Source organism: Staphylococcus cohnii species complex 1663, from assembly GCF_041008415.1.
In the GTDB taxonomy this organism is placed as follows: Bacteria; Bacillota; Bacilli; order Staphylococcales; family Staphylococcaceae; genus Staphylococcus; species Staphylococcus ureilyticus.
The window spans coordinates 1-230,686 of the sequence record NZ_JBFDVL010000001.1; the positions used below are offsets into that span (position 1 = coordinate 1).

Below are 230,686 nucleotides of genomic sequence, written 5' to 3' on the forward strand. Positions count from 1 at the left end.
TGTTTTACCATCTGGGAACGTCACTGTAACCGTTGATCCTGGTTCGGCAGTGCCACCAATTGTTGTATCTTCGCTTGTTACTTCATTCACCGTTGGTGCTGCAGGTGCTGTTATGTCTTTCACTGTTGTTGTTATAGAATCTGAGATATTTCCATTACAATCCATCGCTGATATTAATAGTTCTTCGTCACCTTTTAAATCTATTTTTTCAGGAATAGTAATTGTATATTCACCTTGGTTATTTGCTTTACTTTCTGCTGTAGTACCATCTGGGAACGTTACGGTTACCGTTGAGCCTGGCTCTGCTGTGCCACTTACTGTTGTAGCTTCACTTGTTACTTCTTTCACTGTTGGTGCCTCTGGCGCTGTTGCATCAACTACTATTGTTGAAGCTTCTGTTGATTTATTATTAGATTTATCTTGTGCTATCGCTTGAATCTCTTCGCCACCAATTAAATCAATAGCATCTGGAATATCTACTCTAAAGTTACCGTGTTCATCCGCTTCTACATCAACCGTGATATTACCAGGGAATGTGATTGTGACTGTTGAATTAGGTTCTGAACTTCCCACAATTTGTGCGTCTTCACTTGATACTCTATTTATTTTAGGTGCATCCGGTGCTGTCTTATCTATAACAATCGTTGAAGTTGGATTTGAAATATTTCCTGTTTTATCTGTTGCTGTTACTTGTAGTTCTTCTCCACCTTCTAATTTAGTACCAAACGTAATATCTATTGTGTAATTACCTTGACCATCTGCTGTTCCTGTTGCCGTTGTCCCATCTGGGAACGTTACTGTAACCGTTGAGCCTGGTTCGGCAGTGCCACCGATTGTTGTATCTTCGCTTGTTACTTCTTTCACCGTCGGTGCCTCTGGTGCTGTTGTATCTTTAACCGTTGTTTTAACTGGTTCTGTTTCATTACCAGCATCGTCTGTAGATGTAACTTGTATTTCTTCGCCGCCTTCTAAACTAACTTCATTCGGAATTGCTATTGTATAATTTCCTGTTTCATCTGTTGCACCAGTAGCTGTTTCACCATTTGGAAATTTGATTGTTATTGTAGAATTTGGTTCTGCTGTCCCACTAATATTTTTATCTTGGCTAGTTACACTGTTAACCGTTGGTGGTGCAGGTGCTGTTGCATCTGTTACTGTTGTTGATCCAGCATGAGAAACATTACCAGCACTATCTTTTGATGTAGCACTAATCGTTTCTTTACCTTGTAACCCTTCATTTTCTGGGATAGTTACAGTGAAATTCCCATCTTGATCTGCTTTAGTTTCCACAACTTTGCCACTTGGGAATGTCACACTAACTGTCGAATTTGCTTCTGCTGTGCCTTTAACCTCTGTACTTACACTTGTCACATGGCTTATTTGTGGTGCATCTGGCGCTGTTGCATCTATGACTTGAGTGCTACCTTTTTGAGAAACGTTACCTGCTTTGTCTTTCGACGTAGCTACTATCGTTTCCCCACCTTGTAATCCTTCGTTTTCTGGAATATCTACTGTGAAGTTTCCATCTTGATCTGCTACTACATCTACAACTTCGCCACTCGGGAATGTCACACTAACTGTTGAATTTGCTTCTGCTTGCCCATTCAATTGCTTACTATTACTATTGACGTCATTTAATGTAGGAGCATCTGGAGCTGTTATGTCTGTTACTATACGCGTCGCAACAGGTGATTCATTACCTGCTTTATCTGTTGCTATAGCTTTAAATACTTCGCCACCTTGAAGAGTGACACCACTCGGTATATCTACTGCATATTTACCCTGACTGTCAGCAGTTGTTGAAACTTTGCCACCACCTGGGAAAGCAACAGTTACTGTTGAATTAGGTTCTGCTGTACCAGTTACTTGTGTGGCTTTACTTGTTATTGGATTTATCACTGGTGCGTCTGGTGCTGTCGCATCTGTTACTGTAATTTGATCTGAAACTTCACTTGTTTTTCCACCTTTACTAGCTGTTGCAGTTAAAATAGTTCCAGCTTTCAATGGTTGATTCAATGTTAAAGAGGCAGCTGAACCATCATTAGGAATTTGAACTTTTCCAATTTCAACATTGTTATTATCTTTAATCGTAACAGTTGCACCCGCTGCACCATTAACTTTAATTACTGTATCATTGTCATCAACTGGATTAATTGATGGTGTTGGTACCTTGGAAATATCAATAACTTCGAATGTATTCACTTCATCATTTTCATAATTAGGTGAATCGATTGCGATAGTGTAGGTGCCCTCAGGTGATTGTGGTATAGATACTGAGAAAGTGCCATCAGGATTGACTGTTGATGTACCAATGACTTTTCCAGTTGCATCTAACACTTTTGCAGTTTGAGTTGCTGCACCTTCTTTTAATGGAACTGACCCAGTTACAACTCTAGCCTCATTTGTAATATCAGCCGCATCAGGTTTACCAACTAATGGTGACGTTTTATAATTGATAACTTCATCACCATCATTTTTACCATCTCCATCTGTATCTTCGTTTTCAGGATCTGAAAGTGATACTTGTCGTTCATATCGATCTAGTAAACCATCTTTATCATAATCTTGTAGTGCTAAAGTTGAAGTCCCTAACGTATTATTTATTAAAAGATTATTACTATCAGTTAAATAACCTGCGAAAGTAAAATCTTCTTTTTGTTTTGTTGTTTCTCGAATAAGATTACCTTCAGAATCATATTCTGCATCTTTAGTTAATATATTATTTACACTTTGATTTAATTTAATTACAATACGAACGCCTACTGTTTCTGGTAATAAATTGTTAAACTCGATTAATTTACTTAAGTCATTACTAGTAATTGTGCCATTACCAATACTATCAAGCTGTAAATCTGCTACTTTGTCTCCAGTATGATATGTCTTGTCAAAGCCTGAAAGACCTTTGTAGTCATATGTGTGTAATTCTACTCCTTCAATATATGGTAATAAATCTTTATCTATTTGATAGTTATATGACCATTGTTTTCCTTTAGCTTTAGAATATGAGAAAATACCATTTTTCATAATTTGTTGATCAATCAGTATTCCTCCGTGTTCTCCCACAGAACCATCATATGTAGCAGAGCCGCTACTTGCTTTAAATGCATTACTATTTTCTGGAGAAAGGTTATTTTCTAATTGACTTAAATCTTTGTCAGCTGTAGTTAAGAAATAACCGCTACTTTCAGAAGTCTTAACAATTTTATTAGATAGTGAATCTCTAACAAACATTTGATAATTCAACTTATTATTACTTAATTCTCCAGATGCATTCAAAATGTTACCCACTGTATCATCTAATTCTATTTTACCGTTAGTCGCTGTATACTGTGATAATATTTCAGCGCCTCCGAACAAACCATCATTTGCTCTGATAAAATTAATTTCCCAAGTATTAGTGAAATCACCGTTTTCATCTTTTAATCTTATAAATTCAACAGGGGTATTTCTACCACTAGGATTAGCAGATATTTTTGTGACATGACTTGCTATTTTCGGATCCAATTTCAAATCAATTTTATAGCGATCCCCTGAATTTGAGCCTGACATGTAACTATGAATATCAAAAGGAATGACATTGCTGTCTAGAGTCTTTTGTGAATCTAACTTACTTGGATCAAAAATCAATGATGCAAATGTATAGTTGTCCATATAGCCCAGTGATTTTTCAACTTTTTCATTTTGTTCTACTGCTGCTCGTAATGCAGTTGGCGTAGCCATTGAACGCAACAAAGTACGTTTTGGAGTGGCTAACGTTTTCGCTTTATCTTGTTCATTCGAAAGTTGAATAATTGAAGCCTTTAAAATTTCAATATTTATTGCTTCATCAGTTGTATTTTTATAATCAATATCAGCGTTTTCTAAAATTGCTTTAGTGTCTTCTGTTGAAAGCTGACTATTTAAATAATCTTCAACTGCCTTTTGTTTATTCTCTGTTTCTGACAGTTGTTTTGTTAATTTTGATTGTGTGTGATTACTCGTTTCAGGATTTTTCGTCATTTCTGTAGTTTTTTCATCATCAGAAGATGGTTCAGTAGATGGTTGTTTATCATTTTGCCCATCTAAATTTTCTGTTCTAGTGCCTTCTTTTGTATTATTAGAAGTGTCAGGATTTTTTTCTAGTGATTTTTCAGTTGGCGCTTCATTGCTAGATACATCTGTATCTTTTGTTGTTTCTGTTGTTGTTTCTGTTGACGTCTCATTTGTTGAATCTTTTACTTTATTGTTATCCGTTGTTGTTTCATTACTTTCAGTTGCTCTTTCTTGATCAGATTCTTCTTTGTTCGTACTATCTTCATCTAAATGTGAAGTATCACTGTTTTCATCTTGTTTTGTTTCAGATGTATCTGCTTTTTCTGTTGTTTGTTTATTCAAAACCTCATTTGTAGATTCATTCTCGTTTGTAGACTCATTAGTGTTATTATATTCTTCTTGTTGACCTAAGGTTGCGTCGTTATTATCTGGCTCTTTTTGATTCTTACTTAGATCATTATCAGTTTCTTCTTTTTGTAATCAATTTTCAGAATTTTCTGTCTTTTCTTCAGTAACATTGTTTTCACTGCGACTTAACGTTGTGTCATTTTCTTCTACACTTTTTATGTCTTGCACATCAAGTGCTTCACCTTTATCTGAATCATTAGCCTTATTATCATTCGTAATTGAGTCTAATTCAGCAGCTTTTGCTTCACTACTTACTCCAAATACAAGTGTCGCCCCAATCAATAATGATGCTGTTCCAACTGTAAACTTTCTAATAGAGTATTTATTTAACCTATTAGGTAAAAATCCTTGTTTGTTTTTCATCTTTTCCCACCTCAAAATAAACTTTATCACAATTTAATTCTACTCAATTAATTCGAAAAATCAAGATATTTCTTAAAGGTAAGTTATTAATGTAAAAAAATGTCGCAAATTACAGTTGTTCGCCATTTTAAATTTATATGTTTTAGCATGCCACAATCAAGATATTTTCAATATTGTTAATTTCTATATAGTTTCAGAAATTCTGTTTTACGAACAATTTTCTCCATTAAGCATGATAAAAAAATTGTTTTAAATTGTAAAATTAATTAAACAATGAAATGCCATACAAAAATAAAGAAGTTTTCAATCGTTCATATAGAGTTCACAATCTTACCTTATATTTAAATTAAACATTCATTACAGGAGGTCGTTAAAATGAAAAAATTAATGTTCAGTTCAGCATTTTATACATTATTAGGCATGCTAAGTGGTTTATTTTATAGAGAGATGTCAAAAGCAGAAAACTTTAGTGGTTATTCGCAATTAAATGTAACACATACACATTTACTTGTTTTAGGTACAATTATGTTTTTAATATTTATGGTGATAGAACATCAATTAAAACTTACTCAACACCACACTTTATTTAACTATTTCTTTTATGTCTATCATATCGGTGTATTATTAACGGTTGCTATGCAATTTGTTAATGGTATAGCAACTATGAAAGGTTTTGAAGTGAGCCCTGCTATTGCTGGTATTTCAGGATTAGGTCACATTGCTATTTCTATCGCTTTCATTTTATTCTTTGTATTATTAAATTAAAGTATTAATGTCAATTCTAAATAAACGTAGATATAATTAAAGGTCGAATCACATTTCTAAACATAGAAATCGATTCGACCTTTTGACTTTCATATTAACAATAGTAAAAAACCTAAAATTATAATAAACAAGTAAATCCATTTTTCAAAATTATGATAAGTCGTATGGTTTATAAGATACTTTCCAACAACAACTGAAATAATCAAACAAGGTATGCTCAATAAAAATAATGATACCGTTTGACTGGTCCATATTCCTCCAGATGCTTGACCGATCACTACGAATATCGCTGTAATTAAAAAATGGGCTTGTATTGTACTTCTAAAATCTTTAATATGCCAAGGCGCCATTGTGCCATAAATGACAACTGGTACACCATGTGAATTATACAAACTTCCTAATACACCTGAAATCATACCTGTTAGGCTTGGCCATATGTTAGATTTTAATATGATATTATATCTATTTTTAAAAAAGGTAATTTTCCCAAACGCATATATACCATATAATATTAAAAATAACCCAAGCATAATTTGTATAAATGAAGTTGCAATATACTGTAAAATCAAAATACCAAGTGGAATACCTAATAAACTCCCCAACAACATTAATAATAGTACTTTAATTTTTATATTTCTATAGTCTAAAAATATATTTAAACTCGCTACTGTTAGTCCAGCCAACCCCACCAGTGAAATAGATGTATGTAGGTTTAATCCTATCAATGCTAAAAGTGGCATACTCACGAGTGCTTCCCCAAAACCAAAATATGTTCTGACTAATCCACCTAAAAATATAGAAATCAAAATGTAAACTAAAAATAAATCCATGCTTTAACTCCTGATTCAATGCGTCATCCATAACAGCCATATCTCTTCTATTAATATTATGTTACTTATTAATTTATTTTGTTAACACTTACTAACGCTTATAATAATAACATTTCATAAACTATCAAATTGATTATATCAAACTTTCATTATAATATTTTAAAAATCAGAGCACGCTTTATTCTACTATCATTCATAAACGCTCAAACTTGCTTTTTTTCTATAAAGGAAATATATTATACAAAACTAGTATATTTTTTATACCGTTAGTGTTTAATCTACACGATAGTGGTTATGAGTATTGAGAAGTTTTATTACTATCATACTTAAAACACAAGCAACTAGAAAGTTTATTACGAGGAGGTATTATATGAATATCGTTGGTCACCATCACATTTCAATGTATACAAAAAACGCTCAAAAAAACAAAGATTTTTATACTCAAATTTTAGGACTAAGACTGGTTGAAAAGTCAGTTAACCAAGACAATCCTAAAATGTACCATTTGTTTTTTGGAGATGAAATTGGTTCGGCTGGGACACTATTAAGTTTTTTTGAAATACCACTTTTAGGAAAAAACCGTCCAGGAACTGATTCTATATATCGCTTATCATTACTTATACCTGACGAAAGTGCTTTGAATTTTTTTAAAGAAAGATTAAGTCAATTCAATATTACATGGACACCGTTAGTTTATTTAAATCAGCCTGCCATTACCTTTAAAGATATAGATGGTTTGGAGATCATTTTATTAGTTAATGACAATTATTATACACCGAATGCTTGGAGAAAAAATCCATATACTGAGATACCTGAGCAATACCAAATTTTAGGAATGGGTCCTGTAGAACTAAGAGTTAAAAATGCTCAAGCTACACTCGATTTTTTAAAAAATAGCTTATCATATACACTTAGAAGTGATTTAAACGAAACCGTGATGACTTTAGATCATAACGGATTATATACTGATTTTGTTATTGTAGAACAACAAGGTGAACGTGCTCGACCTGGCCAAGGTTATGTGCACCATATTGCTGTTAATACACCAAAAGATAGTGATTTAAATTCAATTCATAAAATAATAGAGCAACAACCTGAAAATAACTCAGGAATTATAGACCGATATTTTTTCAAATCTTTATATTTTAGACAAAACCGTATTTTATACGAATTTGCCACGGATGAACCTGGGTTTACAGTAGATACAAAAATAGAAGATTTGGGTAAACATTTAAATTTACCAGACTTTATGGAACCACAACGTACAGAAATTGAAAATAATCTACATGAATTATAGAAAGGTGATTATATGGCACAGTTAAAAATGAATGAAAATACTCCATTAGAATTTGGACTCTACTCATTGGGTGACCATTTATTAAATCCACATAATGGAGAAAAAGTGAGTTATGAACAAAGAATTAATGAACTTATTGAAGCTAGTCAATTAGCTGAACAGGCTGGTATTGATGTATTTGGTATCGGTGAAAGCCACCAAGAACATTTTACAACACAAGCACATACAGTAGTTTTAGGTGCCGTAGCACAAGCCACTAAAACAATAAAAATTTCCAGTTCTTCTAGTATTATAAGTGCTGCAGATCCTGTAAGGGTATTTGAAGATTTTGCTACTTTAGACTTAATTTCACATGGCCGAGCTGAAATTGTAGCAGGTCGTGCTTCACGAACAGGTATATTTGATTTATTTGGATTAGATTTGAATAATTATGATGAACTTTGTGAAGAAAAACTTAATTTATTAATGGAATTAAATAAAACAGATAAAATTACTTGGTCAGGCAAATTCAGACCTGATTTAAATAATATGAAGATTTTCCCACGTCCAATTGATGACACATTACCTATTTGGCGTGCAGTCGGAGGACCTCCAGCAAGTGCTATCAAAGCAGGTAGGCAAGGAATACCAATGATGATTACAACACTCGGTGGTCCAGCAATGACTTTTCAAGATTCTATAGAACAGTACAGATTAGCTGCAAAAGAAAATGGTTATGATAATTCACCTGAATCTTTACCAGTATCAACAGCAAGTTTATTTTATACTGCTGACACTACTCAAGATGCTTTAAAAGAATTCTACCCGCATCTAAATGTTGGAATGTCATTTATCAGAGGTGCAGGTTATCCAAAACAACAATTTGCAAAGGCCCCTGACTATAGAGATGCCTTAATGGTTGGTAGCCCACAACAAATCATTGAAAAAATTCTATATCAACATGAGTTATATAATCACCAACGATTTATGGCACAAATTGATTTTGGCGGTGTTCCATTTAATAAAATTATGAAAAATATAGACCTTATAGGCAATGAAATTATTCCAACAGTAAAAAAACATTTAAGAAAGTAGGTCAATGATACTATGAATATTGTATTACTATCTGGCTCTAGCGTTGGTTCAAAAACGCGTACTGCTATGACATATTTGAATCAAGCACTTATGAATCAAGATGATACACACCATATTAATTTTATTGATTTAAAAGAATTAGAACTAGTGTTTAGTGATGGCAGAAATTATTTAGATTACAATGGCGATACATTATATCTTACGCAAACTTTGATGAATGCTGATGTCATTTTTATCGGATTCCCAATTTTCCAAGCTTCTATTCCCGGTACATTAAAAAATGTATTTGATTTACTACCAGTTAATGCATTTAAAGATAAAATAGTAAGTATACTTGCAACTGCAGGATCGCCAAAACATTATCTCATCCCAGAAACACAACTAAAACCAATATTAGGTTATATGAAGGCACATATTATGCAAACTTATGTATTTATAGAAGAACGCGATTTTTCAAATAATGAGATTGTAAACGATGATATTTTATTTAGGATAGATGATTTAGTTTCATCTACATTACGTACTTCAAAAGCATATGCACAAGTTTTGAAAGAAGAAGAAGATCAATATGATTTCTAATTAATGATCATCAATATATTAAAATTCACGGTTACTAAGTTTTAAGACTTATTTTGTTTACATTATTAGGAACAAAATAAGTCTTTTTTAATTACTATATACCATTAATTTTATTAAAAAAGCACTTTGGAGACTAGACTTTTAATCTAATCATTCCAAAGTGCTTATAAATCCAATGAAACTTTTTAAGTTTTAAACTTAATGTTCTGTGTTTTTATCACTTTTTAAGTATCTTCTATAAACAATCATTAATCCTAAAATTCCAAATAGAATTTCGAATGCATAAGGGTTATTTTTGTCTAATCCACTATACGGTAAATTCATATTTAAATTATTTTCTTTGTTTGGATTTACAAATAAGTTTTTGTTTAATCCTTCAAGATTGTGATGATTATTTTGAACATTAAATTGACGTGAATGCATGTCTAGCAACTTATTATTTTTAGTCGCTTTTTCGTCATTTTCAAAATGACTTGAATTATATTTGTCATTTATTTTATCCATACCTAATGACTGTTTCTTATCTGATATACCATTACTATCTATATCTTTTACTTTTGATATTATTTCAGATGTGACTTTATCTAAGTTAGTCTGTAATTCAGCAATATTTGATGTACCGTTTGGCAAGTTACTTATTTTTTCTTTTGCAATACTTCTTAATGAATCTAATTTTTCAATTAGTTTGTCTAAGTCAGCTTGTTCACTTGGCGTAATCAAACCATCTTTTCTAATTTCTTTTATTTTATTAATCACTTTTGTTTGTGCTGCTTTAGCATCAGCAATTGCTTTTTTAGCTTCCGATACTTGTTTTGTATCTTGAACACCATTACTATCTGCATCATTTACTTCTGGTGACGTTACGGATGGAATTTCATTTAATTTTCTTTGTAACTCTGCTTTTCCTACTGTGCCGTTTGGTACTTTGGCTAACTTGTCTTTCACTGCTTGTTTTTCTTTATCTAATTTTTGAATCAACTGATCAATTTCTGCTTTCTCTTTTGGATTTACTAGTCCATCGGATTGAATCTCTGCTAGTTTCTTATCTACTGCTGCTTTTGTTGATTCTGTTGCTTTAATCGCTTTACTTACCCCTAACACTTGTTTTGTATCTAGGACACCAGTACTATCTGCATCATTCACTTCTGGTGATGTTACTGATGGTATTTGATTTAGTTTTCTTTGTAACTCTGCTTTTCCTGCTGTGCCGTTTGGTACTTTGGCTAACTTGTCTTTCACTGCTTGTTTTTCTTTATCTAATTTTTGAATCAACTTATCAATTTCTGCTTTTTCTTTTGGATTTACTAGTCCATCGGATTGAATCTCTGCTAGTTTCTTATCTACTGCTGCTTTTGTTGATTCTGTTGCTTTAATCGCTTTACTTACCTCTGATACTTGTTTTGTATCTTGAACACCATTACTATCTGCATCATTCACTTCTGGTGATGTTATCGATACGATATTATCCAATCTTCTTTGTAACGTATCTTTACCCGCAGTTCCGTTTGGTACATTCTCTAATTTCTCTTTCGCTACTTGTTTCGCAGTTTCTAATGTTTGAATCAACTGGTCTATTGCTGCTTTTTCCTCTGGAGCCACTAAGCCGTCGGATGTGATTTCAGTTAATTTTTTATCCACTGCTGTTTTTGCTTTTTCAGCTGCTTCTATCGCTTTTTCCGCCTCTGATAATTGTTCTATATCCAAGATACCGTTACTATCTGCATCATTTACTTCTGGTGATGTTATCGATACGATATTATCCAATCTTCTTTGTAACACATCTTTACCTGGTATGCCATCCGGTACAGTATTCAATTTATTTTTCGCTGATTGTTTGATTACTTTCAATCCAAAGATTAGTCTATCAATTTCGGCTGCTTCACTTGGAGTTACTAAACCATCGAATGTTATCTCAGACAATTTTTTATCCACTGATGCTTTTGCTTTTTCCACATCTTCTATGATATGAGACATTTCTAACAATTGGTCTGTATCTAAAACGCCATTACTATCTGTATCGTTTATCTCTGGTGACGTTACTGATGTGATGTTATCCAATCTTGTTTGTAAATCATCTTTACCCGCAGTGCCGCTTGGTACGCTATTTAGCTTTTCTTTTGCCGTTTGTTTTGCGCTTTCTAATGTTTGAATTAATGCATCTACTTCAGATTTTTCATCTGGCGTTACTAGACCATCTGATGTTATTTCTGTTAACTTGTTGTCCACTGTCGTTTGGGCTTGTTCCGCATTCACTACTGCTTGAGACGCTTCGGATAATTGCTCAGTATCTAGCACACCATTGTTATCTGCATCGTTCACTTCTGGTGATGTTACGGATGTGATATTGTCCAATCTTGTTTGTAACTCGGCTTTCCCTGCGGTACCATTTGGCACACTACCTAATTTCTCTTTCGCTGCTTGTTTCGCGCTTTCTAATGTTTGGATTAACGCATCTACGCTCGCTTTTTCATCTGGAGTCACTAATCCATCTGCTGTTACCTCAGACAATTTTGTATCTATTGCTGCTTTTGCCTGTTCCACATTCACTACTGCTTTTCCTGCTTCAGAAATGTGTTGATTATCTCCATTACCATCACTATCTACATCATTTACTTCTGGTGATGTTACGGATTTAATGTTATCCAATCTTGTTTGGAGCTCATCTTTCCCTATGGTACCGCTCGGTACGCTATTTATTTTCTCTTTTGCAGTTTGTTTCGCGCTTTCTAATGCTTGAATTAACGCATCTACTTCTGCCTTTTCGTTTGGAGTCACCAATCCATCTGCTGTGATTTCAGTCAATTTCGTATCCACTGTCACTTTCGCTTTTTCCGCACTTACTACTGCTTGCGTTGCTTCAAACAATTGGTCTGTATCTAATTTACCATTACTATCCGCATCGTTTACTTCTGGTGATGTTACTGAAGCGATGCTGTCTAATCTTGTTTGGAGGTCACCTTTACCTGCAGTACCATTCGGCACACTTTCTAGTTTCTCTTTTGCAGTTTGTTTCGCGCTTTCTAATGCTTGGATTAACACATCTACTTCTGATTTCTCATCTGGTGTTACTAAGCCATCGGATGTTATCTCAGACAATTTTTTATCCACTGATGCTTTTGCTTTTTCCACATCTGCTATGATATGAGACATTTCTAACAATTTCTCTGAATCTAACTTACCATTACTATTCGCATCATTTACTTCTGGTGACGTTACTGATGTGATATTATCCAATCTTGCTTGTAAATCATCTTTACCCGCAGTACCATTCGGTACATTGTTTATCTTCTCTTTCGCCGTTTGTTTCACGGCTTCTAATGTTTGAATTAACGCGTCTACTGAAGTTTTTTCGTCTAGAGTCACTAAACCATCTGCTGTGATTTCGGCCAATTTCATATCCACTGCGATTTTTGCTTGTTCGGCTTTCGTCACTGCTTGCGATGCTTCTGATAATTGCTCTGTATCCAACACGCCATTACTATCTGCATCATTTATTTCTGGTGATGTTACGGATGTGATATTGTCTAATCTTCTTTGTAATACATCTTTACCTGTTGTGCCATCCGGTATAGTATTCAATTTATTTTTCGCTGATTGTTTGATTACTTTCAATCCAAAGATTAGTCTATCAATTTCGGCTGCTTCATTCGGAGTCACTAATCCATCTGCTGTTATCTCAGACAATTTTGTATCCACTGCTACTTTTGCCTTTTCCACATCTGCTATGATATGAGAAATTTCTAACAATTTGTCTGTATCTAACACGTCATTACTATCCGCATCATTTACTTCTGGTGACGTTACAGAGGCGATGTTATCCAATCTTGTTTGTAGCTCATCTTTCCCTATGGTACCGCTCGGTACGCTATTTATTTTCTCTTTTGCAGTTTGTTTCGCGCTTTCTAATGTTTGGATTAACGCATCTACTTCGGCTTTTTCATCTGGTGTTACTAATCCGTCTGATGTTACTTCTGCCAATTTCGTATCAACTACGGTTTTCGCTTGTTCTGCATTCACTACTGCTTGACTTGCTTCTGATAATTGATCTGTGTCCAAGACTCCATTACTATCTGCGTCATTTACTTCTGGCGATGTTACTGAAGTGATATTATCTAGCCTTGTTTGGAGATCACCCTTGCCTGCGGTACCGTTCGGTACACTATTTACTTTCTCTTGTGCTGTTTGTTTCGATACTTCTAATGTTTGAATTAATGCATCTACTTCGGCTTTTTCATCTGGTGTTACTAATCCGTCTGATGTTACTTCTGCCAACTTCGTATCTACTACTGTTTTCGCTTGCTCTGCATTCACTACTGCTTGCGTTGCTTCGGATAATTGATCCGTATCCAAGACTCCGTTACCATCTGCATCGTTCACTTCTGGTGACGTTACAGATGAAATGTTATCCAATCTTGTTTGTAAATCTGTCTTACCTGCGGTACTAGATGGTACGCTATTTACCTTCTCTTTCGCTGTTTGCTTCGCTGTTTCTAATGCTTGGATTAACGCATCTACTTCGGCTTTTTCGTCCGGAGTCACTAAGCCATCTGCTGTAATATCAGATAACTTCGTATCCACTGCGGTTTTCGCTTGTTCTGCATTCACTACGGCTTGAGATGCCTCAAACAATTGGTCAGTATCCAAGACTCCGTTACCATCTGCATCGTTTACTTCTGGTGATGTTACGGATGCAATGTTAACCAATCTTGCTTGTAAATCTGTCTTACCTGCGATACTAGATGGTACGCTATTTACCTTCTCTTTCGCTGTTTGTTTCGCACTTTCTAATGTTTGGATTAACGCATCTACTGCGGCTTTTTCATCTGGTGTTACTAATCCATCTGCTGTAATATCAGATAACTTCGTATCCACTGCGGTTTTCGCTTGTTCTGCATTCACTACGGCTTGAGACGCTTCGGATAATTGGTCAGTATCCAAGACTCCATTACCATCTAAATCGTTTACTTCTGGTGATGTTACGGATGCAATGTTATCTAGCCTTGTTTGGAGATCATCTTTTCCTACTATGATATTCGATACATTATTTAATTTTTCTTTCGCTGTTTGTTTTGCGCTTTCTAATGTTTGTATTAACGCATCTACTGCGGCTTTTTCGTCCGGAGTCACTAATCCATCTGCTGTTACTTCTGCCAACTTCGTATCTACTGCTGCTTTTGTCTGTTCCGCATTCACTACTGCTTGTGTTGCTTCAGACAATTGTTCAGTATCTAGCACACCATTACTATCTGCATCGTTTACTTCTGGTAATGTTACGGATGTAATATCATTTATTCTTTTTCGTAATAAATCTTTATTAGTGAGGCCATTCGGTAGAGCGTCTAATACTTGTATTGCTGATGATTTGGCCTTTTCAATTTCTACATTCATTTTATCTATTTCGGCTTTTTCATCTGGTGTTACTAATTGGTCTTGCGTCACTTCACCTAGCTTTATTTTGGCTTGTTTTTGCACTTGTGTTGCTGCTTCTATAGCATCTTCTACTTTTTTGATTTTTGCTTTTTTCAAAGCTTCATTGATTGTTTCTGCCACTTCTTGGATATTAACAGCTTTATTAGTAATATTTACGCCTCTTAATACATTAGTGTCTGTAGTATCACTCAAGATATAACCAAATAATTTATCTTTATTCACATCAATATATTGATTAGCGTCAAAAGAAATGTAAAATTTTACTGATCCGCCTGATCCACCACCTCTATCAGGGTCACCATTTCCGCCACTGTTTGGACGTGTATATGAATAATAACCTAAATGATCTTGTCGTAGTACAACTCTTTGTCTACCTTCATAAACTGCTACGACCTGTTTAATTTTTTTATTGAGGCTATCATTTGGCCTTATCGCATAATTTTCAAATCTATACGTTCCTCTACCTTTTTCTTTTGACAATTCCATTGTTGCTATTAAAGCTTCACCATCATGTAACACTTCATCTTTTACTATACCAAAATCATTTTTAGTTACATCATTTTGATTTGTAAATGTATATATACCTTGATAATTCGGACTGTCACGATTAACTGTTAAATCTTTCATTTTTGACAGTAGTGTGTTTATATTATTCGCTTGACTCCCTGTGATTTTTCTATTTCTTGCTACAGAATAATCCCTATTAAAAATTCTGTCATAAGCCGCTTTATTATTTTTTAATGAAGTTTGTCTAATAATATTTCTTAAAAACAGCTTTCTTTCTTCTTCCGTTAGTTCTCCTCTATTTCTTTCTACTTCATTAAGTGCCGTCGCAATATAATCTCCGGCTCTTAATGAATTATAAGATAATCTAGGTCCAAAGTAATGGTAATTATTGCTTATTCCATTATAGTATCGATTTCGGTCGATACTTCTAGCTACTCGAGTTTTTGGAATATATTGCTTTTCTGGTTGTTTTTCATTTTTGACGTCTTTTTCGTTCGTGCTCAAACCTTTTTCTGATTCATTTTTCTCTATATTATTATTAGGCACTTCAACTTTCGTTTCAGTAACTCTATTTTCCATCGAAATCAAATTTTGAGTGACTGATTGCTCTTTTTCGTTCAATTTCGAATTACTATTTATTTTAGTATCTGTATTTTTGGCAGTTGATGATTGTTTTTTATCTATATCTGGCTTTTCAGTATCTAATGCCTTTATTTCCTCATCGTTTTTTATTGTTTCAGGTGTTTTTTCTTGTTTATCATTTTGTATATCTTGTTCTTTTACATCTGAATGGTCTGGTTGTTCTTTATTTTCAATAATAGTATCGGCATTTGACTCGAATTGTTGCGACGTTATCTCAGTACCTTCCTCAACTGATTTTGTATCTTTTGAAGCACTTTTGTTTTCTGTTTTATTATCAATTTCAGCTTGGATGGGTTGTTGTACTGTGTCATTGTTACTCTCTTTTTCTAATATATTATTAAAATTTGAATCATTGTTAGTGTTCTCTTTATCTACTTTAGGAGGTATTTCTTTCACTTCTTGTTGTTCTTTTTGTAAAGTATCAGCTTGGGCTTCTTCACTATGTTGAAAAATTAATAAACTTCCTAAAAGTACTGAAGCTGTTCCAATCGTAAATTTGCGTATGGAATATCTATTATTTCTCCTAGCCATATACTCTCTAAATATCCTCATTGTTATCTAACTCTCCTTTTCGATAGTAAAATCATTTTAGATGTTATTAAATTTAATACAATTTATATTTCTTTAATCATTATAATTTTAAATTTAATGACCAACAGTACTTATAATGCGTCAGTAAAAAAGTTGAATTTTTAAGTAAAATAGTGAGATAAAAACTTTTTTCCATCAAAAATGATTGTTATTAAACATAAAAAGACACATAAAAAACGATCGTTTTTTATGTGTCTCATATTAGTTATTGATTGTTTAAAATTCATTCTAATTAAGTGCTCGCTTTAAATCTTAATTCAAGCGATTTATCGCTAATCCATCAGTTGGCTCAAAAATAGTCATTTCTTTTTTATTCAGTAGATCTTCTGATAAATGTAGTTCAGTAATTTTATTAGAGTTATACCATTTAATATAAAATGTACGTGTCGTTAAATTTAAGACCGTCTGATATAACGTATAATGTAAATCATTTTGTTCATCTCTAACTGCGCCTTTAGGTATACTCATAATTTCCAATAATTTAAAAGCGTTAAGTATGTCTTGTTCAGGACTGTTTGCTGCTTCTTCTAAATAATTTTTCAAGTAAGCAATACGAACAAATCTTTCTGATGATGTGTATCCACCTGGTAAGCCATAGGTGCCACCTTCATTGCCTAATGATTTTAAATTAATATTAGCAAAATTTCTTTCATTTGGTTTATGTGGTGAAATGTTTATATAATTTCTTAAATTTTCATAATGCCAATTCAAATCAGGATTGTTAGTCAAAACGGCAACTGGATTGTCATTAACGACTATTTGACCTTTATCAAAAGTGAGTTCTACCGTTCTACCCGTATCATCAGAAATATGATAATGTAACGGTGGAACTTCAGAGAGATCGTTCAAAGTATGTGCCACGACATTAACATTTTGTGCGTTTTTAATTAAATCAGCTATGTTTTTGTTATAACCTAGTATCCAATTTATCACTTCATTTTGAGCAATATTCATATAGCCTGCTTTAGTTTCATTTGCATAAGAAGCATAGCCTCTGAAATATTGTACTGAAACACCAACGCCATGCTCGTTAACACCATCTCCAAATAAAAATCCTTCCATATCGCTGCCAGAACCTACGAAGCCATACAATGTTTCACCTTTATACTCTACACGCGATTCCCAGTAATAGTGGCGTGGTTGAACCGCTGGATTACCTTTTAATTGATAAACAAAATCCATTGTTCGACCTAATATAGCTTGATGATTTTCAGACATAAATGAAAAACCTGTACACATTGCTCATACGCTCCTTTATTAGCAATTTGCTAAATCTATTTTTGTCTTAATTATGATTGTAATTAACTTTATATCATATTAATAGCAATTCGCCTCAATTTCAGGACACAGATATAACCACAATGTTAAATTATATACTCATGGATTCTACCATCGACTAATGATTTTTGCACATCGATCACACGTTGATTTAATGAACCTTTATAAGGTAAATTGGGTTTATATAAGTGATGCATGAAAGGACCGTCGACGAGTACATCTATAATTTTCAATAATTCATTTCTCTGAGATTGATCATTCCTTAAGTATTCAAATAAAAATCCAGTCCATACCCATAAGGTTTTGCTATGACCAAAACGTTGTCTAAATGCATGAGCACAATTGAGTGTTATATCTAAGTTACAAAATGGTTCCCCACCTAAAATACTTAAACCTTCTATATAATCAGGTTCGCAATTTTCTAATATTTCATTTAAAGTTTCAATATTAAATTTCTCACCATACTTAAAATTTTGAGCTGCTTTGTTATAACAATTTAAACATGCAAATGGACACCCTGAAACATATAAACTACATCTCACGCCTTCGCCATCTACGAAACTTTGTGACTCTATTTTGGCAATGTAACCTTGTCCATTAATGATATTTAGTATTGTCATATCGACTGGTCTTTCATGTGTTTTACTCTTGCACAAATTTCTTTATGTCTACCTTCGATTGTAGGACGTTGCACTGGATTACCTAAATAGCCACATGTTCGTTTTACTACATCTACGGTTTTAGGGTCGCTATTTCCACATTCTGGACATTGATATCCTGATGCAGTTGTTTTAAAATCACCTTTAAAATCACATAAACGACAATGATCTATAGGAATATTTGTTCCTAGATAACTAACTTTGTCATATGAATAATCCCAAACCGCTTCTAATGCTTTAATGTTATGGTCTAATTTTGGATATTCACAATAATGTATGTAACCACCACTAGCATAAAATGGATAATCTTTCTCAAAATCTATCTTTTCAAATGGTGTAATATCTTTTCGCACATCGTAGTGGAACGAATTTTGATAATACCCCTTGCTTGTAATATCTAATATATCGCCGAATTTTTCTCTATCTAATCTGCAAAAACGATCTGTTAATGATTCACTTGGTGTACTATATATACTAAACCAAATGTCGTAGCGTTCAGTCCATTCTAATTGATAAACTTTCATAGCTTTTAAAATTTGTAAGGTGAAGGCTTTACCTCTTGCAGTTTTTTCCCACTCAGGGCCATAAAAAACAGTAGCTGCCTCATACAGACCAATATAACCTATCGATAACGTAGCACGTTTGTTTTTAAATAATGACATAACACTCTCTTCATCACTTAAACGATGTTCAAACGCACCATTTTTATATAAAATTGGAGCGTTATCAGGTGTAGCTTGTTCCATACGTTTAATGCGATAAACTAATGCGTCGTGCATAATTTGCATTCGTTCATGAAAAATTTCCCAAAACTTTTCCATATCACCATCTGATTCTATAGCTATTCTCGGCACATTAAGCGTTACTACACCTAAATTACATCTTCCATTATTTTCTGCTTCACCTTGCTCATTTTTCCATACTGGTAAAAAAGAACGACAACCCATTGGCGCTTTAAAATCACCTAAAATTTCTACAGTTTTATCATAATTTAATATGTCTGGATACATTCTTTTTGTAGAACACTCTAATGCTAATTTTTTAATATCATAATTAGGGTCATCTTCACTAAAATTCACACCTTTTTTAATAGAAAAAACTAATTTAGGAAATATAGCTGTTATACGGTCTTTTCCAAGTCCTTTTATTCGTGTTTTCAATATCGCTTGTTGAATTTTTCTACTATATTCATCTATACCTAGACCAAAACCAAGAGTGACAAATGGCGTTTGTCCATTTGAAGTATAAAGTGTATTTATTTCGTATTCTAGACTTTCAATTGCGTCATTAATATCTTGGGTGATTTGATAATCAACATATGCATCAATATGTGTATCATCAACAAATTGTTGTGCCAATTTTCTATGTTTTGCTTCGTTATATTTTACGTAATCACTTAATAATTCGTCTACTCGATCAATGGTACAACCCCCGTATTGACTACTAGAGACGTTGGCAATAATTTGTACAAGCTGAGCAGAAGCTGTTTGAATTGATTTTGGCGATGTCACAGATGCATTGCCAATTCGAAATCCATGTTTCAACATATTTTTAGCATCAATTAAACAACAGTTAGTGAGTGGTTGAAATGGGTGATAATCTAAGTCATGGAAATGTATATCTCCACTTTTATGTGCTTCAGCTATATGTTTAGGTAATAAGTAATCCAAAGCATATGATTTAGATACAACACCTGCTGTTAAATCTCTCATTGTAGAAAAAGTGGCACTATCTTTATTAGCATTTTCGTTAATAACTGTTGGATCTTTTGTAATAATTTTCGTTAAATTTTGTTCTAATTTATTCATTTTACCCCTTCTTTTCTATATATTGTATATAAACATAATTTATACCACAATATATAGTGTTTCAATGTTGAGAAGAGCTGTTAACAAATATGTCACAAATTTGTTACGATTTAAGAAACTTTAATTTTTATTCTAAAATTTTTGCTTTTGAGAAATGTAAATGTCCTATTTTATGCTTTTAGCAAAATGTGTATATAATGCTTGCGCCTGTCCTTCATCTTCCAAGCCATAAACATTCATACGACCATCTTTAAATAAAGTAATATCGATTTCGTTATAAGAAAGTAATTTAGCAAAGCTATTGGCCTTTTTAATTTTGGCAGGTAGGTAATGTGCATATTCAAAAATATTTTCATCGAAACGAAGCAAAAATGTATTGCCACATTGAGATTCTACGTTTGTATGTTGAGGTTGGTTCAGTAAATCATATCTCTGATGTACACAAATGCTACAATCGTCATTTTTAAGTTGGTTGATATTCACTGTATGGTACTGGATTGAAAAAGTATCTAGCGTTATTAATTTTTGAGAGAATCCAGATGCTGTTATCCAACGTAATAATTCTGAAACTTCCATGCTAGCTACTTGGTATATAACTGTAGGTAACACACCATTAATAGAACAACTTTCTGCAGATTCTGGCATCTTATCGAGCACACATTTTAAACATGGGCCTTTATAATCAATACCATAAACGGTACCTTGACTTCCGATTGCTGCCCCATAAATCCAAGGTATCGAAAATTTATGGCATACTTCGTTAATCAAGTATCTAATTTTAAAATGATCCATGCCATCCATGACGATATCAGGATTTGATTTTCTTAAAATGTGTTCAATGTTGGTGCAAGTTATTTCTTTGTATAATGTGTTGATTTTAATATTAGAATTTATATCTAACAAATGCTTTTTTAGTGCTTCCACTTTAGGCATCATCGTTTGTGCATCGTTTTCAGTATAAGTGGCTTGTCTATGCAAATTTGATAATTCTACAATATCCATATCAATAATCGTAAGCTCGCCAATCCCCATACGTGTTAATATTTCTGCACAATGACTTCCTAACGCTCCTGCTCCTACAATCATCACATGTGTTTGCGCTAGTTTACGCTGGCCTTGTTCACCAAAATTTTTATAGCGTATTTGACGAGAATATCTTTCCATCATAAAAATCCGATGCCTTCTGTTGGACTTGAAGCTTGAGCTGTGTACTTAACTGGTATTCTCCCTGCTTGATAACTCATTCTTCCTGCTTGAATACCCAACTTCATGGCTTCTGCCATTTTCCCTGGATCTTTCGCACTAGAAATTGCTGTGTTTAATAAAATGGCGTCGGCCCCTAATTCCATAGCATGACATGCATCTTTTGGTGATCCAACCCCTGCATCCACAATTACGGGTACATTGGCGCGTTCAATAATATAACGTAGATTTAAAGGGTTGTTTATTCCTCTTCCTGTACCAATAGGTGAAGCTAGTGGCATAATCGCGTGTACTCCTAATTCTTCTAAACGCTTAGCAAGTACAACATCATTTGAAATGTAAGGACACACTGTATAACCTTTTTCTAGTAAAACCTTGCACGCCTCATATGTTTCTAGCGGATCAGGTAGTAAGGTTTCCTGATCACCTATCACTTCTACTTTAATCATGTCACAAAGATTGGCATGATTAGCAATTTCTGCAATTCTTATCGCTTCCTCAGCTGATGTTGCTCCAGCAGTATTAGGAAAAGTAACAAAATTTGATAAGTCAACTTTTGCTAAAGGGTTAGGAAATTTCTCATCATATAAGTTCATTCGACGTACTGCAAAAGTTAAAACCTCTGTTTCAGACGCATTTATTGCCTCTTTTTGAATGGCTTCTGTTTCAAATTTACCAGTACCTAATAACAATCTTGAATTAAATTCAAATTTTCCTATTTTAAACATCTTATCCGCCTCCTACAAATTCTAATAATTCTAAACAATCTTTATCATTAACGACATGATTCTGAAATTGGTTTTGCTTAATTAATTTTTTATTATGTTCAACAATCACTCTTTTTTCGTCTAAACCAAGTGTTTGCAATACCTCTTGTATATTTAAAGGATTTTCAAATGTGAAATTATCACCATTAATAATGCAATGCATCATGATTCATTCCTTTCTCGCTTATTGATTAGTAAATCATTAATTTTGTGTTGTTTCATAATGTAACCATGCTCTGTGTAACGCTTGTACTGTTTTTATTGAGTGATTAAAAATAGAAATACCTGCGATACCTTGAAATCCCTTAGGCAAATGAGGCATAGTTGTTAAATTAATGCCACCTAATGCGATTACGGGAATATCACTTTTCAATGCTTCATTGACCTCACTAAATGATCTAGGGGTTAACCCCTTTTTAGACTTTGTTTCAAATACGTGCCCATAAAGTACAAAATCTAAATTTAAATCTTCTGCATATTGAATTGCATGGCTACTGTGTGTAGACATACTTATTTTTATGTCTGAACAATGTTGTTTTAAAGCACGGATTTGCTCATCATTTTCTCTAAAATGTATGCGTGATAAGCCGCAAGATTGGAGTACACGATAATCACTGTGAATAATAATTTTATCTTTTGGAAAATGTTGTTGCTTTAGTTGGTTAATCCATTCAATCTTCTCAGAAGTACACATCGGTGACCTGACGATGAGATAATCAATATAAGGTTCAATTTCACAATAATTCGCGCTATCTTTCTTGGTTAATTTATGATAATTGGTAATCGCAATAATCACTATAATCACTCCTAAAAATAAAAAAACGTTACTTTTCCAAATAGGAAAAATAACGTTAATATGAACGGACTAATACGGTTTATAACGCCACTTTTCCTACGCCAGTACAAACTGGATCAGGTTCAAGGAATTCTAGCGTATCACGCTCGTCTCAGCCTTTTGTCATAAAGGCACTTCCAGTGGTCTAAACTTATCTCTATTTAATTGATATGCATTTTATGTTTATTTCATGTTTAATTTAACGTAAAAACTGTATTTTTTCAACCGTCTATATTTTTTAAGCTTTTTATTTTCCAGGAAATATTATAAGAAATAGCGACATAATTGCACCGATATTATAATTTTATTGCGATAACTTTAATAATTCTTTTGTTATTTTTTTGGTATCACCATAGATTTTTTTATATATTGCAAAATACTGCTTATATTGCATATGGTTTTCTATACATGGTTCAAATACTTTATCATATTGTATAAATTGTCCTATCATCTCAGCGGTATCATGAAACCACCCTACACCTTTAGCTGCTATCATCGCTGCACCCATACTTGGTCCCTCTTCATGCTTTAATTTATATACTTTAGCGTTGAAGATATCAGCTTGTAATTGAAGCCAAAAATCACTTTTAGCTCCACCACCAATAGAAGTCATTTCTTTAATTTTTTTATCATTTTCACGTAAATAATAGATAGATTCATATAATGCAAAAGTAATACCTTCAATAACCGCGCGAGCCATATCTTTAATCGAATGCATACGGCTTAAGCCAATAAAACTTCCTCTAATTTGACTATCCCCATGAGGTGTACGTTCTCCTGATAGATATGGTGCATATATTAAACCATTACTCCCTATAGAAGACTGTTTTGCTTCATCCAAAATTTGACTATAAGTTAAATTTGGAGCGATGTTTTTTTGAAACCATTTCAAACTATCTCCTGCAGCTAATATTACTCCCATCGCATAAGATTTTTCAGGGAGTACATGATTAAAATGATGTATATTGTGATAATAAGTACCCGTATGCTCAGAATCACACGCTAGTATCACACCAGAAGTACCGATACTACATAATGTATCGCCATCGTTAATAACACCTGCACCTAATGCACCACAGGCATTATCTCCACCCCCAGCAAATACTGCCACATCATCACCTATACCTAATTCATCTGCAATTGAAGTATTGATGTGCCCTACAAAATTTTGTGATTCAATTAAATTGGGACATAATTGGTATACACCATAATACTCACAAATTTTTTTATTCCAACACTTATATGCTATATCCATTAACAACGTGCTTGAGCCATCAGAATATTCCATATTTATCGTATCTGTGAATTTAAATCTCACATAATCTTTAGGCAATAAGAACACATTTGCTTTGGACCAAATCATCGGTTCATTTTCTTTTACCCATAACAACTTAGTTAATGTAAATCCTTCTAACACAGGATTATCCATTACATATTCACCAAATTGCTGTTTTATTTGTTCGCATTGAAAAGTGGATCTTGTATCATTCCATAAAATGGCATTTCTAAGTGGTTGAAATTGATGATCAAGCAGTACTAAACTGTGCATTTGGCCAGAAAATGAAATACCTTTGATCTTCATATTTGCTAACTTTACAGAATTTAATAAGTACTTAATGCAATCTTTAGAAGCTTTAAACCAATCATCTGGATTTTGTTCACTAAAACCTGTTTGTTGATTAATAACATCGATGGGTTCGCTGACGCTATCTAAAACGTCACCTCTTTTATTAATAGCAATGGCTTTAACAGAACTTGTACCGATATCTATGCCTAATACAATCTCTTTCACATATACCATCCTTCAATTTATAGTTATTTTCAAACTATTTATTTTAAATGTCGTTCACGCTATATTTATAGCACAATAAATTTGAAAATAAAAATTATTTTTACAAATAAAATATTTTCGATTCAATTTTTATACAATAGACAAACAAGGATATTACATGGTTTAAGTTTGATATAGCAAGAAAAGTGGCATTAAAATTTTCAGCACTTTAAATACATCAGTGATTTTTTAATTCATAAAAATTTGCTAAAAACTGAAATAAAAAACGCCAAGATTTAATTTTTATATCTCAGCGCTTAAACGTATTGGTAATGATAATTCATATAACTTTTTATTTATCTAAAACAATAATTTAGAAGCATAAATAACAATTACCACAGTAATTGAACTTAATAAAGTTGATAAAAAGACAAGTTCTGCTGCAAGTTCAGGATGATTGTCATACTCTTGCGCTATCACAGAACTATTTACTGATGTTGGCATTGCTGAAGCGATAAAAAGTGTTTGTGCAATCACTCCTTCAATACCCATGATTTTTATAATGATTAATGCGATAGCTGGTCCAATGACTAAACGTACAAATATAAAAATATATGATAGTGACCACTTGAAAGTAAAGTTTATATTCGCAATTTGTGCTCCTAGCATGATTAAAGCAATTGCAATCATCGCATCTGCCACATAATTAGCTGGCGTCCAAATAAATTCCGGTATGGGGATATCCGCATAATTTAAAATAATTGCAAGTAACAAAGCGTATAGCACTGGCATTTTAAAATACCCTAACATCGCTTTTAACTTTCCAATTTGTGCAGACTGTATTGCAAAAATGCCATACGAAAAAGTGAAAATATTTTGTAATGATAAAACGATGACTTGAACAGACATCGCGAGTGGATCTCCCTTAAACACTAAGTCATTAACTGGTACACCATAATTTCCAGAATTAAAAAATAATACACTATTGGTTAACGTCGTAGCTTCCCCTTTATCCCTCTTGTTTATTAAAGTTAAAGCTTTGCCCACGATATATAAACAAATTATGTATATTATAAAGAAAACTACAATATATAATAATAAATGTAATTCAAAATTTGTCTTATAAAACTTTACAAAAATAAATCCTGGTACAAACACATATATATTTAATTTCGCTAAAGTTTTTAAATCTAGTGTGAACTTTTTCTGTAAGATAAATCCCAATACAATCATTATGAAAATAGGTAATAATACACTTTGTAATATATATATCATTTCACTCATTATATAACACTTCCTTGTAAGAACATTTAACACTAGACATATTTCATTTGTGTTTAAGTTAAATTTAGATATCTGACCATTAAAATTATGTCGTTGATATACTTTGAAAATATAAAAATTAGGAGTGAAATAAAAATTGATAAATTAGAAATCAATTTTATATTTCAACTCCTATATCGTATCAATAGAATGCTAAACTTTGCTTTGTTCATACTATTTTAATATGTGCATGATTTAATGGAGCACTTTACTATTTAAAGAGGTTTATAACAATAAAATAATGAATTATTCATCTTTACGGTTATCCTCATTGCTATTAGTCGTATTATTTATGTGCTTTTGATCATCGTTATTATTTTCTTGCTCTCTTTTGTTTCGTTTTTTTTCTTCCAAAATTGACATAACTATAAAGCCAATAACCAATAGTGGTGTAAGTATACCAATCATCATCATCATTTAGCTCACCTCATTTGTTAATTTCAATTTAATGTCTATATTAACCTTTACTATCAATTTACATGTTTTTATTATCTTCCTCAATAGAACAACTTATTTTATTGCATTTTAATTTAGTTTAATAACAATCCAAGTTATGCTACTTGATTTGATATTACCCCAATTTGTATACAGCATTCTATTTTTTGGACGCTAAACTCACTAAAATGCTACTTTTATGATTCTCATTTTACGGAAATCAATACCCTATGACATCTTGCTAATTAGCTGGAATACTGACTTAATACAACGCTGAAAATATTTTCAATTATTCAGTACTTCAAAATTATTCACGAATTGTTCGAATTTATCACTATTTTTACGCTCAATAATAGAATATATTATAAACAGATGTAAAAATTATCCATTTTTTTAGTTTTAGAATTTTATTTTATTATAATTACGCAACATTAATTGACGTATTAATTTTAAAAAGAGTACTATTTAAATAAATGAAATTAAATTTAAGTATATCTACATTTCCAAAACAAATTTATTGCTCTCACTCCCAATACCTTAATACTTAATCTGATTCTCATTTTACATAAATTGATGCTAACTTTTCTAGCAACATTTAAGGAATGGAGGGTTTCAATGGATTATAATCACATCATTTATGATGAAGGTGATCAATTAGAACATTTAAATACACCTAACTTTTCCAATATGTATTTGGTTATTTCAGGTATGATTCATTTCCAAAAAGTAAAATCAAATTTTATATTTCATCGAGGCGATGTATTTGTGGTATACGATTTCGAAGAAAATCTCATTGTACATCGAGAAGGTATGCTTGCTTGTATTTCAGTAAATAATTTAAGTTATCATCGTTTCACCTTAATCAATCGAGAAAATCTTCTAGAAAAATATAAATTAAGTAAGTTGATTACCGAAACTTATATTACAACTTTAAAAAATATTTTAGAAAATAATTTATTTAATGGAGACATCGGAGTTATTAAATTAATTAATTACCTCAATTCATCTCAAGCAAATATATATGGTCAGTTGACTTACTCGAATAAATTAATTAAAAACGTTGTAGAATATATTAACCAACATTACAAGCAACCATTAACGCTTAATTTACTAGCTAAAACATTTTACGTAAATAGTAGTTATTTATCTAGAGAATTTTCAAAAAAAATGAATATTTCATTAATCAAATACATTAAAAAAGTTAAAATCTATAGTTTATCTAGGGATTTATTAACAAATGGCAATAGCGAATCAATTTGGGTAGATTATGGGTTCCGTTCATACAATACTTATTTGAGAGATTTCAAAAATGTGATGCATATGACACCAAAAGATTTTATAAAACAACATAATTCTAAAAATACAAATACGAAGATAGAGCCACATCAATTATATAACCAACTCCAATTAATTTTAGATACAATCAAATCTGAATAATATATAAAAAATCCAAGTTTACCTATCAAAGGCAAACTTGGATTAAAAATTAATATTTATATTTATTATCCTCGTCAGTATCGGAATAATTTTCTTTGATTTTTTCTTGTTCGTTCTCTTTTTGATTTTCAGATAATACATATGAGTTATTATGTTCATTTACTTGTGACCCATCTTTGATAAAGGGATTAGCATCATCTTCTTCATCTCTGCTATAAATAGGTTTTTGAGGTTTTCTTACTAGCAACATGATACCGGCTACTAACCATAAAATGGCAGTAATCCAGTTACCGATTAATGAAATAACACCCACAATGATTAATAAAATGCCGGCAGCTTTGGCTTTTTTACCAATTAACACTGCACCAATAATCGCCACTATAAGTAGCACAATAGATAATACTAGTCCTGCAGTTACCAAGGCACTTAACATATTAATAACCGCTTCTCCATTTTCATATGTGATTGAACTATCATCTTCCATCATTGCTTGTATCATTGCATTTTTATTGTCACCATTTCCAATTAATGGTAAGAATATTGCCAGAACAATTACACCTAATAGCTGTAAACCAATACCAATCCAGGCAAGTATACGTTCAGCTGTTCTTTTCATTATGTTTCACCCCTAATCAAAAATTTATGTTTTTCAGTTAGTATACGCTTGAAATTACATCATTTAGTATACTAATCCTGTAGCTACAAGTCCATGTATAACTCATTTAATTGCTTAGTAATTATTTACTTTTTCTAAAGGCTTCATCGATTCGTTCCAATTGATTTACAAAATCTTCTATTTCTTCAAGTGAAAATTGGTTACCTAAGCGATTTTTCACTGATTCACTCATTGCTGAAGTCGCTTGTTTTAAGAAACTTTCACCTTCTAAACTTAATTGGACTAATTTAATTCTTTTATTGTTTGAGTGTGCCCTTTGCACATAACCCATTTCTTCAAGTTTACCGATTCTTTTTGAAGCAGCTGTTTTAAATATATTTTGTAGCCCAGCTAACTCATTAATCGTAACTTGACCTTTTGTTTGAATAATTCTCATCGCTTCAATTTGTTCTCTTGAAAGTAGGTTTGTGAGAGATGATTCATTCACCATTTCAATAATTTCTTTGTTTAAATACAGCATCACGATTTGAAATTTGGTTATCGCTTTCTCAATCGATGCATCTACATCATTCATCACTTTATCCCCCTTTATAAGTTACTTGAATTCGATAGAAAGTGGTAATTTTTCACGTTTATTAAACCATAATAAAACTAAATATTGTAAAATCATCATTACGATAATGATTCCGATAAGTAGAGCTACAACAAATCCAAAGTCGAAGTGACCTGCATTAGTGAATATTGCTTCTCTATATCCTTGAATAGCATAGGACATTGGTGAAAATGGATGTATCCATCTATAGAACGTTGCAGAAAGCTCTATTGGGAACATACCTTCACTTGCACTCAATTGTAAGATTAAAAGAATCATTGATATAAAGAGTCCTATTCTATCTAAGAATAATGTTAGGAATGATGTGATTGTAATTGCTGCAATAGCCCATAATAACCCTACTAATATAAATTTCCAGACATTACCAACTGACATATTAAATACAAATAATACCCAACTACTCATGAACAATGCAGATAACGCACCTTGAACAATATATAATGCAAATTTTCCTAAAGTTTGTCTTATTGAAGTTGTAGATTTATCAATCGTTTTTCTCAATGGATAAATCGCACTAAACGATAGCGCACCAACAAATAAACTTACACTTGCCATATAAGGAACAATTGTTGCACCATATTCATCAGCATTCGTCGGATTATTTTCTTTTACTTTAGTAACATCATTAAGCGCTTTTTCATTTTCGGATTCAAATGAAACATTGTTTTGCTGACTCACTGCGTCGTCTATTTTTGATTTTAATTCGTCATTATTAGCCTGAAGCTCTTTCAACCCATCTGTTACTTGCTGATTTCCTGATAATAACTTTTGAGCTGGTTGACCTACCATCGGCGCCATTTGTTGAATACCATCTGTCACTTCTTGATTACCATCAATAAGTTGTGTTTCTGCATCAGACATTTGCCCTAATGCATCAGATGTATCTTGATAACCTGATTGTGATTTTTTAGCACTAGCGAATAATTCATTCAAATAATTTGATCTAATATTATCTTTTATAGATTCAGTCACTGTATTGATAGCTGAATTTGCAGATTGACTGCCCGTATAGCTAGAGCCTGGGTTCACCTTAGTTTCCAGATTTATTTTTTTAGGATTTTCATCTAAAATTGTCGTTGCATTGGATGAAGCATTCTTGGGAACGATAATTGTTCCTACACTTTCACCTCTATTCAATTGCTTATCTGCTTCTTTTTCAGAAACAACTTGAAAATCAAACTTATCATTATCTTTTAATTTGTCTACTAAATCATCACCGATAGTAATATCTTTATTATTAAGCGTTGCTTTTTCATCATGGTTGACAACAGATATTTTTAGATTTTCTGTCTTGTCGTATGGATCCCACATTGAACCAACAAACAAAGCTACATATAGCAATGAAATAAGCGATATAGCAATTAAAGAGACCACTAACATTTTATTTTTAAAAATAAATTTAAATTCATTCAACATTTTTCCAACTACCTTCCTTTAATCGTACATCCCGTGTACTATAAGATAAAAAAAGACTAAAACAAAAATATTTGTCTTAGTATAATGCGTATGACTAAGTATTTAAAGGGATGAAAATACATTAGTACACCCCATGTACTTTTAGTATATTACGCGCCTTAAATTTAAATGTCAAACCCTTTTTTTAAAAATTTTATGGTTACTTTTTATGAAAATGTTTTCAAAATATACAAAGAAGTTTTACTTTAAAATCTATATTGTTTCATCACTTTTTATACTTATTAATAAGTCCTTTAGGTATATGACAGTAGTCATTTGGAAATTTTGATAATCTGTCTTGATGTGCTTCTGCACTTTTAACATAATTCGTCAGTGGCAATACCTCTGTGGCTATAAGATGATGATCTTCAATTGCATCTATGTATGCCTGTGCTTCTTTTAAATGTTTTGCGTCTTCACTATATAAGCCAGTTCTATATTTTAATCCTATATCTTGACCTTGTTGATTTACACTATAAGGGTCAATAATTTCAAAAAGATACCCCATTAAATCAGAAACAGATACTTTTTCCGGTTCAAAACTCGTTTTAATTACTTCTACATAACCATCATATTCTCCATCAAGTGTATGCGTAATACCATTTGCCCTACCAGCTTCTGTTTGAATGACACCTGGTAATGTCTTAACGAATGCCTGAACACCCCAAAGGCATCCACCTGCTAAATATACAGTTTCCATTCTATCCTCTCCTGCTTTATTTCATTGATTAATAAAAGTATAGCCACCTCAAGCATATGATGCAAACGCCTATATATTGATGGTTTATTTTTTGTTAATAGGGAAAAATTATAATAGAGAATAAGGAGGTATAACATGCCTAAAGTTAAAGAAAGATTATTAGAAGATATTGAAGAAAAGCCTTCAAGAGCTGACAGTGATTTTAATTCAGAGAAAGAAATGCAACAAAATGCTTTTGAACGATTAGGCAAAGATGTAGTGATTATAGAAACACTTTCTATTATGAATATTATCTTTGCTATCAGTACAATTAGTTTAGTAGTTGCACTTATCTTTACAAATAAAAATAAGTAAATTTATATACATGTTCTTTTCATTGATAATAAATTTGAAAAGAACATGTTTTTTTCATAATTCAAATGCTCTTCAAAAAATTTTTGACAATATTTAGTTTTACAAAATTTTTAAATTGAATATTGTTCCTTTTTTGTTACAATATAGTGAGGAGAATTTCGTCCTTTTATAAAAGCATATAGCAAACATTCATAATACCATTATGAATGATAGCCGCACGACATCACTAAACTATTAATTTTATATAAAACTATTATAAACAGAAATAAATTAGAGGAGAATAGAATTATGAATTACAGAGTATTATTGTATTATAAATATACAACGATTGAAGACCCAGAAACATTTGCTACAGAGCATTTAGATTTTTGTAAAGATTTGGAGCTTAAAGGACGTATCTTAGTATCAACTGAAGGTATTAATGGTACTGTATCAGGAACAGTTGAAGCAACAGAAAAATATATGAACGCATTACAATCAGATGAAAGATTCAAAGGAATTACTTTCAAAATTGATGAAGCAGATGGTCACGCGTTTAAAAAAATGCACGTGCGTCCTAGAAAAGAAATTGTAGCATTAGATTTAGAGCAAGATATTAACCCTAAAGAACTTACTGGTAATTATTTATCACCTAAAGAATTTAAAGAAGCATTATTTGATGATGACACAATTGTTATCGATGCGCGTAATGATTATGAATATGATTTAGGACATTTCCGTGGTGCGATTCGACCTAATATTACTCGTTTTAGAGATTTACCAGACTGGATTAAAGAAAATAAAGATCAATTTATGGATAAAAAAATCGTCACTTATTGTACTGGCGGTATTCGCTGTGAGAAATTCTCCGGTTATCTACTAAGAGAAGGTTTTGAAGACGTAAGCCAACTTGAAGGTGGTATCGCCACTTATGGAAAAGATCCAGAAACAAAAGGTGAGTATTGGGACGGCAAAATGTACGTATTTGACGAACGTATCAGTGTAGATGTCAATCAAGTTGAAAAAACTGTTGTAGGTAAAGAATGGTTTGATGGGACACCTTGTGAACGTTACATCAATTGTTCTAATCCTGAATGTAACCGTCAAATTTTAGTATCTGAAGAAAATGAAGCACGTTATTTAGGCGCTTGTTGCCATGAATGTGCTGAACACGAAAATAATCGCTATGTTAAAAAACATGGTATTAGTGATGAAGAAAAAGCAAAACGCCTAGAAAACTTTAAACAACTTGTCTAGTAAATGATGCTTTGAAACACTGTATGAACATACGATAATGTCATACAAAATATTAGACATATCTATCAAGTTAACTAAAAAATAGTCTGGGACATAAAGTTCTTAGACAAGTGAAAAAGGCAATTTCTATTGAAATAATATAGAAATTGCCTTTTTCAATACTGTTTTAATTATAGTTAGCTCATTGAGTTACTACTTGGATTGATATAGTGTCTTATTTTTTAAAGTATTTAACGTAAAAGTACATATGAATACATTGTATTTTGGCGAGACGTTTGCTGGAACAAGACAATCTGAAGACGAGACAGACTGAATCTGTCCCTAAGAAATCGAGCCAACAATATGCTGCAGTATTGAATAATCAAAGAAACACTCAGATGGATTGAATTAAATCATATGAGTGTTATTTTTCTAGGGTTTATGTTTCAGTACCTTGTCTTTTTAAAATTACTTTTTTTACATAATTAGCTACCGCACGCTTTATATTTATTGAGATTTTTTACATTTCACTTATTATTTGAGCAACATAACGATAACCTTTACTTATCAATTCTAATTATTAAGATTTATTTTACTTATAATAAATATGTGCTAACGTAAAAGTAAATGAATATTGCATTATTTTTCATCACATAAAATATTTAGAGATAGAAGGTTGCTTATGTTTATTTTTATTCTTTCAGAAGTTATTTTGCCTATTTTACTTCTGATATTGTTGGGTTTAATACTTCAAATAAAATTTTCTTTTAATCTTAAACACTTTTCCACTTTAATAACATACTGTTTAATGCCGGCATCAGTATTTGTAAACATTTACCAAATTAACATTGATATACCTTTATTACTAAACATAATATATTATATTATCATTTTCAGCGTTATTTTAATTTTACTTGGCAATTTAATTTCTAAATGTCTACATTTGGAAAAAGGAGAAAGTGCTGCTCTAAAAAATAGTATTTCGTTAATGAATTCAGGAAATTACGGGTTACCAGTCAGTCAACTCGTATTTAGTCATAATCCAATCGGTGTCTCAGTCCAAATTTTCATTTTAGTATTTCAAAATTTACTCACATATTCTTATGGTATGTATAATCTACTATCAGCTAGTAAATCAATGGCAGATATCACACGCGGATTTTTACGTCTACCAGTTTTTCATGCACTTCTGCTAGGAATTATCTGCCAAGTTTTTACTGTTAAGCTTCCCAAAACGATTTTAATTCCCCTCGATCAACTCTCTGATGGATTTGTAGCTATAGCACTGATTTTGTTAGGAGCACAACTTGCCAGAATTAAAATCAACTTTTTCCATCGCGTTATTTCATGGTCACTTATCGGTCGTTTAATAATAAGTCCAATACTTTCTTTAGCAGTTATCTATTTATTAGGCTTAGACGGTGTTGTAGCACAATCACTTTTTATTGCTAGTTCTTTTCCTACTTCAAGAAATACTTCTACGATTGCCATGGAATATCAAATTGAACCGGAACTACATGCACAAATTGTATTATTTTCTACATTATTTAGTATTTTTACAGTTACCACTGTTATCTTTTTATCTCGTATCTTATTTTAAAAATTGGTAATGATAACATATTTATCCCATAACAAATGCGCATATAAAAATACCAGCCATCCAATATATAAATGAAAGACTGGTATTTTCAAATTTTTGTAGTTAATTTGAAGATATTTGCTTTTCTATGCTTATTGTAATTTCATAAACCCATTTCCTAGGACATCTCGTACATCATGGATTACTAAAAAGGCATTTTCATCATGACGATTTACAATTTTTTTAATTCTAGCTAACTGATTTTGAGGAACGACTACGTAAAGTACATTCGTCTCTTTTTGTTGATATCCTCCTACACCATTTAGCAGTGTTGAGCCACGACCTGTTTCTTCATTAATTTGTTTACTAATGTCTGCATTAAAATCTGAAATAATAGTAATCGCTTTTTTAGGATTAAATCCTTCTATTACAAAAGACATGCTTTTTTCAACGATAAACAACATGACAATAGTATAAAGTACATTTTGTATAGGTAAGACAAGTAAGAATGATAAAACTATCAATGAATCAAGTATAAATAATGCTTGTGACGTTTTAATTTCGCTGTATTTGTTTATAATTTTTGCAATAACTGAAGTACCGCCCAATGTACTACGGGCAGATATCACAAATCCTGTACCGATACCAATGAGCACGCCTGAAAAAATAGTATTGATAAAATCAGACTCTAAATTTAAATTAAAAGATTCAGTAATACCCAAGAAGAATGAACTTGCAACCACAGTAATCAAAGTATAAAGTGCAGTTGTTTTACTTAGATATTTCCAACCAACACCAATTAATATGATGTTAATGATAAGTGTCGTCAACGCTGGAGAAAGACCTAAAGTATATTTTAGATTCAAAGAAATACCGACTGTACCACCTTCTCCTAAATTTGAAGCTAAAACAAAAGAATTGACGCCTATTGCAATTAAAAAAGTACCTAAAAGACAAAAACAAATATTTTTCAGATGAATTTTATATACCATTGAACCAACACCTCTTTCTATAGATTAATCTATTTTTTGAACAACCATTTTCTTAACTATACTTCGTCCATTTTGCTTTCAACACAAAAAGAAACTTTTCAGCAATAGCTAAAAAGTTTCAGAATTACAATTTCAAATTATAATTTTTTTAATACAGAAAACATAATAATAAAAATACGTATGTTTTTCAATGTATGCGGGTTATGTTGAATTATAAGTATATAATGTTTACTTCAATTTATTATAAGCTGTTTAATATTATGCTCTAATTTAATCATTTTCATGTTCCACTAAAAAATGAAAAATCCCTAGATTCTATAAAAGAACCTAGGGACTGATGATACAATATTTCAAAATTAAATATTATTTTATTATGCAGTAACCCACTGTGAAGCACCTTCAGATTCATATAAATCCATTGCTGCTTGGTCTTGTACTGATTCTGGTGCTTCCGTTGGTGATACACCTTTATATTCATCTGGTGCTACTGAATCCCATGTACTTTGTAGGAATTGATATTTACCTGCTGCACCTGAAGATGGATTAACTGCTTTTAAGTCGCCACCTGATTCACGTTGCGCGATTTGTTTCAAGTGATCGTTCACGTCTACAGATGAACCACTTGATGCTTCACTTGAACTACCTGTTGATTGTTGTGATGAAGCTGCTTCTTGTTGTGGTTGTTGCGTTTGCTCAGTTTGAGGTGCTTGCTCTTGTGCTGGTTGTTCTGATGAAGCTTGTTGTGGTTGTGTTTGGTCTTGAGTTTGCGGTGCTTGTTCTTGTTGTCCTACATTAGTTGTTGATTGTGTTGATGCATCGCTTGATCCGTTTGAACCTTCACCATAGCTCCATGACCAATATGTGCCATCAGATTCAAAGTTATAATTTAAATTATCTTGATTAAAGTTATAGTTATAAGCACCTTCATGTACTGGCTTAGCATTTAATTGTTCAGGGTTGTTTTGTGCTTGTTGAGCTAGTTGTGCTTGATCGATACCTTGTTCAGACGCATCTGCTGAATTTCCTGCTGCAATTCCTGTTACGCCAAGTCCTACTGCTAACGTTGAAGCTAATACTGTTTTTTTCATTATTAATAAATCCTCCCAAGAGATAATACTTTTAAATTTGCTTTTTAAATTTGTGTTTTCGATTTTTGCAAAATTACTTTTATCAAATTTGCTAGTTCCCACTGTAACATCTAGAAAAAGCTTGTGGGTTACAGTGAAGTTAAAAAATATCTAGAATTTTTACGCCTCAATTACATTGATCACGTACCTCAATTCCATTCAAAAAACCAACACATCAATCAGGAACTATTATTCTACTTTTACAAATATGTAATGACAATGTAATTAGTGTGAAAATAATATTCACTTTCACCTTAATAAATAATTACTTTTTATGATTTTTAAATATAAGGAAGATTGAATTTATATCTAACTACTGATAATATCTTAATTTGGTTTAATTTTAATAATTTTATTTTAAAATTTACGAAAACTAATAATGTATATTATGTTGGAGGAATTAAATGTTCGACAATATTCTTTATGAAGATAACCATTTATTAATGGTAGAGAAACCTATCAATGTTCCTGTACAAGAAGATAACTCAAGAGATCAAGATTTGTTGTCTATTTTAAAAAATTACATAAAAGTCCAATACAATAAACCAGGAAATGTATATCTTGGTCTCGTACATCGCCTTGATCGGCCTGTTGGAGGCGCAATCGTATTCGCTAAAACATCCAAAGCGGCTTCTAGGTTATCTAATGAACTTAGAAAACAAAAATTATATAGAACATATCTAGCGATTATTCACGGTGTACCTTCAAAAAAAGAAGGTGAACTTCGTGATTATTTATGGAAAGATAGAAATAAAAACATTGTATATGTGGTTAATTCCAAGAAAAAAGAAGCTAAAGAGGCAATTTTGAATTATAAAGTTATCAAAACCATTAATCGTAAAACTTTGGTTCAAATCCAATTAAAAACAGGTCGTTCACATCAGATTAGAGTTCAATTCGCAAATCAAAACTTACCCTTATACGGAGATCAAAAATACGGCCAAAAATTTAATAAACCCGGTCAACAAATCGCACTTTGGGCATATAAACTCAGTGTCAAACATCCAACTAAAGATGAAATTATTTCTGTAACTTCTACTCCAAATGAAGGTGTTTGGAATGACTTTTTATAACTTTATGCTTAAATAACACGTAACTTTATCCAATTGTTAAATAAAAAAGCTATGAAAGCTTCTCTACTGAAAGATGCTTTCATAGCTTTTATTAGTATTTTTTGATTTTAATTAAGAATTATAATTCAGATTATGCAGTAACCCATTGTGAAGCGCCAACTTCATTGTAAAGTTTTACAGCTGCAGCATCTTGTACTGATTCTGGTGCTTCTGTTGGAGATACACCTTTATATTGTGCTGGTGCTACTGAATCCCAAGTGCTTTGTAAGAATTGGTATTTACCTGCTGCACCTGAAGATGGGTTAACAGCTTTTAAGTCGCCGCCTGATTCACGTTGCGCGATTGCTTGTAAATGTGAATTAACGTTTACTGAAGAACCACTTGAAACTTCATTTGAGCTTGATGATTGAGTTGAAGCTTTTGTAGTTGCTTCTTGTTGAGGTTGTTGTGTTTGTTCAGTTTGTGGTGCAGTTTGTTGAGCTGGTTGCTCAGTTTGTGCTTGTTGTGGTTGTTCTACAGTTGAAGCGTTAGCGCTTGAACCTTCACCATAACTCCATGACCAAGTTTGTCCATTTGATTCAAAGTTATAGTTTAAACCATTATAATTAAAGTTATAGCTATATGAGCCTTCTTGTACTGGTGATGCATTTAATTGTTCTGGGTTAGATTGTGCTAAGTTTGCTAATTCTGCTTTGTCAATACCTTGTTCAGCCGCGTCAGCTGAATTTCCTGCTGCAAATCCTGTTACACCTAATCCTACTGCTAATGTTGAAGCTAATACTGTTTTTTTCATTTTTGAGTAAATCCTCCTACAAGTTTGTTTTTATATTTTTAAGAATTAATTTTATCTGTGATATTGAAACCAATTGTTATTTTTGAAAAATCCAATGCTGTTTCAACCAATTTCCAGTAAATACTATAACATCCATAAAAACCTTGTAGGTTACAGCGAAATTAAAAAAATCCTGTGCATTTTACATAATAATTACATTAAATCGAATATAAATTCGAAGATAATTTGTAAAAAAACCTATTCCTAAAGTATATAAACTAATTTTCAAACTAATTTTTCTGTAACACAATTGTAATTAGTGTGACAACTATCATAGTTAGTTTGTTATTTATACATGAAAAAAACCGTTCAATGATTAAAATTGAACGGTCTCAACATATATTTATTATGATAATGCAATTTTAATATGCGCTAAATGATGTTCTTCATGCCAAGCTAATTTAGCAACTTTAGTAGCAACAGATATTTCTCCGCTTCCTCTTAATGTAAATGTACGATTCAAATCATTTTCTGTTAAATGATTACCAATTGCTATAATACGTTCATTTATACCTTCTAACATTTTAAGGGAACATTCTATAGGAAGTTGACTATCAACAAGTTTAGCCCACTCATCTTGAATAAAAGGATCAACAACTGGATTCGTATCTGTTAATGCCAATTTTAAGCGTTGAAACATATTTAATTGAGAATCTGCTATATGATGAACAAGTTGTCGTACATTCCAACTTTTCTCCCGATATTGTTTATTTAACGCTTCTTCATTTAAATGATCTACAGTTTGTCTTAATCTATATGCATACGTCTCAATTTCACTAAGCCATTGTTGGATATCTTTTAGTGTCACATAATCTGGTACTTCTAATTCACCAATTGGAAATCTAACATCCATATTAATCACCTTTTTTATTTATTAAATGTTTAATGGCATTCTTATATTTTCCATTAGTATTGCTATTACCTATTTATTATTAATTAAACTTGCAAACGATTTAATGTCGCAGTGTTGAACGCCTCTCCCATATTCATATCAAAAGTATCTTCTCATAATTACTATAAAATTTTTAAAATTAACGATTTATCATATACATAATTAGTAACTTTTTATGAACTTTCTTAAATTATAATGATACAACTTAATAAAATTTGTAATATTATTGTGAAAGATATAACAAGGGAGTGGAAATATATGCGCAAAGATTCATCTACTAAATCTACATCTCATTTTAAACCGTTTTGGTTACTCACAAGCATCACTGTCTTAATCGCTTTGTTGTTATTGCCTACACCAGAAAGTTTACCGCTTATGGCTAAAAGCGCATTAGCAATATTATTATTTGCAGTCATATTATGGGTTACTGAAGCAGTGACTTATCCAGTTTCTGCAGTCATGATTGTTGGACTCATTATTTTATTGATAGGGTTCAGTCCAGTACAAAATTTATCTGAATCACTAGGGCATCCTCAGTCAAATGGTGAAATATTGAAGGGAAATTCACTTTTCGGAACAGGTAATGCTTTAAAACTTGCTTTTAGTGGGTTTTCTACGAGTGCATTAGCTTTAGTTGCGGCTGCTCTTTTTTTAGCAACCGCAATGCAAATCACACAACTTCATAAAAGGCTTGCACTCATTGTACTATCTGTAGCAGGCAATAAGACAAGTCGCATCGTCATAGGTACAATATTAGTAGCAATATTTTTAGCATTCTTCGTTCCATCAGCAACTGCACGAGCAGGTGCTGTGATTCCTATATTATTAGGAATGATTACAGCATTCGGTGTTGCTAAACAAAGTAAATTAGCTGGACTTTTAGTTATCACAGCTGTACAAGCAGTTTCTATTTGGAATATTGGTATAAAAACTGCAGCTGCACAAAACATTGTCGCAATTAACTTTATAAATGATCAATTAAATACTGATATATCATGGGGGCAGTGGTTATTATATGCAGGACCTTGGTCTGTATTGATGTCAATTGCGCTTTATTTTATCATGCTTAAAGTGATGCCTCCTGAAGAAAAAGAACTTTCAGGCGGTAAATCTTTAATTCAACAACAGTTAAAAGCGATGGGGCCCGTAACTTCTAAAGAGTGGCGTCTTATTGGAATATCTATCATTTTATTAATACTTTGGTCTACCGAAAAAATATTACATCCTATTGATTCATCTTCAATCATTTTATTAGCACTGGCTGTCATGCTAACTCCTAAAATTGGCGTCATGTCTTGGAAAGAAGCTGAAAGTCGTATACCTTGGGGAACTATTATTGTTTTTGGCGTTGGTATATCTTTAGGAAATGTACTTTTAAAAACAACAGCTGCGCAATGGTTGAGTGATCAAACGTTTGGCATCATGGGTTTAAATCATTATCCTCTTGTAGTAACCATTGCATTAATTGCACTTTTCAATATTTTAATACATTTAGGTTTTGCAAGTGCAACAAGTTTAGCATCAGCGTTAATTCCTGTATTTATTTCACTAACCACTACCTTGGATTTAGGCAATCAGTCTGTGGGATTTGTGCTTATACAACAATTCGTTATCAGCTTTGGTTTCTTACTACCTGTAAGCTCACCACAATCAATGTTGGCCTATGGCACAGAAACATTTACTGTTAAAGATTTTTTAAAAACAGGGATTCCTATAACGGTTATTGGTTATTTACTTATGATTTTATTTAGCGCCACTTATTGGCATTGGCTCGGTTTAATTTAATGTGAAAATTATCCTTATCCATAACAAAATCGACTTGCTAAAAAACCATTATCATCAATAACAGGCTGTAACAATTAGTGTGTCACAGCCTGTTATTATTTCTGTTATCTTCATAAAGTTACGCTATGATGTTAAAATGCGTTTTGGTTAAGCCATTGACCACCATCCATTGTCATACAAGCACCATTAATGTAATTTGCCTCTTCAGAAAATAAAAACCTAGCTAATCCTGCAATTTCTTCTGGTTGGCCCATGCGTCCTAAAGGCACACTGTCCAATGTTTGTTGACGTGCGTCTTCCGATAAACTAAGTTTTCCAGAGCCTCCTGTATGATCTATAGGGCCTGGCGCAATTGCATTTACGGTAATGCCATACTTTGAACCCCACTCTACAGCGAGCGTTCTGGTCATGGCTAACACACCCGCTTTTGCACTAGCAGAGTGTACAACACCTGGCCCTGAACGCCATGCATAAGTTGCCACCATATTGATAATACGTCCACGATGTCCTTGTTCAATCCATTTTTTTCCAACAGCTTGTGTACAATGCCAAGTTCCATTTAAGACAATATCTACGACAGAATTCCAACCATTAGTTGTTAGTTCTTCAGCAGCACATATAAAGTTACCAGCTGCGTTATTAACCAAACCATCTATTTTACCAAAAGTATTAATGGCTTCATCCACTGTATATTGTACGCGTTCCGTATCACGAACATCCATATCAACACATAAAATTTGTCCTTCTCGGTGTTCAATTTCCTTTTTCGTTGCTTCTAACCGTTCTAACGATCTACCTGTTATAACGACATTCGCACCTTCTTCAGCAAAACGTTTCGCCATTGCTTTTCCCATACCACTACTTCCACCAGTAACCATTATCACTTTATCTTTCATATAGAGTCTCCTTTATCAATTAAATTAGTAAACGCTTACATTTTATTAATCAGTATAACAAAGTTTTGCCAATTTTTCTCATTAAAAGATAACCCGCAATTATTGAGAGACATCATTTTATATCTATGTTTCATATGAAACATTTTGCTTATTTAATCGTTATGTATTTAATAAGTGGTTGATAAAACCAATTGCTTAAATACAAATTCACACGTCTAAATTTTTACTTCTATACCCTTTATAATTAATTAAGACATATATAATTGAAATTTATAGATACTATAATGTAATATTACTATGTAGCAGTTATTGTCACTTATTTTAATGATTTATACTTGAAATATAGGGTAAATTATTATAAGTATGGTCACATATTCCAAATAGGAATGTGTTATATGATTAATATGTATTTTCACATGTGTGAATCGCGTAATATAATAGTAAATAAAGACATAAGATGAGTGACAATGTATGACAATTTGTTACTGATGTTATTAAGAATGAAAGGTGAGGAACTATGGCTAAAACTGAGTCAAAAGACGTCATTCTTATTGGCGCCGGTGTATTAAGTACTACTTTTGGTTCTATGCTTAATGAACTTGAACCAAATTGGAACATTAAATTATACGAACGTTTAGATCGTCCTGGTGACGAAAGCTCAAACGAACGTCATAACGCAGGTACAGGACATGCTGCACTTTGTGAATTGAACTATACAGTGCAACAACCTGATGGTTCAATTGATATTGAAAAAGCAAAGGAGATTAATGAGCAGTTTGAAATCTCTAAACAATTCTGGGGCTATTTAGTTAAAAATAACTATATCGAAAACCCTAGAGAATTCATTCATCCTTTACCACACATTAGTTTCGTAAGAGGTAAAAATAACGTTAAGTTTTTAAAAGACCGTTATGAAGCAATGAAAAACTTCCCTATGTTCGATAATATCGAATATACTGAAGATATCGAAGAGATGAGAAAATGGATTCCATTAATGATGCAAGGTCATAGCGCAAACGACATTATGGCTGCCAGCAAAATTAATGAAGGTACTGACGTAAACTTTGGTGAATTAACTCGTAAAATGGCGAGAAACCTTGAAAAAAGCCCACAAGTAGAAGTTCAATACCATCATGAAGTACTTGATTTCAATCAACGTAACGATGGTAAATGGGAAGTTCAAATCCGCAATGTAAATACTGGTGAAACACAAACACAATTAGCTGATTATGTATTTATCGGTGCTGGCGGTGCTGCTATTCCATTACTACAAAAAACAGGCATCCCTGAAAGTAAACATTTAGGTGGATTCCCTATTACAGGCCAATTTTTAACATGTACAAATCCAAATGTGATTGAAGAACATGATGCCAAAGTGTATGGTAAAGAACCACCAGGCACACCACCAATGACTGTGCCACATTTAGACACACGTTTCATTAATGGTCAAAAAACATTATTATTTGGACCGTTTGCAAGTATTGGTCCTAAATTCTTAAAATATGGTTCAAACTTAGATTTATTTAAATCTGTTAAACCAAGTAACATCACAACATTATTATCAGCGGCAGCGAAAAATTTACCGCTACTTAAATATTCATTTGACCAAATTTTAATGACAAAAGAAGGTTGCATGAACCACTTACGTACTTTCTATCCAGAAGCACGCGATGAAGATTGGCAATTATATACTGCCGGTAAACGTGTTCAAGTGATTAAAGATACTGAAGAATATGGTAAAGGCTTCATCCAATTTGGTACAGAAGTTGTAAACTCAGAAGACCATTCTGTCATTGCATTACTTGGTGAATCACCAGGAGCATCAACTTCTGTATCTGTAGCATTAGAAGTATTAGAGAAAAACTTCTCTGAATACAAAAATGATTGGAAACCTAAAATCCAAAAAATGATTCCTTCTTATGGCAAATCATTAATTGAAGATGTTGATTTAATGAGAAAAACACGTCAACAAACTTCAAAAGATCTTGAATTAAATTATTACGAATAAATTTTTGATTGCTTAAGTGTAAAAACTAAAATGAACTGAGATTAAGATTGTGTGAAACACCTATTTATGAACCTACAACCATATATTATTTTCTGCTCACATCTTAAGAGATGTGTCTCGATATATTTTATCGTTACTGAATGCCTGTTGGTTCCTTAATCTTTGTTGTTCATTGGTATTTTTAAAAATACTTTGTTATCAATGATTCACTTAAAGGAGCGAAATGTATGAAAAAATTATTAGTAGTTGTGGCTATAGGCGCATTAGCATTTGTAGGCCTTAAACGTTACCAACAACATGTAAACAAAGCACCAAACATTGAATATTAATAAATGACAAAAGCCATCATAGGTAAGACTTACCTATGATGGCTTTTTGTTTTTGTTATATAAAACGCAAGTATAAAGCGTTGATCATCCTGAGATATTTATACTTATATCTCTTTGTATAAACTGTTGTCTTAATGGCTGCACTATATCTCCATTTACTCAACTCACTCATGTTCATCGTATAATAGCATTATTATATTTCCTTTTTGTATTATCTAATGATTCAATTCGCCCTCCGATTATTTTATCGTTATTCGATAAAAAAGTATTGATTATCGATATATTTAAGTTATAATGAAATTAATCAATTAAAAGGAGCGTCAATATGTCTACAATTAAAAGCAAACGTTTTAATATTTTAATCAAAACACTAACTATTTTAGCAACCATCGCTTTAGTTTTAACTTCTCTTAGTATATTACCAATTATTATCGCAATTATAGCATTGTTAATCATTCCTTCTTCATTTATTAACACCCAATTAGACAAAGCCAATAAACCTTTTTGGGTTGATTCATTAGGACTAAAATCACATGATATTACAAAGCATGACCTAAATAGTATTACTTTTCCTAAACCATCTGTTATATTAATACTATTATTAATAATTGTATTAATTGCAATTTATATTCTGGTTATTGCCTATGTCAGAAAATGGCTTAAAAATGTTAGCAAAGGGCAAGTTTTTACAAATAAAAACGCAAGCATCATAATTTTAATTTCTTACTGCTTTATTGGATTGGGTGTATTTGAAGCATTTTTTGAATTGGCAAATAATTTTATGATTTATAATTTTTTAGGACAAAATGCTAAATTGTATGCACTAATGGACAAAGATATCGAAACCTTTGCAGATTTCTTTTTTAATTTTAATTTCACACTTATTTTAGCGGGTATCGTTATTTGGATTATAGGAAATGTTTTTAAATATGGTGCATTCTTACAAGATGAGTTTGATTATACCGTTTAGGAGATTATATAAATGATTGTAGTTAGATTAGATCGAATATTAGCAGACAGAAAAATGAAACTCAGTGAATTAGCTAATGAAATTGATATTACTGTAGCAAATTTATCAAATTTGAAAACAGGCAAAGCAAAGGCGATACGTTTTTCAACATTAGATGCCATATGTAAAGCACTTGATTGTCAGCCTGCAGATATTATAGAATACACAGAATCTGAAGATTAAATCTTCATCTTTACTAATAACTTTTCTAGTTCAACAACGCTACATTAAAATTCATAGACTAGCTTATATTTATCATAGCTATACTTTTGCCTTAACTCCTGCTTAGTGGTTAGGCTCACGCTTGTGTTAGCTCAGACTAACCGGATGTCTAAAACTTTATTTAAATAGAAAACAGGAGTGGAACAAAGTAATACGTAAGTTCCACTCCCGTTTTTTGTAAGTTTTAATATGTTTTAATATTCAAACCTCTATAGCGATTGAGTGCGCCACAGAATTCTTGTTTTCTCGGCAATGCAAGATTACCAGGGTGTCCTTGATGTGGTGAAATAATATCTAACCCATTATCACTAATTAAATTAAAAATTTTATCAGCTGCTTGTGATATCGTATCTTGTTCATTTAACAAATGACTTTGATAATAATCTATCATCGTAGCTATACAGTTCGTTTGGCTAGCATCAACAAGTTGTTCTAATCCCGAAATATTTATTCGTTCTTTACCGTATAAAATTGTCTGCATGCCTTTTACTTTAAAACGTTGATCTTTGCCTTTATGTGAAAAACTAGATTTCAATGGTATTCTTTGCGAAATTTTTCCAAAGTGGCATTGTGATGCTTCATCTTTTAAGTGACTATCTTCACTAGCAATTGCTTTCGCTTTATGAGTGACGTCTTTTAATACATATTCATCCATCATTAATACTTGATCAGCCACTTCAAAGTAATCGCCAGAACCTCCTACGATGAGAATTGTTGAAACATGATAATCTTGGTATAAAGACTTTACTTTCATAGCAAAAGGTGTGATTGGTTCTTTTTCGGGTGCGATTAATTTTTGCATTCTCCCGTCTCTAATCATAAAATTTGTTGCAGATGTATCTTCATCTATTAATAATAACGACGTTTGAGATTCTAAGGCTTCCATAACATTTGCTGCTTGTGATGTACTACCGCTCGCATTTTCAGTAGAAAATTGAGTAGTATCTTTTTTACCTGGTAAATTATTTATAAATGGTTCAATATTTACTTTTTCGATACTTCTTCCATCTTCCGCACGGATTTTCATCGCATCTTCACAGGTAATAATAAGTTCACGTCCATCACCTGGAATATGGTGATATACACCACGCTCTAAAGCTTCTAGTAGTGTTGATTTACCGTGGAATCCACCACCAACAATGAGCGTAATCCCCTTCGGAATACCCATACCACTAACTGTCTTTCCACTAGGTAAATTCAATTGAATTTCAAATTCCTGTGGACTTTGGAATGTTACAGCACCAGCTAAAGGCATATCAGACACACCACTTTTTCTAGGCAATATAGAACCATTCGCAACAAATGCAACTAAATTTTGTCGTGACAGTGCCTCGCGTATAAATACCTGATCTATCATCGTAGTCACTTGATCATTTAATGCAGTTCTATTGATATGTTTATACATTAATGATTTTTCTACTATTTCAGGTAATAAATCTATAAAAATATGATGAGCAACTTTTCCTAAAATTTTTCTTCCTGCTGCTGGTAAACCTACCTCAAAGCGAACCTCAATTTCACTTTGATTAATCACTACAGAAGTACGTTGTAATATTTCTTGGCCACAGCGATCTATAAAAATATCAGGTCTCTTTTTAGAGGTTTTATCAGCTTTAAGTACATCACTAATACGCTTACTAAATGACCTTGCTAAAAAATCAGATACAGCAATCTTTTTATCTTCTGAATCTAATAATTCATCTGGTATATTGGCAATATGACGCTGCATTTTAGCACGCACTTTAGATGGTGGTGCGTAAGGATCTGCTTGTATATGATCTATAATTAAGTGAAATTTATCAAAAGCATATTCACCTTTAAGTCGTTTATATGCACCATATTTTTGTCCGTCTAATGATTTTAATAACTTCCCGAATTCCAATGTATTTTTCAAACGGAACACTCCTTCAAAATAGGTTAATACTCTTTTATTTCATACCCAAACTCCCGAACCTGTGAAACTCACTCTAATAATAAATGTTAGTTTCCTGATAAAAAGACCAAATTCCAACGAAAAGAGCCCACACAAAGTTAGTTTTTAATCACTACTTTTTGTGGGCATTTTTAAAAATTTAATTATTCAAAATTTAACTTAAATTGAAATTGGATATGCTTGTCGTTTAATTGGTATATTTCACTTAATTCTGGTCCACAACTATTGGATCCTATACCACTTTGACCATAATCGATATATATATAAGTCTCTTCTTCTACTAATTGGTCTTCATGCATCGTGTGTGTAAGTTGTTCCAATGAGTAATGTGTCGTATTAAAACTGAATGGTTGATCACTGGTTACTGTAATTTGATGTTCATCATTAGAAACCTTCGCATATGTGGTCCCATTATGGCTACCTGATTCTTGTGGCTTAATATGATTACCACCATTTTGTGTGACTGTTGTATCGAAGTAGTCTAAATACGTTGCTACACCTTTATCAGAATAACTACTGAATGGGCCATTGCCATAGTATTTCACCGCTTCAAATGTATGCGGTAATGTTATCTCTAAGCCAAATCTAGGCAGAAACGGCCCTGCAATATCTTTCTCCAAATCATATGTTATATTTATTGAACCATCGCTTTGAACAGTCCACGTCATTTCTCCTTGTAAAATAGGAGGAACCACATCATGAACAATCACTATTTCGAAATTAATACTGACTGCATTGTTATTTTCTTCAACTTTATAATTTTGTACACGTGTATAAGCTTCCGCATAACCCATATATTCCCAATCTTTTCTAACATTAATATCATTATCTATAGGTGCACGCCAAATCTTATTTTTGGTAGGATGATTGACTATGGTATGGCCTTCGTAAACAACAGAAATCAAACTACCATTTTCTTTATTAAAGGTATAAGCATAACCGTTTGCTAACACTATTAGAGAATGACTATTTTCTTTATAACTGACTGGCCCTTCCTGTACGTCTAATTCGTGTTGGTTAGTAGATTGACGTTGATAGACGATTTGATCTTGTCCTAATTCAAAATTAATGTGACGTAAAGGCTCTTCATTTTTCAATTTATAGCGTAATAGTATATCGCTTAATTCAGCTATTTTAATATGATTGCTTAAATCTATATCTTGTGTACTATGTGGTTCAAAATTATCAACCGTAATATCAAACGATGTTTTATCACCGTTTAAAAATGTTGCTGTAGCTTCGATAGTTAAATAATTTTCTACATGACTGAAATCTAGTTGATTACGTAATTTTAATATACCGTTCGCTTCTTCTATTACTCTAACAGGTCTGTGTTCATGTTTAAATTCATAGTAACCTTCATGTGGTGTACGATCAGGGAAAACGATGCCATCCACACAGAAATTCCCATCATGAAGTTCTTCTCCAAAGTCCCCGCCATATCTAAAAATAGGCTTACCATTTTGTTGACCAACTTGAATACCATGGTCACACCATTCCCATACAAAACCACCAATAAAACTATCATATTGTTCCACTAGCATTTGATATGCATGTAAATCACCTGGTGAATTTCCCATAGCATGTGCATATTCACAAAGTATAAATGGTTTATCTAAATCAGGGTCTGTAAGATACTTTTGTTCAACTTCTTCTGGTGATGCATACATTCTACTTATCATTTCCACATTGGATAAATCATATGATTTTGATTTATCTCTATGGAATGTTCCCTCATAATGAATAGGACGTGTGTCATCTAATGTTTTTACTCGTGACATAGCTGTTACAATATTCACACCAAATCCTGACTCATTTCCCATAGACCAGGAAACAATAGAGCTGTAATTTTTAAATGGAATGATGGACGCTTCAATACGTTCTACAATTGGTTTTTCATATTGCGGATTATCTGTAATAAGATTAAAATAATCTGTATTTTCTTCGCCATAAAGCCTCACTACACCATGCGTTTCTAAATCTGCTTCACTCATTACATAAAATCCATATTGATCAGCAAGTTCATAAAACAAAGGCGACTTAGGATAATGTGCTGTACGAATAGCGTTAAAGTTACCTTGCTTCATTAGTGTTAAATCTTTCATAAATTGTGCTTCACTCATTACATATCCTGTTTGAGGATCGCTATCATGATAATTGGTTCCACGAAATTTAATTGATTGACCATTGATATAAAACTGATTATCTTGTATACGTATTTCTCTAATTCCTACTTTTTGAGTAATTACCTCTGATTTCGTAGTAAGCGTAATAGTATAAAGTGTTGGTTTTTCTGTTGACCACAATTGTGGTGTTTCAATTATAAAACGATGGCGGTTTGAAATTTCCGCTTCCTGCAACAACGCACCATCAGGACCATATAATTGTGCCTGTACACTATCCAAGCCCTGTTTATCTTCTAATTTTACGTCGACTATCCCTTGGTTTTGCAATTCATTAACACGTGTTTCAATTCTAAAATCATTAATTCGTGATTTCGCACGTTTTAAAATATAAACATCTCTGAAAATACCTGAATGGCGAAACATGTCTTGATCTTCAAAATAAGTACCATCCGAATATTTTAAAACAAGTACTTGAATCGTATTCGTTCCTGAATGTACATAGCTAGTGATATCAAATTCAGAAATTGAATGTGATATCTGACTATAACCAACAAATTGATTATTAATCCATAGATAAAAGGCACTATCGACACCTTCAAAATTCAAATGATAATCACTTTTTTCGTCGTATTCAGTCACTTCAAATGAACGGATATAACGTCCACAGGGATTAGATTTGGGTACATACGGTGGATCAAATGGAATTGGATATTGTGTGTTTAAATATTGTATTTGGTCATATCCATGTATATTCCAAACTGATGGTACTGGAATGATCTGTGACTTATCTATTTCAAGACTACTTAAGTAATCTTCTATTGAATTAAAATATTTAAAATACCAGTTTCCATTTAATAATGTGACATTATTAGTCTGATATCGCGTTTCTAGGTGGTAAGCAGACTCCTTTAGTTGATAAGGAATATAAAATGCACGTCGTGGCAAAGTGTTTACATTTTGAATATCTATATTTTCGTGAAATTGTTGCTCTAACATAAAAAGTTCCCCCTTATTTACTCATACGTTCTCTATGCTCTTTTTGACGTTTGTATTGTAGAGTTTTTTCAATATCTGTTAAAAAATCACCTTTTAAATGGAAGGCTTTATGATATAAAAATGCAGCTAAGATGACGAAAATAATTGGCAACACAATAATAAGTATGCGTAATCCATTGATGGTTAGTGCTGTTTGTTCTTCATTGGGTGTGTAGCCAAATATTGATAAACCTACACCTACAATTAATGCAGCTACTGCTTGTGAAGTTTTCGTTAAAAATGTGTTTGTAGAAGTAATGACGCTTTCGTTACGTTGGCCAAATTTCACTTCTCCGTAATCAATAACATCTGCCAAAGATACTGTTGTAATACCAATCATAAATCCAGAACCAATGCGTAATAACCCTGCTCCCACAATAACGGTAATAACACTTTGTGGTACGATAAAACCTGAAATCAAAATAAATAGTAAGCCTATGATTATAAGTGATATTGCTGTATTAAAAGCCTTTGTTCTACCTACCCACTTGATAAAACGTGGCAAAGTAAGTAAACCAATCATCTCGCAAAGAATCATTGCATTAAAAATAGCAAATAAATGTTCTGCATTAACTACATATTTAAAGTAATAAATGATTGAGCCATTCAGCGTTTGTAAGCAAAGGTTAAAGGTAAGTAATACTCCCATAATTGCTAAGAGCTCTTTATTTTTAAATAAAATTCTACCAATATCTTTAAATTGTACTTTAATGCCTGTTTGTTGTTCCATTTCTTTATCTTCAGGTACTTTCCATACAGTGACACCTATTGTAAAAATAAAAACCATACTGCAAATAACCGCAAAAACAAAAATACCTACTGAATCACTACCTTTACCAAAAATATCCCCTAGTTTATGTATAAAAAATAAACCAAATGTACCTACTGTAAAGGCAGCTAAACTTGCAAAAAATCTCGGTATTACTGATACTTCTTCACGTTCTCTTGGATTATGTGTTAAATTTGGAAGCCAAGACCAATACGGAATATCCATCATCGTATAAGTCATACCCCAAGCAATATAGATAATCGATACATAGATATACATTGCCGTTTGTGGTAAATCTAAATTTGTGAATAATAAAATCGTTACAATTGCATTTATGATTGTCCCAATCACTAACCAAGTTTTAAATTTACCAAAGTTATTTCTTGTATTATCAACGATGACACCCATGATAGGATCATTAATCGCATCCCAAATTCGTGCAACAAATAACATTACACCGACAAACGCTGGACTCAAACCAACAATATCCGTAATGTAAAACATTAAAAATACGCCAACAATATTAAATATGGCATCCTTGCCAATAGCACCGAATCCAAATGAGAATTTTTGTATACCGGTCAAATGTCTGTCCATTTTCTTCACCTCAGAGTTTATACAATTTAAAGCGCTTTCATAATTGTTAATACTATTTTATCAATAGTTCATGAAATCTATGAATAGCATAATGATGACGATATATGGCAAAATGTTGCATTTCATATTTAAAGTGTGTTTATATAAATTAAAGATTATTTATTTTAAGAGGTATGTTGGATGCAAATATTATGGAAAAAATTTCAAAAAAAGCATATTGACGCTAATTTAATAGAATGTGGTATTGAAATTGGTGTGCCAAATGTTGGATATAAATATTCAGTAATAAGAGATGCTGTTTTGCATATTGTAACGCATGGTGAAGGGGTATTTATATATAATGGTAAAACACATACGCTAAAAGAAGGCGACATGTTTTTATTGGAAAAAGGTATGGATGTAGAATATAAACCTTCTTTTTCTAACCCATGGACATATTATTGGATTGGCCTAAGTGGGAAACAGATTTTAGATTACTTACAACGATGCTACATCGTAGATAAACATGTTATTACAGATAAAGAAACTTCTAGCATAAGACATATTGTTCAACAAATATGTGACTTTTCAAAATCAATTGAAACAACTAATTCTAAAGATATTTTAATTATGCAACATTTATATAGTTTAGTTTATCAGCTACAAAAGCAATTTCCCAAAACATTTTCAGTCAATGTTGATATTATTAATGAAGATATTCAAAAAGCAGTTGCTTATATCAATTCAAATTATCAAAAAGATATTATGATTATAGACGTTGCAAATCATGTCAACGTGACACGTAGTCATCTATTTAGACTATTTAAGAAAAACTTAAATTGTTCACCTAAAGCATATTTAACTTATATCCGAATGTATCATGCTTCTCAGTTATTAATCCATAGTAATATTTTAATAAATGAAATAGCACTCCAAGTTGGTTATAAAGACCCGCTTCTATTTTCTAAAACTTTTACAAAACATTTTAAAGTTAGTGCTTCTGAATATCGTAACCAATTTGCTAACAAATAAATTTTAACTCAACAGGAAAAGTGATCAATTGAACACATGCTTTCCAACTCAAAAACAGAGCAACGTATAGTTAAATAAGTCATCACTTATAATCATCCCATTTTTCAATTTTTAACAATTGCACATTAAAAAAGCTCTAAAACGATTCATTAAAAACCGTTTTAGAGCAATGATATAACATATCTTCAAAAAATTTCTATACTGGGGTTTTAGGAAGGAATTTCTGTACATTTTGTACTGTGCTTTCTAATAATAGCTGCAATCAGTGCAGAAACAGCACCGAAAATCATAAATCCGATAAACATCCACATCGTTGTATCTAATTGAATACTTCCATGTAAATATAAAATTTCTCTTAATGAGTTTGCATAATGTGCAAATGGATTCCAATCGACAATATATTTTTGATAAAAATCAGGCAACATTTGTTTTGGCAATGTTACTAATTGCATACTGAAAAACATTAATAAGAAAAAGATTGGTACAGATTTCAAACCTAACCAAGTCATCGTACCTAGAATTAATCCGACAAATCCCATGATTGCTAATGCAATAAATGTAGCTGTTGTATTAGGCGCATTGAAATTAAAATCTAATACTATTTTCATAAAGTACACATATGTGAAAGCTCCTACAAATGCCGTAACAATGGTCATAGCAATTTGCCCTAGTGATGCAATAATGCGGTGTTGTATCGCTATGTTATTACTTGTTCTAAATGCAAAGAATAGTAATACCGAAATAATAATTGATCCCATCCAAACAGGCATAAACATTAAGAATGGACCATTTCCACCTGCTTGATGACTATTTACTTTATTTACTTTTTCATTATCTACTTTAACTGGGTGCGTTAAACTTTGAATATCTGATGGTTTCAAATCAATGTTTTGCTTTTCTAAAATATCCAAGCTTTGTTTGGTAATTTGTTGGTTCATGTTATCACCCATGCCTTTTAAAACTTGAGAAGACATTTGTGAAACTTGTGTTCCTGCACCATCATTGATAAATGTTTTAAAACTTGCTTTTTGAGGTGTTATTTGTTGATTCTCGTCAGATTGTGACATCTTTTCTTGCATCTTTTTGGCTTGTGCTGCTGGTATTTCTCCAGATTGAACTTTATCTTTCATTTCCTCTTTTTTAGCATCCATCACGATTTTTTGTGTTTTGCTTAGCGCATTTTTTGAAAAGTCATTTTCTATAACAGCTGCTCCAAAATATTTTTGTTCTTTCATACCTTGTTTTAAATCTTTTTCATTATCAACTTGAATCCATTTAATCGTATTTGAATTACTATCTAGCAATTTATCTTCTAAATTTTCACCTATATTAATCTTGTTACCTTGCATATCAACACCTTTATCGTTGTTAACAATTGCAATTGGAATATCTTTGGGTTTAGGGTTAAATGCTGGATAAAAAGCGATTGAAAATATTACACACAAAGCTGATATTAATCGCGGCACTTTTTATCTCCATTATGAAGATAAATACATGTTATTAAATAAAATGGAAAATGATTATATTGAAGAATTGTCTAATACATTAAGCACGAAAGATAAATTTTATGTAGGTATGGATGCAGAAGCATTTGCTCGTATTTTTACTGAAGAAAAGTTAAAAAAATTATCCTTCATATCGATACAAACTTTGAATTCTATAAAACCATATTTATGTTAGAAAGAAGAAGTCAGTTAGAAACAAAAATAAGCCAGGTAATGTATGAAAATATGAAAAAACATTTAGTCACAAAAGATACGGTTGATGGCGTTCCTCTAGACTATTTTCATAGTTACGTAGCAGGTGCATCTATTTCTTTCATTAAATATTGGGTGAAAGATAATCGGAAAATTGATCCACAAACTTTAGTAGAAAGCCTATTTAAAATTGTTTTTTATGGGCCGTTACGATTAATAGCAAAAGAACAATACAATATAAGTGAACAATAATAGATATAATCTTGCAGCGTGGATAAGAATAACATTTATCAAACAGTTTAATGTCCACTACTGCAAAATGAGTTGAATGCCTATATTTCATAATATCGAACAAAGTGCAGCCGCTTAAGAATAAGAAATATATTCGATTCAACTCTTTTTCACATGTTTCGTTTTGGTCATAGTATATTACCACATGAATATTGAACCCTCTTCAAAACATAGCTGCAATTTAATTCTTTTTTATCTAACACCCACAATTATTTACAACTTTTACTTGTTCCCCCCTCTAAAATTCAACAAATTTATATCATTTTCTTATTTTTAACGATCGTCTCTTCCATAACATATTAGATAATGCTAATATGTTATATATTAAGTTTTACTAATATGAGGTGTTCAAAATGAATAGTAATGATTTTACATTACAGGCACGTTTTTTACATGGACTTTCTAATAAAGTGAGATTAACTATTTTAGAATTATTAAAGGTATCCGAAATGACTGTTAATGAAATTGTTTCAAGCTCAAAAATGAGCCAATCTAGCATTTCTCAACACTTAGCTTGTTTAAAAGAATGTGGTTTAGTAACTGCTAGACAAGATGGCAAATACATATATTACCAAATTAAAAATCCATATATTTTAGAATTATTGAGCTTGGTAGATCATATCGTAGAAGAAACAAAAGATGATATTATCACTTGCAAATACCATAATAACTTAAGAATGGATGATGTTAATGCGTAAATCATCTGATGTTTGTTGCACTAACACTTGTCAAAATACGAACAATGAAAAAGTGTCGGAACATATAACAAATGAATCCGATACATTACAGAAACTTACTTTTCAAGTTAATGGTATCGATTGTAGTTCTTGTGCCACAACGATAGAAAAAGCACTCCTACCATTAGATGATGTTTATAATCCAAAAGTTAACTTCTCTACTGGCAAATTAACAACAGAAGTGAGTACTACAGATACGACTAACCAAATTGTAAAAACAGTCGAAAAACTAGGTTATGGGATTCAAAACGCTCAATCACAATCAACACAAACCACTTTTATTATCAAAGGCATGGACTGTGGAAACTGTGCTAAAACCGTTGAAAAGCATGTGTTGAACCTTCCTTATGTTAAAGATGCACAAGTTAACTTTTCTACAGGTAAACTAAAAGCCAGCATGGATGGACAAAATGAAAAAAATATAATAAAAGAAGTAGCGAAAATTGGTTATACTGCAATTTTACAAAATAATAAAACAGATAATGATCAGAAAATAAGATTGTTTATCAAACCCATCATTTCTGCCGCATTCATTTTACTTGGACTATTAATGTCAATAACATCACTACCAATTGAAATTGCTAATATTTTATATACAGTTGCCATATTGGTTAGCGGACTTAAACCATTTAAAAGTGCATTTTATTCACTAAAATCTAAAAGTTTGGATATGAACGTTTTAATGACTGTCGCAGTTATTGGTGCTATGCTGATAGGTGAATTTTTCGAAGGTGCTATTGTTATTTTCCTATTCACAATTGGTACTTTATTACAAACAATTTCGATAGATAAAACAAGAAATTCCATTCAATCACTCATGGAATTAACACCTAATACTGCCAACTTATATACCCAAAAAGGTATTATCTCTAAAGACTTACATGAGATTCACGTTGGCGATATTATTCTTGTGAAGCCTGGAGAACGCATACCATTAGACGGCACCATTACAGAAGGAACGTCTAGCTTAAATCAATCACCGATTACCGGAGAATCTATACCTGTTGATAAAAAGACGAATGATGATGTTTATGCTGGTTCTATTAATGAAAATGGTACATTAAAAATTAAAGTTACTACATTAGTAGAAGATACAACACTTTCAAAAATCATTGAGATGGTAGAAGCAGCACAAGAAAATAAAGCACCTGCCCAAGCATTTATAGACAAGTTTTCAGAAATTTACACACCTGTTGCTTTTGTATTAGCACTATTAGTAATGCTCATACCACCTATGCTTACACTAGGCTCCTGGGGTGAATGGTTCTATAAAGGACTAGAATTACTTGTTATCGCTTGTCCATGTGCGTTAGTCATTTCAACGCCTGTTGCTATAGTGACAGCAATCGGTAACGCAGCAAAAAATGGTGTTCTTATTAAAGGCGGTAATTATTTAGAAGCATTAGGTTCTTTAAATGCAATAGCATTTGATAAAACAGGAACACTCACTGAAGGAAAACCTAAGGTAACAGCTGTTAAGCATATGGAAAGTGATGTACAAACACTATTACAGCTTGCACTTAGCTTGGAAGCTTATTCAACACACCCTATCAGTAAAGCTATTGTTGATTACACCTCTAAATTAAATATTTCACCAAAACATGTTAGTGATTTTAAAAATATAACTGGCAAAGGTATCAAAGGCAAAATAGATAATCAAACTGTTTACGCCGGAAATCAAAGCTTGATTGAGTCTATCAATCCTAAAATCAAAACGCATGCATCTATGTTTAGTGATTATGAAAAGCAAGGTTACACCATCATTATTATATCCTCTACGACGACCTTTTATGGTTTGATTACTATAGAAGATCCATTAAGAGAAAATATAAAAGCAACTATGCATCAGTTGCAGGAATACAACATTAAAAATACCGTTATGTTAACTGGTGATAATCAAGAGACCGCAAACAAAATTGCAGCTCTTGCAGGCATTCGCGAAACTTATGCAAAATTAATGCCTAAAGATAAATTATCAGCAATTGAAGATTTACAAAAACGTGGTTATCGTGTTGGTATGATTGGCGATGGTATCAATGATGCACCTGCACTTGCCCAAAGTGATGTAGGAATTGCTATGGGAGGAGTTGGATCTGATACTGCAATGCAAACAGCAAATATTGTTTTAATGTCAGATAACTTACAACAACTCCCAAAATCTATCTCAATTAGTAAAAAAGCTAAAACAATTATTAAGCAAAACATTTACTTTTCAGTAATTATCAAATTGATTGCTTTTATATTGGTATTTCCCGGGTTATTAACTTTATGGTTAGCTGTTCTCAGCGACACTGGCGCTGCTATCCTAGTTATTTTAAATTCATTGAGATTATTAAAATTTAAAAAAGATTAGCAAAAAGCGAGCACTTAAACTGTGCTCGCTTTTTATAATTTTTATATTAATACAAACTTTTTTACTACTAAAATATTATCTCAACGAATGGAGCGTCATTATATTTTCATAAAATACGCATTTCAATGCAATCAATAAATACAGATAAAAATGCTGAGACTTTCTATCGTCTCAGCATTTTATCGTATACGATGCAATTACAAGTATTATTTTGTTTGGCGATCAATATCTAATGCAGTTATATATTTCGGTTTTTCTTTTCTAAATAGATATTCACCATTACGTATCGATGCAAGACAGTCAACGCGTCGACGTTGTGCTTCAAACACATTTGGTGCATCCAACACGATAAAGTTCGCTGGCTTGCCTTCTGATAAACCGTAAACTTCATCTAAATGCATTAATTTTGCACCGTTATAAGTAATTAAATCGAAATTACGTGGAAAATCTTCTTCGCGCATTAATTGTGTGGCATGCAAGCCATTGTCTAAGATATTCATTAAATTACCTGATCCCGCTGGGTACCATAAATCAACAATCGAATCTTGACCAAAAGCCACATTAATATCATTATCTACAAACTCTTTGACACGTGTTAATCCTCTTCTTTTTGGATAACTATCTTGTCTGCCTTGTAAATATAAATTTTCAGTTGGGCAAGAGACAAAATTTAAACCTGATTGGCGAAATAACCCCATCATTCGAAATGCATAAGCATCATCAGCTGAACCAAATGAACAAGTATGTGAAGCTGTCGTAGCATTTCCGTAACCTTGTTTCATCACTTCTGCATTTAATATTTCTAAGAAACGCGCTTGTACGTCATCTGTTTCATCACAGTGTACATCAATTAATTTATCATATTGGATAGCGAGTCTAACGATTTCTTTAATTGATTTCGCGCCTGCTTCTGGACTCCACTCATTGTGTGGAATACCACCGACACAATCTGCACCTAATTTTAAGGCTTCTTCAATTAAATCACGGCCTGTTTTACCTTGCTCTTCAAAAGCATACATACCATTTTGAGGAAATGCCACAACCTGAATCGTAATATTATCTTTCAATTCATCCCTTACTTCAAGTGCTGCTTTAATACCTGTTAAATCAGGATCTGTACAATCCGTTTGAGCACGAATATATTGTGTGCCGTAGCTCGCTACGTCGTTGACTGCTTGACGCATACGCGATTTCATTTCTTCTTTTGTAGTGCCTTTTTTATAATCATTCCATAAATCAATAGCCTCAAACAATGTTCCAGATGTGTTTTTAATTTGAGGATTTTGTCCTGTAAAATAATAATCTAGATGAAGATGAGCATCAACATATGGGGGCAAAACTAAGGCACCTTCTAAATCAATCACCTCATCCGCTTCACCTAGATTCTTGCCAAATGCTTTAAACTTACCGTTTTCAACTAAAATTTCTGAAGCTTCATCATACTTATAAATTGCTGCATTAATGAATTTTTTACGCATTCATAAAACCTCCTATACCTTTCTACCATAAGTCTTAATACGTTTTTAAGCAATTATTACCCAGTGAATATAGTTGAAATGAACACCAATTTATTAGATTTAGCTGACTTAATGACAAAAAATCTGCTGACACATGCCACAATTAAGTCGTGGTATCAGCAGATAAATTGAATGATTTGTTTATAATTCATAGATTATATTGGGAAATTTTATGCGCATCTTTACTGAACAAATTTTTGAAAAATGCAGTGAATTTATTGTCGTCTTTTTTAACTGTGGCATCTACTTGAGGCGCATGTGTACCTTTAATAAATTGACGCTTATAGGCTACATATACTTTGCCTTCTTTATTCACATTAAACTTTAACTGATCCATTTTTTTAGGAACTACATCATATAAATCTTGCTTAACTTGGTACGTTTTTCCGTTAATTTCGTGTTCTCCTTCACTTAACACTTTTCGATATTCATATTTGTTAAATTGTTTATTCATAATGGCATTAGCAATTTTATGGCGTGCATTTTTAGCTTTCATACTAGGAAATGGTTTCACATTGAGTATCGCTTCATTGAGACGTAAACCATTACGTTTACTTGTTAACGCTAAACTATAACCTTCATCGCTTGTTCCTGTTTTCAATCCATCTGCACCTTTTAATTCAAATCGTTGTCCCTTTAAAGAAATATTTTTTGTTTTTAATTCTGTTCCAAATTGTTTATCTGTTGTTTTAGAACTATATTTTAAAATCTTAGGATGCTCTTTTAATATATTTTGCATTAGAATGGTCATATCATCTGCAGTAGTTTGTGTTTTGCGCTCTTTTTGATATTGCTTTGGAGCATATTGCTGTAAAAGATGATTATCTGCACCTGTAGGATTCACAAAATGCGTATGGTCCATACCGAGTTTTTTCGCTTTATGGTTCATTTCATCTGTGAATTTTGATGTTGAACCACTCACCTTCTCACCCAAAATAAGTGTAGCTGCATTGCTTGATTCTAAAGTGATTTGTCTAAGAAATTGATTAATAGAGTAAGACTTTCCTCTCTCTAAAGGTACACTAGCTAAATCAGGTAATACAGACATATTTGCATAATCTGAAGTGATTTTTATTTTGTCTGTACCTTTTATATCACCGTTTTCTATCGCATCTAATGTCAAATACATCGTCATCATTTTAGTCAAAGAAGCTGGATCAGTTACTTTTTCCGCTTTATCTTGATATAAAATTTGACCTGTTTGAGCTGTCACGCTAACACTTTCTGGTTTGTATTTAACACTTTGCTTAGGACTCGCTGATTTTTCTGTTTCAGCAGTTATTGTAGCTATTGGTGCAATAGCAGTTAACGTAAGCAACCAACTTAGCATCACCACACTTAATTTCTTAAACAATGATGACCATTCCTCTCTAAAAATTTATATTAAATAATCAAGCACACTTCAAGTTTAATCTTATTTTTTTGGATATAGGTTTAAGTACTCTTCTAATGTTTCATTACTTTTATATAATTTTTTAGCTGTATCTTTCCCAACATATCTGATATGCCACGGTTCATATTGGTAACCTGTAATATGCGTTTTATTCTTCGGATATCTGATGATAAAACCGTACTTGTAAGCATTATCTTTGAGCCACTGCCCTTCCTTAGTCTTACCAAAAGAAGTTTTAAAGTTGGTATCTGTGTTCTCAGAAACAATATCGTATGTCAGTCCAGTTTGATGTTCTGAATGGCCTGGCTTCGCACTGTATTTATTGGCTGCTTCTTCTCCATCTCTTTGAACATATTGATCAAATAACTGTTCTTGGCTTTGGTAACTTCTGAAACCACTGGCATTTGATAATTGAAATCCTCGATTATTACCATCATTTAAAAGTTTCTGTAATGCATCACGCGCTTCTTTATTTTCTCCAGGATCAAAATGTTCTGGTAACGAAATATCTTTGTTCACAATTAAAATATCATCAATATACGTTACACCATGCTTCACTTCTTTATGATGCTTATTTTCACTATTGTTACTTTGCTGTTTTTCATGATTTTTACTGTCTTTATGCTCAGATTCATTGTCTTGAGCAGAACATCCAACTAAGACTAAACACAACATGATAATCAATAATTTAAATTTATTCATTGTTACTCCTTTTTAAAAAGTATAATCAAAACAAATATTGACGGACAATAAAATAGTTTTAAAAACAATTGCAATTAACATTAATATAACACGCTGTATATAAGAGACAAGTATTTTATTGAATTTATTAATATTTCAAAACACAAATATCAACCTTCGAAATGAAAAACAACAAAATAAAAACAGTTACCCTGCTGTGGTTAAGCAATGACAACTGTTTTATCGTACATTCTGTATTTTATAAAATATGCTTATTACTAAATATGTTAGAGAGACACGGGTAAAAATTATATTATTTAGTATGCCCGATGTCTTGAAATAACTTTTTATAATTTTCTACAGCTTTATCATGACTAAGCTCTGATCTCGTCTGTACGCAATTAAATGGTTCATCTATTATTTTAGCCATACAATCAGCAAATGCTTTAATATTATCCGGCTCAACGAGATATCCATTCGTACCGTGATTTATAATCTCTGACGGACCATACCTAACATCATAAGCAATGACTGGACAACCGACTTCGATACTCTCCATTACTGTTAAGCCAAATCCTTCAAATTTACTTGTTAAAAGTGAAGCTTTTGATTGTTGAAATTCTTTCAAAGGATTATTCGTAAAATCATTGATGTCTACTTTATCTTGAATACCAAATTGATCAATTAAATCCAACAACACCTTTTTCTGTCCATCTTCATCCATACCAAATATGGATAATTTCGTATCATACCCATAATCTAAAAATTGTTTATACGCTTTAATTAAATGGTCTACTTGTTTTTGAAGACCTAATCTACCTATAAAAATAAATCGGTCTAATTTATTTTCGTTTGCATGTGATTTATATGTTTTAATCGAATGTGGGATTACTGATAATTGTCTTTCATCTAATGTAACTTGGCTAATAATATCTTCTTTTTGCTTTTCAGTTAATATTAAATATTTTTCTACTTTTTCAGAATGATTTAACGCAAATTTATATGAACCTTTCATTTGTTGTCCATTCAAATGACTATTATGAAAAACCAAAATATTTTTAGTTGCATGTGTTTGATTTAATAATGGTTCATCTAAAAGTCTGGCATCATTAAATACCACATCACCATCACTGAAGCGATGGTCAAAATAATATTTAAATAAGGCTTTTTCACTACTGAAGGATAAATAAGGTCTATCATTTTTATAAAGTTGGATATAATCTAAACTTTCTTGTTCTGTATTAAAAAACTTTTTACAATATATAACGCCTTGTGTATCAAAGTAGAGCTCACATAATTTTGAAAAAGGGTTATGTGTGTAAAAAATCTTTCTATGCAATTGACCAAATTTATTGTATTCCCAACGTTCTAATCGTTTTTTACTAATAGATGACATAAAATCTTCAAATTGAACTATATTACTATTGTTATAATATTTTCTGTACAATACGTAATCACCATTTTTATAATATCTCATAACATTGCCACCATTAAAACTTTTACTTTCCAATCCTTTGAGTTCACGGTTCATCGTTTGATATTTAGGTTGTTTTTTAAATTTAGTCTTCGGTATTTCTAATAGTTTGAAGCCACTTAACCAATCGTATATATTTTCAAATTCTGTATGCTCTGTCACTTTTTCCTCGTTTATAAACTTTTCATAAACAGATGGGTAATTGGCATTATAATTCGTTGTTACAATTTTACTTTTGATCCCTAATTCACTATCTATTAATTTTATTCGACTTAGCAATGCCTTAGTTCTACCTCCATGTACTGGTGGTAATGTGCTTGTTATTGTATATATCATGATTTCCCCTCATTTTCATACCTATAGTGTAGTATTTATATCGTTTGCCTTAATAAATTTAAAAACTAATCATTTATATTGTACATTTCATTTATTATTTACTAGTTATTATAAACTAATATGTATTACACACCTAATATTATTTGTAATTGTAACCTCTTTTTTCTCGTATGAAACTTTTTAATTTATTTATCTAGTATAAAAAGATGTATTAAATTACTAAATTAATTTTATTTTTCGAATACATTCGTTACTATATGATTAAATATAAAAATATTTAGACAACGGAGTTGAGTATAATTGTTAACTTTAAAGCATTTAATAGATATGAAACAGCATACTAATAAAATTTCAATGGTTACAGCTTATGATTACCCTAGTGCAAAACAAGCAGAAACTGCACAAATCGATACCCTTTTAGTTGGTGATTCTTTAGGTATGACTGTCTTAGGTTATGAAAGTACAGTTCAAGTAACAATGTCAGATATGATCCATCACGCGAAAGCTGTGCGACGTGGTGCCCCTAATACATTTATGGTTGTTGATGTTCCTTTTGGCGCTGTTGGCATCAGCGAACACTCTGATTTAGAAAATGCTATAGATTTATACAAACAAACTAATGCAAATGCAATCAAAGTTGAAGGTGCACATTTAATTGATTTTATAAAAAATTGTAATCACATTGGTCTACCAGTCGTTTCACATTTAGGACTTACACCACAAAGCGTTGGTATTACTGGGTACAAGATGCAAGCCAATACAAAAGAAACAGCACAGCAACTCATAAATGATGCTTACGCTGTACAACAAGCTGGCGCCATTATGCTCGTTTTAGAAGCTGTTCCGAGTGATTTAGCTGCACAAATCACCAAAAATTTAGACATCCCAGTGATTGGTATAGGAGCAGGTAAGGATACTGATGGACAAGTATTGGTTTATCATGATGTGCTGAACTATGAAGTGCCACACCAAGCTAAATTCGTCAAGCAATATGGAGACTTTTCCAGCGGCATAACCGCTTTAATGCAATATCATAAAGAAGTCAAAAACGAAATATTTCCTGATGTTTCACACACTTATAAAAAACAAATTATGGATGAGGTATCAGAATGACAACATTAATTACATCTATCAAAGAAATGAGTAAAATAAGTACAAATTTAATAAAAAACAATCAGTCCCTCGGCTTTGTTCCAACGATGGGGGCATTACACGAAGGCCATTTGGAAATGATGTCACAATCAGTAAAGGAAAATGACATTACAATCATCAGTATTTTTGTAAATCCATTACAATTTGGACCAAATGAAGATTTTGATGCGTACCCTAGAAATATAGACCAAGATAAAATTAAGGCAGCGTCTGTTGGTGTAGACTATATCTTTTATCCTTCAGTAGAAGAGATGTACCCAGAAGAACCCACGATAACGTTAAATGCTGGTAGACTCGCCACTGTTTTAGAAGGTGCACAACGTCCTGGCCATTTCAATGGTGTCATCACAGTTGTTAACAAATTATTTAATATTATTCGACCACATCGTGCGTATTTCGGCAAAAAAGATGCGCAGCAACTAGCTATCGTTGAAAAAATGGTCGTAGATTTTAATCACCCAATAGACATCATTGGTGTTAATACAGTACGAGAATCAGACGGTCTCGCTAAAAGTTCACGCAATGTTTATTTGACGCCTACAGAACGACAAGAAGCGCCAGCACTATATAAAAGTTTACAGTTAGCCAATGAACAATATCTTCAAGGAGAACGTAATTGTGCCAAATTAATAGACACAGCCAAAACTTATATTAAACAGCATACATCTGGTAATATAGAAACAGTAGCTATATATAGTTATCCAGAATTAGAAGCAATCACTCACATTAATGGAAAAATTTTCATTTCCCTTGCAGTAAAATTCAGCAAAGCACGTTTAATAGATAATATGATTATCGGAGATTAATTAACTGGATAATAAAACTAATACTCGTATATACACACAAAAACCTCTTAATTGCACGATATTGTGAATTAAGAGGTTTTATATATATTATAATTTAATTAACACTTCTCCTGTATCGACTGCACCGTCATGTGTTGTTTTAATCTCGTGTTCTCCTGAATTAGTTACGATAATAGGCGTAATGTCACTTTTCGCATTCTTTTTAATATAGTCTAAATCTACAGTCATAAGTGATTGACCTTTTACAATCGTGTCTCCAGAATCTACATGTACTGTAAAACCTTCTCCTTGCAATCCAACAGTTTCTAAACCAAAGTGTATTAACACTTCTACACCTGATTCAGATTTTAAACCTATCGCATGTTTGGTAGGGAAGACTAACTCTACTGTGCCATCAAACGGTGCCACAACCTCTCCATTATCTGGATAAATCGCAAGACCATCACCCATTAATTTATCACTAAATATTTGGTCTGGTACTTCATTTAACGGTACTGTACGACCTTTAAGTGGTGCATAAATCGTTTCACCTTCGACTGTAACTGATTCATTCATGTCTTCACTTTCAATCGTTGTCTCCTCTGGTTTTGTGATATTACCAGCGATAATTTGTGCCATATCATGTTTAATTTGATCTGATTTCGGTCCAAAAATCGCCTGCATATTATTGCCTACTTCTAGTACGCCTGAAGCACCTAGCTGTTTCAAACCTTCAACATCTACTTGAGCTTTTTCATTAACTTCTACTCTCAAACGTGTAATACATGCATCAAGGTGTTTAATATTGTCTTTCCCACCCATCGCATCTAAAACTTTAAACGGTAGCTCACTCACTGATACAGAATTATTTTGCATTTCTTTATCTTCTCTACCAGGCGTTTTATAATTTAATTTTTTGATAATAAATCTAAATATAAAGTAATAAAGCACTGCATAAACTAAGCCTACTGGAATAACAAGCCACCAAGCAGTCTTATTAGGTAAGATGTTCAACAGTAAGAAATCAATAAATCCACCTGAGAAGGTATAGCCTAAATGTACATTCAATAAGTACATAATTAAGAAGCCAAATCCATCTAGCACTGCATGAATAAAGAACAAGAGCGGCGCTACAAATAAGAATGAAAATTCCAACGGTTCTGTAATACCCGTAAGGAATGATGTTAAGGCACCTGATAACATCAGACCACCAACCACTTTACGATTTTCTTTCTTCGCTGAATGATAAATTGCTAGAGCAGCAGCAGGTAGTCCAAACATCATTACTGGGAACTCTCCACCCATGAATTTACCAGCTGACAGTGGTACATTTTCAGTGATTTGAGCAATAAAAATTCGCTGATCTCCATGAATAATTTGTCCAGCCGCATTTTTAAAACTCCCAAACTCAAACCAGAAAGGTGCATGAAAAATATGATGTAAACCAAATGGTATTAACAAACGTTTAATAAAACCAAATAAAAATACTGCTATTCCTGTATTTGATTCTAAAAGACCTTCACTGAATGCATTTAAACCATATTGAATGGTTGGCCAAATCCATGCCATTGGAAATGCAAGAATGAAAGAACACGTTGCCATCATAATTGGCACAAAACGTTTACCAGCAAAAAATCCTAAATAACTTGGCAACGAAATATTATAGAATTTGTTATAACACCATGCAGCAAGTGCACCAATGATAATCCCACCAAACACACCTGTCTGTAAGGTAGGAATACCTAATACATTTGCATAACCACTAGCAGCATCACTGACATTATCTGCTGTAATACCTAAAAATGCTCCCATGGTTTTATTCATAATCATAAATCCTACAAATGCAGCAATCGCAGCTACACCATCTCCGCCAGCTAAACCAATAGCCACACCTAATGCAAAAATCATTGGTAAATTATCGAAAATGACAACCCCTGCACCTTCCATCATTTGTGCAACATGTTGAAATCCATCTGCTTTAATAAATGGAAGGTAAGATTGTAAAACTTCTCCTTGCAAAACTGTTCCAAAAGCCAACAATAAACCCGCTGCTGGTAAGATGGCCACAGGTAACATCAAAGCCTTACCAATACGTTGAAGCTGACCAAAAAATTTCTTCCACATCATATAGTATCCTCCATTTTCAAGAAACTATATAACGTTTATGTACAAAAACATAATACATTATAAGTTCCTATATATTGCGTCAAAACAAGGTTAAAGACACAAAAAAGGCATGAGTAAATAAACTGAGCTCTTTGCTCTGTCTAAGTACTCATGCCTGATCGAATCAGTTACACGTGCTTATTTATTGTTGTGTTAAGTGGCTGATATGTAACGTTAAATAAATAACTTCTGCTTCATATACTGTGACACCCAACTGTTTTTGCATCATTTTCATTATCTTGACAGCAACATTATAGCACAGCGGATAATGCGCTTTCAACATCTTTTCAAATTCGGTTTGCGACTTAATCGTTTCGCCTATGCTCAGTCTTCTAATTAAAAATTGAATATGTCTAATAAATCTTTGATATTGTACAGATGTCGTATCAATACGTTGATGTAAATCATGCTCCACAATTTGAATACATTTACTGATTAAATCATTAATTTTAGTCATTTCGCTCATTGTTAGTTTTTCCATATTAGATGCAATATGTAGTGCTATAAAACCAATCTCATCTTCTGGAAATTGGAGTGACAATACCGAATTGAGTTTATAGATAACCGAAGCAGCTATTTTATAAGCTTCAGGGTATAGATGTCTCGTTTCGATTGCAAAAGGGTTATTAATGTATTGATTTTGCTTTAATCGTTTATATGCAAATATAATGTGGTCGGTTAATGCTACAATTAAACGATTATCATCAATTTCTAAATCTGTACTAGTAATCATATTAATTGCCTCAATAATCGCTTGAATGACAGAATCATCAGCTTGTTCAATAAGAGCTTTATAATGTTCTTGTTGCTTTTTCTGTTCTAACGCATAAACTTTTTCTATCATCGTCTCATCATCAACAACCATCCCTGGTTTCTTATTGAACCCAATCCCTTTGCCGATAAGGACCACTTCACGTTTTTGATGCATACAAATAATAACATTATTGTTTAATGGTTTTGTAATTTGATATTGACCCATCATATACACCTTTCTTAGTTATTGCTTAAAATTATATAGTGTATTTTAACAAATTAAAACTAGAAGATGTATGGGGCTTCAAAATAATCATATTTTATAAAAGGACTTAGTGCGTTTCTATAGCGCGTTACTGAAAGCTTGTTTAAACGTTGTACTTTTCTCCGTCTATATAATCAAACATTCAACAAATTAAGTTTCTGCAAACACTCAATACTTATGATTTCAAATTTTCATAGTACGTCTTAGAGTGACTATTGATGTTAAGGTTTTCAATTTGTAATGTTGTGTGCTTGATATTGTGTTTATTTTCCAATAATTTAGAAACATTATTTATTACTTCATACGATTCAATCTCTGATTGACTACTCAGTACAACATGGGCACTCAAGGAAAAATGTTCTGTGGTTATGCTCCACAAATGAAATTCATGAACATCATCAATCCCTTTTATACTTTTCATGTCAGCAATCACTTTATCTGTATCGAACTTTTCAGGTACAGATTCCATTAATACAAACCAAGCATTTCTAGCAATTTTCCATCCACCGCGTAATATAATTAAGGAAATAACGATACTGATGAGTGGGTCTATCATCTGCCATCCTGTTATATGAATTAACACAACGGCAACGATAACACCGATTGAGTTTAATAAATCTCCCATGAAATGCCATAATGCGCTTTGAACATTAATATTGTCTTCCTGTTTTAAAGAACGTACAAGAACGATTGTCAAAACGATATTAACGAATAAACCAATCGTGGCTATGATAACCATAACAACACTTTCAATTGGTTGCTGATAAATCATACGTTTAACTGCTTCATACAGAATCCATAATGAAATAATCATTAACGCTAAACCATTTAAAAAAGCAGCTAATATTTCTAGCCTCAGATAGCCAAATGTAAAACGTGACGTAGGTTTTTTCGTTGCAAAATATATCGCAACCATTGATAAACTTAATGCGATAACATCACTTAACATATGAAACGAATCAGATAACAATGCTAAAGAATTTGAAAGTACGCCACCAACAAACTCTACTATGGTAAATATCAGTGTAATAAAGAAAGTTATCCATAGTGTTAACTTAGAGTTTTGTTGCTTTTTCCGATGATCAACATGATGAAAATATTCTCTTCTACTCAATAACTTTAGCCTCCCATTTACTTTAGCTACTCTAAATTATACCCTCTCCCCAAAATAATTTATACTATTATTTTAAATTAAAATATATTTATTATTGAATTGTCTTGGTTTTATATAACCAAACTTTCCATAAACAATAGCTATAGCGCAATTAAACCATTCATTTTACTTATCCATTGAACAAATGTAAGCTAATTATGATATGCAAAAGGGAGGCAAATATATGTTAAAAGACAAAATTACAATCATTTCAGGTGCAGCGAGTGGCATTGGATTGGAAATTGCTAAGGTGTTTTTAAATGAAGGTGCAAAAGTTGTATTTACCGATATTAATCAAGAAGCATTAAATCATGCAGTTGAATCATTTAAAGCAAATGGCTTTGATTGTATGGGTTTTACTGCTGATGTTTCTAATGAAAAAGATGTAGAAGCATTAGTAGATGAAACCGTAAAACAGTATGGCCAGATTGATATTTTAATTAACAACGCAGGTTTGCAAAACGTGGCAAATATTGAAGACTTTCCAACTGATAAATTCAAACAAATGATAGATATTATGCTAGTTGGTACATTTATTATGACAAAGCATGTACTTCCAATAATGAAGAAACAACAGTATGGACGAATTTTAAATATGTCTTCTATCAACGGACTCGTTGGTTTTTCTGGCAAATCTGCTTATAACAGTGCCAAGCATGGCATCATTGGTCTAACAAAAGTTACAGCTTTAGAGGCAGCTGAAGATGGTGTGACAGTCAATGCAATCTGTCCTGGATATATCGATACACCACTTGTTCGAGGCCAAATGAACGACCTTGCCAAAACAAGAAATGTGAGTGTTGAACAAGTATTAGAAGAAGTACTATTCCCACTCATTCCACAAAAACAACTTGTGAATATTCAAGAAGTTGCTGACTATGCTGTGTTCATCGCTAGTGATAAAGCTCAAAGTGTCACAGGACAATCAATCGTAATTGATGGCGGTTATACAGCACAATAATTTTTAACAATAACAAAGACGATGACTTTACAAATTTTAAGTAAAGTCATCGTCTTTTTATACTATAAATTCAAAACAGTTTTGCAACGGTATAACTATATATTAGAGCATGCGCGCACATTACGCGCAGACAAACCGAAGACTCACCGTATGTGTTAAAGTTTATGTTATCTATCTCGCCACTGCCAATTTTTATATAAGTTCATAAATTGAATACTATTTTAACAAATCTAAGATTATTTGACTCATTTAATTGTCAAAATGAGTCCCCCCTATCATGTCATTATTTATAACCTTGTTCCCTATTATATTTGAATCATTAATTAAGACATTTTAATAATAATTCTACCGGCATCGCCATTTGCTAACTGATCAAAACCTTTATTAATCTGATCTAATGAAATGACATCACTGATTAATGGATCAATATTAAGTCTGTTTTGACGATATAAGCTTACAAATCTTGGTATATCACGATCAGGAACACAACTTCCAACATATGAACCTTTAACCGTTCTCTCTTCAGCAGCTAAAGTTACTTGTGGAAATGAAAATTCTGCTTTTGGATCAGGTAAGCCTGTAGTCACTGTTGAACCACCACGTTTTGTTATCGCATATGCTACTTGCATTGCAGGTACCACACCTGCTGTTTCAAACACATATTCAGCGCCACCTGTTACATATGTTTTAACATCATCAATCACATTTTCATTACTTGAGTTAAACACTGCTGTTGCACCTAAAGTTTTAGCAATTTCAAACTTGTCTTCGTTAATGTCTAAAGCAATAATTTCATTAGCACCAGCCAGTCTTGCACCTATTATGGCATTTAGTCCAATACCTCCAAGACCCACTACCGCTACGTTACTACCCGGTCTAATCTGAGCTGTATTTATAACAGCACCTATACCTGTAATGACAGCACAACCGAACACTGCTGCCCGTTCATAAGGAATTTCTGGATCTATTTTCACTATTGAATTTTCTGAGACCACAGCATATTCTGAAAATCCTGAAACACCTAAATGATGGTGTATGACATCTTTTTCTTTAGATAAGCGGAACCCACCTTCTATCATTTCACCCTTCTCATTGGAAGCTGCACCATTTTCACATAATGCAGGTCTTCCTTCACGACATGGTATACATTTACCGCAGCTAGGGATAAAAGTACAGACAACGTGGTCTCCAATTTCAAAATCACTAACGCCTTCACCTAATTCTATAATTTCACCTGCCGCTTCATGGCCAAGTGCCATAGGCATTGGTCTGGGGCGACTCCCATTAATCACTGACAAATCAGAGTGACATAAACCTGCAGCATGAATTTTAATTAACACTTCATTTCGTTTAGGGGCATCAAGGTTTAAAGTTTCTATTTTTAAAGGCTCCGTTTTTTCATAAGGGCCTTCAACACCCATTTCATATAATACTGCTGCTTTTGTTTTCATTGCTTCACACATCCTTTATTCATAATAACCATCCGTAGACTTTCTAAAAGATTCAAATTGGTTACCATCATGGCCAAACCAAATTTCAGCATTCTTTTCTTGAGCAAGGCGTTTAATATATTCCACAGAATTTGCCCATCCAACTGAGTCATAAAGAATACCAGGTGGTTGTAATTTAGGTTCCATACTTTCTTGTGTGTAAATGGCATCAGAAGCTAAGATGAGTGTCCCTAACTCTTCAGTTTCAATTTCCAGACCAATCATTCCCCAAGCATGTCCACTACCAAAGTTGAGTACTTTCACACCATCTACAAGGTTTAGATGTGCTTGATCTCGCGCTATAGTTTGCCAAGTCAAATCACTTTTAATCCAAGCATCGATATCACTCCAAATATACGCACCTTCTTGTTGATTACGCGCATAACACTTCATTGCACCACTGAATTCATCATCGTGAACAATAACAGTTGCATTTGTAAAATATTCTAAACAACCAGCATGATCAAGATGTAAATGGGAAGCTACTACTATATCCACTTCTTTAGGATCGACACCTAATTGTTCTAGTCTATTTGGTAAGTGACATGATTCATCAGAAAAATAAGGGAAAGCTTTTTGTGTTGCATTAATCCATCGTCCTTCCTCGCCCATTGAATTCGGATTACAAGCAGTATCAAATAATATCTTAGCATCAGGATGATCTATAAAAACGGTATAAATCGGAAATTCATGTAGTTCATTTTCTTTATTTGGATTATCTAATGTCGCTTGGTTTGAATTTGCGATCATTAAATTTTCATCCATTTTCATTCGCCCATTATCCAACACATAAATTTTCATACGTTCTTTTTTTATATTCACCATACTAATCACCTCTTAGTATAATATTACACTAAAATGTAAGGGTTTTCCATAAATATACTAATATTTACACTCCACACTTATATAAAAATGCATTATTATTTTCACTTGAGATTTAATCAACTTTTGACACTTTTCTACGTATAAATGCGATTTGTCCATATCACACAAAACACACATCATACTTTGGCACTTTTTACATACCCAAAACACTAAATAATGCTAAACTTAAATTAAATATTGTGAATGTTTTCACATTATAGGAGGAGACGATTTTTATGAAGAAGATTTTTATCGCAGGTGCTATCCCAGAAGCTGGGCTTAAACAACTTGAACAACATTTTGATGTAGATATGTATACTGGTGAAACCCTAATTTCCGAAGAATTATTAATAGAAAAAATTAAAGACGTTGATGCATTAATCACTTTATTATCTACTAACGTGAGCCGAAAAGTTATTGAAACTGCACCAAAATTAAAAATCATAGCTAACTATGGTGCTGGTTTCAATAATATTGATATTAAAGCTGCGCGTGAACACGATATCAATGTGACAAACACACCCATTGCTTCAACCAATTCAACTGCAGAGTTAACAATGGGTATTTTACTTGCTGTTGCAAGACGTATTCCTGAAGGAGATCAACTTTGCCGTAATGAAGGATTTAACGGTTGGTCACCGTTATTCTTTAGAGGACGTGAAGTATCTGGTAAAACAATTGGTATTATTGGATTAGGTGAAATTGGTACTGCCGTTGCAAGACGTGCTAAAGGTTTTGATATGAATGTGCTTTATTCAGGTCCTAAACGTTATGAAGATAAAGAAGCTGAATTAAATGCAGAATATGTTTCACAAGACGAACTTTTAAAACGTTCAGACTTTGTAACTTTAAACTGTGCATATAATGAAAAGTTAAAGCACATGATTGACTATAATGCGATCAAAAAAATGAAACCAACTTCATATTTAATCAACGCATCAAGAGGTCCAATTGTTTATGAAGAAGAATTAGTAAAAGCCCTAGAAGAAGGTATTATTGAAGGTGCAGCACTTGATGTGTTTGAGTTTGAACCGAAAATTACTGAAGCACTGAAATCAATGAAAAACGTAGTTATCACACCACATATTGGCAATGCGACATTCGAGGCAAGAGACATGATGGCTGATATTGCAGCATCTAACGTAGTTAAGCAACTGAGCGGTGAACAACCAAACTATATTGTAAACTGACAGGAGTGAGAAATATGTCACAAACATCCAATCGCTTTTTTAAAATAAATGAGTTACAACATTTTTCTGACGATGCAGCGAAAAAAACCATATTTTATGAAACGCGACATTCAGCTGGTGCGGTTTGGTGTCTTAAACCAGGACAATCATTACCTTGTCACACACATAAAGATGCAGATGATGTTTGGATTGTACTACAAGGCGAAGGAACATTTTTCACAAATGATAATGAACAAAAACCCATTAAAGCCGGAGATATATTCGTTTCATTCCCAGGAGATGCGCACGGCATGACTAACACCGGTGATGAAGACTTTGTCATGTTAGGTTTTGCTACACCAATGCCATTGGACTTCAACCCATATGAATGTGCACAATAAGCGCGATGTATTTTAATTATTATAAAATTAAAACCACCTGTTTCACGGGTGGTTTTGATTTGGGCTATAAGTCTGCTTTAGTGGCTAGGACTCTCAAGTGGTATTTGACTTACTTTGATAATCCTTATATGTGGCCTCATATTCTTTAACACTTGATTTATGTATTTTTATCATGTTTATTTTCTGCTCTTATATATTTCTGTTGTTGCCTCATTTATCCCTTATTTTACTAACATCATTCAACTTGTGGGAAGTAGATGTGCTTACATATTTACCAATGATATAATAATGAAGTCGTCGTTCTACTTCTGTGTTTTAACTAACATGGAAGGAGGTGACACCATGTTTAACACTCTATTTGTAGTACTTATAGCGCCTATTATAGTAGGCGTTATAGGTCACGTTATTTTCACATTGGTTAAATAAGCGTGATAAATAATCCGACGGCGACATAACCAAATACACCAAAAAGAGCCCGATAACTATGTCCGTAGTTATCGGGCTCGGTGTTCACCATGTAAACACTCTATTTGTTATTTATATTATAACATCATAGTGCGTAGGAATGCAAAATACTTTAAGTGCGATACACTATTTAGGAAACATCAAATTTTTTTATACCTTTTGGAAATGTAGATAAACATGCAAACGTCACAATTTTCATAGATTGAACTGAAGCAACCCACTCCGATCCAGCAATGGATTTCATGAGACACCATCGTGTATTCGGTGTCGAAGAATCAGAGCAACTCATAAAAGCATATGGTGAAGCTGGAGGAGAAACATGGCCACGAATGAAAGAACATATTATAGAACTCAATGCAGTATTTCCAATATTTATCGCTGAGTTTGCTATGAAATCAGGGGAAACAGCGTACGAGAAAATGGTATTGAAAGAGTTAGTTATGGAAGATTAGAGTTATAAAATAAGATAAATAATTTTATTACATTTTCAAGATTTACTTTAGAATAATGTATCATCATGAATTTAAAGTTAACTAAAATTTAGAAAGACAATTGGATAATTTAAAAACATTTGCATAGAGAAAATCTTTACAGAGAAATCATCAAGAAAGTCAGTTGGAAACAGACCTGTATTTCAAAAAGACTTTGATTTTGTAAGAATGGCAGGTTGATTCGTTGTGGAATTTATTAATCGTTAAATCTACATAACTATCATATTCACTCTTTCTCATTTTCCATTACTTTATTAATATGTATATCATGTATTATAGAAATAATAGGACGTATCAACATTTGAATACTACCTATTACAAATAATATTGTGCCGTAAAAAGTTGTACTCTCATTAAAAAAGAAAAAACTACCAATCAAAAATATGATACCTAATAAAAGATCATTTAATTGATAGAATAATTTATATATAGCACTGATTTTAATAGTCACATGTCTCATTTGTAAATCGACTTCATGTTGATTGTTAGAGCCTAGTTTTGATATTCTTTTCATAATTCATTCCCCCTCATTAATAATTTTCGAAATTTAATTAATGGTGTATTTTATATTATTATGACAGTTGTGTGAAACAAGATAAAATAGTTTCACTTAACAACCATGCTTGCGAGAAAAACTTAAAGAAATTAACGAAAGTTCGAAACAAGGAGAATTACACATACATTTACGTGCTGAAAACGGTTATATTGAAGGGTATAATTAGTAATTCAGATGATATAATAATGAAGTCGCCTATCTCTCAGGCGTCTATTTGACGTAGAGAGGAGGTGTTAATCTATGCTAGAAATCCTTGTTCAGATCACGGTCACAGTCATCAGTGGTTGTATTATCGCGTTATTTACGCGTTGGCTACGCAAGCGCGATGATAAATAGGCGACTAGCCACACCAAAAAATCCCCTCACTATTGCGAGTAGTGAGGGGATTGGTGTATCCATGCTAGTTTCCTTGTTAAGTGTATTATAACATCATAGTGTGGAGGAATGCAAAAAACATCAAATTATTCTTTAATAAAGATTTAGTTAACTATCCTATAACACTGGTAAGGAGAAAAACATGATTGAAATTAAATTGTTTAATGATATTGAAAATGCAAAATTAGGGAAACATTCAGATAATATAAAATCGAAAATTGAAGAGATATTGAAAATTGAGTATGGTGTAAGGGATATTTCTTTTATGTTATCTTCCATTAGTTCAGAACATTGGTTAGGTATATTAAATAATAGAACACAAAATGTAATGATTAGTTACGAATTTGCAACGTTCTACTTTGAAAAAGGAATTAATGATCAATTTTTCCCACAAGATACTGAACATATAAATTATGAGAATTTATATTCTTTTAAATATTTTATTGAAAATTTCTTTATAGGCGGATTTTCTATTTACGAAAATATAGGACATATAATAAATGATACTTACAAATTAGAAAAAGTATATGTGGATGCTGAAAACACGAAAATAAGTTTTAAATCAGCAATAAAAAAATTATCAAAAAAGGTAAATAGAAATGAGCAAAAAATTAATAAAAAAGTTAAACAAATAAAGAAAAGAAGGCAAAGGTCAAATATAGAAATAGAAAAAGTAGAATTAGATGAAAACATTAAAAAATTAAGCACTAAAAGTAAGGATATATGTCAACTGAAGGAATATATTACAAAAATAAAAGATATAAAAAATTCTAAAGACTTTAAGGATACAGAACGAATACGTCATAACATTGTCCATAATAATCCACCACTAACAATGGAAAATCCAGTAAGTCATAGAAGCGACGGAATATCTACTTTTGGAGAAGGTAAATATATCGATTCTGAGACTGTTAAAAAACATATGGATATATTTTTAGAACAATATTCAAAAATCCTTAGTATTTTAAAGAAAATATTAGAATGTAATATTTGGCTAGAAGAGTAGAAATTGTAAAGTGAATATATTAATTCTAGTTTATATCGTCTACTTTAGGTACACCCTAATCATACAAATATAGTTGTTGAATTTATAACGACTAAAACGTATGATTAGGGTGTATATTTATTGTGGAGTGAAAATAAATGATTATAGGTTATGCGAGAGTATCTTCGATAGATCAAAATTTAGAAAGACAGTTGGAAAATTTAAAAACGTTTGGTGCTGAAAAAATATTTACAGAAAAACAGTCTGGTAAATCTATTGAAAATAGACCGGTACTTCAAGAAGCACTTAACTTTGTGAGAATGGGAGATCGGTTTATAGTGGAATCCATCGATCGTTTAGGTCGTAATTACGATGAAGTGATTCATACTGTTAATTATTTAAAAGACAAAGAAGTTCAATTGATGATTACTAGCTTACCTATGATGAATGAAGTCATTGGCAATCCACTATTAGATAAATTTATGAAAGATCTAATCATTCAAATATTAGCAATGGTTTCAGAACAAGAACGAAATGAAAGTAAACGGCGACAAGCACAAGGGATTAAAGTAGCAAAAGAAAAAGGGGTATATAAAGGACGGCCACTACTATACTCACCTAATGCGAAAGATCCTCAAAAGCGTATTATCTATTATCGTGTTGTCGAAATGTTAGAAGAAGGCCAAGCAATTAGTAAAATTGCGAAAGAAGTCAATATTACAAGACAGACAGTTTATAGAATTAAACATGATAAGGGATTATCTTGACAAATTGATTGTCAATGCAAATGAGCGTTTCTCACAGCGTCCCAAAACTCATAATATATTATTGAATTGAGATTTTAATAATTGTACAAGAAAAAAGAGTACGAATTCGCACTCTTTTTCTAAACTAAGTATTTTACTATTGTTCCTTTTGCTTATTTATCATAACTTGAATGTATAAAGTAATCCAAAGTTCGTGAGGATATGGTATTTGGGTATCATTTGCTTCAATTACTATATTGTGTTTTTCTCCTCTACGTCGAGTTACTAGATTTTTACCTAAATCAAAAAATGAACGTTGCGCTGTTAATATTTCATTATTTTCTTTTCCTGTTATCACTGTTTTAGTTGAAAAATAAGGGTTACTAAATTTATATGTGTCGTTACTGCTTGAAAAAATATAGGGCGTTTGTTGCTTTATTCCCCCTTTTAACAACCTTATCATCTGTAACATCCCTACTTCTTCTTCATCAATAAAGACTCTATAATGGGGCCTTAAGGACCATAGTTTAGTTCTCTTTAAAATAATAGTGTGATCTACTGATGTAAGTTTAACACCATAGACAGGGAAAATATCAAATACACTTAGCCATTTTTGAAGATTATTATTAAAATATGGAGTCCATATTGTATCACTCATACCATGAACTTTGATATGTATACCATCGAATATGTACAATGGGGCTTGATAAAAATATTCCTTCTCATATAAGTTAGGACTGTTTTCATATATTGTGAGTTCTTTTTTATATTTTCCTTTAGAGTAACGTCTTATCATAATAGTTCCCAATAAAATAACAATGCTTGCTACCCAAAAAATAACGAATATCCATGGAGAAATAGAGTTATTAAAAACCCCCATCATACTTCCAATCATGAATATTGTTACTAAAATTGTTTCAATAAATAAAACTAAAACAGGCAATTTTATAACTCCTTTTAAAATAGTGAATGTTTTACTAAATGCAATATAACATAGTAAGGTTTTAAACATATTGATATGTAAAAAGTATTTGACATTTATGTCAGAAATATCTATACTCATAAATGTCAAATACTTTTTACATTTATGAGGTGTTATAATGAATTTAATTCCTTTTATTATTATTTTAATTTTTTCTTGTTTATGGACGGCTATAACAAACAAATATTTACCGTCAGAAACATTAGATACAAAAGGACACCAAGATCGATACGATGAAAGACAGCGTAAAATGTTTATTGAAATACTAGCTAAAAGTTTTATTTGGATTATCTATTGTATGTTATTTACATTATTGCTTAGATTGATTGGTTTAACACCAAATCTTGAAAAAACTTGGTTTTCTCAATATCCAGAAATTTTCTTTATAATAGCTGCTATATTACTTATGGCTTTTAATTACTTTACTACAAATAAAAAATACACATCTAAAGGTTAAATTAATGAAAAATAGAATTAGAGAATATAGAAAACAAAAAGGAATTTCTCAAGAATCTTTAAGTAAAGAATTAAATGTATCCAGGCAAACTATTAATGCAATAGAAAACAATAAATATGATCCTACTTTGACATTAGCATTTAAGTTGGCAAAATTGTTTGATACAACTGTTGATGAACTATTTTCTTAATCATTCATTATCACAAAAAGAAAGTGCGAATTCGCACTTTCTTTTTGTGTAATAGTACTATTAAAATTTTCTCTCAATAGTTAATACAAATAATAATTTCACCACTTTTGTTAAGGTCATTAGAGTCATCTTAACTTTTATTTTAAATCTTTGCCTATCATTTTATCTAATTCTCTTTGTTCTTTCTTTTTATTATCTTTTTGAGCGCTATCCCACTGACCTAATAAGAACAATAAACCTATTATACCGAAAATAAGAGTTCCCCAAATATTTAATCCCAATTTACCTGTCGTATATAAAACGACTAATGCTACTATAAATAAAACAGGAACAATTCCGCCTATTATCTTATTTCCTGTCTTAGATAAAAAATACTGTATAGCAAATAATACTGCGTATAAGATCGCTGGTAAAAATGTTAATAAATTACTCAAATTCACTCAGTCTCCTTTTCCTGACTATATATTTCTAATAATTGTTTAGCGTCATTCAAATTTAATTTTTCTTCGATGGCTAACTTCCTTACATAATTAACTAATGAACTTTCTTCATTATCTTTTGTAGATTCTATTCGTTCTATCACACTATCTAATCTATTTCGCACAGTTGGATATGACACTTCATAATACTTAGCTAGTGCTTTTAGTGATCCAGAATTAACAACAAAATTTTTAACGAATTCAAAATCTTCTTTTTCTAAATTCATCATCCATTTAGGAATATCATTATTATTCAATATATTCACTCCCTAAATGTAAATTATCACAAAGTTTAACATTATTCAAATTAACTTTAATATTATTTAATTGAGTATTTGCTTTTATTAGTTATAATTCATAATTATTGAATAACTATCGAAAAAATATGCTTAATTATCATAATCATTATAGAATCAGAAGGTATATTAAAAGAGACTCCTTATCGAAATAAGAAGTCTCTTAATTGTTTCAAAATCATTTTTAGCCTAATTATACTTATCAACCTTTTTATTGCTTTCTAATTTTTTCTTCAACTGATCAGCCTCTTTTATAGCTAATTTAGCATAGTATTTATTTGAAAAGAAGGTTAAAAAAGAAAGGTTTTAGTGACTATACAACATTTTCTAAAGGTAATTTCATACCTTTCCAACCTTCTAATGCTCCAGCTAATTCATAAGCTTCATAATTATTTTTGTATAACTCTAACAATGCTTCTTTTCCTAAAGTAGTTCCTCCAGTCCAATCGTAAACTACATATATCTTTTCTTTAGATAAGTCACTCAGTTGATTCTTAAGATCTTTAGCAGGAATTTCAATAGAACTCTTTATTTTGTCCTTTTTTACTTCCTTAGGTGCGTTTCTAACATCAATTACTACATATTTATTTTCATTACTTTCCATATCTCTAAGTACTTCATGGTGACTAATATAAAGACTTAAAAATGTTTCTAAAAATTCTACTTTGTTCATAAAAAATCATCCTTTTCCAAATTAATTTTAAGTTTATTTGCTAAATAGTAAAGCTGCTCCTTTTCGTCTTCACTGAAATTATCAAAAATACTTGAAACTATTTCATAATTGTATGGCAAAAAAGCTTTTAGTTTTTTTAGTCCCTTATCAGTTAATTGAACATAATTACTTCTTTTATCATTCGCTACTTTTATTCTAATAATCCATTCTCTTTTTTCTAATCCCTTCAAAACTCCAGTTATAGTAGATTTTTTACTCCCTATTTTCTGAGATAAATCAGAAGGCGATAAAATCATATCTTTTTCATAAGACAACAGCATCATTATCGTAAATTTACTTTCAGACAAATCGAATTTTTGGAAAAGATCATCATGATTCATTTTTATTTTCTTATAAGCTTTTTGAATTTCAAAATAAGTAAGTACCGAAGTAACATCTAAGTTAGTATATTCTTTCTTTAGACCTTTTAACTTTTCGGCTGAAGGACTGTCAAATAAGTAAAAATCTTCCAAAAAATCACTCCTTAAATAGTTAGGCGCCTAACTATTTATAAATATATCATTCTTCAATAACTTTTTAAAGTAATAAAAAAAAGACTTCCTTTTGAAAGGAAGTCTCTTAATCGTTTCAAAATTAAAATGTGTCGCAATAATGATCGTTTAAGATAGGTAATGGTCAATGTGAGTATATATTTTTTTATTTATGACAAATAACTTTTAATTTAGAAATTAATTTTCTACACATTCTGTAATATCTTCAATCAATTTTTTGCTTGTTTTTCTTAATAACTCAATGAAAACATCATATGTTTCATACATTTCTTCTATTTTACTTTGTGATTCAATTGGAAGTTTTGAGTCAGCAAGGATTATACTATAAACATCCCCTATATCTGTGATTCTCATACTTTGGTTTATAGCATTATTTAAGTTGTTTATTTTATCTGTGATTTTTTCTAGTGAGTGTAAATTTAAATTCACATGATTATTGTTTAAAATTTCTTTCATTGTTTCTAGATAATCATTTAATTCTTTTTCTATATCATTATAGTAAAAATATTCAGCTCTTTCTCCTAATATAAACGCGTGTTTATTCTTCGACTTAATTGTTAAAGAAAAGGGAGATAAAATTTCGTAATCCTCCCTATCTTCAAATTCTTTTAATTTCTCAAGTTCTATTACAAAATTCCCGATGTTTTTTCGTTGCTTCTGTGTAACAAGATCAATCATCTTTAAAGTTTTATCATTCTTCTTTATCTCATCTGAATACATCTTCTTATTCGTATTCGTGATATTCCAAAAGGTAAATATAAAAGCTACTAGTGTGACCAGTGCTGATAGCAATTCAACGCCGTGATCATACCAAAAACTATGTTTAGCAATTTGTAATCCAATAATCATTTAAACTCTCCTCTACATACTCTTTTAATGTATTAATAATAACACCAAAAAGCATAAACATATTAAAATAAAAATGAATAGCGAATACAGTAACGTTTCTGATATGCAGTTGTATATTTTATGTAGGCTTTAAAAACACATAAAACAGTTTACTACTTATTATATTTAACCTTATTTGCTAACTTAGCTACTGTTTTATTATCATGGGGGTTAATATAGGTTGTTTCAACATTATCCTCAATTGCTTTTCTTGTTATCTTATCCATTTGACTATAATCGCTATTTTGTGGGCTTTCCCATTTATAGGGGATACTATTATACACATTAATGGACCCATCACCATTACTGCTATACGTTACTGATCCACCAGCCTTCATAGGAGCTTCTAATTTCACAACATCTTCTTTGTAAACTGCACTATCTTGGGCTTGTGGATTTACTTTTGATCCTTTCGGTATTTTTGTAACATACACATTTCTAATACCTTTTAAATCATTTTTTGTAGATATTAACTGATACCAAACTCGTGCATATTCAATTTTTTCTGTGCTGAAATTATTTAAATAACTTTTATTTTTATCAGTAGGTTGATGACTTTCATTACTATCATTATTTTTTCTTTCTTGTTCTTTATTATCGCTTTGTTTCTTGTTTTGTTTATTGATTTTGTTTTTGGTATCACGATTTTCTGAGGTGTTAGTTTTCTTGTCAGTTTCATTTTGCGTTTCATTTTCTTTATTCTCTGATGTATTAGTATCACTAGAACTATTATTATCGTGATTTTCTGAACTTTTATTATTACAACTTGCTAAAAATACCAGAAAACTAACAATTGATATAGCTAAAATAATTTTTTTCATACTGTAACTCCTTTTTAAAGTTAAACTTATGTTGTTATTTTTTCGATAAAAAACCAAATTACATAAGTTCGAAAAGCCGTATAACATTATATGTATTATATATATAATAAAAGAAATATTTGTTTATGTAAAACAGGCGTTTCTTTTATTAGTGGAAATTTAAATTGTATAGAATATACATTGTATTTTCCTGTGACATTTAATTATGTTAACTAAACCAAAAGTCCAAAATATTTTTAATAAGTGCTTTGAACTTTTTTCTTTTTCAAACACTCTAATCACACATATAGAAACAATATTTTACATGTACCTCTGGTTCTTTAATTAGGGTAGACTTTAAGAATGCAAAAACACATTTTCTTAATTACTTAAGAAAATGTGTTTTATAAACAAATATGATTGTTATCCAATTAAATCTCTTTTTCGATATCCTATATATCCTAAAACGATAAATATAATACCAATTATAGTTAAGGTTATAAAAGTTATAACATCAAAATTGTCTTTTGGCATTTGTGGAAGCCAATTCAATATAGCTGTTTTTGAAAACCATTCTGGTAAATCTAAAGTGTTGCCAAAGTAATTGATTGCAAAATTATAACCAAGATAAGCATAAGCTAATTTTCCGAGCTTTGGCGCCCAGCCAATAGCTAAGGCAGCAAGACTAATGAAAAATAATATAGCAGGTAAAAAATTGTAACCGGCAGCAAGGAAATTAGTGATTTCTAGCTCACCATGGCCTTCCATCGCATTTATCCCTATCATGCCAAGACTTAGTGTAGCCACTAAGACACCTAAAATACTACTTAAAAATGCTAATCCAATAGTGTTCCAATATACGTTACTGCGTGTCACTTTAGTAGGGTATATTTGGCTGAGACGAAGTTTACTTTCTTCTGAAAATAGTTTATTAACAATTACAATTGGCAATATTCCAACCAAACTAACTAGAACTATCATTATTGTACTTGTGAAAGAAGCTTCAATTGAAACATTAGAATTAGAAAACATTTGTTTCATCATTTCGTTACTTTCTAAGAAAGTCTGCATGTCTCCATAAATGGAGCCATAAGCCATACCCATAACCATAAATGCAATTAACCAGCTAATGATGATACTTTTATTAATTTTATATAATAGGCCATGGATAGATAATAATGATTTTTTGGCGCGCGCTCTTCCTTTTTTTTCAGGAATATAGCTTGCCCCCATGTCGCGTGCACCTTCAAGTATGATTGCAATAACAACTACAATAATACTAAATAAGAAAGCTATCACTATAGGAATCCAATTATTATCTGTAAAAGGGTACGTGAGATATGTCCAACCGAGAGGATTAATATTAGATAAATCAATGTTGGATACGTCTGTACCAGCACGGATAATATATAGCAAACCTACAATGCTAAGGGATGCTCCAGTTGCGGATGAAGAAGTTGGCATGATTTGAGACATAACAAGGGCAATGCTTGCTCCCATAATGCCTGCCATTCCTATTGTAATTCCAAAGAGTAGAGCCCCTTGTATAGAAATAGTTTCTACACTAAAACTGATCATCATTACAAAAATAAGCCCCGCTATTACCACATTGACTAACACTATTTCCATTATTGCGGCAAGTGAATTTGCTTGTCGACCAATTTGAAATGACCGTACTAATTCTGTAAGTCCTAATTCTTCTTCTTTACGCGTATGACCAACCACATGTAACATAGATACTATAATTGCAAAAAGACCACAAAATAGTAGCATTTCATGTGCATACATCGCGCCTACAGTATAATCTGTCGCTGTTTCGACTGGCGTGGGTCCTACCATAGAAATCATCGCAGGATTTTGTAACGTTTCAAACATACCAAGTAATCCTTTTCCTTGGGCTATTTCTTTAAAAGCTGGAACAAAGCCTGCAGAAAATAAAACAATGCTTAGAATCCATATAATTAATTTTTTCCAATCACGCTTTAGATATTGTAAGAAAAGCGTGCTCCAACCAGCAAATTTTTCATGCATTTTAAATCTGCCTCCTTTCAACTATTTAATTTTCATAATGACGAATAAATAAATCTTCGAGAGTTGGTGGTGTAGATTCAATTTTTTTAACGCCTAACTTTACTGCTTCATTTAAAATATAATTAATTTGTTTATTATCCGCAGAAAATGTCGCTTGATTATTATCTTGTTTAAAATCATATACACCTTCTACTTTAGATAAATTAGCCACATCTGTCTCAGTTTCTATCATTATCGTAGAACGTGTTAAATGTCTTAATTCATTGAGTGTGCCACTTTCTACAATTTCACCTCTGCGAATAATAGCCACTCTATCAGCTAGACGTTCCACTTCACTTAAAATATGTGAAGATAATAAAATAGATTTTCCGTTATTTTTAATTTTTTCAACCTCTTCTTGAAATACAACTTCCATTAATGGATCTAGACCAGAGGTCGGTTCATCAAAAATATATAAATCTGAGTCTACTGATAAAGCTGCTATCAAACCGACTTTTTGACGATTACCTTTTGAATATCCTTTAGCTTTTTTCTTAGGGTCTAGTTCAAAACGTTTAATTAAACCATCTCGTTTTTCAATATCTCCATTGCCATGTAATTTCATAAATAAATCTATAATTTCTCCGCCTGTCAAATTCCCCCATAAGGCAATATCTCCTGGAACATAAGATATACGTTTATGAATTTCAAGACTTTCTTTCCATACATCTTTACCGAAGATTTCTACATCACCTGCATCACGTTTAATAGCACCTAATAATATACGCAGGGTAGTAGATTTTCCAGCACCATTAGGACCTATAAATCCTAAGACTTCCCCTTTATTTATTGTAAAAGATACGTTGCTTAGAGCTTTAAAATTACCAAACTTTTTCTGTAAATTATTAATTTTTACAACTTCCTCCATAATATTGAAGCCTCCTTTTGAAGTATTTGATTCTTTTTAAACTTCGTCTTCCTTATAAAAACTATGTTTTAATATTTGAGCGTAAATGTTCCATTCTTTAAGGTATCGTTCGCCAAAATTAGAAAGGTTTTCAAAAGAATTGATTTGTTGAAGTCCTTTTTGTCCAAAGCCGTACATTGTCCAATTAAGAATTTCAATTGCTTTGTCGATATCTATATCATCACGAAATTTGGAATAGTCGATATTAGCATATATTTTTTGCCTTCCATCTTCATATATACGAGAAACATGTTGTTCAATGATAGATTTGATTTCTAGTGATTCTTCTTCAATTGTAGATTTTAGAAAATCAAAAATTTCAGGGTGATTTTGTTGGACGTATAACTTTTGTAAACCAATATTCTCAATTCTATTAAATAAATCTGTTTCACTTAAATCAATTTCTTCATACATATTCTCTAAAATTTGAGTGCTATAACTAATCAAATAACAATAAAGCTCCTTTTTACTGTTAAAATAATTAAACAATGACCCTTTAGATATATGTGCTTGTTTCACGATTTCATTTGTTGATGCCTTGTCAAAACCACTTTTTATAAACTCTTTGATTGAGGCATTCACAATCATTTTTTGTTTATCTTTTTTCAGCTTATTAAATATACTGTTGATAAAAGCGCCCTCCTTTAACACTCAAAATTGACTAAATTGGTCATTTAAATTATATATAAATTGACCGAAGTAGTCAACATCTCTTTTATACATTTCACATCCATATTTTTTATTGACAAAGAAGGCCCTTGTATTGATAAAGGACAATATGTTATATATAAGGTCCATTCAAATATGTGCTAATTATTTTTTATTCATTTTATACATAGCCTTATTGTTAATAAGAACTTCTCAGAAACTAAGTGTTTGTAGCGCTCCAGCTATAGTTAAAAAAAGTACTTTTCCTATATTGAATCAGTATTTTAATCATCTTTTCTTATATTTTTAATTAACATAATCGATGATTATCAGAAGTTTTAATGTTATGAATCAAGATTACTCTTAAAACGAGTGGTTTTCTTTTGAGATATAAGACCGATTTATCGGCTAGACTCTAAAATGGAAATTGAATAATTTTAATATCCCATAAAAGTTTCTTATATGCTTTAACACTAATTTATTTGGCACAATATCCTTCATTTTCATTGGATAAAAAACGCTGTACATAGAAAAACACTTTCGTATGATCCATTTAAAATGAATTCAACGAAAGTGCCTTTACTTTAGCCTTACTTCTTTGATAATCTTTCTACTAATACTTGAAATATCAAGAAGTTACGCACTATAAAACAAAGATTATGATGTCACTTTTAATTCAAATGACTGCCATGGTTTTAATAAATTTAATAAGAAATGTTCTTCTTTTTTTACATGTCCGATAACATTTTTATAGCCTTGATTTTCCATATCTTGTAATGCGATTTGCAGCTCCCCTTTGTAATGACCGTATTGTTCATTACAAATCACAATATCACCCTTTTTAATTTGTACTGTATTATTTGGCGGGAATGGCTCATCTTTATAATGGACACGACTCATCGTTGATCGTATAACATAATCTGAAATATCACCCCGATTGAAATGAAATTCCTCTGTCACAATGGTTTCATCTAATTCAGTAATATCGTTATTTAAATAAACATCAAAACTAGGCATTGCTAAATTAATTTCTGAAAGTGATTGTAGCTCAGATTCAGAAGCAAATGCGTTACCAATAATAAAATCATCTACTAAATTCGTCATTAATAAATGCTTAACTTGTACTGCTATAGGTAAATTTCTATGACTTTCTAGTGTAGGTAATCCTTCCATAATCATCCAAGGTCCAACTGTTGCCTCTTGTGAAGTAACAAAAGCTGCAGTGTGAACATTATTTCTTTTATAAGCTTCACTCGTGTTTACAAAATGTTGATATGATAAGCCAGTATAGGTTTGAGGATAAAAATTGTGACAACCTACAAGTTTGTCTAAATTAGGTTGATAACTTAACACTTCTTCAATAAATGTATCACTCACACTGATGTTTAACTCTACATACATATGCTGTTTGTTATAACTCAGTTGTGCTATTTCTTGTGCTGAAAATCCTGCATCAACGCGTATTCCTGATACACCTAGTGTTTTAAAAAAGGACAAATCATCACGCTTTAAATTCAATGCTTCAAAAACTTTATGGTTAATATCTGCAATCACAGTCATATCATTCTCTTTAGCAACTTTTACCACTGACTTAAATTTATTAAAAACCGCTTCTTCATCACTTTTAACTGAAAGTAAATTTGTGAAGATGCGCTTAAATCCGAATTTTGCACTCATTTCTATATAGTCACACATTTCTACTAAATCAGATTGTGTCGGATAAACTGAAATTCCTAAATTATGCATATATATTTACTCCTTATTTGATTTATATATAATGCCACGCATTTGACGATGTTCAATCAATACACGAGATTTTTCAAAAAAGAGGATACTCGTAAATATTAATAAAAGTAATATTATGCCCCAACCAAACAAGTTAATATTTTCAAATATGGATACAGGTACAACGACGATAAATGGTATAGCTATAAGCAATAACCATCTATTAAAATGAACTTTATTGACTATAAAATGGGCTATTTTATAAAAGCAAAATATGAGTAAAAATAATACTATTAAATAAATCAATCGCATCATATTAACACTTCTCTTCTAATTTTTGATATAACTCAATCATTTTTTCAATTAAATTTTTTTCGCTAATCGCTGTCATTAAATGGTCTTGTGCATGTATCATCAATAACGAGGTTTGTACTTTGTCACCATTTATTTCAGACTGTATTAACTCTGTTTGTATATTATGTGCCATACTCATTTCTTGCTTCGACTCTGCCATCAGTTCATTCGCTTCTTCAAAATTAAATGCTGTAGCTGCATCCAAAGCTTCATATGCTAAACTTTTCGCATTACCACCATGTGAAATAATTTCAAAAATAATTTGCTCGTTTTGTTCAGTCATCAAATCTCCCCATCTCAATTAATCGTCGTTTAAAGCATCATTTGTAGTGCCTTGTTCTTGCTCTAACATTTTACGTTCATACATTTTAAAGAACGGATAGTATATGATTACTGCTACTAAGAGGTTAAATACGACTAACACCAGTGCTCTCCAGTCACCATTCGTTGCAAATAATGCCCCCAAAGGCCCCGGTAATGTCCATGGCGCAAGTATCGTGATTTTAGCTATCAAACCTAACTTAAATACAAAATAAGTAATCGTCGTTAAAATAAGTGGAATGCCTATAAATGGTAAAGCAAGAATCGGATTCATAACTAATGGCGCACCAAATATAAGTGGTTCATTGATGTTAAATATACTCGGTATAATGGAAAAACGCCCTACCTTCTTCAAATATTCAGACTTAGAAAATATCATCAATATACACAAACTCAGCGTCGCCCCTGCACCGCCTATCCATACAAACCACTGGAAAAATGGTTCAACAATAATATGTGGTAATGGTTCCCCAGCAGCCTTAGCATCAATATTTTGGTCTAGTAAAGAAAACCAAATAGGTTGGAAGACTGCACCCATTACTGCCACACCATGTATACCTGCTGACCATAAAAGTACAATGAAAAACACAGGGATTAAAGCACCTAATAAACTGTCACCAGCAAAATTGCCTAAAGGTTCAAAGATTTTATTAATAATGGCGTTTAAATCTATGTTTAATATCACTCTTACAAACCAAGAAATAACGATAATGACGATTGCTGGTACCAAAGATTCAAACGAACGCGCAACAGATCCCGGTACCTGATCCGGCATTTTAATCGTAAATCCTGACTTCACTACAAGCCGCATCATCTCAACAGCAAATATCATGGAAATGATTGCTACAAACAAGCCGGAACCACCTAAATCTGCCATAGGTAACACATAACCAACAGCGTCACTTTTAGGTAATTTATCATCTAAGTTGAGCGGTAACGTCATCATTAAGAATGTGGCTAGTGAAAGTAACCCTCCTGCTTGGCCATCCATTTTATATGATTTTGCTAAGCTGTATCCCATTGAAAATGCAGCGTAAACTGCCATCAAGCCCAACGTCATTCTATTAGCGACCATTATCTTCTCAGCATGTGGTTCTACCAATTTTTCTAAAGCTGGTATGGGTGGAGACGCAAATAAAGTAAAGAACGATCCAACAATGATAAGTGGTAGTGTTGCAATAATACCATCACGAATAGAAGTCAAATGTCGTTGTTCAGAAGCTTTGGCCATGGGTGGCATCAATACCTTTTCTATCCATTTCAAAAATTTCTGCATAACATACACCCTCTGTTTACTTATTTAATTTAGTACTTATACATACGTTTTTATTTGCTTTAAAATTTTAGGTGCGCCAATGGGTGTATAGCCCATTGGATCTATGACATCTACAGGTTTATTAACTGCTTCACCGATTTTTTTAAATTTATCTAATCGATGTCTAACTTGAGGTGCTACTAAACCTAAGTCGTAATCAGCAATTTCATTTTCAAATGCTTCGGTTCCAACTGCTACAATTTCCAAATCAAAATTTTCTTTTGAAGCTTCTTTCTTCACAGCATCCACAATCATAGAACTAGACATGCCACCTGAACAAACCATTATTACTTTCATAAAACAACATCCTTTCAGTATTTTCTTTTTTTAACTTTAACTGCTTGCCGAGTACGTTCTAATAATTTCGTATGTCTTTCATAATCTCTACTGGCTAATGATACAAATAAAATATCTATGACATTGAGCATGGCTATACGTGAACTCATAGCTGCACTTCTCACTGGCTTTTCTGAAGAGCTATAAAATAAGTTAATATTGGCTAAGTCTGCCACATCATTATTGCTATATTTAGTTATGGAAATAATTTGAGCACCCGCTTTATGCGCTAACGCTAATGACTGCAAAATATCTTCTGTTTGGCCAGTGTTAGAAATAGCAATAACAATATCATCCTTTGTTACATTGGCACTCAATGTTGCTTGTTCATCATAGCTCTTACCAATCTCACACCACTTATCGATGCGTGTAAGCTTTTGCTTTAAATCTTCTGCAATAATTGACGAAGCACCAATACCAAACACACAAATTTTTCTAGCCTGATGTATCATTAAAGCCGCTTGTTCTAACGCTAATGGTGATAAAATTTGAGCTGTATTTCTTATAGATTTAGCATTACTTTGAGAAATACTGTTTATCACGCTTTCATTGGAATCATTAATATTGAGTTCTTCATAATCATATTCAATTTCATTGTTGCTATTTAACGCCATAGCAATTTCCATCTTCAAATCTTGAAAGCCCTTACATTTAATTTTTTTAGATAACCTAACAATCGTCGCTTCGCTGACATTTGTTAGGTGTGCTAAATGTTGTATTGAACTGTTGATCGTTTCATGCGGATAATCGATGATATACTGTGCCACTCTATACTCCGATGGATTCAAAGTCGCTAATGATGATTCCAATAATATTAAAATATTGCGAATAGTTATCACCTCTTTTCAAAATATTGTTTCATCTTAGCTACAATTTACAAAATATTATTTCGTGTGTCAAATTATATTTTATATGTAAAATAACACTTGTTGGAATATTGCTTACTGCGCGCTGAAGATTTCATCATTTATTATCACCTTTTTTCTTTCAATATATCGAAAGTTCCAAGAAACCTTGCAAGTTAGATATACTCACTATCCTGAATTTGCTAAAATCAATACTTCATTTTAAAATTGATTTGAATATAATATTGGAAATTTCAAAATTTCTTTAGGTGTTAAATTTTTTAACGGAGTGATTTCATGAAACGTAACATTGAATTATTAAAAAATATCATTGATACTTCTAATAGCATTACATTTTTCACAGGAGCAGGTATATCTGTTGCAAGTGGTATTCCTGACTTTCGTTCTATTGGTGGTTTATATGAAGAAATTTCAAAAAAGGGTTACTCACCTGAGTATTTATTAAGTGAAGCGTATTTTCAAAATGATCCTGAAGGTTTTATTAATTTTTGTCATGACTATTTACTCTTTGCTGATAAAAAACCAAATATCGTTCATCAGTGGATTGCTCAACTTGAACAACATCAACAATCACTGGGTGTCATCACTCAAAACATTGACGGCCTACATTCAGATGCCGGGAGTTCACACACAGATGAACTACATGGTACACTAAACCGATTTTATTGTATTAACTGTGACCAAAAATATTCTAAACAATACGTTATTCATCACAATTTACGTCATTGTGAAACTTGTGGAAGTCCAATCAGACCAGATATCGTACTTTACGGAGAAATGCTAAATCAAGACACGATATTTGATGCCCTACATAAAATCAAATCAGCTGATACCCTAGTTGTTTTAGGTTCTTCACTGGTCGTTCAGCCTGCCGCCGGTCTTATATCAAACTTTGAGGGTCAAAACTTAGTTATTATTAACAGGGACCCTACACCTTATGATAGTGATGCAAATTTAGTAATACACGATGACATGGTTTCAGTCATTAATGAACTGCGTGCAACATCGTAAATTTCCAAATAAATGAGTATGCGCGTATCGTATAGAAAATAAAAAGCGTATCTACATGTATCATGCATGTAGATACGCTTTCTCTTTTTATAATTTCAATATTATTCAATTACTGGTTCTTCAAATTTAGCCAGCGTTGGTTTTGGCGTAGAAATACCTTCTTCATTAAAGTAATGTAAAACTTCTTTACGCAATAATCTCTGACCTGGAAAATGCATACCTGGCTTTACATGCACTAATAATTTAATAATCATTTGATTGCCGTCGATACTGTCTAACCCTAATAAATCAGGTGCTGCAACAAACATGTCATATTTATCTTTGAGTGTTGGTAAAAAGTCTAATAATTTTTTCTCAATCATTTCATAATCTTCTGATGGTGAAACGGGTATCATCACAAGTGGTGATACATCTGTTGCAGAGTAGTTTACAATTTCACTTATTGTTCCATTGGGTAAAGTATATATTTCACCTGTATCTGATTGTATGCGTGTTGATCTTAAACCAATTGTTTTAACTGTACCCTCTGCAATCGTCACACCAGACGCATTAATTTGCACATAATCACTCACGTCAAATTGTCCTTCAAATATAATAAAGAAACCGGTTATGATATCTTTGACAATTGTTTGTGCACCGAAGCCGACCGCTAGACCGACCACACCAGCACCGGCTAAAATTGCCGATACGCTTATCCCAAAGCGTGAAAGTATAGAAGTGAGTACGATAAACCATACAACATAACTAATTAAATTTTGAACAAGTGTAGATAACGTCTCACTTCGTTTAATTTTATAATGTGTTTTTTTCTTTGCATTTGCTTTGAAAAATTTCGTCACTAATTTCTTCGCAATGGTAATCACAATAATACCTATCAAAATATATGCCACAATAATTAATATATTGACTAAAAGCGATTGATAAAATTCAACCTTTGTTAGTGGTTCAATCAACTTCATAAAAAATTGCTTCAATTGATTCATATTGTATTTCCTCCATTCTTAGCTCGCTATACGATTGCGTTACAATACATCAAATAGTAGTGATTTATTAAGAAATTGCTTTTCCCATTACAAAAGTTATCATACTTTAAATGTTATCTAAACCCTTAAAGGTTTTGAACAACTTACTTTAACTTAAAATGACACTTTTATTTCAATATGCAGTCTAAAAGCAGGATAGATATTCGCTATCCTGCTTTATTTTGTGTGTATATAAATTATAGAAAACCTTTATCTTTAACATAGTTATAATTGCCATGAAACTTTTCAAAATTTTTATTTTTCAACAAATAAGTGACGCTAAATAGCTTATTAAGAAAGTATCTATCATGTGACACAGTAATGATGGTACCTTCATAATCCAATAAAGCTTCTTCAATTGCTTCTTTTGCATCTATATCTAAATGGTTCGTTGGTTCATCTAAAACTAGTAAATTATAATCACTATTTACTAGTTGCGCCCATCTAACTCTGATTCTTTCTCCACCACTTAAATCATTAACTCTTTTAAAAACGTCTTTGCCATAAAACATAAAGTTAGCTAACATATGTCTAGCCTGACCTTCTGTTACATCCACCTTTTCTCGAAAAATATTTAATATCGTATCATTTTCAACTTCCTCAAACTCATGCTGAGAAAGATATCCAATTTTTAAATTGTTTGCAGTTTTAATTGAACCTTCATCTACAGAAACTTGTCCTAAAATCATTTTTAAAAAGGTTGATTTACCTGTTCCATTGTCACCAATGATAGCAACATGTTCACCTCTTCTAATCAACATATTCACATTTTCAAATAATAAAGAATCATATGCTTTAGCAACATTTTCCATTTCAATGACTTTGTTTGAAACACGTTTGCCTTCTTCAAGCACTATGTTCATTTTTTGTGAATCTAACATTGGCTTTTCCAAACGTTTGATGCGATTTAAGGCCTTTTCCATACTTTTAGCCCGACGGTACATTGCAGCGTTGGGTGGTTTTGCTTGGCTCGCCCATAATTTTAATTGCTTAATAGATTCTTTCATTTTTTTAATTTTCTTTTGTTGTGTTTTATAAGCTTCAAATTCAACTAATAACCTTTTTTCTCTCTTTTCAACAAAATATGAATAATTGCCATTATAACTATAAAGTTGCTTCTGATCTATTTCTATAATTTGCTGTACTGTTTCATCTAAAAAATAGCGATCATGCGAAACAATTACTGTAGCGCCTTCGTAATTCTCAATATAGTTAGCTAACCATTCGATAGAACTAAAATCAAGGTGATTCGTCGGCTCATCTAAAAGTAATAAATCTGTAGGTTTAATCAATATTTGTGCAATACCTACTTTTGTACGTTCTCCACCCGATAAATCTCCCCATTTTGATTCGAGCAAATGTTCTATATTTAAACCATTAGCTACTCTACGTATTTTAGCATCTATTTCATAACCATCATGCGTTTCATAATATGACTGTAATTCGCCGTACCGAGACATTAAATTATCTATATTTTCCGTTTCGTGACTCATTTTTTCTTCAATCACTTCAAGTTGGTCTGATATACGATTTAAAGTTTGAAACACAGATTGCAAACATTGATAAATGTTTTGATGTGATTCGTATTCAGGTATCTGGTTTAAATATCCAATCTTTAAATTTTTCTTCCAACTGATTACGCCTGATGATGGTTTTTCTATACCAGATAATAAATTCAATAAGGTAGTCTTACCTTCTCCATTTCTCCCTACTAAACCAATAATATCTCCAGCGTTAAGCGTAATTTTAATATCATCGAATAAAGTTTCTTCAATAAATCTTTTAGAAATGTTAGATGCGTTTAATATATTCATTTTACTTCCTCCATATCGTCTATAAGGAAGCAAAATTCAGGTGTCAGTTCCTTATAGACCGTTGATTAATTTCAAAAAAGACAGACTTCACCAATTTTGAAGTTAACCCTGAAAATTTGTTGCGAACGATTTGTAGAAATCTGCAACTTTGCGCTATAAGAAACATTACGACACCTCCTTTTATATAATTAATAAACATTTTACAATATTTTGTTTATTTTTTAAAGATTCATTTATATCACTTATTAATATGAATGCTCAATCGTAATAGAAATATCATTAACATTAATCATTTTATATTAAATTTTCACTATTTTTACTTCTAGATTAAACAAACAGTATGCTATATAATAAATGGATGTGTGTAATTTCAATCTTTTGGGGGGAGTATTTTGAAGTATATTGAAGAAATACCTATTATTAGGTCTATTGCAACGCTATTTATTGTATGTGTTCATCTATCTGTTTCATACATAAATAACGAAAACAGTCTTAGTATGACAATTATTGCAGGATATCTTAGCCAGATTGGTCGGCTCGGCACTCCTGTTTTTGCAGTTATTAGTGCCTTTTTATTAACACATTCTGTCTTGAAACGCGGTTTTGATTTAAACTATTTTGTAAAATCACGATTTACTAAAATATTTGTACCATACATAATTTGGACAACTGTATATTTATACTACTTAGGCGTTGTTGAGGTAAACCTAGATAGTAATAAAAACTTTATAGGATATTATTTATTTGGAACTGGAAATTACCATTTATATTTTATATTAACCGTTCTTCAGTTTTATATTTTATTTCCAGTCTTACAAAAAATTAAAAAGGCTTACCATTACTGCTAACATACGTTTTCTCTACAATACTCACTATATTCTGGCAATTGAACTACGAACAATTTTCAATTGATATACCGGTCATAGGTACTTTTGTTATGAGTAGAGCGTTTATTTTCAATTGGATTTCTTATTTTATTTTAGGGATTGTATTCGCAAGATATTACGAGGAGATAAACATGGGTATTAGAAAATATAAAACCTTATTATTACCTTCTATTGTAGTCGTTTTTATTTCATTTTTAATATTTATTGATTTAGATCATTTCGTAACATCATCCCATCCAATGTTTTTACTATATACACCGTTTTTCTTAGCATTTTTAATTTATTTTTACCTTCTTATCAGAAAAAGTAAATCAATCATGAAAATACTAACTTTAATCGGTAATTACTCTATGGGAATTTATTTAGTACATCCTTTAGTAAAATGGATTGTAATGAAAATACCAATTTTTGATAATAGGGATAGCTTTTTATTATACGGTATTTTATTTATTATTATAGTTACTATATCTGTAATAATCATTAATTTGCTTATTAAAATTCCGAATGGAAACTATATCGTTCCAGTGCCTAAAAAGTCCAAAATCGTAAGTAATCAAACTAAATATTTTATTCGTGAGGCAACGCATTAACTTAACTAATTCCAATAATTTTTTATAACAAAGAGGCTACTATAAACCAATACTTTCGGTTATTTAGTAGCCTCTTAAATATATGCATTACATCGATATTACTTCAATAAAATCTTTGTTTGCTGTTAAGTAATTTCCTTCTTGTGTGACTAATCGTGGTGTTGATTTATTAGTATAGGCAATATTAGCTATGTTAATCGTATCTCCAACTTTAAGTGTTTCTAGTGGTTCATTTTTAAATGTTCTAGAGTTATACAACTTACAAACTTTTTTAATTTTAACTTCACTAGGCACCTCTGTAATATATTTGTGATGGTCATCCATGTTAATCTGCGTTACAAAATCTTTATTAGCAGTTATCACACTACCGTCTTCAAGAATTAATCTAGGTGTACCATTCGATGTGAACTGAACGTCTGTCGGCACCACTTTTGTACCTGGATTTAAGCTCACGAGCTGCTCTTTAAATTCAATGTCACGATATACATTTGTTTTTTTAAGCGTCATCAATGGTTCTGAAGCCGTTAAGAAATATTTTCCTTTGTATTTTTCTCTCAATTTATTGACGAACTCTAACTTAAAGCTTTGTCGTTTCATTTTATAAATTTCATTATTACTTGGGTAAGAAGCGTAAACCAAAGCGATATCATTCATTTCACCAAATTCGACACTGAGGTTAACATCTATCTCTTTCGCTTGCTTAAACTGTTGCTGATGAATATAAATATTTTTATCTTTATACACATAATCAACATGATACGCGTTCGCTGAGTTATTAATTTCAACTAATTTTACACCATTGATTTGTACATTTTCCGGTTTCAATACTTTAATCACTTCATATAATTCACCATTTAGCATTTGCGTCCCTTCATACACTGGATAACAACGCACAGGTGTGGGTTCTAAAACATCATAATTACCATCAATTTCCATGTAAATCGCATCTTTTTTAATATAATAATGCCAATAACCATAAACAAGTGCTTCTGTAAGGTTTAAAAAGGGTTCTTTATCTTCTTGATGGTATAAAGTATACATAGCTATGAATTTTTTATTGTTAATAAATTCATTCATATGATAACCATATTCATTTAGTATATGTTCTACTTCATCAAAAATAGCATAAAACGTTTGCTTATCATCAGATTTTAAAAACGTTTTTGTATGCAACAACCTTCTAAAAAAGTCTACTTCCACCATTCTAGATAACATCATCTTTTTCAGAGATTCGGATATATCCATATTACAAATGCGCTTGGTTATATTCACATTCAAATAAGCTTTATCTACTACTGAAGTCTCTTTCACAAGTGATTGATTCTCATCGTATCTATTCACATGATAAGCAGGTATCGTAGACATTGTAATATTTTGAATCTTAGAAATAAGATCAATGAAAAATAATTTATCCTCCCCAAATTTCATATGTTCAAATTGAATCTGATTATTAATAACAATATCGCGTTTGAATACTTTGCCGGGTGGCCCTACTGCTCGAAAAATCTTTTCAATATCTTGTGGCATCAACTTTGACGCATCTTTATATGCAGTAAATCTAGCATGATACGTAATGCTTTTATTCGTATGTTTGAAAGTTTGTCCTAAGCCTAACTCTGCGTCATCTGCATTTACTTTCTCCATAAATCTAGGAAATCCTTCTGTATCTAACCAGTCATCTGCATCCAATAAGGCGATATATTTGCCCTTCGCCTCTTTAATACCTATATTTCTTGGTTCTGAGGGACTACCTGTATTCGTTTGTAGCTGAATTAATTTTATAAAATCATACTGACTAGCATAGCTTTCAATCATTGCTACCGATTGATCTGTAGAACAATCATCGACAAAAATTGCTTCTAATTTTGAGTGTTCCATATTTAAATTGATTAACGATTCAATGCATTTTTTTAAGAATGGTTCCTTATTATAGACCGATATAACAACCGAGACTAATTTATTCATTCAATTCTCCCCTTTTTAATCTACTAGGTTATTTTTATAACTTTGATAAAACTTGTCATACTTAACATTCCCGATGCCACCCACTACATATTTACCTAGTTTGAACTGGTTAAACACATAAGCAATACATATTGAGAACGTAATTGTCAGCGTAAATGTGAATAGTATATTGAATATAGGATGATCATGCAATGTCCCTAACCTATGAACAATAAAGTAGTGAATTAAGTATATTGAAAAAGAATAATTGCTAATTAAGATGAAAAATTTCGGCACATATTTAACGTAAGATGATATTAAAAAGAAGATTAAGATCATCATAGTTACATAAATTGGTGTGTCAATACGCTTAGAATCCACTAGTGTTAGCCAGCCCGATAAATAATTAATCAACGTTATAACTATCACAATGATAGTTCCTAACACAATGTATTTCGTATATTTTTGTATATTAGACATCAATGCTTCGTAATAATAACCCATATAAAAACCTAGCAAGAAATAACTAAGCCAACCTATGAAAATCATCCAGCCTTCTCGTTGCCATAACCAATTTAAATACCAAACTTCAGGTGCATCGACAAACGTTCTCATAGCCCAAAATAAAGTCGTAACAATTAACGAATATACGATTAATTTTAATGGGTTAAGTTTTACTAAGTGTTTCGCGAATAGCATATGTAAAGCATAAAATTGGAAGATAATAATAATGAAATACGTCAGCGTGCCACCATGAAACATCATAAATTGAACAGAATTTAAGTATTCCATTAAATTACTAGGCTGCCCGTAGACATACGCTAAACCTAAGTTAATGATGATATATGGAATTCCTAATGTCAGCACTTTCTGTTTCACAAAACCTTCTTTCACCTGGGTCTTATACTGTTTGGCTAATAAAAACTCAGAAATAAAAACAAACATTGGTGTTGCGTACAATAATAGTAATTGAAAAGTTCTTAATAAATAGCCATCATTAGGCATTTCAAATTTATAAAATGTTGTAGTAATTGTATGAATCATCACAATACTTAGACAAGCAATTGCTCTCATCCAAAAAATAATTGATGTATATACTTTCATAATTGCGCTCCTCTTTAGATTATCTATGTATATGTAAATTTTCGCAAACTTAAATGCGTTATTTAACGTGAAATAACGTGAATTATATTACAATGTTTTTTTGAATTCAAACATTTCATTATTTTTAAAATATATATTCAGAGATTTACTAATTAACGCTACATACTATATCCTTATGTAATTTTATAAATATATATTTGATTACAATTATTGTTATTCTGCAGAATATCGAAAGATTTAGGCTTCCCTTAGACTACCCGTCAATGAACCTTACTAAAATAAAAAACCCCCAATACGTATACACATACGCATTGAGGTCCTTACCTTATTAAAAGAAATATACTTATTAAAATTAAAAAATTAAAAAATTAAAACGTGCTACTTTATCAATATATTCAATATATTATCCTTGATTTTCTGGATAGACTTGCTTGATTGCATCATTGAGTGCTTCGGCAAAGTCATACATTGTGGTAGTCCAATTTTCTATTTTTTTACGTGACGCTGTGCTAGCATCTCCATCTTTGAAAAATGCTTTTCTTAAAGCAGTCGTTAATTCTAATTGAACACCTGTGCTTTCTTCTACTTTATTTATAAAATTAGCATTACTCAGTCCACCAAGGTATTCTGGCGGTATCTTCACTACAAACCCTTTATGTTCAAGTTGACTTTGAATAGCATCTCTAAGGGGTGATTGATAACCACCTAAGTATACGAGCTGTTCTTCCCCTTGAGCACCATGAATTGAAATTGTAGCTGTTCGGTCTTGGATCATGTCATGCAAAGTTGCATCATCATAATTTGTAGATGTGACATGTAATTGTGTATTATTCGATGGACGTATCGCTTCAAATGAAAAATAATCAAAATCACCATTGTTCGCCACTAATTTTGTTAATTCTGAAGTCCCTTGTTCAATATTTCCACCATGTGGTGCCACGATTAACACTGATTTCCCAACATCTCGCGTATCTTTCTTCCAGTCTATACCTTCTTTTGTATCATTATATAATTCTGTCATAGATTTATAGTAATCCTGTTTACGCGTTGTATTTTGTGTATTTGTCCCTGTTTCTGTAGTTGGTTTTACTGCTTCTTGAGACTGCAATGTCATACCTTGCGTGTTCGTATTTTCGAGTTTCGGAGTTGCTATGTTTTGGAGTTCTTCATTTGTTTTGACTGGTGCTTTGATTATTGTACTCGGTTGCACTGGTGCAGATGTTGTAGGCACTGTCGATGATGTGTTTGGTTTTGTAGACGGCGACATCGATGTATTTGGAGTCTTAATTGGTGTCTGGGTCATCGTTGATTTACTCGATGTCTTTACTGGAGTTGTTTGTGTCTTTGTCGATGTTTTTGTTGATATTGCCGAGGTCTTTATTGTTGAGCTTGGTTTCTTCACCATTGTTGAGGTAGGTGCTTTTGTTGTTGTGTTGGATTTTTTCACCGTCGTTGAAGTCTGTGCCTTTGTTGTTTTGTTGGATTTCTTTATCGTTGTTGGTGTCGATACCTTTGTCACTGTGCTTGGCTTCTTCATTGTTGGCGTCGCTGGTTTGGACGCAACAGGCGCTTTAATCGTCGTTGTTGAAATAGCTTTGCTGACTGGTTTTTTTACAGGTACTGACTTCTTCGTCACTGGTGCTTTTTGAGCTGTGAGTTTTACTGTTGCTTGTGGTTTTTTAGTCGTTACATTTGTAGTAGCTTTAGTCGTCGATGTTTTTACCATTACAGGTTTTACTGTTTTCACCGTTGTAGATGGTTTAGTTGTCGCAGGCACAGGTTTTGTTGTTTTCGTTACCTTTTGTGATTTTACTGTTGAAGTACTTGCATGTGCATTTTCACTCACTAAAGCAATCGTGCTAATCCCAATAGCAGTCGTTACAATCCCTAACACTAACTTCTTACTAAAAAAAGTACGTATATTCGTTTTCATTTTCATTCTTTTCCCCTTAATGTTTTCTATAATTTCAATAATACACAATATTTTTTCAAATACAATAATTAAATTAATGTTTAATCGAAGCTTAAGAACTTATAAATTTAGTAAAATCATATAGCAATAAAGTAAAAAGTTACTTAATTACAAGTATATATCAAAACATTTTACCGAGCCAACGACTATTTTAATATATTGTTCTCATTAGCAAAAATGTATTGCCATACACAAAAGAAAAAGTATATAATATTGAAGAAATAATCACACTTTTACTTTTTACACAATAGAAAACAGGGGGACAGATTAAGTGCATAAACCATATTGGGCAATAAAATATATTGCTGCTATCATTACTACAGCTCTGATAGTTTGCTTGGGGATAATATTTCATGTTGATAAAGTGGAAGCTGCTGAAAAAATTACTGATATAGATTATACAGTTAACCATAAAGTAACTAAAAAATCTCCAATAGCAACAAATGAGACAAAAAAGGTCAATACAATTAATAAAGTAAAAAATACTAAAATAGTAAATAACAAAAATTTAGAAGCACAACAAAATGAAGTTCAGTTTCCTAAACAAGGCACTAAATTACAATACAATAATAATGATATAAGTGTAAAAAAATCAGTTAAAAATGGTGTTTCACAAGGTACTCCGAATGTAATTTCAGGTAAAAATGTGCAACCATTATCAAAAACTATAAAAGTACAATCGCACTCACCAATAACCCCAAAGAAAAAACTAGCAAAACAACCAATAATTCAAAATAAAAATAAAGCTATTATGCCCACTAACAAAAATCAAAAAACAAATGCATCTACTAAACAAAAACAAAGTGGGTCATCAAAAACCAAAGTTCGAGTAGCTCAACATACTTCTTCTAAGCGTACATCAAAATCTATAAAACCACAGTTACTATCAAGTTCAACTAAAACAACAAAAAACAAACGAATACGACTAAAATAAATAAAAATATAAAAACACAAACCTTATCTTCAACAACAAAAAAACAAAACCATTAGCTAAGCAAGCAAAAGCATCTAAAAGTGTAAAGGTTATTCCAAAAACAAGTAAGAAAACTTCAAAAAACAGCAACTACTATAATCAAGCACCTAAAACTTGGTCATCAAAGATACCAGGCAGCGATAATGTGCGGGATTTTGGTCAAACGACTGAAGCATCCGGCATCAATGATGCATTAAAAATCATGAAAAAATCCGGCAATAAAGGAGTTACTTTAGAACATACGACTGCAAAATCAGCCAATATTGCAACCGTATTTAATTGGAATCCTATTAAAAAAGCTCTGACATATGGCACTGGAACTGCAATTGGTAAACATACAATATTAACAGCTAATCACGTCGTCAATAATCCAGAAGCACATAAACCAATGTCACCATCTTCATTACAAAATCTTAGAGTGAACCTGCTACAAGAAGGTTCAACCTACACACGTTCTCTCAATGTGATTGGTGTAAAAATGATGCAATTTGGTGATGTCGCATTATTATATACAAAAGAAGATATTTCAAAGTATATGAAAATACGTAAAATTGCTCCAGAAAAATCGATTACTAATATCAAGGCTAATACGCCTATTCATATGTACCATTATGGATTACCAACTGGCAAATTCAAGAATGATCCTATGGGTACGATGTATCATTCTAAGGGAAAATATTCCCTTATGGCTCGCAACATCAATCCAATGGGCTATTATCAAATAATGGCTGAACCTGGTTCTTCAGGAGGTGCCATTTTAAATAGTAAAAATGAAGTTTTAGGTATACACGCTTTTAGAATTGATTCAGGTGATTATAAAAAATATCACTTAAATACGATGGCAGAATTAAGAAGTAAATTACGCAAAGAAGTTATTCAAAATATTATCTAAGCTATTTAATAAGCATCTTCGATTGTTATCGTGGATGTTTTTTATTGTTGCAATAATTCGAAACCCTTAAAGTGTCTTTTTTATATTAAAATGCATACCTTCAATCATTTTTAACAGCTCACAACAGGATTATATTATAGAAAAGCATCTACGAATTATATCCATTTTCTAAACAACTATGCATACACATTCAAAATCTAAACTGATTCAAAAAATAAAAGTCCCACTTCTCAATTGATTGAGTTAGTGGGACTTATGCATGAACTACAGTTCTAGGTAATGATTTTATACTTTTCTCAATTCTAATTACCCAAGCAAGAGGAGATAACAAAATCTTTTATATAAAATTAGATTTCTGTCCTACTCCCTTATTTGAAGTGAAATCATCGCTCATTATATTTTTAAGTTTTTGTTTTAGACCGAAACTGTTTTTCACTATCATCATTCAAACTGATAAACATCATTTTGACGTTTAACTTGTTAGCAACTTTACTCCATTACATCGCTTTCTTCAGCTTTTTCAGTTACTTTTCTCATCAGTGGATCTGTAATTGGTTTGAATATTACACCAATTAATAAGAATCCTATACCAAATAATGAAAGTACTACTAATTTTTGAGTTAGAATTTCAGGAACAGGTCCACCAACCGCTTCTCTTAATGCATCGATTGCATAAGAGAATGGTAAGTAGGGATGAATCGTTTGGAAAAACTCTGGTGTAACTTGGATAGGAAATGTTCCCCCACCACCTGCAATTTGTAGCACAAGAAAGATGATGGCAATGGCTTTCCCTGGATTTCCTAACAGTGATACCAAAGTATAAACAATGGTAACAAATACGATTGATGCGAATACTGCGATACCAATAAACCAACCAATTGATTCTACTTGTGCTTTCAGTATTACGATATCACCAATAGATACAATAAGCGCTTGAACGATACCTAATAAGTAGAATAATCCACTTTTACCTAAATATATTTCTCTTGTTGATAGGTGTGGTGCTAATGATTTGTGTTTATTATCTGTCGTTAATAAGCTCACCATCAATAACGCACCTACCCAAATGGCTAAGGCTGTATAGAATGGCGTGCTTGCTGAACCATAGTCTTTCACAGGAAATACATCCTTTTGATCAATATCTATTGGGTTCGCAATCACATTCGCTTGTTTTTTCAAATCATTCTTCAATAAATCTACCATTTTGTCTACCGCATCATCTTTTTCAATCTCATCAAATAGTTTGTTCGCTTTAGCAAGATCTTTTTCAACATTTGGTAATTGGTTACGTGCGAAATTCGCTAAATTATGCAATCCTTCTTTGGCACGTGGTTGATTGGTATCCAAAATATCAACTAAACGATCGTAACGATTGAATAAGGTCGGTATCGTGCTATTTACTGTTGCTGTCGTATCAGACAATTGTTGCTCTAACCCTGGTAAATCATTTTCAATAAAGGATGCTGCGTTCGCAACGCCTTGTTTAAATTGTGGATAATAATTTTGTGCAGTAGCCATTGCATCCATATATCTTTGCTCAATGGTTGGCAACGCACTTTGAATCGTTTCGATTCTATCTTTGCCTGTTGTCAAAATACTTTGTCCAGAGTTTATAACCTGTTCTATCGTATTTAATTTCGATTGAAGCGTTGAAAGTCTAGCATCACCTTCATTTAATACAGACATTACTTCGTTTGATATGTCGAACAAATTCTGATTTAGTTCTGTTTTAATATAATTTCTTAAATCATCCAAGCTACGATTTACGCGAGGTAGGTCTTTAAGTAATGCTACTGCTTCTGCCTTACCAGAACTTCCGTTTGACAGTGCATCACTAAGTTGATTCTGCTGCTTAATTAAGTCATTTATTTTATTATTTGTCGATTCTAATTCTTTGATTTCATTCGATAAATCGACATTTTCTCTCTCTTCTAGTTCTGTTAATATATCGATAAATTGCTGATTAAATTTACTAGTCATTTCCAGTCTGGATTTAATATGATCCAGTGTTTTTTGAAAATCTTTAGGTTTGTCTGTAGATAAAATACCATATGTGACATTTTCCAACGCTTTGATATCTTCCTGACTACTTTCGGCTTGTTTGTCAGCATAATTAGAAAGTGATAACAATGACTCTGATAATGAATATTGCATAGCATTAACATCTTTACTACTTACTGTAGAATCATGTTGTTCATTGTCATCATCATCGCTTTGATTATTACTTATTTGCGATGTTTGAATATTTAAATATCGACCTGAACGCTTAGCACTTTGCTGCTCAGTTTGTATATTATCTTCTAGGCGTTGATTAACATTTTGATTTGCATCTTGTGCGCGATCAACGACTTCTTGGTAACTTTCTACGCGTTGTTGAATCGCAGGCAAGTAACCTTGCGCATCGTTCAATCCTTGTAAGCCAGCGTCTACCCCAGTGCTTGCAATATCAACACCTCGATTGATTTTAGGAAAGGCTTCTGGCACATCGTTAGAAGCAACATTAAGTGCATTTTCAATATTTGGCATGTAGTCATTTAATGCCAGTATTAGTTTAGCACGCTCGTTCAATGCAGGTATTGCAGCATTAACTTGATTTAACTTATCTGCTGCATCGATAACTTCACCTTTATAGTCACCTAATCCTCTAAATCGATCCGCATAATTGTCAATTTGATCTTGGTTTTCATCTAAATAAATAAGTGTATCTGCAAAATCGTTAATTTTTGGCATAGCTTTATTCGCTTCGGATACAGCATCTTCAATTTTATTGATGGTTGGAATCTCTTCTTCAAGTTTTACACCTAGACGATTCGCTTCATCTAAAAGTGCTTGTGTCACTGTTTCATTAAACTGTTCATTCGCTTTTTGAACGATAGCACTTGTACCAGCATCAGTCATTTTAGGCGCAATTGCATTAAGTTTTTGGTTCACTTTATATTCAACGTTTGCTTGTTGTGGGTCTTTTCGCAACGTACCAGTAATTTGGTGTGTAAATTTATCTGGTATATAAATAGCTGCATAATATTCTCCCATTTTCAAATCATGATCTGCTTTTTTTCTACTTACAAACTGCCAATCAAAGTTATCATCTTTTTTAAGATTATCGGTAATTTGATCACCAACATTAATTTTTTTACCTTTGACTTTATCCCCATTATCTTCATTCACAACTGCGATTTTAATATTTTTAGTATTACCATATGGATCCCATGTCGCATCCAAGTTAAACCAAGCATAAAACGAAGGAAGCAAGGCTAAACCACCTAAAATCACTAATACACTAGGCGCTTTAGCAATCTTTTTTAAATCCATAAAAAATAATTTTATTACGTTTTTCATTTATACACCTCAAAAACTAGATCTGTGATTTCTTCTTATATAAAATTCAAATTACTATTTGTTTATTGCATATAAATTGATATACTGAATTCATTAATAACGTTTAACCTTTCATAGTTGATAGACATCAACTAAAAGCAAGACTATTAACAGTTTACCAAGATAAACAATACTTTGTATATAGTAAATAATATATTTTAGGAAAGAGGTATTTTCATGAGGCAACAAAAATTATTAGTTTGCTTACTTTCAACTTCTTTACTTATGCCATCATTTCCTATCAATGATGCCAAAGCCGAAACCTCAAAAGAAGATACAATGACTACTCAGTCAACTGAGACACAGAAAGACAAAGACAAAGAAAAATCTGATTCATCGCTATCATCCTCCCAAAATCATAAAACTAATAACGAGAAATCTGATGATGTAAAAGAGAAATCTAGCGATAATAAGCATAGTAGTGAACGGGAAAATCAACAAAATCGTAAAAATGATGGCCCCACTAAAACAAGTGAGCAGAACAACAGCCAAGAAAACGATAATTCTAAGACTTCTGACAAAACGTCGACAAATGTAACTAAAAATACATGGGATACCTCAACAGACGATGATCGTTCAAACATATTTGATATGTTTAAACCAACACCTTTGAAACAAAACCAAGACAATAACAGTTTATCTAAATTACTAGATCAATTACTTTCTAATAATGAAGCAACACAACCCCCTTCCACATTAAAACAAAACGATGATTCAAACGAAGACAATAACAAACAAAATAATTCATTAACAGACCACACTGATTCAGAAGATTCAAATGCGACAGCTTTCATTGATGATAATGAGATAAATGATGATTCAAATGAAGATAGTGAGGAATTTGTACAAGAACAAAGTCGTACAGATTATGACAACGATGCTAATGACACAGCGCGTGAATCAAAAAACAGTCAATATGAGTCAAATCAATATACAGATGAGCATGATGCGCAACAAGATGATAACGAATCCAATTCAGATTCACACCAAAATCAATCTCGTGAAAACACAACGCAGGATGGGCATAGTCAGAATAAACAAGATGATGAAACAACGACAAGTAATAATGATACAGGTGAGCAGGATGATGACGCAGACACTCGTGACAATGACAGCACAACAGACAATCAATCCGGTTCATCGTCGGAAGATAGAGTATTAGAATCAATTTTAGACGAGTATAGTGAAGACGCTAAAAATAACCAAAAGCAATATGAATCTCAAAAAGCACATTCATCAAATAAGGATTCTGAAAATAAGAAAAGTGACTCAGATGAACAACCATCAAGTAACCATGCTAATCCGCAGTTACCTTCTCAATCACAATTAGCCAAAAAAGAAAAACCGGCTCAATCCTTTGAAAATGACACCAAGCAGTCTAACATACGCGCTACTGCTATTTTTCAACAATTACCAAACTTGTCGGGCGATAATAACACTACAAATCAACTGACAATAACTGAAAATAAAAACACACGTGACTTCATTAAAACAATCGCACAAGATGCACATGACATAGGCCAAGATGAAGACATATACGCATCCGTGATGATTGCACAAGCCATATTAGAATCAGATTCTGGCATGAGTGCACTTGCCCAAGCACCTCATTATAACTTATTCGGTATCAAGGGAACTTACCAAGGAAAATCCACTACTTTCAATACACTTGAAGACAATGGAAACAACATGTTCCAAATCTCAGCTGATTTCCGTAGTTATCCGAGTGAAAAAGAATCATTAGAGGATTATGCTAAATTAATCAAACAAGGTATTGATGGCAATCCAAATATTTATAAACCAACGTGGAAGCGCGAAGCACATAACTATCGGTCAGCAACTGCACATCTGGCTACCACATATGCAACTGATTCTCAATACGCTGACAAACTTAACAGCATTATTGAGCACTACGACTTAACACAATTTGACCGTAAACAAATGCCAGATTTAGACGATTATAAATTGAAGAACGATGACGATAATAGCGATTTCAAGCCATTTTCAGAAACCACAAATCACTCGCCTTACCCACATGGCCAGTGTACGTGGTATGTCTATCACCGTATGTCACAATTCGATCAATATGTCGGTGGAGATCTAGGTGACGCCAGAAATTGGAACAATCGCGCAGAAAGAAAAGGTTATACGGTTTCTTCAACACCTAAGACACATACTGCCGTTGTATTTGAGGCAGGTCAGCATGGTGCAGATTCAATATACGGTCATGTAGCTTTTGTAGAAAAAGTGAACGATGACGGTTCTATCGTTATTTCAGAATCAAATGTTAAGGGACTTGGCATCGTTTCTCACAGAACCATTGATGCAGATGTCGCTACTGATTTAAGTTATATTACAGGTAAACAAAACTAACTTTATATAGACACATGATAGAATTCAATCACTATTTTAAAATTCTCATTTTCTGCAAAATAAAAGTGCACCATTTCAAAAGTCTCACTTATGTGACTAACTTTGAATGGTGCATTTTTTATATGATAACAAGTAGCCTAAGCACCTGTTTAAATTGATAAACTATGATTTTTTCGACTGTTTACGTTTAGCAAACCATATCAGTCCGCCACCAACGATTAACAACACGATACCTACTGGAATCGTTGATTTTTTCATTACTGTACCAGCATCAGGTAACGAGAAATTACCTTCATCATCGAACAAACCACTCAAGAAGCCGTCTGATTCACCTATAGATAAAGCACGTCCAGGTGATGGGTTCAGTATGTCTCGCACACCATCTAATAAACCATCACCACTGAATAAGCCACTCAACAGACTTGGTTTTTGAAGTCGTTGTGTCTCTGCATCCAATAATGTCGATATCTTGTCACCTTTATTTAATGATCTTTTATCCAATGTATCAGCAATGCTTGGTGTATTTTTTAAAGGTTCAAAGATACCATGGATATCATCTCTAAAGTTACTTATATCTTTATCAACTTTTAATAAGTCATTCAACTGTTGATCAAGACCTGATTCCATTAAATCAACAATATTATGCTTAGCATCTTCTTTTTTAGCAATAACATTAGCAAGTGCTTGTGCCTTCGCATCATTTAGTTTGCTAGCCAATATCGTTTCCAAGGCTTGACGTTTATCTTCAGATTGAGCTAATAGCGTTTCTAAAATATCATCACTTGTTATATTGTCCCCAAAATTTTGTTTGAGTAACGCTACAATTTGTTCGTTATCAGGATTGTCTCGCATAATTTTTTCAGCAATACGAGATGCATCCACATCGTTCAAATGCGTTGACAATATCGTTTTAACCAACGCTTGCTTATCGCCTGTCTTATCAAACATCGCTTGTAAAATATCGTCACTTGAAGTTGTAGACAAACCGTCTAATTGACTGATTACCTGATTGGCAATTTGTTGATCTGTTTTACCATCTGTGTCTATACGTTCTAAGATAGATTGAGCATGTCTGTCATCAAAAGTACGATTAATGATATCTTTAACTGCTCGGTCTTTATTGTCTACAGATTTCAATTGATCCAGCACAATATCATGTTGTTCATTTAAATTTTGTTCAACTTGCTTAATTTCTTTTGCCATTTTACTTTTATTCTCTTTAGATATTGAATCACGCTCTGAAAGCATTGATGTTAATGTTTGTAACTTTGCTTCTTTAGTTGCTACATAGTCATCTAAGTTGTCATTGTTTTTAGCTTGTTTTGTCGTTACTTTATCAATATCTTTTTCAAATTTTTCTAATGGTTGGGGAGCATCATGATCTGAACGAGACGTTTTTTCAAGTGTGTATTTTTCTGCCTGATTTTTTTCACCTGTACTGTTAGTGCTTTTCGCAACCTCATTTTGTTGTTCTTGATTGTCTCCAGTATCTCTTAACGCTTCATTATCGTTTTTTAGTTTACCCCCATCAACTTCATTTGATAATGCATCAATTTTATCAAGCAATTGATCTAAGTTCTGTTGTGAATTTTCACTAGTTATGCGATCATGAGCGTTTTGCGTTTGATTATTTTCTTGCTCAGGTAAGTTACTTGAGTCTGTTTTCTCACTAGGAACAGTTTTTTCTTGATGATCAGTTACATGTTTTTGATTATCTGAAATATCTTTTTTGTCATCGTCCGATTCATGATTATCTTCAGTAATATTGCTATCTTCTGTTTGGATGTTAGCAGATACGCTTTGTTGTTCACTGAGGCGATTGTCATCATTCTCAGCTTTTTCCAATATTACTTTGGCCTCTTCAATGCTTTTAGCCTTCTCCATTTTTTGAATCGCATCACGCTTTTCACTACGCTTTATATTTTTCAATTTCTTTATTTTTTCTTTAGCTTGTTGAATTTGCTTTTCTAACGCTTGTTCGCTAGTCAAATACGTATCAGCTTTCACATCAGTACTTTCTTTCGCCATTGCAGATGATGTTGGATTTATACCATATCCTATTAAAGTCGTAGTCATAATCAGTGCGATACCAGACAATTTAAATTGATGATTCAAACTTTTTTTATGACTTAAATGATGAGTTTTTATCTGTTTCATTAAATTCACCTTTTCCTAGTTATTCACATCCATTATATCGGTTATATCACTTTATTCAAAGAACAATCTCAAATAACTACATTTTATTAATTCAATATCAAATGGAAGGCTATCACGTTTAATGATGTAATTAATTCGTACTAAGTAAAATTGAATTATTCCCATTGTTTAGAACATTTTTTAATCATTGCTGCTTCCGAAGATGATAATGTTTTTGCTTGATGATATACAACAAAATTCACGATACTCTTTGATTCAAATCAACTTCTTCACCAGTAAATTGTTTGCGTTCTAATTCTTCTTTAATTGAGAAAAATTGATATGTCTAATCCAACTAAGCAAATCAAATCAAAACCACCCGTATAACGGGTGGTTTGTTCTTCGGCTATAAGCCTTTGTTACTGACCAGCCCTGATAAGGGCTCTGAGAAGATCAGCCATATGTACTACTTTTCCAGCAACCCTTAAAAGGGTTGTTTTATTTTTTCTTCTTAGTTTCTTCGCCAGTAAAAGGATCTATATATCCAACAAGTGTTAATTGCTCCGCAACGATATCCTCTTGTAATTGATTACGAATATAATTTTCTATAACTTTTTTATTTTTTCCAACTGTATCAACGTAAAAACCTTTACACCAAAATTTTCTGTTACCATATCTATATTTTAAATGTGCATGTCTATCAAAAATCAACAAACTACTCTTTCCTTTTAAATATCCTACAAATTGCGAAACGCTTAATTTAGGTGGAATACTAACTAACATATGAATGTGATCTTTACATGCTTCAGCTTCAATAATTTCTACGCCTTTTCTTTCACACAGCTGTCGCAATATTATTCCAATATCTTTCTTTATTTTTCCGTATATAATTTGTCTTCTATATTTAGGAACGAAGACAATGTGATACTTACAATTCCATTTTGTATGTGCTAAACTATTTGTGTCTGATGACATAAGTTGCATCTCCTCGTGTTGTTTATTTTGGTTGGCTGACCAAATATTATTTTAGCACGTAGAGATGCAATTTTTAATACAACGGTATAACCATACTGCACCATACGCATAGCGTATGGTTTTTTTATCCAAAAAAAATAAGCAACCCATGATTGCTTAATCCGCAACAAAGTATTAGTAACACTTTAACTAGAAATATTGATTTTTAAATTAGTGATTCTACTACCTTTTCCATAATTTTACCTTCCCAAAGAAATATTAAGAGGGAGCACTTAGCCCCCTCTTTTTAAATACTTTTATTTTTGATCTTTTTGATTTTTACGACGTCTAAACAATAATAATGAACCTAATCCAGCAAATAAAGTACCGAATAATGTAGTATTATTACTTGCATCTGAGCCTGTATTAGGTAATTTTTCAACATCTTTTTGATTATTATTATAATCGTCGGAATGATTATTACCATTGCTATCATTAGTTGTAGTTGCATCGGCGTCTGAATCGTCAATCTCTCCACCAAATTCTACAATTTTATCCACTGGCTCTGTTGTCACTTCTTCAGTTGGGTCACCTTCTCCAACTTTTTCGCCTGTGATTGGGTTAACTGTAATTGGTGTTGTTGTTGTTTTCTCTCCTGGTTTTCCTTCTTGTTTAACACGTTCTGTACCTGGGGCTAAGTCTGGATTGAATTCACGTTTTGTTTCAAATGGTATCTCTTCTTTTGAAACTTCTGGTTCTCTAGCTTTTGGTCCATGTTTTGTTACATCATCGACTGGTGGTGTAACTACTTCACCTGTCTCTGGATTTTTCACGCCTGGTTTACCTGGCACTTCTTCTGTTCCATCGACTGGTAAGTTTGGATCGAACTCATCTTTGTGACCTTGCGGTACTTCTTCTCCTGCAAAATGCACAATTTCATCTACTGGGTTTTTAGTGATTTTAGTACTAGACTTTCCACGTTCTACAACCTCTCCTGTATCTGGATCCACTTTCGTAGGTGTTGTTATTGTTTTCTCTCCATCTTGACCTTTTTGTACTATAACATCAGCTGTTCCAGGTTTTAAGGTTGGATCAAATTCACGTCTAATTTCATGAGGGATTGCTTCTGTTGTGACTTCTTTATCATTAATCAAATCAGCTTTAGGTGTAGTAATTGTTATACCGTCTAAATTTGTTCTCATAATAGCGCCAGCATACCTCTTAGACATTTGGCTTGAAGTGATTAAGAAATTATATTTCTGAGATTTATCGATTCCTAGCTGTGCAGCTGTAGCTTCCCATTTCTTCCCAGCGTATGATGCAGTTATAATTCCAGTACTAGCATTATAACTCAATGTTACATTATTAAGTCTCTGTCCGTGGAACTTACCATCATTGTGATTAGTTGTATTGTCTGCGTATTGTATTTTATTTATCGGTTTGTCTTTTGATCCTAAAGCATTTGAACCAACCTGTTTACTAACTCCATCAGCCCCATTAGTAACAAATGTACCGTAGCCAATTTTAGCAGCACCACCGATTTGACTGAGATTATTTTTCTTATCTGCATCCATTGCATCTGCAGTGCCACCAACATTATTATATGATGTATCAATTTTGAAACCAGATGCATTTGCTAGACCTTTGTCTCTTAAAATACCGCCTTTATCCAAATAGTCTTGCCCAGTTCCTTTTGTAAAAATAAAGCCCCAACCATCTGAGCCTGTTGTATTTCCTTGATTCATATTTGCTACCGGTACTTTTATTGTAAAATCTTTGTTAAAATCTATTTTTTTGTTATATTCTAATACACCACTTGTTCCAGTATTTGGTTTATTTACAGGATTTATCGCTGTAAGAACGCCATCTTCGGGGAATTCTTCCGGATATACTCGGTGAGTCACATCTCCATAGTCTTTAAAATTATTTGTTCCTTTAACTGTAACCATATTATCATTTGCTGCTCTAGTTACATTTTCTGATTCTTTCAATAATTTGTTTTCTGATCCAGAAGATGTAGTTCTAGCAGCCGAACGGAAAGTTGCTTTTGGTTGACTATTTTGTTTATCACTATAATCTTTCAAAATTTCAGCCAAAACAACTTTCTTCACTTCCTCCTCTGATAAACTAGGAGTGGTTTTTTCTAATTTATTTATAATTTCTTCTTTTTCTGTATCTTTTAATTCATTTTTAACTAAATTAGATAACTCGCTACTAATTAATTTTCTGTTATCTGTAATTTCATCAGAATTTTGTGTATCTTCAGTTTTTGTTTTTTGTCCTCAGCTGTTGCTTCCTCTGGAGCTTCTTCTTTTGAAGCTACTTCACTTCCTGACGCCTTTTCTTCAGCTGTTGCTTCCTCTGGAGCTTCTTCTTTTGAAACTTGGTTATCATTATGTACTGCTTCAATATCTGTAGAGTTTGTACTCTTTTCTTGTGCTTCTGTCTCATTACTCAATCCAAAAAGCAAAGTCGCTCCAACTAGTATCGAAGCTGTACCAACAGTGAATTTACGGATAGAATACTTATTTAATTTGTTAGATAAAAAATCCATTTTTTTACCATTCATTTCCTAAAATTCCCTCCTTTTATTTTGTACACCAAGAAGAAAGACTTATATATACGTTGATAAATTATTTTCACTATCACATAAGTTAAGTTAATACCTTTTATTTTTTGCATTTAATCAATTACGCTAAATTAAACTGTTCTTTTCTTCTTAGTTATCTTTCTCACTCTTTATAAATTGATGAAAATCCAATTCTGAAAAATCACTTTTGTAATCCTTAATTGAGTACTTATAATTATTGTAATTGAAAATAATTTCTCTTTTTCAACCCACTCATCATTATCATAAAAATAATTTCTAATCTCTTGTATGTCCCTTATAATTGTCCTTTCACTGACTTTAAACTCAGTAGAAAGTTCCAATTTATCCAATTCTTTTCGCTTTAAAAAACGTGTATATATACTCAAAAGCCTATGTAAACGATTCAACTAAGTCACCTTCTTTCTTGGTAATATTATTGTACAATTCAGAAACGACATATAATGGCACAACGATTTAAACTTTACATATTTTTAAAATATTTTTAAAACTTTTATTTTTATAAATTTGCGTAACCAAAAAATAATATTATTTTATTTCATGTAATATTATTATTAAAATGCATAATAGTATTTCTAACTGCTAATTTGCAATTATTTATATAGACCATAAGTTTATGTAGAGTAAAAAAAGTAATTTAATATATTAAAAGGTTCAAAATAGTATATTTAGAGACTTTAATTATTGGAATGTTAACTGTAGAAATAGGATTAAAGGGTACTTTAGCAAAGTGGTTTATTATATAGATTAGATTCTTTGTATTCTGATTTTATTTCAAATGAAAGTAACAAAAATTCAAAATCAAAGATACTTGATTAACGCTATATTTATTAAAAATCTATCCTCCTTTATTACAACATTCACATAAATATTCAAAAAATTATAAATTACACAACATTGTTGCCAATATATGTAAATGATATAGTTAAAGTGTATTTTAATATTTTCAAACTGAAAATAACAAGGAGCGTATTTCAATGTATAAGATAGGCATAGCGGGAGCTGGTGCGATGGGCGGACGAATAGGCGTATCCATAAAAGAAGCTGGTTATGATGTTACACTTATAGATAATTGGGAAGCACATGTCAAAAGTATTAATACAGATGGTATGGACATTAAAACAGGGACGGATAACTATTCAGTCAACATCCCAGCAGTTTTAACCAAAGAGGTTTCAACTGAGTTTGATCTTATCATTATATTGACCAAGGCAATGCACTCTGAGGCAATGTTACAACAATTGCAAGAAGCTGGTTGCATCCATCAAAATACAGCTATAATGAGTATGATGAATGGCTTAGGTCATGAAGAACGACTATCACAAATCGTCCCTTTATCTCAAATTTATCTAGCAGTAACGATGTGGACTGCAGGTCTACGTGGACCAGGACAACTATTATTAGAGGGTGAAGGATCTATATATTTACAAAGCGCAGATGGTGAGACCGATGACCATACGCATGCTATACTTCAAATTCTCAATGATGCAAATTTGAATGCTCAAATTAGTAATAATGTATTCGAAGCAATATGGTCTAAAGCTACATTAAATAGTGTTTTAAATCCTTTATGTACGATATTAAACAAAACGATTTATGAATTTGGTAATCATCCGGATTCAGCTGAAATGGTTATGCCTATCATTGAAGAAATTGTCGCAGTTGCCAAAGCAAAAGGTATTCATTTAGATAGTCATGCACTATTAAAAAAAGTTGAAGCAGCTTATCCAAAAGAAGCTCAAGGCCTTCATTATCCATCAATGCATCAAGATTATTCAAACGGACGTTTAACTGAAATAGATTACCTTAATGGACAAATAGCTGCTTATGGAAAAACATTCAACATACCTACACCCATTAATGCTATGCTCACCCATCTTGTACATCAATTAGAGTCAAAATTACAATAACTACAAAAGGTCAATGTAATTATTATGCTATCGACGGAGTGTTTCTCAGCACTTCGTCTTTATTTTGTGTTTAATACTGAAACAGGTAAGGATTTAAATAAAAATAGAGTTGCAGGTCTACTATATTATTAGTTTCTGCAACTCTAACTATGCTTTATTCATGTGGTTGTTAAATATCGTATTTCTTTAAAATTGCGGTGTAAGTAAAAATGAATACTTGCGATATATCACACGGTAAAGTTCAACATAAAAATTTCAATACACACTTAATATACACGGTAGCGTATACTGACGGCACACAACCCGACGACTTACCGCTCTATATTTTGATAAAGTGATCACTTGTCATATCATAACTGAAAACATGTTTAATTATCATCTTTATTAATGCGGACACGATCAATCGGGTCACCAAGTTTTTCATTACCTTGTGGTACATGGTATGTTAATACTTCAATATAATCCTTCGTGATATTCACTTTCGTATAAGCAGGTTGGTTATCCTGTATTGATTTAACTGCATAATCTTTTTTTTCATCTAATTCATAGAATTTGCTACCACTAGCAGAGTTTAATGTTACATAAATTGTACCGTTTGGGTTCGAGTATGTTTGTGGTGCCGCTCCATTTTCATCCCATTTTACTTGAGCATCTTTACCATTCATAACATGTGAACGACTATAAGAATGGTCATGTCCACCTAATACTAAATCAACATTGTACTTTTTCATCAACGGCGCAAATTTATCACGTCTGATTTTTGTTGCTAACTTATCAGAATGTTTGCCTGCTGAATATGGATTTCTGTGAGTGAGTGCGACAATCCACTTGGTATTTTGATCTTTAGTATCTGCAATCGCACGTTTCATCGTCTCTTCGTGCCCTTTATAATCCAAACTCTCAGAGTTCAAACTGACAAAAAGTGTATCATTGTGCATAAAATAAAAATCAGAACTCGCAAAGTTTTTACCACCATTTTGCAAATTAGGAAGATTAAAATGTTCAGAATATGCTTTATTGGCACGATCATGATTACCTAAAGTAGGAACAACTGTGAAATTTTCCATCCCTTTGGCTTCTATAAAACCACTATATGCCTTTTCATCCCAAGGCAAATTGACTTGATCTCCCAAGCTCATTAAGAAATCTGGATTTTTATTTAACTGTGCCATTTGATTCACAGTATTTTGCCATCCTGCATTATCCGCTACTAAATCTCCTGAAGCACCTAGTTGTGGATCAGCGACTGCGATAAAATTTGTTTCTCCATTATTATTCGTATCAAAACGACGTATCGGTGATTTTTCTCCATTAACACCGTTGAAAAAGCGATACATGTAAGTAGTATTTTCTTCTAAATGAGGCAGCGTTGCATGAGTATAATTCATTTTGGGTATATCTTTATTTAACAAACGTTTTGTATTGCTACCCTTATGTGTTTCTCCTTCAAGACGTCTTGCATTAGAAAAATCACCCTGCTCATTTGCTTTTGCAATTTCCACATAACCTTGCTCGTCTGATTCATGGTACCAAGTTAAATTCTTTTCTGTGTTATCTTTACCAATCGTCATAATCGCATAACGATGCTCATTAGATTGTGTTTGCTGTGCAGTTGTTTTTTTATTATCTGATTCCTGATTAGTAAGCTCATTGTTATTTTGTTGAGGTGATTGATTTTGCTGATTTATATTCTTTGTTGTAGCTGTTTCATCTGATGTTAACGCTTTGTTCGACTTATGCTTATCTTCTGTTGTTCCTTTATCTAATTGTTCCTCTTTGTACTGTTGCTCTGAAGTAGCACCATCAGTTTTATCTGCTTCATTTTCCCACTGTTGCTTATTTCCTGGATTATACTGATTGGAAGTCGATTGATTTGGTAACTTTGGTTGTTCTTTCGCTGCTGTATATGATTCTTTTTGTTGTTGATTATCAGATGGTTGTATATGTTTATTACTTTCATCTTGTTGCTTATATGTAATTTGTGTATTTTGGTCTACTTCCTCATCGGCATTTTTAGATGAAGTTAAATTTTGATTATTATTTGCTTTTGACTGTGCCTTTGTATCATTTGCTGCACTTTCCTGATCATTACCCTCAATGTTAGCTACTTTATTGGAAGGTAATTCTGTTTCCAACTCATTTTCTGAAGTTTGTGTGATTGTATCATCGTTTTGATTCGTTTCATTGATTGCTTCTGTTGTTTTCTGTTGATCCTCTAATTCCGATGCACTAGCATCTTGTGTCCCTACAAAAATACCTGCCGCTGACATCGTAAATATGATACTCGAGGTGCTTTTTTTCATAAAATAACGCCACTCCTATCTATTTTTTAAGTTACCAATTCATATTGATTACCACGAACGTAACAAAATAGTATTAAGTTCAAATTAAATAGAAGTAAATGTTAAATTAAAAAAGTGAACCAGAAATCTAATTAAAAGATTTCATAGTCCACCTCATAATGTTGACTAGATATAAAATACGATTACATTTCACCAGCATTTAAACAGTATTTTATGCACCGTGCTAATTATTTATAATTTCTATCCTCCAAAGAACAAATCGACAATATCTGTTGTTCTATTTTTATCCACTTTATAAAATTCTGTATATCCACAATTTTTACAAGTTATTGTTGTAAAATTATTATGTTGCAAATCAAATATTTTAGAAAAACCTGAACCTGTCGCTGAAAGTGTTCCTTCTTCAACTTCTGTATTTCCACACTTAACACAACCTTTGTGTGTTTCTGCTGCCATTATTTTCCACCCCTTTATCATAAGCGTTATTATGTACATATCACTGATATGGTCACTTTAAACTTTATGAGATGTTATAGGCGTTGTGTATTCACATGTATTTGATTACATCATTGGTTTATCACAGGTGAATAATTTAGGGCTCTCAATATTTACTGTCTCTAAAGTGAGTTTGAAAAATTATATTAGTTATTCCAAGTATTCATCATTAAAAATTTCGATCTCAATTTTAAGTGTTTCATATTCTTCTTGAGCATTTTGCCATGCCTGTGAGTCACTATTATCATTAAATTTTTCGATATTATCTAATATTTTATCTCTTTGATTTCTAAACTCTTTTAATTGAGATATGATTTCATTTTCTTGTTTGCTTGAAGCCATTGTTTTTAAATCAATAATGGAACCGTCCCAACTCGTTGTCATATCTTTAGCATCAGACAATGACTTTTCTTGTTCTGTATAATCTTCAGCGTTAAACGCTGTATTTAATATTTTTTCAATTCCTCCAGTATAATTTATGGCTTCATGAGTAAATGAAGCAGATACTTCGCTATCACGATTAGTTGTAGATGTCATATTATTCAAGGTATCTTCATCAATTTGATAAGTGTTTTCAATTGATTGTATTTCATCTCCATCAATATTGATAATTATAGTGAAATTATTATCAGGATTATCATCGTATATTAACTGTGAATCAGTTTCTATTGTTGGTTCACCATGAAAATCTTTAAAATCAGTTGTTGATATGTTCTCTGGCAAAATATATACACTCGATACAGTTTTATCTATCCCGTAATATACTCCAATATTGTTATATTTTTTCACATTCCCAATATCCATCGATATGCTATCATTAGGTTCTCCGAATTTTTCTTTTATATCATTTTTCGACATACCAATATTTATACCCGCATATCCATCAGTATTATCTGCATTCATATAATTTTCACTAAAATTCGATGATAATACATTAACGTCTGTTTGTTCTTTATTTTTATTGTTTTGGCTATCACTTTTAAATACATTTATTGCTTCGTTATCTGAGATGACATTCTTGTAAAAAAAGTAAGTTACAAAAAATAAAGTTGATAATAAAATAACAATTGCACCTATTATAGCTATGATTTTCCAAGTTCTTGACTTATTATGTTTTCTTTGTTGCGTATTATTAATGGATTTTAAGTTATTTTCTGTTATTCTGCGGTATTTATTTTTTCGATTTTCATTTTCTAATTGTGTACCACATTGATTACAAAATGCTTTATCACTTTGGAGTTTATTTCCACAATTGGGACAATACTTCATCATTTTATATCCTCCTTAGCATCGATTGCATTTAATTGCAAAGTATTAACCTGTTTTAAACCTGCTTTCATTAATACAAATACAAAAAGCCAAACAATAAAAATTAATATTAAGTATTTTAGTATATAGCTTCCTACTAATGAAATAGAGGTATCCCATATGCCATGTAAAATTACTGAAGAGAAAAAGAAAAACAGAAAACGCTTATCGAAAAAGTTATTATATACAAAGTTTCTTTCTTCTTTAGCAATTACAATTCCTGCTCCAATAATCGCTGACCAAACTAAATGTCCACCAATAGCAGTCCATGCTCTTGTAAATACCATATCAATTAAAGGAACTCCAGATTCAGAATAGTAACTTAATATATATCCGGCTGACTCAAAGACTGCAAATCCTGCTCCAATTGCTCCTCCAATTAACAATCCATTTAAAATTTTATTAGTCTTATATTTATTTATAAAATAAATGACTATGACAGCTTTACCAGTCTCCTCTACTAATCCAACTAAACCTGCATCAAACATTGTCATGGTTCCATATAAATAATAATCGTCACTAAAAGTAACAAAATTATATAGAATCATGGTGCTAACTAATGAAAATACACCACCTATAAAAAACATTTTCAACACTTCAAATATACTAATATTTTTAAAAGCATTTGATTCATAAAAAAAGAACAAACCAGTCAATGGCACTGTCAATGCTCCAATAAATATCAAGCCAGGTATTGCATTTGGGTTTTCAAACACACTTCCTAGAACCCATAACATTGCAAAAGTAATACTGAAGGCCAAAAAAACTCTTGAAAAAACCCAAGGTTTACCCCATTCTTGAGAGACTTCATCTAGTGATGGTGTAGTCATTTTGGTACCTGCAATAAATATTTCATCCGCTTCTTCTTTTGAATGTGATTTAAATACTTCTGAAAACATATCTTTTAAATTCAAATCCAAACTTTCATCACTACCAGCAAACCTACCTATAGATTTAGTAGTACTATTAAATAAATTTTTTGCTTCATATTTTAAATCAATGTTATCTGCTGTTTGTTTTTCAATCCTATCACTCGTCTTGAATGTTTCTTTAAGCTCTGCTTTCTGATTTTCTTCTATACTTTCATCTTCTTTTTCTTTTAAATTGTATCCGCAATTCATGCAAAATTTATCTTGATCTTCTATTTCTGTATAACAATTCGGACAAACTTCATTTTTTTGGCTCATGATTTCTTCATTTTCTAAATTATGCCCACAATAAATACAGAATTTATCATTATTCTCTACATGACTTCCACAATTTGAACATTTCATATAATCCCCGCTCCCATAACAATAAAATAATACATATACCAATATATTAATGTATTATGCAAGAAAATTCTATATAATTTTCTTGATTCAAAAAACTCTTCAAACTAAAAAAATATATAAAATAAATATTATTGTAAGTAAATTCAAAAAAGCATTGAATCGTTTTTTGTTTAACCCTTAGAAATTAATAATGAATATTCATAGATAAATTAATTTCAGAAATATGTGTTTTTTTAAAATATTTTCAAATAATATATAGAAAAGCGTGGCAAAATAGATTAATATAAAATTAAAATAAATATAGAATGGGGAAAGCAATGTGAAGAAAATTTTTGCAAGTTTAGGCGTTATTTTATTAGTTGCAGTATTGGGAGTTGCTGTTGTATTTGCATATGGTAGTTACAAAGATTTAGAGCTTAAAAAAGAAGAAGCTAAAGTAACTGAAAACAAACAAAAAGATAGTAAAAACAAAACTTCCAAAAAAGAACAACAAAATCAAACTACAAACCAAACAGAAATTCAAGAATCAACAAACACAAATAATAATTCTAATGAAGAACTCAATACTAATGAAGTGCGAACAACAGAAGATGGTGAAGAAATTAAAAAAACTAAGAATGGCATAGATTATACTGGTGAATTTGATTCTCCTGAAGAAGAGGAAGAGTTTGAAAAAGGTGTAATGGCCCAATCTGGTGGTGGAGCTACAAATGGAGAAAATACAGAAGAAAGTTCACCTAAATATACAGCTGAAGATGCTAAAAACATGTCTGATGATGAATTCTTAGATGCATATAAAGAAGGCATGAGTGAAGAAGAAGCTGCCGCTGTTGATAGTAGAGCTGAAGGTTCTGGAGATTATATTGGTTATTTAAGAGGTCAAGTTGAAGCACGATCCAATGGTCAAGGTGGCAATTATTAAAATTTAAGGATGAATAAATCATGAAAAAATTATTAAGTATAATAACAATAATTGCTATTGTTGGCATATTAGCAGCTGTTGGATTTTTTGGATACAACAAGTATCAAGAAGTAGAGTTAGAGAAAAATAAATTACAAGCTCAGCAAAAAGAGAATGACGACAGTAATTCTCAAAATGTTAGTGAAACATCTAATAATGAGAATCAATCGAATGAAAGTCAAAATAATAGTCAAGAGCAAGAGAATGATGGTAGTCAAACAGTAAAAGTTCACGAAGGAAGTAGTGAAAGAACTGCGGATAAAGATGAATTTTCTGATTTGAAAGTGAATAGAGATAATGTATTTGATTATGTCATAGCAGCTGTTAATCAAACTGATGGCGGAGATGCTTCTCTTATAAATTTTCAACAACCAGAATTTTCAGCACAAGATGATGGCTTATGGAGAATAGCAGCAAATAATAAGAGTGGCCACGGTTCATACACCTTTATTATAGATCAAAATGGAACTGTTCAAATTTGGGACGGCTTGATGAATGAAAAAATTGAAGAACAAAAAGTTACAATAGAATAAATTTTAAAAAGGGGAAAGTAAATGAAAGAAAACTATAAAAACTTTATCCAAATATTTACTAAAAGAAAAAGCATTTTAACTCAAAGTATTATTTTAATATGTATGACGTTTTTCCTGTTTAATAAACATAGCGTTAATGCATCTGAAATCACGCAAGAACAAGCAGAAAATATAAATAATCAAGAGACAAATACAAGTATAAAGAGCAACGATATTAAAACGGAAAATGTTCAAAACAAAGATATAAAAACCAATGCACAAAGCACATTGACAGAACCCCAAAATGAAAATCCCAAAGTTGATAATAATCAAAATGATAATTATTTAGCTAGTAAAAGTAAACAAGTGGTTCAACAAGAAAATAAAAGCAAAAACACTCTAGATTACAAAGGCGTCGTTGAAGATACAGATCATACTCAAGAAAAAGTTATGGATTCTAAAAATCTAACACAAATTAAAAAACCTGAATCTATTACTACACAACAAATGAGTTCACCAAATCAACAGACATTATATAATGCTCAAGCCAAATCTAGCCAAACCGATAATGAAACATTAGCTATACAGAAACAGCAACAATTAAATACAAATAGACTGAAAAACATAAATGGCAACAGTACTTATAAAAATACTTATTATGATAAGAAATATGAAGGTATTTTAAGTATCGAAACGGACCGCATTAATTACAAACCTGGTGACACAGTTAAAATATATACTGAGCATAACAAGAACTTTACTAAACCTATATACAGCGAAGCGATATTATACTCACATAGATCTAGTGGATGGTATATAGACGATCCACCATATCGTTTTGATAAAACTTCATTGGTTGGTAGAACGACATCATTTTATAAGAAAGCGAATGGTAATTGGGAATCTATCATAACTATTCAATTGCCTGAGAAAATGGTAGATGATGCTTTTGATATTACAGTTAACAGCTGGAATGACATTGAATCAGAATATACGAGATCATATAGTAATTCCAATGGTTTACTTATAAAAGTGTTAAATAATAATACATCCGATTTAGGCAAATATAAAGTTGAAGCGTTTGATGAATCAACTAAACCCAAACAAGAATTTAATGGTCCAAAAATCATTAAATACTACACAGATAAAAAAATTTATAATCCAAATGATACAATAAAAATGACAATTGAAATGCAAGACAAGAATGATATCGCTTATGTCCAAGCTAAACTAAATACATTAGAACCCGATGTATATAAAGATGGCTCTCAAAAATATATTCCGATGACCTTTGCGAATTTCACAAGAGATATTAAACAAATGAGTAATGGAAACTGGCAAGCTATTCTTGAATTCAAAATACCATCTTACATTAAAACAGGTGATATAATACTTGATGATATTGTAGCTTCTGATAAGTTGGGTAACGATAATGAACTTGATTATGATTTTGATAAAAAATTATTTAAAGTTGAACGAACTGAAAATATAGCTTCATTCACAGTCGATACAATCGCAGATTTTTCAAAAGAAATAAGAGGAAAAGCTACATCCAATATGATGGTTTACGCTTATGTAAATAATAAACAAATAGGAAAAGCTAAAGTTACTGATGGTAAATATTTTATGAGTATTCCAAAACAAAAAGCAGGTACAAATATTCAAATATTTACAATTAATAAATACAATAAAAAAAGTAAGATTATTACCAAAAAAGTTATAGATAAAACAGCACCTAAGACACCCACAATAAATAAAATATCAACAAAATCTAAAGTTGTTAGTGGAAAAGGTGAAAAAAATTCAACTATCTATATCTATAGAGGATCAAGTAGGATAGGTCAAGCTACTGTAGATACAAAAGGTAATTATAAACTCAATATTAAAGCACAGAAAAAAGGTACTAAATTAACAATATACAGTGTAGATAAAGCAAAGAATAAAAGTAAAAAATTATATGTAAAGGTATATTAAAATATACTCTTAATAGGACTATAGAATAATTAATAAATATTAGAATGCAGATACTAAAAATACGGTTAGAGAAATATTTCTCTAACCGCGTTTTTATATTTTTTTGGTACTCATTTTTATTGTTTACATAATAGGTCGTTATCAGAACTACACAAACATCTTCTGTAAAAACCCTTTTTTACGTTCTTTTAATAACTCAACTTTAGCAGATTGTTTTTCAATTAATTTATCTAGTTTTTCTAGGAATGAACCTGTTTTTTGTTGTTCTTCAAGAACTGGAATATGTAATTTTAAATTTTTTAATTTGTTAAAATACATATAAGTTCTTGAACCCCCTTGTTTTTGCATTAAAGCATATTTTTGAAATTCTATGCCATTATTTAGTAGTTCTCTAAGAAAGTAATTATCTAAGTTATCATTCGTACTAAACACAGGGTATAATGTACTTACAATACCTTTAGGGACCAGATAATTTATATTAAATTTAAATACTAAATCATCGCTCATATGTCTGTATGTGAAAAAACCATATGGTACTACGTTATATCCTGTGTTATCTTTAGAAGCTACATCTCTTGTGAAATAATCTTTTTGTAAGAATAATCCTTCCCTTGAAGATGTTAAAACTGGATATTGATTATTTTCAGTAGTTTTTTCGTCATGCGAAATTAGATAGTTTCCTAAATAATTATATTTCCATTCTGGATATTCATCCCCATTATCGTCTTTAAAGCGAAGTTCTTGTGAAAATATTTGTTGCATATATCCCTTTTTCTGTTCTTCTAACTTCTCTAATTTTTGTTCTTCCAATTCGATTTGTTGGTCGAGTTTGCTGAAGAAATCGCCTATTTTTTGTTGTTCCTCTATTTTAGGGATTAGCAAGTTTATATCATTTAAGTATGAATAATAAAGATTAGATACACTCGCTCCCTCTACTCTTTTAGCAAATTCGTATTTCAGTTTACTATTAAAATATGATGTTATAAATATCGGATTTTGATTGGTATTATATACAGAAATCATTTCTCCAATAGCGATATCAGAAAATGGTAAATACGAACATTTGGCAAAATCCATAGGGTCTTCTCCAACCCGGGGTACAAGTATCTCTCCGCCTTTACTAAAACGTAAATTATTTCGATCTATATTAGTGTAAGAATATATTTCGTTAATTATACCTTTATACTTTGTATATAATTCACCATACCTCACACATGGAATTGTTGCATCATCAGTTATTGACCACTTAGGAGCACTTTTTCCATAGTAAAAACTTCCTATGTCACCAATTGTCGTTTTCTCCCATTCCCCAGTAAATTCTGGAAATCTCAATTTAGGTACATTTTTCATTTCATTAGTCATGTTTATACACTCCTAATTCTTTTAAATATACTTTGATTTCTTGTTCTACTTGTACTATTTCGTCATCGATCTGATTTAAGTCTTTTTGAACTTGGTCTAAGTTAATTGGTTCTTCTTCTTCAAATGTGTCAACGTATCTTGGAATATTGAGGTTATAGTCGTTGTCTTCAATTTCTTTGAGACTTGCCACATAACTATATTTATCAACCATTTCTCTGTTTTTATACGTTTCAATGATTTTTTCAACTTGTTCATCTGTAAGATGGTTTTGATTTTTACCTTTTTCAAATTCGTTTGATGCATCAATAAATAAGACATCTTGATCTGTTTCACGACATTTTTTAAATACGAGGACACATGTTGGAATTGAAGTACCATAGAAGATATTCGCAGGTAAACCAATCACTGCGTCTAAATAGTTCTTCTCTTCAATAAGGTATTTACGGATTGTGCCTTCTGCTGCGCCACGGAATAACACACCATGCGGTAAGACGACCGCCATTGTTCCTTCGTCGTCTAAATAGTGCACCATATGTTGAATAAAGGCGAAGTCAGCTTTTGATTTGGGCGCTAACTTCCCGTAATTGCTAAAGCGTTCATCATCATTAAATTTACTGTCCGCAGACCATTTGGCACTGTAAGGTGGATTAGCGACAACCGCATCAAACTTTTCATCTAAAAATGCTGGATTTTCTAATGTGTCATCATTTTGAATATCAAAATTTTCATAGCGTACATCATGTAGCAACATGTTCATTCGAGCCAAGTTATATGTTGTATTGTTACGTTCTTGTCCATTGTAACGGTAGACCGTTGTTTCTTTACCCACACGTAGTAATAATGAGCCTGAACCACACGTAGGGTCATAGACATTTCTTAGCTTGTCTTTACCTAATGTAACGATTTTCGCTAAGATTTTTGACACTTGTTGGGGTGTATAGAATTCCCCAGCTTTCTTACCTGCATTGGCCGCAAAACGCCCAATTAAGAATTCATAAGCATCACCTAACATATCAATTTCCATATCACTATGCACAAATGGTAAATCCCCTAAATTAACCATGACTTTACTGATGAGTGCCGTACGCTCTTTAACCGTATTCCCTAGACGTGTCGAACTTAAATCCATATCACTGAATAAACCAATAAAATCTTCTTCACTGTCTTGGCCAAGTGTCGATGTTTCTACTTTTCGAATCGCTTGTGCTAAATGTTCAATATCAAAACGTTGGTTTTCAATCTCTTTAACCATACTACTGAATAAGTCTTCAGGTTCAATAAAATAACCCACATTCTCGATGAGTTCAGCTTTTAAATCTTCACGATATTCTTCATCTTCCCAAGCTTCTTCATATGTTAAATCTTCACCTGATAATGCTTCTGCAACTTCTGTTTCAGCTTTTTCTGATAAAAAGCGATAGAAAATGAGTCCTAGAATATAATTACGGAATTCACTCGCATCCATATTACCTCTTAAATCATTGGCGATGGACCATAAACGTTTATGTAATTCAGCTTGTTGTTGACGTTGTTTCTCTGTAATTGACATGTTATTTCCTCCATTTATTAAAATGCTTTATGCTAAATTTATTTAATTATCCTCTGTATTAGCAACGCATATCAAAACCTCTGCAATATTTATTATCACAAAGGTTTGATACCATTTCTAGCTACTGTATTTTTCTGTCACTTCTTCGACAAATGATGTGACTGCTTTTTTCGTTTGACGTTTTTCTCGTAATTTTTTATCACCCACAAGATCCTTAAGGTGATCTTGATTGACAATACCGCTATATTCATATTCACTTGTGATATCTTTAAGTACCTGTTCATCAACTGCTTGTTGACTCGCAAATTGGTTAAATTCTGATTCACGCTTCGCATTTTCAAATAGGATATAAGCTTCATCAATATTGTCTTCTTCAGACAATTCAGGTATAACTTCATCGATAAACTCACGAATCAAATCACGTTTCAAACGTAAAGTTGGATCATCCGCGTTGTCTAACATACGTCTAATTTGTTCACGATTACGTTGTTGCTCTGCCTTATCTTTTAAATCAATTTGTCTGACGAGATCCATGATATAAGATACATTAATTCGATCATTACGTAAGATTTCTATTTCAAAATCAATATCGTTCAGAATAGAGACTTTTTCAACTTCACCACGTTTAGGTTTCACTTCGTCATATATCGCAAAATACTTACTCTTATAGTCTTCAAATTCTTGTTCATCCATACCGATATTTGCTTTTGTAAAATCAAACTCATCAAATGCTTTCAATCTCAGCACTAGTTTTGAAACTAAACGGAATGCTTCTACAAACGCTTTTTTCTCATTTTCATCTTGAACTTGATCCATATCTTGAGGCTTCAATGCGACAGCTTTCAATTCAGCTAACGCGTCAACAAACTCGGCTTTATATTCATCATAATCTCTCATTAACACACGATCTGTGTCTTCAGTTTGAGAGAACAGTTTTAAGGCGTTATCGGTATTTTGTTTCAAGTCACGATAATTCACGATTTTACCAAACGGTTTGGTTTCTTTTTCCACGCGGTTCGTACGTGAATAGGCTTGGATTAAATCGTGATACTTCAGATTTTTATCTACATATAATGTGTTTAATACCTTACTATCAAAGCCAGTTAAGAACATATTAACGACGATTAAAACATCAATTTTGTTATCTTTGACACCTTTTTTGACATTTTTAGAGATATGATTAAAGTATTCTTGGAAAGTATCTGTCGAGAAATTTGTGCCAAAGTTATCATTATAATCTTTGATGACTTCTTCCAATTTTTCTCTAGAGTGTGCCTCATCCACTTCTCCTTCATTACGTTCTTCATTGGCGGCATAAGAGAACACGCCTGCAACTTTTAAGGGATGTTCATAGTCCTTACTGACCTTTTTAAACGTATCATAATATTTCACAAGTGCTGGAATGCTTTGTACAGTTAATATCGCTGAATATTGTCTATTTCTTGTGTATTTGTCATGATTTTCTGTAATATGGCGCGCAATGAGTTCAATGCGTTGATCGGATAACCAGACCTCATCGGTATTAATACCTTCAACCAATTCATCTGTCTCTGTATCTATATTCTGAGCTTTAATGGTGTTGATATAGTCTACGGAAAAGCCCAAAACATTACCATCATGAATCGCGTCTTTAATTAAATAAGTGTGTAAACATCGACCAAAAATGTCCGCAGTACTCCGACCATCCTGACTTTGATTTTCCTCAAAACGCGGGGTACCCGTAAAGCCAAAATATTGCGCATTATTAAAATGTTGACGGACAATGCGATGCATATCCCCAAATTGACTACGATGACATTCGTCGATAATGAATACCACTTTATCGGTCTTATATTGATCTAGTGCTTCCGCATTATTTTGAATTGCTTTAGACATTTTTTGAATTGTGGTAACGATTAGTGGTAAGCTCTTATCCTTTAATTGTTTAACGAGTTGTGCCGTATTATTCGTCTTATCCACGGAACCTTTAGAGAATTTATTAAACTCCTCTTCTGTCTGGCTGTCTAAATCCTTACGGTCGACAAGGAAGATGACTTTTTTGATGTCATCTTGTTCTGACAACACTTGACTCGCTTTAAAGGAAGTTAATGTTTTACCACTGCCCGTGGTATGCCAAATATAACCATTATTACTCGTTTCTGTAGCTTGACGTATCAAGGCTTCAACAGCGTGAACTTGATATGGGCGCATAGCCATAAGGATATTGTCTGTTTCATTTAAAATCATATAGCGTGAAATCATTTTAGCGAGATGACAAGGTCTTAAAAATGTTTCAGTAAATTCATTCAATGTATTGATACGATTGTTCTCTTTATCACTCCAATAAAACATATGACTTTTATATATTTCGCCATCATTATTAGAGATATAACGCGTATCGATACCATTACTAATAATAAATAATTGTATGTAGCGGAAAAGGCCAGTGTAGTTTTGTTTACGATAGCGCATAACCTGATTAAAAGCTTCATTGATATCAATGCCACGACGTTTAAGTTCAATTTGAACTAAGGGTAAACCATTAATTAAAATTGTGACATCGTATCTCGCTTTATATGTGTCTTCTACAGATACTTGATTTGTGATTTGGAATTTATTTTGACACCAATTTCTCGTATCTAAAAATGATAAATACACTTCAGATTCATCATCTCGTTTCAAAGGCATTTTATCACGCAATATACGAGCGCTTTCAAAAATCCCTTTACCATTAATCATAGTTAATAAACGTTGAAACTCTTTATCTGTTAAGGGTTCCCCATTTAATTTATCAGCATGACGTTCATTTAATATCGAACGGAAATTATCTAATAGTTGTTGTTCATTTCTAATCGTTACCGTTTCATAGCCATTGGATTTTAGTTGTTCCATCATTTCAGTTTCTAACGCAAACTCACTTTGGTATACCATAACATCCCCCTGAACTTATTTTGTCTATTTATGATCAATAATTATATCGTGTGATTGTATTTCAACGATTACCTTATTAATAATTATAACATTTAAATTGTTATGGAAATACAGACAAACAAATTAATCATTTGTTATTGCAGTGTTTTTATATTGATATTATTAAGTATAGTATATTTTTATTTTATTGTATTTTACAACGCCTTGTTTTTTGATAGCATTGAAAGTGAAGCTTACATAAAGGAGATGTAATAATGAAATTTAGAAAATTAGGGATGTTAGGTTTGTCTTCTTTTATTATTTTAAGTGCTTGTGGTCAAAATACAGATGATAATAATAAATAAGACAATAATCAAACACATGAAAAGGATAAAAAGTCAGATGAAATTTAAAAACTATCAAAACAGTATGTTAATTTTATGGAAATAATAAGTTTAAGGAGAGTTACAGGATGAATAAAAGTAAAGTTTATGTCATCACAGTGTTAACTATATACTTAATAATTATGGTAGTCTGTTTACCAGTTTTAATTAAAAATGGTAGTTATTCGGCTATTTTTTCTGCTTTCATTCCTATAGCAATAGTAATAATTTATCTTATCTTTGATAAGCGAAATAATAATGATAATGAGGACTAATAGTAATCATAAAACCCCCTACCTTTAACCATCTTTACAATATATTATAGTATATATACCTATTTAGGCGCTGTGAATTTTAGAATTATGTACTACTTTTCTAATTATTTTAATTTTTATTAATGGAGTAGTGTATAATATCTATAAGTAGTTTGCAATATTTTATAATTCAACATTTTATAACGAAATTACAAATTTAAATTCTACTTACTTAGTTAAAAATAGGGGTGACATTATGTTATTTAGTGAAGAACAATTAAAATTATATTCTAGGCCTTTATCAGATTCAGAAAAAGAAAAGTGTGAAAACGCAATTAGAATTATCCAAGAATCTCTGGAATCTTTAGGGTATGAAACAAAAAAAGGTATACACAGAAAAAATGAAAATACGCTATCATATCAAATTAAAATGACGAATCCATCGAAAGATTATGAATTAAGTATATTTGTTAAAGGTTCGTATGCAACAAATACCAATGTAAGACAAAATAGTGACGTTGATATTGCAGTGGTAAAAGAAAGTGAGTTTTTTGATAAATATAGGGAAGGTAAAACTAGAGAAAATTATAAATTTGTCTCTAGTAATAAGCCTCCGTATCATTTTAAAGATGAAGTAGAAGAAGCTTTGATTGAAAGATTTGGAAGAAGCGAGGTAAGAAGAGGTAATAAAGCAATTAGAATCAATGGCAATACTTACCGTAAAGAAACAGATTGTGTACCGTGTTTTAGATATAGAGATTATAGTAATGATTATATGGATGATCCAAATAATTTCATTGGAGGAATCACAATTTATTCAGATAAAGGTGAACGAATTATAAATTATCCGGAACAGCATATAAATAATAGTGTTATAAAAAATAACAATACAAATTATAAATATAAAAAGATGGTTAGAATAATAAAGGAAATAAGATATCAATTAATAGATAGTAAAAATGGAAATGCAGAACAAACTTCTTCATTTGGAGTTGAAGGTTTGTTTTGGAACATACCGGATTACAAATATAGCAATGATGAAATGTTAGGTGATACATTTAATGCATTAATTGCATTTTTAATAGATAATATAGATAAATTAAGTGAATTTAAAGAACCTAATGACATTCTATATTTATGCGATTCTCAAGAAAAAAATAATGTTTATAAAAATTTTATTCTAGATGTAAAGAATTTTTTTGAATATAGTGGTGAGAAAAAATATGAATGACAAAATAAATCATTTGATTAAAGTAGCAGGATGGTTTACAGGAATCTTTTTCCTGTTACTTATTATAGTATCATGTACGGTATGGCAAATAGGATGGATAGATATCATAAGTTATACTGTAACAATATCAACATTTATTACTATAGGATATGAAAGGTCTATGTGGAAGTGGAAATTGTTTCGTATATTTAATAAGCAGGCTGATATATCAGGAGATTATGAGGCAACACTCAGATACTTTTATGAAGAAGGTGGAATTAAAGAGGTAGGTGTGGAAATAAAACAAACTTTTTTAACAGTAAATATTGAATTAAGAAGCGATGAAATTACTAGTAATAGTATTACAGCAGATATTATTGAAGAACATGGTAAAAATATATTGTACTATACTTATATAACAAATCCAAAAGCCGAATTTGAAAAGAAAAATCCTATTAATCGAGGAACAGCAAGATTAATAGTTGGAGAAAATGGATTGACTGGAAAGTATTGGACTGGAGCCGAAACCACAGGTGATTTAAGACTCAAAAAACTAAAATAAAGTATTGATACCAAAATAAATTCAATTTTATTTTGGTATTTTTAGCAATATCACTAACAAGGGGAACCTTATCAAAAACCGCATCATTTGTGATACGCTTCTGCTTATCAGTTTATGATGCGATTTTTTAAAAAGAGTAACTATTGATAGAAATGACTACCAACAGTTACTCTTTTTAATTGTTTATCAATAGGCCTATTATTCAGATTTAATATGTTTTTATTTAAAAATCACTATTCAAAAATATTTTCAGAATACATCACACGATTATATTCTGTTTTTATATCTTTTGAAATGATATGATCAACGTGTTTTTTATGTTCTAATTCAAAACGAATATTTTGATAACTTCTGAAGCCTAAATCTATTAAACCAGGTTTATTCACTGTCATTATAAAAGTTGCTATACCTAGAGGTTGAACACCACCTTTTGTACCTGATTTTATCACGCCGTGTGTTACATCGATTGTTGAAAAAGTTGATGCCCCTATTAACAATAATCTTACTAGTTCTCTATTGTTAGCAATTGGAAAACTATCTTTTAAACTTTTTCCGTAATATAGATGCTGCTTATAAATCCAATATAGTCTTATAAGTGTTTCATAAATTAAAACTGGTATTAATTCTGCCGTAAAAGCTCTGACATCATATCCATTCTTAAACATCCATTCAGATACTTGTGCAAATGTATACGTATCAGGTTTATTCGTTTTTAATTTAACATTTCCAAACTGTAACTTTTGTAAAGAAGACCAACCAGGAACAGGCAAACCGCTTCCCCGTCCTTTAGATGTACTACTCCCTGACAAGTCACTCATAATATGCCCAAACCAATTATTTATTGTTTGAATAATTTGATTAGGCATACTACCTGTTAATTCTATATTAGCGTTTTCCGCTACTGTGTTAATAATTTTACCTTCTTTAGACATATAAGTAGCCGTTCCTGTAAGTTGATTATAAATTCCTATAATCAAGCCTAATAAACTAGGTTCATGAGCAAGTGACAACAAATGATGATTATCTGGAGACATACCTTTAATATGTTTTGATGTAGCAGCATCATAACCAACTTTATGCTTTTTTTCTAAATATCTTATGCTAGATTTTATATCAAAATTTTGTCGACCATTTTGTAATTCTTTTATTGTTCTTTCAATTTCGTTTATACCTTTTTGTGACTTAGCATTTTTCTTTTGATTATTTAACTCTGCTATTTTTTGATGTAACGCATATTTTTTCACTAACTTTTCTGTGCCCTTATCCACCATTTTTTGTAATCCTTTGACATCTTTACCTTTTCCTATAGTACCTACAAAAATAGTATCAACAAATCCAGCTATTAAACCTGCTGAAGTTGCAAACAAGTAATCATCACTGTCTAGATTAAGTAAATCAAATTTTTGGATCATTTGTTCCGCAACTTTTACTTGTTCATTCTTACTATATAAATTTAAGAACGGACTATCAATATTAATGTTTTCTTTTTTAGCGAATTCTTTATTATATTCATCTGAATCAAAATCATCTCTATCAATATCAATTGTATTAATCTGATTCACTGTTATTAATTCTAATTCTTTTGCAGTATATGATTGTCCACTTCTTAATTTATTTCTTAATTCATTATCTAAAAAATCCTTTTTGATCTTTGAATCTTCATGAATACTACTTCGTCTAGCTTTCAAACTATTTAATAAGTCTTTTTTCACTTCTATTTGTTGATCAATATTGTCATCCATTTTTTGTATATTATGACTTACTTTATCTAAATTATCCTTAGCTCTATTTCGAAGCTCATAATCAACTAACAGTTTTTCCGCTGCACTATTTATTACACGCTTTTCTTGATCTCCTTTTCTATTCATCCTTATCACCATTTAGTAATGACTTTTTAAGACTTGAGAAACCTTTTTTTGCTATAGACTTACCCTGAGCCAGACTTGCGGACTTAACATCAAAATAACCAATTTCATCAAGGATATTTTGAACTGTTTTCAATTCATCCAATTCTATATCCTCACGTAAGTGTGCATCACTAATTTCAGATTGATTATCTAAATCACCAGTAACAATGTATGCTTTTTTTATAATTTCATCAGCATAAACTTTGTTTACATTTTTATTAAGAAGCTCATTATATTTTCCAATATTCAAAGTTGGGGGGATACTTGAAAATATTAGCTCGTATTCTGAGAATGTTTCTTCAGTCTCAATTAATGCACCAGCATCAGCCAATGATTGATTTTGAGTTATAATAAATTCTAATTCTTGATATAATTCGTTACTAAGCTCATTAGATTCTTTTAATTTCTCAGCAAATTTGATTGATTTATTACTTAACCAGTTTATATCTTCCATTATATATGAGTTAGCTATCCTCAATTGGGAAATCCTGTCATTAAGTGTTTGGATTCTAATTCCATACTTTTCAGATTCATTTGTTCCAGAGAAGTATTTAACACCTTTATACATTCCATATCCAGCAGTGGTTACTGCAGCTAATCCTAAAAATAATCCTCCCGTACTCAAAGTAAAGCCAAGTGCCATTAATCCACTTGAAACACTTGCCCCTATACCACTCACAGCACCAGTTATAGCCAATGCACCCAGGGATACTCCTGCTCCTCCAGCAATTGCAGCTAACTCTTTTGCAACTTCTTTAATTTGATTATCAGTTAATCTATTTTCTAAAATTTCTTTTTCAGCTTTTAGCTTTCTGACAGTAAATTTAATTTGATCATCAGTCATATTTAATCTTTTTAGCATTCTAATTAACACTTCATTTTTTTTAATTTCATCTAGTTCATCACTATGCATTGCTAATATATCCATACCCAAAGATTGCTGAACTGCTACTTCTGACAGATCTTCTTCTATTAAAATTTCTTTCAAATCATCAATTAATTCTATAATTGATTTTTCTTCAATATGTTCAAATCTATAGTCTCTTAGTTTACTAGCAAGTTCTTTACTTACTTTTACTTTTGTCATTAAGCTGACTAATTCTTTGTACTCTTTACTATCTATAATACCATCATCATCTTTTAAGTATGCTATAACTATTCTAAAATAAAGTAAAATTATCTCACTTTTCATATTACTTAATTGCACAACTTGGTTTTTTGAAGAGATTTTATCAACTTTATTATTAAAATCTTTTAATAATGTTTCTAATAATTTAAATGGGAAATTATTACCTAGTTCTTCTGAATTTAATATTATAGACTCTCCATCTTTATAATGAATAGTGATTTTTTCATAATCTACAACTTTACCTTTATCTGTTATTTTTGTATCAGATTCATATTGAACGTTTTCAATATTTTTTAATTGAACATTCTTACTACTCTCAAAAGCATTTTTAATAAAGATTTCTGAACCGGTAAAAACAACTCCTGTCTTCCCATTAGATAAAGTACTCGTATCAATTACCGCAATAATAACATTTGGATCAATTTTCTCTGCAATACTTACTGATGCGTTGACCAATATTTTTTCAGATATATCTGGAGCAACGGATAGGTTTGTTAAGTATGAATTATTCAATAAATTCTTTATATAATCTTCTGAATGCATTTTATCTCTTATTTCAATTACTTCATTACTTTCGATAGACTGTTTTACTATTTTATAGCCACATTCCGGACAAAATTTCACACTTTCTTCGAGTTTAGTTCCACACTCTGGACAAAATTTCATAGTACCAATCCCCTTTACGGTAATATTATATTGCTTTAAGTTTAGCACAATGTTTCTGTAATACAATATACTAAAGTAAATTTATGAAATATGCCCTTGTAATAGTATAATCACCGTTTTTCTCTTTAAATTAACTTGTAGATACCTCACATATTTATTGTTAACTCAATCATCTAAATACTAACAAGTACCCTAAAACAAAGTTTATTATTTATAATATTCTGATAACTCTTCTAAATCAATTGCAATTCCGTATTCACGTAATTGTTCCTGTCTATCCATTAATAATGTTTCTAACACTTCTTTCTTTTCATCCTCTCTTCCATAATGAAGCAGATTATGACAATGGCTACATAAAGACACAATATTTTCTTTAACATCCAGACTTCTATCGAAATCTTGGTATTTACTAATTGGAATCAGATGATGTGGCTCTGTATATTGTTTGCCATTTTTCCTTGTAAAAGTTCTATCAGTTGGGTTATATTCACACTTATAACCTGCTAGTATTAATGCCTCAACTGCTCTTTCAGGATTTCTTTTAGGTATAGTTCTTCCCGTAGATTTAGATACCATTGTCGTTTGTGATTCAAATCTAGAAATTTTTCTATTAACTTGATCCTCATCTATATTATTATCTAAATCGTTGTTGATTAAATCTTTTTCAACTTGATTATATTCTGGATTCTTTTCGTCTAAGATTTCACTCAACGCACCTTTTAAATGCATCAGAACTTCCGGATTTTTTTGTATTTCTATTGCTTTTTCGAGAAGAAATACAGCATGTTCTTCAGCTAAATTACACATATACTGTTGCTTACCCCTACCATTGACTGTAAATGCACTATTCTTCTTATAATTATCAATTAACCATTGTCTAAAATCTGCTGTATTTAAATCTTCGTCAAACGGATAATACTTTAATTTGACAAGGTATCCTTCTTTATTCCATAAATCGGCAGTTTCACTCTGATCAAACTCACTAGGCCGGTCAATTATTTTATAGTTATCTCTAGCAACACTTATGGCAACTACTTTGCCACTTTGATTATGTAGAATAAAATCACCTTTTTTAATTTTCATCATGTTACTATATCCAGAATTCTTTTTACCATTTTTAGTTAACTGAGGTGACCATACGTAGCCACCTTCTTTTTCTAATTCATATGTTACTCCTTGGAAAACATAAAAAATAGCCATATATAATCCCCTCTCTATTAGATGCTCTTTTTAATTTATTTCACTAATTTTGTTCTATATTTCAATACATATTTGTGTTTCTGAGTTTATTAATACAATTATAAGACATTAAATGCAGTTTTCATATATTAGATAGATACAATACTTAATCTATCAATTACAAAAATAAAATATAATGTATTAATGCAGTGATAAAATGCAAAGAGCAAGATTTAATTTGAAATTACACGCTATATTTTCGATTCAGCATGAACGATGAAATTTAAGAATAAGTCAAATATACTAAGTCATTATCGTGTTTTTAATTATATATAACTTAATAAATCCCCTCACCTATAATACGCTTCCCCTTGTCAGATACATTACTAAAAGCACTCAACATAATATTGTTAAGTGCTTAACCTTCATTTAAATCATATTATTTTTTTCCATATATTCAATCCTTATTTGTGACAGAGACTTATTAGTTTGTTCATGTATAGCTAATATATAAGGTTTAACACTCGACCATCCCAATGCTTCTTTGACAAATAAGCTAAGTGATTTTTCCTCATCGCCACATTTAATAAACCCATTTTCCAATATGGTACCTTTTATATCTGTATTTTTAGGAATTATTATGTCTCCAGGTTGAACTACTCCCCAAACAATCATATCTTTAAGCCTTGGGAGACTTCTATTTTTTGCTTGTTTTCTGCTATTTAAAGTTTGTTTGTCCTCTATGTCTATAAAGTGTGCTTGATTTTTAGTTGCCGGTAATATTTTCTCAGCATTAATTATAAAAGACCCATTGAATACATAAGGTATTAGTTTGTAACATTCTATTTGAACACCGTTCTCACTTAGCCAAGCTACTGCCGATAAAGTTTGAACATCAAAATCAGAAGCTACCAATATAATCCTTTGAGATTTATTAAAATTATCTAAACTTTTATTAACTTCTAAAAATTGAACTATTTTACGTTTGGCTAATTCATCGCTATTAAGATAAGTTAAATCTTTTGAAAATTCTTCTTCATGTTTATTTATATATGGGGCATAAATTTTGTTCACTGCATCAGAGATAGTTTCAATTGTTGCGTAACTAGCTGCATATCTAATAGCTTGAATTTCAAAGGCCTCTACTCTTTGCTTAATATCCTTTAAATCTCTTTTAATTTCAATAAGAACTATATTCCCATTTTGATCTAAAGCAGTTAAATCACTTCTAGCATTTTCTTTATTTTTTATTTGATCTCCAATTATTAACAAAGATTCTTCTTCACCTGTAATTATTTCGATGTTTTGTCGTAACATCTCTTCTATATCTTTTTCTTGTATATTCATTTCTCCAAAGGTAACTGGTTCGATTTCTTCTAGGTTATTTTGTGATAATAAATACATTCTTCACATTCCTCCTTGAATAATTTTTATTCTCATACTCTTACTTCATATGAATTACATCCATACAAAACAATTCAATTATTTAATTTCTCATATTTTCGTGTCATAAACTTTTAAATTTCTAAATAATCATCTGCAATTTTAAGAAACGAATACATTATTTCTCTATTACCCATATTATAAATCAATAAGTAAGAATCTATATTAAAACAGTTCACATTAAACTATGAAATTAGTGTAAAAGGTCATAAATAAAGTCTAAATTTGTGTGAAATTGTTCTAGCTCATTAATTATTTGCTCAATGTCAATTTCTATAATGTTTTCGTTTTTATTGGGTCTACTTTTATTATATTTAAAACGATTATCATTCAATTCAACTTTATCTATCTCGTGAGCAAGGGCATCTCTCAACCTAGTGTGAGGGATTTCTATCATTATTTTACCAAAAAAATCCTTTACTAGTCTTTTCCTCCCATTTCTTGTGCGTATGTTATCACTTATATATTGTTTAATAATTTTTTCATATGTTTTATCTATTAAGCTTTCATCCCTATCAGGTAAGTTAGAAATAATTAACGAACTGACATAGCTTTCCGACAAAACAAAGATTGTCAACATCAAAGATTTTTTTATTAATACATCTTCTTCCTTTGAAATTTTATTTTTAATTTTATCTATTTCATTTTTATATTAATTTAAATTTATTTGTTTAATAAAATAAAATCATCATCCATTATTAACGGCCATTTTTTAGATGATTCAGGTATATATTCATCTTATTCATATTGAACATCTTGCGGAACCTCGTTTGTCTCAAATACTTTTTTTATTGAACTCTTCAAACTTTTTATTGTTGGAATTTCGACCTCGTATTCCATAATTAAATTTACAAATTCTTTTACACTAATTTCTTCGTCTTCCTTCTTAATAAGTGATTCATTATAAATATCTTCATATATTTCTCTTCCACTATTTTTCATATTTTTTAAAATATCAAAAAATTCTAATGGATCCATATTAGACCCAAAAGGTATTTCTATACCTACCAAATTCAATACTTCTTCAATTTGATGTCTTCATAATCATCTAAACTAGGCCACTGTATAAACCCGCCATATTCGAAACCTTCTTTTTTTGTCTCTATACCTTCATATGAATCCAAAATTTCTTTTAGTTCTTCTAAAAAACTATTATTCATTATTTATCTCCTTTTAAAATATCTTCGATTATTGGTTCAATTCCAGTCGATATAATTTCTTCAATTAACCTCTGTGCATGAAATCTGTTAGCAGAGTATGCTATCTCACTAAGAGTACCGGCTGCTACCTCTTTAACTCTAAATGAAAAGGTGTCGTTCAAAATTTCATACATAAAATCTGAGAATGGATCACAATCTTCGAATCGTGTACATACATTTTTATATTCATTATTGGTATTTTGTATTATTACTTCTGCATAACTCGCCTTCATCTTCATGAACTCAATTAATGGCTTTCTGGTTTTAAAATTCGACGTTAATACTATACGACAAAGCTTATTTTCAGAAAGTCCTGAATAAAAAAACTCTACATCTTCATCAAAAATGCCTCTGTCAATCTTATTTTTAATTTCAAATATCTTGTTTCCATCATTATAATATTTTAATGCCTTTTCAAAATGATCCAATAAATATTGAGCTCTATTATGTCTATATTCTGGACTTTCATTTGTAGCCTTTTCACTTATTGTTCTAAAGGTATGTGAAAAGTCACTATGACTTCCAGTCATAACAAAATTAATAATTCGTCCTAGAGAAAAGACGTCACTTTTTTTGTTACCATCTTTAAGACCGTGTAACTGTTCCGGTGCACAATAGAATAATTGACCTACCGCATTGGTATTTAAAGTTTGATTAGAGTACAAAACATTTAAATCTTTACCTAAACCAAAATCTGCAATCTTTATAACACCTTTAGTAAAAAATATATTTGTAGGACTTAAATCTCTATGAATTATATCTTTTTCATGTACTTCCGAAATAGTATAAAGTATTAACCTTATTATTTTACTTTTACTTTCTGAATCCACTTCAAAATTAGTAATATAATAATCTAATGTCATCTCAGCTTTCTCCATTGAATATGAAAGTCTACTAATATTAAATTCATATACATCAACGACTGAGTGCATTGATGACAGAGATTTGGCAATCTCAAACTCTCTTTTAAATCTACTACATATTGACTTGTCATTATAATATTCTTTTTTCAGTTTCTTTATAATAAATCCAGTTGATTTCTGTTCATAAATATCTGCATAACCCACCGCTTGTTATATATTTCAAATCATCATCTTTTTTTACAAGCTTATACTCATTATTATTGTCTACCAAATAGTAGCCATTATATTGTAAAACTTCATTAAAATGTGCTAAAGCTTCATTAGATTTTCGTATAGCTTCTACTTCACTAACACGTAACTCACTTTGAAGATAGCGATTGCTTAAAACTATTGTAAAAAATTCATCTAATTTTTTCTCTTGCAATAACTGTTCCAAAATATTTACAATATACAACCATCTTGAGGGAAAAGGATTTTCATATACATCCTTTCTATTAAAATATTGATTGAAAAATTTCACTAGGTCTGCACCAGTTTTATAATTATAAACACTATCTTCATTATCACCATTAAAAATATTTGAAATTTGTTTTAGCATGTCCTCAGTTATCATCAATTCATCCTCCATTAGTTATATCCCCATAAAATAATAGGTTGATTCTTAATTGATCTATTAAACCTATTTCTATCTTGATCATTAAAATCAAGACCATACTGCCATCTTATGTCAAATATATTTAATAAAAAATTGTAGTATGAAAAAAGTGTATCTTTTTTAAACCTATTTCCATGTATAGAATCTAAATACGGAATTCGGTTTTCGTCCCCTAATACACATTGAGTAATATCTTCTTCTAACGTAGCTTCTTTTATCCACTTTTCTATTTCATCCATAGTCGTATGTATTACATAATTAATATCTAACATAAATAACTCAATGTCGTTATACTTACTTATATTATCAATACTTGCTCTCAATATTTTTAATCTGATCCATGGAAATTCAACATTCGATAATTCCATAGCTACTTCTCCTAATAATGTTTCCAACTTCTGATTATTAATATTTTTCACCAATTTTTTCAATTCGTGAGTAAGTCGCAATAATTCATTATAAAGTACAAATGAAAAATCAAGTTCTAAATAAAGTAACGAACGTAAACAATCAAAATCAGAATCATAGTAATCTATTTCATCCATAAAATATTTATATAAATCCAATAAATCATTGTAAGGAATTAATTTATTCTCTAATTTCATTTGCTTGGAATTTTTATTTATTTTTTTAATTAATTGTTCATTTTTGGCATTAATTCTTTTATAAGTTGTATTCAATTTTTCAATGTCTAGTTTTTCAATCAAAAATCCATTTGTTAAGTTTTTATCCTTTAATTTTATAGCAAAAATAGTTTGTAATGCACTTGGGTTTAGTATTTTTTCTTCTTCCCAATTATCTTTAGGCTTCAATTTCACACGTAATATATTATGGATATTCGCTGTTTTGTAATGTCTATGTAGCGTTTCTTTATCTTGAATTGCTATTTCTGCATCAAATATTAAATAATCAAAAAATTCAGTAATACTTGGATAAATATCTAATGAATCAAGTTCTCTCTTCCTAATCATTAGGTGTAATGCAACTTCAAGTTCAATGACATCCTTTAAATCATTAAATAAATTCTCCACCCATTCCTTCATAAAATCACCCTAACACTTTAAAGTAATAAAAAGTCACCTTTTTATTCTAATCCTTAATCATTATAACTCATGCGATACTATATTTAGAAAATTAATTGTGCGCACCTTTGATTTTCAAATATAAATTGGAGGTAGTTTTAGATGAATAAGAAAACTGAGCAACAAAATAAAATTAATAATTGTATGTATGCTATGGCATTCAAGCAATCGGTGGGAAGTACGTTCACTTATAGTGAGCTAAGAGAGAAATCTGGTATGGTCTGTAGCACTAACGACCAACGTGAAGTTGGACGTCGTTTTGCTTACTGGATTAAGCATACGCCAGGACTTCCATTTAAGATTGTAGGTAAAAAGAATGGTAGTTTGTTGTATAAAAAAACTGGTCCTAATCCAATGCGTCACAAAAGTAACTGGAAAGGTGGTAACAACTAATGACTAACAACATATTCAAGCAATATCCATATTTTTTAAATTCAAATGGCTTTTATGAAGTGATTCCACCTAAAAGTAACAATGATGTAGAAAAAATTATTCAATTGTCTAGTCCCATCATTATTGAAAATAAATTTCTCGACCCGTCTACAGGGGTTGAGAAGTTGATTATTACAGATGGAAAAAATATTGAACGTATTGAAGCATCAGATATCTTAACATCTTTCAAGCTACCTGGATTGATTAAGTACGGCTTCAACATCAATGAACGGTACATTAAATCATTAAGCTATGCGTTACAATCGATGCGCCAGTCACTTCCATTATCTAAATTATATACCGGCGTAGGTGTATTACAGTCTGATGATGAAGGTATGGTCATTTCATTGGATAAACCATACTTTTCAAAAGAAATAGAGCAATCTCAAGCTAATGAAATCATTTGTGAAACACACTATGATTTACAACCAAAAGGTACTTTCAAAGGCTGGTGGGAGATGTACTTAAAACAAGTTAAAGGGAACTTACTCCTAGAACTTGCAGTAGTATTTGCTGCTTCTTCATTAGTTACGGCTTTCCTAAAAACAAGACATGAGGTCGAGTTTGCGGGAACCATCTTCTCATTTATGGGAAATTCAAGCACAGGTAAATCGACTGCAGCCGCTTTAGCTGTTTCAATAGCCGGCAATCCTACTAAAGGTAGCAATACACTTTTTAGGTCTTGGAATGGTACTAGAAACGCGCTTGAAGGATATTTAAGTAGCAATTATGGTTTGCCTATCGTATTGGACGAATTATCGGCTGCAACCTTCAAAGACACTACTGGGTTGTTGTACAGTCTGGCAGAAGGACAAGGCCGACAACGATCTAATATAGATGGTAATGTCAAAGCACTCAAAAATTGGGGGACCTCAGTGATAAGTACGGCAGAACACAGTGTTTTAAATAATAGTGCACGTAATGATGGATTAAATGTTCGTACCATTGAAATATCAGAAGCTTTTACGACGAGTGCTGACAATGCAGATGCAATTAAAAGGGCTACATCGGTCAATTATGGCCATATCATGCCATTAGTAGCTGAATATCTTTTAAAACGTGAAGACGAAGTAATTAAATGGTTTCATACGGAACATGATTGGTTCAAAAAACAACTAAAAAATGAAACGAGTAATACTGGTATTCGTATGTTCAAACGCTATGCAGTGATTGCGACATCTGCTCGGATATTCGAACGTGTTATTGCAGTGCCTATTGATATAGATGCAGTAAGAGAATACTTGGTTAGTTATCACTTGGAGTCAGTTTCAGAACGCTCACTAGCAGAGAAATCTATCGAGGTCATTGTTCAGTTTGTAGCGCAAAACCGGGGGAAATTCTCTGAGGATGCCAAGCTATCAACAATGATTGAGAATTATGGACTTATTGAACTCAAAGAAGACCACATACAAGTTAAAATCCTGAAAAATGTATTTAAAAATATGTTGAATGAAAATCAATTCCAAGATGTAAATATTGTAATTGATGCTTTACGAGACAAAGGTTATATCCATTCTGATCGGAACCGTAAAACAACAAAACGTAGCGTTCCAGATTCTAATGGTAAAAAGAAGACTATTGTCTTTTACCATCTTAAGCTAGATATGACTTATGCTTCAATGTTTGGTTTGAGTTCTAAAACAGAGCCTAGTATACCACCACCATTCGTTGATAATACAAATAAAAATTTGCTAGAAGATTTTGTAACGAAAGCTAAACAATCCGAAGCAAATGACGATTTAGGATTATAAAATATCGCTATAACACCCTAAAGGCTGTTGTAGCTTACTTAATCAAATACTTGGAGGAAATTAAAATGAATACTAAATTCAAATTAACACAATACACATTATGCTCTTTGGTCGAATTAGAGAATCAACAATTAGTCGTAAATTATATTGATCATGACTATGATATAGAATCCTATACGTTAACTGAGACACAACGTAAACTCTTGATACTTTATAAATTGCACCCTGAATTTATGAATGAGGTAGCTCTCACTAATTTCTTTGTGAAAAGTACAAGAGACGACAGAATGACTGTTTATCATATTATCAAATCCTTAAATATTTTATAGAATCGGAGGTCTTTTCATTGGACGAATTAATCACATTACTCGCTGATTTAGTGATTGAAGAAATCAATCACGCTGATGACTAATAATAACGCCCAACACCTTACTGGTGTTGGGCTTAACTATAAATTCGTTCATAAATATATATTATCAATTTGGAAGGAGGAAACAGGATGAAACAAGCAATAGGTTATCTACGTCAAAGTACACTCAAACAACAATCACTCTCAACCCAGAAACAAACCATCAAGGCATTAGCCGAAAAGCATAATATTCAACACATTACCTTTTATAGCGATAAGCAATCAGGACGCACTGATAAACGCAATGGTTACAAACAAATTACTGAACTGATTCAACAAGGACAATGTGACGTATTATGTTGCTATCGTCTGAATCGACTTCATCGTAATCTAAAAAATGCATTAAAACTCATGAAATTATGTCAAAAATACCATGTTCATATTCTAAGTGTTCATGATGGCTATTTTGATATGGATAAAGCGTTTGATCGCCTAAAGCTCAATATATTCATAAGCCTCGCAGAATTAGAGTCCGATAATATTGGTGAACAAGTCAAAAATGGTCTTAAAGAAAAAGCTAGACAAGGTAAACTCATCACGACACATGCACCATTTGGCTATACCTATCACAATGGCACATTCACAATTAATCAAGATGAAGCACCAACGGTGAAGGCAATATTCCATTACTACCTACAAGGCTATGGTTATAAAAAAATTGCGCAATACCTAGAAACAGATGATCAATATATCAAGCGTAAACCCTACCAAGTACGCGCTATTATCATGAATCCTAATTACTGTAGTCGCGTTATCAATCAATATGGACAATATGACAACATGTTTCCACCTATTATTTCTATCAGTAGCTATGAACAAGCGCAGATTTTACGGTCTGAAAAACATGTCAAACGAACACCTTCAGCTAATCAACTGAAACAAAAAATCAAATGTCCATGCTGTGGCGCCACACTTACAAATATGACAATTAGAAGAAAGCAACATAATACATTACGTTATTATGTCTGTCCTCGAAATATGAATGAATCTCGTTTTGTCTGTGACTTTAAAGGGATTAACGCTAAAGATATAGAAACAAGTGTTTTAAAAACATGTCAACACTTCTTTCAAGACCAACAGGTCTATTCCAAAATAAATGATGCCATTCAACAACACATCCAAAAACAAAACACACTGGAAACTAAGCGCACGTATACCCAAGCACAACTCATCAATAAGTTAGCCAAAGGAACGATAGATGCAGAAACATTCAAAACAGAAATACAAACCTTACACCAACAAAATACGCTAACATCTATCAATTCTAAGCGTATCCAAAGCGCATTTCATAATGTGATACAAAAACGTTTCACGTTAAACATGTTATATCCCTTTATTGATGTCATTCATATTACTAAAAATAAAGAACTAAGCGGCATCTATTTAAAAGATGAGCCACTAAACATTGTTAATCAAGCGGTACAATCATCGATTGCTTAATCAGAAAGGATGAAAAAATCATGCAACAACTCAAACAAAAACGTGTCGGTATCTATGTTCGTGTATCAACGGAAATGCAAAGTACAGAAGGTTATAGTATTGATGGCCAAATCAATCAGATTAGAGAATACTGTCAATTTCATCATTTTGAAGTCACAGATATTTACGCTGATCGTGGTATCTCAGGAAAATCTATGAACCGCCCTGAGCTCCAACGTATGTTGAAGGATGCGAATGAAGGTCATATCGATTGTCTCATGGTGTATAAAACAAACCGACTTGCACGTAATACATCAGACTTACTCAAAATTGTCGAAGATTTGCATAAGCAAAATGTCGAATTTTTCAGTTTGTCTGAACGTATGGAAGTCAATACGAGTAGCGGTAAACTCATGTTACAAATACTTGCGAGTTTCTCAGAATTTGAACGTAATAATATTGTCGAGAACGTATTCATGGGTCAAACCAGACGTGCACAAGAAGGCTATTATCAAGGGAATTTACCACTAGGATACGATAAAATACCTGATAGTAAGCATGAACTCATGATAAACCAACATGAAGCCAATATTGTTAAATATATATTTGAGTCATATGCTAAAGGCCACGGATATCGTAAAATGGCTAATGCACTTAATCATAAAGGTTATGTAACAAAGAAAGGTAATCCATTCAGTACATCAGCTATAGCATACATCCTTTCCAATCCTTTTTACATTGGTAAAATACAATTTGCGAAATATAAAGATTGGAATGAAAAGCGACGTAAAGGCCTTAATGATAATCCTGTAGTAGCTGACGGGAAGCATTCGCCTATCATTAGTCAAGAACTATGGGATAAAGTACATTCACGTATGAAACAAGTTAGTCAAAAACCTCAAGTTCATGGAAAAGGAACCAATCTATTAACGGGTATTATTCACTGTCCACAATGTGGTGCACCAATGGCAGCTAGTAACACAACGAACACATTGAAAGATGGTACTAAGAAGCGAATACGTTATTATTCTTGTAGTAACTTCCGAAACAAAGGCTCAAAAGTATGTTCTGCTAATAGCGTTAGAGCTGATGTGATTGAAAAATACGTCATGGATCAAATACTCGAAATTGTCAAAAGTGATAAAGTCATTAACCAAGTCTTACAACGTGTCAATCAAGAGAATAAAGTCGATATTGGTGCATTGAACCACGATATTGCTTATAAACAACAACAATTTGATGAAATAAATACTAAACTAAAAAATCTAATTCAAACCATCGAAGACAATCCAGACTTAACATCTGCACTCAAACCAACCATTCATCAATATGAAACACAACTCAATGACATTACAAACCAAATGAATCAACTCAAGCACCAACAAAATCAAGAGAAAACATCATATGATACTAAACAAATATCTGCTATTTTACGTCGCATATTTCAAAACATAGAATCAATGGATAAAGCACAACTCAAAACATTATATCTTACAATCATTGACCGTATTGATATTCGTAAAGACGGTAATCATAAAAAGCAATTCTATGTCACACTCAAGCTCAATAATGAGATTATTAAACAACTTTTCAATAATACTCAGCTCGACGAAGTGCTTCTCAGCACTTCGTCTTTGTTTTTGACTCAAACTCTTTACCTTAAAATCTAATAAAAAAAGCAAGATGCATTTATGCACCTTGCCTATCACTTATCTTCATCATATTCAAATGGAAACCTGTATGGATCGTCCATCAGACGCTGTCTTTTTTCGTCTAGTTTTGGGATATCCTCCTCATCTGCAATAGCTTCATCATAATTCAAACCTAATGCATTGAGAGCATCTTCAAAATCCATATCTTTTTCCTGCATGTAAAACCAAACTCTATCAGTAATGTATATTCCATCATATAAATGATAACCATCAATGGAACCATTCATATCATACTTCAAGTCATCATCTGAATAATGACCATATTTACTAAAACTTACCACTAGCTTCAACTCCTTTGACTTTCACTTTATATTACACAGAAAGTCAAAGTTAGTCAAAGTTAAATTATATATATTTCAACTTATTTTCTCAGTGTCCTTTCGTCATTCAATAACACCTATCTAACAAATATATTCAACACGCTAACAAATCATGGCTCAATGTGAAGCTTATATTGATATGACGAAAGAACATCCCAAAACAAAATATAAGTGGGATAGTAACGGGATTGGCTAACTTCATGTAAGAGAAGGATTACGCAAGCGTAATCCCAAAATCCCATTATTATTTATAAATAAATAATATAAAAAGAAAAAAGTAAATCATAACCACACCTATTAATCCAAATGATATATAAATATATAGCTATATTTCCCGAGAAATGAGCGGGATAACGGGATTTCCTTGTCATATCAACAATTGTGACGACTTTCGATTGGGATCTTTTCTGTATTTCAGTGGGATTTCTAGGCGAAACAAATGGTATTTCAAACTTATATTATCAAAATGATGTATCACATGCATACGTCAATCCAATACATTAGGAGGTCATAACAATGACACTAGAACAACAACTCAAGCACTATATAACCAACTTATTCAATCTGCCAAAGGACGAAGTGTGGCACTGCGAATCTATCGAGGAAATCGCTGATGATATCTTACCCAATCAATATGTAAGACTTGGCCCACTCAGTAATAAAATACTTCAGACTAATACCTACTACTCTGACACACTTCACGAAAGTAATATCTATCCTTTCATTCTCTACTATCAGAAACAACTCATAGCCATCGGTTATATCGACGAAAATCACGATATGGATTTCTTATACCTACACAACACTATCATGCCTCTTTTGGATCAACGATACTTACTAACAGGAGGACAATAATATGCATAAATACATCAAAATTACACAATTAGTCATTACAATACTAAGTGAAATCATCATTTGGATGAAAGAGTCAGAACGAAAGGAAGTCTCTTATGAATAGATATATCACCCGGGGTATCGCCAACAACTTACCTAATATCTTACAACACCAATTATGGCAACTCGTATCTGAGCGAGAACAAGAACAAACCAAAGATAATACCTTAGTAGATTATTTTCATATATTCCAGTTCAATACACATCGCAATCAATTATATATCAAACACAAACAAGAACGACCAGCGTATGTGAAAACTCAAAAGGCAAATATCAATCAACCTATCAATATCAATAAGGTCTACATTATCCGTGAAGATGATGTAGACCTTTCTTATTACATTATGTTATTACCAAATGAATATTAAGGAGATAAAATCAATGGAAAATATCACAAATACACTTGTCACTACTGCAATATTTGACGAAAAGAGAACTCACCGCTACTTACTAACAAAGACATGGGACAGTGAAAAACAAACACTTACAATCATCACGATGTATCCGCACTATGATGGCATTCTCAATATTGACCTAACAACCCAACTCATTATGAACAAAGTGTCAGAAATGGATGAATTTGGGTCAATCAATTTTGTGAATCTATACTCTAATATTACAACCCCTATAAATCTCAAACATTTAGAAGAAAATGCCTATGATAAGCATACAGATATTCAAATTATGAAGGCAGTGAAAGAATCAGATGAAGTGATATTAGCATGGGGTGCTTATGCTAAAAAGCCCGTTGTTGAAGCACGCGTCAATGAAGTATTAGAGATGTTGAAAACACATAAAAAGAAAGTGAAACGACTTATAAACCCAGCAACCAATGAAATCATGCACCCCCTTAATCCGAAAGCACGTAGTAAATGGAGTTTGAAAGCATAACCAATATATGCAGGTCAATTATGACAGAATCAATATCGTTTCACTAAAAATGATAAAAACAGATATATTAAGTTATCTAAAAGATTGTATTCCCAGTCCTGAGGATGTTGCAGAAATTATGCAATCATTTATTGTTAACTGTGACCTAGAACATCGCATTCTTATATGTATGAATAGAAAAATGGACCACACATTCAAACACTATCGGTTAAATCTATTAATCAAACAGTAATTCATACAGAGAAATATTAAAAACTACAATACTCAGTAACTTAAATAGTATTATACCAGTTCATAATAATTCAAGTAGCAATGTAACACCCTCTCCTAAAGATATCAATGTAATCGAACTGATAATGCTCATCATTGAAATGATGGGTATTTTATTCTATGACTGTATTATTTTCTCAGATTGTAAAACTTATTCCATTAGACGACATAACTTAAAGCTAGAAGTATAGCAAGATTTTAATACTCCTATTACTTTTTATTTTCTAATATATAAAGACAAACTTAAATTATGATTCTTGACTAAGAAAAATTCATAAAATATTAATGTAATGATACTGTTAGCAAAAGCAATTATAGTCTTTTATCTACCTTTGTGGTTATATGAGAGTAATTCACACAAAAACGGCAATTGCTATTGTAGCAATTGCCGTTTGATAAAAATTTTATTTCAAATTCAAATTGTCTCGATAATCTTTAATGATTTGATCATTATCACCAGGATAGAAGTAATAAAGGTCATCATCGCCTAAAGTATTTTCACCATTTAAAGTATGACGATTCACATTTTTTTGCGCAGCTTTATAATCAGAGCGAATATCATTTAAATCAGTTAAACTCAAATCCGTTTCAACATTATCTTCTACCGCATTAAAAATTGAATTAATTTTAGGAATAGAACTTGGATTCATTGATTTTTTAGCCACTGCTTCGATGACGAGTTGTTGACGTGCTTGTCTTCCTTCATCGCCTCCAGCACCTGCTTCTTTTCTACTACGCATAAATGCTAAAGCTTCTTTACCATCCATGTGATATTTTTTGCCTTTTTCAAAAGAATAATTAGATTTGGTAAAATCCCCATTACTAACAACGTCTACACCATTCACTTCATCAATAAGCGTAGAAACTCCGTCCATGTTAATAGCAGCATAATGATCAATTGGGACATCCATTAATTTTTCTACAGATTTTACTGCCATATCCGGTCCACCATAGGCATATGCATGATTAATTTTCTCTTCTGTATCTTTACCAACTATCTTAGCATGTGTATCCCGAGGCACACTAATCATTTCTGTGTTTTTATCTTTCGGATTAATTGAAAGAAGTACGATAGAATCAGATCTTTGACCACCATTCTCAGATGCTCTAACCTCATCAGAATCAATACCGAACAATGCAATAGAAATAGGTTCCCCGTCTTTTAACGGCTTATCTCTCAGTTCAGAATGCTCTCTATCCAAAGGATTATTGATGGAACTATTTAATACTGTTAATTTATAAAAAATAAACGCTGCTGCAAATATTACAAATAACCCTAAAATAATGATTATTGTTAGAATAACTTTTTTTGCTTTTGAATTTTTCTTTCTTTTTCTTCTTTCCATATACCACCCATCCTTACTTTGTGACTAGCAATCTTTTTATAATTTGAATAATACGTTGTTGATCTTCGACTGCCATATCAGAACCAGAAGGTAGACATATACCTTGTTCGAATAAATATTTAGCATTGTCAACACCATCAAAATAATATTCATATTGACTATATAGTGGTTGTAAATGCATTGGTTTCCAAACAGGTCGCGCTTCTATATTTTCTTTACTAAGTGCACTAATTACATCATTTGCCGAAAATCCAGCCTTTTTCTCATCAATTGTTAATGCAGTTAGCCATCTGTTTGACTTGGAGTTAGGTAATTCCGGTTGAAATTCAATACCTTCAATATCTGACAACTCTTGATAATACTTATCAAAAATTGCTCTTCTTTTTTGAACATGTTGCTCTAATACTTCCATTTGTCCTCGGCCAATACCAGCTGAGATATTACTTAATCTGTAATTATAACCTAATTCACTATGTTGATAATGTATTGCTTTATCTCTTGCTTGTGTTGCTAAAAAAAGTGCGTGTTGTTTGGCTTCTTTGTTATTTGTTACTAGCATGCCGCCGCCACTTGTTGTAATAATTTTATTACCATTGAATGAAAAGATACCAAAATCACCAAAACTACCGCTCATTTTACCTTGGAATTCGGCGCCCAATGATTCAGCTGCATCTTCTATTAAAGTTACATTATATGTATCACAAATTGATTTGATTTCATCTAATTTTGCAGATTGTCCATACAAGTTAACTGCTATAACAGCTTTTGGTTTAATTGATTTTTTTTCAAATTCTTTAAACGCTTTTTCCAACGCGATTGGCGACATATTCCAAGAATCTAATTCAGAATCAATGAATACAGGGATAGCATTTTGATATAAAATCGGGTTAGAAGTCGCACAGAAAGTTAAAGATGTACAAAATACATAATCATTTTCTGTTACACCACTCTCTATAAGTGCTAAGTGTATTGCTGCAGTACCACTACTAACAGCCAATGCTTCATCTATATTGACATAAGATTTTATACTATTTTCAAATTCTGTAACATTCTCTCCTAATGGTGCTATCCAATTTTGTTCGAATGCTTTCGATATATAAGATTGTTCATTCCCACCCATATGTGGTCTAGATAAATATACTCGTTCATTTGTCAATTGCTCTCACTCCTTGGGTTTTGCTGGTGTACCAACAACAATTTGTTTGTCATAAACATTATTAATAACGGTCGCACCTGCTCCTACGATACAATCACTACCAATTTTTATTTGTGGTAATACTGATGCGCCAATAGCGATATGTGAACGTGCTCCTATTTCAACACTTCCTGCTAGTGTTGCATTTGGAGAAATGTGAACATAATCTTCTATTATATTGTCATGTTCAATAACTGCACCTGAATTAATTATTGCATGATTGCCTACTCGTGTATCTGCATTAATAACAGTATTAGGCATAACAACTGTACCAAATCCAATTTGAGCACTTGGGCTTATACTAGAAGTCGGATGTATCAGTGATGGAAATTGTTTTTTATCAAGTTTCATTTCTTTAAAAAGTTTATTTCTTATAAAATTATGACCAATAGCAATACAGAAATAGTAACCTTCCTTATATATATTGATATTATCTAAATTATCATAAAAAAATTCCTCATTCTCTTCATATGAAGAGAACTTATTATCCAAAAAACCTGCAACTGTATAGTCTGACAATGCATCAATAATATCTTTAATAACTTTCGAGTGACCACCATTACCTATTAAGATTATATGCTTCATTAAAAATTACCTCTAAATTTTTCTGCAGTAACATGAGATTCAGAACTAATATCTTTTTTCTTCAATACATTTTCAAACGTTTTATATAAAATATACATATCCAGTTTAAATGATTGGTTTTCAGCATACCATACATCAAGTTTAAATTTTTGTTCCCATGTTATTGCATTTCTACCATTTATTTGTGCCCATCCTGTAATGCCAGGTTTAACATTATGACGCTTTCTTTGTTCTTCATTATATAAAGGCAAGTATTCCATTAGTAATGGTCTTGGTCCTACCAGGCTTAAATCACCTTTTAAAACGTTAATTAATTGTGGCAATTCATCTATACTCGAATTTCTAATTTGAGAACCTAGTTTTGTCATACGTTGCTCATCTGGTAATAGATCACCTTTATCATCAACCTCTGTTGTCATAGTTCTGAATTTGTAAATGTCGAAAGGCTTTTCATTTTTCCCTGGTCGAGTTTGTTTGAACAATACTGGTTTCCCAAGTTTCTTTGAAATCAAAAGATATGAAACTATTAAAATTGGTGAAGTAATAACTAATAAACTTATACTAATTATCAAATCAAACATTCTCTTTAACATTAGTTCGATCCCTCACTTTCTTACTTATCAACTTGACTAAATATTTCAAGTTGCTTTTTGACAACATCCGCTTCATTATAATTGTTTTTTGCTCTCATAAAACTTGCTTCTTTAAATTTTTTTAATTTATTTTTATCATTTGCTAATTCTTCTATTTTATTTGCAATATACATACTTGCCTTTAAAGGTACTAAAAAACCATTCTCATTATCAATTACTTCTTCTCTCGAACCTCTTATATTTGTGGCAATAATTGCATTTTTCATTGCCATAGCTTCAATGATTGATCTAGGCATACCTTCTCTATAAGACGGTAAACAATATATATCACTTAAAGCTAAATATTCATTAATATTAGAAATTTGTCCTGCGAAAATAATATTTTTTTCTTTTTTATATTTTTTCAGCATTTCTTGTGTTTCATTATCCCTTTCGCCTTCAGGTAAATCACCTATAATTATATACTTAATATTATTCGAAGACAGTTTATTATAGGAATCTAAAAGATCTAATATTCCTTTTTCTTTAACTAGTCTTCCAATAAAAGTAACAACAATATCGTCAGCTTCAATTTTTAATTCTTTTTTTAAATTAGTCAAGTTATCTTTATTTATTAATTCAAAATTAAATTGGTTATCTATATCTATACCATTGCTAATATGAAGATAATTATTTTGTTTAGATTTTTTTAAAAAGTTATTTTTTACAGCTGTGTCATAGTCTTCCTCACTTTGAGTGAATATATAATCAGTAAAGTATTTCCCAATAAATTTCTCAATATTAAAATAAAATTTATATGCCTTTAATGACATACCTTCATGGAAATAAAATCCGTGTGCTGTATATATTATTGTCGGCACACCTGCTAACTTAGCAGCAATTCTGCCTAAAACTGCAGCGATAGGTGTATGAACATGAACAATATCTGGTTTGGTTTGTTTAAATAACTTTACCATTTTCAAAATAGAATTCATATTGCTAATTGGATTGATATTTCTATCAATATTTATATTATGATAGTGAACACCTTGCTGTTTGACTTCATTTTGTTTTGAACCAAAAGTACTTACACAATGGACTTCCATACCACTTGCAACACTCGTTTCATTCAAAGTTTTCAAAAGTTTTATATGCGTCATTTCAATTGCAGCAATTTGCACAATTTTTAACATTATAGCCTCCAAAGCTTTTGATTAGATTGAACATCTTCATGGCTAATATTGCCTTTAATATCAATGATAATTCCGTTTTCTTTTGCCAAATTAATATAATCATCACATTCATTTAAATATTCACTATGAGGAACTGCAAATAATACTACATCAGCTTTTCTTAATTCACTTTTATCTCTTAAATTAATATTGAACAATTTCTCTGCTTCGTTTTTATCTGCTTCTACATCATTCACTGTTACTTTTAATCCATATTCTTTAAGTTCTTCAATAATATGAATAACCTTTGTATTTCTTAAATCTGGACAATTTTCTTTAAATGTAAGACCTAATACATTCACTGATGCGCCTTGAACTTCTAATCCTTGCTTTAATAATTCTTTAATTACATTAGAAGCAATATGTTTAGTCATATTATCATTTATTCTTCTACCTGCTAGGATAACTTCAGGATGGTGACCAACTTCCTGAGCTTTATGTGTTAAATAATATGGGTCAACACCAATACAATGGCCACCTACTAACCCTGGTTTAAAATTCAAGAAGTTCCATTTTGTTCCTGATGCTTTAAGTACTTCATTAGTGTCTATGTTTAATTTATCAAAAATGATTGCGAGTTCATTCATTAATGCAATGTTCACATCACGTTGTGTATTTTCAATTACTTTTGCTGCTTCTGCCACTTTAATTGAGGATGCTTTATGAACTCCTGCTGTAACTACTGAGCTGTATACGTCTGCAACTACTTCTAACACTTCAGGTGTTTGACCTGATACTACTTTAGTAATTGTTTCAAAAGTATGCACTTTATCACTAGGATTTATTCTTTCTGGTGAATAGCCAACGAAAAAGTCTTTACCACAAACTAGTCCTGAATGTTTTTCTAATACAGGTACACAGTCTTCTTCTGTTGCACCAGGATATACCGTTGACTCGTAAACTACTATTGTGTCAGGCGTAATCACTTTTCCAACTGTTTCACTGGCTTTTAATAATGGAGTTAAATCTGGTTTGTTATGTTTATCTATCGGCGTAGGTACTGCTACAATAATAAAATCAGCTTTTTTCAAATCCACTGCATTTGAAGTGTACTCTATATTAGTTTGCTTTAATTTATCTTCTGTAACTTCATTTGTTCTATCGTAATTATTTTTTAGTTCTTGAATCCTTGACTCATTAATATCAAATCCAATCACTTTATGTTTATTTCCAAAAGTCACAGCTACTGGTAAACCTACGTAACCTAACCCAACTACAGCAATATTTCTTTTCATCAAATAACATCTCCCAAATTTTATTTATAATATTCTAAATACCAATCAACAAATTTATTTACACCATCTTGAATTGTAGTTTCTGGTTTAAAATCAATATCTCTAAACAAGTCATCTACATTTGCATAAGTTTCAGGTACATCTCCTGGTTGTAAATTCATGTAGTTTTTCTTAGCTTCTTTTCCTAATTTATTTTCAATTGCTTCTACAAACTCCATTAATCTGACTGGACTGTTATTTCCTATGTTATATATTTTATAAGGTGCATAAGAAGAACTAGGATCTGGATTTGCACCTGACCATTCTTTATTTGGCGATGCAGGTTTTTTCACTAATCTACTTATTGCTTCTACAATATCATCCACATAAGTAAAATCTCTCATCATATTTCCGTGATTATAAACATCTATAACCTCATCATTTACAATCGCTTTTGTGAATTTAAATAGTGCCATATCTGGTCTTCCCCATGGTCCGTATACTGTGAAAAATCTTAAACCAGTAGTTGGTAAATTGTATAAATGACTATACGTATGTGCCATTAATTCATTAGATTTTTTAGTTGCAGCATATAAACTTAACGGATGATCTATATTATCCGAAGTGCTAAATGGTTTGGAAGTATTTGCGCCATATACAGAACTTGATGATGCATAAATTAAATTTTGTATATCAAAATGTCTACAACATTCAAGTATATTCGCGAAACCAACAATATTAGCATCTATATACGCTTTTGGATTATCGATGCTGTATCTAACACCCGCTTGAGCTGCTAAATTAACAACCACTTCCGGTTTTTCATCTTTAAATATTTTTACTAAATCTTCGTAATTTTCTAATTTCAATTTGTAAAAAGTAAAATTCTCTTTTCCTATGGATTCTAGTCTATCTTCTTTCAAAGAAACTGAATAATAATCATTTATGCTATCTACGCCTATAACATGATGTCCTTGTTTAATTAACTTTTTCGCAAGATGCGATCCAATAAATCCTGCAGTACCTGTGATTAAAATTTTCATATTTTATATCCCCTTCACTTTTTTGATTGGTACACCTACATAAACAGAATTTTCTTCTGTACTTTTATTTACTACAGCTCCGGCACCAATTACATTTCGTTTATTGATAGTAGTGCCACCAAGAACTCTTACTCCAGCAGCAATCCATACATCATTTTCAATGACAATTTTTTTGGGTTCAACTTGATTGAATTTAATTGGTATTTTGTCATCAGTCCATATATGATCTGATGAAATTAGTGTCGAGTGATTTGCTATAGATACATCGTTACCAATTTTTATTTGCCCAAATGCATCAATATAGGTATAAGCGTGGATGCTTACATCATTTCCAATAGATAAATTTTGTATATTCTTTATAGAAACAAACTTTCCAACAAATAAATTTCTACCTACATTTTCCGAAAATTTATTTACATATAAATTTCTATATAAAATCGCAATTTTCAACTCACTAATATTAAAAATATCCCATAATAGATTGCAAATTATTTTAGGTACATAATTATATGGCTTTTGCATTAATTTTATAATTGTATTCATTTTATTTTTCATAATCATCACAATCTCCTAAACTTGTATTTATAATATATATATAATAGTGTTGCTGGAGGCAGTGCAAAGATTGAAATAAGTAACGGAATTTTATCTTTAAATTTGTACCTAGAATTTAAAGATGTATCTATCCATGAAATATCAAATAATAATATATCGATCAACTTTTCTTTCAAATTAGGAAGTTGATTATATGCTTTTTTTCTATATTCACAATAATTTTCTGCAGATTTAAAATAATTAGTTTTAACACTACTACTTATACCATCATCTAAATATTCAACATATTTTGTTTTCACGTTTGATAAATGGCAGTCATATAATTCACTGAATTCAAACAACTGGTATGAAGGTGGCATATGACGTGAATCACCATATTGTGGAAATGTCATATATCTAATAAGTGATGTTTTATATACATAGCATTTATCTCTTTTTACTTTATATAAATATCTTAAATCCACCCAATTAACCTTATCTACTTCTGGTAAAGTTTCACCTAAAACATCACCATTTTCATAAGAATCTAGTGTTATTAACGCTGCCATACTTGGATTTTCAGCGAATTTTGAAATGAAGTAATCAGCTGCGTATGAGTAAAACCAATCATCGCTATCAAGACAAGTAAATAACTCACCAGATGCAGATTTCAAACCTATGTTGGTAGCTATATGCTTTCCACCATTGTTTTGTTTTATATATCTAATTGGAAATTTTTCTGTCGAAAATGTTTTCACTAATTGTTCAGTATTGTCTGTAGATCCATCATCAACAATTAACCATTCAAAATCATAATTAGTTTGATTCAGTAATGATTCAAAAAGTCTAGGTAACGTATGTGCCCTGTTATATGTCGGTGTGAAAATAGTTAATTTAGTCATTTATTATCTCCTATCTTATACAGTAAATTAATAAATTCTCTTCCTTTATTTTCAGGAACATGCCTATTATCATGAAGTTCGGTTTTTAATTTTTTATAAACCTGCTTATCTTCATATAATCTGATAATTTTTTCCGCTATTTCATTTCCATTCATATTAGTAATGAAACCATTCTCACCATCAATAATTTGTTCATAGACCGTTTCAAAATTAGTAGCTACAACAGGTATTTCATAATAAATTGCTTCATCAATAGTATTTGACTTGCCTTCAAATCTAGAAGGATGTACAAGAACATCCATTTTTTTTAAAATAGTCCCTGTATTGAATTTAAAACCTATTGGTAAAACTAATTTTTCTAAACTATTCTTTTGTATCTCTTCTTTCAACCATTCTTCCAATTTTCCAGTACCAACGATATACCATTTGAATTTTATTTCTTGATTTTTCAAATTTTTTGCCGCTTCAATTAATAAATCTAAACCTTTATCATTGTCCAACCTACAAATTGTACATAAATTCATATAATTTGAATCTGTATCTAAATTTTCACCCTCTATATTTTCATATAGTTTAATAGGTAAGCTATTGTAGTAAACATAAGGTTTTATGTTAAAAATATTTTCAAAAATTTCAGCAGTCATTTTTGAAACGGCAATCATGCCATTCATTTTTTCAAAATATTTTTTGTCCAACTTATGATCTCTTTTTAATACATTATAATCTGTTCTAATCCAACCAATTTTATGATTAGCTTTAATATAATCTTCTATAAAATAAACAGAATGCCCTCCAGATACACCAACAGCAACATCATATTGTTTTGTAAAATCTGCATTACTCCATTTGTTTTCAATCCAAAATTTTTGCTTACTTTTAGTATTATCCTGTAATTTTAGTTGGCTTTTAATTACAAACATTAATACTTTTAAAATCAACATTGGCTTATTTAAATTTCGCCTCATTTTTTTAAATAAATTACTTTTATCTAGCATCAATAATGAATACTTACTTGGAACTTGAACAACGTTTACATAATCAGGAATGTAACTCGTTAATTTATCTTGTTGATTTAAAATCATCAAATCAATTTGGACATCAGTATCTTTTAATTCATATAGTAAATTCACAAGACTCTTTTGAGGTCCACCAAAATTAAAATTATTTACCACAAATAATAATTTCACTTTTTCACTCCTCTTGCCGGAATACCAACGACAGTTTCATTTTCATCTACATCTTTTAAAACCAATGTCATAGCACCAATTGTTGCATTATCCCCAATTTTAATACCACCAATAATAGTGGATCCTGCCCCTATAAATACATTATTTCCAATTGTAGGTCTTCCATGTTGCCCTCGACCTCCAATTGTTACATTTTGTTGAATTTTGCAATTTTCTCCGATTATTGCATTTGAGTGAATAACGCACCCTAAACCACTATGTGGAAAGATTGTTCCTTTACCAATTTTCACGCTTCTTGGTATGTCGCAGGCAAATATAAATCTGTTAAATTGCTGCATTAGCCTTGGTAATATTGGAATGTTTTTTTGGTAAAGTTTAGTCATTAATATTATTGATTTATTCATTAATGATTTCTTTTTCATTTCTTTCACTCCTTATATCTTTAATAACGTAATAAACCCAGTACCAATTATTAAATACTAATTGAATAATAAATAATGGCATTATTAAGTATAATAATTTTGATTCAACGAACGTCAATACAATAACCTGTGCAATAATAGTTATAATTGCAGACATTAAAAATTGTTTGTAATGAGGGATTTGGTTTTTAGTTGTCAAAAATGTTGTGAACAGAATTTGATTGTTGTACAAGAACCTATAAGCAATAATAATTAGCATTAAACCAATTGGTAATAATTTATAATCAGCACCAATGATATCCAAAGCGAAATTACCAAATATTAATAACAAAACAAATGCAAAAATGTTGAAAATATAATTTGTTATCATCGATTTAATAAACAATCTAAACAATTCGTCAAACTGATTTCTAACTCTTAAGTAATTGAATTTAGATAGATATGTATTAAAATAAGAATTTGATAACGTTAAAATTAATGTGATTATTTGATTTATCAATCCAAATTGCCCTGAAACTTTTAAAGATAAGAAATAAGAACATAAAATTAATGGAAAATTTATTACTAAATAATTAGATAAAGATAAGATTCCAGTCTTTATAGTATTAGGTAAAAACGCCGAAAAAATTTCCTTATCATATTTAACTTTTATCCTATTATTTGTTGCTCTTGTTTCATCTGAAAATCTGTAATAATTAAATGATTGTAGTAATCTATTTACAATTACAGAAATAAAGTATGCAAGTGAAACTCCAATTATTCCGTATCCTAACAATAAAAAGATAATTGATAATAATAATTGTGTTACTTTAGTAACTACTAAAATTTGATTGTATACCTTTATTGCTCCTATCCCTTTTAAAACAGCATTCCAAAAAGAAAACGCAATATTTAACACAATAGATAACATATAAAAAAACCATGCTACTAATGCTGTAAATAGGTCAATTTCGCCATTTGTAATTTGTACTAAGTATAAAGTACCAAAAGTCATAAATGTTATTAGAATTAATAAACCCATGATATAGTAAATAAACTTCACAGTCGATAATACTTTTATAAAATACCGAAGATTTATTCCATCATCTTTTATATCACTCTCATCAAAGCCCTCTTTTTTAACAGTTTGAGCGCCAGACCACAAATAACTAATATTTCTAGCAATAACTGCTTGAAATCCAAAATCAATTAACATTGCTAATCCATATAGTGAAGTAAACGTATACCATAAACCTAGTTCAACTGAATTCAAAAATTTTAATATGATTGGTAGTAGCATAATATTTATACCTTGCACCATAGCTAAACTGATATAACCCCAAGCAACATCTTTTTTTCCAATATTCATGAACTACACCCTCTTCAGTATAAACTTCTTATTCAGATAACTTATTATCAATAATAGGATGAAGAAATTTGTAAAAAATGACATGTGAATCGTTGCATTTGCCATGAAAAACAATGATAACTTTATACATAAATATGACATAATATATAATTTAAATACCGAATCACTCTTATATATTTTCTTATCAAGTATCATTACAAGTATAATACTTATTAATGAAAGTATAGGTGCTAAATACGGTCCAAAATATAAAAACCCTTGACCTATCATTGGTAATATTTGATCAGAAACCAAAGACCTCTGATAAAAAACTTCATTAAATGATGTCAAAGCACTTGCATGTTGTCCAAATAATGAATTCAAAAATACTACTGATCTAAATAATTCACTAATAATTGCATCAAATTGAAAAGGTTCATAAACATAACTAGTATCAATTGAATGGGCTACATTAGATACCCCTGAAAAATACAATTGTAAGTCAGTGTTAAGATTTTCGAACGTACTACTTGATTTAGCAATAGATGTATTAGCTTGTGAAGCAATCGTATTTTGTTTTAACAATGTAGACACTGCTATTAATAATAATGACATTCCCACTGATAATATAATAATCAACTTACGATAGTTTTTATATAAAATAAAAACAGTGAACAATCCAGTCACTAACGGTAAAATAATACTAAATCTACTTGTTCCAGTAATAAATGACGATGATATGCCAATTACTATAAATGATAGTAATAACCATATAATGTTTTTATTATATTCATAGAATTTATATATCCAATTTAGCAAGCCTATTGTAGCAACTATTTGCGCAAGTTGTACTATTAAGAAAAACAAAGAAACTGACTCTACTACATCTTTACTTTTCAATTGAGAGGCAGACCAAATAAAAGTATACCTTGCAAGTACTTCTGGATTAAATAATACAATTACAAAACCGAAGAGTACAAAAGCCCAGCCAAACAAATTAGTTTTAGCTGTTATTTCTTTAAATTCAGTTTTGTTAGAATAAAATCGTTTGTGCAAAATACAGAATGTGACGATAATTACTACCATTTCAAATAACATTAAGTTTATAGCTTTGGTTTGAGCAACAAGAGATGTAGACATACCAATATCAACATTCACGCCATAAATAGACATTAATAATGGAGAAATGATATACCTTATCAACATGGTGATATTTACAATGGTGATACCAATATTGTTAAACATATATCTACTGAACATTGGTAACAAGAAATACAAACACATAAATAATAAAGGTAGTGCTATTAAATTGTTTGGTAATTGGACGTCGCTCAGCAATATTGAAAGAATGCTTATGAGAGACAAAATTAAGACTATAATTCTATAAAAAAATATCATTTTATAACTTCCTATTAGCAAATTGTATTAATTTTTCTTTTGATTCCTTTTGGTTAGTAAATAGTTCATTAATAACTTCATCTAACTCATTTTTGGAAACAGTTACTGCCTTACCACGATAAATTTTTTCATATACTTGCTCAGAATGTATTTCATTTTTGTTCAATAATTCTTCAAATAATTTCTCTCCTGGTCTCATGCCAGTAAACTCTATACCAATATCTTCTTCTTTTTTACCACTTAATCGAATAATATTTTTAGCTAAATCAACTATTTTTACTGGTTCTCCCATATCCAATACAAATATTTCACCACCAGTTGCTATGGCACCAGCCTGTAACACAAGTCTGGATGCTTCTGGAATCGTCATAAAGTAACGCGTCATCTCAGGGTGAGTAACTGTTAGTGGCCCACCAGCCTCTATCTGTTTTTTAAATAATGGAATTACAGACCCTCTTGAACCCAATACGTTTCCAAACCTTACGGCAACAAGATCAGTTTTAGAATTTTCGTGATTTAAACATTGAATATACATTTCAGCTACTCGTTTCGTAGCCCCCATTACATTAGGTGGGTTAACTGCTTTGTCCGTAGAAATCATTACAAATTTATTTACTTCAGCATTTATTGCTGCCCCAGCAGTATTTCTTGTTCCTAATATGTTATTTCTCATTGCTTCAAATGGGTTTGCTTCCATTAAAGGTACATGTTTATGTGCCGCAGCATGATAAACAACATATGGTTTATACTTCAACATTACTTCTTGTAATCTCGATTTATTTTGCACATCAGCAATAACTGGTATAATTTCTATTTTATTTTTATATAACTTTGTTAATTCTTGATTTATTAGATAAATGCTATTTTCACCATGTCCTAATAAAATTATTTTGCTTGGTTCAAATTTGCATACCTGCCTACAAATTTCAGAACCAATAGAACCTCCTGCACCAGTCACTAAAATTGTTTTATGAGAAAGTTCATTTGATATAAGTGCCATATCTAACTCCACTGGTTCTCTACCTAATAAATCTTCTACCTCTACTTTTTTTAATTGATTTACTTCTATATCGCCAGACAACACATCTTCTATGTTTGGCATTTTAAATACTTCTATTCCTTCGATATTACATATATTATTTATTTCTTTAAGTCTCTTTGCACTTAAAGTAGGTATTGCTATTATAATTTTTTTGATTTTAAATTTTTTCACTAATTCAGGAATATCTTTTATGTATCCTTGTACCTTTACACCTTCTGTAATAACTATTTTTTGTTTGTTTTTATCATCATCTACAGCTAACACAGGTTCCATTTTCATATATGAACTTCTTAGCATTTGACGGACTAACAATGATCCGCCTTGACCAGCACCTACTATTAATGTTGGTTTCTTTTTTATATTTTTACCAATTATATATTTTCGATATACTCTCCAAAATAATCTAGAGCCACCTATTAGTATTAAATGCATCATCCAAGTTATAAAATACAACCTAAAGAATGGGCTACTACCTGTTATAAGAGAAACAACAATTAATGTAATTAACACAGAAGAACTTACTGATTTTACAACTAACATCAATTCATTTACACTAGCATATTCCCAAGCCCTATGATATAAGTTGAATAATGCCGCAAACACATGATGTGAAATAAACAATATGATAGATGATAAAACTAATAAATCAAATGTATAACTTTCAAAATATGGTTCTAATATAAAATATCCCAAAAACACAGAAAATGTTACAATTACTGAATCTATTATGATTAACATAAATAGACGTAATCTTGCAGAAATTTGTGCCACCTATAAATCCCCTCATTCAATTTTATTTAAAAATGCCAAACTTTTTTTTATAATTATAATCTTGTGTTGGAATTTTCTTCATTAACTTCTGATCCTCAATAATTAGTTTTGCATTTTCAATTAGTTCGCTGATTTCTTCCTTATAATTTTTAAGCTTTTTATCGTTTAATAATGATTTCATTAAAAATGGCCTTTCATTAACACTATGTGCATCCGAAGCAATAAAATGTGTAAGATTATTATCAATCATTTGCAAAGTGACTTTCTTAATATTTTTACCCATACTACCATTTAATGATGTAGATGTTATTTGGCTTAAAGCACCACCATTAATTAACTGAAATAACAGATCTAAGTTTTGTGCAATTGCTCTATTCCTTTCAGGATGAGCGATTATAGGAATGTATCCCAAAACTTGTAGCTCGTTCAATAAATTTTGAGTATAAGGGGGAACTTCATTTGAAGGAAGCTCAATTAATAAATACCGAGAGTTATTAATTCCAACTATATTTCCATTATCAATTTCCGGAAGTATTTGGTCAGTAATACGAATTTCTTGACCATAATAGAATTCAATACCTAGTTTTTTAATTTCTTCAATAGATATTATCTCATTCACCTTTGACTTCACATTATCTACAGGATTGTTATATCTTGTATGCAAATGATGCGGCGTTGCTACAATACTAGTAACACCTTCTTCCTTCGCTTGAGTTATTAAATTAATAGTGTCTTCCTTTGTTTTTGGACCATCATCAGCTCCAATCAATATATGATTGTGTATATCTATCATATTTACTCATCTCCATAATAATAGTAATAACTTGAACCTTTTTCGATTGTCATTTTATTTAAGACTGCACCGATAACTTTCCCACCTGATTTAATCAATAATTCTTTAGCTTTTTTAACTTCATTTTTTTCATTTTTTGAACCATCAATCACTAACACACAATCTCTAACATTTTTAGCATATAATTGTGCATCTGTGACAGTGGTCACTGGCGGTGTATCAATTAAAATAAAATCAAAATCATCAGTTAACTTTTTAAGTAATTCGCGGAAATTTGTTGATGTAATAAGTTCTGAAGGATTTGGCGGTATTGGTCCTGACGTTAGGACATTTAAATTCTCAATGTGCGTTTCTTTTATGGCATCAGTTTGATGTACTTTGCCAATTATTAAATTAGATAAGCCACTATGACTTGTTAAATTGAAAATGTTTTGTTGTGTTGGTTTTCTCATATCGCCATCAATAATTAAAGTTCTATACCCTGCTTGAGCATATGTAATGGCAATATTTGCAGTTATTGTACTTTTCCCTGATGCTGGTTTTTCAGATGTGACTAAAAGTGATTTTATTTCTGAATTCGCACCTGAGAACATAATATTTGATCTAATCCCTCTAAACTTTTCACTAATTGTAGACTTAGGGTTGTTATGAACGTATAAAGGTGATATTGTTTTTTCTTTTTTCTTTGCCATAAATAATATCCTTCCTTATTTAAATTTTTGTATTGAACCTAAAACTGGAATATCTAATTCATCTTGTACATCTTGTTCATTTTTAATGCGTGTATCAAAAATTTCTCTTAAAACTATTACAATCGCTGCAACCATTAAACCTATTACTATGCCAAGTAAAGCATTTACTAACATTTTAGGTTCAGTTTGAGTTGCGGTACCATCTGCTTTAGATAAAATAGATACATTGTCAATGTTCATAATCTTAGGTGTTTCATCACTAAAAACTTCAGAAAATACATTTGCTATTTTTTCTGAATCATTCTTATTTGCACTTTCAACTGCAACATTTAAAATTTGTGATTCAGTTTCACTTGTTGCTGAGATCATACCTGATAATTCTTTTGCCGAATATTTGTTATCTAACTCTTTTGAAACTTCCTCTAACATACGAGGGCTTGTTGCAATTTCGGCATATGTATTCACCAACTGGATATTACTTTGAACCTGTTGAGCCTGCATTGTTGAATCGCTTTCTTTTTCGTTAACTATTACTTGTGTTGATGCTTGGAACATTGGTTGAACTAAAATTAAAGAGCATAGAAGACCTATAATTAAACCGACTATTGGTAAAATTATGATTAAATTAAAATTTCTTTTAATTATTCTCCATATTTTTATTAAATCTACTGAATTCTCCATGAAAACCTCCTGTTATTTTTCGTCAAATTTTCCGTTTTAATTAATATGTAACTTATTATATTATTTTCTCAGAATGTAATTAGTATAGTTAAAATATACCAATTTTACAACCTTACAATTAGTAAAACAAATATTTAACAATAATACTCATTTTCAACTTAATTACTTTAATTTAAAAATCATATCCTAATTAAGTGAATTTTTACACACATTTATTAGAATCGATTATTAGCTAAAACATTTAAAAACCTCATCATTTGTGATACGCTTCCTCACGCATGATTTTAAACGCACGGTAGACTTGCTCGATTAAGACGACGCGCATCATTTGGTGTGGAAATGTCATTTTACTAAATGATAAGGCGTAGTCACTTCTGTTTAAGACGTCTTGATGCAAGCCATTGGAACCACCGATAATAAATGTGAAGTCACTTTGGCCGCGTATCATGCGGCTTTCTAATTCTTTAGCAAGTCCTTCAGAAGTCAGCATATTTCCTTTTATTTCCAAAGTAACGACTGTGGATTGTGGTTTTACTTTTGCTAGTAAGCGTTGGCCTTCTTTTTCTTTCACTTGTTCAACTTCTTTGTCACTCATATTTTCGGGTGCTTTTTCATCTGGTACTTCAATAATTTCAATTTTGGAATACGCACCTAAACGTTTTTCGTATTCAGCTATGGCTTGTTTCCAGTATTTTTCTTTTAATTTGCCAACTGCAAGTATAGTAATTTTCATAATTTGCCTCCTGTAAAAGCTTAAAAATCAATAGTTATTAGACTTATCCACAAGTTATGCACTTATTCACACAATTCCCTCTTATTATAACAGGAATGTATACGATAATTTAAAATAATTTACGTTTTTTTCACAAGTAAGAGTGGATAACCTGTTTATTTGTGGATAACTCTGTGTATAATGTGGGTATTTCTCTGTTAATTGTGCACATCTCTGGATAACTTTGGATAAATACGTGGATAAGTTGCCGATTGTCTTACATACTTATTCACAAAATTTACGTTTATTTTACAAAATCTCACGTTCTTTCAAGCTATTATGCAAGTTATCCACTGTTTATAAATTATAAGGTAAATGCATATATGTAACTACTTTAATGGACTAATCATTTTATAAAAATCGCTTGTTAAACAAACCTCTAATTTAGTTAAAATAATTTCGTCGTGCCATCACCACAACATGACTAGCGTTAAAGTGAGACTAAGCTATGGCTCATGCATAAGTCTCTGATAACTCACTAATATGAAAACTGATGCTTTAACTAGATTTACGTTTAGCCATCGTATTAAGAAGTACTCAATTTCATTTCATATGCCAACTACGCTTTGAATCATCTTCAGCTCACCCATTAAAATCATCTATCTATTCAAACATGCCATTTCAACAATAGCTTACAGTAGTCTTGGATTAATGCACAAAAAAGCCCTAACCGCTTCTTCAATGAAGGGCAAGGGCTTCTTACTACAGTGTGTATATTGGTGTGGCTTGAGCTTTGTCTGTGTCGCAGAGGAGCACTTCTTTCTCTGTATCGATGTCGTGTTCGTTTAGGACTTGGCCAACGCTCATGCGTGCAAGGTCTTTCATGTTGTTGTCTTGTGATAAGTGGGATAGGTAGATGCGTTTCGTGTTGCCTGTAATGACGTCTGTCATGGCAAGCCCTGCATCTTCATTAGATACGTGTCCCATATCACTGAGGATACGTTGTTTTGTCTTCCATGGATAGCCACACATACGAAGCATGTCAACGTCGTGATTACTTTCGAATACGAAAGCATCACTGCCTTGAATCATACCTTTCATGCGATCTGAAACGTAGCCTGTATCTGTAAGTATCGTGAATTTTTTATAATTATTATGGAAGATATAAAACTGTGGGTCTATGGCATCGTGAGACACGTTGAATGACTCAATGTCGAAGCCTGCTATAGACTTAGTCTCGTATGGATTAAAAATAAATTTCTGATCCATTGGGATTTTACTATCTTTCTTTTCGATTGCTGACCATGTTTTTTCGTTTGCGTATATTGGCAATCCATATTTACGCGCTAAGACACCGAGGCCTTTGATATGGTCGGAATGTTCATGTGTTACTAAAATGCCGTTTAAATTTTTAATTTGTTTGTCGATTTGACCAAACAGTTCTTCCATTTTCTTACCTGTCAGGCCTGCATCGACGAGGATACTACCTTTATCACTTTCTACATAAGTGGCGTTACCTGTACTACCACTCGCTAATACACTCATTCGTATCAAGCGATTCACCCTTTCTAATCGATAAACACTCGTTGCTTATAATTTGTATAGGCAGTCTACGGTTTATGTGACCTCAACATGCCCTCTGTCTAATTATTAAAGTTTTTATATCTGCTGAAACTGCTTTTTAAATTATGTACTTTTAAACTATCCTATGTGGTACATATTTATGTTTACATGCGTTCATCTTAAATCAACGCAGTTGGTTTATAACTTTGATTTAACAATAATCTATTTTAACATACTTTGAAGCTTAAATTGAATTTATTGTTTAATGTGGTGTCTTGTTTTTTTAAATACTGTGTCTCAAAGTACATAATAAAAGAGCGGTATCAAAATCAATGTTAATACTTTTGATTTCGTATATCCGCTCTCTTATTTTTATGATAAATCTTCAACACTCACTAAACGATATGCTTGTGTGAAGTCATAAATGTATGTTCGCCTATTCTTCAACAATTTTGGGACTGTCTGAAATGGCTTCGACGTAATATGTCTTGGATTCATCTTTATGTTTTACTTTGATTTCCCAATTGGCTTCTAGTACTTGCACGTTAGGTTCTTTAACAACGGTATAATAGCCGAGTCGGACGTTGGTCACTTCATCGTTTCGTTTAAGGTAACGATTATAATAAAGTGCTTCTATCGCGCTTTTCGCAGTGTTTACTTGTTTCTTATCGTTGTTAGCACCTTCTGATGGCTCTATGGATTTCATAGCTGTTTGTCTGTAGCTTGACGCTTTACCATCGTCATTGATATTAAATTTGAGTTGTGCTTTACTATTATTCATGATTGGAAAGTCGTTATAAGTCTGTTCAAAAGTAACATTTTTATCGTCAATTTTACTCATTTCGTAATTTTGACCTTTAAAGATTTTATCTTTAACATACGATTTTAAATCTGTGTATTGATCGTTACCTACATCAATTGGATCATTGATTTCACCTTTGATTTTTTGACCGTCTTCTTCGCTTGTAATACTTGAACGTGCTTTTGCATAAGATGAAAAATCATTAGATCTTGCAGTGAGTAGTTGCATTTCTATATTTTTAACGCTTGGCAAATTTTCAGGAATTTCTATTTTTTCTTGTTTAAAATTCACTGCATTTTCGTCGGCGCTATCGTTAATATGAGATTTGTTGACTTTATCAATATAGATGATGATAAGGCTGATGTTCACTAGAATAAATACAAAAATAAATAATGTTTTCGTGTGTTTCCAGTTCATTTATTCTAGCCCCCCATCTTTATATGCACGCCACTTGTCATCGTACTCTACATACCAACATGGCTTAAATTCACTATTGCGCTGGATTTCTATATCTCCGTTGTCCTGTTTATCTTCCATGCGGTAACCAATGGTCATGTTTGTTACCTTTTCGAAATCTACTTCAGGATTATTGGCGAGTTCCGAACGGACAGTTTCAGCGCCTGGCAGGTTGACTTCTTTTTCGCCACTATCAATAGTTACATTCGCTTTTAATAACGTACGCGCATAGCTATAAATACCTTTATTGCCCCAAGAGACTTTCAATGTATTTAAATCGTCGTCGTTAAACGTTGGTCGTCCATTCAAGAACAATTGATAAGTTAAATCCCCACGTTTATCATCTGTATGGAATAATCTGAAATCATCTGTAAAACCACCGTGATTATTGATGTATGCATAGGTGCTTGGAATGCTTTCTTGCATGTTCGTTGAACGGTTTTCATCTTCTAATAGATTTGTGTAGCGATATTTTTCGGTTTCATCGTTGTAGTTGGCCACACCTGTATTATTGTTGTAAGTGACTGCACCGCTTCTTGAACTACGCACTACCACTGAATCGTTAAATAGTATTGAATTCATGGTATCTACACTAATGTGATTATAGATTGTATGGTAGGATTTTTGTCCTTTTGGTGACTTCGGCGCAAAGATATGTGTCGCTTTATCTATCGTATCTTTATTGGTAATAATTTCTGTGTATGGTTGCATATGCTTATGCTGGTTTTCCAATGCTTGTGTGAATTTATCTGTCTTCACCGTTGTGGTCATGCGTACAACATTATGTCTATCTTTACTAATCGCATAAAATTTAATTTTGCCGTCTTGATTGTTATCTATTAACAGGCGATCAAATTTAAAGTTGTTGGGTACTTTGGCATTGATATTTAATACTTGTCCTAAATATGTAGCAAGTGGCATATCATAGGTAAAGTCCAATACTAAAAATTCATCGCTCAAGTCTGGAATAATTAAATTATGATTGCTGTGCATTTGTTCAGCGTGTAATACACGATGATTTTTTAAAGGTTTAATTATTTCTTCGACATTGCTGCGTGTTGCTTCCATACCTTCTGTACTTTCACCTTTAGAGTGAATGACTTGGTATGGTGTGATTACTTGAGGCATCCCTTGTTTCAAAGGTTTACCTATTGTATTTGATTTCGCTTCTTTTTTACTATTGTCTTGTTTATCAACATTAGCCAAATCAGGTGAAAAGTTCCATGTCATATACGTCAAAATCGCACTCATGAGTACTAAAAGAAATAGGATAATAGATTTAATTAGTTCTTTACTCTGCATCCCAATCACCATCTTCTAGTACTTCACATGGAAGTGTAATAAAGATTGACGTACCTTGTCCTTCTACACTATTTGCCCAGATGCGACCGTTATGTGCTTCGACAATTTCTTTAGAAATGGCTAGTCCTAATCCTGTACCACCCATTTTTCGTGTCCGTGCTTTATCTACACGGTAGAAACGGTCAAAGATTTTATCTACTTTATTGATTGGGATACCAATGCCGTTATCTTTGACGCGGATGGTCATACGATTATACAGTGAGTTTTGTTTCACGTGAAACTCAACACGTTTATCACCGCGTGAATACTTCATTGCGTTGGTAATGACATTGTCAAACACTTGTGTCATCTTATCTGGATCAATTTCTGTAAAGATTGTTTGTTTTGGAATCTCACGAACAAAAGTTGTATCCTTCGCTGACATTTCATGGCGGTTAATAATTTTATTGATAAACATATTAAAGTCTACAATTTCTTTGGTAATCTGATCTGATTCGTTATCCATTTTTGATAATTGTAGTAAATCGTTTACGAGTCGAATCATACGTTCTGTTTCTTCACGTGTCACTGATAAGAATTGTGGCGCTAACGCATCATCTTTCCATGCACCACTTTCTAATGCCTCGATATAACTATTCATGGATGTTAACGGCGTACGTAATTCATGTGAAACATTCGCCACGAATTCGCGACGTTCTTGTTCAACTTGTTGTTGTTCTGTTACGTCATGAAGTACGGCAATATAACCTGTAACGAAGCCGGTCTCTTGTACGATTGTACTAAAGTTTACACGAGCGATTATACCTTCACTTTCATTGATATCTAATAAGAAACTATCATTATTTTCTTGAATTTCATCTAATGAAAAATCTTCTTCTAATTTAAGCATATTTAACATGTAATGACCGATAATTTCTTCTTTCATCATGCCTAGCATCGTTAATGCCATATCGTTGACAATACGCACACGGCCACGACGATCGGTTGCGATAATACCATCACTCATATGCGTAATGACAGAGTCTAGACGTCGTTTTTCACTTTCTGTATTTGCTTGTGCTTCTTGTACACGTTTGGATAAATTATTAAAGGCTAGTGCAAGTTCACCAATTTCATCATTGCCGTAAATTTTAACACGTTGCGTATAGTTACCTTTAGACATCTCAACGGTTTGGTTACGCATATCGGTAATTGGCTTTGTGATTGTGCGCGCAATAAAGAAACCTAGTATCACTGTAATTAATAACGAGATGCCTGTCCCAACAATAAAGATTTGGTTGATGTTACTTAATTGGTTATATACATCGTTGATATCTGCTTCTATATAAACATCACCAATTGTGCCATCATCTGATGTCTTCACTGGTAAATTGTAGACCCACACACGTTGTTTTCCATTACCATAGTCTTTTAATACTGTATGGCTATTAATTTCTCCTAGAGATAGCGCTTTTTGTATGGAGCTGTCATTAGCTTTTTGATTTATTAGACTACGCGTAGACTGCTTTGAGGTAGCCATGATAATTTGATCTTTATCAATAAAACGAATTTCTTCTATTTCTTGTCTATTGGCATACTCATTCAATAAATTTTGGACTTCTTTTTGTGCATTGACTGAGTTGTCTTCGTCATAGACTTTTTCTATATTAATTTCTATTTGTTTCGCGTATTGCGAGATATTATTTTTAAATGTTTGTGTTAATTCTTTTTCTAGACTATTGGTAAAGTATAAACCGATAATCTGCATACCGATTACGATTAACAATACATAGACAATAACAAGTTTCGTGTGTAGAGATTGAAAATGTTTAAGCCACTTCATTTAATATTGTCCCCTAATCGTGTTGTTGGAGGAAGTATCCAACACCACGGCGTGTCACTATATATTCTGGGTGTGATGGATCGTCTTCAATTTTTTCACGTAAGCGACGAATCGTTACGTCTACTGTACGTACATCACCAAAATAGTCATAGCCCCAAACAGTTTGTAATAAATGTTCACGTGTCATAACTTGACCCATGTGTTTAGATAAATAATGGAACAGTTCGAATTCACGGTGTGTTAATTCAATATCTGTACCACGTTTTTTAATAGAATATGCATCTGGATAGATAACAATATCTTTAATTGTAATTTCATTAGATGCATCGTTCACTTCTTGTGCTGGTTGTGAATAATGACGACGTAAGTTTGCTTTGACACGCGCAATTAATTCACGCGTGCTAAATGGTTTCGTCACGTAGTCATCGGCGCCAAGTTCAAGACCCAATACTTTATCGATTTCTGAGTCTTTTGCGGTTAACATAATTATTGGCATTTCATATTTTTTGCGTACTTCACGGCATACTTCCATGCCATCGCGACCAGGTAACATAATGTCTAATAAGACAATGTCTGGTTCTTCATCATATATTAAATCTACTGCATCATTGCCATCATATGCACAGAATACTTCATAACCTTCTTTTTTCAAGTTGAACTCTAAAATATCAGCAATTGGTTTTTCGTCATCTACTACCACAACTTTTCTAGCCATATTTATAAACCTCATTTCTAAATTGTAGTACGTTTACATATTTTTCTACACATTTCTCTATAATATAATTTACCATTTATAGCGTGCTAATTCTATTTTTCTAAACAAAAAAATAAATTGGTATATTGTAAAATTATAACATTTTTTACTATTAATAGGTTAATTATAGGTATATTAAGCCTACACAACATGATATCACTGTGCGAGTATATTGCCCATAGTCTATAAAAAAGTGATACATATCTCAGCAAGGGTCATGTTATTTTGACTAAGGTATTTTGAGATACTTTAGTCAAAATTTGAACATGATGTCACTTATACTGGATATGCATCACTGATAATATTAAATATTTTTAGATTTTTTAACGAAGAGCGATAATATAAATCCGATAACTGTCAATATTACAATAAAGAAACAGGCATATTGGATACCATAAGACAGTACAACTTCTTGTTCTGCATTTGGATGACTTGCGCCAAAGTTACGCATTGCTGTGCTATAAATCGTAATGGCAATCGCAGTACCAGCTGAACCTGCTACTTGGATTAACGTTGTAATCGTTGCTGAACCATCAGCATAAAGGTGGTGCGGCAATTGATTTAAGGCATTTGTCTGTGCTGGCATCATGACCATCGATATGCCAAAGAAAAGTACCATGAATGTCAGAATAATAGCCCAAACAGGTGTAGAAACTGAAATCATTAATGCAAACGTTAACGCTGCAATAAACATCAGTAAAAATCCGAAAATGCCAAAGTATCTAGCACCAAAACGATCAAATAAGGAACCAACAATCGGTGATAAGATTAAATTGATTGCATTACCTGGTAATAAAATTAAACCAGCAATAATCGAATTAAATAATAAAGCACCTTTTAAATATAGCGGCAACAATATACCCATAGATAGGATACATAATATCGTAACGAAAACCATTGCGCCCCTATGACAAACATTGGATATTTAAATACGTTTAAATTAAGCATCGGCGAATCAATCTTGAATTGTCGTACGATAAAGATAGCCAGTGCAACAACGCCGATTAATAACGGCAACCATACAATAGTACTTGTAAATGGTGCTTCAGCTAATGTGCTTAATGCAAAGATTAATCCCGCAAATCCTATTGTAGATAATGCAATAGAAATCATATCAATTTTAGGTTTGGTAATTTCTCCAATATTTTCTACTTTTGAAATTGCCATAAATAATACGATAAGGTATAAAATCGCACTAATCCAAAAAATATAATGCCAGCTAGAAGCTGAAATAATGACACCTGACAGCGTTGGTCCAAGCGCTGGTCCAGCGGTAATCACTAGACCCATAATGCCCATCACGGCACCGCGTTTTTCTATTGGGAATATAAGCATCAATACTGTCACCATGATTGGTAGTAAAATACCTGTGCCAAGTGCTTGTACAATACGTCCTAATAATAAGAGACTAAAATTAGGCGCGAGCGCACCAATAATAACGCCTATTAATGATAATACAATTCCTGTAATAATAAGTGGTTTCGTATTAAACCACTTGATTAAATAAGAAGAAGCAGGTACTAAACAAGCCATAACGAGTAAATATCCCGTCGTCAGCCATTGCACCACTGCAGCTGAAACTTGAAAATCAGCCATAATATCTGTGAGTGCCATGTTTAACGCTGTTTCACTAAATAATCCCATAAATCCACCAATCATAAGTACAAGTGCGTACATGCTTGGGTTCTTTACTTTTACTTGTGTTGTCATTTTAAATACTCCTTTTTAATGGTTCCATGAAGTATAAGTATTATTAAGAGACCTAACATTGATATGTAATGCTGTCGCACGTGATAAACTTCGTGTGCATTTACTTTTAAAATTAATCTCTTCGATCCACAATTTATCTCGATATACCATTCAAATTTGTTTAATATCATTGAGCATTTACAATATGAATTTTAAATGGTAAACACATCTTTTCATTGATATGTATACGTTATTTGTTACTTCAAAGTAATGTCCTCGAACGATCAACTTCATTACTGTATCAAAATTTCCCTTTTATTGTCAACTAGGTTGACAATTTTTAGTGCAAAATTAAAAGTATTGTAACCACTGCTTTTTTAAATGGCACAATACTTCATACTTGGATATTTTATTGTAAGTCTTCCAGTTGCCAGTCTTGATGTAAAATCGTTTTAAATAGCTGCAATTGCTCGGTTCCAATGACTTGTGCAAGGTGTTTTTCAATGGATTGTTTATAAGTCATATACTGTTCAATGCATTCGATGCCGCTATCTGTTAATGACACACATTTCTCTTTTTTATTATGAACTAAGTTTTCAACTTTAACTAATTCTTTTTCTTCTAATTGTTTAATCGCTTTATGAATGGCTTGCCTTGTTAAATTAACCGATTGTGTTACTTCAACAAACGTCAGTTTACTTACGTATAATTTTGCCATGATATACCATTCTGAACTGGAGTTGTGTATCCCGTTCTTGTCATTTGCTTTGTTTTCAACAATATTTCTCAATGCACCGTGTCGTTCGCTCAGGGCATCTAGCATATCTAAATTTTTCAATTCTGAATCTACAGTCATCATTGTTTCACCTCTTGTCTCACTCAATACATTTAGTTTAACCTTTTTTATTTTAATTGTATAAAAAAGCGTTATTGCAAAGCAGCATCGCATTTACAATGATACTTTTATGAACTGTGCTAATCTGCACTAACATGAAGCATTTAAATTAAGCATTCACATATCATCCGCTTGTTTCACAAACGAATGTGCACGCTTTAATGTTTATACATAAATAACTACTATCTTCAATAGAATGAAGTTTAAAATATATATCGTAGAAAATTGTACAAAAAAATGCCCATCCTATTGGATGGGCAATACGGTCTCGACGGGAATCGAACCCGCGATCTCCTGCGTGACAGGCAGGCGTGTTAACCGCTACACTACGAGACCTAAAAATGGTGACTCCTACGGGACTCGAACCCGTGTTACCGCCGTGAAAGGGCGGTGTCTTAACCGCTTGACCAAGGAGCCTCTCTTAAGCACAAGATAAATTATATCAACTCTCATTATGGTTGACAAGCTATTTTTTAAATTAAATTAGTATAATTTTCTATCATTAATGTATAAAGTAAGAAAATAATACTCGAAGCTGTCAAAACAGTATTTTATTTGCTTATTAACTCACTTTTGAGAGACATTGATGTACAATCACTACTATAATTATGTTCTTTTTCATTTTTATTTCAAAATGTAAATAATAAATACAAAATCTTTTTTGTTTTAAATTCATTTTGCTAAAATTATAATTAGTATAAATAAGGAGGCGCAATATTGGCAAAAATATTATTTGTTAATCCAGGTTCTGCTGGACATGTAAACCCAACAATTGCAGTTGTTAAAGCATTAGTTGATCGTGGCGAAGAAGTTGTTTATTACGCTAGCGATATGTATAAAGATAAATTGAAAGATACTGGCGTTGAAATTAGAACGCTACCTACAGAAGCGATTATGACAGCATTCACTGATCATGAAAATCATCATTTATTCAATGTTATCAATGGCTTATTAAAAACTGTAGATATCATTGTGCCACAAATTTTAAGAGAAACTGAAAATGAGCATTTTGATTATATGATTCATGATTCTATGTTTAGTTGTGGCTATATATTAGCCCAAAAATTAAATTTACCATCGATTTCATCTGTATCTTCATTTGCTCATACAAAGACATCTTTTGAAACATTTATTAATCATTTAACTTCTACTGTGAGCAATCAAGAAATTCAACACGCTGATGAAACCTTTAATCATTTAAAAGCCCATGTTGAATCAACATATGATGTAACCATTCCTTCTCGTTTTGAAGTTATGAATAACCCGGGAAATATTAATATCACTTATGTAATGAAAGGTTTCCAAATTGGTTATGACGCCTTTGATCCTGAATATTACAAGTTTGTTGGTCCTTCCATACTGGAACCTAAAGATTCTGGCTTTATGGACAACATTGATACCACACGACCAGTCGTCTATATTTCTCTTGGTACGGTATTTAATCAAAATATTGAATTTTTCAATCTCTGTTTTGAAGCATTGGCAAATATCGACGCTTCATTTGTTGTATCCATTGGTCATGATAATCAACTTGAAGATTTTAATGCGATACCATCTAATTTTACGGTTGCACATGTTGTTCCACAAACAGAATTATTGCAACATACGTCACTATTTTTAACACACGCGGGTATGAATAGTACGAATGAAGCGATGTTGATGGAAGTACCTATGTTAGCTTTTCCTCAAAGTGCAGATCAACCCGTTGTGGCTCGCCAAATCGAAAAACTACTTGTTGGTCGTCAGTTACAACTAGAATATATAACGTCCCGAGAGTTAAAACAAATTGTCTTAGACATGCTAGATGATATACCGAACTATCAACGTAATATCAGAAAAGTTAAATCTATACAATCTAGTAATAAAACAGGTTATCAGTTAGCAGTCGATCACATTCTAAATTTTCGTGATCAATATGTAACACATTCAAATATATAAATAAAAAACACCTTGTAAAGATGGCCATATTAGGCTACATCAACAAGGTGTTTTTTCATTTCAACATTTTACTTTTTAAATTTATAAATCAGTTTTTATAGGTAAACGGCTTACCATAATGATTTTAATAAGTTTGTTTGATTACGATCTGGTCCTACAGAGAAGATTGAAATTTGAACGTCACATAATTCAGAGATACGTTCTAAATATCTACGTGCATTGTCTGGCAGCTCATCTAATGAGCGACAACCTGTAACATCTTCTGTCCAACCAGGTAATGTTTCAAAGATTGGCTTACAACGTTGTAAGTCTTTTAAATTCGCTGGATATTCAGTAATTTCTTTACCGTCCAATTCATACGCCGTACAAATCTTCACTTCTTTAAGGCCTGTTAAGACATCGATAGAGTTGATTGATAAATCAGTAATACCACTCGCACGACGAGAGTGACGTAATACAACTGAATCGAACCAACCTACACGACGTGGACGTCCAGTAGTTGTACCGTACTCACGGCCAACTTCACGGATGTGGTGTCCATCATCATCAAATAGTTCTGTTGGGAATGGGCCATCACCGACACGTGATGTATAAGCTTTACATACGCCAATGACTTTAGATACGTATGTTGGACCAACACCACCACCGACAGTGACATTACCTGCAACTGGGTTACTTGACGTAACGAATGGGTATGTACCGTGGTCGATATCTAACATAACGCCTTGAGCACCTTCAAATAATACTTTTTCTTCTGCTACAAATGCATCGTCCAATACTTTTGCAGTATCCGTAACGAACTCTGCTAAACGTTGGCCTGCTGTGTAATAAGTTTCAAAGATTTCTTCAAATGAAGGACATGCTTTATCAAACATACCTTTGAAATATGCTGATTTGTATTCAATATTTTCTTTTAATAATTTTTCAAACGTTTCTTTATCTAATAAATCTGCAACACGAATACCGATACGTTGTGCTTTATCTACATAAGCTGGACCGATACCTTTTTTCGTAGTACCGATTTTATTATCTCCACGACGTTCTTCTTCATATTCATCTTGTTTAATATGATAAGGTAAAATAACTTGCGCACGGTTTGAAATACGTAAATTATCTGTTGAAATACCTCTTTCATTTAAAGCGTCTAATTCTTTTAATAGTGCTACTGGATCGACAACGACACCGTTACCAATGACTGCTAATTTTTCTTTATAGAAAATACCAGATGGTACTAAGTGCAATTTATATGTTTCGCCACCAAATTTTATTGTGTGGCCTGCATTGTTACCGCCTGAAAAACGTGCAATAACATCTGCTTGTTCTGCTAAAAAGTCTGTGATTTTACCTTTACCTTCGTCTCCCCATTGTGTCCCAACAACTACGATTGATGACATATGAGCACCTCCAAGTTTTTCTCAATTAACCATTAAGTATTCTACCAATACCACACTAATATTGCAAACAAAAATCGAACATTGGTTTTTTACATTTTCTCGAATTTCATTAAATGTTTAAAAATGCAATTACACATCTTAAACATAGTGTCATCAAGGTTTTCAAAGCGATATCCATTTAATTACAACACATACTTCATTAAAAAAGAAAGAACCAAATGCAAACAAAAACCGTACGATAAATAAACATATTTACAAATCGTACGGAAAAAATAAATTTCATTCTTTTTTTTAACCCATGTCTGCATGTGCATAATCGATATCAGTAAATTTATTATACTGCTTCATAAAGTGTAATTTAACAGTCCCTGTTGGACCATTACGTTGCTTCGCTATTATAATTTCAATCTCACCATTATCATCATTTGTTTGTGGTTCAAAGTTCGTATCTCCATCATCATCGTCTTCATCTTCGCCACGATTATAGTAATCATCACGATATAAGAATGCGACGATATCAGCATCTTGCTCGATTGATCCTGATTCACGAATGTCACTCATCATTGGTCGTTTGTCTTGACGTTGCTCTACACCACGTGACAACTGACTTAGTGCAATGACTGGACATTCCATTTCTCTGGCAATCGCTTTTAATGTACGAGAAATCTCTGATACTTCTTGTTGTCGGTTATCTGAGAATCTTGAACCACTACCTGAGATTAATTGCAGATAATCAATCACTACCATGTCTAAACCGTGTTCTTGTTTTAAACGACGGCATTTTGAGCGAATATCTGTAATTCGAATACCTGGTGTATCATCAATAAATATCTTTGTTCTAGATAATTTACCTACTGCAATTGTAAAGCGATTCCAGTCTTCTTCTGTCATCATACCCGTTCTTAGACGATTCGAATCTACGTTACCAGAACTACAAATCATACGTGTTGCTAATTGATCTGCACCCATTTCTAGAGAGAATATACCGACTGAGAAATGGTCTTCATGTGTAGCAACTTTTTGTGCAATATTAAGTGCGAAGGCAGTCTTACCTACTGATGGTCTGGCAGCCAGAATGATTAGATCATTACGGTTAAAACCCGCGGTCATCTGATCTAGATCTCGATAACCAGTTGGGATACCAGGTGTTTGACCACTATTTTGATCAAGTAATTCTGCATTCTCATACACTTCTCCAAGCACATCTCTAATATCTTTAAATCCATCGCTTTCACGTGTAGATGACAATTCTAATATTCGACGTTCTGCATCGTTTAATATTGTATCTAATTCTAATTCATCATTATAACCATCGTTAGCAATGCTATCGGCAGTTTGTATCAACTTACGTTTTGTCGCATGCTTAAATACGATATCTGTATAATATTGAATATTTCGAGTTGTCGGTACATTACTAGATAATTCTGCTAGATATTGTGGGCCACCCGCTTCATTCAGTCGTCCTTCATACGACAGTTGATCCATAATTGTAACCACGTCAATATCTTTATTATCTTCGTTGAGGTTCATCATGGCTCTAAAGATGTGTTGATGCGCGCCTCTATAAAAGGACTCAGGAAGTAAGACTTCCTGAGTTCTGTTTATCAATTCCGGATCTATGATAATGGCACCTAAGACAGATTGTTCAGCCTCATTACTGTGGGGCATTTGATTTTGTTCATACATTCCATCCATTATGATTACACCTCATATCTCAATCCGTTTTTATTGTTCAACTGTGTGTACACGAATTGTACCTTCTACTTCTTTATCTAATTTAACTGGTACATTTGTGTAACCCAATGCATGTATACCGTTTGGTAAATCCATTTTACGCTTGTCTATTTTAATATCATGTTGTTGTTGTAATGCTTGCGCGATTTGTTTTGTACTAACTGAACCGAATAATTTTCCAGCATCACCTGTTTTAGCAGATACTTCAACTTCAATATGACTTAATGTTTCTTTTAATTTTTTAGCATCTTCAATTTCTTGTTGGCGTTCCGCTTCTGCAGCTTCATTTTTCTTTTCAAGCTGTTTTAAATTACCTGGTGTAGCTTCTACTGCATAATTTTTCTTCAATAAGAAATTGTTTGCGTAGCCTACAGGTACATCTTTAACTTCGCCTTTTTTACCTTTACCTTTAACATCTTGTGTGAATATTACTTTCATGAATTTTCACTCCTACTCATTTGTTCTGTTATAGCTTGTTGTAATTGTTCTATTGCTTCATCAACAGTGACATCTTTTAATTGTGTAGCTGCATTAGTTAAATGACCACCGCCACCAAGTGCTTCCATTGTCAATTGAACATTAACTGCACCGAGTGACCGGGCAGACATACCGACTAGATTATCTTCTCTTCTAGCAACTACATACGAAGCTTCTACACCATCTAAACTTAACAGTTCATCAGCTGCTTGTGCAACTGTTACAGGATGATAGATTTTTTCGTTCGAACCATGTGCAATTGCGACACCATTCTCTTGTAGTTTCACTGTTTGGATTAATTCAGTACGATTAATGTACGTATCTAAATCATCTTTCAAGAAATGCTGCGTTAATATTGTATCTGCACCATGTGCACGTAAATAACTTGCCGCATCAAATGTTCTTGAACCTGTACGTAATGTGAAATTACGTGTATCTACAATAATACCTGCAAACATAATTGTCGACTCTAAACGTGTTAATCGTTGTTCTGTTGGTTGGTATTCTAGCAATTCAGTCACTAGCTCTGCAGTTGAACTTGCATATGGTTCCATATAAACAAGTAATGGGCTAGAGATAAAGCTTTCACCACGTCTATGATGATCGATCACAACTTTACGATTTGCCTTGTTTAATATATTTTCGTCGATAACCATTTCAGGTTTATGCGTATCTACAACTACTAAAGTTGTCTTAGACGTCATGACATCCCATGCTTCATCAGATGTGATAAAACGCTCTTTTAGTTCAGGCTTTTCATCGACTGCATTCATCACACGACGCAGCGTCGGATCAATATCTGAATCATTTAACACAATATAAGCATCTAAATTGTTCATCATAGCGAACCTTGAGACACCAATGGCTGCGCCTATAGCATCTAAGTCTGGACGCGTATGTCCCATAATGATGACTTTGTCGCCTTCCATTAAAATATCTTTTAAGGCATGAGAGATAACACGTGCTCTTACGCGTGTACGTTTTTCCATCGGGTCAGTCTTACCGCCATAGAAACGCACATTGCCATTCATATGCTTAATTGCAACTTGGTCACCACCACGACCTAGTGCTAAATCAAGTCCAGATTGAGATAATTCACCTAAATCGATTAAGTTCTCTGAACCTTCACCTACACCAATACTTAATGTCAATTGCGCACGGTAACCCACACTTTTTTCACGTAATTGACTCAGTATACTAAAATTAGATGCTTCGATTTCATTTAGAATGCGTTGGTTTAAATAAGCAACAAATTGATCTGAACTATAACGTTTGAAATAAATGTCATATTCAGTTGCCCATCTACTTATTACGCGGGTAACCATTGAGTTAATTTCTGAACGTTGTGTATCATTCATATTTTGCGTAATTTCATCATAGTTATCTAAAAACAGTGTTGCAATAATTGGTTTAGATGCTTCATATAACTCTTGTGTATGTATTTCTTCAGTAATGTCGAAGAAATACAATACATGTTCTTTTTCTGAATATCTTACACGATAGTGATATTCATTTTCTTGAATTTCCACTTCTTGTGTTTTTTCTAACTGTTTTAATATATTAGGATATACTTCATTGACTGGATCAGAAATGACATTTCGATCTAGACGATCCGACATAAATTGGTTCATCCACTCTATGTTTTCATTTTCATCTAAGATAATCATCCCAATAGGTAACCTTTTAATAGCAGTATTACTGCTTGCTGAGATTTTTCCACTCAGATTATCTACATAGTTATCCAATTTTTGTAAAGCTTGTCTTACCATCAATACTGTCCCTACAATTATGATAAGTAATACAACAGTAGCTATACCTGCAATCAATTGGTTAAAAATAAACCAAACGACGACAAGCGCTATTGCTGTAAGCACCATAATAATAAATGGTAAAATCAACGCTTTTTTAGTGGATTGACGGTTCATTTTTCCACCTCAAATCATTTTTTAATGATACGTTTTAAATTGATACATAAATCTACAAATCCCAGGAGACTCACAATATGTGTTAATGGCATTAAAATTGTCCCTATCACCATTAATATCACAGTTAGTGCTGTCGGCATTGATTTCGCTTTTCCGAAAAAGTGAATCACACTTAACCCCTGAATGTACATACATAATGATAACACAATTTCAAAATTTAAGACGATTGTTTGAAACGCACTTGGTTGCGTTGAAAACATAACACAAATTAATACAATAACATACATCCATAAGACAGAACGCTTCATTTGCCAAGCATATAATGGTTTAAATATGGGTGTAGCGATTTTGAATTTACGCAAGATTGGAAAAGTGATAATTAAATTGATTAATATAAGTAGAAATACGCCAACAATCATATAACTTGGTAGTTGCACTGCTGATTGGCGGAAAGCCTCTTCAAACATTTGTTTATAATCCGCGTTGACTGAAGCGCTAGAAATTATGTTATACATCTGTTCTTTAATCGGTTTGATTAATGATGCAGCACTTGGTATTTTTTTAAATGCTTGTAACACCATAAATGCAATTAATGCGATGATACTAATAAACGTTGTTGTTATATAAAGTATACGTTCTTTTGATGTACGTTCTTTTAATAATTGACCCACTACAACACTCACTACGAACAAGAGGATCATGATACTTAACACGAATATATTACCTAATAACGTAGTTAGCACAACTGTAATGACTGCTGTTAAGCCAAAAGATTCTACAGATTTATGCCATAAAATAATACCTGGAATTGTTGCAAATAAACTCAACACGAGTCCAAGTAGCGGTAATATATGTAAAGCTAAAGCTACTATAATTAACGTGATTACACTAAGTATAGTGGCTTTAGTATGTATTTTAGAAAACAAATTCGCCACTCCTATACAATTTTTGTCTATGTTTATTATTTTAACCTCTTTAAAACTTTTATACAATTATTGACAATTCTTTTTGTCAGAAGTTCAACACCAGCGACAAAATCTGAAAACGAGCGCCTTTATAAAATACATCTCCTCGTGAATGCTAACTTCAAATTTCACATTTTACTCACCATAAAAATAAGACGTCATAGGAACACAGCTATTTTCACTTTCATTTAAGTATAAAATAACTACCCCAGACGTCTTATCATACAAAATGAACTAAAATGTAGCATATCGTCATTTTCTTTTGAACTTGGAAACTTTTAAAAAGTGATACAAATTGGGTGCCCAATCGTTAAAGTTCAGTAAGAAACCATCATGTCCTACATTATCTGGCACAAAGCAATGCTTATGATATTTAAATCGCGCACCTGTAGCATATACTAAATCGTCTGGATATAATAAATCATCCGTAAAGCCCATAGTCATAACTTTAGTATCTAGACGTCCAAACACTTCATCTACATCAGTACGATCTCTATCTATATCATGGCTATCTAAGACGTCTAGCAGGGTTAAATAACTCAATGGATCAAAGTGCTTTTTGAACTTATTTCCCTGATGCTTCTGGTAGTTTACAACTTGGTCTGGTGTAAATCGTCTATCGTAACTTTTAGAGGAACGATACGTTAAGAAACCAAGTTGTCTTGCAATACTCATACCTTCACCATGATCTAATCGAATCGCCTGTCTCGCAATTTCATTAAATGCGCGACTATATGAGGATGTCTTATCTGTTGCAGCTAAAATGACTGCTTTATCTACTTCAAATTTATGATTATACAATAATTCAAGCGCTTGCATACCTCCTAAAGACCCACCGATTAAAATACTAATTCGATCAAACCCTAATGTTTGAATACCTAATTCTATTGCATTGACAATATCACGCAATGTTAAATGCGTGGGGAAGTCAGCATCTGTAAGCGGCGAACTGGAGCCATATGGACTGCCTATCACGTTGAATGTTAAAAATTGATAATCATGTATTGGCATGTACCCACCATCTATAATCTCTCGCCACCAACCAGGATTGTCATCCGTCCCGTATGTCAAATGATTACCTGTCAGCGCATGGCATACAAGTACAAGTGGCTGCCCCTCATACCCAACATGTTCATAACGTAATTTTAAATTTAAGATTGTTTCACCTGATTCAGTTGTAAATGGTCCCAATTCTAATGTATCAACCGTATAATTTGTCATCATTTACCTCCTACTTAGTAAAAAAACTTCTCACCTATTTATAATAAGTAAGAAGTTCCAATACTTATTATTCGAGCGAATCGTTGGTATTAGCACCGTGCTTCTAAAGTCGGTTGCTGAAGCTTCATTGGGCCAAGTCCCTCTGCTTCTCGAAATAAGATTTAATTTTAATTGTAAAAAGCTGTGCATAAATCAAATATCTATTTTAACAAGTATTTCTTTAAAATTATCAAAATTTTCTAATTATTGCTATTCTAACGGATAATGTGAGCCACTTCAATAATATATTTAAAATATCCATCTTAAAATTGCCATTATTAAAATACCACTGACAATCGTAATCGTTAAACTCCGTGTAATAATGGCAATGATTATTGTTGGAAGCATCGTTACTAAAAACGGTAAATTAATACTATACATCATTGAACCTTCATGTTGTTCTAGGACGCCGTCTACAATCAATGCCGTAAATAATGTAATAGGAATGAAGGAAAGCCACTTTACAACTGTCTCAGATAGTTTAATTTTTGTAATTAATATAAACGGTATAATACGAGTTAACCAAGTGACTACACCACATAAAACAATAATTAATAGCATATGTAAGGTCGTTGTCATTTATCGATCACCACCCCTAACCCCGCAGTAATTGTCGAAGCTAAGATAATTGCTACGTATGAAGGCATAAAGAAACTTAAAATAAGCATTAATATAATCACACAAACAATTAACACTAAATATGTTTTAAATTGTGATTGCTTAATAGCATCAAACTGGGAAACAGCTAAGAATATAAACATTGCAGTAATAGCAAAATCTAATCCAAACGCATCTGGGTTTGTTATGTATTTACCAAAAACAGCACCAACAATACTTGCAAATGTCCAAAATAAATAAGCTGTGATATTTAATCCATGCAGCCATCGATCATTGATTTTTTCACCTTTGAGATGTGGTGTAATAGCGACACCAAATGTTTCATCTGTAATCAATGAAGACATCCCTATACGATTCCAAAACCCATATTCTTTATAACTTGGCGCTAGGGTCATACTTAATAAAAACATCCTAGAATTTACAATAAATGTCGTTAATACAATTGCAGAAATTGGAGTTCCAGCAATGACTAACACACAAATAATGAATTGTGCCGCGCCAGCATAGACAAGTAAGCATAATAAAATGATTTCAATCAAATTGAAACCTGAAGCAACTGCAACAATACCAAATGAAAGACCAACACCAGCATAACCTAACAAAGTCGGTACACATTCTTTTACACCTTGCTTAAAAGTTAAATGTGTTGCCATCATGCCACCTCCCACACATTTTATAAAAATAATAGAACTAGTTTAATACAAACTGAAATATACATCCAACGTTTTTAGACTTACGCATGTGTTACCTAAGACTAACGTTCGTCTAAAATTGTTGTTGCTACAGTACTTTTAATTTCGGAATATTGTGTTATTATTTTAGACTTACCTCTCGTTTTTTAAATTAAATAAGGTGTTTTCCAAATGAGATAACCTACAAAACAAAATATTTAACACCTCCCCTACCCTCTCTTTACTTTAAAAGTATTTAAGGTATTTAGAAGTTCAGAAGGATCATTGTTCATATAAAATGAGAGGTTGAGACATCCATTTGTCTCAACCTCTATTTGCATTTCATCATTTTGTAGCATCTATTTTGGAAGTTCAACATTTAAGCCAACTCAAATACCGCTGATGATATTCATTAAAACGAATCCTATTTTTCTTTAACTGGGTGAATCACTGTTTTACCACCCATATATGGTACTAATGCATCTGGAATAGTAACTGAACCATCTTCATTTTGATAGTTTTCTACGATTGCAGCAAATGTACGACCTACTGCTAAACCACTACCATTCAATGTGTGCACTAATTCTGGTTTTGCTGTTTTATCACGTTTAAAACGAATGTTAGAACGACGTGCTTGGAAATCAGTAATATTTGAGCAAGAGCTAATTTCTTTGTACTCATTATAGCTTGGTAACCAAACTTCTAAGTCATAAGTTTTGCTTGAGCCAAAGCCTATGTCACCTGTACATAAAATAACTCTACGATACGGTAAGCCTAACTCTTCTAAAATTGCTTCTGCATGTTCTGTCATTTCTTCTAATGCTTGCCAAGAGTCTTCTGGTTTTTCAAAACGTACCATCTCTACTTTATCGAATTGGTGTAAACGGATTAACCCTCTTGTATCTCTACCAGCTGAACCGGCTTCACTACGATAACACGCTGATTGCGCTGTGAATTTAGCAGGTAAGACATCCGGACCAATAATTTCATTACGATAATAATTCGTTAATGGTACTTCTGCCGTTGGTATTGTATATAATCCTTCTTTTTCAATTTTGAATAAATCTTCTTCAAATTTTGGTAATTGTCCAGTACCGTACATTGAATCAGCATTTACTAATTGTGGTACCATCATTTCTGTGTAACCATGTTGCGTCGTATGTTTCGTGACCATATAGTTCATTAATGCTCTTTCTAACTGTGCACCTTCGCCAGTTAAGAACACAAATCTTGCACCAGAAACTTTTGCACCGCGTTCAAAATTAGCCATTTGTAGTGACTCTACTAAATCCCAATGTGCTTTTTCATCAAAATCAAATTTTCTTGGTGTACCCCAACGTTTTAATTCTACATTTTCTTCATCAGAATCACCCTCAGGCACATCATCATGAATTGTATTTGGAATACGAGATAATAAGTCTTCTAGTTCTTTATCCACATTATTTAAATCATTATCTAACAGTTTGATGTCGTCACCTAATTTTCTCATTTCCGCAATAACATCATCTGCATTTTCTTTATTACGTTTTTTTTCTGCAATTTCACCGCTCACTTTGTTACGTTCAGCTTTCATTTCCTCAGCTTTACGAATTAATTCACGGCGCTTGTCATCAAGTGATAATACATCATCTACTACTTTTGTATCCATACCACGTTTTGCAACTTTGTCTTTTAAAAACTCTGGGTCATTACGAAATAGTTTAATGTCTAACATGTCATTTTCCATCCTTTCAATTTCTATTTTTTTAAGAATAGAACACAAAAAAGACCACATCCCTGTACAAGGGACGTGGTCTTTACGCGTTGCCACCCTATTTAACAGCCAAAAAAGACTGCACTTTCACCAAAATAACGGTTAAACCCGATTGTTCTTATATAGTAGGTAGATTCACATTGACCCTGATTACTTGTTCTCACTAACCACAAGCTCTCTGAAACCAGAAGTACAATACTACTTAGCCTACGAACAATAGCTTTATTAACTTGATTTTAATATAGCAAATAACCTGTCACTTTTCAAGGCCAAGGATATGCAATCGCTGAATGTTCATTAAAAATTCACCCAACCTTAATTAGCATAAGCGTGATCTAGTAAATACTGTGAAACAGCTTCTATGTCTTTATGAAATTGGCGGTCTTCAGTGATAGATGGTACCACTTTTCGTAAAGCTTGATATTTTTCATAGGTTTTAGGTGATAATTTTTCAATATCTTTATATTCTACTGCTTGAAGTGCGATGATTGCTTCTATTGCTAAAACACGTCGTGCATTTTCAATCATTTGGTAACCATGACGTGAAGCAATCGTCCCCATAGAAACGTGGTCTTCTTGATTAGCTGATGATGGAATAGAATCTACACTAGCTGGGTGTGCGAGTGTCTTATTTTCCGAAACAAGACTTGCAGCTGCATATTGCATGATCATTGCACCACTCTGTAAACCCGGTTGAGGGCTTAAAAACGCCGGTAAACCATTGTTCAATTGTGGGTTTACTAATCTCTCTAAACGTCTTTCTGAAACATTGGCTAATTCACTTACGCCTAACTTTAAGAAGTCTAACGCGAATGCAATCGGCTGACCATGGAAATTACCTCCAGAAATAACTAATGTCTCATCATCTTCATCAAATATTAATGGATTATCGTTCGCCGCATTCATTTCAAATTCAAGCTTTTCTTTTACATAATTAAAAACTTGGAAGCTTGCGCCATGTATTTGTGGGATACAGCGTAATGTATAAGCATCTTGTACGCGAATTTCTCCTTGTGTCGTTGTTAATTTAGAACCTTCAAGCCAGTCTAACATGCGCGAAGCAACATCTATCTGTTCTGGAAAATTTCGGACGCGATGCACTTTTTCATGATATGCATCAGTAATACCATTTAATGCTTGATGCGTAAGTGCAGCAATCCACTCCGCTTGGTAACCAATATCTTCCGCTTCTATATAATTAATTACACCTTGTGCAGTCATAGCTTGCGTGCCATTAATTAAAGCAAGACCTTCTTTAGCCTGTAAGCTCAAAGGTTCACGATTTAATAAATTTAAGACATACCGGCTGTCTACTTCTTCACCTTTATAATAGACGCTACCTTCTCCAATCAATGCCAAAGCTAAATGTGAAAGTGGTGCTAAATCACCTGAAGCACCAAGAGACCCTTGTTGTGGAATGACTGGAATAATTCTGTTGTTAATAAAATATATGATTTGATTTACTAAATCGATTGTCACACCAGAATGACCTTTTAGCAATGTGTTTAGACGTAAAATCATCATCACTAACGCGACATCCTGTGAAAAAGGGTTTCCGATACCACATGCATGTGAACGAATTAAATTTACTTGTAATTGATTGTATTCCCCCTCATCAATACGCACATCACTAAATAAACCAAATCCAGTCGTTATACCATAAATTGTTTCTTTATCATCTATAATCTTTTCTACTGTTACCCTGCTCTGTTTTACACGTTCATATGCATCCTCTGTTACTTTTACATCATCACTTTGATATAAAAAATCTTTAATTGCATTAATTGTTAAATTTTCACCATTAAGCTGTAATGTCATTTCCCCATCTCCTTACTTCTGATGATTTTCAATTAATTAGAGTATACGCTTCCATATTTTTAAGAACAATAGGTTCTTCCATATCCGTAACATGGTATTAAATTAGTATTTTAATGAGATAAAGAAGGCAAATTTATTATTTCTAAAAATAAACAAATTCTTAATGCTTTTACCTATTGACTAAAATGCAAAGCAGGTATAATATTTTCTATTGTATTTAAAAAGTAGATTAATAAAAAAGCTACAGAGAAAACCTTTCATAAAGCTTATAAATACACAATTCTTATCAAAAAGTACAAACTTACGAATCAACAAAATAATGATCAAATATACAAATTAAAAGTTGAAATAACTAATATGATTAAAGGGGGTTTCAATGTTGGAAACAATTTCATCAGTAAGCATTCCAAAACGTAAAGATGAAACGCATAAAGGTGATTATGGCAAAATTCTTTTAATTGGAGGTAATGCGAATCTAGGTGGGGCAATCATGCTTGCTGCACGCGCTTGTGTCTATAGTGGCAGTGGTTTAATTACAGTAGCTACACATCCAACAAACCATGCTGCGCTACATTCACGCTGTCCTGAAGCAATGGTGATTGATATCAATGATACTAAAATGCTCACTAAAATGATTGAAAATACAGATTGTATCTTAATTGGTCCTGGGTTAGGGTGTGATTTCAAAGGAAATAATGCTATCACGTTCTTATTACAAAACATTCAACCGCACCAAACACTTATAGTGGATGGAGATGCTATTACTATATTTAGTAAATTAAAGCCAGATATTCCAACTTGCAATGTTATTTTCACACCACATCAAAAAGAGTGGGAACGTTTAAGTGGTATCGCAATAGAAGAACAAACCTATGAACGTAATCGCGAAGCTGCTGATAGAATTGGAGCAACGATTGTATTAAAAATGCATGGCACTGAAATCTATTTCAAAGATGGAGATTACAAACTACCAATTGGTACACCTGCGATGGCTACAGGCGGTATGGGTGATACACTTGCCGGTATGATTACAAGTTTTGTAGGTCAATTCAACGACACGAAAGAAGCGGTTACGAGTGCTACTTATACACACAGCTATATCGGTGAAGAGTTATCAAAGAAAATGTATGTCGTACCACCTTCTCATTTAATTAGCGAAATTCCATATGCTATGAAAGCATTGGAGAGCTAAATAAGTATCTGCGATATAAATATATTAAACTGAAATAAAATGAGTCTGAAACATAAAGTTCTTGGACAAGTGAAAAGGCAATTTCTATTGAAATAATATAGAAATTGCCTTTTTTATTATTATTTTGGTTATATTTAGTTCTTTGAGATACTACTTTTCTTATATTAAGTGCCATTAATACAATGAACTAAAGATGCTAATAGGGCATCTGCTTTAGGGTTTACTCTAAAACGATTAATTGTTTTTAGAAGAAGGCATTTGATTTTGTAATAGCCACATCATTCGGATATCATCATTAAGTAGTTTTTCTATTTTATGACTAGAGATTTTTCATCGTGCGGACGCCCGGGGAAATGATATGAGTGAGAGACTACAGGCTCGAGCCATATCCCCAGGCAAGCATGCACAATCAAAATCGTAATATTTTTATATAAAATGGACTCATCCATCGTGTGTATTCATATTAAGTTATATAATACGAAGTTTTTTCTATTGTATTAAAACACATCACTTATAGAGATTTTGCATCGTGCGGACGCCCGGGGAAATGATATGAGTGAGAGACTACAGGCTCGAGCCATATCCCCAGGCAAGCATGCACGATCAAAATCGTAACATTTTAAATATAAAGAGGACCAATCCATATTAAGGATTGGCCCTCTTATTTTGAGAATAGGGATTTATTTCCCAGATTCATTTGTATATTTAAATTTTTCAATTTTAAATGTAGCTGTTGGTTTACTTATAGAAATTGAGATTATTCGTCATCTTCGTTTTCAGTGTCTTCATTATCACTGTTATCAATGTCTTCATTGATACGATCCATAAAGTCTTTTCTCACTTCTTGACGACCATCTTCATCTGTATCTTCTTCAACTTCGGTATGAACGATATCTTCTGATAAATCATCAGTTACTACTGATTCTGATTGTTGACCGTCACTTGAAGAGCCTTTAATTTGTTCATTCTCTGTTTCTTGAAGTTCAATTTCTTCAGCTTCTTTTTCTTCTTCATCTACTTTAGCAACTGTAGAAACAAATTGATCGTCGTTTAATTTAATCAATCTTACACCTTGGGCTGCACGTCCATTTTGTGAAATATCTTCAACGCCGATACGGATAATTACACCAGCATTTGTAACAATCATCAAGTCTTCTTTACCTTCGACGGATGTGATACATACAACTTGACCGTTACGTTCTGTAATCGTAGCAGTCTTAATACCTTTACCGCCACGGTTAGATAAACGATATTCACTAACTGGGGTACGTTTACCGTAGCCATTTTCAGTCACGACTAGAATTTCATCATCTGTTTCTGCTTTAGTAACATCTAATCCAATGACGCTGTCGCCTTCTCTTAATGTAATACCTTTAACACCAGCAGCTGTACGACCTAATGGACGTAATGCAGTTTCGTTAAAGCGGATTAAAGAACCATGAGCAGTACCGATTAATACATCATCTTCACCATCTGTTAATCTGACTGCAATCAATTCATCATCTTCTTTGAAACCAATCGCAATCTTACCGTTTTTATTAATGTGTGAGAAATTACGTAATGCTGAACGTTTAACGATACCATTTAACGTTGCAAATACTAAGTAGTCTTCTTCACTTTCTAAATCTTTGACGGCAATCATTGTACTAATCGTTTCATCATTATCCAGTTCAATCGCATTGACTACTGGGATACCTTTAGACTGTCGGGAGAGTTCTGGCACTTCATAACCTTTAAGTTTATACACTCTACCTTTGTTCGTGAAGAATAAGACATGATCGTGTGTACTCAATGTAACAAGTTGACTTACAAAATCTTCTTCTAATGTTTGCATACCTTGTACACCACGACCACCGCGATGTTGAGCTCTATATGTTGAAACGGGTAGACGTTTAATATAGTTATTGTGACTTAATGTGATGACGATTTGTTCTTCTGGGATTAGGTCTTCGTCTTCAATATTGTCGAGACCACCCATTTGAATTTCTGTTTTACGTTCGTCACCATAGCGTTCACGAACATCAATTAATTCATCACGAACAAGTTGTAATAGTTTTTCTTCGTCTGCAAGAATCGCTTTTAATTCTTCTATATATGCAATTAATTCATTATATTCAGATTCAATCTTATCTCTTTCTAAACCTGTTAAACGTCTTAATCGCATATCAAGGATGGCTTGCGCTTGTCGTTCAGTAAGTTTAAATTGTTCTTGCAAGCTTACCATTGCAACTTTATCTGTATCAGATTCACGGATCACACGAATAATTTCATCAATGTGGTCTAAAGCAATTCTTAAGCCTTCTAAAATATGTGCACGGTCTTGTGCCTTCTTCAAGTTGTATTCTGTTCTTCTTCTTACAACTATCTTTTGATGTTCAAGGTATTCAACCAATGCTTCTTTAAGGTTAATCAATCTCGGTCTGCCATCAACTAAAGCAATCATGTTAACACCAAATGACGTTTGTAATGGTGTCTGTTTATACAAGTTGTTTAATACAACACTGGCATTGGCATCTTTACGTATGTCAATCACAACACGCACGCCAGTACGTAAACTTGTTTCGTCACGTAAATCTGTAATGCCATCGATTTTTTTATCACGTGCTAATTCAGCAATTTTTTCAATCATGCGGGCTTTATTTACTTGATATGGAACCTCTGTTACAACGATACGTTGACGGCCACCACCACGTTCTTCAATTTCAGCTCTTGCTCTCATTTGAACCGAACCACGTCCAGTTTCAAAAGCACGGCGTATACCACTTTTACCAAGAATAATACCTGCTGTAGGGAAGTCTGGCCCTTGGACATCTTCCATTAATTCTGCAATCGTAATATCTGGATTATAGCTTAAACTTAATACGCCATTAATCACTTCAGTCAAATTATGTGGTGGTATATTAGTAGCCATACCTACTGCGATACCTGATGCACCATTTACAAGTAAATTTGGAAATCTTGAAGGTAAGACTTCCGGCTCTCTTTCGTTACCGTCATAGTTATCAACAAAATCAATCGTATCTTTGTTAATATCTCTCAACATTTCGAGTGTGATTTTAGACATACGCGCTTCTGTATAACGCATCGCCGCTGCACCATCACCATCCATAGAACCAAAGTTACCTTGGCCATCAATTAAAGGATATCGATAGCTGAAGTCCTGTGCCATTCTAACCATAGCTTCGTAAATTGAGGAGTCACCGTGAGGGTGATATTTACCCATAACATCCCCAACAATACGCGCAGATTTCTTATATGATTTATCAGGTGTCATACCTTGTTCGTGTAAGCCGTAAAGTATGCGTCGATGTACTGGTTTTAAACCATCTCTAACATCTGGTAGCGCACGTGAAACGATAACGCTCATCGCATAATCTAAGAACGATTCACGCATCTCATTCGTTATATTTCGTTCATTTATTCTTGATTCAGGTAATTCAGCCATCAAGATATCCTCCTTCAAAAATTCAGTTCATTGTCTTAGAAATCTAAGTTTGCATAAACTGCATTATCTTCAATAAACTGTCTACGGTTCTCAACAACATCGCCCATTAACATTTCAAAAACTTGGTCTGCTTCAATCGCATCATCTAATGATACTTGTAACATAGCTCTGTTTTCTGGATTCATAGTTGTTTCCCATAATTGATCAGCATTCATTTCACCAAGACCTTTGTAACGTGCAATAGACCATTTTGGACTTGGATCCAATTGGGCTTTAAGTTTTTCTAATTCACGTTCGTTAAACACATAGTATTTCTGTTTACCTTGTGTCAATTTGAATAATGGTGGCTGTGCAATATAAACATATCCAGCTTCAATTAACGGTCTCATAAAGCGATAAAAGAATGTTAATAATAAAGTTCTAATATGTGCACCATCAACATCGGCATCTGTCATAAGGATAATCTTGTGATAGCGTGCCTTACTTAAATCAAACTCTCCACCAATACCAGTACCAAAAGCAGTAATCATAGAACGTATTTCATTATTATTTAAAATTCTATCTAAACGTGCTTTTTCAACGTTCAATATCTTACCACGTAATGGTAAAATGGCTTGCGTTTCTGAGTCACGACCAGATTTTGTAGACCCTCCGGCAGAGTCACCTTCGACGATGAAAATTTCACTTCGAGAAGGGTCTTTACTAGAACAATCTGCAAGTTTCCCTGGTAAACTTGAAATTTCTAACGCAGATTTACGACGTGTCACTTCACGCGCTTTTTTAGCTGCAAGACGTGCTTGTGATGCCATCATTCCTTTTTCTACGATTGTTCGACCTACTTGTGGATTTTCGTATAAAAAGCGTTCAAACAACTCGGAGAATATACGATCAACAACTTGACGTACTTCGGAGTTACCTAATTTAGTTTTAGTTTGTCCTTCGAATTGTGGATCACCATGTTTGATTGAAACAACAGCCGTTAAGCCTTCACGTGTATCTTCACCTGAAAGTCTTTCTTTATCTTCTTTCATAATTTTACTGTTAAGACCGTAGCTATTTAACACACGAGAGAGCGCTCGTTTAAAGCCTTCTTCATGAGTACCACCTTCATAAGTGTGAATATTATTCGCGTATGTTAAAAGATTTGTAGCATAGCCTTTATTGTATTGAAGCGCGATTTCAACTTCAATATCATCTTTTGATTGATGTACATATATCGGTTCTTCATGAATAGGTTCTTTATTTTCATTTAACATTTCAACGTAAGATTTTATACCACCTTCGTAGTGATAAGTATCTTCACGAACCTCTTCTTCTCTTTCATCTCTTAATGTAATTGAGATACCTTTATTTAAAAACGCCAGTTCTCTGATACGTTGTTGCAATACTTCATAATTATATGTTGTTGTTTCAGTGAATATCTCAGGATCAGCTTTAAAACGAATCGCAGTACCTGTAGAACCAGTACTTTCATCAGTTTCACCAATGATTTTTAAATCAAACTGAGGTATGCCTTTTTTATATGCTTGATGATATATATTTTCATCCTTGTACACATACACTTCCAAATCTTCTGATAAAGCATTTACAACAGAAGAACCTACACCATGTAGACCGCCGGAAACTTTATAACCGCCACCGCCGAATTTACCACCAGCGTGTAGTACAGTTAGAATAACCTCAACGGCAGGTCGCCCCATTTTTTCTTGTATACCAACAGGAATACCACGACCATTGTCTGTTACTTTTATCCAATTATCTTCTTCAATAATAACGTCGATTTGGTCAGCATAACCTGCGAGTGCTTCGTCAATACTGTTATCAACAATTTCCCAAACTAAGTGATGTAGTCCTCTTTCTGAAGTTGAGCCTATATACATACCTGGTCTCTTACGAACCGCTTCTAGACCTTCTAATACCTGAATCTGACCAGCACCATAATCTTCCGTGTTGTTCACATCTGACAATGCTTCCACCTTCACTTTCCGTTACTTTATAATTTCGCCATTATTAATGCGATAAAGTTTAGCGTTTTTCATAATTTCATGATCAATGCCATCAACTGATGTTGTCGTCACAAATGTCTGCACTTTATGTTGAATTGTGCTCAATAAATGAGACTGACGTGAATCATCTAATTCACTTAACACATCATCTAGTAATAGGATGGGATACTCACCTACCTCAATATTCATCAGTTCGATTTCTGCAAGTTTGATTGATAAAGCCGTCGTTCTTTGCTGTCCTTGCGAACCGTAAGTTTGAGCATCCATACCATTTACGTTGAAACCTAAATCATCTCTGTGAGGGCCAAACAAACAGACACCTCTATCTTTTTCACGATCTTTATTATCATCTAGTAAAGTTAAGACTTCCTCTAAGCGTTCCGTCTCACTTTTTTCCTCAGCATCTAATTTGATACTAGGAAGGTACTTTAATGACAGTGTTTCATTCTCGTCTGTAATGCCAGAATGAATAGGTTTGGCTAATGATTCAAGTTCTTTAATAAAATGTTCACGTCTTAATGTAACTTTGAGTGCATATGTTGCAAATTGTTGGTTTAAGACATCAAGCATAGTGCTGTCAGTCTTTTGACCATATTGCAATTGCTTCAAATAATTATTCTTTTGTTTTAAAATTCTTTGATATTGAGACAAATCATTTAAGTACACTGCTGAAATTTGTCCAAGTTCCATATCTATAAACCTACGTCTTATTTGAGGTGCACCTTTGACAATATTCAAATCTTCAGGTGCAAACAAGACAACGTTTAAGTGACCGATATATTGTGTCAGTCTACTTTGTTCTAAGTGATTGATTTTAACCTGCTTACCCTTTTTAGTTATAAACATCGTTAAAGGCATTTCTCCATATCTATAACTGAGTTCACCTTCTATTTTAGCATAGTCTCGATCAAAACGTATGAGTTCTTTATCATTTGATGTTCTGTGACTTTTGGCTAATGCTAGTGTATAAATAGATTCCAATAAATTAGTCTTCCCTTGCGCATTCTCGCCAATCAATATATTGACTTCAGGGTGACAATTTAGGGTAATTGACTCATAGTTACGATAATTGTCTAGCTGGAGTGTCTTTAGTTTCATTCTTCACCTTGATGTATAATCAAAAATGAACCGATTTCTGGTATAACGATGTTATCTTGATGGTTTAATTTTTTACCACGACGCATTTCGCGCTCACCATTGATCATTACTTCAAAATCTTGCAAGAACCATTTCGCTTGACCACCAGATTCAATAATACCTTCTGTCTTTAGAAATTGCCCTAAAGTAATGTCTCCATCAACAATTACTTCTTCAACCAAATCAATCACTCCATTCCTTTTAAACTCATCTATATATTATACCTTTTTTTGAGAAAAATTTCATGCAAAATGCAGATAGAAAGCGTTTTCTTATGTATAATTTTTACTATTATTGAACTTTATTTACAAAGGTACTTTTAACAATGTAACACTCATATATTATAACAAACTTTTCTTCCTAATATTCTATTACTTTAAAAAAGATTCTAACTAAGAAAATTAATTATTAATGTTTTTAACTACGCAATATTTCATAAAGAATTTTTATATGGATTCCACGGCAATGTTATAATTTTGAATTTTAACGACTTTCTCAGTTTATTTATTAATTTTAGGTATCATAAGTCTAAAATAATTTAAATGGCTTATATTTAAGCTCTAAATAGCATGTAAGTAGCGTTAATTGTTTATGATTAATATATCTTTATCAATATACACGTTTTATTTTATAAAATTACTTCAAAATAAAAAAGAGTGAAGCAATGGTTTATTAATGACAGAGATTGAGACATAATAGATTAGCCTCAAACGCATTTCATATTGGCAGTAGATAACTGAATTGAAAATGCGTTTTTAATCAATCTTCTGTCCACAACCCTAAGTTATGCTTACTAGGTTGTAAATATCCACAATATAAAAAACCCGAGACATAAATCTGTCTCAGGCTCTATCTCTTGAACAAAAGTTTAATATGTTCTAATTGGTAAAATTAATTGTGTAACTGAATCGTCATCTTTTGGTTTTAAAATAAATGGTTTCATCGTACCAAAGAATTCGACTTCAACTTCATCGTTATCGATTGCTTTAAGTGCATCCATCATATATTTAGAGTTAAATGAAATTTTTAAATTGCCACCATCAACGTTATCCGCTTTTACTTCTTCTTTCACAGTACCAATTTCTGGTGATGTAGAAGATAATTCGACTAATTCATTACCTGTACTTAATTTAATAACATTGTTCCCACCTTCACGTGCTAATAGAGATGCACGATCAATAGCATGATAGAATTCTCCGTTATCTATGCCTATTTTAATTTCATAGTTTTCCGGGAATAAACGTGAAGTATCTGGATAGTGACCTTCTAAGAGACGTGAAATAAAGTTTACATTTCCGACTTTAAATAATACTTGGTTTGATGCAAAGAAAATATCGATATCTTCTTCACTATCAGACATAATTTTATTTAATTCTGCTAAAGCTTTACCTGGAATAATGACATTTTTATTTTCAGATTCATCTTCTAAAGCCACTTTTCGCACAGCCAAGCGGTGTGAGTCAGTCGCTGTGCATATTAATTCATTATCTTGTATAAGCCAGTTAACACCAGTGAGTACTGGGCGTGTTTCTGAGGTGGACACTGCGAAATTCGTTTGTGCTATCACGTTTTTAAGCACTTTTACAGATAATTGAATCGCATCATCACGAGAAACTTGTGGTAATAAAGGATATTGATCTGGATCTAAACCACTTAAATTAAATTCTGAATGTCCAGAAGTTATTAAAGTTTGGAATTGTTCATTTGTTGATAATTTAACTTCTTTTCCTGGTAGTTTTTTAATAATATCTACAAAGAAACGACCAGGGAGTACAACTGAACCAGTTTCTGTAATTTCAATAATGTCTTCTCCATCTACTTGTTTAGGAATTGTAATTTCTATTGAGATTTCTGAATCTGAACCAGTAAGTATGACTTCATTGTTTTTAACTTCAATTTTTATACCCGTTAGTATAGGTAATGTAGTTCTTGGTGAGATTGCTTTTAATGTGTCATTTAATTGATTTATAAAATAATCTCTTCTAATTGTAAATTCCATTTTTAAACTCCTTCCAGTCGTTTATATAATAATTATATAGGTTTTAAACCCGTAGTAATAGTAGTAGGGCTTGTGGATTAGGGGATAACTCAAATTAATACAATCATGTCATTGTTTGACGACTGTGGATAACTTGTGCACAGTGTGTATTACTTTTGCACATTGTCCACAAAGTTAAAAAATAAGTTATTTTGTTATACCTCTAAATTAATTTATTAATCTGTTATAGTACAGATTGTTTTATTGGTTTCTAATTTCTTTTTCAAGATTTTCAACTTCTTGCTTAAATGTTGGATCATTATTGATATCTTTTACTATTTTTTCATGTGCGTGAATAACAGTAGTATGATCACGTCCACCAAACTCTTCTCCGATTTTAGGTAGCGAAAAGTCGGTTAATTCACGTGATAAATACATAGCAATTTGACGTGGATAAGCAATCGATTTTGTACGTTTTTTGGCACTAAAGTCTTCTATTCTTACACTATAGTATTCTCCAACAACTTTTTGGATATCTTGTATAGTAATTTTTTTAGATTTAGGTGCTTGGATGATATCTTTCAGTGCAGCTGCTGTTAATTCGGTTGTGATAGGTTGTCCTTGTAATTTTGAAAAGGCCAATACACGATTAAGTGCGCCTTCAAGTTCACGTATATTAGATTGTATTTGATTAGCGATATACGTTAAGGCTTCAGTAGGAATATTTATATTTTCTTCACCAATTTTTTTCTGCAAAATCGCCATTCTGGTTTCGTAGTCTGGCGGTGTAATATCTACTATCAATCCCCATTCAAAGCGAGAACGTAGTCGATCTTCTAATTTAGCAATTTCTTTAGGAGGTCTATCACTAGAAATAACAATTTGCTTATTCGCTTGATGTAAATCATTAAATGTGTGGAAGAATTCTTCTTGAGTTTGTTCTTTGTTTTGAATGAATTGTATATCATCTATTAAGAGCACATCGATATTACGATATTTTTCTCTAAAACGTTCTGTTTTATTGTCTCGGATAGATTTAATGAATTCATTGGTAAATTTTTCACTAGATGTATAGATTACTTTGGCATCTGGATTATTATCTAAGACATAATGACCAATAGCATGCATTAGATGGGTTTTACCTAATCCTACACCACCATATATAAATAATGGATTATATGCTTGGGCCGGCGCTTCGGCTACAGCTAAACTCGCAGCGTGTGGGAATCTGTTTCCAGGACCGATGACGAATGTTTCAAATGTATTGTTGATATTGAATTGTTCATCACCAACTTTTGCTACATCAACAGTATCAAGGTCTACTTCTTTTTCATTAGCACTTTGTTTAACATCTTGTTTTTTATCAGATTTTAAACTTTCTAATTCATCTTCAGAGTAAAATACTGGCATGATTTCGTGACCAATAGCTTCATATAATGCAGATTGTACGATTTCAACATAATGTGTTTTTAACCAATTAGCTACAAAAGGATCATCAATGACTACAATAGCTTCATCATTTTGTAACGAATAAAGTTTTGTATCTTTCAAAAAAGTTTGATAGCTAGGATAGCTGACTTTTTCTTGAGCTAAGGTTAAAACTTTTTCCCAAATTTCTTGTTCTGACATAATAGCAAACTCCAACTTTCTATATTTTAAAAGTTATACACAGAAATAACATGTGTGAATAAACATAATCACAAGCTGTTAATAATTATCCACAAGTTACACACAATCAGTGGATAACTCATTGTGGATTATAAGTTATACACAACCATTTAGGATATATCTCCATAATATAATTCCTTATTTATCAATATTTACATAACTTATCCACACAATTATACTTTTTAACAAACATCTCTGTCAAATGGCTGTGAATATGTTGTTAAATCGTAAATAACCCTGTGCATAGATGAAATATTATCCACAAAATAAGCATGCGTATCTGTGAATAAGTGGATAACTTACAAGAATGAATAGTATATCAAAAATTAAACGATTTGTGGGCTTGGGAAATAATTTATAAAAAGTGTATGGAATTTGTATAATTAAAAATTCTCTAGATTTGAAATGAAAAATATTTATATGATAAGGTGAATCTTCTATATTAATAGACGTATTTATCAATACAGTTTTAAAATATCTAATACTCATTCATATTATAATGAGATGAAAACATGCTTGAAATTGATACTTGCTTTATAAAAAAGATTTTGTTATATTGTAGTAGTTGCTTGAATTATGACTAGAAATTAATAATATTAAATCAAGACTTGAAGCAAAAAGCTTATATTAATTTATCTATTATAATATTTAGATAACCGAATACAGATGGAGGTGTTTTTGCATGGTAAAACGTACTTATCAACCAAATAAACGTAAACATAGTAAAGTTCATGGTTTCAGAAAACGCATGAGCACAAAAAACGGTCGTAAAGTTTTAGCGCGTCGTCGTCGTAAAGGCCGTAAGGTATTATCAGCATAAGATCACTGACTCATCAGTGGTCTTTTTTTTGGTTTAAAATAACGAAAATAAGTAGCAAAATTATTGTTATTATTAAAAAATACAACATATGTTAGATATATAATAATAAATGTAATGAAAAGATAAGCGAGTGATGTTTCGTGGAGAAGGCATACCGAATTAAAAAGAACAGTGATTTCCAATTTATATATAAAAAAGGAAAATCAGTAGCAAATCGTCAGTTTGTAGTCTATACGAAACCTAATAAAGAATTAGAACACTTCAGACTAGGTATTAGTGTTTCTAAAAAATTAGGTAATGCTGTTGTTAGAAATAAAATTAAGCGTGCTATTCGTGAAAGTTTCAAGGTACATAAACAAAATATATTACCAATGGAAATTATTGTGATAGCCAGGCAGCCAGCTAAAGATATGGATACACTACAAATCCAAGCAAGTTTAGAACATGTTTTAAAAATAGCTAAGGTTTTTAATAAACGAATTAAGTAGGGTAGGGGATAATTAAGACTGACGTCAGCCTAACATCAGACAACCCTAAGACTAACTTCTTAGAAATTTTGAACAAGATGTTAGCTTTTTGATCCAAAACTATTTACAATATTATAATGATAAATTTTAGAATAAAGGAGGCGAGATGGATGATGGATTTAGATACGATAACGAGTATATCCACACCTATGGGTGAAGGTGCTATTGGTATTGTACGTTTGTCAGGTGTTGACGCGGTAAATATTGCAGATAAATTATATAAAGGGAAAGAACCATTAGAACATGTACCTTCTCATACAATAAATTATGGGCATATTGTTGATCCTGAGACAAATGAAGTGGTCGAAGAAGTGATGGTGTCTGTCTTACGTGCACCGAAAACATTTACTAGAGAAGATATCGTTGAAATTAATTGTCATGGTGGTATTTTAACCATCAATAGAGTATTAGAGTTAACAATGACACACGGTGCAAGAATGGCTGACCCAGGTGAATACACAAAACGTGCGTTTTTAAATGGGCGTATTGATTTATCTCAAGCCGAAGCGGTGATGGATTTTATTCGTTCTAAAACCGATCGTGCATCTAAAGTTGCAATGAATCAAATTGAAGGTCGTTTAAGTGATATGATTAAGCGACAGCGACAATCCATTCTCGAAATCCTTGCACAAGTAGAAGTTAATATAGATTACCCTGAATATGATGATGTGGAAGATGCCACAACAGAAGTTTTATTAGAAAAATCAAATCAAATTAAGACAGAGATTAATAAGTTATTAGATACAGGCACACAAGGGAAGATAATGAGAGAAGGTTTAGCAACGGTCATAGTTGGTAAGCCGAATGTTGGTAAGTCATCTATGTTAAATAACCTGATTCAAGACAACAAGGCGATTGTTACAGAGGTGCCTGGTACGACTAGAGATACTTTAGAAGAGTACGTAAACGTTCGCGGTGTACCTCTAAGGTTAGTAGATACTGCTGGGATACGTGAAACCGAAGATATCGTTGAACGTATTGGTGTAGAGCGTTCACGCAAAGCTTTAGGTGAAGCGGATTTAATCTTGTTTGTGCTAAATTATAACGAATCATTAACAGAAGAAGATCGCAAGTTATATGAAGTTATTAAAAATGAAGATGCCATTGTCATAATTAACAAGATGGATTTAGACAAACAATTAGATATTTCAGAAGTAAAAGAAATGGTTGGAGATATGCCAATCATTCAAACATCAATGTTAAAACAAGAAGGTATTGATCAGTTAGAGATACAAATTAGAGATTTATTCTTTGCAGGAGATGTCCAAAATCAAGATATGACATATGTATCGAATTCAAGACATATTTCATTGTTAAAACAAGCGAGAAACTCAATTCAAGATGCTATAGATGCTGCAGAAGCTGGTGTGCCAATGGATATGGTTCAGATAGATTTAACGAGAACTTGGGAAATTTTAGGCGAAATTATCGGAGAATCCGCAAGTGAAGAATTGATAAATCAATTATTTAGTCAATTCTGTCTAGGAAAATAAAAGGGAGGAAAAAGTATGGCTCAAGAATATGATGTAATAGTAATTGGAGCCGGACATGCTGGTATTGAAGCTGGACTTGCTTCAGCAAGACGTGGTGCCAAAACGTTAATGTTAACAATAAATTTAGATAATATTGCATTCATGCCATGTAACCCATCAGTTGGTGGCCCGGCTAAAGGAATAGTAGTTCGTGAAATAGACGCATTAGGTGGCCAAATGGCGAAAACAATCGATAAAACGCATATCCAAATGCGTATGTTAAACACAGGCAAAGGCCCAGCAGTAAGAGCACTTCGCGCACAAGCTGACAAAGTTCTTTATCAACAAGAAATGAAAAAGGTAATTGAAGATGAAGCAAACCTTGATATTATGCAAGGCATGGTGGATGACTTAATTATTGAAGATGAAGTCATCAAAGGCGTACGTACGAATATCGGCACAGAATACTGGGCAGATGCGGTCATTATTACAACTGGTACATTTTTACGTGGTGAAATCATTTTAGGTAACATGAAATATTCAAGTGGTCCAAACCATCAATTACCATCTATTTCACTAGCTGATAATCTTAGAAATCTCGGATTTGAAGTAGTGAGATTCAAAACTGGTACACCACCGCGTGTTAATGCCAAAACGATTGATTATTCTAAAACAGAAATACAACCAGGTGACGACGTTGGTAGAGCATTTAGTTTTGAAACAACGGAATATATTTTAGATCAATTACCTTGTTGGTTAACATATACCAATGGAGAAACACATCAAGTTATAGATGATAATTTACATTTATCTGCGATGTATTCAGGCATGATTAAAGGTACAGGACCTAGATATTGTCCATCAATTGAAGATAAATTTGTAAGATTCAATGATAAGCCTAGACATCAACTTTTCTTAGAACCAGAAGGTAGAAATACCAATGAAGTTTATGTCCAAGGTTTATCAACAAGCTTACCTGAACATGTTCAACGTCAGATGTTGGAAACAATTCCAGGCTTAGAAAAAGCGGATATGATGCGTGCAGGATATGCAATTGAATATGATGCACTTGTACCGACACAACTGTGGCCAACACTAGAAACTAAAAAAATTAAAAACTTATATACTGCAGGACAAATCAACGGAACTTCTGGTTATGAAGAAGCGGCAGGACAAGGTATCATGGCTGGAATTAACGCAGCGTCAAGAGTACTAGATGAGGAAGAAGTCATCTTAAGCCGTTCAGACGCCTATATTGGTGTTTTAATAGATGATCTTATAACAAAAGGTACCAATGAACCATATCGTTTATTAACATCACGTGCAGAATATCGTTTATTATTAAGACATGACAATGCAGATTTACGATTAACAGATTTAGGTTATAAATTAGGTATGATTTCTGAAGAACGTTATGCGCGTTTCAATGAAAAACGTCAAATGATAAAAGATGAGCAAGCACGCTTAAATGAAATTAGAATAAAACCGCACGAACGTGTACAAGAAATTATTGAAGCGCAAGGCGGTTCACGCTTGAAAGACGGTATATTAGCCTTGGAGTTATTGCGTAGACCTGAAATGACGTATAACTTGATTCTAGAAATTTTAGAAGAAGAAAATCAATTACCTAGTGATGTTGAAGAGCAAGTTGAAATTCAGACAAAATATGAAGGCTATATCAATAAGTCGTTACAGCAAGTTGAAAAAGTAAAACGTATGGAAGAAAAGAAAATTCCAGAAGACTTAGATTATAGTAAAGTTGATAGTTTAGCGACTGAAGCACGCGAAAAATTAGCGGAAGTTAAACCGTTAAATATTGCGCAAGCATCTCGGATTTCAGGTGTAAATCCTGCAGATATTTCGATCTTATTAGTGTTCCTAGAACAAGGTAAAATACAAAGGGTGGAAAATTAAGATGAGTGTAAAATGGTTAACTGAGCAACTCAGCACACAAGATATCGAACTTACAGAAAAACAACAACATCAATTTCAAACGTATTTTCAAATGCTCGTTGAATGGAATGAAAAAATGAATTTAACAAGCATTACTGAAGAACATGAAGTGTATTTGAAACATTTTTATGATTCAATTGCACTAAGTTTTTATACGGATTTGACACAAGAGCTAACAATTTGTGATATTGGTGCTGGTGCTGGTTTTCCAAGTATTCCATTAAAAATTATGTATCCTAATTTAAAAATTACAATTGTAGATTCATTAAATAAACGCATCCATTTTTTAAATCAATTAGCAGAAGCATTAGATTTAGAAAATGTGAATTTTGTACATGATCGCGCAGAAATTTACGGGAAGGGAGACTGCAGGGCGTCTTATGATATTGTAACTGCACGTGCAGTTGCTAGACTTTCCGTATTAAGCGAATTGTGTTTACCGTTAGTTAAAAAGGGTGGACAATTCATTGCTTTAAAATCAGCTAAAGGCGAAGAAGAATTGAAAGAAGCGCGTTTTGGTATAGGAATCCTCGGTGGTAAACTTCAGGATGTCATTTCATATGAATTACCAGAAGATGCTGGTGAAAGGCAAATGATAAAGATTGATAAGAGAAGTGAGACACCAAAGAAATATCCAAGAAAACCAGGAATGCCCAATAAGTCTCCATTACTTGAAAAAGAAAAGTGATTTAATACAACTAATTTAGAGGGAGCGCATAAAATATGAAGAAACCTTTTTCTAAATTATTTGGTTTGAAAAATAAAGATGACATTGTTGGTTATATAGAAGAGGATCATAATAGTGTTGAATCTATTCATACTGAACGTATTGTGCCAAATCGTTATCAACCAAGACAAATATTTGAGCCAAATAAGATTAAAGAACTCGCAGAATCAATAGATGAGCATGGATTGTTACAACCGATTGTAGTACGTCCTATAGAAGAGGATATGTTTGAAATTATTGCTGGAGAGCGTAGATTTAGAGCCTTACAATCGTTGAATAAGACATACGCAGATGTCATTATCAGAGATTTAGGTGATGAAGAAACTGCAGTGGTTGCTTTAATAGAAAATATCCAACGTGAAAATTTATCTGTTGTAGAAGAGGCGGAAGCCTATAAAAAACTTTTAGAACTAGGTGATACTACACAAAGTGAATTAGCTAAAAGTGTAGGTAAAAGTCAAAGTTTTATAGCAAATAAATTGAGATTATTAAAATTAGCGCCAAAAGTGATAGAACGTTTACGTGAAGGCAAAGTTACAGAACGTCATGCACGTGCGATGCTAAGTTTATCAGATGAAGATCAAGAAATATTAGTGGAAACGATTATAAGCCAAAAGTTAAACGTGAAACAAACTGAAGCTAGAGTAAAACAAAAAGTCGGCCCTGAAAAAGTGAAAGCGCAAAGTTTTGCATTTGAAAAAGACTTAACAGATGCACGTGAAGCGGTAGGCAAAAGTTTAGAAGAAATTGAAAAAAGTGGCATCAAGTTTGAACATCAAGCTAAAGACCATGATGATTATTATGAAATAAAAATTAAGCTTTATAAAAAATAACAGTTGAGTTTAATTGAACATATCGCTTATTCAAAAAGTACAACTTCGTTTTAATTTAAATGAGGTTGTACTTTTTTTATTTATTATAAGTGTTAATGAGTCAGATATCATTTAAATGTAAAGATTATTTTAAAAGTATATTTTATTTTATATTCCCCAAAAATTAAAAATAAATAAATAAAAAACATTTACATGATTGTAGAATAATAAAATATGTGATTAAATTAAGAAAACGCTTACATATTATTAAAGGGGGATGTTAAAATGGTAACGTTTATTGTATCTATTGTTTTATTAGTTATAGGTTATTTCACTTATGGGAAGTATATCGACAAAATGTTTGGAACGAAACAAGATAGACCAACACCAGCATATAATCAACGTGATAATGTCGATTATTTACCTATGAAGACATCATCAAATTCACTCATTCAACTATTGAACATTGCAGGTGTAGGACCGATTTTCGGACCGATTATGGGGGCATTATATGGACCTGTAGCATTTATATGGATTGTTGTGGGATGTATTTTTGCAGGTGCAGTACATGATTATCTGACTGGAATGATTTCAATTAGAAATAAAGGGGCACATTTACCGGAGCTTGCTGGTAAATTTTTAGGTCAGGTCATGAAACACTTTGTAAATATCTTTTCAATCTTATTATTATTGCTAACTGGAACAGTTTTTGTAACAAGCCCGGCATTATTACTACATAATTTATTAGATGGTCGAATCGCATTAGGTATCATTATCTTTGTCATTTTTGTTTATTATATTTTGTCTACAATTTTACCTATAGACAAAATCATTGGACGCATTTATCCAATTTTCGGTGCATTGCTATTAATTAGTGCAGTAGGTATAGGTTTCCGTCTTATTCAAACAGGTGCACCGATACCTGAAATTAATTTGAAAAATATGCATCCAGATGGCGCTCCTATATTTCCACTACTATTTTTTACAATTACTTGTGGTGCTTTATCTGGTTTTCATGCTACACAAACGCCTATTATTTCGAGAACGACAAACAAAGAGAAAAATGGTCGTTTCATATTCTATGGAATGATGATTGCAGAAGGTATTATAGCAATGATTTGGGCAGCTGCAGGCATGAGTTTATTTAATGGATATAGTGGATTAAGTGATGTTTTAGCACGTGGGGAAGCGGCTCTTGTTGTAAGTGAAGCATCACATCTATTATTGGGTTCTGTGTTTGGTACGATTGCAGTACTAGGTGTTATTGTCTTACCAATTACAAGTGGTGATACATCTTTCCGTAGTGCACGTATGATTATAGCTGATTATTTAAATTATGGTCAGCGCAGTATGTTAAAACGAGTGATTGTAGCTGCACCATTATTTGTCGTAAGCTTTGGTTTGACTCAGGTAGACTTTACCATTTTATGGCGCTATTTTTCTTGGGCAAACCAAACTACAGCTGTTGTCGCTTTATGGGTAGGTGCAATGTACTTACTTATCGCGAAAAAGAATTTTTGGGTGGCTGCAATTCCGGCAGTCTTTATGACTTGGAATATTTTCACTTATATTTTAAGTCAGAAGATAGGTTTAGGTCTGGATCTTAATTTAAGTTATGGCCTCGCATTTGTATTTACAATTTTATGGATTGGTTACTTTACTTATCAATATAAAAAAATTACTGCAGGTGCTTCATTTGAATTAGATCATCCTATACCATATCAACAACAACAAACAGCCACATAAATATAAAATTATGATGGGATACTGATTTCTTAACGCTATGATACAGGTTAATTAATTAATAATAATGATAGGAGTAAGATACGTGATTAAAAACATGATTTAGTTGCGGTCTTACTCTTATTTCTTGTAAGTCTAAGGGAGGTCTAAAAAAGACGCTATAGCTATATGACAAAAACTTTTTGCATAATTAAATGTGCGCATGTCAATACAATTTGGTAGTCTAAAATAGAATCACACTATAGTCTCAAGTTAAAGGAGCTTGGCAAATGAACATAGGTAATCAAATTAAATTTTTTAGACAGCGTGACCATTTATCACAAGAAGAATTAGCTGCAAAATTGTATGTTTCACGACAAACAATTTCAAATTGGGAAAATGATAAAAGTTATCCAGATATACATAATTTGTTAATGCTTAGTTCTTTGTTTCAAGTTTCTTTAGATAATTTAGTTAAAGGAGACATAGAGATTATGGAACAAAAGTTAAAACAGAGCAAATTTAATTTATGGAGTCATTTAATGATTTGGCCTATGTTATTATCCGCAATTTTAGCAGGTCCAACACTCTACTATTGGACGACATTATGGATTTCAGCTGAACTTATACTCTTAATAACTATGATTATTGCATCATTTAAAGTAGAAGCCTTAAAAAAATCGTATAGAATACAAACGTATGACAGGATAGTTGCTTTTATGCATGGGAAAGACCCTAATGATGTTTATAGTAGTAAATTGCGTAATACTGTAACTTTTATGTACAGTTTTATAGTTTGTGTCGGATTATTTATTATAATTGTGCTATTAAGCATGCATTTTTTTGATGTATTGTAATAGTTACTTTTCATAACACCTTGTAGTTAAAGATTTATCATAACTATGAGGTGTTTGATTTATGAAATCTTTGATTATTGCGATCGTATACCCCACGCATTAGTAAATATTATTTCTTACAATAATAATATTCAAATCTTAATAATAGTATTGCTTTACTAACTGGGAAATATTAATATTAAGTAAATAATTTGTAAATAAAATGTTAAGGAAAAATAATTGCTAATTTAGGGGTGATTGTATGTTTCGTTTTTTAAAGCCAGCAAAACATGTGGATCCTTTACCATCTGAAAAGGTAGATGATACATATAAAAAGTTACGGTTACAGGTTTTTTTAGGTATTTTTATCGGTTATGCGGGTTACTATTTGCTGAGAAAAAACTTTTCATTAGCGATGCCTTCATTAATTGAAGATGGTTTCAGTAAAGGAGAGCTTGGTATTGCGCTATCAGCCATTTCAATCGCTTATGGATTTAGTAAATTTGTAATGGGGACCGTAAGTGATCGCAGTAATGCGCGTGTATTTTTAACTTTAGGTTTGATGCTTACGGCAATTGTTAATTTACTATTAGGATTTGTACCATTTTTTACTTCTAGTATCACAATCATGTTTATTATGTTATTTCTAAATGGGTGGTTTCAAGGTATGGGATGGCCGCCATCAGGACGTGTACTTGTGCATTGGTTTAGTGTTAGTGAACGTGGTAGTAAAACGTCTATTTGGAACGTGGCTCATAATGTTGGTGGAGGTCTAATGGCACCGATCGCAACATGGGGAATATCTATGACTGCCCTTTATAATTTTGGTTATTTAAGAGGATTTGAAGGCGTATTTATATATCCAGGATTACTGGCAATTGTTATCGCAATTATTGCATATTGTTTAATTAGAGATACACCTCAGTCACAAGGTTTACCTCCTATTGAACGCTTTAACAAAGATTACTCAACGACGTCGCATGAAACACTTGAAACAGAGTTAACAACAAAAGAAATACTGTTTAAATATGTATTGAATAACAAATGGGTATGGGCCATTGCTTTTGCTAATATTTTTGTCTATTTTGTACGTTATGGTGTGCTAGATTGGGCACCTACTTATTTAAGTGAAGAAAAGCAATTTAATTTAAGTGAATCAGGTTGGGCTTATTTCCTTTATGAATGGGCAGGCATTCCAGGTACACTACTTTGTGGTTATATTTCCGATAAAGTATTTAAAGGGCGCCGTGGTCCTGCAGGTTTCTTCTTTATGCTTGGCGTTACAATCTTTGTATTAATTTATTGGTTGAACCCTCCTGGTCATGCATGGTTAGACAATTTATCATTAATTGCAATTGGATTTTTAATCTATGGGCCAGTGATGTTGATTGGTTTACAAGCATTAGATTATGTACCTAAAAAAGCAGCCGGAACAGCTGCAGGTCTAACGGGTTTATTTGGTTACTTATTTGGTGCTGTGATGGCAAATATTGTTTTAGGTTTTGTCGTACAACATTTTGGATGGGATTTTGGTTTTGTCTTATTAACAGTTATTAGTATTTTAGCGATGTTAAGCTTTATTTTAACTTGGAATAAACGAGGCCAAGAACAATTACATTAATAAAACAAGCATTATAAGGCGTGACTATGAGATCAATGAAATGATTTTGATTTCATAGTCATGTCTATTTTTTATAAACGAAATCTATTTTTGAAATCATTATTGTGATTGTTATTTGTGTATGTAATCAACAAGATATAAGTATTTTGAAGCGCTGAATATGAAATATTTCATTAATAATGGTTATTTAATGAATAATTTATATAAAATTGTGGTAATTAAATAATAAGTAAGTACACTAAAAATTTTTTATGGTATGGGTACATCATTGATTTAATGCAAAAAGTTGCTCAATACTTCAGTTGTTTCACTAGTAAAATACGCATTAAGGCACCAAAAATATATTTAAACGAGCAAAACTACATGAGACTGTTTTGCAATAGTTTAATTAAGAAAGGTGATTTATTATGTATAAAAATATTTTACTACCATACTCTTTTGAAAATGATTTCGATAACATTCCTGAGAACTTAGCGAAATTAGTTGGAGAAGATTCCACTGTAGTTGTTCATAATGTCATGACTGAAAATGATTTATTGGCAAGTGTACGTTATGAAAATAAACATAAAGAAGATATCATCAAAGAAAAGGAAGAAGAACTTACTCCATTTCTTGAAAAATTAAAAGAGCAAGGTATTAATTATAAAGTAGCCATCGAATTTGGACCTGTAAAAGATACCATACTTGAGAGAATCAGTTTTGGAGATATGGATGTAGGCGATTTTGATTTAGTTGTAATGAGTAACCATCGCGTAAGTATAGATATCAAACATGTACTTGGAGATGTGACACATAAAGTTGCTAAAAGAAGTCCTATACCAGTACTTATAGTGAAATAATATTGAAGTCAAAGTATTGAAATGCTTTTATTATAGCGATGAGCGTTATGTTTCCGCATAAAAACATCATATTTTAGACTAGAATGTAATGGTTAAAATTACTTTCTAGTCTTTTATTTTTTAAATTAAAACATAAACAAGTTTATTTTAAAGTTAATGAATTCAACTTTAATAAATATATTTATAGAAATATTGAATTTTTATGTTTAGTTTTGTAATCCTTTTATGACGGCTTTAGCCACACGATATATATGAAAACAAACGTTAGTGCTGTTGTTTTCATATATAAAGTCTGTTATTCTGCCTAATGTTCAATTATAAGGGAGGTTACTAATTTTGGAAAATAAACAACATAATGCTAGTGGGAAGAAACTGTCTTCTGTTTTTACTTATAGTATTATTATTACCGCAATAGTTGTATTGTTAGGTGCAATATTTCCAAATCAGTTTAATTCAATAGGGACAAATATTACTGGTTGGATTACTGAATACTTTGGTTGGTATTATATGGTTATTGTAGCTCTAATGATATTCTTCTGTGTCTTCTTGATATTTAGCCCAATCGGAAAATTGAAATTGGGTAAACCTGAAGATAAACCAGAATTTAACACAATTTCATGGTTTGCGATGCTATTTAGTGCTGGTATGGGAATTGGTTTAGTATTCTGGGGAGCAGCTGAACCAATCAGTCACTTTGTATCACCACCATCTGGAGAACCACAATCAGCACATGCTTATAAAGAAGCTTTAAGAGGTGCATTTATGCAATGGGGCTTCCACGCATGGGCAGTGTATGGTGTTGTTGCGTTAGCGTTAGCTTACTTCCAATTTAGAAAAAATGAACCTGCATTAATTTCAAAAACATTACGTCCAATTTTCGGAAATAAAGTAGACGGTCCGCTTGGTACAGTTATTGACGTAGTGTCTGTTTTCGCCACTATTGGTGGTGTAGCGGTATCTCTAGGTCTAGGCGCTATGCAAATCGCAGGTGGTCTAAACTACCTATTTGATATTCCGAATAATATTGTGACTCAAGGTATTATTATTGTGATTGTTACAATCTTATTCTTAGCTAGTGCATGGTCAGGATTAAGCCGTGGTATCCAATATTTAAGTAATGCTAATATTGGTTTAGCAGGAATAATCTTATTATTTATTTTTATTGTAGGACCAACCGTTTTAATCTTAAACATGTTAACAAGTTCAACAGGTGAATATTTGAATACGTTATTATTTAACATGTTTGATACTGCACCATTAGATCCACAAAAAAATGAATGGATGAAATCATGGACTTTCTTCCAATTAGCTTGGTGGATTAGTTGGAGTCCATTTGTTGGTATATTTATTGCACGTGTATCTAAAGGACGTTCAATTAGAGAGTTCGTATCTGGAGTTATGTTAGCACCGGTACTTGTAAGTTTAGTTTGGTTTGCAGCATTCGGTGTTCTAGGTATCGAAACTGCAAAAGACAATCCAAAAATATTTGATATGCCACCAGAAACTGCATTGTTTGGTGTGTTTAATGAAGTACCATTAGGCTTTGCTTTGTCCATTGTGACATTGCTCTTAATAGCAACGTTCTTTATTACGTCAGCCGATTCAGCGACATTCGTATTAGGAATGCAAACAACATTTGGTTCATTAAACCCATCAGCAATGATTAAAGTGGTTTGGGGTGTTGCACAAGCATTGATCGCATTTATCTTATTATTCTCAGGTGGAGATAATGGATTAAATGCCCTTCAAAACATGGCAATCATGACCGCCTTACCATTCTCTATCATCATTCTTTGTATGATGGTCAGTTTCTATAAAGATGCCAATAAAGAGCGTAAGTTCTTAGGTTTAACACTATCACCAAACAAACATAGATTAGAAGAATATACGAGAATTGCAGAAAATAGAGGCGCCAACAAATCAGAATAATTATTAAATATAAGAAATATCTGAGACACAAACCTCAATCTCAAAATAAAGGACTAATTCGTTTTCAAACGGATTAGTCCTTTTTATATGAAAATATTACGATTTTGATCGTACATGCTTGCCTGGGGATATGGCTCGAGCCTGTAGTCTCTCGCACATATCATTTCCCCGGGCGTCCGCACGATGCAAAATCTCTATAAGTGATGTGTTTTAATACGATAGAAAAAAGCTTCGTATTATCTAACTTATACAACTAATATTAAGTTAGATTTTAATTAACCAATTGATAGATGAGTCCTTTTTATATAAAAAATATTATGATTTTGATTGTGCATGCTTATTCGGAGTAAGTTGTAGCATAGTTCGCGAATGTTCTTTCTCATTCATGTCATTTCTACAAGTAACAGTTCAATCCAAAATTGCTACAATGAAACATAGTCACGCAATGAGTACCGATGTCCTATAGCAACAAAACAAACGTCAATGCCTATCATTGTAATAGAAATTGACGTTTATGTTTGAATCAGAATATTAATCTCCTTATTTCTTTTTTATAGTTAAAATAATAATAAATAGAGAACTGCGTATTTAGTTGTAAAGTAGCATAAGTTTTTACAAATACTTCAAAACTTAGCGCTTTCTTATTTTATATTTTTGATGTGAATCAAACATTATAAAAAGATTTGAGTATGCTGTCACTTTCACAAAAATTGATAAACTTATCTAACGTGACAGGTAGTTATAATGTTTTCTTTCCTGTATGACACCCATTTTTAGAGCCACAAGAACTACATTTACCTGCTTTTGCTTTCTTGAAAAAGTTGAATAATGTAAAAACAACATAACTAATAATAGCTAAAAAGATAACTACATTGATAATAATCGTCATTAAATCACATCCTTAATAAAATAATAATCCGATTTGATAAAAGACAAACGAAAGTAAATATGCAGTGATTAATGGATATGCTACAGCCAGTACAGTCCATTTAATAGAATATGTTTCTTTGCGAATGGTTGCGACTGTAGATAAACATGGTATATATAACAAGATGAAAATCATAAACGAATATGCCGATAATGGTGTGAAATGACTTTGTATAATGTTTACAAGACCAGCTTCGTCTGATGCATAGATAATTGCCATCGAGCTAACGATAACTTCTTTTGCTAAGAATCCAGGTATTAATGTAGCACCCGCTTGCCATGAACCAAAACCTAATGGTGCAACTAATACAGCAAAGAAACTTCCAATTGAGTGTAAAAAGCTATCATTAACGTCTACATTGAAACCGCCAGGACCTGTATAATTCAATAACCAAATAATTACCGAACCAGCAAAGATAAATGTTCCTGCTTTTTTAACAAAACCTTTAGCCTTTTCCCATGTACTTCTCCATAGTGTTTTGACTGATGGTAATCGATAAGTAGGCAATTCGACGATAAATACAGAGTCATCATTTTTTAATACCGTTTTCGTTAATAGTACACTTGTTAATAAAGCCACAACAATACCAAGTACATATAAGCTTAGGACGATGAGTGCCTGATGAGATTCAAAAAACACACCTACAAACAATGCGTAAACGGGTAATCTCGCAGAGCAAGACATAAATGGTGCAATCAAAATCGTTGTAAGTCTTTCCTTCTCACTTTCAATACTACGTGCTGCCATAATACTTGGCACGTTACATCCAAATCCTATAATCATTGGTATAAAAGATTTACCACTAAGACCAAAGTATTCCATAATTCGATCCATTAATATGGCAATACGAGACATATAACCAGAGTCTTCTAAAAGAGAAATAAAGAAGAAAAGCACCAGTATTTGTGGCACAAATACAAGTACTGCACCTACACCAGCAATAATACCGTCATTGATTAAATCTTGTAAAAAGGGAACGAGACCTAATTTATCCATCAAGTTTGATACCGTATCCGTAAAAGTGCCACCTAAAAATTCATCTAATGCGTCGGATATAGGTGTACCGATCCAAGTGAAGGTAACGTGAAAAATCAACCACATAATGATTAAAAAGATTGGGATGCCTAAATATTTATTTGTTAAAATGCGATCTATCCGATGCGTGAAATATTGTCGTTCCTCATCAGGATATTCAACCGTATCTTTTAAAATATTGTCTATATATGTATTGCGTGTTGCTTGTATCTCATCACGTATAGAATTATCTAATTCTTCTGATAAATTTTGACGTAATAATGTTATTTCTTTCAAAACAGTGTCATCTAGAAATTCATAAATTTTTGGGTTCTCTAATAAAAATTGTATTGAAATAAAGCGTGTTAAATGTTTATCAATAGAGGTGCTTGATGTTAAATGTGCTTCAATTTGCGATATTGTAGCTTCAATGTTCTTACCATAATTTAATTTCAATGGTCTGTTTTTTGATAAGCCATTGTCTTTCAAAGATTCTAATAATTGATGCGTCCCTTTGCCATTTCTTGCTATGATAGGTAGTAATGGCAATTTTAATTTTTTCATAAGTGCTTGTTGGTTGATACGAATACCACGTTTTGTAGCAACATCAACCATATTTAATCCAATAATTAAAGGTGCGCCTAATTCCATGAGTTGAACGGTTAGTTGTAAGTTACGTTTTAATTGGCTTGCATCTACAATATTAATCATGCCAGAAAAAGAATTATTCAATAAATAATCCGTCACAACCATTTCGTCTTTAGATATAGGTGACAATTCATAAATGCCTGGTAAATCAACTAGGTCTCCAACATGTTGTTTGAGGCGACCTACTTTTTTCTCTACAGTTACGCCACTCCAGTTTCCTACATATTCGTATGTGCCAGTCAATGCATTAAATAAAGACGTTTTACCGACGTTAGGATTTCCTAAAATACAATAACTATTAGTCATTGGCTTCCTCTAATTCAATCTGACATGCATCACAACCACGAATACTTAAACATTGACCATTCACTTCTAATATACAAGGACCCTTAAACAGGCACTTTTGCTTAATCTTTAATTTAGTACCATTCACTAAACCAAGTGCATTTAATCGATGGCGCATGTGTTGATTTTTAATGTTCATTTCTTTGATTTTGTAATTCTTTTTTAAGTTTCCACTTTTTATGCTTAACATAAAACTCACTCTTTCTTATAATGAGATAATAATAATCATTATCAATTATACAATTTTATCAAAAACAATAGAAGTAAATTTAATATAATTTTGTGAATGTTTTGTTAAGCATTATTGTACGTAACATATATTGGTTTGATTTTTTGCTTTTGAAAAATAAATGACCAATAAATGAGCAAAGAAATTGATATAAATTAAATGTAATATTACACTTGAATTAAACAATAATTTCCTAAATATGAGATGACATGCCCTTAGTCCAAAAGATGGTTTGATGACTGACTGTTGTTCAAAATTTTTGAGCTTCGGATATGAATCATGAATCGTTATATAAAAATATGTGTTTTTAAAATTGATTTACATATTGAGATAGGAGGGATTCAAATGGTTATCCGTGATAATAAACGCATAAAAGTAAAACGTTTAAATGAAACGCGCTCAAGTGGGATTTCCGTCATGATTGAAGAAGGTGGTTTGGGAGCTGACCAATATTATCAAATTGAAAAGCAAAATGCGAAAACATCAGAAGAACATTTACATCAATTTGAACATGAAGTGAGTGAAAAAAATAATGCTGAACTGATTGATCTCCTAATTATAAATGCACAGGAGAGTACGAATAAAGCCTATAATGAAGCATTAAAGACAATTCAGCAAGAAGTGTTAAACCGAATGAAATCATAAATAATGTATTTGTAACCAAAGACAATAAAGATTGAAGGTTAACCATTAAGACTATTGATAAAGCTATTTAACAGCTGTATCGATAGTCTTTTTTGTATTTAAATATAGGTAAGACTTAGGGTACGCTATATTAAGTTATAAAACATTAGAAGTAACAAAAATTAAACTAATATAGTTATAAGCTAAATAATCATAAATTTATTAAAGATTCTTTTTTAAAAGGATATGTACATTATAGTTAAAAATCACTATACTGTAATATGTGTTTGTACATAATTAGCAAGGAGAAAATTAATGAATCTTTTAAAACAAATCTTCAAAAAAGAAGATATTTCTAAATTTCAAAACAAAGATGCTCATTTAGAGCGCACGTTAAGAATAAGAGACTTTTTAGCTTTAGGTGTAGGTACAATTGTTTCTACTGCTATTTTTACATTGCCTGGTGTTGTAGCTGCTGATCACACAGGTCCATCAGTCAGTTTGTCCTTTTTAGTAGCAGCTATTGTAGCAGCTTTGGTGGCATTTGTTTACGCAGAAATGGCATCTGTTATGCCTTTTGCTGGATCAGCATATACATGGATTAGCATATTGTTTGGAGAATTTTTCGGATGGATTGTAGGTTGGGCTTTAATTGCTGAATATTTAATTGCGGTGGCTTTTGTAGCATCAGGATTTTCAGCTAATTTGAGAGGTTTACTAGAACCTTTTCATATATCATTACCTAATTCATTATCTAACTCTCTCGGTACAGACGGAGGTATCATTGATTTATTAGCAGCTATCGTGGTGATTATAACAGCGATATTGCTATACAGAGGAACGTCAGAAGCGGCACGTGTTCAAAATGCACTCGTAATACTTAAAGTATTGGCTATTCTTTTATTTATAATCGTAGGTTTATCAGTCATTGATATTGGTCATTACATACCTTTTATTCCAGAGTATCGTGAAACTGCAGCAGGCGCGTTTGGTGGCTGGCAGGGTATATATGCAGGTAGCTCTGTCATTTTTGTTGCTTATATAGGGTTTGATTCTATCGCTTCAAACTCTGGTGAAGCGATTAATCCGCAAAAAACAATGCCACGAGGAATCCTAGGCTCTTTACTGATTGCTGTTACATTGTTTATTGTTGTTTCACTTGTATTAGTGGGGATGTTTGATTATGCGCAATATAAAAATAATGCTGAACCAGTAGGTTGGGCTTTACGCATGAGTGGACATAGTACTGTTGCGGTCATAGTGCAGGCAGTCTCAGTAATTGGTATGTTTACTGCTTTAATTGGTATGATGATGGCGGGTTCTCGCTTACTTTATTCGTTTGGTAGAGATGGTATCTTACCGTCTTGGCTAGGAAAATTAGATAATAAAAATTTACCAAATCGTGCATTAATCATACTATCGATTGTTGCAATTATTATTGGCTCTGTTTTTCCATTTGGCTTTTTAGCACAATTAATTTCAGCAGGTGCGCTTGTAGCGTTTATGTTTGTTACAGTAGGTATTTTTTCATTGCGTAAAAGAGAAGGTCATGACCTACCAGAACCAGCATTTAAATTGCCATTTTACCCAGTGATGCCAGTGATTATTTTTATTTGTGTATTTATTGTGTTCTGGGGATTAAGTGGTCAGGCTAAGATCTATACATTGATTTGGTTTTGTATCGGCATCATTTATTATGTACTGTATATTTTAAAAAATCTTAAAAACATCAAAAATTAATATGTTAAAAATAATAAAACGCTCTTTAAAATTTTCACTTTTTAGTGTCTATTTTAGAGAGCGTTTTTAAATGTGTGTAAAGTATTATAGCTATTATTAATTGATAGTAGGATAAAAAATATAATGCTAACCATCATAACATCTTATAAGTTTATATATCATGTTTTGTAAATTGAGTTAGCTATTTTAAATATCAGTATAGTCTTTGATTTTAAAATCAGATAATAAATCATCATAATCAAGTACGTATTGTGAATGGATAGTTTGATCATCCTTATCTTGCTTTTCTACTTCAATTGTAATTGTATCACCTTTTTTACTATATTTAACGACTTTTGGATCTGAATAATCTGCTTCGTCACCAGATTCCACTACTTTTTTCATATGATCAGCCGTGTCAGTGCCATGTTTTATATAGCTAGAAATATAACTATATTCTTCTTCTTCATATGCCTCGTTCAAATCTTCAGTATAGTCTTCTATGAAAGTTTGAACATTTTCTTTAATATCTTTATTTTCTTGATGCGCTTTAATTTTTTCATTGTCAAAAGACAAATCAATAGGTACTGGTTCATTCTCTTTCTTAGGTTTAGGTGCTTTAACTACATTAGATTTGAATTTTTTGTCATCAACATGTGCTTGTGCATATACTTCTATTTTTTCATCTGGTTTGTATGGACCATATAAATAACTATCATAATCATCTTGAGCGGACAGCTTTTTATTATTAATGTATAAATCTATTTGAGTATCGCTGTCTAGTTCGCTATCATCAATGTTAATATCGAGATATTTCTCATTAAATTGTTCTTGAACCTCATTTTCATCAGACATATTGATAATTAATTGCCCATCGAATTTTTCATTGTTTACTACTTTTTGAGCTTTTAATTTATAATTTCCTAATGGTAATGTTGCAAAGGTTTTAGATTCATCTTCAGATAATTTAATTTTATGTTTTTTGCCATTGTATTTATATGTAACTTTACTATCAGATTCAGGAGTGATTGAAACTTTTTACTTAGAAACTTCGAAGTCATAATTATTAAAAATACCATATTTTTTACCATTTTTATGAATATGAATAACTTCCGTATCGTTGATATCTACTGAAGCAGTGTCCGATTTATCTTTTGTCATCTGTTTAGTTTTATTTTCAATATCATCAGCGATTCTTTCTGGGTTATCAACATCAACAACATATTTATAAAAGGCTTTTGCTTCATCTTTATTCAAATTTCTATCATTGAATATTAAATGATTTGATAAGTTTTTAGTATCACCCTTCTTTAAATCTTCAGAAATTGTTTTAGCTTCACTCTCTGGCGATAAGCTTGCAGCAACGATTTTATATAAAATAATTAAAAGAATGATGATAGCTATAATAATACCTATTACTAAATACATTTTTTTATTTCGCTTTGATGTATTATTTTGATTTTGAAGTGGGTGGCCACACTGTGTACAAACTTTTTGATTATCCTTTACATGGGCCCCACAATTTTTACAATACTTCATTACCTTTCCTCCTAATATGGATTGAATTTAATCTTTGCAACAATGTCTTTCTTTTAAAGCCAAATTAAACTTTTCTTTGAACAACTGATATTACTAAATACAAATATCTAAAATAATTGCCTCGAAATTTAAATAAATAGCCCAATATTAACTGTTTAATTATATAAATTGAATTGTAACATATTTATTAATATGTAATTAATATGAAATTGATTTTTGTTGGAATTTCATATATAAATAAGTTATTTATTGTGTATCATATACAAATTGAATCATTTGATTAAAATTTTAGAATGAGTAATATTGTGTGATTTAGCAAAATAAAAAAACATGAATCCAATATCAGTTTTTGGAATCATGTTTTGGGTTTAAGTTAAATTGTTTATTCTATGTTATGTTGTTTTTTTAAGGATAAAGCTAAAATGAGTACGATAATCAGTAGAATACCAATAAGTTGAAAACTACGAAATGTAACATTAAGCCAAAGCGCGCTTGCTAATATGGCCATAACAGGTTCGATTGTGCCGAAAAGTGTGGTTTCTTTTGCTGATAAGTAATTTAAACTTTCAATAAAGAAAAAGAATGCTATAGCAGTTCCAGCAATAACACCAAAAGTTAAATAAAATGCAGTCGATCCTGTTAAATGGGACCAATCAAACTGCCATATAGGTGCTTTGAAATTCATGACAATGCCTGAAATTAACATTGTCCAACCGACAACTAAAATAGATGGAAAGCGAGTTAATAATTGTGTTGCGTAAAGTGTATAGAATGCAAGTGCTAAACCAGATATAATCCCCCAAATTACACTTGGTGTAGATACCACAAGTTTACTAAAAGATCCGTTGGTTAGTAGCAAAAATGTACCTGATAATGTAAGGACAATCGCGATCAAATCAAAAAGTTTAAAGCGCTCTTTACGTCTGATAACATACCAAATAATGATATATACTGGCGCTATATATTGGAGTAAAGTAGCGATTGCTGCATTACCGAAATTGATAGACGCCATATAAGCGTATTGAACGAGCAACATACCAAAAATTGAAAAAATAAAAAGTTGGAATAGGCTATGTTTATTTTTAAATATATCGAATAATGAAGATTTTCTATTAATTATTTTGTAAATCATTAATAAGACGAAGCCGCTGATTAATAACCTCGCAGTCACATACAAATTGATATCAATGTTCCTTTGTTGAAAAAGAAAATCTGATACCGTGCCACCGAGCCCCCAAAATGATGCTCCTACAATAGCTAATAAAATACCTACGATTCGAAATTTTGTTTCATTTACCATATGATCACCTGTTAAATATTAATATATTCATACTATAGCGTGAAAATACGCGATATAATATATAAAAATGAGCTTAAAATAGCAAAATATTGAGGTGTCTAATTTATGTATCAAGAAATTATCGTAGAAAATACAAGAGAAGAGTTAATACAATTTCCTGATAAACAATGGAAACATATTATTTTACATACGTATTTAAATCGCACGATATTTGGCTACATTCCTATACATTGGCATCACGCATTACAATTCGTGTATGTGATTAATGGAGCACTCAATGTTTCAATTGGTGACGACACATTTAATGTTAAAAAAGGAGACGGGCTTTTTATCAATTCAAATGTTGTGCATGAGTTAACGAGTGAAGTATCGCATACAGAGTATTTTTGTTGGAATATTGAGATACCAGAAACTACCAATTATGTAGAATTTAATTATGTGTCAGAAATTATGAATAAAGCACATCATGTGCCGTATATATACTTATCTCAAGATGACAAACAGCAACAAGAACTTATAGAGATTATTAACTCAGCTGGGCAAATATATGAAAACCAAAATTTATATTTTGAACTAGAGATAACTGCCAAATATTATAAAGCAATAAAATGGTTATTACTGCATTCAGCAGTGATAAATGAACAAAAACGATACTATTTTGACTACCGTATTAAAAGACTGATAACGTTTTTACAAAGTCATTTTCACAAGAAAATTTCATTACAAATGTTAAGCGAAGAGATTCATATGAGTAAATCTGAAACGGTTAGATGCTTCAAATACTATGTAAATCAGACCCCTATGCAATACTTAGTGAATTTACGATTAGAGCACAGCGTAAGAATGTTGCGTAGTAAATATCCCTACACAATTACAGATATTGCAATGGCATGTGGTTTTTCAACAACGAGTTATTTTATTAAAGTTTTTAAAGAAAAATACAAGCTAACACCAAAACAGTTTCAGAAAAAGCAAATTGCCACTAAGTAATGATTCAATGTTTATTAGAAAAATTGTTAATTATAATGATAAGTAGATAAAATGAGTTTAATGCTAAATAAAGGGGGACTTTTATGAAAATTAAACTGATTGTCGTAGACATGGATGGCACATTTTTAAATGATGACAGCCAATTTAATAGTGAGACTTTTCAATTGTTAAAAGAAAATTGTGCAGATCAAGATATCCGCTTTGTTTTTTGTACTGGTAAACAATGTGAACGTGTGGAAAATATCGTAGGAGACCTCGCAACAAATACATTTATTGTAGGTGATAGTGCAACACGAATTAAATATAATGGAGATTTTATTTACAATGCAGAGATAGAAAATGAAAAAGCAAAAGAAATTATTGATACGATAAGGGAAATTGATGATACACAAACTATTCTGGCTTGTTCAAAAACTGGCGCTTATGTGTTAGACAATATTTCGGAGTCAGAGAAAAGGCACGTGCATGGTTCTTATCAACATGTGAACTATATTAAAGATTATAACGATATTGAAGAAGATTTATTAAAAATTACAGTTCATGATGCAAGTGGTCATTGTAAAGAGACTGCCGACCGTCTAAAACATTTTGAAAAAGACGTTTATATCGTAGCTTCAGATGAGGCATGGATTGATATTGCAGACTTGGGCGTGAATAAAGGAACCACAATTAATTGAATTCAGAATTTACTTCAAATTACGCCTGCAGAAACTATTGCATTTGGTGACGGATATAATGATTTAGACTTATTTAAAGCTGCCAAATATAAAGTCGCAATGGATAATGCCTATCCCGAATTAAAAAAAGAGGCTAATTTAATTGCAATTAATAATAATGAAGATGGTGTTGTACAAACTTTAAATTTACTTTTAGGATTCAAATAAAAGTAAATTTTTAATTGAATTAGAAAAATAGTAAAAAATCATAAAATAAATTGTACTTTGTATGATAATATCTATCTAGTGCGTATTTTTATATGCAATATTTAGATGAGGAGGCTCATGCATCGTGAGTACAAAGCAACAATCAAACAACAAATTGATTTTAGCTATTGTGTTAAGTGTGTTAACGTATTGGCTTTTTGCCCAATCGTTTATTAATATATCTACACAGGTTCAAAATACCTATCAAACAACACCAGGCGTTGTTAACTTATCTGTCAGTTTAGCATCATTTGCTACTGGTATTTTTATGGTAGGTGCAGGTGATGTTTCTGATAAAATAGGAAAACTAAAAATGACTTATATTGGTATCATTTTTAGTATTTTAGGCTCATTACTCATTATTGTATCTAGTGTGACAGCGTTCTTATTGGTAGGACGTATGCTGCAAGGACTTTCTGCGGCTATTTTACTTCCTTCTACTGTAGGCGTGATAAATGAGCAATTTAAAGGTAAAGAAATGCGTAGAGCATTTAGCTACTTGATGATTGGTAGTGTTGGTGGTATCGGTTTAGCATCGATGGTTGGTGGATTGATAGCTACATATGTCAATTGGCAATCTAACTTTATCATCTCTATTATTATTTCAATTATCGCATTTTGGTTATTGTGGGGAACAGAAGAAGTAGAAAAAGAAAAAATCGACACAAGACCATTTGATTATATTGGGATGTTTTTATTTGCAGTTTTAATAGGAAGTATTACTTTATTTGCTACACAAGGATTTGAACAAGGATGGTTCAGCACCTTTTCAATTACGTGTCTTGTAATTTTTGTACTTTCTACAGTTGTCTTTATATTCTTTGAAAGACAAAAACATGCACCATTCATTGATTTTTCACTATTTCGAAACCGTGGATTTGTGGGTTCTTCAATGATCAATGTTGTACTCAATTCTGGCGTAGGTACAACTACAGTATTTAATATGTATGCGCAGACAGAGTTAGGGTTAAATGCCTTTCAAGCAGGGCTTGTGACTGTACCTTATGTCATTATGGCAGTTGTGATGATCCGTTTAGGAGAAAAATTATCCTTACGCTTTGGTGGTAAGCCACTGTTATTAGTAGGACCATTATTTCCAGCAATAGGAATTATGTTTA

193 protein-coding genes, 2 tRNA genes, 6 pseudogenes, 2 riboswitches and 1 other annotated feature (1 of these 204 cut by a window edge) are annotated in these 230,686 nt (G+C 32.0%); of the genes and pseudogenes, 69 read left to right on the top strand and 132 right to left on the bottom strand.

Going from position 1 to position 230,686, the window contains the following annotated elements; translation table 11 throughout:
• Positions 1–4,374: Ig-like domain-containing protein (locus AB1J10_RS00005; RefSeq protein ID WP_369002875.1), on the bottom strand; the 4,374-nt coding region annotated here is incomplete at its 3' end.
• A 294-nt stretch (positions 4,375–4,668) separates the two neighbouring features.
• Positions 4,669–4,803: pseudogene (locus AB1J10_RS00010) on the bottom strand (YSIRK-type signal peptide-containing protein); the annotation flags it as partial.
• A 375-nt stretch (positions 4,804–5,178) separates the two neighbouring features.
• Here AB1J10_RS00010 and AB1J10_RS00015 point away from each other — a divergent pair.
• A complete protein-coding gene (locus AB1J10_RS00015) occupies positions 5,179–5,568 on the top strand; it encodes a DUF2871 domain-containing protein (protein ID WP_369002876.1) in 390 nt (129 codons plus the stop codon).
• A gap of 89 nt (positions 5,569–5,657) precedes the next feature.
• Here the strand turns inward: AB1J10_RS00015 and AB1J10_RS00020 are convergent, their stop codons facing one another.
• Positions 5,658–6,398: a sulfite exporter TauE/SafE family protein gene (locus tag AB1J10_RS00020; protein ID WP_308889634.1), complete on the bottom strand. Its 741-nt coding sequence runs from the start codon at positions 6,396–6,398 to the stop codon at positions 5,658–5,660.
• 370 nt (positions 6,399–6,768) lie between these two features.
• Here AB1J10_RS00020 and AB1J10_RS00025 point away from each other — a divergent pair, with 370 nt between their 5' ends.
• Genes AB1J10_RS00025 through AB1J10_RS00035 form a run of 3 tightly spaced genes read left to right on the top strand, consistent with a single transcriptional unit; the run spans position 6,769 to position 9,348 of the window.
• Positions 6,769–7,695: a VOC family protein gene (locus AB1J10_RS00025; RefSeq protein WP_046206958.1), complete on the top strand. Its 927-nt coding sequence runs from the start codon at positions 6,769–6,771 to the stop codon at positions 7,693–7,695.
• A 12-nt stretch (positions 7,696–7,707) separates the two neighbouring features.
• Positions 7,708–8,769: an LLM class flavin-dependent oxidoreductase gene (locus AB1J10_RS00030; protein WP_369002878.1), complete on the top strand. Its 1,062-nt coding sequence runs from the start codon at positions 7,708–7,710 to the stop codon at positions 8,767–8,769.
• Between the two features lie 12 nt (positions 8,770–8,781).
• Positions 8,782–9,348, top strand: coding sequence for an NADPH-dependent FMN reductase (locus AB1J10_RS00035; RefSeq protein ID WP_046206956.1), 567 nt, complete (start codon positions 8,782–8,784; stop codon positions 9,346–9,348).
• Positions 9,349–9,546: 198 nt separating this feature from the next.
• Here the strand turns inward: AB1J10_RS00035 and AB1J10_RS00040 are convergent, their stop codons facing one another.
• The 11 genes from AB1J10_RS00040 to AB1J10_RS00090 form a co-directional block, all read right to left on the bottom strand.
• On the bottom strand, positions 9,547–16,479 hold the full coding sequence (locus AB1J10_RS00040; protein ID WP_308889635.1) for a GA-like domain-containing protein: 6,933 nt from the start codon (positions 16,477–16,479) through the stop codon (positions 9,547–9,549).
• 291 nt (positions 16,480–16,770) lie between these two features.
• The gene (locus AB1J10_RS00045; protein ID WP_064209980.1) at positions 16,771–17,757 is read right to left on the bottom strand and encodes a choloylglycine hydrolase family protein; all 987 of its coding nucleotides are present in this window, start codon (positions 17,755–17,757) and stop codon (positions 16,771–16,773) included.
• Positions 17,758–17,882: 125 nt separating this feature from the next.
• A complete protein-coding gene (gene nrdG / locus AB1J10_RS00050) occupies positions 17,883–18,416 on the bottom strand; it encodes an anaerobic ribonucleoside-triphosphate reductase activating protein (protein ID WP_046206953.1) in 534 nt (177 codons plus the stop codon).
• Positions 18,413–20,263, bottom strand: coding sequence for an anaerobic ribonucleoside-triphosphate reductase (gene nrdD, locus AB1J10_RS00055; protein WP_369002879.1), 1,851 nt, complete (start codon positions 20,261–20,263; stop codon positions 18,413–18,415). Before nrdD ends, nrdG begins: the two co-directional genes overlap by 4 nt.
• Positions 20,264–20,428: 165 nt before the next feature.
• On the bottom strand, positions 20,429–21,427 hold the full coding sequence (locus AB1J10_RS00060; RefSeq protein WP_064209982.1) for a ThiF family adenylyltransferase: 999 nt from the start codon (positions 21,425–21,427) through the stop codon (positions 20,429–20,431).
• Positions 21,427–22,194 carry a thiazole synthase gene (locus AB1J10_RS00065; protein ID WP_046206951.1) on the bottom strand — a complete coding sequence of 256 codons (768 nt, stop codon included), beginning with the start codon at positions 22,192–22,194 and terminating at the stop codon, positions 21,427–21,429. The genes AB1J10_RS00060 and AB1J10_RS00065 overlap by 1 nt, the downstream gene beginning before the upstream one ends.
• Position 22,195: 1 nt before the next feature.
• A complete protein-coding gene (gene thiS, locus AB1J10_RS00070; RefSeq protein WP_204180472.1) occupies positions 22,196–22,396 on the bottom strand; it encodes a sulfur carrier protein ThiS in 201 nt (66 codons plus the stop codon).
• A 39-nt stretch (positions 22,397–22,435) separates the two neighbouring features.
• The gene (locus AB1J10_RS00075; RefSeq protein ID WP_081254298.1) at positions 22,436–23,029 is read right to left on the bottom strand and encodes a thiamine phosphate synthase; all 594 of its coding nucleotides are present in this window, start codon (positions 23,027–23,029) and stop codon (positions 22,436–22,438) included.
• A 75-nt stretch (positions 23,030–23,104) separates the two neighbouring features.
• Positions 23,105–23,217, bottom strand: a riboswitch (TPP riboswitch).
• Between the two features lie 155 nt (positions 23,218–23,372).
• Complete coding sequence (xylB, locus tag AB1J10_RS00080; protein ID WP_308889637.1) at positions 23,373–24,860, bottom strand: xylulokinase; 1,488 nt, start codon at positions 24,858–24,860, stop codon at positions 23,373–23,375.
• A 339-nt stretch (positions 24,861–25,199) separates the two neighbouring features.
• Entirely contained in the window at positions 25,200–26,123 is a 924-nt protein-coding gene (locus AB1J10_RS00085; protein ID WP_046206948.1) for an AEC family transporter, read from the bottom strand.
• A 285-nt stretch (positions 26,124–26,408) separates the two neighbouring features.
• Positions 26,409–26,579, bottom strand: coding sequence for a hypothetical protein (locus tag AB1J10_RS00090; protein WP_155390634.1), 171 nt, complete (start codon positions 26,577–26,579; stop codon positions 26,409–26,411).
• Between the two features lie 633 nt (positions 26,580–27,212).
• Between AB1J10_RS00090 and AB1J10_RS00095 the strand changes: the two genes are divergently transcribed.
• On the top strand, positions 27,213–28,034 hold the full coding sequence (locus AB1J10_RS00095) for a helix-turn-helix domain-containing protein (protein ID WP_308889638.1): 822 nt from the start codon (positions 27,213–27,215) through the stop codon (positions 28,032–28,034).
• A gap of 49 nt (positions 28,035–28,083) precedes the next feature.
• On the opposite strand, the gene AB1J10_RS00100 is transcribed toward AB1J10_RS00095, so the two are convergent.
• From AB1J10_RS00100 to AB1J10_RS00115, 4 genes are all read right to left on the bottom strand, one after another.
• Positions 28,084–28,650: a DUF4064 domain-containing protein gene (locus tag AB1J10_RS00100; RefSeq protein ID WP_046206947.1), complete on the bottom strand. Its 567-nt coding sequence runs from the start codon at positions 28,648–28,650 to the stop codon at positions 28,084–28,086.
• Positions 28,651–28,771: 121 nt separating this feature from the next.
• A complete protein-coding gene (locus AB1J10_RS00105) occupies positions 28,772–29,224 on the bottom strand; it encodes a MarR family winged helix-turn-helix transcriptional regulator (protein ID WP_046206946.1) in 453 nt (150 codons plus the stop codon).
• A 21-nt stretch (positions 29,225–29,245) separates the two neighbouring features.
• Positions 29,246–30,679, bottom strand: coding sequence for a YhgE/Pip domain-containing protein (locus tag AB1J10_RS00110; RefSeq protein ID WP_046206945.1), 1,434 nt, complete (start codon positions 30,677–30,679; stop codon positions 29,246–29,248).
• Positions 30,680–30,944: 265 nt separating this feature from the next.
• Positions 30,945–31,418 (bottom strand): peptide-methionine (S)-S-oxide reductase, encoded by a 474-nt coding sequence (locus tag AB1J10_RS00115; protein ID WP_064209973.1) that lies wholly within the window; start codon positions 31,416–31,418, stop codon positions 30,945–30,947.
• Positions 31,419–31,553: 135 nt separating this feature from the next.
• Here AB1J10_RS00115 and AB1J10_RS00120 point away from each other — a divergent pair, with 135 nt between their 5' ends.
• From AB1J10_RS00120 to AB1J10_RS00130, 3 genes are all read left to right on the top strand, one after another.
• Positions 31,554–31,772, top strand: a complete 219-nt coding sequence (locus tag AB1J10_RS00120) for a hypothetical protein (protein WP_046206943.1) — start codon at positions 31,554–31,556, stop codon at positions 31,770–31,772.
• 288 nt (positions 31,773–32,060) lie between these two features.
• Positions 32,061–33,008 carry an oxygen-dependent tRNA uridine(34) hydroxylase TrhO gene (trhO, locus tag AB1J10_RS00125; protein ID WP_308889639.1) on the top strand — a complete coding sequence of 316 codons (948 nt, stop codon included), beginning with the start codon at positions 32,061–32,063 and terminating at the stop codon, positions 33,006–33,008.
• Between the two features lie 661 nt (positions 33,009–33,669).
• A complete protein-coding gene (locus tag AB1J10_RS00130) occupies positions 33,670–34,587 on the top strand; it encodes an AEC family transporter (RefSeq protein WP_046206941.1) in 918 nt (305 codons plus the stop codon).
• A gap of 131 nt (positions 34,588–34,718) precedes the next feature.
• Here AB1J10_RS00130 and AB1J10_RS00135 read toward each other — a convergent pair whose 3' ends face one another.
• Together AB1J10_RS00135 and AB1J10_RS00140 are read right to left on the bottom strand one after the other, a co-directional pair.
• On the bottom strand, positions 34,719–35,558 hold the full coding sequence (locus AB1J10_RS00135) for a YitT family protein (protein WP_046206940.1): 840 nt from the start codon (positions 35,556–35,558) through the stop codon (positions 34,719–34,721).
• 371 nt (positions 35,559–35,929) lie between these two features.
• Positions 35,930–36,646, bottom strand: coding sequence for a transglycosylase family protein (locus AB1J10_RS00140; protein WP_150822876.1), 717 nt, complete (start codon positions 36,644–36,646; stop codon positions 35,930–35,932).
• A 443-nt stretch (positions 36,647–37,089) separates the two neighbouring features.
• Between AB1J10_RS00140 and AB1J10_RS00145 the strand changes: the two genes are divergently transcribed.
• A complete protein-coding gene (locus tag AB1J10_RS00145) occupies positions 37,090–37,758 on the top strand; it encodes an RluA family pseudouridine synthase (protein WP_064209903.1) in 669 nt (222 codons plus the stop codon).
• A 130-nt stretch (positions 37,759–37,888) separates the two neighbouring features.
• Here AB1J10_RS00145 and AB1J10_RS00150 read toward each other — a convergent pair whose 3' ends face one another.
• Both AB1J10_RS00150 and AB1J10_RS00155 read right to left on the bottom strand, forming a co-directional pair.
• A complete protein-coding gene (locus tag AB1J10_RS00150; RefSeq protein WP_308889346.1) occupies positions 37,889–38,551 on the bottom strand; it encodes a transglycosylase family protein in 663 nt (220 codons plus the stop codon).
• Positions 38,552–38,936: 385 nt separating this feature from the next.
• Positions 38,937–39,443 carry a YfiT family bacillithiol transferase gene (locus tag AB1J10_RS00155; RefSeq protein WP_308889347.1) on the bottom strand — a complete coding sequence of 169 codons (507 nt, stop codon included), beginning with the start codon at positions 39,441–39,443 and terminating at the stop codon, positions 38,937–38,939.
• Between the two features lie 297 nt (positions 39,444–39,740).
• On the opposite strand from AB1J10_RS00155, the gene AB1J10_RS00160 reads away from it, so the two are divergent.
• Positions 39,741–41,267 carry an SLC13 family permease gene (locus AB1J10_RS00160; RefSeq protein WP_046206935.1) on the top strand — a complete coding sequence of 509 codons (1,527 nt, stop codon included), beginning with the start codon at positions 39,741–39,743 and terminating at the stop codon, positions 41,265–41,267.
• 131 nt (positions 41,268–41,398) lie between these two features.
• Here AB1J10_RS00160 and fadH read toward each other — a convergent pair whose 3' ends face one another.
• Positions 41,399–42,163 (bottom strand): 2,4-dienoyl-CoA reductase, encoded by a 765-nt coding sequence (gene fadH, locus AB1J10_RS00165; protein ID WP_064209907.1) that lies wholly within the window; start codon positions 42,161–42,163, stop codon positions 41,399–41,401.
• Between the two features lie 517 nt (positions 42,164–42,680).
• Here fadH and lqo point away from each other — a divergent pair.
• The 4 genes from lqo (at position 42,681) to AB1J10_RS00185 (ending at position 45,692) form a co-directional block, all read left to right on the top strand.
• Positions 42,681–44,171: an L-lactate dehydrogenase (quinone) gene (gene lqo, locus AB1J10_RS00170; RefSeq protein ID WP_308889349.1), complete on the top strand. Its 1,491-nt coding sequence runs from the start codon at positions 42,681–42,683 to the stop codon at positions 44,169–44,171.
• Positions 44,172–44,398: 227 nt separating this feature from the next.
• On the top strand, positions 44,399–44,500 hold the full coding sequence (locus AB1J10_RS00175) for an SE2200 family small protein (RefSeq protein ID WP_064499651.1): 102 nt from the start codon (positions 44,399–44,401) through the stop codon (positions 44,498–44,500).
• A gap of 325 nt (positions 44,501–44,825) precedes the next feature.
• Entirely contained in the window at positions 44,826–45,470 is a 645-nt protein-coding gene (locus tag AB1J10_RS00180) for a DUF2975 domain-containing protein (protein ID WP_064209908.1), read from the top strand.
• A 12-nt stretch (positions 45,471–45,482) separates the two neighbouring features.
• Positions 45,483–45,692: a helix-turn-helix domain-containing protein gene (locus AB1J10_RS00185; RefSeq protein WP_046206931.1), complete on the top strand. Its 210-nt coding sequence runs from the start codon at positions 45,483–45,485 to the stop codon at positions 45,690–45,692.
• 223 nt (positions 45,693–45,915) lie between these two features.
• Here the strand turns inward: AB1J10_RS00185 and AB1J10_RS00190 are convergent, their stop codons facing one another.
• The 3 genes from AB1J10_RS00190 to melB form a co-directional block, all read right to left on the bottom strand.
• Entirely contained in the window at positions 45,916–47,625 is a 1,710-nt protein-coding gene (locus tag AB1J10_RS00190; protein WP_070658157.1) for an ABC-ATPase domain-containing protein, read from the bottom strand.
• Positions 47,626–47,807: 182 nt separating this feature from the next.
• The gene (locus AB1J10_RS00195) at positions 47,808–50,786 is read right to left on the bottom strand and encodes a glycoside hydrolase family 2 TIM barrel-domain containing protein (protein WP_308889353.1); all 2,979 of its coding nucleotides are present in this window, start codon (positions 50,784–50,786) and stop codon (positions 47,808–47,810) included.
• Positions 50,787–50,799: 13 nt separating this feature from the next.
• Entirely contained in the window at positions 50,800–52,191 is a 1,392-nt protein-coding gene (melB, locus tag AB1J10_RS00200) for a melibiose:sodium transporter MelB (protein WP_046206928.1), read from the bottom strand.
• 180 nt (positions 52,192–52,371) lie between these two features.
• Here melB and AB1J10_RS00205 point away from each other — a divergent pair, with 180 nt between their 5' ends.
• The gene (locus AB1J10_RS00205; RefSeq protein WP_224396238.1) at positions 52,372–53,202 is read left to right on the top strand and encodes an AraC family transcriptional regulator; all 831 of its coding nucleotides are present in this window, start codon (positions 52,372–52,374) and stop codon (positions 53,200–53,202) included.
• 209 nt (positions 53,203–53,411) lie between these two features.
• Here AB1J10_RS00205 and AB1J10_RS00210 read toward each other — a convergent pair whose 3' ends face one another.
• Positions 53,412–54,668 (bottom strand): ABC transporter permease, encoded by a 1,257-nt coding sequence (locus AB1J10_RS00210; RefSeq protein WP_369002880.1) that lies wholly within the window; start codon positions 54,666–54,668, stop codon positions 53,412–53,414.
• Positions 54,669–54,696: 28 nt separating this feature from the next.
• Between AB1J10_RS00210 and AB1J10_RS00215 the strand changes: the two genes are divergently transcribed.
• The 4 genes from AB1J10_RS00215 (at position 54,697) to AB1J10_RS00230 (ending at position 58,280) form a co-directional block, all read left to right on the top strand.
• Entirely contained in the window at positions 54,697–54,882 is a 186-nt protein-coding gene (locus tag AB1J10_RS00215) for a hypothetical protein (RefSeq protein ID WP_224396240.1), read from the top strand.
• A complete protein-coding gene (locus AB1J10_RS00220; RefSeq protein WP_369002881.1) occupies positions 54,876–55,151 on the top strand; it encodes a TetR-like C-terminal domain-containing protein in 276 nt (91 codons plus the stop codon). Before AB1J10_RS00215 ends, AB1J10_RS00220 begins: the two co-directional genes overlap by 7 nt.
• Before the next feature lie 392 nt (positions 55,152–55,543).
• Positions 55,544–55,888 (top strand): ArsR/SmtB family transcription factor, encoded by a 345-nt coding sequence (locus tag AB1J10_RS00225; RefSeq protein WP_119535488.1) that lies wholly within the window; start codon positions 55,544–55,546, stop codon positions 55,886–55,888.
• Complete coding sequence (locus AB1J10_RS00230) at positions 55,881–58,280, top strand: heavy metal translocating P-type ATPase (protein ID WP_369002883.1); 2,400 nt, start codon at positions 55,881–55,883, stop codon at positions 58,278–58,280. Before AB1J10_RS00225 ends, AB1J10_RS00230 begins: the two co-directional genes overlap by 8 nt.
• Positions 58,281–58,486: 206 nt before the next feature.
• Here AB1J10_RS00230 and AB1J10_RS00235 read toward each other — a convergent pair whose 3' ends face one another.
• From AB1J10_RS00235 to AB1J10_RS00250, 4 genes are all read right to left on the bottom strand, one after another.
• Positions 58,487–59,758 carry an amidohydrolase family protein gene (locus tag AB1J10_RS00235; RefSeq protein ID WP_224396243.1) on the bottom strand — a complete coding sequence of 424 codons (1,272 nt, stop codon included), beginning with the start codon at positions 59,756–59,758 and terminating at the stop codon, positions 58,487–58,489.
• 187 nt (positions 59,759–59,945) lie between these two features.
• Entirely contained in the window at positions 59,946–61,151 is a 1,206-nt protein-coding gene (pbp4, locus tag AB1J10_RS00240; protein WP_107383499.1) for a penicillin-binding protein PBP4, read from the bottom strand.
• A 60-nt stretch (positions 61,152–61,211) separates the two neighbouring features.
• Positions 61,212–61,892, bottom strand: a complete 681-nt coding sequence (locus AB1J10_RS00245; RefSeq protein WP_107383500.1) for a M15 family metallopeptidase — start codon at positions 61,890–61,892, stop codon at positions 61,212–61,214.
• 292 nt (positions 61,893–62,184) lie between these two features.
• Positions 62,185–63,681, bottom strand: a complete 1,497-nt coding sequence (locus AB1J10_RS00250; RefSeq protein WP_224396245.1) for a glycosyltransferase — start codon at positions 63,679–63,681, stop codon at positions 62,185–62,187.
• A 300-nt stretch (positions 63,682–63,981) separates the two neighbouring features.
• Between AB1J10_RS00250 and panB the strand changes: the two genes are divergently transcribed.
• On the top strand, positions 63,982–64,794 hold the full coding sequence (panB, locus tag AB1J10_RS00255; protein ID WP_224396246.1) for a 3-methyl-2-oxobutanoate hydroxymethyltransferase: 813 nt from the start codon (positions 63,982–63,984) through the stop codon (positions 64,792–64,794).
• On the top strand, positions 64,791–65,639 hold the full coding sequence (gene panC / locus AB1J10_RS00260) for a pantoate--beta-alanine ligase (protein ID WP_224396247.1): 849 nt from the start codon (positions 64,791–64,793) through the stop codon (positions 65,637–65,639). The genes panB and panC overlap by 4 nt, the downstream gene beginning before the upstream one ends.
• Positions 65,640–65,726: 87 nt before the next feature.
• Here the strand turns inward: panC and ptsG are convergent, their stop codons facing one another.
• The 3 genes from ptsG to AB1J10_RS00275 all read right to left on the bottom strand — a co-directional run bounded on the left by ptsG (position 65,727) and on the right by AB1J10_RS00275 (position 69,916).
• Entirely contained in the window at positions 65,727–67,742 is a 2,016-nt protein-coding gene (gene ptsG / locus AB1J10_RS00265) for a glucose-specific PTS transporter subunit IIBC (protein WP_369002983.1), read from the bottom strand.
• Positions 67,743–67,926: 184 nt separating this feature from the next.
• Positions 67,927–68,763 carry a glucose PTS transporter transcription antiterminator GlcT gene (glcT, locus tag AB1J10_RS00270; RefSeq protein ID WP_369002884.1) on the bottom strand — a complete coding sequence of 279 codons (837 nt, stop codon included), beginning with the start codon at positions 68,761–68,763 and terminating at the stop codon, positions 67,927–67,929.
• Positions 68,764–68,977: 214 nt separating this feature from the next.
• Complete coding sequence (locus tag AB1J10_RS00275; protein WP_369002885.1) at positions 68,978–69,916, bottom strand: cation diffusion facilitator family transporter; 939 nt, start codon at positions 69,914–69,916, stop codon at positions 68,978–68,980.
• A 223-nt stretch (positions 69,917–70,139) separates the two neighbouring features.
• Here AB1J10_RS00275 and AB1J10_RS00280 point away from each other — a divergent pair, with 223 nt between their 5' ends.
• Entirely contained in the window at positions 70,140–70,916 is a 777-nt protein-coding gene (locus tag AB1J10_RS00280; protein WP_107383502.1) for a 3-hydroxybutyrate dehydrogenase, read from the top strand.
• 323 nt (positions 70,917–71,239) lie between these two features.
• Here the strand turns inward: AB1J10_RS00280 and AB1J10_RS00285 are convergent, their stop codons facing one another.
• A complete protein-coding gene (locus AB1J10_RS00285; protein ID WP_369002887.1) occupies positions 71,240–72,367 on the bottom strand; it encodes a zinc-dependent alcohol dehydrogenase family protein in 1,128 nt (375 codons plus the stop codon).
• Between the two features lie 15 nt (positions 72,368–72,382).
• Positions 72,383–73,231 carry an AhlS family quorum-quenching N-acyl homoserine lactonase gene (gene ahlS / locus AB1J10_RS00290; RefSeq protein WP_369002889.1) on the bottom strand — a complete coding sequence of 283 codons (849 nt, stop codon included), beginning with the start codon at positions 73,229–73,231 and terminating at the stop codon, positions 72,383–72,385.
• Between the two features lie 275 nt (positions 73,232–73,506).
• Between ahlS and AB1J10_RS00295 the strand changes: the two genes are divergently transcribed.
• The 3 genes and pseudogenes from AB1J10_RS00295 to AB1J10_RS00305 form a co-directional block, all read left to right on the top strand.
• The gene (locus AB1J10_RS00295; protein WP_369002890.1) at positions 73,507–74,460 is read left to right on the top strand and encodes an NAD(P)-dependent oxidoreductase; all 954 of its coding nucleotides are present in this window, start codon (positions 73,507–73,509) and stop codon (positions 74,458–74,460) included.
• Positions 74,461–74,474: 14 nt separating this feature from the next.
• Positions 74,475–74,840, top strand: a complete 366-nt coding sequence (locus AB1J10_RS00300; protein WP_046206904.1) for a cupin domain-containing protein — start codon at positions 74,475–74,477, stop codon at positions 74,838–74,840.
• Between the two features lie 632 nt (positions 74,841–75,472).
• Positions 75,473–75,757 (top strand): annotated as a pseudogene (locus AB1J10_RS00305) (phosphotransferase); the annotation flags it as partial.
• A gap of 265 nt (positions 75,758–76,022) precedes the next feature.
• On the opposite strand, the gene AB1J10_RS00315 reads toward AB1J10_RS00305, so the two are convergent.
• Positions 76,023–76,256, bottom strand: coding sequence for a YrhK family protein (locus tag AB1J10_RS00315; RefSeq protein WP_187345541.1), 234 nt, complete (start codon positions 76,254–76,256; stop codon positions 76,023–76,025).
• A gap of 336 nt (positions 76,257–76,592) precedes the next feature.
• Between AB1J10_RS00315 and AB1J10_RS00320 the strand changes: the two genes are divergently transcribed.
• From AB1J10_RS00320 to AB1J10_RS00330, 3 genes are all read left to right on the top strand, one after another.
• Positions 76,593–76,688: a type I toxin-antitoxin system Fst family toxin gene (locus AB1J10_RS00320; protein ID WP_108902200.1), complete on the top strand. Its 96-nt coding sequence runs from the start codon at positions 76,593–76,595 to the stop codon at positions 76,686–76,688.
• 181 nt (positions 76,689–76,869) lie between these two features.
• Positions 76,870–77,733, top strand: coding sequence for a Cthe_2314 family HEPN domain-containing protein (locus AB1J10_RS00325; protein WP_369002891.1), 864 nt, complete (start codon positions 76,870–76,872; stop codon positions 77,731–77,733).
• A gap of 137 nt (positions 77,734–77,870) precedes the next feature.
• A complete protein-coding gene (locus AB1J10_RS00330) occupies positions 77,871–78,479 on the top strand; it encodes a recombinase family protein (RefSeq protein WP_369002892.1) in 609 nt (202 codons plus the stop codon).
• A gap of 136 nt (positions 78,480–78,615) precedes the next feature.
• Here the strand turns inward: AB1J10_RS00330 and AB1J10_RS00335 are convergent, their stop codons facing one another.
• Positions 78,616–79,521: a hypothetical protein gene (locus tag AB1J10_RS00335; protein WP_369002893.1), complete on the bottom strand. Its 906-nt coding sequence runs from the start codon at positions 79,519–79,521 to the stop codon at positions 78,616–78,618.
• Positions 79,522–79,558: 37 nt separating this feature from the next.
• On the opposite strand from AB1J10_RS00335, the gene AB1J10_RS00340 reads away from it, so the two are divergent.
• On the top strand, positions 79,559–79,897 hold the full coding sequence (locus AB1J10_RS00340) for a hypothetical protein (protein WP_071562347.1): 339 nt from the start codon (positions 79,559–79,561) through the stop codon (positions 79,895–79,897).
• A 4-nt stretch (positions 79,898–79,901) separates the two neighbouring features.
• The gene (locus tag AB1J10_RS00345) at positions 79,902–80,087 is read left to right on the top strand and encodes a helix-turn-helix transcriptional regulator (RefSeq protein ID WP_103211183.1); all 186 of its coding nucleotides are present in this window, start codon (positions 79,902–79,904) and stop codon (positions 80,085–80,087) included.
• A 137-nt stretch (positions 80,088–80,224) separates the two neighbouring features.
• Here AB1J10_RS00345 and AB1J10_RS00350 read toward each other — a convergent pair whose 3' ends face one another.
• The 15 genes from AB1J10_RS00350 to AB1J10_RS00420 form a co-directional block, all read right to left on the bottom strand.
• Positions 80,225–80,521 carry a hypothetical protein gene (locus tag AB1J10_RS00350; RefSeq protein WP_368880191.1) on the bottom strand — a complete coding sequence of 99 codons (297 nt, stop codon included), beginning with the start codon at positions 80,519–80,521 and terminating at the stop codon, positions 80,225–80,227.
• Positions 80,522–80,523: 2 nt separating this feature from the next.
• A complete protein-coding gene (locus AB1J10_RS00355; protein ID WP_311049124.1) occupies positions 80,524–80,823 on the bottom strand; it encodes a DUF2089 family protein in 300 nt (99 codons plus the stop codon).
• Positions 80,824–81,175: 352 nt separating this feature from the next.
• Positions 81,176–81,535, bottom strand: coding sequence for a rhodanese-like domain-containing protein (locus AB1J10_RS00360; RefSeq protein ID WP_172687521.1), 360 nt, complete (start codon positions 81,533–81,535; stop codon positions 81,176–81,178).
• Positions 81,532–82,047, bottom strand: coding sequence for a MarR family winged helix-turn-helix transcriptional regulator (locus AB1J10_RS00365; RefSeq protein WP_000389384.1), 516 nt, complete (start codon positions 82,045–82,047; stop codon positions 81,532–81,534). Before AB1J10_RS00365 ends, AB1J10_RS00360 begins: the two co-directional genes overlap by 4 nt.
• 216 nt (positions 82,048–82,263) lie before the next feature.
• Positions 82,264–82,935 (bottom strand): hypothetical protein, encoded by a 672-nt coding sequence (locus AB1J10_RS00370; RefSeq protein ID WP_119517735.1) that lies wholly within the window; start codon positions 82,933–82,935, stop codon positions 82,264–82,266.
• A 152-nt stretch (positions 82,936–83,087) separates the two neighbouring features.
• Positions 83,088–83,795 carry a hypothetical protein gene (locus AB1J10_RS00375; RefSeq protein WP_119517736.1) on the bottom strand — a complete coding sequence of 236 codons (708 nt, stop codon included), beginning with the start codon at positions 83,793–83,795 and terminating at the stop codon, positions 83,088–83,090.
• A gap of 402 nt (positions 83,796–84,197) precedes the next feature.
• Positions 84,198–85,805: an ABC transporter permease gene (locus tag AB1J10_RS00380; RefSeq protein ID WP_119517737.1), complete on the bottom strand. Its 1,608-nt coding sequence runs from the start codon at positions 85,803–85,805 to the stop codon at positions 84,198–84,200.
• A 25-nt stretch (positions 85,806–85,830) separates the two neighbouring features.
• Positions 85,831–86,712 carry an ABC transporter ATP-binding protein gene (locus AB1J10_RS00385; RefSeq protein WP_031900888.1) on the bottom strand — a complete coding sequence of 294 codons (882 nt, stop codon included), beginning with the start codon at positions 86,710–86,712 and terminating at the stop codon, positions 85,831–85,833.
• 36 nt (positions 86,713–86,748) lie between these two features.
• The gene (locus AB1J10_RS00390; RefSeq protein ID WP_119517738.1) at positions 86,749–87,339 is read right to left on the bottom strand and encodes a TetR/AcrR family transcriptional regulator; all 591 of its coding nucleotides are present in this window, start codon (positions 87,337–87,339) and stop codon (positions 86,749–86,751) included.
• Between the two features lie 717 nt (positions 87,340–88,056).
• On the bottom strand, positions 88,057–89,145 hold the full coding sequence (locus AB1J10_RS00395; protein WP_224396255.1) for a DUF871 domain-containing protein: 1,089 nt from the start codon (positions 89,143–89,145) through the stop codon (positions 88,057–88,059).
• Positions 89,146–89,151: 6 nt separating this feature from the next.
• Positions 89,152–89,439, bottom strand: coding sequence for a hypothetical protein (locus AB1J10_RS00400; protein WP_369002895.1), 288 nt, complete (start codon positions 89,437–89,439; stop codon positions 89,152–89,154).
• Position 89,440: 1 nt separating this feature from the next.
• Positions 89,441–89,761 carry a PTS lactose/cellobiose transporter subunit IIA gene (locus AB1J10_RS00405; RefSeq protein WP_369002896.1) on the bottom strand — a complete coding sequence of 107 codons (321 nt, stop codon included), beginning with the start codon at positions 89,759–89,761 and terminating at the stop codon, positions 89,441–89,443.
• A gap of 18 nt (positions 89,762–89,779) precedes the next feature.
• Positions 89,780–91,075, bottom strand: coding sequence for a PTS sugar transporter subunit IIC (locus AB1J10_RS00410; RefSeq protein ID WP_210140107.1), 1,296 nt, complete (start codon positions 91,073–91,075; stop codon positions 89,780–89,782).
• Between the two features lie 36 nt (positions 91,076–91,111).
• Entirely contained in the window at positions 91,112–91,411 is a 300-nt protein-coding gene (locus tag AB1J10_RS00415) for a PTS sugar transporter subunit IIB (protein WP_210138381.1), read from the bottom strand.
• Positions 91,412–91,425: 14 nt separating this feature from the next.
• Positions 91,426–92,289, bottom strand: coding sequence for a MurR/RpiR family transcriptional regulator (locus tag AB1J10_RS00420; RefSeq protein ID WP_369002897.1), 864 nt, complete (start codon positions 92,287–92,289; stop codon positions 91,426–91,428).
• 303 nt (positions 92,290–92,592) lie between these two features.
• On the opposite strand from AB1J10_RS00420, the gene AB1J10_RS00425 reads away from it, so the two are divergent.
• The gene (locus AB1J10_RS00425; RefSeq protein ID WP_369002898.1) at positions 92,593–93,327 is read left to right on the top strand and encodes an NAD-dependent protein deacylase; all 735 of its coding nucleotides are present in this window, start codon (positions 92,593–92,595) and stop codon (positions 93,325–93,327) included.
• Positions 93,328–93,428: 101 nt separating this feature from the next.
• Here AB1J10_RS00425 and AB1J10_RS00430 read toward each other — a convergent pair whose 3' ends face one another.
• Positions 93,429–94,310, bottom strand: coding sequence for a mechanosensitive ion channel family protein (locus AB1J10_RS00430; protein WP_224396258.1), 882 nt, complete (start codon positions 94,308–94,310; stop codon positions 93,429–93,431).
• Between the two features lie 236 nt (positions 94,311–94,546).
• A complete protein-coding gene (abc-f, locus tag AB1J10_RS00435) occupies positions 94,547–96,163 on the bottom strand; it encodes a ribosomal protection-like ABC-F family protein (RefSeq protein WP_369002899.1) in 1,617 nt (538 codons plus the stop codon).
• Positions 96,164–96,555: 392 nt separating this feature from the next.
• Here abc-f and AB1J10_RS00440 point away from each other — a divergent pair, with 392 nt between their 5' ends.
• Both AB1J10_RS00440 and AB1J10_RS00445 read left to right on the top strand, forming a co-directional pair.
• Positions 96,556–97,011, top strand: a complete 456-nt coding sequence (locus AB1J10_RS00440) for an acyltransferase family protein (RefSeq protein WP_369002900.1) — start codon at positions 96,556–96,558, stop codon at positions 97,009–97,011.
• A gap of 38 nt (positions 97,012–97,049) precedes the next feature.
• On the top strand, positions 97,050–97,640 hold the full coding sequence (locus tag AB1J10_RS00445; protein ID WP_369002901.1) for an acyltransferase family protein: 591 nt from the start codon (positions 97,050–97,052) through the stop codon (positions 97,638–97,640).
• A gap of 87 nt (positions 97,641–97,727) precedes the next feature.
• Here the strand turns inward: AB1J10_RS00445 and AB1J10_RS00450 are convergent, their stop codons facing one another.
• The 3 genes from AB1J10_RS00450 to AB1J10_RS00460 form a co-directional block, all read right to left on the bottom strand.
• Entirely contained in the window at positions 97,728–99,605 is a 1,878-nt protein-coding gene (locus tag AB1J10_RS00450) for a glycosyltransferase family 2 protein (protein ID WP_224396260.1), read from the bottom strand.
• Between the two features lie 15 nt (positions 99,606–99,620).
• Positions 99,621–100,688 carry an acyltransferase family protein gene (locus AB1J10_RS00455; RefSeq protein ID WP_369002902.1) on the bottom strand — a complete coding sequence of 356 codons (1,068 nt, stop codon included), beginning with the start codon at positions 100,686–100,688 and terminating at the stop codon, positions 99,621–99,623.
• Between the two features lie 403 nt (positions 100,689–101,091).
• Positions 101,092–102,621, bottom strand: a complete 1,530-nt coding sequence (locus AB1J10_RS00460; protein ID WP_439959279.1) for a poly-gamma-glutamate hydrolase family protein — start codon at positions 102,619–102,621, stop codon at positions 101,092–101,094.
• A gap of 310 nt (positions 102,622–102,931) precedes the next feature.
• On the opposite strand from AB1J10_RS00460, the gene AB1J10_RS00465 reads away from it, so the two are divergent.
• Entirely contained in the window at positions 102,932–103,594 is a 663-nt protein-coding gene (locus AB1J10_RS00465) for a hypothetical protein (RefSeq protein WP_369002904.1), read from the top strand.
• A 184-nt stretch (positions 103,595–103,778) separates the two neighbouring features.
• Entirely contained in the window at positions 103,779–104,525 is a 747-nt protein-coding gene (locus tag AB1J10_RS00470; protein ID WP_369002905.1) for a trypsin-like peptidase domain-containing protein, read from the top strand.
• Positions 104,526–105,014: 489 nt separating this feature from the next.
• Here AB1J10_RS00470 and AB1J10_RS00475 read toward each other — a convergent pair whose 3' ends face one another.
• Positions 105,015–107,864, bottom strand: coding sequence for a YhgE/Pip domain-containing protein (locus AB1J10_RS00475; protein ID WP_369002906.1), 2,850 nt, complete (start codon positions 107,862–107,864; stop codon positions 105,015–105,017).
• A gap of 216 nt (positions 107,865–108,080) precedes the next feature.
• On the opposite strand from AB1J10_RS00475, the gene AB1J10_RS00480 reads away from it, so the two are divergent.
• A complete protein-coding gene (locus tag AB1J10_RS00480) occupies positions 108,081–110,276 on the top strand; it encodes an amidase domain-containing protein (protein ID WP_369002907.1) in 2,196 nt (731 codons plus the stop codon).
• A 162-nt stretch (positions 110,277–110,438) separates the two neighbouring features.
• Here the strand turns inward: AB1J10_RS00480 and AB1J10_RS00485 are convergent, their stop codons facing one another.
• The 5 genes from AB1J10_RS00485 to AB1J10_RS00505 all read right to left on the bottom strand — a co-directional run bounded on the left by AB1J10_RS00485 (position 110,439) and on the right by AB1J10_RS00505 (position 116,363).
• The gene (locus AB1J10_RS00485) at positions 110,439–112,433 is read right to left on the bottom strand and encodes a hypothetical protein (RefSeq protein ID WP_369002908.1); all 1,995 of its coding nucleotides are present in this window, start codon (positions 112,431–112,433) and stop codon (positions 110,439–110,441) included.
• Positions 112,434–112,910: 477 nt separating this feature from the next.
• Positions 112,911–113,387, bottom strand: a complete 477-nt coding sequence (gene tnpA / locus AB1J10_RS00490; protein ID WP_369002909.1) for an IS200/IS605 family transposase — start codon at positions 113,385–113,387, stop codon at positions 112,911–112,913.
• A 296-nt stretch (positions 113,388–113,683) separates the two neighbouring features.
• Positions 113,684–115,477 carry an E domain-containing protein gene (locus tag AB1J10_RS00495; protein ID WP_369002910.1) on the bottom strand — a complete coding sequence of 598 codons (1,794 nt, stop codon included), beginning with the start codon at positions 115,475–115,477 and terminating at the stop codon, positions 113,684–113,686.
• A gap of 107 nt (positions 115,478–115,584) precedes the next feature.
• A complete protein-coding gene (locus AB1J10_RS00500) occupies positions 115,585–115,920 on the bottom strand; it encodes a YSIRK-type signal peptide-containing protein (protein WP_369002911.1) in 336 nt (111 codons plus the stop codon).
• 185 nt (positions 115,921–116,105) lie between these two features.
• A complete protein-coding gene (locus AB1J10_RS00505; protein WP_369002912.1) occupies positions 116,106–116,363 on the bottom strand; it encodes an HTH domain-containing protein in 258 nt (85 codons plus the stop codon).
• Between the two features lie 588 nt (positions 116,364–116,951).
• Between AB1J10_RS00505 and AB1J10_RS00510 the strand changes: the two genes are divergently transcribed.
• Complete coding sequence (locus AB1J10_RS00510; protein ID WP_369002913.1) at positions 116,952–117,884, top strand: ketopantoate reductase family protein; 933 nt, start codon at positions 116,952–116,954, stop codon at positions 117,882–117,884.
• Between the two features lie 368 nt (positions 117,885–118,252).
• Here the strand turns inward: AB1J10_RS00510 and AB1J10_RS00515 are convergent, their stop codons facing one another.
• The 4 genes from AB1J10_RS00515 to AB1J10_RS00530 all read right to left on the bottom strand — a co-directional run bounded on the left by AB1J10_RS00515 (position 118,253) and on the right by AB1J10_RS00530 (position 123,264).
• On the bottom strand, positions 118,253–120,187 hold the full coding sequence (locus AB1J10_RS00515; RefSeq protein WP_369002914.1) for a metallophosphoesterase: 1,935 nt from the start codon (positions 120,185–120,187) through the stop codon (positions 118,253–118,255).
• A gap of 240 nt (positions 120,188–120,427) precedes the next feature.
• Entirely contained in the window at positions 120,428–120,643 is a 216-nt protein-coding gene (locus tag AB1J10_RS00520; RefSeq protein ID WP_369002915.1) for a zinc ribbon domain-containing protein, read from the bottom strand.
• A gap of 189 nt (positions 120,644–120,832) precedes the next feature.
• Positions 120,833–121,954, bottom strand: coding sequence for a zinc-ribbon domain-containing protein (locus AB1J10_RS00525; RefSeq protein WP_369002916.1), 1,122 nt, complete (start codon positions 121,952–121,954; stop codon positions 120,833–120,835).
• Entirely contained in the window at positions 121,951–123,264 is a 1,314-nt protein-coding gene (locus tag AB1J10_RS00530) for a PrsW family glutamic-type intramembrane protease (RefSeq protein ID WP_369002917.1), read from the bottom strand. Before AB1J10_RS00530 ends, AB1J10_RS00525 begins: the two co-directional genes overlap by 4 nt.
• A gap of 319 nt (positions 123,265–123,583) precedes the next feature.
• On the opposite strand from AB1J10_RS00530, the gene AB1J10_RS00535 reads away from it, so the two are divergent.
• The 3 genes from AB1J10_RS00535 to AB1J10_RS00545 are packed head-to-tail and all read left to right on the top strand — an operon-like array spanning position 123,584 to position 126,711.
• Positions 123,584–124,186: a hypothetical protein gene (locus AB1J10_RS00535; RefSeq protein ID WP_369002918.1), complete on the top strand. Its 603-nt coding sequence runs from the start codon at positions 123,584–123,586 to the stop codon at positions 124,184–124,186.
• Between the two features lie 20 nt (positions 124,187–124,206).
• The gene (locus AB1J10_RS00540) at positions 124,207–124,758 is read left to right on the top strand and encodes a hypothetical protein (RefSeq protein WP_369002919.1); all 552 of its coding nucleotides are present in this window, start codon (positions 124,207–124,209) and stop codon (positions 124,756–124,758) included.
• A gap of 21 nt (positions 124,759–124,779) precedes the next feature.
• Positions 124,780–126,711, top strand: coding sequence for an Ig-like domain-containing protein (locus AB1J10_RS00545; RefSeq protein WP_369002920.1), 1,932 nt, complete (start codon positions 124,780–124,782; stop codon positions 126,709–126,711).
• Positions 126,712–126,858: 147 nt separating this feature from the next.
• Here the strand turns inward: AB1J10_RS00545 and AB1J10_RS00550 are convergent, their stop codons facing one another.
• The 3 genes from AB1J10_RS00550 to AB1J10_RS00560 form a co-directional block, all read right to left on the bottom strand.
• On the bottom strand, positions 126,859–128,073 hold the full coding sequence (locus tag AB1J10_RS00550; protein ID WP_369002921.1) for a restriction endonuclease subunit S: 1,215 nt from the start codon (positions 128,071–128,073) through the stop codon (positions 126,859–126,861).
• Positions 128,066–129,622 carry a type I restriction-modification system subunit M gene (locus AB1J10_RS00555; protein WP_369002922.1) on the bottom strand — a complete coding sequence of 519 codons (1,557 nt, stop codon included), beginning with the start codon at positions 129,620–129,622 and terminating at the stop codon, positions 128,066–128,068. The genes AB1J10_RS00550 and AB1J10_RS00555 overlap by 8 nt, the downstream gene beginning before the upstream one ends.
• Positions 129,623–129,739: 117 nt before the next feature.
• Entirely contained in the window at positions 129,740–132,532 is a 2,793-nt protein-coding gene (locus AB1J10_RS00560; protein WP_369002923.1) for a type I restriction endonuclease subunit R, read from the bottom strand.
• Positions 132,533–133,404: 872 nt separating this feature from the next.
• Here AB1J10_RS00560 and AB1J10_RS00565 point away from each other — a divergent pair.
• Together AB1J10_RS00565 and AB1J10_RS00570 are read left to right on the top strand one after the other, a co-directional pair.
• Positions 133,405–134,379 carry a nucleotidyltransferase domain-containing protein gene (locus AB1J10_RS00565; RefSeq protein WP_369002924.1) on the top strand — a complete coding sequence of 325 codons (975 nt, stop codon included), beginning with the start codon at positions 133,405–133,407 and terminating at the stop codon, positions 134,377–134,379.
• The gene (locus AB1J10_RS00570; protein ID WP_369002925.1) at positions 134,372–134,920 is read left to right on the top strand and encodes a hypothetical protein; all 549 of its coding nucleotides are present in this window, start codon (positions 134,372–134,374) and stop codon (positions 134,918–134,920) included. Before AB1J10_RS00565 ends, AB1J10_RS00570 begins: the two co-directional genes overlap by 8 nt.
• Before the next feature lie 233 nt (positions 134,921–135,153).
• Here AB1J10_RS00570 and AB1J10_RS00575 read toward each other — a convergent pair whose 3' ends face one another.
• The 9 genes from AB1J10_RS00575 to AB1J10_RS00615 form a co-directional block, all read right to left on the bottom strand.
• Positions 135,154–136,788 (bottom strand): ATP-binding protein, encoded by a 1,635-nt coding sequence (locus tag AB1J10_RS00575; protein WP_369002926.1) that lies wholly within the window; start codon positions 136,786–136,788, stop codon positions 135,154–135,156.
• The gene (locus tag AB1J10_RS00580) at positions 136,781–138,622 is read right to left on the bottom strand and encodes a zinc ribbon domain-containing protein (RefSeq protein WP_369002927.1); all 1,842 of its coding nucleotides are present in this window, start codon (positions 138,620–138,622) and stop codon (positions 136,781–136,783) included. The genes AB1J10_RS00575 and AB1J10_RS00580 overlap by 8 nt, the downstream gene beginning before the upstream one ends.
• 207 nt (positions 138,623–138,829) lie before the next feature.
• On the bottom strand, positions 138,830–139,822 hold the full coding sequence (locus AB1J10_RS00585) for an HNH endonuclease (RefSeq protein WP_369002928.1): 993 nt from the start codon (positions 139,820–139,822) through the stop codon (positions 138,830–138,832).
• A gap of 408 nt (positions 139,823–140,230) precedes the next feature.
• A complete protein-coding gene (locus AB1J10_RS00590) occupies positions 140,231–141,205 on the bottom strand; it encodes a hypothetical protein (RefSeq protein WP_369002929.1) in 975 nt (324 codons plus the stop codon).
• Positions 141,206–141,982: 777 nt separating this feature from the next.
• The gene (locus tag AB1J10_RS00595) at positions 141,983–142,255 is read right to left on the bottom strand and encodes a hypothetical protein (RefSeq protein WP_369002930.1); all 273 of its coding nucleotides are present in this window, start codon (positions 142,253–142,255) and stop codon (positions 141,983–141,985) included.
• 2 nt (positions 142,256–142,257) lie between these two features.
• The gene (locus AB1J10_RS00600; RefSeq protein ID WP_241961675.1) at positions 142,258–142,404 is read right to left on the bottom strand and encodes a hypothetical protein; all 147 of its coding nucleotides are present in this window, start codon (positions 142,402–142,404) and stop codon (positions 142,258–142,260) included.
• Positions 142,404–143,510, bottom strand: coding sequence for a protein kinase domain-containing protein (locus AB1J10_RS00605; protein WP_369002931.1), 1,107 nt, complete (start codon positions 143,508–143,510; stop codon positions 142,404–142,406). Before AB1J10_RS00605 ends, AB1J10_RS00600 begins: the two co-directional genes overlap by 1 nt.
• Positions 143,488–143,934: a hypothetical protein gene (locus AB1J10_RS00610; RefSeq protein WP_199186993.1), complete on the bottom strand. Its 447-nt coding sequence runs from the start codon at positions 143,932–143,934 to the stop codon at positions 143,488–143,490. The genes AB1J10_RS00605 and AB1J10_RS00610 overlap by 23 nt, the downstream gene beginning before the upstream one ends.
• Positions 143,934–145,004 carry a hypothetical protein gene (locus AB1J10_RS00615; RefSeq protein ID WP_369002932.1) on the bottom strand — a complete coding sequence of 357 codons (1,071 nt, stop codon included), beginning with the start codon at positions 145,002–145,004 and terminating at the stop codon, positions 143,934–143,936. Before AB1J10_RS00615 ends, AB1J10_RS00610 begins: the two co-directional genes overlap by 1 nt.
• 141 nt (positions 145,005–145,145) lie before the next feature.
• Here AB1J10_RS00615 and ssb point away from each other — a divergent pair, with 141 nt between their 5' ends.
• From ssb to ccrB, 5 genes are all read left to right on the top strand, one after another.
• Entirely contained in the window at positions 145,146–145,436 is a 291-nt protein-coding gene (ssb, locus tag AB1J10_RS00620) for a cassette chromosome ssDNA-binding protein (protein ID WP_107377044.1), read from the top strand.
• On the top strand, positions 145,436–147,226 hold the full coding sequence (gene cch1, locus AB1J10_RS00625) for a cassette chromosome replicative helicase (RefSeq protein WP_260648592.1): 1,791 nt from the start codon (positions 145,436–145,438) through the stop codon (positions 147,224–147,226). Before ssb ends, cch1 begins: the two co-directional genes overlap by 1 nt.
• Before the next feature lie 65 nt (positions 147,227–147,291).
• The gene (locus tag AB1J10_RS00630) at positions 147,292–147,555 is read left to right on the top strand and encodes a hypothetical protein (protein ID WP_047505043.1); all 264 of its coding nucleotides are present in this window, start codon (positions 147,292–147,294) and stop codon (positions 147,553–147,555) included.
• 170 nt (positions 147,556–147,725) lie between these two features.
• On the top strand, positions 147,726–149,075 hold the full coding sequence (gene ccrA, locus AB1J10_RS00635) for a cassette chromosome recombinase CcrA (protein WP_369002934.1): 1,350 nt from the start codon (positions 147,726–147,728) through the stop codon (positions 149,073–149,075).
• A gap of 20 nt (positions 149,076–149,095) precedes the next feature.
• Complete coding sequence (ccrB, locus tag AB1J10_RS00640; RefSeq protein ID WP_369002935.1) at positions 149,096–150,724, top strand: cassette chromosome recombinase CcrB; 1,629 nt, start codon at positions 149,096–149,098, stop codon at positions 150,722–150,724.
• Positions 150,725–150,759: 35 nt separating this feature from the next.
• Here the strand turns inward: ccrB and AB1J10_RS00645 are convergent, their stop codons facing one another.
• On the bottom strand, positions 150,760–151,047 hold the full coding sequence (locus tag AB1J10_RS00645) for a hypothetical protein (protein WP_103266532.1): 288 nt from the start codon (positions 151,045–151,047) through the stop codon (positions 150,760–150,762).
• Between the two features lie 555 nt (positions 151,048–151,602).
• Between AB1J10_RS00645 and AB1J10_RS00650 the strand changes: the two genes are divergently transcribed.
• The 4 genes from AB1J10_RS00650 (at position 151,603) to AB1J10_RS00665 (ending at position 153,332) form a co-directional block, all read left to right on the top strand.
• On the top strand, positions 151,603–151,941 hold the full coding sequence (locus tag AB1J10_RS00650) for an SAUGI family uracil-DNA glycosylase inhibitor (protein WP_011302037.1): 339 nt from the start codon (positions 151,603–151,605) through the stop codon (positions 151,939–151,941).
• A 95-nt stretch (positions 151,942–152,036) separates the two neighbouring features.
• Entirely contained in the window at positions 152,037–152,348 is a 312-nt protein-coding gene (locus AB1J10_RS00655) for a DUF960 family protein (RefSeq protein WP_011302036.1), read from the top strand.
• A gap of 13 nt (positions 152,349–152,361) precedes the next feature.
• A complete protein-coding gene (locus AB1J10_RS00660) occupies positions 152,362–152,871 on the top strand; it encodes a DUF1643 domain-containing protein (RefSeq protein WP_369002936.1) in 510 nt (169 codons plus the stop codon).
• A gap of 284 nt (positions 152,872–153,155) precedes the next feature.
• Positions 153,156–153,332 carry a JAB domain-containing protein gene (locus AB1J10_RS00665; RefSeq protein ID WP_369002984.1) on the top strand — a complete coding sequence of 59 codons (177 nt, stop codon included), beginning with the start codon at positions 153,156–153,158 and terminating at the stop codon, positions 153,330–153,332.
• 213 nt (positions 153,333–153,545) lie between these two features.
• Here the strand turns inward: AB1J10_RS00665 and AB1J10_RS00670 are convergent, their stop codons facing one another.
• From AB1J10_RS00670 to AB1J10_RS00800, 27 genes and pseudogenes are all read right to left on the bottom strand, one after another.
• On the bottom strand, positions 153,546–154,487 hold the full coding sequence (locus tag AB1J10_RS00670) for an LCP family protein (RefSeq protein ID WP_369002937.1): 942 nt from the start codon (positions 154,485–154,487) through the stop codon (positions 153,546–153,548).
• Positions 154,488–154,500: 13 nt separating this feature from the next.
• Positions 154,501–155,607 (bottom strand): DegT/DnrJ/EryC1/StrS family aminotransferase, encoded by a 1,107-nt coding sequence (locus AB1J10_RS00675; protein ID WP_369002985.1) that lies wholly within the window; start codon positions 155,605–155,607, stop codon positions 154,501–154,503.
• 42 nt (positions 155,608–155,649) lie between these two features.
• Positions 155,650–156,267, bottom strand: a complete 618-nt coding sequence (locus AB1J10_RS00680; RefSeq protein ID WP_369002938.1) for an acetyltransferase — start codon at positions 156,265–156,267, stop codon at positions 155,650–155,652.
• Positions 156,267–156,860 carry a sugar transferase gene (locus AB1J10_RS00685; RefSeq protein ID WP_192959435.1) on the bottom strand — a complete coding sequence of 198 codons (594 nt, stop codon included), beginning with the start codon at positions 156,858–156,860 and terminating at the stop codon, positions 156,267–156,269. Before AB1J10_RS00685 ends, AB1J10_RS00680 begins: the two co-directional genes overlap by 1 nt.
• Positions 156,861–156,880: 20 nt before the next feature.
• Entirely contained in the window at positions 156,881–158,032 is a 1,152-nt protein-coding gene (locus tag AB1J10_RS00690) for a glycosyltransferase family 4 protein (protein WP_369002939.1), read from the bottom strand.
• A complete protein-coding gene (locus AB1J10_RS00695) occupies positions 158,032–159,306 on the bottom strand; it encodes a nucleotide sugar dehydrogenase (RefSeq protein ID WP_369002940.1) in 1,275 nt (424 codons plus the stop codon). Before AB1J10_RS00695 ends, AB1J10_RS00690 begins: the two co-directional genes overlap by 1 nt.
• Positions 159,307–159,326: 20 nt before the next feature.
• Positions 159,327–160,328, bottom strand: a complete 1,002-nt coding sequence (locus AB1J10_RS00700) for an NAD-dependent epimerase (protein WP_369002941.1) — start codon at positions 160,326–160,328, stop codon at positions 159,327–159,329.
• A gap of 3 nt (positions 160,329–160,331) precedes the next feature.
• The gene (locus tag AB1J10_RS00705; protein WP_369002943.1) at positions 160,332–160,883 is read right to left on the bottom strand and encodes an acyltransferase; all 552 of its coding nucleotides are present in this window, start codon (positions 160,881–160,883) and stop codon (positions 160,332–160,334) included.
• A gap of 5 nt (positions 160,884–160,888) precedes the next feature.
• Positions 160,889–161,764, bottom strand: a complete 876-nt coding sequence (locus AB1J10_RS00710) for a glycosyltransferase family 2 protein (protein ID WP_369002944.1) — start codon at positions 161,762–161,764, stop codon at positions 160,889–160,891.
• Positions 161,761–162,951 carry a glycosyltransferase gene (locus AB1J10_RS00715; RefSeq protein ID WP_369002945.1) on the bottom strand — a complete coding sequence of 397 codons (1,191 nt, stop codon included), beginning with the start codon at positions 162,949–162,951 and terminating at the stop codon, positions 161,761–161,763. The genes AB1J10_RS00710 and AB1J10_RS00715 overlap by 4 nt, the downstream gene beginning before the upstream one ends.
• On the bottom strand, positions 162,948–163,373 hold the full coding sequence (locus tag AB1J10_RS00720; RefSeq protein WP_051664355.1) for a serine O-acetyltransferase: 426 nt from the start codon (positions 163,371–163,373) through the stop codon (positions 162,948–162,950). Before AB1J10_RS00720 ends, AB1J10_RS00715 begins: the two co-directional genes overlap by 4 nt.
• The gene (gene wzx, locus AB1J10_RS00725) at positions 163,348–164,721 is read right to left on the bottom strand and encodes an O-unit flippase-like protein (protein ID WP_369002946.1); all 1,374 of its coding nucleotides are present in this window, start codon (positions 164,719–164,721) and stop codon (positions 163,348–163,350) included. The genes AB1J10_RS00720 and wzx overlap by 26 nt, the downstream gene beginning before the upstream one ends.
• Before the next feature lie 3 nt (positions 164,722–164,724).
• Positions 164,725–166,098, bottom strand: a complete 1,374-nt coding sequence (locus AB1J10_RS00730) for a hypothetical protein (RefSeq protein WP_369002947.1) — start codon at positions 166,096–166,098, stop codon at positions 164,725–164,727.
• Between the two features lies 1 nt (position 166,099).
• Positions 166,100–167,911, bottom strand: coding sequence for a polysaccharide biosynthesis protein (locus AB1J10_RS00735; RefSeq protein WP_369002948.1), 1,812 nt, complete (start codon positions 167,909–167,911; stop codon positions 166,100–166,102).
• A gap of 22 nt (positions 167,912–167,933) precedes the next feature.
• The gene (locus AB1J10_RS00740) at positions 167,934–168,704 is read right to left on the bottom strand and encodes a tyrosine-protein phosphatase (protein WP_369002949.1); all 771 of its coding nucleotides are present in this window, start codon (positions 168,702–168,704) and stop codon (positions 167,934–167,936) included.
• Between the two features lie 2 nt (positions 168,705–168,706).
• Positions 168,707–169,396 carry a polysaccharide biosynthesis tyrosine autokinase gene (locus AB1J10_RS00745; RefSeq protein ID WP_369002950.1) on the bottom strand — a complete coding sequence of 230 codons (690 nt, stop codon included), beginning with the start codon at positions 169,394–169,396 and terminating at the stop codon, positions 168,707–168,709.
• 15 nt (positions 169,397–169,411) lie between these two features.
• Positions 169,412–170,077, bottom strand: a complete 666-nt coding sequence (locus tag AB1J10_RS00750; protein ID WP_369002951.1) for a YveK family protein — start codon at positions 170,075–170,077, stop codon at positions 169,412–169,414.
• A 253-nt stretch (positions 170,078–170,330) separates the two neighbouring features.
• The gene (gene rlmH, locus AB1J10_RS00755) at positions 170,331–170,810 is read right to left on the bottom strand and encodes a 23S rRNA (pseudouridine(1915)-N(3))-methyltransferase RlmH (protein WP_224395864.1); all 480 of its coding nucleotides are present in this window, start codon (positions 170,808–170,810) and stop codon (positions 170,331–170,333) included.
• A 741-nt stretch (positions 170,811–171,551) separates the two neighbouring features.
• Positions 171,552–172,352 carry an MBL fold metallo-hydrolase gene (locus tag AB1J10_RS00760; protein WP_128088366.1) on the bottom strand — a complete coding sequence of 267 codons (801 nt, stop codon included), beginning with the start codon at positions 172,350–172,352 and terminating at the stop codon, positions 171,552–171,554.
• A gap of 436 nt (positions 172,353–172,788) precedes the next feature.
• Entirely contained in the window at positions 172,789–173,571 is a 783-nt protein-coding gene (locus AB1J10_RS00765) for a two-component system regulatory protein YycI (protein ID WP_107504573.1), read from the bottom strand.
• On the bottom strand, positions 173,572–174,912 hold the full coding sequence (locus AB1J10_RS00770; protein WP_369002952.1) for a YycH family regulatory protein: 1,341 nt from the start codon (positions 174,910–174,912) through the stop codon (positions 173,572–173,574). It lies immediately after the preceding gene.
• Entirely contained in the window at positions 174,902–176,734 is a 1,833-nt protein-coding gene (gene walK, locus AB1J10_RS00775; protein ID WP_046207189.1) for a cell wall metabolism sensor histidine kinase WalK, read from the bottom strand. The genes AB1J10_RS00770 and walK overlap by 11 nt, the downstream gene beginning before the upstream one ends.
• A 13-nt stretch (positions 176,735–176,747) precedes the next feature.
• Positions 176,748–177,449, bottom strand: a complete 702-nt coding sequence (gene yycF, locus AB1J10_RS00780; protein WP_019468531.1) for a response regulator YycF — start codon at positions 177,447–177,449, stop codon at positions 176,748–176,750.
• Between the two features lie 343 nt (positions 177,450–177,792).
• A pseudogene (locus AB1J10_RS00785) lies at positions 177,793–179,198 on the bottom strand (DHA2 family efflux MFS transporter permease subunit).
• A gap of 388 nt (positions 179,199–179,586) precedes the next feature.
• Positions 179,587–180,036, bottom strand: coding sequence for a MarR family winged helix-turn-helix transcriptional regulator (locus AB1J10_RS00790; RefSeq protein WP_224395866.1), 450 nt, complete (start codon positions 180,034–180,036; stop codon positions 179,587–179,589).
• A gap of 299 nt (positions 180,037–180,335) precedes the next feature.
• A tRNA-Asp gene (locus AB1J10_RS00795) sits at positions 180,336–180,408 on the bottom strand.
• Positions 180,409–180,414: 6 nt separating this feature from the next.
• Positions 180,415–180,489 (bottom strand) — tRNA-Glu (locus AB1J10_RS00800).
• Positions 180,490–180,789: 300 nt separating this feature from the next.
• Between AB1J10_RS00800 and AB1J10_RS00805 the strand changes: the two genes are divergently transcribed.
• Positions 180,790–182,010, top strand: coding sequence for a macrolide family glycosyltransferase (locus AB1J10_RS00805; RefSeq protein ID WP_369002953.1), 1,221 nt, complete (start codon positions 180,790–180,792; stop codon positions 182,008–182,010).
• Positions 182,011–182,120: 110 nt separating this feature from the next.
• On the opposite strand, the gene AB1J10_RS00810 is transcribed toward AB1J10_RS00805, so the two are convergent.
• From AB1J10_RS00810 to hutH, 10 genes are all read right to left on the bottom strand, one after another.
• Complete coding sequence (locus AB1J10_RS00810; RefSeq protein ID WP_224395868.1) at positions 182,121–183,404, bottom strand: adenylosuccinate synthase; 1,284 nt, start codon at positions 183,402–183,404, stop codon at positions 182,121–182,123.
• Positions 183,405–183,695: 291 nt separating this feature from the next.
• Entirely contained in the window at positions 183,696–185,099 is a 1,404-nt protein-coding gene (gene dnaB / locus AB1J10_RS00815; RefSeq protein ID WP_019468526.1) for a replicative DNA helicase, read from the bottom strand.
• A 30-nt stretch (positions 185,100–185,129) separates the two neighbouring features.
• Entirely contained in the window at positions 185,130–185,576 is a 447-nt protein-coding gene (gene rplI, locus AB1J10_RS00820; protein ID WP_019468525.1) for a 50S ribosomal protein L9, read from the bottom strand.
• The gene (locus tag AB1J10_RS00825) at positions 185,573–187,540 is read right to left on the bottom strand and encodes a DHH family phosphoesterase (RefSeq protein WP_224395870.1); all 1,968 of its coding nucleotides are present in this window, start codon (positions 187,538–187,540) and stop codon (positions 185,573–185,575) included. The genes rplI and AB1J10_RS00825 overlap by 4 nt, the downstream gene beginning before the upstream one ends.
• Positions 187,541–187,554: 14 nt before the next feature.
• Positions 187,555–188,481 carry a DUF2232 domain-containing protein gene (locus AB1J10_RS00830; protein ID WP_224396014.1) on the bottom strand — a complete coding sequence of 309 codons (927 nt, stop codon included), beginning with the start codon at positions 188,479–188,481 and terminating at the stop codon, positions 187,555–187,557.
• A gap of 276 nt (positions 188,482–188,757) precedes the next feature.
• Positions 188,758–189,726, bottom strand: a complete 969-nt coding sequence (gene metX / locus AB1J10_RS00835) for a homoserine O-acetyltransferase MetX (protein WP_019468522.1) — start codon at positions 189,724–189,726, stop codon at positions 188,758–188,760.
• A gap of 61 nt (positions 189,727–189,787) precedes the next feature.
• Positions 189,788–189,887: riboswitch (SAM riboswitch) on the bottom strand.
• 127 nt (positions 189,888–190,014) lie between these two features.
• A complete protein-coding gene (locus tag AB1J10_RS00840) occupies positions 190,015–190,344 on the bottom strand; it encodes an AzlD domain-containing protein (protein ID WP_224395871.1) in 330 nt (109 codons plus the stop codon).
• Entirely contained in the window at positions 190,341–191,036 is a 696-nt protein-coding gene (locus tag AB1J10_RS00845; protein WP_369002954.1) for an AzlC family ABC transporter permease, read from the bottom strand. Before AB1J10_RS00845 ends, AB1J10_RS00840 begins: the two co-directional genes overlap by 4 nt.
• A 442-nt stretch (positions 191,037–191,478) precedes the next feature.
• Positions 191,479–192,768, bottom strand: coding sequence for a serine--tRNA ligase (gene serS / locus AB1J10_RS00850; RefSeq protein WP_019468519.1), 1,290 nt, complete (start codon positions 192,766–192,768; stop codon positions 191,479–191,481).
• A gap of 66 nt (positions 192,769–192,834) precedes the next feature.
• Positions 192,835–193,025 (bottom strand) — a binding site (T-box leader).
• Between the two features lie 97 nt (positions 193,026–193,122).
• A complete protein-coding gene (hutH, locus tag AB1J10_RS00855; protein WP_224395874.1) occupies positions 193,123–194,625 on the bottom strand; it encodes a histidine ammonia-lyase in 1,503 nt (500 codons plus the stop codon).
• A gap of 379 nt (positions 194,626–195,004) precedes the next feature.
• Here hutH and AB1J10_RS00860 point away from each other — a divergent pair, with 379 nt between their 5' ends.
• The gene (locus AB1J10_RS00860; protein ID WP_026034765.1) at positions 195,005–195,817 is read left to right on the top strand and encodes an NAD(P)H-hydrate dehydratase; all 813 of its coding nucleotides are present in this window, start codon (positions 195,005–195,007) and stop codon (positions 195,815–195,817) included.
• Here AB1J10_RS00860 and AB1J10_RS00865 read toward each other — a convergent pair.
• The 8 genes and pseudogenes from AB1J10_RS00865 to dnaA form a co-directional block, all read right to left on the bottom strand.
• Positions 195,795–195,998, bottom strand: a pseudogene (locus AB1J10_RS00865) (hypothetical protein); the annotation flags it as partial. The gene AB1J10_RS00860 and the pseudogene AB1J10_RS00865 sit on opposite strands and share 23 nt — an antisense overlap.
• Positions 195,999–196,005: 7 nt before the next feature.
• Positions 196,006–196,141: pseudogene (locus AB1J10_RS00870) on the bottom strand (transposase); the annotation flags it as partial.
• Between the two features lie 433 nt (positions 196,142–196,574).
• Positions 196,575–199,262, bottom strand: a complete 2,688-nt coding sequence (gene gyrA / locus AB1J10_RS00875) for a DNA gyrase subunit A (protein WP_369002955.1) — start codon at positions 199,260–199,262, stop codon at positions 196,575–196,577.
• A 35-nt stretch (positions 199,263–199,297) separates the two neighbouring features.
• On the bottom strand, positions 199,298–201,238 hold the full coding sequence (gene gyrB / locus AB1J10_RS00880; RefSeq protein ID WP_210137626.1) for a DNA topoisomerase (ATP-hydrolyzing) subunit B: 1,941 nt from the start codon (positions 201,236–201,238) through the stop codon (positions 199,298–199,300).
• Positions 201,239–201,250: 12 nt separating this feature from the next.
• Positions 201,251–202,366, bottom strand: a complete 1,116-nt coding sequence (gene recF, locus AB1J10_RS00885) for a DNA replication/repair protein RecF (protein WP_210137625.1) — start codon at positions 202,364–202,366, stop codon at positions 201,251–201,253.
• Positions 202,363–202,596: a S4 domain-containing protein YaaA gene (gene yaaA / locus AB1J10_RS00890; RefSeq protein WP_198644733.1), complete on the bottom strand. Its 234-nt coding sequence runs from the start codon at positions 202,594–202,596 to the stop codon at positions 202,363–202,365. Before yaaA ends, recF begins: the two co-directional genes overlap by 4 nt.
• A 677-nt stretch (positions 202,597–203,273) precedes the next feature.
• On the bottom strand, positions 203,274–204,404 hold the full coding sequence (gene dnaN, locus AB1J10_RS00895; protein WP_019467929.1) for a DNA polymerase III subunit beta: 1,131 nt from the start codon (positions 204,402–204,404) through the stop codon (positions 203,274–203,276).
• Positions 204,405–204,644: 240 nt separating this feature from the next.
• Complete coding sequence (dnaA, locus tag AB1J10_RS00900; protein WP_224395877.1) at positions 204,645–206,012, bottom strand: chromosomal replication initiator protein DnaA; 1,368 nt, start codon at positions 206,010–206,012, stop codon at positions 204,645–204,647.
• A gap of 721 nt (positions 206,013–206,733) precedes the next feature.
• Between dnaA and rpmH the strand changes: the two genes are divergently transcribed.
• The 11 genes from rpmH (at position 206,734) to AB1J10_RS00955 (ending at position 219,309) form a co-directional block, all read left to right on the top strand.
• Positions 206,734–206,871: a 50S ribosomal protein L34 gene (gene rpmH, locus AB1J10_RS00905; protein WP_000240855.1), complete on the top strand. Its 138-nt coding sequence runs from the start codon at positions 206,734–206,736 to the stop codon at positions 206,869–206,871.
• A 140-nt stretch (positions 206,872–207,011) separates the two neighbouring features.
• Positions 207,012–207,359: a ribonuclease P protein component gene (gene rnpA / locus AB1J10_RS00910; protein WP_046207171.1), complete on the top strand. Its 348-nt coding sequence runs from the start codon at positions 207,012–207,014 to the stop codon at positions 207,357–207,359.
• A 152-nt stretch (positions 207,360–207,511) separates the two neighbouring features.
• On the top strand, positions 207,512–208,891 hold the full coding sequence (mnmE, locus tag AB1J10_RS00915) for a tRNA uridine-5-carboxymethylaminomethyl(34) synthesis GTPase MnmE (protein WP_181187421.1): 1,380 nt from the start codon (positions 207,512–207,514) through the stop codon (positions 208,889–208,891).
• Between the two features lie 15 nt (positions 208,892–208,906).
• The gene (gene mnmG, locus AB1J10_RS00920; RefSeq protein ID WP_107384809.1) at positions 208,907–210,784 is read left to right on the top strand and encodes a tRNA uridine-5-carboxymethylaminomethyl(34) synthesis enzyme MnmG; all 1,878 of its coding nucleotides are present in this window, start codon (positions 208,907–208,909) and stop codon (positions 210,782–210,784) included.
• A gap of 1 nt (position 210,785) precedes the next feature.
• A complete protein-coding gene (gene rsmG, locus AB1J10_RS00925) occupies positions 210,786–211,511 on the top strand; it encodes a 16S rRNA (guanine(527)-N(7))-methyltransferase RsmG (protein ID WP_369002956.1) in 726 nt (241 codons plus the stop codon).
• A gap of 35 nt (positions 211,512–211,546) precedes the next feature.
• Entirely contained in the window at positions 211,547–212,383 is an 837-nt protein-coding gene (locus AB1J10_RS00930) for a ParB/RepB/Spo0J family partition protein (protein WP_224395879.1), read from the top strand.
• A 264-nt stretch (positions 212,384–212,647) separates the two neighbouring features.
• Positions 212,648–214,108: a carbon starvation CstA family protein gene (locus AB1J10_RS00935; RefSeq protein ID WP_224395880.1), complete on the top strand. Its 1,461-nt coding sequence runs from the start codon at positions 212,648–212,650 to the stop codon at positions 214,106–214,108.
• Between the two features lie 266 nt (positions 214,109–214,374).
• A complete protein-coding gene (locus tag AB1J10_RS00940; RefSeq protein WP_107385339.1) occupies positions 214,375–214,941 on the top strand; it encodes a helix-turn-helix transcriptional regulator in 567 nt (188 codons plus the stop codon).
• 241 nt (positions 214,942–215,182) lie between these two features.
• Positions 215,183–216,541, top strand: coding sequence for a glycerol-3-phosphate transporter (glpT, locus tag AB1J10_RS00945; RefSeq protein WP_107386058.1), 1,359 nt, complete (start codon positions 215,183–215,185; stop codon positions 216,539–216,541).
• A 407-nt stretch (positions 216,542–216,948) separates the two neighbouring features.
• Positions 216,949–217,380 (top strand): universal stress protein, encoded by a 432-nt coding sequence (locus tag AB1J10_RS00950; RefSeq protein WP_107385344.1) that lies wholly within the window; start codon positions 216,949–216,951, stop codon positions 217,378–217,380.
• A 333-nt stretch (positions 217,381–217,713) separates the two neighbouring features.
• A complete protein-coding gene (locus AB1J10_RS00955) occupies positions 217,714–219,309 on the top strand; it encodes a BCCT family transporter (RefSeq protein ID WP_107384179.1) in 1,596 nt (531 codons plus the stop codon).
• Between the two features lie 739 nt (positions 219,310–220,048).
• Here AB1J10_RS00955 and AB1J10_RS00960 read toward each other — a convergent pair.
• From AB1J10_RS00960 to AB1J10_RS00970, 3 genes are read right to left on the bottom strand one after another with little or no spacing between them, the layout of a single operon-like run.
• A complete protein-coding gene (locus tag AB1J10_RS00960) occupies positions 220,049–220,198 on the bottom strand; it encodes a FeoB-associated Cys-rich membrane protein (protein ID WP_192959238.1) in 150 nt (49 codons plus the stop codon).
• A 12-nt stretch (positions 220,199–220,210) separates the two neighbouring features.
• Positions 220,211–222,205 carry a ferrous iron transport protein B gene (gene feoB, locus AB1J10_RS00965; RefSeq protein WP_224395881.1) on the bottom strand — a complete coding sequence of 665 codons (1,995 nt, stop codon included), beginning with the start codon at positions 222,203–222,205 and terminating at the stop codon, positions 220,211–220,213.
• Positions 222,198–222,434, bottom strand: a complete 237-nt coding sequence (locus AB1J10_RS00970) for a FeoA family protein (RefSeq protein ID WP_369002957.1) — start codon at positions 222,432–222,434, stop codon at positions 222,198–222,200. Before AB1J10_RS00970 ends, feoB begins: the two co-directional genes overlap by 8 nt.
• A 384-nt stretch (positions 222,435–222,818) precedes the next feature.
• Between AB1J10_RS00970 and AB1J10_RS00975 the strand changes: the two genes are divergently transcribed.
• Both AB1J10_RS00975 and AB1J10_RS00980 read left to right on the top strand, forming a co-directional pair.
• Entirely contained in the window at positions 222,819–223,118 is a 300-nt protein-coding gene (locus AB1J10_RS00975; protein ID WP_107384176.1) for a hypothetical protein, read from the top strand.
• Between the two features lie 294 nt (positions 223,119–223,412).
• Positions 223,413–224,837, top strand: a complete 1,425-nt coding sequence (locus AB1J10_RS00980; protein WP_107384175.1) for an APC family permease — start codon at positions 223,413–223,415, stop codon at positions 224,835–224,837.
• Between the two features lie 186 nt (positions 224,838–225,023).
• Here AB1J10_RS00980 and AB1J10_RS00985 read toward each other — a convergent pair whose 3' ends face one another.
• From AB1J10_RS00985 to AB1J10_RS00995, 3 genes are all read right to left on the bottom strand, one after another.
• On the bottom strand, positions 225,024–225,671 hold the full coding sequence (locus tag AB1J10_RS00985; RefSeq protein WP_369002958.1) for a TcaA NTF2-like domain-containing protein: 648 nt from the start codon (positions 225,669–225,671) through the stop codon (positions 225,024–225,026).
• A gap of 183 nt (positions 225,672–225,854) precedes the next feature.
• Entirely contained in the window at positions 225,855–226,355 is a 501-nt protein-coding gene (locus AB1J10_RS00990; protein ID WP_369002959.1) for a TcaA second domain-containing protein, read from the bottom strand.
• A 382-nt stretch (positions 226,356–226,737) separates the two neighbouring features.
• Positions 226,738–227,655 (bottom strand): DMT family transporter, encoded by a 918-nt coding sequence (locus AB1J10_RS00995; protein WP_224395883.1) that lies wholly within the window; start codon positions 227,653–227,655, stop codon positions 226,738–226,740.
• 105 nt (positions 227,656–227,760) lie between these two features.
• Between AB1J10_RS00995 and AB1J10_RS01000 the strand changes: the two genes are divergently transcribed.
• The 3 genes and pseudogenes from AB1J10_RS01000 to AB1J10_RS01010 all read left to right on the top strand — a co-directional run.
• Positions 227,761–228,645: an AraC family transcriptional regulator gene (locus tag AB1J10_RS01000; protein WP_369002960.1), complete on the top strand. Its 885-nt coding sequence runs from the start codon at positions 227,761–227,763 to the stop codon at positions 228,643–228,645.
• Positions 228,646–228,728: 83 nt separating this feature from the next.
• Positions 228,729–229,529 (top strand): annotated as a pseudogene (locus AB1J10_RS01005) (Cof-type HAD-IIB family hydrolase).
• A 121-nt stretch (positions 229,530–229,650) separates the two neighbouring features.
• Positions 229,651–230,686, top strand: partial view of an MFS transporter gene (locus AB1J10_RS01010; RefSeq protein WP_394858324.1) — the 5' portion only. The gene runs 341 nt beyond the window's last position; only the first 1,036 of its 1,377 coding nucleotides appear in the window; the start codon lies at positions 229,651–229,653; its stop codon lies off the right edge, out of view.

What these genes read in the sequence shown, in the direction of transcription:
- AB1J10_RS00015 (WP_369002876.1), top strand. Translation starts at nt 5,179, where the DNA reads ATGAAAAAATTAATGTTCAGTTCAGCATTTTATACATTATTAGGCATG.
- AB1J10_RS00020 (WP_308889634.1), bottom strand. Translation starts at nt 6,398, where the DNA reads ATGGATTTATTTTTAGTTTACATTTTGATTTCTATATTTTTAGGTGGA.
- AB1J10_RS00025 (WP_046206958.1), top strand. Translation starts at nt 6,769, where the DNA reads ATGAATATCGTTGGTCACCATCACATTTCAATGTATACAAAAAACGCT.
- AB1J10_RS00030 (WP_369002878.1), top strand. Translation starts at nt 7,708, where the DNA reads ATGGCACAGTTAAAAATGAATGAAAATACTCCATTAGAATTTGGACTC.
- AB1J10_RS00035 (WP_046206956.1), top strand. Translation starts at nt 8,782, where the DNA reads ATGAATATTGTATTACTATCTGGCTCTAGCGTTGGTTCAAAAACGCGT.
- AB1J10_RS00040 (WP_308889635.1), bottom strand. Translation starts at nt 16,479, where the DNA reads ATGAGGATATTTAGAGAGTATATGGCTAGGAGAAATAATAGATATTCC.
- AB1J10_RS00045 (WP_064209980.1), bottom strand. Translation starts at nt 17,757, where the DNA reads ATGTGTACAGGTTTTTCATTTATGTCTGAAAATCATCAAGCTATATTA.
- nrdG (WP_046206953.1), bottom strand. Translation starts at nt 18,416, where the DNA reads ATGACAATACTAAATATCATTAATGGACAAGGTTACATTGCCAAAATA.
- nrdD (WP_369002879.1), bottom strand. Translation starts at nt 20,263, where the DNA reads ATGAATAAATTAGAACAAAATTTAACGAAAATTATTACAAAAGATCCA.
- AB1J10_RS00060 (WP_064209982.1), bottom strand. Translation starts at nt 21,427, where the DNA reads ATGGAAAGATATTCTCGTCAAATACGCTATAAAAATTTTGGTGAACAA.
- AB1J10_RS00065 (WP_046206951.1), bottom strand. Translation starts at nt 22,194, where the DNA reads ATGTTTAAAATAGGAAAATTTGAATTTAATTCAAGATTGTTATTAGGT.
- thiS (WP_204180472.1), bottom strand. Translation starts at nt 22,396, where the DNA reads ATGCATTGCATTATTAATGGTGATAATTTCACATTTGAAAATCCTTTA.
- AB1J10_RS00085 (WP_046206948.1), bottom strand. Translation starts at nt 26,123, where the DNA reads ATGAGTGAAATGATATATATATTACAAAGTGTATTATTACCTATTTTC.
- AB1J10_RS00090 (WP_155390634.1), bottom strand. Translation starts at nt 26,579, where the DNA reads ATGATGATGATGATTGGTATACTTACACCACTATTGGTTATTGGCTTT.
- AB1J10_RS00095 (WP_308889638.1), top strand. Translation starts at nt 27,213, where the DNA reads ATGGATTATAATCACATCATTTATGATGAAGGTGATCAATTAGAACAT.
- AB1J10_RS00100 (WP_046206947.1), bottom strand. Translation starts at nt 28,650, where the DNA reads ATGAAAAGAACAGCTGAACGTATACTTGCCTGGATTGGTATTGGTTTA.
- AB1J10_RS00105 (WP_046206946.1), bottom strand. Translation starts at nt 29,224, where the DNA reads ATGAATGATGTAGATGCATCGATTGAGAAAGCGATAACCAAATTTCAA.
- AB1J10_RS00110 (WP_046206945.1), bottom strand. Translation starts at nt 30,679, where the DNA reads ATGTTGAATGAATTTAAATTTATTTTTAAAAATAAAATGTTAGTGGTC.
- AB1J10_RS00115 (WP_064209973.1), bottom strand. Translation starts at nt 31,418, where the DNA reads ATGGAAACTGTATATTTAGCAGGTGGATGCCTTTGGGGTGTTCAGGCA.
- AB1J10_RS00120 (WP_046206943.1), top strand. Translation starts at nt 31,554, where the DNA reads ATGCCTAAAGTTAAAGAAAGATTATTAGAAGATATTGAAGAAAAGCCT.
- trhO (WP_308889639.1), top strand. Translation starts at nt 32,061, where the DNA reads ATGAATTACAGAGTATTATTGTATTATAAATATACAACGATTGAAGAC.
- AB1J10_RS00130 (WP_046206941.1), top strand. Translation starts at nt 33,670, where the DNA reads ATGTTTATTTTTATTCTTTCAGAAGTTATTTTGCCTATTTTACTTCTG.
- AB1J10_RS00135 (WP_046206940.1), bottom strand. Translation starts at nt 35,558, where the DNA reads ATGGTATATAAAATTCATCTGAAAAATATTTGTTTTTGTCTTTTAGGT.
- AB1J10_RS00140 (WP_150822876.1), bottom strand. Translation starts at nt 36,646, where the DNA reads ATGAAAAAAACAGTATTAGCTTCAACGTTAGCAGTAGGACTTGGCGTA.
- AB1J10_RS00145 (WP_064209903.1), top strand. Translation starts at nt 37,090, where the DNA reads ATGTTCGACAATATTCTTTATGAAGATAACCATTTATTAATGGTAGAG.
- AB1J10_RS00150 (WP_308889346.1), bottom strand. Translation starts at nt 38,551, where the DNA reads ATGAAAAAAACAGTATTAGCTTCAACATTAGCAGTAGGATTAGGTGTA.
- AB1J10_RS00155 (WP_308889347.1), bottom strand. Translation starts at nt 39,443, where the DNA reads ATGGATGTTAGATTTCCAATTGGTGAATTAGAAGTACCAGATTATGTG.
- AB1J10_RS00160 (WP_046206935.1), top strand. Translation starts at nt 39,741, where the DNA reads ATGCGCAAAGATTCATCTACTAAATCTACATCTCATTTTAAACCGTTT.
- fadH (WP_064209907.1), bottom strand. Translation starts at nt 42,163, where the DNA reads ATGAAAGATAAAGTGATAATGGTTACTGGTGGAAGTAGTGGTATGGGA.
- lqo (WP_308889349.1), top strand. Translation starts at nt 42,681, where the DNA reads ATGGCTAAAACTGAGTCAAAAGACGTCATTCTTATTGGCGCCGGTGTA.
- AB1J10_RS00175 (WP_064499651.1), top strand. Translation starts at nt 44,399, where the DNA reads ATGAAAAAATTATTAGTAGTTGTGGCTATAGGCGCATTAGCATTTGTA.
- AB1J10_RS00180 (WP_064209908.1), top strand. Translation starts at nt 44,826, where the DNA reads ATGTCTACAATTAAAAGCAAACGTTTTAATATTTTAATCAAAACACTA.
- AB1J10_RS00185 (WP_046206931.1), top strand. Translation starts at nt 45,483, where the DNA reads ATGATTGTAGTTAGATTAGATCGAATATTAGCAGACAGAAAAATGAAA.
- AB1J10_RS00195 (WP_308889353.1), bottom strand. Translation starts at nt 50,786, where the DNA reads ATGTTAGAGCAACAATTTCACGAAAATATAGATATTCAAAATGTAAAC.
- melB (WP_046206928.1), bottom strand. Translation starts at nt 52,191, where the DNA reads ATGGACAGACATTTGACCGGTATACAAAAATTCTCATTTGGATTCGGT.
- AB1J10_RS00205 (WP_224396238.1), top strand. Translation starts at nt 52,372, where the DNA reads ATGCAAATATTATGGAAAAAATTTCAAAAAAAGCATATTGACGCTAAT.
- AB1J10_RS00215 (WP_224396240.1), top strand. Translation starts at nt 54,697, where the DNA reads ATGTTATTAAATAAAATGGAAAATGATTATATTGAAGAATTGTCTAAT.
- AB1J10_RS00220 (WP_369002881.1), top strand. Translation starts at nt 54,876, where the DNA reads ATGTTAGAAAGAAGAAGTCAGTTAGAAACAAAAATAAGCCAGGTAATG.
- AB1J10_RS00225 (WP_119535488.1), top strand. Translation starts at nt 55,544, where the DNA reads ATGAATAGTAATGATTTTACATTACAGGCACGTTTTTTACATGGACTT.
- AB1J10_RS00230 (WP_369002883.1), top strand. Translation starts at nt 55,881, where the DNA reads ATGCGTAAATCATCTGATGTTTGTTGCACTAACACTTGTCAAAATACG.
- AB1J10_RS00235 (WP_224396243.1), bottom strand. Translation starts at nt 59,758, where the DNA reads ATGCGTAAAAAATTCATTAATGCAGCAATTTATAAGTATGATGAAGCT.
- AB1J10_RS00245 (WP_107383500.1), bottom strand. Translation starts at nt 61,892, where the DNA reads ATGAATAAATTTAAATTATTGATTATCATGTTGTGTTTAGTCTTAGTT.
- AB1J10_RS00250 (WP_224396245.1), bottom strand. Translation starts at nt 63,681, where the DNA reads ATGATATATACAATAACAAGCACATTACCACCAGTACATGGAGGTAGA.
- panC (WP_224396247.1), top strand. Translation starts at nt 64,791, where the DNA reads ATGACAACATTAATTACATCTATCAAAGAAATGAGTAAAATAAGTACA.
- ptsG (WP_369002983.1), bottom strand. Translation starts at nt 67,742, where the DNA reads ATGTGGAAGAAATTTTTTGGTCAGCTTCAACGTATTGGTAAGGCTTTG.
- glcT (WP_369002884.1), bottom strand. Translation starts at nt 68,763, where the DNA reads ATGGGTCAATATCAAATTACAAAACCATTAAACAATAATGTTATTATT.
- AB1J10_RS00280 (WP_107383502.1), top strand. Translation starts at nt 70,140, where the DNA reads ATGTTAAAAGACAAAATTACAATCATTTCAGGTGCAGCGAGTGGCATT.
- AB1J10_RS00285 (WP_369002887.1), bottom strand. Translation starts at nt 72,367, where the DNA reads ATGAAAACAAAAGCAGCAGTATTATATGAAATGGGTGTTGAAGGCCCT.
- ahlS (WP_369002889.1), bottom strand. Translation starts at nt 73,231, where the DNA reads ATGGTGAATATAAAAAAAGAACGTATGAAAATTTATGTGTTGGATAAT.
- AB1J10_RS00295 (WP_369002890.1), top strand. Translation starts at nt 73,507, where the DNA reads ATGAAGAAGATTTTTATCGCAGGTGCTATCCCAGAAGCTGGGCTTAAA.
- AB1J10_RS00300 (WP_046206904.1), top strand. Translation starts at nt 74,475, where the DNA reads ATGTCACAAACATCCAATCGCTTTTTTAAAATAAATGAGTTACAACAT.
- AB1J10_RS00315 (WP_187345541.1), bottom strand. Translation starts at nt 76,256, where the DNA reads ATGAGACATGTGACTATTAAAATCAGTGCTATATATAAATTATTCTAT.
- AB1J10_RS00320 (WP_108902200.1), top strand. Translation starts at nt 76,593, where the DNA reads ATGCTAGAAATCCTTGTTCAGATCACGGTCACAGTCATCAGTGGTTGT.
- AB1J10_RS00325 (WP_369002891.1), top strand. Translation starts at nt 76,870, where the DNA reads ATGATTGAAATTAAATTGTTTAATGATATTGAAAATGCAAAATTAGGG.
- AB1J10_RS00330 (WP_369002892.1), top strand. Translation starts at nt 77,871, where the DNA reads ATGATTATAGGTTATGCGAGAGTATCTTCGATAGATCAAAATTTAGAA.
- AB1J10_RS00335 (WP_369002893.1), bottom strand. Translation starts at nt 79,521, where the DNA reads ATGAGTATAGATATTTCTGACATAAATGTCAAATACTTTTTACATATC.
- AB1J10_RS00340 (WP_071562347.1), top strand. Translation starts at nt 79,559, where the DNA reads ATGAATTTAATTCCTTTTATTATTATTTTAATTTTTTCTTGTTTATGG.
- AB1J10_RS00345 (WP_103211183.1), top strand. Translation starts at nt 79,902, where the DNA reads ATGAAAAATAGAATTAGAGAATATAGAAAACAAAAAGGAATTTCTCAA.
- AB1J10_RS00360 (WP_172687521.1), bottom strand. Translation starts at nt 81,535, where the DNA reads ATGAACAAAGTAGAATTTTTAGAAACATTTTTAAGTCTTTATATTAGT.
- AB1J10_RS00370 (WP_119517735.1), bottom strand. Translation starts at nt 82,935, where the DNA reads ATGATTATTGGATTACAAATTGCTAAACATAGTTTTTGGTATGATCAC.
- AB1J10_RS00375 (WP_119517736.1), bottom strand. Translation starts at nt 83,795, where the DNA reads ATGAAAAAAATTATTTTAGCTATATCAATTGTTAGTTTTCTGGTATTT.
- AB1J10_RS00380 (WP_119517737.1), bottom strand. Translation starts at nt 85,805, where the DNA reads ATGCATGAAAAATTTGCTGGTTGGAGCACGCTTTTCTTACAATATCTA.
- AB1J10_RS00385 (WP_031900888.1), bottom strand. Translation starts at nt 86,712, where the DNA reads ATGGAGGAAGTTGTAAAAATTAATAATTTACAGAAAAAGTTTGGTAAT.
- AB1J10_RS00390 (WP_119517738.1), bottom strand. Translation starts at nt 87,339, where the DNA reads ATGATTGTGAATGCCTCAATCAAAGAGTTTATAAAAAGTGGTTTTGAC.
- AB1J10_RS00395 (WP_224396255.1), bottom strand. Translation starts at nt 89,145, where the DNA reads ATGCATAATTTAGGAATTTCAGTTTATCCGACACAATCTGATTTAGTA.
- AB1J10_RS00400 (WP_369002895.1), bottom strand. Translation starts at nt 89,439, where the DNA reads ATGATGCGATTGATTTATTTAATAGTATTATTTTTACTCATATTTTGC.
- AB1J10_RS00405 (WP_369002896.1), bottom strand. Translation starts at nt 89,761, where the DNA reads ATGACTGAACAAAACGAGCAAATTATTTTTGAAATTATTTCACATGGT.
- AB1J10_RS00410 (WP_210140107.1), bottom strand. Translation starts at nt 91,075, where the DNA reads ATGCAGAAATTTTTGAAATGGATAGAAAAGGTATTGATGCCACCCATG.
- AB1J10_RS00415 (WP_210138381.1), bottom strand. Translation starts at nt 91,411, where the DNA reads ATGAAAGTAATAATGGTTTGTTCAGGTGGCATGTCTAGTTCTATGATT.
- AB1J10_RS00425 (WP_369002898.1), top strand. Translation starts at nt 92,593, where the DNA reads ATGAAACGTAACATTGAATTATTAAAAAATATCATTGATACTTCTAAT.
- AB1J10_RS00430 (WP_224396258.1), bottom strand. Translation starts at nt 94,310, where the DNA reads ATGAATCAATTGAAGCAATTTTTTATGAAGTTGATTGAACCACTAACA.
- abc-f (WP_369002899.1), bottom strand. Translation starts at nt 96,163, where the DNA reads ATGAATATATTAAACGCATCTAACATTTCTAAAAGATTTATTGAAGAA.
- AB1J10_RS00450 (WP_224396260.1), bottom strand. Translation starts at nt 99,605, where the DNA reads ATGAATAAATTAGTCTCGGTTGTTATATCGGTCTATAATAAGGAACCA.
- AB1J10_RS00455 (WP_369002902.1), bottom strand. Translation starts at nt 100,688, where the DNA reads ATGAAAGTATATACATCAATTATTTTTTGGATGAGAGCAATTGCTTGT.
- AB1J10_RS00460 (WP_439959279.1), bottom strand. Translation starts at nt 102,621, where the DNA reads ATGAAAACGAATATACGTACTTTTTTTAGTAAGAAGTTAGTGTTAGGG.
- AB1J10_RS00475 (WP_369002906.1), bottom strand. Translation starts at nt 107,864, where the DNA reads ATGAAAAACGTAATAAAATTATTTTTTATGGATTTAAAAAAGATTGCT.
- AB1J10_RS00480 (WP_369002907.1), top strand. Translation starts at nt 108,081, where the DNA reads ATGAGGCAACAAAAATTATTAGTTTGCTTACTTTCAACTTCTTTACTT.
- AB1J10_RS00485 (WP_369002908.1), bottom strand. Translation starts at nt 112,433, where the DNA reads ATGAAACAGATAAAAACTCATCATTTAAGTCATAAAAAAAGTTTGAAT.
- tnpA (WP_369002909.1), bottom strand. Translation starts at nt 113,387, where the DNA reads ATGTCATCAGACACAAATAGTTTAGCACATACAAAATGGAATTGTAAG.
- AB1J10_RS00500 (WP_369002911.1), bottom strand. Translation starts at nt 115,920, where the DNA reads ATGGATTTTTTATCTAACAAATTAAATAAGTATTCTATCCGTAAATTC.
- AB1J10_RS00510 (WP_369002913.1), top strand. Translation starts at nt 116,952, where the DNA reads ATGTATAAGATAGGCATAGCGGGAGCTGGTGCGATGGGCGGACGAATA.
- AB1J10_RS00515 (WP_369002914.1), bottom strand. Translation starts at nt 120,187, where the DNA reads ATGAAAAAAAGCACCTCGAGTATCATATTTACGATGTCAGCGGCAGGT.
- AB1J10_RS00520 (WP_369002915.1), bottom strand. Translation starts at nt 120,643, where the DNA reads ATGGCAGCAGAAACACACAAAGGTTGTGTTAAGTGTGGAAATACAGAA.
- AB1J10_RS00525 (WP_369002916.1), bottom strand. Translation starts at nt 121,954, where the DNA reads ATGATGAAGTATTGTCCCAATTGTGGAAATAAACTCCAAAGTGATAAA.
- AB1J10_RS00530 (WP_369002917.1), bottom strand. Translation starts at nt 123,264, where the DNA reads ATGAAATGTTCAAATTGTGGAAGTCATGTAGAGAATAATGATAAATTC.
- AB1J10_RS00540 (WP_369002919.1), top strand. Translation starts at nt 124,207, where the DNA reads ATGAAAAAATTATTAAGTATAATAACAATAATTGCTATTGTTGGCATA.
- AB1J10_RS00545 (WP_369002920.1), top strand. Translation starts at nt 124,780, where the DNA reads ATGAAAGAAAACTATAAAAACTTTATCCAAATATTTACTAAAAGAAAA.
- AB1J10_RS00550 (WP_369002921.1), bottom strand. Translation starts at nt 128,073, where the DNA reads ATGACTAATGAAATGAAAAATGTACCTAAATTGAGATTTCCAGAATTT.
- AB1J10_RS00555 (WP_369002922.1), bottom strand. Translation starts at nt 129,622, where the DNA reads ATGTCAATTACAGAGAAACAACGTCAACAACAAGCTGAATTACATAAA.
- AB1J10_RS00560 (WP_369002923.1), bottom strand. Translation starts at nt 132,532, where the DNA reads ATGGTATACCAAAGTGAGTTTGCGTTAGAAACTGAAATGATGGAACAA.
- AB1J10_RS00565 (WP_369002924.1), top strand. Translation starts at nt 133,405, where the DNA reads ATGTTATTTAGTGAAGAACAATTAAAATTATATTCTAGGCCTTTATCA.
- AB1J10_RS00570 (WP_369002925.1), top strand. Translation starts at nt 134,372, where the DNA reads ATGAATGACAAAATAAATCATTTGATTAAAGTAGCAGGATGGTTTACA.
- AB1J10_RS00575 (WP_369002926.1), bottom strand. Translation starts at nt 136,788, where the DNA reads ATGAATAGAAAAGGAGATCAAGAAAAGCGTGTAATAAATAGTGCAGCG.
- AB1J10_RS00580 (WP_369002927.1), bottom strand. Translation starts at nt 138,622, where the DNA reads ATGAAATTTTGTCCAGAGTGTGGAACTAAACTCGAAGAAAGTGTGAAA.
- AB1J10_RS00585 (WP_369002928.1), bottom strand. Translation starts at nt 139,822, where the DNA reads ATGGCTATTTTTTATGTTTTCCAAGGAGTAACATATGAATTAGAAAAA.
- AB1J10_RS00590 (WP_369002929.1), bottom strand. Translation starts at nt 141,205, where the DNA reads ATGTATTTATTATCACAAAATAACCTAGAAGAAATCGAACCAGTTACC.
- AB1J10_RS00600 (WP_241961675.1), bottom strand. Translation starts at nt 142,404, where the DNA reads ATGAATAATAGTTTTTTAGAAGAACTAAAAGAAATTTTGGATTCATAT.
- AB1J10_RS00610 (WP_199186993.1), bottom strand. Translation starts at nt 143,934, where the DNA reads ATGGAGGATGAATTGATGATAACTGAGGACATGCTAAAACAAATTTCA.
- AB1J10_RS00615 (WP_369002932.1), bottom strand. Translation starts at nt 145,004, where the DNA reads ATGAAGGAATGGGTGGAGAATTTATTTAATGATTTAAAGGATGTCATT.
- ssb (WP_107377044.1), top strand. Translation starts at nt 145,146, where the DNA reads ATGAATAAGAAAACTGAGCAACAAAATAAAATTAATAATTGTATGTAT.
- cch1 (WP_260648592.1), top strand. Translation starts at nt 145,436, where the DNA reads ATGACTAACAACATATTCAAGCAATATCCATATTTTTTAAATTCAAAT.
- AB1J10_RS00630 (WP_047505043.1), top strand. Translation starts at nt 147,292, where the DNA reads ATGAATACTAAATTCAAATTAACACAATACACATTATGCTCTTTGGTC.
- ccrA (WP_369002934.1), top strand. Translation starts at nt 147,726, where the DNA reads ATGAAACAAGCAATAGGTTATCTACGTCAAAGTACACTCAAACAACAA.
- ccrB (WP_369002935.1), top strand. Translation starts at nt 149,096, where the DNA reads ATGCAACAACTCAAACAAAAACGTGTCGGTATCTATGTTCGTGTATCA.
- AB1J10_RS00650 (WP_011302037.1), top strand. Translation starts at nt 151,603, where the DNA reads ATGACACTAGAACAACAACTCAAGCACTATATAACCAACTTATTCAAT.
- AB1J10_RS00655 (WP_011302036.1), top strand. Translation starts at nt 152,037, where the DNA reads ATGAATAGATATATCACCCGGGGTATCGCCAACAACTTACCTAATATC.
- AB1J10_RS00660 (WP_369002936.1), top strand. Translation starts at nt 152,362, where the DNA reads ATGGAAAATATCACAAATACACTTGTCACTACTGCAATATTTGACGAA.
- AB1J10_RS00670 (WP_369002937.1), bottom strand. Translation starts at nt 154,487, where the DNA reads ATGGAAAGAAGAAAAAGAAAGAAAAATTCAAAAGCAAAAAAAGTTATT.
- AB1J10_RS00675 (WP_369002985.1), bottom strand. Translation starts at nt 155,607, where the DNA reads ATGGGTGGGAATGAACAATCTTATATATCGAAAGCATTCGAACAAAAT.
- AB1J10_RS00680 (WP_369002938.1), bottom strand. Translation starts at nt 156,267, where the DNA reads ATGAAGCATATAATCTTAATAGGTAATGGTGGTCACTCGAAAGTTATT.
- AB1J10_RS00685 (WP_192959435.1), bottom strand. Translation starts at nt 156,860, where the DNA reads ATGTTAAAGAGAATGTTTGATTTGATAATTAGTATAAGTTTATTAGTT.
- AB1J10_RS00690 (WP_369002939.1), bottom strand. Translation starts at nt 158,032, where the DNA reads ATGTTAAAAATTGTGCAAATTGCTGCAATTGAAATGACGCATATAAAA.
- AB1J10_RS00695 (WP_369002940.1), bottom strand. Translation starts at nt 159,306, where the DNA reads ATGAAAAGAAATATTGCTGTAGTTGGGTTAGGTTACGTAGGTTTACCA.
- AB1J10_RS00700 (WP_369002941.1), bottom strand. Translation starts at nt 160,328, where the DNA reads ATGAAAATTTTAATCACAGGTACTGCAGGATTTATTGGATCGCATCTT.
- AB1J10_RS00705 (WP_369002943.1), bottom strand. Translation starts at nt 160,883, where the DNA reads ATGAAAAATAAAATGAATACAATTATAAAATTAATGCAAAAGCCATAT.
- AB1J10_RS00710 (WP_369002944.1), bottom strand. Translation starts at nt 161,764, where the DNA reads ATGACTAAATTAACTATTTTCACACCGACATATAACAGGGCACATACG.
- AB1J10_RS00720 (WP_051664355.1), bottom strand. Translation starts at nt 163,373, where the DNA reads ATGAAAAAGAAATCATTAATGAATAAATCAATAATATTAATGACTAAA.
- wzx (WP_369002946.1), bottom strand. Translation starts at nt 164,721, where the DNA reads ATGAATATTGGAAAAAAAGATGTTGCTTGGGGTTATATCAGTTTAGCT.
- AB1J10_RS00730 (WP_369002947.1), bottom strand. Translation starts at nt 166,098, where the DNA reads ATGATATTTTTTTATAGAATTATAGTCTTAATTTTGTCTCTCATAAGC.
- AB1J10_RS00740 (WP_369002949.1), bottom strand. Translation starts at nt 168,704, where the DNA reads ATGATAGATATACACAATCATATATTGATTGGAGCTGATGATGGTCCA.
- AB1J10_RS00745 (WP_369002950.1), bottom strand. Translation starts at nt 169,396, where the DNA reads ATGGCAAAGAAAAAAGAAAAAACAATATCACCTTTATACGTTCATAAC.
- AB1J10_RS00750 (WP_369002951.1), bottom strand. Translation starts at nt 170,077, where the DNA reads ATGGAGAATTCAGTAGATTTAATAAAAATATGGAGAATAATTAAAAGA.
- rlmH (WP_224395864.1), bottom strand. Translation starts at nt 170,810, where the DNA reads ATGAAAATTACTATACTTGCAGTTGGCAAATTAAAAGAAAAATACTGG.
- AB1J10_RS00765 (WP_107504573.1), bottom strand. Translation starts at nt 173,571, where the DNA reads ATGAACTGGAAACACACGAAAACATTATTTATTTTTGTATTTATTCTA.
- AB1J10_RS00770 (WP_369002952.1), bottom strand. Translation starts at nt 174,912, where the DNA reads ATGCAGAGTAAAGAACTAATTAAATCTATTATCCTATTTCTTTTAGTA.
- walK (WP_046207189.1), bottom strand. Translation starts at nt 176,734, where the DNA reads ATGAAGTGGCTTAAACATTTTCAATCTCTACACACGAAACTTGTTATT.
- yycF (WP_019468531.1), bottom strand. Translation starts at nt 177,449, where the DNA reads ATGGCTAGAAAAGTTGTGGTAGTAGATGACGAAAAACCAATTGCTGAT.
- AB1J10_RS00790 (WP_224395866.1), bottom strand. Translation starts at nt 180,036, where the DNA reads ATGATGACTGTAGATTCAGAATTGAAAAATTTAGATATGCTAGATGCC.
- AB1J10_RS00810 (WP_224395868.1), bottom strand. Translation starts at nt 183,404, where the DNA reads ATGTCATCAATCGTAGTTGTTGGGACACAATGGGGAGACGAAGGTAAA.
- dnaB (WP_019468526.1), bottom strand. Translation starts at nt 185,099, where the DNA reads ATGGATGGAATGTATGAACAAAATCAAATGCCCCACAGTAATGAGGCT.
- rplI (WP_019468525.1), bottom strand. Translation starts at nt 185,576, where the DNA reads ATGAAAGTAATATTCACACAAGATGTTAAAGGTAAAGGTAAAAAAGGC.
- AB1J10_RS00825 (WP_224395870.1), bottom strand. Translation starts at nt 187,540, where the DNA reads ATGAACCGTCAATCCACTAAAAAAGCGTTGATTTTACCATTTATTATT.
- metX (WP_019468522.1), bottom strand. Translation starts at nt 189,726, where the DNA reads ATGACAAATTATACGGTTGATACATTAGAATTGGGACCATTTACAACT.
- AB1J10_RS00840 (WP_224395871.1), bottom strand. Translation starts at nt 190,344, where the DNA reads ATGACAACGACCTTACATATGCTATTAATTATTGTTTTATGTGGTGTA.
- AB1J10_RS00845 (WP_369002954.1), bottom strand. Translation starts at nt 191,036, where the DNA reads ATGGCAACACATTTAACTTTTAAGCAAGGTGTAAAAGAATGTGTACCG.
- serS (WP_019468519.1), bottom strand. Translation starts at nt 192,768, where the DNA reads ATGTTAGACATTAAACTATTTCGTAATGACCCAGAGTTTTTAAAAGAC.
- hutH (WP_224395874.1), bottom strand. Translation starts at nt 194,625, where the DNA reads ATGACATTACAGCTTAATGGTGAAAATTTAACAATTAATGCAATTAAA.
- gyrA (WP_369002955.1), bottom strand. Translation starts at nt 199,262, where the DNA reads ATGGCTGAATTACCTGAATCAAGAATAAATGAACGAAATATAACGAAT.
- recF (WP_210137625.1), bottom strand. Translation starts at nt 202,366, where the DNA reads ATGAAACTAAAGACACTCCAGCTAGACAATTATCGTAACTATGAGTCA.
- dnaN (WP_019467929.1), bottom strand. Translation starts at nt 204,404, where the DNA reads ATGGAATTTACAATTAGAAGAGATTATTTTATAAATCAATTAAATGAC.
- dnaA (WP_224395877.1), bottom strand. Translation starts at nt 206,012, where the DNA reads ATGTCAGAACAAGAAATTTGGGAAAAAGTTTTAACCTTAGCTCAAGAA.
- rpmH (WP_000240855.1), top strand. Translation starts at nt 206,734, where the DNA reads ATGGTAAAACGTACTTATCAACCAAATAAACGTAAACATAGTAAAGTT.
- mnmE (WP_181187421.1), top strand. Translation starts at nt 207,512, where the DNA reads ATGGATTTAGATACGATAACGAGTATATCCACACCTATGGGTGAAGGT.
- mnmG (WP_107384809.1), top strand. Translation starts at nt 208,907, where the DNA reads ATGGCTCAAGAATATGATGTAATAGTAATTGGAGCCGGACATGCTGGT.
- rsmG (WP_369002956.1), top strand. Translation starts at nt 210,786, where the DNA reads ATGAGTGTAAAATGGTTAACTGAGCAACTCAGCACACAAGATATCGAA.
- AB1J10_RS00930 (WP_224395879.1), top strand. Translation starts at nt 211,547, where the DNA reads ATGAAGAAACCTTTTTCTAAATTATTTGGTTTGAAAAATAAAGATGAC.
- AB1J10_RS00935 (WP_224395880.1), top strand. Translation starts at nt 212,648, where the DNA reads ATGGTAACGTTTATTGTATCTATTGTTTTATTAGTTATAGGTTATTTC.
- AB1J10_RS00940 (WP_107385339.1), top strand. Translation starts at nt 214,375, where the DNA reads ATGAACATAGGTAATCAAATTAAATTTTTTAGACAGCGTGACCATTTA.
- glpT (WP_107386058.1), top strand. Translation starts at nt 215,183, where the DNA reads ATGTTTCGTTTTTTAAAGCCAGCAAAACATGTGGATCCTTTACCATCT.
- AB1J10_RS00950 (WP_107385344.1), top strand. Translation starts at nt 216,949, where the DNA reads ATGTATAAAAATATTTTACTACCATACTCTTTTGAAAATGATTTCGAT.
- AB1J10_RS00960 (WP_192959238.1), bottom strand. Translation starts at nt 220,198, where the DNA reads ATGACGATTATTATCAATGTAGTTATCTTTTTAGCTATTATTAGTTAT.
- feoB (WP_224395881.1), bottom strand. Translation starts at nt 222,205, where the DNA reads ATGACTAATAGTTATTGTATTTTAGGAAATCCTAACGTCGGTAAAACG.
- AB1J10_RS00970 (WP_369002957.1), bottom strand. Translation starts at nt 222,434, where the DNA reads ATGTTAAGCATAAAAAGTGGAAACTTAAAAAAGAATTACAAAATCAAA.
- AB1J10_RS00975 (WP_107384176.1), top strand. Translation starts at nt 222,819, where the DNA reads ATGGTTATCCGTGATAATAAACGCATAAAAGTAAAACGTTTAAATGAA.
- AB1J10_RS00980 (WP_107384175.1), top strand. Translation starts at nt 223,413, where the DNA reads ATGAATCTTTTAAAACAAATCTTCAAAAAAGAAGATATTTCTAAATTT.
- AB1J10_RS00985 (WP_369002958.1), bottom strand. Translation starts at nt 225,671, where the DNA reads ATGTCTGATGAAAATGAGGTTCAAGAACAATTTAATGAGAAATATCTC.
- AB1J10_RS00990 (WP_369002959.1), bottom strand. Translation starts at nt 226,355, where the DNA reads ATGAAGTATTGTAAAAATTGTGGGGCCCATGTAAAGGATAATCAAAAA.
- AB1J10_RS00995 (WP_224395883.1), bottom strand. Translation starts at nt 227,655, where the DNA reads ATGGTAAATGAAACAAAATTTCGAATCGTAGGTATTTTATTAGCTATT.
- AB1J10_RS01000 (WP_369002960.1), top strand. Translation starts at nt 227,761, where the DNA reads ATGTATCAAGAAATTATCGTAGAAAATACAAGAGAAGAGTTAATACAA.